This window comes from Variovorax sp. Soil_C_39, assembly GCF_057656815.1.
The window spans coordinates 56177-233920 of the sequence record NZ_JBDGJQ010000009.1 but is presented as its reverse complement, the minus strand read 5'-3'; the positions used below and the strand labels follow the sequence as shown (position 1 = coordinate 233920).

The 177744-nt window shown below is 67.7% G+C and carries 162 protein-coding genes (1 of these 162 running past the window's edge); 65 read left to right on the top strand and 97 right to left on the bottom strand.

Annotation, left to right across the window (positions count from 1 at the left end; all coding sequences use genetic code 11):
• The first annotated feature begins 6 nt into the window (after nucleotides 1–6).
• Nucleotides 7–6291 (top strand): autotransporter-associated beta strand repeat-containing protein, encoded by a 6285-nt coding sequence (locus AC3A6J_RS21945; protein WP_487862112.1) that lies wholly within the window; start codon nucleotides 7–9, stop codon nucleotides 6289–6291.
• Nucleotides 6292–6321: 30 nt separating this feature from the next.
• Here the strand turns inward: AC3A6J_RS21945 and AC3A6J_RS21940 are convergent, their stop codons facing one another.
• From AC3A6J_RS21940 to AC3A6J_RS21915, 6 genes are all read right to left on the bottom strand, one after another.
• The gene (locus AC3A6J_RS21940; protein ID WP_487862111.1) at nucleotides 6322–7290 is read right to left on the bottom strand and encodes a tripartite tricarboxylate transporter substrate-binding protein; all 969 of its coding nucleotides are present in this window, start codon (nucleotides 7288–7290) and stop codon (nucleotides 6322–6324) included.
• Between the two features lie 19 nt (nucleotides 7291–7309).
• Nucleotides 7310–8017, bottom strand: a complete 708-nt coding sequence (locus AC3A6J_RS21935; protein ID WP_487862110.1) for a fumarylacetoacetate hydrolase family protein — start codon at nucleotides 8015–8017, stop codon at nucleotides 7310–7312.
• A gap of 4 nt (nucleotides 8018–8021) precedes the next feature.
• Nucleotides 8022–8987, bottom strand: coding sequence for a Bug family tripartite tricarboxylate transporter substrate binding protein (locus AC3A6J_RS21930; protein WP_487862109.1), 966 nt, complete (start codon nucleotides 8985–8987; stop codon nucleotides 8022–8024).
• Between the two features lie 39 nt (nucleotides 8988–9026).
• Nucleotides 9027–10385 (bottom strand): metal-dependent hydrolase family protein, encoded by a 1359-nt coding sequence (locus tag AC3A6J_RS21925; protein ID WP_487862108.1) that lies wholly within the window; start codon nucleotides 10383–10385, stop codon nucleotides 9027–9029.
• A gap of 4 nt (nucleotides 10386–10389) precedes the next feature.
• The gene (locus AC3A6J_RS21920) at nucleotides 10390–11232 is read right to left on the bottom strand and encodes an alpha/beta fold hydrolase (RefSeq protein WP_487862107.1); all 843 of its coding nucleotides are present in this window, start codon (nucleotides 11230–11232) and stop codon (nucleotides 10390–10392) included.
• Between the two features lie 104 nt (nucleotides 11233–11336).
• Complete coding sequence (locus AC3A6J_RS21915; RefSeq protein ID WP_487862106.1) at nucleotides 11337–12143, bottom strand: IclR family transcriptional regulator; 807 nt, start codon at nucleotides 12141–12143, stop codon at nucleotides 11337–11339.
• Nucleotides 12144–12210: 67 nt separating this feature from the next.
• On the opposite strand from AC3A6J_RS21915, the gene AC3A6J_RS21910 reads away from it, so the two are divergent.
• From AC3A6J_RS21910 to AC3A6J_RS21895, 4 genes are read left to right on the top strand one after another with little or no spacing between them, the layout of a single operon-like run.
• Nucleotides 12211–13203 (top strand): zinc-binding dehydrogenase, encoded by a 993-nt coding sequence (locus tag AC3A6J_RS21910; protein ID WP_487862105.1) that lies wholly within the window; start codon nucleotides 12211–12213, stop codon nucleotides 13201–13203.
• 30 nt (nucleotides 13204–13233) lie between these two features.
• Nucleotides 13234–14430, top strand: coding sequence for a CaiB/BaiF CoA transferase family protein (locus AC3A6J_RS21905; RefSeq protein ID WP_487862104.1), 1197 nt, complete (start codon nucleotides 13234–13236; stop codon nucleotides 14428–14430).
• Nucleotides 14430–15218: an enoyl-CoA hydratase gene (locus AC3A6J_RS21900; RefSeq protein WP_487862103.1), complete on the top strand. Its 789-nt coding sequence runs from the start codon at nucleotides 14430–14432 to the stop codon at nucleotides 15216–15218. Before AC3A6J_RS21905 ends, AC3A6J_RS21900 begins: the two co-directional genes overlap by 1 nt.
• Before the next feature lie 2 nt (nucleotides 15219–15220).
• Entirely contained in the window at nucleotides 15221–15661 is a 441-nt protein-coding gene (locus AC3A6J_RS21895) for a PaaI family thioesterase (RefSeq protein ID WP_487862102.1), read from the top strand.
• A 130-nt stretch (nucleotides 15662–15791) separates the two neighbouring features.
• Here the strand turns inward: AC3A6J_RS21895 and AC3A6J_RS21890 are convergent, their stop codons facing one another.
• The gene (locus tag AC3A6J_RS21890; RefSeq protein ID WP_487862101.1) at nucleotides 15792–16400 is read right to left on the bottom strand and encodes a TetR/AcrR family transcriptional regulator; all 609 of its coding nucleotides are present in this window, start codon (nucleotides 16398–16400) and stop codon (nucleotides 15792–15794) included.
• A 141-nt stretch (nucleotides 16401–16541) separates the two neighbouring features.
• On the opposite strand from AC3A6J_RS21890, the gene AC3A6J_RS21885 reads away from it, so the two are divergent.
• The 16 genes from AC3A6J_RS21885 to AC3A6J_RS21810 all read left to right on the top strand — a co-directional run bounded on the left by AC3A6J_RS21885 (nucleotide 16542) and on the right by AC3A6J_RS21810 (nucleotide 38096).
• Entirely contained in the window at nucleotides 16542–17330 is a 789-nt protein-coding gene (locus AC3A6J_RS21885; protein ID WP_487862100.1) for an SDR family NAD(P)-dependent oxidoreductase, read from the top strand.
• Between the two features lie 501 nt (nucleotides 17331–17831).
• Nucleotides 17832–18605 carry a translesion DNA synthesis-associated protein ImuA gene (gene imuA, locus AC3A6J_RS21880; RefSeq protein ID WP_487862099.1) on the top strand — a complete coding sequence of 258 codons (774 nt, stop codon included), beginning with the start codon at nucleotides 17832–17834 and terminating at the stop codon, nucleotides 18603–18605.
• The gene (locus AC3A6J_RS21875; protein ID WP_487862098.1) at nucleotides 18547–19899 is read left to right on the top strand and encodes a Y-family DNA polymerase; all 1353 of its coding nucleotides are present in this window, start codon (nucleotides 18547–18549) and stop codon (nucleotides 19897–19899) included. Before imuA ends, AC3A6J_RS21875 begins: the two co-directional genes overlap by 59 nt.
• A 10-nt stretch (nucleotides 19900–19909) precedes the next feature.
• A complete protein-coding gene (locus AC3A6J_RS21870) occupies nucleotides 19910–23032 on the top strand; it encodes an error-prone DNA polymerase (RefSeq protein WP_487862097.1) in 3123 nt (1040 codons plus the stop codon).
• Between the two features lie 200 nt (nucleotides 23033–23232).
• Nucleotides 23233–23913 carry a GntR family transcriptional regulator gene (locus AC3A6J_RS21865; RefSeq protein ID WP_487862096.1) on the top strand — a complete coding sequence of 227 codons (681 nt, stop codon included), beginning with the start codon at nucleotides 23233–23235 and terminating at the stop codon, nucleotides 23911–23913.
• Nucleotides 23914–24015: 102 nt separating this feature from the next.
• Nucleotides 24016–25056 (top strand): TRAP transporter substrate-binding protein, encoded by a 1041-nt coding sequence (locus tag AC3A6J_RS21860; RefSeq protein WP_487862095.1) that lies wholly within the window; start codon nucleotides 24016–24018, stop codon nucleotides 25054–25056.
• Nucleotides 25057–25061: 5 nt separating this feature from the next.
• On the top strand, nucleotides 25062–25586 hold the full coding sequence (locus AC3A6J_RS21855) for a TRAP transporter small permease subunit (RefSeq protein ID WP_487862094.1): 525 nt from the start codon (nucleotides 25062–25064) through the stop codon (nucleotides 25584–25586).
• Nucleotides 25576–26895 carry a TRAP transporter large permease gene (locus AC3A6J_RS21850; RefSeq protein ID WP_487862093.1) on the top strand — a complete coding sequence of 440 codons (1320 nt, stop codon included), beginning with the start codon at nucleotides 25576–25578 and terminating at the stop codon, nucleotides 26893–26895. The genes AC3A6J_RS21855 and AC3A6J_RS21850 overlap by 11 nt, the downstream gene beginning before the upstream one ends.
• An 11-nt stretch (nucleotides 26896–26906) precedes the next feature.
• Nucleotides 26907–28259, top strand: a complete 1353-nt coding sequence (locus AC3A6J_RS21845; protein WP_487862092.1) for an FAD-dependent oxidoreductase — start codon at nucleotides 26907–26909, stop codon at nucleotides 28257–28259.
• Complete coding sequence (locus tag AC3A6J_RS21840; RefSeq protein WP_487862091.1) at nucleotides 28252–29007, top strand: enoyl-CoA hydratase/isomerase family protein; 756 nt, start codon at nucleotides 28252–28254, stop codon at nucleotides 29005–29007. The genes AC3A6J_RS21845 and AC3A6J_RS21840 overlap by 8 nt, the downstream gene beginning before the upstream one ends.
• The gene (locus tag AC3A6J_RS21835) at nucleotides 29004–30569 is read left to right on the top strand and encodes an acyl CoA:acetate/3-ketoacid CoA transferase (protein ID WP_487862090.1); all 1566 of its coding nucleotides are present in this window, start codon (nucleotides 29004–29006) and stop codon (nucleotides 30567–30569) included. Before AC3A6J_RS21840 ends, AC3A6J_RS21835 begins: the two co-directional genes overlap by 4 nt.
• Before the next feature lie 303 nt (nucleotides 30570–30872).
• Nucleotides 30873–32312, top strand: coding sequence for an efflux transporter outer membrane subunit (locus AC3A6J_RS21830; protein WP_487862089.1), 1440 nt, complete (start codon nucleotides 30873–30875; stop codon nucleotides 32310–32312).
• A complete protein-coding gene (locus tag AC3A6J_RS21825; protein ID WP_487862088.1) occupies nucleotides 32284–33492 on the top strand; it encodes an efflux RND transporter periplasmic adaptor subunit in 1209 nt (402 codons plus the stop codon). The genes AC3A6J_RS21830 and AC3A6J_RS21825 overlap by 29 nt, the downstream gene beginning before the upstream one ends.
• 2 nt (nucleotides 33493–33494) lie before the next feature.
• The gene (locus tag AC3A6J_RS21820; protein ID WP_487862087.1) at nucleotides 33495–36584 is read left to right on the top strand and encodes an efflux RND transporter permease subunit; all 3090 of its coding nucleotides are present in this window, start codon (nucleotides 33495–33497) and stop codon (nucleotides 36582–36584) included.
• Nucleotides 36581–37309 carry an MlaA family lipoprotein gene (locus tag AC3A6J_RS21815; protein WP_487862086.1) on the top strand — a complete coding sequence of 243 codons (729 nt, stop codon included), beginning with the start codon at nucleotides 36581–36583 and terminating at the stop codon, nucleotides 37307–37309. The genes AC3A6J_RS21820 and AC3A6J_RS21815 overlap by 4 nt, the downstream gene beginning before the upstream one ends.
• Nucleotides 37302–38096 (top strand): MipA/OmpV family protein, encoded by a 795-nt coding sequence (locus tag AC3A6J_RS21810; RefSeq protein ID WP_487862085.1) that lies wholly within the window; start codon nucleotides 37302–37304, stop codon nucleotides 38094–38096. Before AC3A6J_RS21815 ends, AC3A6J_RS21810 begins: the two co-directional genes overlap by 8 nt.
• Nucleotides 38097–38120: 24 nt before the next feature.
• Here AC3A6J_RS21810 and AC3A6J_RS21805 read toward each other — a convergent pair whose 3' ends face one another.
• The 4 genes from AC3A6J_RS21805 to AC3A6J_RS21790 form a co-directional block, all read right to left on the bottom strand.
• Nucleotides 38121–39458 (bottom strand): ATP-binding protein, encoded by a 1338-nt coding sequence (locus AC3A6J_RS21805; protein WP_487862084.1) that lies wholly within the window; start codon nucleotides 39456–39458, stop codon nucleotides 38121–38123.
• A gap of 17 nt (nucleotides 39459–39475) precedes the next feature.
• Complete coding sequence (locus tag AC3A6J_RS21800; RefSeq protein WP_487862083.1) at nucleotides 39476–40141, bottom strand: response regulator transcription factor; 666 nt, start codon at nucleotides 40139–40141, stop codon at nucleotides 39476–39478.
• A 151-nt stretch (nucleotides 40142–40292) separates the two neighbouring features.
• Nucleotides 40293–41261 (bottom strand): Bug family tripartite tricarboxylate transporter substrate binding protein, encoded by a 969-nt coding sequence (locus AC3A6J_RS21795; protein ID WP_487862082.1) that lies wholly within the window; start codon nucleotides 41259–41261, stop codon nucleotides 40293–40295.
• 19 nt (nucleotides 41262–41280) lie between these two features.
• The gene (locus AC3A6J_RS21790; RefSeq protein WP_487862081.1) at nucleotides 41281–42006 is read right to left on the bottom strand and encodes a DUF1028 domain-containing protein; all 726 of its coding nucleotides are present in this window, start codon (nucleotides 42004–42006) and stop codon (nucleotides 41281–41283) included.
• Nucleotides 42007–42170: 164 nt separating this feature from the next.
• Here AC3A6J_RS21790 and AC3A6J_RS21785 point away from each other — a divergent pair, with 164 nt between their 5' ends.
• The 10 genes from AC3A6J_RS21785 (at nucleotide 42171) to AC3A6J_RS21740 (ending at nucleotide 53123) form a co-directional block, all read left to right on the top strand.
• Nucleotides 42171–43073, top strand: a complete 903-nt coding sequence (locus AC3A6J_RS21785) for a LysR substrate-binding domain-containing protein (RefSeq protein WP_487862080.1) — start codon at nucleotides 42171–42173, stop codon at nucleotides 43071–43073.
• Between the two features lie 172 nt (nucleotides 43074–43245).
• Nucleotides 43246–44049 (top strand): IclR family transcriptional regulator, encoded by an 804-nt coding sequence (locus AC3A6J_RS21780; protein WP_487862079.1) that lies wholly within the window; start codon nucleotides 43246–43248, stop codon nucleotides 44047–44049.
• A 204-nt stretch (nucleotides 44050–44253) separates the two neighbouring features.
• Nucleotides 44254–45447, top strand: a complete 1194-nt coding sequence (locus AC3A6J_RS21775; RefSeq protein WP_487862078.1) for an FAD-dependent monooxygenase — start codon at nucleotides 44254–44256, stop codon at nucleotides 45445–45447.
• Between the two features lie 74 nt (nucleotides 45448–45521).
• Nucleotides 45522–46496: a Bug family tripartite tricarboxylate transporter substrate binding protein gene (locus tag AC3A6J_RS21770; RefSeq protein WP_487862077.1), complete on the top strand. Its 975-nt coding sequence runs from the start codon at nucleotides 45522–45524 to the stop codon at nucleotides 46494–46496.
• Nucleotides 46497–46523: 27 nt separating this feature from the next.
• On the top strand, nucleotides 46524–47042 hold the full coding sequence (locus tag AC3A6J_RS21765; protein ID WP_487862076.1) for a cupin domain-containing protein: 519 nt from the start codon (nucleotides 46524–46526) through the stop codon (nucleotides 47040–47042).
• On the top strand, nucleotides 47039–47857 hold the full coding sequence (locus tag AC3A6J_RS21760; protein WP_487862075.1) for an alpha/beta hydrolase: 819 nt from the start codon (nucleotides 47039–47041) through the stop codon (nucleotides 47855–47857). Before AC3A6J_RS21765 ends, AC3A6J_RS21760 begins: the two co-directional genes overlap by 4 nt.
• Before the next feature lie 102 nt (nucleotides 47858–47959).
• A complete protein-coding gene (locus AC3A6J_RS21755) occupies nucleotides 47960–48946 on the top strand; it encodes a Bug family tripartite tricarboxylate transporter substrate binding protein (RefSeq protein ID WP_487862074.1) in 987 nt (328 codons plus the stop codon).
• A gap of 35 nt (nucleotides 48947–48981) precedes the next feature.
• Entirely contained in the window at nucleotides 48982–50391 is a 1410-nt protein-coding gene (locus AC3A6J_RS21750) for an aldehyde dehydrogenase family protein (RefSeq protein WP_487862073.1), read from the top strand.
• An 80-nt stretch (nucleotides 50392–50471) separates the two neighbouring features.
• Nucleotides 50472–51440 carry a Bug family tripartite tricarboxylate transporter substrate binding protein gene (locus AC3A6J_RS21745; protein WP_487862072.1) on the top strand — a complete coding sequence of 323 codons (969 nt, stop codon included), beginning with the start codon at nucleotides 50472–50474 and terminating at the stop codon, nucleotides 51438–51440.
• A 15-nt stretch (nucleotides 51441–51455) separates the two neighbouring features.
• The gene (locus tag AC3A6J_RS21740) at nucleotides 51456–53123 is read left to right on the top strand and encodes a thiamine pyrophosphate-binding protein (protein ID WP_487862071.1); all 1668 of its coding nucleotides are present in this window, start codon (nucleotides 51456–51458) and stop codon (nucleotides 53121–53123) included.
• On the opposite strand, the gene AC3A6J_RS21735 is transcribed toward AC3A6J_RS21740, so the two are convergent.
• Together AC3A6J_RS21735 and AC3A6J_RS21730 are read right to left on the bottom strand one after the other, a co-directional pair.
• A complete protein-coding gene (locus AC3A6J_RS21735; RefSeq protein WP_487862070.1) occupies nucleotides 53113–54381 on the bottom strand; it encodes a Rieske 2Fe-2S domain-containing protein in 1269 nt (422 codons plus the stop codon). The genes AC3A6J_RS21740 and AC3A6J_RS21735 overlap by 11 nt on opposite strands.
• A gap of 386 nt (nucleotides 54382–54767) precedes the next feature.
• Complete coding sequence (locus tag AC3A6J_RS21730) at nucleotides 54768–55541, bottom strand: IclR family transcriptional regulator (protein WP_487862069.1); 774 nt, start codon at nucleotides 55539–55541, stop codon at nucleotides 54768–54770.
• A 113-nt stretch (nucleotides 55542–55654) separates the two neighbouring features.
• Between AC3A6J_RS21730 and AC3A6J_RS21725 the strand changes: the two genes are divergently transcribed.
• From AC3A6J_RS21725 to AC3A6J_RS21695, 7 genes are all read left to right on the top strand, one after another.
• A complete protein-coding gene (locus AC3A6J_RS21725) occupies nucleotides 55655–56665 on the top strand; it encodes a 2Fe-2S iron-sulfur cluster-binding protein (protein WP_487862068.1) in 1011 nt (336 codons plus the stop codon).
• 23 nt (nucleotides 56666–56688) lie between these two features.
• Complete coding sequence (locus AC3A6J_RS21720; protein WP_487862067.1) at nucleotides 56689–58098, top strand: aromatic ring-hydroxylating oxygenase subunit alpha; 1410 nt, start codon at nucleotides 56689–56691, stop codon at nucleotides 58096–58098.
• A complete protein-coding gene (locus tag AC3A6J_RS21715; protein ID WP_487862066.1) occupies nucleotides 58091–58636 on the top strand; it encodes a 3-phenylpropionate/cinnamic acid dioxygenase subunit beta in 546 nt (181 codons plus the stop codon). The genes AC3A6J_RS21720 and AC3A6J_RS21715 overlap by 8 nt, the downstream gene beginning before the upstream one ends.
• Before the next feature lie 106 nt (nucleotides 58637–58742).
• Nucleotides 58743–59609, top strand: coding sequence for a 3,4-dihydroxyphenylacetate 2,3-dioxygenase (gene hpaD / locus AC3A6J_RS21710; protein WP_487862065.1), 867 nt, complete (start codon nucleotides 58743–58745; stop codon nucleotides 59607–59609).
• 58 nt (nucleotides 59610–59667) lie between these two features.
• On the top strand, nucleotides 59668–60153 hold the full coding sequence (locus tag AC3A6J_RS21705) for a TRAP transporter small permease (RefSeq protein WP_487862064.1): 486 nt from the start codon (nucleotides 59668–59670) through the stop codon (nucleotides 60151–60153).
• Nucleotides 60150–61442 (top strand): TRAP transporter large permease, encoded by a 1293-nt coding sequence (locus AC3A6J_RS21700; RefSeq protein ID WP_487862063.1) that lies wholly within the window; start codon nucleotides 60150–60152, stop codon nucleotides 61440–61442. The genes AC3A6J_RS21705 and AC3A6J_RS21700 overlap by 4 nt, the downstream gene beginning before the upstream one ends.
• 147 nt (nucleotides 61443–61589) lie before the next feature.
• Nucleotides 61590–62597 carry a TRAP transporter substrate-binding protein gene (locus AC3A6J_RS21695; RefSeq protein WP_487862062.1) on the top strand — a complete coding sequence of 336 codons (1008 nt, stop codon included), beginning with the start codon at nucleotides 61590–61592 and terminating at the stop codon, nucleotides 62595–62597.
• Here AC3A6J_RS21695 and AC3A6J_RS21690 read toward each other — a convergent pair.
• Genes AC3A6J_RS21690 through AC3A6J_RS21680 form a run of 3 tightly spaced genes read right to left on the bottom strand, consistent with a single transcriptional unit; the run spans nucleotide 62585 to nucleotide 65379 of the window.
• The gene (locus tag AC3A6J_RS21690) at nucleotides 62585–63319 is read right to left on the bottom strand and encodes an SDR family NAD(P)-dependent oxidoreductase (RefSeq protein WP_487862061.1); all 735 of its coding nucleotides are present in this window, start codon (nucleotides 63317–63319) and stop codon (nucleotides 62585–62587) included. The genes AC3A6J_RS21695 and AC3A6J_RS21690 overlap by 13 nt on opposite strands.
• Nucleotides 63316–64146, bottom strand: a complete 831-nt coding sequence (locus AC3A6J_RS21685; RefSeq protein ID WP_487862060.1) for an alpha/beta fold hydrolase — start codon at nucleotides 64144–64146, stop codon at nucleotides 63316–63318. Before AC3A6J_RS21685 ends, AC3A6J_RS21690 begins: the two co-directional genes overlap by 4 nt.
• 3 nt (nucleotides 64147–64149) lie before the next feature.
• Nucleotides 64150–65379 carry a dienelactone hydrolase family protein gene (locus AC3A6J_RS21680; protein ID WP_487862059.1) on the bottom strand — a complete coding sequence of 410 codons (1230 nt, stop codon included), beginning with the start codon at nucleotides 65377–65379 and terminating at the stop codon, nucleotides 64150–64152.
• Between the two features lie 146 nt (nucleotides 65380–65525).
• On the opposite strand from AC3A6J_RS21680, the gene AC3A6J_RS21675 reads away from it, so the two are divergent.
• The gene (locus tag AC3A6J_RS21675) at nucleotides 65526–66059 is read left to right on the top strand and encodes a MarR family winged helix-turn-helix transcriptional regulator (RefSeq protein WP_487862058.1); all 534 of its coding nucleotides are present in this window, start codon (nucleotides 65526–65528) and stop codon (nucleotides 66057–66059) included.
• A gap of 13 nt (nucleotides 66060–66072) precedes the next feature.
• On the opposite strand, the gene AC3A6J_RS21670 is transcribed toward AC3A6J_RS21675, so the two are convergent.
• Entirely contained in the window at nucleotides 66073–67092 is a 1020-nt protein-coding gene (locus AC3A6J_RS21670; protein WP_487862057.1) for an MBL fold metallo-hydrolase, read from the bottom strand.
• Nucleotides 67093–67202: 110 nt separating this feature from the next.
• Between AC3A6J_RS21670 and AC3A6J_RS21665 the strand changes: the two genes are divergently transcribed.
• Complete coding sequence (locus tag AC3A6J_RS21665) at nucleotides 67203–68171, top strand: LysR family transcriptional regulator (RefSeq protein WP_487862056.1); 969 nt, start codon at nucleotides 67203–67205, stop codon at nucleotides 68169–68171.
• On the opposite strand, the gene AC3A6J_RS21660 is transcribed toward AC3A6J_RS21665, so the two are convergent.
• Both AC3A6J_RS21660 and AC3A6J_RS21655 read right to left on the bottom strand, forming a co-directional pair.
• Nucleotides 68131–69822, bottom strand: coding sequence for a thiamine pyrophosphate-requiring protein (locus AC3A6J_RS21660; protein WP_487862055.1), 1692 nt, complete (start codon nucleotides 69820–69822; stop codon nucleotides 68131–68133). The genes AC3A6J_RS21665 and AC3A6J_RS21660 overlap by 41 nt on opposite strands.
• A gap of 100 nt (nucleotides 69823–69922) precedes the next feature.
• On the bottom strand, nucleotides 69923–70744 hold the full coding sequence (locus AC3A6J_RS21655; RefSeq protein WP_487862054.1) for a helix-turn-helix domain-containing protein: 822 nt from the start codon (nucleotides 70742–70744) through the stop codon (nucleotides 69923–69925).
• Nucleotides 70745–70962: 218 nt separating this feature from the next.
• Between AC3A6J_RS21655 and AC3A6J_RS21650 the strand changes: the two genes are divergently transcribed.
• Nucleotides 70963–71958, top strand: a complete 996-nt coding sequence (locus AC3A6J_RS21650) for a Bug family tripartite tricarboxylate transporter substrate binding protein (RefSeq protein WP_487862053.1) — start codon at nucleotides 70963–70965, stop codon at nucleotides 71956–71958.
• Between the two features lie 5 nt (nucleotides 71959–71963).
• On the opposite strand, the gene AC3A6J_RS21645 is transcribed toward AC3A6J_RS21650, so the two are convergent.
• The 10 genes from AC3A6J_RS21645 to AC3A6J_RS21600 form a co-directional block, all read right to left on the bottom strand.
• Nucleotides 71964–73514 (bottom strand): acyl-CoA synthetase, encoded by a 1551-nt coding sequence (locus AC3A6J_RS21645; protein WP_487862052.1) that lies wholly within the window; start codon nucleotides 73512–73514, stop codon nucleotides 71964–71966.
• A 2-nt stretch (nucleotides 73515–73516) separates the two neighbouring features.
• Nucleotides 73517–74668 carry a thiolase C-terminal domain-containing protein gene (locus AC3A6J_RS21640; protein WP_487862051.1) on the bottom strand — a complete coding sequence of 384 codons (1152 nt, stop codon included), beginning with the start codon at nucleotides 74666–74668 and terminating at the stop codon, nucleotides 73517–73519.
• Complete coding sequence (locus AC3A6J_RS21635; protein WP_487862050.1) at nucleotides 74665–75081, bottom strand: Zn-ribbon domain-containing OB-fold protein; 417 nt, start codon at nucleotides 75079–75081, stop codon at nucleotides 74665–74667. The genes AC3A6J_RS21640 and AC3A6J_RS21635 overlap by 4 nt, the downstream gene beginning before the upstream one ends.
• Nucleotides 75078–75941, bottom strand: a complete 864-nt coding sequence (locus AC3A6J_RS21630) for a MaoC/PaaZ C-terminal domain-containing protein (protein ID WP_487862049.1) — start codon at nucleotides 75939–75941, stop codon at nucleotides 75078–75080. The genes AC3A6J_RS21635 and AC3A6J_RS21630 overlap by 4 nt, the downstream gene beginning before the upstream one ends.
• A 9-nt stretch (nucleotides 75942–75950) precedes the next feature.
• Complete coding sequence (locus AC3A6J_RS21625; RefSeq protein ID WP_487862048.1) at nucleotides 75951–76868, bottom strand: SDR family NAD(P)-dependent oxidoreductase; 918 nt, start codon at nucleotides 76866–76868, stop codon at nucleotides 75951–75953.
• Nucleotides 76869–77003: 135 nt separating this feature from the next.
• Nucleotides 77004–77972 (bottom strand): Bug family tripartite tricarboxylate transporter substrate binding protein, encoded by a 969-nt coding sequence (locus AC3A6J_RS21620; protein WP_487862047.1) that lies wholly within the window; start codon nucleotides 77970–77972, stop codon nucleotides 77004–77006.
• A 42-nt stretch (nucleotides 77973–78014) separates the two neighbouring features.
• On the bottom strand, nucleotides 78015–79112 hold the full coding sequence (locus tag AC3A6J_RS21615; protein ID WP_487862046.1) for an alcohol dehydrogenase catalytic domain-containing protein: 1098 nt from the start codon (nucleotides 79110–79112) through the stop codon (nucleotides 78015–78017).
• Nucleotides 79113–79117: 5 nt separating this feature from the next.
• Nucleotides 79118–80542, bottom strand: coding sequence for an aldehyde dehydrogenase family protein (locus AC3A6J_RS21610; RefSeq protein WP_487862045.1), 1425 nt, complete (start codon nucleotides 80540–80542; stop codon nucleotides 79118–79120).
• Nucleotide 80543: 1 nt separating this feature from the next.
• Complete coding sequence (locus AC3A6J_RS21605; protein ID WP_487862044.1) at nucleotides 80544–81812, bottom strand: cytochrome P450 family protein; 1269 nt, start codon at nucleotides 81810–81812, stop codon at nucleotides 80544–80546.
• A 154-nt stretch (nucleotides 81813–81966) separates the two neighbouring features.
• On the bottom strand, nucleotides 81967–82428 hold the full coding sequence (locus tag AC3A6J_RS21600; RefSeq protein ID WP_487862043.1) for a cupin domain-containing protein: 462 nt from the start codon (nucleotides 82426–82428) through the stop codon (nucleotides 81967–81969).
• A gap of 273 nt (nucleotides 82429–82701) precedes the next feature.
• Here AC3A6J_RS21600 and AC3A6J_RS21595 point away from each other — a divergent pair, with 273 nt between their 5' ends.
• Nucleotides 82702–84357, top strand: coding sequence for an HAL/PAL/TAL family ammonia-lyase (locus AC3A6J_RS21595; RefSeq protein ID WP_487862042.1), 1656 nt, complete (start codon nucleotides 82702–82704; stop codon nucleotides 84355–84357).
• Nucleotides 84358–84384: 27 nt separating this feature from the next.
• Nucleotides 84385–85032 (top strand): GntR family transcriptional regulator, encoded by a 648-nt coding sequence (locus tag AC3A6J_RS21590; RefSeq protein ID WP_487862041.1) that lies wholly within the window; start codon nucleotides 84385–84387, stop codon nucleotides 85030–85032.
• 80 nt (nucleotides 85033–85112) lie between these two features.
• Here AC3A6J_RS21590 and AC3A6J_RS21585 read toward each other — a convergent pair whose 3' ends face one another.
• The 15 genes from AC3A6J_RS21585 to AC3A6J_RS21515 all read right to left on the bottom strand — a co-directional run bounded on the left by AC3A6J_RS21585 (nucleotide 85113) and on the right by AC3A6J_RS21515 (nucleotide 99845).
• Entirely contained in the window at nucleotides 85113–85865 is a 753-nt protein-coding gene (locus AC3A6J_RS21585) for an SDR family oxidoreductase (protein WP_487862040.1), read from the bottom strand.
• Nucleotides 85862–86845 (bottom strand): zinc-binding dehydrogenase, encoded by a 984-nt coding sequence (locus tag AC3A6J_RS21580; protein ID WP_487862039.1) that lies wholly within the window; start codon nucleotides 86843–86845, stop codon nucleotides 85862–85864. Before AC3A6J_RS21580 ends, AC3A6J_RS21585 begins: the two co-directional genes overlap by 4 nt.
• Nucleotides 86842–87357: a lipocalin-like domain-containing protein gene (locus AC3A6J_RS21575; protein ID WP_487862038.1), complete on the bottom strand. Its 516-nt coding sequence runs from the start codon at nucleotides 87355–87357 to the stop codon at nucleotides 86842–86844. The genes AC3A6J_RS21580 and AC3A6J_RS21575 overlap by 4 nt, the downstream gene beginning before the upstream one ends.
• Nucleotides 87354–88148, bottom strand: a complete 795-nt coding sequence (locus AC3A6J_RS21570; protein ID WP_487862037.1) for a hydroxypyruvate isomerase family protein — start codon at nucleotides 88146–88148, stop codon at nucleotides 87354–87356. Before AC3A6J_RS21570 ends, AC3A6J_RS21575 begins: the two co-directional genes overlap by 4 nt.
• Before the next feature lie 2 nt (nucleotides 88149–88150).
• Nucleotides 88151–89158 (bottom strand): Bug family tripartite tricarboxylate transporter substrate binding protein, encoded by a 1008-nt coding sequence (locus AC3A6J_RS21565; RefSeq protein WP_487862036.1) that lies wholly within the window; start codon nucleotides 89156–89158, stop codon nucleotides 88151–88153.
• Between the two features lie 41 nt (nucleotides 89159–89199).
• The gene (locus tag AC3A6J_RS21560) at nucleotides 89200–90747 is read right to left on the bottom strand and encodes an acetolactate synthase large subunit (protein WP_487862035.1); all 1548 of its coding nucleotides are present in this window, start codon (nucleotides 90745–90747) and stop codon (nucleotides 89200–89202) included.
• A gap of 184 nt (nucleotides 90748–90931) precedes the next feature.
• The gene (locus AC3A6J_RS21555) at nucleotides 90932–91840 is read right to left on the bottom strand and encodes a LysR family transcriptional regulator (protein ID WP_487862034.1); all 909 of its coding nucleotides are present in this window, start codon (nucleotides 91838–91840) and stop codon (nucleotides 90932–90934) included.
• A 144-nt stretch (nucleotides 91841–91984) separates the two neighbouring features.
• Complete coding sequence (locus tag AC3A6J_RS21550; protein ID WP_487862033.1) at nucleotides 91985–92950, bottom strand: Bug family tripartite tricarboxylate transporter substrate binding protein; 966 nt, start codon at nucleotides 92948–92950, stop codon at nucleotides 91985–91987.
• 5 nt (nucleotides 92951–92955) lie between these two features.
• Nucleotides 92956–93789 carry a hydroxypyruvate isomerase family protein gene (locus AC3A6J_RS21545; protein WP_487862032.1) on the bottom strand — a complete coding sequence of 278 codons (834 nt, stop codon included), beginning with the start codon at nucleotides 93787–93789 and terminating at the stop codon, nucleotides 92956–92958.
• A gap of 102 nt (nucleotides 93790–93891) precedes the next feature.
• Entirely contained in the window at nucleotides 93892–94713 is an 822-nt protein-coding gene (locus AC3A6J_RS21540) for an enoyl-CoA hydratase/isomerase family protein (RefSeq protein ID WP_487862031.1), read from the bottom strand.
• Between the two features lie 10 nt (nucleotides 94714–94723).
• Nucleotides 94724–95974: a CaiB/BaiF CoA transferase family protein gene (locus AC3A6J_RS21535; protein WP_487862030.1), complete on the bottom strand. Its 1251-nt coding sequence runs from the start codon at nucleotides 95972–95974 to the stop codon at nucleotides 94724–94726.
• On the bottom strand, nucleotides 95971–96897 hold the full coding sequence (locus AC3A6J_RS21530; RefSeq protein ID WP_487862029.1) for an acyl-CoA dehydrogenase family protein: 927 nt from the start codon (nucleotides 96895–96897) through the stop codon (nucleotides 95971–95973). The genes AC3A6J_RS21535 and AC3A6J_RS21530 overlap by 4 nt, the downstream gene beginning before the upstream one ends.
• Nucleotides 96894–98051, bottom strand: a complete 1158-nt coding sequence (locus AC3A6J_RS21525) for an acyl-CoA dehydrogenase family protein (RefSeq protein WP_487862028.1) — start codon at nucleotides 98049–98051, stop codon at nucleotides 96894–96896. The genes AC3A6J_RS21530 and AC3A6J_RS21525 overlap by 4 nt, the downstream gene beginning before the upstream one ends.
• Entirely contained in the window at nucleotides 98048–98842 is a 795-nt protein-coding gene (locus AC3A6J_RS21520) for an SDR family NAD(P)-dependent oxidoreductase (protein ID WP_487862027.1), read from the bottom strand. Before AC3A6J_RS21520 ends, AC3A6J_RS21525 begins: the two co-directional genes overlap by 4 nt.
• 4 nt (nucleotides 98843–98846) lie before the next feature.
• Complete coding sequence (locus AC3A6J_RS21515) at nucleotides 98847–99845, bottom strand: Bug family tripartite tricarboxylate transporter substrate binding protein (protein WP_487862026.1); 999 nt, start codon at nucleotides 99843–99845, stop codon at nucleotides 98847–98849.
• Between the two features lie 147 nt (nucleotides 99846–99992).
• Here AC3A6J_RS21515 and AC3A6J_RS21510 point away from each other — a divergent pair, with 147 nt between their 5' ends.
• Complete coding sequence (locus AC3A6J_RS21510; RefSeq protein WP_487862025.1) at nucleotides 99993–100769, top strand: IclR family transcriptional regulator; 777 nt, start codon at nucleotides 99993–99995, stop codon at nucleotides 100767–100769.
• Between the two features lie 183 nt (nucleotides 100770–100952).
• On the opposite strand, the gene AC3A6J_RS21505 is transcribed toward AC3A6J_RS21510, so the two are convergent.
• The gene (locus AC3A6J_RS21505) at nucleotides 100953–101606 is read right to left on the bottom strand and encodes a TetR/AcrR family transcriptional regulator (RefSeq protein ID WP_487862024.1); all 654 of its coding nucleotides are present in this window, start codon (nucleotides 101604–101606) and stop codon (nucleotides 100953–100955) included.
• A 106-nt stretch (nucleotides 101607–101712) separates the two neighbouring features.
• Here AC3A6J_RS21505 and AC3A6J_RS21500 point away from each other — a divergent pair, with 106 nt between their 5' ends.
• Nucleotides 101713–102663, top strand: coding sequence for a tripartite tricarboxylate transporter substrate binding protein (locus AC3A6J_RS21500; protein WP_487862023.1), 951 nt, complete (start codon nucleotides 101713–101715; stop codon nucleotides 102661–102663).
• The gene (locus AC3A6J_RS21495) at nucleotides 102660–103202 is read left to right on the top strand and encodes a cupin domain-containing protein (RefSeq protein ID WP_487862022.1); all 543 of its coding nucleotides are present in this window, start codon (nucleotides 102660–102662) and stop codon (nucleotides 103200–103202) included. Before AC3A6J_RS21500 ends, AC3A6J_RS21495 begins: the two co-directional genes overlap by 4 nt.
• Here AC3A6J_RS21495 and AC3A6J_RS21490 read toward each other — a convergent pair.
• Complete coding sequence (locus tag AC3A6J_RS21490; protein ID WP_487862021.1) at nucleotides 103155–105212, bottom strand: hybrid sensor histidine kinase/response regulator; 2058 nt, start codon at nucleotides 105210–105212, stop codon at nucleotides 103155–103157. The two genes, AC3A6J_RS21495 and AC3A6J_RS21490, sit on opposite strands and share 48 nt — an antisense overlap.
• 274 nt (nucleotides 105213–105486) lie before the next feature.
• Here AC3A6J_RS21490 and AC3A6J_RS21485 point away from each other — a divergent pair, with 274 nt between their 5' ends.
• Nucleotides 105487–105744, top strand: coding sequence for a hypothetical protein (locus AC3A6J_RS21485; RefSeq protein WP_487862020.1), 258 nt, complete (start codon nucleotides 105487–105489; stop codon nucleotides 105742–105744).
• 25 nt (nucleotides 105745–105769) lie between these two features.
• Here AC3A6J_RS21485 and AC3A6J_RS21480 read toward each other — a convergent pair whose 3' ends face one another.
• From AC3A6J_RS21480 to AC3A6J_RS21455, 6 genes are read right to left on the bottom strand one after another with little or no spacing between them, the layout of a single operon-like run.
• A complete protein-coding gene (locus tag AC3A6J_RS21480) occupies nucleotides 105770–107755 on the bottom strand; it encodes a hybrid sensor histidine kinase/response regulator (protein ID WP_487862019.1) in 1986 nt (661 codons plus the stop codon).
• 2 nt (nucleotides 107756–107757) lie between these two features.
• Entirely contained in the window at nucleotides 107758–108630 is an 873-nt protein-coding gene (locus AC3A6J_RS21475; protein ID WP_487862018.1) for a sensor histidine kinase, read from the bottom strand.
• 3 nt (nucleotides 108631–108633) lie between these two features.
• Nucleotides 108634–109680: an ATP-binding protein gene (locus tag AC3A6J_RS21470; protein ID WP_487862017.1), complete on the bottom strand. Its 1047-nt coding sequence runs from the start codon at nucleotides 109678–109680 to the stop codon at nucleotides 108634–108636.
• Nucleotides 109671–110075 (bottom strand): anti-sigma regulatory factor, encoded by a 405-nt coding sequence (locus AC3A6J_RS21465; RefSeq protein ID WP_487862016.1) that lies wholly within the window; start codon nucleotides 110073–110075, stop codon nucleotides 109671–109673. Before AC3A6J_RS21465 ends, AC3A6J_RS21470 begins: the two co-directional genes overlap by 10 nt.
• Nucleotides 110065–110439: an STAS domain-containing protein gene (locus AC3A6J_RS21460; RefSeq protein ID WP_487862015.1), complete on the bottom strand. Its 375-nt coding sequence runs from the start codon at nucleotides 110437–110439 to the stop codon at nucleotides 110065–110067. The genes AC3A6J_RS21465 and AC3A6J_RS21460 overlap by 11 nt, the downstream gene beginning before the upstream one ends.
• 10 nt (nucleotides 110440–110449) lie before the next feature.
• Nucleotides 110450–111295: an STAS domain-containing protein gene (locus tag AC3A6J_RS21455; RefSeq protein WP_487862014.1), complete on the bottom strand. Its 846-nt coding sequence runs from the start codon at nucleotides 111293–111295 to the stop codon at nucleotides 110450–110452.
• A 332-nt stretch (nucleotides 111296–111627) separates the two neighbouring features.
• Between AC3A6J_RS21455 and AC3A6J_RS21450 the strand changes: the two genes are divergently transcribed.
• From AC3A6J_RS21450 to AC3A6J_RS21440, 3 genes are all read left to right on the top strand, one after another.
• Nucleotides 111628–111885 carry a hypothetical protein gene (locus AC3A6J_RS21450; RefSeq protein ID WP_487862013.1) on the top strand — a complete coding sequence of 86 codons (258 nt, stop codon included), beginning with the start codon at nucleotides 111628–111630 and terminating at the stop codon, nucleotides 111883–111885.
• Nucleotides 111870–112331: a hypothetical protein gene (locus AC3A6J_RS21445; RefSeq protein ID WP_487862012.1), complete on the top strand. Its 462-nt coding sequence runs from the start codon at nucleotides 111870–111872 to the stop codon at nucleotides 112329–112331. Before AC3A6J_RS21450 ends, AC3A6J_RS21445 begins: the two co-directional genes overlap by 16 nt.
• Before the next feature lie 70 nt (nucleotides 112332–112401).
• Nucleotides 112402–112911 (top strand): guanylate cyclase, encoded by a 510-nt coding sequence (locus AC3A6J_RS21440; RefSeq protein ID WP_487862011.1) that lies wholly within the window; start codon nucleotides 112402–112404, stop codon nucleotides 112909–112911.
• Nucleotide 112912: 1 nt separating this feature from the next.
• On the opposite strand, the gene AC3A6J_RS21435 is transcribed toward AC3A6J_RS21440, so the two are convergent.
• From AC3A6J_RS21435 to AC3A6J_RS21410, 6 genes are all read right to left on the bottom strand, one after another.
• On the bottom strand, nucleotides 112913–113281 hold the full coding sequence (locus AC3A6J_RS21435; RefSeq protein WP_487862010.1) for a GFA family protein: 369 nt from the start codon (nucleotides 113279–113281) through the stop codon (nucleotides 112913–112915).
• 247 nt (nucleotides 113282–113528) lie between these two features.
• Complete coding sequence (locus AC3A6J_RS21430; RefSeq protein WP_487862009.1) at nucleotides 113529–114686, bottom strand: acyl-CoA dehydrogenase family protein; 1158 nt, start codon at nucleotides 114684–114686, stop codon at nucleotides 113529–113531.
• On the bottom strand, nucleotides 114683–115888 hold the full coding sequence (locus AC3A6J_RS21425) for an acyl-CoA dehydrogenase family protein (protein ID WP_487862008.1): 1206 nt from the start codon (nucleotides 115886–115888) through the stop codon (nucleotides 114683–114685). Before AC3A6J_RS21425 ends, AC3A6J_RS21430 begins: the two co-directional genes overlap by 4 nt.
• A gap of 4 nt (nucleotides 115889–115892) precedes the next feature.
• Entirely contained in the window at nucleotides 115893–116879 is a 987-nt protein-coding gene (locus AC3A6J_RS21420) for a tripartite tricarboxylate transporter substrate binding protein (RefSeq protein WP_487862007.1), read from the bottom strand.
• 21 nt (nucleotides 116880–116900) lie between these two features.
• The gene (locus tag AC3A6J_RS21415) at nucleotides 116901–119015 is read right to left on the bottom strand and encodes an acetate--CoA ligase family protein (RefSeq protein WP_487862113.1); all 2115 of its coding nucleotides are present in this window, start codon (nucleotides 119013–119015) and stop codon (nucleotides 116901–116903) included.
• Nucleotides 119016–119026: 11 nt separating this feature from the next.
• Complete coding sequence (locus AC3A6J_RS21410; RefSeq protein WP_487862006.1) at nucleotides 119027–119821, bottom strand: enoyl-CoA hydratase; 795 nt, start codon at nucleotides 119819–119821, stop codon at nucleotides 119027–119029.
• Nucleotides 119822–119903: 82 nt separating this feature from the next.
• Here AC3A6J_RS21410 and AC3A6J_RS21405 point away from each other — a divergent pair, with 82 nt between their 5' ends.
• Nucleotides 119904–120674: an IclR family transcriptional regulator gene (locus AC3A6J_RS21405; protein WP_487862005.1), complete on the top strand. Its 771-nt coding sequence runs from the start codon at nucleotides 119904–119906 to the stop codon at nucleotides 120672–120674.
• A gap of 14 nt (nucleotides 120675–120688) precedes the next feature.
• Here AC3A6J_RS21405 and AC3A6J_RS21400 read toward each other — a convergent pair whose 3' ends face one another.
• From AC3A6J_RS21400 to AC3A6J_RS21365, 8 genes are read right to left on the bottom strand one after another with little or no spacing between them, the layout of a single operon-like run.
• On the bottom strand, nucleotides 120689–121486 hold the full coding sequence (locus AC3A6J_RS21400; protein WP_487862004.1) for a crotonase/enoyl-CoA hydratase family protein: 798 nt from the start codon (nucleotides 121484–121486) through the stop codon (nucleotides 120689–120691).
• A gap of 16 nt (nucleotides 121487–121502) precedes the next feature.
• Entirely contained in the window at nucleotides 121503–122513 is a 1011-nt protein-coding gene (locus AC3A6J_RS21395; protein WP_487862003.1) for an acyl-CoA dehydrogenase family protein, read from the bottom strand.
• A 32-nt stretch (nucleotides 122514–122545) separates the two neighbouring features.
• Nucleotides 122546–123706: an acyl-CoA dehydrogenase family protein gene (locus tag AC3A6J_RS21390; RefSeq protein ID WP_487862002.1), complete on the bottom strand. Its 1161-nt coding sequence runs from the start codon at nucleotides 123704–123706 to the stop codon at nucleotides 122546–122548.
• Entirely contained in the window at nucleotides 123703–124971 is a 1269-nt protein-coding gene (locus AC3A6J_RS21385) for a CaiB/BaiF CoA transferase family protein (protein ID WP_487862001.1), read from the bottom strand. Before AC3A6J_RS21385 ends, AC3A6J_RS21390 begins: the two co-directional genes overlap by 4 nt.
• Nucleotides 124955–125935 carry a Bug family tripartite tricarboxylate transporter substrate binding protein gene (locus AC3A6J_RS21380; RefSeq protein WP_487862000.1) on the bottom strand — a complete coding sequence of 327 codons (981 nt, stop codon included), beginning with the start codon at nucleotides 125933–125935 and terminating at the stop codon, nucleotides 124955–124957. The genes AC3A6J_RS21385 and AC3A6J_RS21380 overlap by 17 nt, the downstream gene beginning before the upstream one ends.
• Nucleotides 125936–125946: 11 nt before the next feature.
• The gene (locus AC3A6J_RS21375; RefSeq protein ID WP_487861999.1) at nucleotides 125947–126945 is read right to left on the bottom strand and encodes a tripartite tricarboxylate transporter substrate binding protein; all 999 of its coding nucleotides are present in this window, start codon (nucleotides 126943–126945) and stop codon (nucleotides 125947–125949) included.
• A gap of 39 nt (nucleotides 126946–126984) precedes the next feature.
• On the bottom strand, nucleotides 126985–127488 hold the full coding sequence (locus AC3A6J_RS21370; RefSeq protein ID WP_487861998.1) for a MaoC family dehydratase: 504 nt from the start codon (nucleotides 127486–127488) through the stop codon (nucleotides 126985–126987).
• Nucleotides 127485–128660, bottom strand: coding sequence for a CaiB/BaiF CoA transferase family protein (locus AC3A6J_RS21365; RefSeq protein ID WP_487861997.1), 1176 nt, complete (start codon nucleotides 128658–128660; stop codon nucleotides 127485–127487). The genes AC3A6J_RS21370 and AC3A6J_RS21365 overlap by 4 nt, the downstream gene beginning before the upstream one ends.
• A gap of 89 nt (nucleotides 128661–128749) precedes the next feature.
• On the opposite strand from AC3A6J_RS21365, the gene AC3A6J_RS21360 reads away from it, so the two are divergent.
• The gene (locus tag AC3A6J_RS21360; protein ID WP_487861996.1) at nucleotides 128750–129646 is read left to right on the top strand and encodes a LysR family transcriptional regulator; all 897 of its coding nucleotides are present in this window, start codon (nucleotides 128750–128752) and stop codon (nucleotides 129644–129646) included.
• Here the strand turns inward: AC3A6J_RS21360 and AC3A6J_RS21355 are convergent.
• From AC3A6J_RS21355 to AC3A6J_RS21345, 3 genes are read right to left on the bottom strand one after another with little or no spacing between them, the layout of a single operon-like run.
• Complete coding sequence (locus tag AC3A6J_RS21355) at nucleotides 129601–130866, bottom strand: type II toxin-antitoxin system HipA family toxin (protein WP_487861995.1); 1266 nt, start codon at nucleotides 130864–130866, stop codon at nucleotides 129601–129603. The two genes, AC3A6J_RS21360 and AC3A6J_RS21355, sit on opposite strands and share 46 nt — an antisense overlap.
• Complete coding sequence (locus AC3A6J_RS21350) at nucleotides 130859–131185, bottom strand: XRE family transcriptional regulator (protein WP_487861994.1); 327 nt, start codon at nucleotides 131183–131185, stop codon at nucleotides 130859–130861. Before AC3A6J_RS21350 ends, AC3A6J_RS21355 begins: the two co-directional genes overlap by 8 nt.
• A gap of 48 nt (nucleotides 131186–131233) precedes the next feature.
• Nucleotides 131234–132031, bottom strand: a complete 798-nt coding sequence (locus AC3A6J_RS21345; RefSeq protein ID WP_487861993.1) for an AraC family transcriptional regulator — start codon at nucleotides 132029–132031, stop codon at nucleotides 131234–131236.
• Between the two features lie 83 nt (nucleotides 132032–132114).
• Between AC3A6J_RS21345 and AC3A6J_RS21340 the strand changes: the two genes are divergently transcribed.
• Entirely contained in the window at nucleotides 132115–132648 is a 534-nt protein-coding gene (locus AC3A6J_RS21340; protein WP_487861992.1) for a peroxiredoxin-like family protein, read from the top strand.
• 4 nt (nucleotides 132649–132652) lie between these two features.
• On the opposite strand, the gene AC3A6J_RS21335 is transcribed toward AC3A6J_RS21340, so the two are convergent.
• A complete protein-coding gene (locus tag AC3A6J_RS21335) occupies nucleotides 132653–133282 on the bottom strand; it encodes a TetR/AcrR family transcriptional regulator (protein WP_487861991.1) in 630 nt (209 codons plus the stop codon).
• Between the two features lie 135 nt (nucleotides 133283–133417).
• Here AC3A6J_RS21335 and AC3A6J_RS21330 point away from each other — a divergent pair, with 135 nt between their 5' ends.
• Nucleotides 133418–134602 carry an MFS transporter gene (locus AC3A6J_RS21330; RefSeq protein ID WP_487861990.1) on the top strand — a complete coding sequence of 395 codons (1185 nt, stop codon included), beginning with the start codon at nucleotides 133418–133420 and terminating at the stop codon, nucleotides 134600–134602.
• Here the strand turns inward: AC3A6J_RS21330 and AC3A6J_RS21325 are convergent.
• From AC3A6J_RS21325 to hmpA, 3 genes are all read right to left on the bottom strand, one after another.
• On the bottom strand, nucleotides 134583–134774 hold the full coding sequence (locus tag AC3A6J_RS21325; protein WP_487861989.1) for a hypothetical protein: 192 nt from the start codon (nucleotides 134772–134774) through the stop codon (nucleotides 134583–134585). The genes AC3A6J_RS21330 and AC3A6J_RS21325 overlap by 20 nt on opposite strands.
• Before the next feature lie 15 nt (nucleotides 134775–134789).
• On the bottom strand, nucleotides 134790–135353 hold the full coding sequence (locus tag AC3A6J_RS21320; RefSeq protein ID WP_487861988.1) for a type 1 glutamine amidotransferase domain-containing protein: 564 nt from the start codon (nucleotides 135351–135353) through the stop codon (nucleotides 134790–134792).
• Between the two features lie 277 nt (nucleotides 135354–135630).
• A complete protein-coding gene (gene hmpA, locus AC3A6J_RS21315) occupies nucleotides 135631–136830 on the bottom strand; it encodes an NO-inducible flavohemoprotein (RefSeq protein WP_487861987.1) in 1200 nt (399 codons plus the stop codon).
• A 139-nt stretch (nucleotides 136831–136969) separates the two neighbouring features.
• Here hmpA and norR point away from each other — a divergent pair, with 139 nt between their 5' ends.
• From norR to AC3A6J_RS21300, 3 genes are all read left to right on the top strand, one after another.
• Entirely contained in the window at nucleotides 136970–138544 is a 1575-nt protein-coding gene (gene norR / locus AC3A6J_RS21310; RefSeq protein WP_487861986.1) for a nitric oxide reductase transcriptional regulator NorR, read from the top strand.
• Nucleotides 138545–138693: 149 nt separating this feature from the next.
• Entirely contained in the window at nucleotides 138694–139512 is an 819-nt protein-coding gene (locus AC3A6J_RS21305) for an amidohydrolase family protein (RefSeq protein WP_487861985.1), read from the top strand.
• A complete protein-coding gene (locus tag AC3A6J_RS21300) occupies nucleotides 139509–140513 on the top strand; it encodes a tripartite tricarboxylate transporter substrate binding protein (protein ID WP_487861984.1) in 1005 nt (334 codons plus the stop codon). The genes AC3A6J_RS21305 and AC3A6J_RS21300 overlap by 4 nt, the downstream gene beginning before the upstream one ends.
• Here AC3A6J_RS21300 and AC3A6J_RS21295 read toward each other — a convergent pair.
• A complete protein-coding gene (locus tag AC3A6J_RS21295; RefSeq protein ID WP_487861983.1) occupies nucleotides 140510–141391 on the bottom strand; it encodes a LysR family transcriptional regulator in 882 nt (293 codons plus the stop codon). The genes AC3A6J_RS21300 and AC3A6J_RS21295 overlap by 4 nt on opposite strands.
• 124 nt (nucleotides 141392–141515) lie before the next feature.
• Between AC3A6J_RS21295 and AC3A6J_RS21290 the strand changes: the two genes are divergently transcribed.
• The 4 genes from AC3A6J_RS21290 to AC3A6J_RS21275 are packed head-to-tail and all read left to right on the top strand — an operon-like array spanning nucleotide 141516 to nucleotide 145600.
• Complete coding sequence (locus AC3A6J_RS21290) at nucleotides 141516–142739, top strand: helix-turn-helix domain-containing protein (protein ID WP_487861982.1); 1224 nt, start codon at nucleotides 141516–141518, stop codon at nucleotides 142737–142739.
• Between the two features lie 47 nt (nucleotides 142740–142786).
• The gene (locus AC3A6J_RS21285; RefSeq protein WP_487861981.1) at nucleotides 142787–143488 is read left to right on the top strand and encodes an NHL repeat-containing protein; all 702 of its coding nucleotides are present in this window, start codon (nucleotides 142787–142789) and stop codon (nucleotides 143486–143488) included.
• Nucleotides 143489–143506: 18 nt separating this feature from the next.
• Nucleotides 143507–144319 (top strand): DUF899 domain-containing protein, encoded by an 813-nt coding sequence (locus AC3A6J_RS21280; protein WP_487861980.1) that lies wholly within the window; start codon nucleotides 143507–143509, stop codon nucleotides 144317–144319.
• 39 nt (nucleotides 144320–144358) lie between these two features.
• On the top strand, nucleotides 144359–145600 hold the full coding sequence (locus AC3A6J_RS21275) for an MFS transporter (protein WP_487861979.1): 1242 nt from the start codon (nucleotides 144359–144361) through the stop codon (nucleotides 145598–145600).
• A gap of 22 nt (nucleotides 145601–145622) precedes the next feature.
• On the opposite strand, the gene AC3A6J_RS21270 is transcribed toward AC3A6J_RS21275, so the two are convergent.
• Nucleotides 145623–146045, bottom strand: coding sequence for a universal stress protein (locus AC3A6J_RS21270; RefSeq protein WP_487861978.1), 423 nt, complete (start codon nucleotides 146043–146045; stop codon nucleotides 145623–145625).
• A 289-nt stretch (nucleotides 146046–146334) separates the two neighbouring features.
• Between AC3A6J_RS21270 and AC3A6J_RS21265 the strand changes: the two genes are divergently transcribed.
• Complete coding sequence (locus AC3A6J_RS21265; RefSeq protein WP_487861977.1) at nucleotides 146335–147357, top strand: tyrosine-type recombinase/integrase; 1023 nt, start codon at nucleotides 146335–146337, stop codon at nucleotides 147355–147357.
• On the opposite strand, the gene AC3A6J_RS21260 is transcribed toward AC3A6J_RS21265, so the two are convergent.
• Nucleotides 147358–147735, bottom strand: coding sequence for a YbaN family protein (locus AC3A6J_RS21260; RefSeq protein WP_487861976.1), 378 nt, complete (start codon nucleotides 147733–147735; stop codon nucleotides 147358–147360).
• A 117-nt stretch (nucleotides 147736–147852) separates the two neighbouring features.
• On the opposite strand from AC3A6J_RS21260, the gene AC3A6J_RS21255 reads away from it, so the two are divergent.
• On the top strand, nucleotides 147853–148206 hold the full coding sequence (locus AC3A6J_RS21255; RefSeq protein WP_487861975.1) for a hypothetical protein: 354 nt from the start codon (nucleotides 147853–147855) through the stop codon (nucleotides 148204–148206).
• Between the two features lie 29 nt (nucleotides 148207–148235).
• Here the strand turns inward: AC3A6J_RS21255 and AC3A6J_RS21250 are convergent, their stop codons facing one another.
• From AC3A6J_RS21250 to AC3A6J_RS21240, 3 genes are all read right to left on the bottom strand, one after another.
• Nucleotides 148236–148868: a helix-turn-helix domain-containing protein gene (locus AC3A6J_RS21250; protein ID WP_487861974.1), complete on the bottom strand. Its 633-nt coding sequence runs from the start codon at nucleotides 148866–148868 to the stop codon at nucleotides 148236–148238.
• 11 nt (nucleotides 148869–148879) lie between these two features.
• A complete protein-coding gene (locus AC3A6J_RS21245) occupies nucleotides 148880–149053 on the bottom strand; it encodes a response regulator (RefSeq protein WP_487861973.1) in 174 nt (57 codons plus the stop codon).
• 126 nt (nucleotides 149054–149179) lie between these two features.
• The gene (locus AC3A6J_RS21240; protein ID WP_487861972.1) at nucleotides 149180–149893 is read right to left on the bottom strand and encodes a response regulator transcription factor; all 714 of its coding nucleotides are present in this window, start codon (nucleotides 149891–149893) and stop codon (nucleotides 149180–149182) included.
• A gap of 28 nt (nucleotides 149894–149921) precedes the next feature.
• Between AC3A6J_RS21240 and AC3A6J_RS21235 the strand changes: the two genes are divergently transcribed.
• Nucleotides 149922–152015: a sensor histidine kinase gene (locus tag AC3A6J_RS21235; protein WP_487861971.1), complete on the top strand. Its 2094-nt coding sequence runs from the start codon at nucleotides 149922–149924 to the stop codon at nucleotides 152013–152015.
• 31 nt (nucleotides 152016–152046) lie between these two features.
• Here AC3A6J_RS21235 and AC3A6J_RS21230 read toward each other — a convergent pair whose 3' ends face one another.
• The 9 genes from AC3A6J_RS21230 to tssJ form a co-directional block, all read right to left on the bottom strand.
• Nucleotides 152047–152751: a relaxase/mobilization nuclease domain-containing protein gene (locus tag AC3A6J_RS21230; protein WP_487861970.1), complete on the bottom strand. Its 705-nt coding sequence runs from the start codon at nucleotides 152749–152751 to the stop codon at nucleotides 152047–152049.
• 145 nt (nucleotides 152752–152896) lie between these two features.
• The gene (locus AC3A6J_RS21225) at nucleotides 152897–153178 is read right to left on the bottom strand and encodes a hypothetical protein (RefSeq protein WP_487861969.1); all 282 of its coding nucleotides are present in this window, start codon (nucleotides 153176–153178) and stop codon (nucleotides 152897–152899) included.
• 460 nt (nucleotides 153179–153638) lie between these two features.
• Nucleotides 153639–154523: an ArdC family protein gene (locus tag AC3A6J_RS21220; protein WP_487861968.1), complete on the bottom strand. Its 885-nt coding sequence runs from the start codon at nucleotides 154521–154523 to the stop codon at nucleotides 153639–153641.
• A gap of 924 nt (nucleotides 154524–155447) precedes the next feature.
• The gene (locus AC3A6J_RS21215; RefSeq protein WP_487861967.1) at nucleotides 155448–155825 is read right to left on the bottom strand and encodes a hypothetical protein; all 378 of its coding nucleotides are present in this window, start codon (nucleotides 155823–155825) and stop codon (nucleotides 155448–155450) included.
• 65 nt (nucleotides 155826–155890) lie between these two features.
• Nucleotides 155891–156928 (bottom strand): helix-turn-helix transcriptional regulator, encoded by a 1038-nt coding sequence (locus AC3A6J_RS21210; protein WP_487861966.1) that lies wholly within the window; start codon nucleotides 156926–156928, stop codon nucleotides 155891–155893.
• A gap of 131 nt (nucleotides 156929–157059) precedes the next feature.
• A complete protein-coding gene (locus AC3A6J_RS21205; RefSeq protein WP_487861965.1) occupies nucleotides 157060–160869 on the bottom strand; it encodes a type VI secretion protein IcmF/TssM N-terminal domain-containing protein in 3810 nt (1269 codons plus the stop codon).
• Nucleotides 160869–161555 carry a DotU family type IV/VI secretion system protein gene (locus tag AC3A6J_RS21200; protein WP_487861964.1) on the bottom strand — a complete coding sequence of 229 codons (687 nt, stop codon included), beginning with the start codon at nucleotides 161553–161555 and terminating at the stop codon, nucleotides 160869–160871. The genes AC3A6J_RS21205 and AC3A6J_RS21200 overlap by 1 nt, the downstream gene beginning before the upstream one ends.
• A 3-nt stretch (nucleotides 161556–161558) precedes the next feature.
• Nucleotides 161559–162950, bottom strand: a complete 1392-nt coding sequence (gene tssK, locus AC3A6J_RS21195) for a type VI secretion system baseplate subunit TssK (protein ID WP_487861963.1) — start codon at nucleotides 162948–162950, stop codon at nucleotides 161559–161561.
• Between the two features lie 11 nt (nucleotides 162951–162961).
• Complete coding sequence (gene tssJ, locus AC3A6J_RS21190; protein ID WP_487861962.1) at nucleotides 162962–163654, bottom strand: type VI secretion system lipoprotein TssJ; 693 nt, start codon at nucleotides 163652–163654, stop codon at nucleotides 162962–162964.
• A 152-nt stretch (nucleotides 163655–163806) separates the two neighbouring features.
• Here tssJ and AC3A6J_RS21185 point away from each other — a divergent pair, with 152 nt between their 5' ends.
• Nucleotides 163807–164268: a hypothetical protein gene (locus tag AC3A6J_RS21185; RefSeq protein WP_487861961.1), complete on the top strand. Its 462-nt coding sequence runs from the start codon at nucleotides 163807–163809 to the stop codon at nucleotides 164266–164268.
• Between the two features lie 28 nt (nucleotides 164269–164296).
• Here the strand turns inward: AC3A6J_RS21185 and AC3A6J_RS21180 are convergent, their stop codons facing one another.
• The 9 genes in view from AC3A6J_RS21180 to tssG are tightly spaced (at most 21 nt apart) and all read right to left on the bottom strand, a layout consistent with a single transcriptional unit that may run on beyond the window.
• Nucleotides 164297–165118, bottom strand: a complete 822-nt coding sequence (locus tag AC3A6J_RS21180) for a hypothetical protein (protein ID WP_487861960.1) — start codon at nucleotides 165116–165118, stop codon at nucleotides 164297–164299.
• A 7-nt stretch (nucleotides 165119–165125) separates the two neighbouring features.
• Entirely contained in the window at nucleotides 165126–166193 is a 1068-nt protein-coding gene (locus AC3A6J_RS21175) for a serine hydrolase (RefSeq protein WP_487861959.1), read from the bottom strand.
• A gap of 21 nt (nucleotides 166194–166214) precedes the next feature.
• Entirely contained in the window at nucleotides 166215–166607 is a 393-nt protein-coding gene (locus AC3A6J_RS21170; RefSeq protein WP_487861958.1) for a DUF4150 domain-containing protein, read from the bottom strand.
• Nucleotides 166608–166619: 12 nt separating this feature from the next.
• Entirely contained in the window at nucleotides 166620–167336 is a 717-nt protein-coding gene (locus tag AC3A6J_RS21165; protein ID WP_487861957.1) for a DUF3540 domain-containing protein, read from the bottom strand.
• A gap of 12 nt (nucleotides 167337–167348) precedes the next feature.
• Complete coding sequence (locus AC3A6J_RS21160; protein WP_487861956.1) at nucleotides 167349–168446, bottom strand: pentapeptide repeat-containing protein; 1098 nt, start codon at nucleotides 168444–168446, stop codon at nucleotides 167349–167351.
• Nucleotides 168443–171211, bottom strand: coding sequence for a DUF2169 family type VI secretion system accessory protein (locus tag AC3A6J_RS21155; RefSeq protein WP_487861955.1), 2769 nt, complete (start codon nucleotides 171209–171211; stop codon nucleotides 168443–168445). Before AC3A6J_RS21155 ends, AC3A6J_RS21160 begins: the two co-directional genes overlap by 4 nt.
• A gap of 10 nt (nucleotides 171212–171221) precedes the next feature.
• Nucleotides 171222–174236 carry a type VI secretion system Vgr family protein gene (locus AC3A6J_RS21150; protein ID WP_487861954.1) on the bottom strand — a complete coding sequence of 1005 codons (3015 nt, stop codon included), beginning with the start codon at nucleotides 174234–174236 and terminating at the stop codon, nucleotides 171222–171224.
• A 16-nt stretch (nucleotides 174237–174252) separates the two neighbouring features.
• Complete coding sequence (gene tssH / locus AC3A6J_RS21145; protein WP_487861953.1) at nucleotides 174253–176928, bottom strand: type VI secretion system ATPase TssH; 2676 nt, start codon at nucleotides 176926–176928, stop codon at nucleotides 174253–174255.
• Nucleotides 176915–177744, bottom strand: the 3' portion of a protein-coding gene (tssG, locus tag AC3A6J_RS21140; RefSeq protein ID WP_487861952.1) for a type VI secretion system baseplate subunit TssG. Its footprint extends 181 nt past the window's final position; only the last 830 of its 1011 coding nucleotides appear in the window; its start codon lies off the right edge, out of view; its stop codon occupies nucleotides 176915–176917. The genes tssH and tssG overlap by 14 nt, the downstream gene beginning before the upstream one ends.

The window sequence follows — 177744 nt, the reverse complement described above, 5'->3', positions numbered from 1 at the left end:
TTGAACGTGGCGCAGACGGCCGGCGGCCAGTTCGGCGCGGGCCTGTACCGGCTCATCAACTACACCGGCACGCTGACTGACAACGGCCTGGACATCGGCACGGCGCCGACCGACGCGAGCAACCTGCAGGTGCAGACCTCGGTGGCGCAGCAGGTCAACCTGGTCAACTCCGACGGCGTGGCGCTCAACCTCTGGGACGGCAACGACAGCGCGAACATCAACGACGGCAAGATCGCCGGCGGCGCAGGCACCTGGCGCGCGGGCAGCCCGGGCGACAACTGGACCGACGCGGCCGGCACGATGAACGGCACCTGGAAGCAGGACGGCTTCGCGATCTTCACGGGCACGGCCGGCACCGTCACGGTCGACAACAAGGGTGCGGGCGGCGCGGTGCGCATCGGCGGCGCGCAGTTCGCGGTCGACGGCTACAGCATCGTCGGCGACGCATTGACCATCAGCGCACCGGCGACGGTTGTGCGCGTGGGTGACGGCACAGCCGCGAGCGCGGGCATGACCGCGACCATCGGCGCGTCGATCGGCGGCACGGGTGGCCTCGTGAAGGAAGACGGCGGCACGCTGATGCTGAGCGGCGCGAACTCGTACACGGGCGGCACCACCGTCAACGGAGGCACGCTGCAGATTTCGGCGGACAACAACCTGGGCGCGGCCGGCACTGCACTGGCGCTCAATGGCAGCACGCTGCGCGTGGCCGCGGGTGCCTCGACGGTGGCCTCGGCGCGTGCCATCACGCTGGGCGCGGGCGGCGGCACCTTCGAGATGGCCAGTGGCGATTTCGAGTCGAACGGTTCCATCGGTGGTGCCGGCGGCCTCACCGTGCGCGGCGCGGGCGGCACCGTGTCGCTGAACGCCGCCAACACCCACGCCGGCGGCACGCTGCTGCAGGACGGCGGTGCGGTCGTCGCCAGCGTGGACGGCGCCTTCGGCAGCGGCGACGTGCGCCTTGAAACCACCGATACGCAGTTGGCGTTCACCGGTTCGGCCAGCGCCGGCAGCACCCGCTTCACGGTGGGGCGCGCCAGCAGCACCGACAGCCGCAACCTCATCGGGTTCGCGCAAACCGCCTCGGCCGGTGCAGCCCGCATCGACCTGCATGGCCAGGGCTTCACGAGCGGCAACTTCAACGGGGCCCTGTTCGGCGAAGCGAGCACGGCCGGCAACGCGACCATCGACAACCGGGGCGCGGTCGTCGCCTTCAGCGACGCGGCCAGCGCGGGCAATGCAAGCATCACCGTGGGTGCGGACAGCCTGTTGGCCTTCGCGTCCAAGGCCTCCGCAGGCACGGCCAAGGTCGCCAACCAGGCCGGCGGCCTGGTGTACTTCGCGGGCACCGCGTCCGCGGGCAGCGCGTCGATCACCAACGCCGCGGGCGGCACGCTCGACGTGTCGGGCATCACTGCACCGGCGGGCCTCGCGATCGGCTCGCTTGCGGGCGGCGGCGCGGTGGTGCTCGGTGCCACGCGGCTGACGCTCGGCGCCACCAACGCGAACGACGCGATCTCCGGCACCATCTCCGACAAGGGCAGCCTGTTCCCGCAGCCCGGCACCGGTACCGGCGGCGCCATCGTCAAGGTGGGCAGCGGCACGCTGACGCTCACGGGTGCCAACAGCTACACTGGCGGCACCACGGTGGCGGCCGGCACGCTGAGCGTGAACAACGCGAGCGGCAGTGCCACCGGCACGGGCGCCGTGCAGGTGCAAAGCGGCGCGACGCTGACCGGCAGCGGCACCATCACCGGTGCGGTCACGGTCGGCAAGGGCGGCATCCTGGCCGCGGGCAACAGCCCCGGCACGCTGACGCTCGGCGCGCTCTCGCTCGCCGGCGGGTCCACGCTGAACTATGAGCTTGGCCAGGCCGGCACCGTCGGCGGCACGCTGAACGACCTGGTCAACGTCAACGGCAACCTGCAGCTCGACGGCACGCTCAACGTCACGGAGTCGGCCGGCGGCAGCTTCGGGCCGGGGCTGTACCGCCTCATCGGCTACACCGGCACGCTGACCGACAACGGCCTGGACATCGGCACCGCGCCGAGCGCGCCGGGCGACCTGCAGGTGCAGACCTCGGTGGCGCAACAGGTCAACCTGGTGAACCGCGCGGGCCTGTCGCTCAACTTCTGGGATGGCGGCGACGCCAGCAAGTACAACGACGGCCAGGTGGCCGGCGGCAGCGGCACCTGGCGTGCCGGCAACCCGCAGCCTTCGCTCGACGGCTGGACCGACATGGACGGCAAGCTCAACGCGAACTGGGCACAGGACCAGTTCGCCGTCTTCGGCGGCGCGGCCGGCACGGTCACGGTGGATGGCGGCGGCGGCGCGGTGCGCATCGCGGGCGCGCAGTTCGCGACCGGCGGCTACGTGGTGCAGGGCGATGCCGTCGAGCTGGGCAATGCGAGCACCGTGGTGCGCGTGGGCGACGGCACGGCCGCGGGCGCGACCATGACGGCGACCATCGGCGCCGCGCTCACCGGAACCGGCGGCCTCGCGAAGGAAGACGCGGGCACGCTGGTGCTCGGCGGCGCCAACAGCTACAGCGGCGGCACGCGCGTCAGCGGTGGCGTGCTGCAGATCGCCGCCGACGCGAACCTCGGCGCCGCAGCCGGCGCGCTCTCGCTCGACGGCGGCACGCTGCGCGTGACCGGCGACACCAGCAGCGCGCGCGCCGTCACGCTCGGCAAGGCGGGCGGCGCATTCGATGTCGATGCGGCCCGCACGGCGGCGCTGACCGGCGCACTCACCGGCACCGGCGCCCTGCGCAAGGCCGGCGCCGGCACCTTGCAGCTGAGCGGCGCCAACGGCTACACGGGCGGTACCGACGTGGCCGCAGGCTCGCTCGAAGCGCTGGCGAGCGGCGCGCTGGGCACCGGACCGGTGTCGGTGGCCGGCAAGGCATCGCTGGCGTTCGGCAACACGGCCGATGCGGGCAAGCTGACCATCACCGCCAACAGCGGTGCCGTGGTGGCGTTCCGCGATGCGTCGAGCGGCGGCAATGCCACCGTGGTGAACAAGGCGGGCGCACAGCTGCGCATCGATGGCCTCAGCGCCGCGGGCACGAGCATCGGCTCGCTCGAAGGCGCGGGCCAGGTGCTGCTCGGCGCCAAGGCACTCACGCTCGGCGGCCTCGGCGGCAACGCCACGCTGTCGGGCGCCATCAGCGGCACGGGCGGCTCGATCGTGAAGGTGGGCGCGGGCACGCTCACGCTCGCGGGTGCCAGCAGCTATACCGGCGGCACCACCGTCAGCGCCGGCACGCTGAGCGTGAACAACAAGAGCGGCAGCGCGACCGGCAGCGGCGCGGTGCGGGTGCAAGGCGGCGCGACGCTGGCCGGCAGCGGCACCATCGCCGGTGCGGTCACCGTCGCCAAGGGCGGCATCCTGGCCGCGGGCAACAGCCCCGGTACGCTGACGCTCGGCGCGCTCACGCTCGCTGCGGGCGCCACGCTCAACTACGAGCTCGGCCAGGCCGGCGTGCCCGGCGGCGCGCTCAACGACCTGATCAACGTAGGCGGCAACGTGCAGCTCGACGGCACGCTCAACATCGCGCAGTCGGCGGGCGGCACCTTCGGGCCCGGGCTCTATCGCCTGGTCAGTTACGGCGGCACGCTGACCGACAACGGCCTGGACATCGGCACCGCGCCGGCCGGCACCAAGGCGGCCGACCTGCAGGTGCAGACCTCGGTGGCCCAGCAGGTCAACCTGGTGAACCGCGCGGGCCTGTCGCTCAACTTCTGGGATGGCGGCGACGCCAGCAAGTACAACGACGGTCAGGTGGCCGGCGGCAGTGGCACCTGGCGTGCGGGCACCCCGACGCCATCGATGGACGGATGGACCGATGCCGATGGCAAGCTCAACGGCAACTGGGCGCAGAACCAGTTCGCGGTGTTCGGTGGCAAGGCCGGCACAGTGACGGTGGACGGCAGCGGCGGTGCGGTGCGCATCGCGGGCGCGCAGTTTGCGGTCGACGGCTACGAGGTGCAGGGCGACGGCATCCGCATGGACGGTGCCAACACCGTGCTGCGCGTGGGCGACGGCACAGCCGCGGGCGCGGACATGACCGCCACGCTGAACGTGGCGCTCTCGGGCACCGGGGGCCTGTCGAAGGAAGACGCAGGCCGGCTGATCCTGGGCGGCGCCAACACCTACAGCGGCGGCACCACCGTCAAGGGCGGCGTGCTGCAAGGCAGCGCCGCGAGCCTGCGCGGCAGCATCGTCAACAACGCCGAGGTCGCTTTCGACCAGGACAAGACCGCCGGCACCTATGCCGGAACGATGAGCGGCACCGGCAAGCTGCGCAAGATCGGCGCCAGCACGCTGACGCTCGCAGGCGCCAACAGCTACAGCGGCGGCACGCTGGTCGATGCGGGCACGCTCGCCACCGACACCAGCGGTGCGCTCGGCACGGGCGCGGTGGGCATCGCTTCGGGCGCGGTGCTGCAGTTCGGCGGCAAGGCCGACGCAGGCACGCTCGCGATTTCGAACGAGGGCACCCTGGCGCTGCAGGACAGCGCAATGGCCGCGGACGCGAGCGTGAGCAACGCGGCCGGCGGCCAGGTGCGCATCGACCTGGCGGCCACCGGGACGAGCATCGGCTCGCTCGGCGGCGCGGGCGACGTCGTGCTCGGCGCGAAAATGCTCACCACCGGCGCGCTCGGCGGCGACAACACGATCTCGGGCGCGATCAGCGGCGCGGGTGGCTCGCTCGTGAAGGTTGGCGCGGGCACGTTGACCTTGTCGGGCAGCGCGACCTACAGCGGCGAAACGCGCGTGGCCGCGGGCACGCTCGCGGCCGGCGCAGCCAATGCCTTCAGCGCCGCCTCGAGCGCGGTGGTGGCCAGCGGCGCGACGCTCGACCTCGCGGGCCACAGCCAGCAGATGGCGGGCCTTGCCAATGCCGGCACGGTCTCGCTGGTCGGCAGCGTACCGGGCACCACGCTCACACTCACCGGCCCTTACGTCGGCAACAACGGCGTGCTGCGCCTCGGCGCCAAGCTCGACAACCCGGGCATCGCCGACCGGCTGGTGCTCGACGGCGCCGCAGCCACCGCGAGCGGCCAAACGACCGTGGAGGTCACCAACCTGGGCGGCCTGGGCGCGCGCACCAGCGGCGCGGGAATCGAGGTGGTGAGTGCGCTCAATGGCGCCACCACCACGGCGCAGACCAGCAAGGACGCCTTCGCGCTCGCGGGTGGCCGCGTCGACGCGGGCGCGTTCGAGTACCGCCTCTACGCCGGCGACAACAGCGGTGGCGGCGAGAACTGGTACCTGCGCACCGAGGCCGAGCCGGGCGCCGGCCTGCCGACCTACCGCGCCGAGGCGTCGCTGTTCGGCGCGCTGCCGAGCCAGCTGCGCCAGAGCGATCTCGGCATGCTGGCCAACCTGCACCAGCGCATCGGTGACGACGACGTGCGCGGCAGCCCGGGCGCGTCATCCAGCGCGGCAAGCGGCCATCGCCGCGCCTGGGGACGCCTGATCTCCACCGACATGGACATCCGCCAGGGCGGCACCGTGTCGCCGCACAGCGAAGGCCGCGTCACCGGCCTGCAGGCGGGCACCGACCTGCTGGCTACGCCCGACTGGCGCGCCGGCATCTACGTCGGCCAGCTCGAAGGCGACACCCAGGTGCGCGGCTTTGCGAGCGGGCTGCTCAACACGGCCGCCGGACGCAACGACCTGCGCAGCCAGTACCTCGGCCTCTACGGCACCTATGCCGGTGAAAGCGGCTTCTATGCCGACGTGGTGCTGCAGGCCGGCCGCCACCGCTACACGGTGCAGCCGCTGGCGGGCGCGGGCGCATCGGGCAAGGGCAACAGCCTGCTGGCCTCGATCGAGGTGGGCAAGGCATTTGCGCTCGGCGCGAGCGGTTGGTCGATCGAGCCGCAGCTGCAGCTGATCCATGGGCGCCAGCGGCTGGACGACGTGTCGATCGCGGGCGCGGTCGTGCAGCAGGATGCCGACAGCGGCTGGACCGGCCGCGCAGGCGTGCGGGTCAAGGGCAGCTTCGCCACCGGCGCTGGCACCTTGCAACCCTACGGCCGCTTGAACGTGTACCGCAGCGCCAAGGGCAACGACGTTGCGCGCTTCGTGAACCCTGCGGCGATCACGCCGGTCGGTGCGCCCATCGGCGGCACCAGCACCGAGCTGGCCGCGGGCTTCACCCTGGCGGTGAGCCAGCGCACCAGCCTCTACGGCGAGCTCGGCAAGCTCTGGGCCTCGGGTGGGTCGGCGCGCGTGGGCAGCTCGGTCAATGCGGCTGCGGGGGTGCGCGTGAAGTGGTGAGCGTGGGCGTTCACGGCGAGCGCATCGCGCTCAGGACTCCGCCGTGAAGCCGATCTCCTTGGTCAGCGTGCGCCATTCCTTCGTGTCGGCCTCCAGCATCGACGCCAGCACCTGCGGCGTGGAATGGGCGACGTCCACGCCCGACTGCTGGAGAAACGCCGCCAGCGCGGGGTCGGACAGCGCGGCGTGCACCTGGGCCTGCGCACGGCGCTGGGTCTCGGCGCTTGCCCTGGCCGGCAGGTAGACGCCATACCATTCGCGCGCCGTCATGGCGACGCCCTGCTCGCGGAACGTCGCCACGCCGGGCGCGAAGCTCGAACGCGATTCGCCTGACACGGCGATGAGGCGCAGCTTCCCGGCCTGCACCTGGGGCAGGTAGTTGCCGACGGGCCCGGCGGCGGAGGCGATCTGCCCGGCGACCACGTCGTTGATGGCGGCGGCGGTGCCCTTGTAGGGGACCGGCTTCAGGTCGAGGCCGGTCTGCTGGTTGACCACCGCCACGACGAGGTGCGGCATGGAGCCCAGGCCCGGTGTGCCCGTGTTCGCCTTGTCGGGATTCGCCTTGACCCAGGCCACGAAGTCCTTGAGGCTCGTGACGCTCGCAGGGACGAGCGGGCCCACGGCGAGCGCGTGGTTCGTGTGGCAGACCAGGGACACCGGCATCAGGTCCTTCGCCGGGTCGTAGGGCAGCTTCTTGAACGTGAAGGGATACATCGCCAGCGCCGACGAGTGCGTCAGCAGCAGCACGCTCCCATCGGCCGGCGAGTCCTTGACCTGCGTGATGGCGATCTGGCCGGACGCGCCGGGCCTGTTCTCCACCAGCATGGCCGGCGCGTAGCCGCCGCGCATCTTGTCGGCGAGCCGCCGGGCCATGACATCGGTGAGGCCGCCGGGCGTGAATCCCACGAAGATGCGCGCGGTCTCGGGCTGCTGCCCGAAGGCGGGAAGGATGGGCGCCGTAGCGAGGGCCGCGGCCACGAAGTCTCTTCTGTTCAACATGTCGGTGTCTCCAAAATGGTCAGTTCACGCGCACCCGGATCTCGCCCAGCCCGTCGATGCGGCCGGTCATGAGATCCCCCTTCGCCACCGCGCCGACCCCCTCGGGGGTGCCCGAGAAGATCAGATCGCCGGGCTGCAGTTCGAACAGGCGCGACAGCGCCGCCACGATCTCGTCCACGCTCCAGATCAGCTGGGCCAGGTCGGCCTGCTGTCGCGGCTCGCCGTTGACTTCGAGCGCGATCGCGCCGGTGGTCAGCACGCCTGTCGCATCGATCGGATGGATCGGTCCCATCGGCGCAGAGGCGTCGAAGGCCTTGCCCGTTTCCCAGGGCTGCCCCGCGCGCGCGGCCGCCTGCTGCAGGTCGCGCCGGGTCATGTCGAGGCCGACGGCGTAGCCGAAGATATGGCCGGCCGCCCTTTCCTTGGGGATGTCGCGGCCGGCCTTGCCGATCGCGACCACGAGTTCGATCTCGTGGTGGCAGTTGGCGGTCTCGCTCGGGTAGGCGAAGGACGCCTCGCTGTCCGCAACGGCCTCGACGACCGCGTCGGCCGGCTTGCAGAAGAAGATGGGCGGCGAGCGCGACGGGTCGTGGCCCATCTCGCGCACGTGGGCCTCGTAGTTGCGTCCGATGCAATAGACGCGGCGGACCGGGAAACGCGCGGCGCTCCCCGCGATGGCGACGGAGACGACGGGTGGGGGCTCGAAGGCGAATAAGGGTTTCTGCACGGGCTCACTCCACGGAGATGTTGCGTTCCTTGACCAGGCGCGCCCACTTGTCGCGTTCCTCGCTGATCAGCGTGCGCATCTGTTGCGGGGTGCTCGTCGTGATCGCGGCGCCGCGCCCGCGCATCACCTTGGCCACCTCCTCGGATTGCACGGCCTTGACCAGCTCCGCATGCAGCCGCTCGGCCACCGCCGGTGGCACGCCGGCGGGAGCGATGAAGCCGAACCAGATGTTGTCTTCGAATCCCGGGATCGTCCTGGCGATCGGCGGGATCTCGGGCGCCTGCGCCGAAGGCTTGCCGCTGGTGACGCCGATGGCGCGCAGTTTGCCGGACTGGATGAAGGGCAGTGCGACCGGCAGGTTCTCGAACGCCATCTGGATGTTCCCTGCCATCAGGTCCTGCATCGCGGGGCCACTGCCGCGGTAGGGCACGTGCGTGATCTCCAGCTTCTCGGCGCGCGCCAGCAACTCGCCGTTGAGGTGGGCGCTCGAACCGGTGCCCATCGAGCCATACGACACCTTGCCGCCTTGCTGCTTCATGTAGGCGACGAGTTCCGCCATGTTCTTCGCGGGCACGGATGGATTGACCACCAGGACGTTCGGCAGCGTGATCGCGAGCGTCAGCGGCACCACATCCTTCAAGGTGTCGACCTTCATGTCCTTGTAGAGCGCCGGATTCACGGTCATCACGCTCGCGGGAACCATGCCGATCACGCTGCCGTCGGGCTTGGCGTTCGCAATCTGCTGCAGGCCGAGCACCCCGTTGGCGCCGGGCTTGTTCTCGACGATGACTGTCGTGCCCATGTTCTGCGCAAGCACCTTGCCCGTGAGCCGAGCCAGGGTGTCGGACAGGCCGCCCGGCGGATAGGGCACGACGATGGTGACCTGCGACGGTTGTGCCAGGGCGGGCATCAGTGCGGACAGGCCAGCGTAGGCGAGCGCGGCGAGCGCCGCGCGGAGGAACGATCTCATGGGTGTCTCCTGTTGTGATGTACGAAAAGTGGGTCGGCTTCAGGCCGTGCCGGCGCGCTCGGCGATCGCGGCTTGCACGGCAGGCCGGAAGAGCTCGCGCTCTGAAATCATCAAGCTGCGCTCCCAGGGCCAGCGCGTGATGGCCGGTTGCGGCGTGCGGTCGACCGCCTGGCCGCCGAGGAAGATCGCCGCGAAGCGGGCGTTGTCCTGCAGGATGCGGATGTCGGCCAGCGGGTCGCCGTCGACGACGAGCAGGTCGGCAAACTTGCCCGGCGCCAGCGTGCCGACGTTCTCGGCATCGATGGTCACCGCTGCGTTCTTCGTGGCGCAGGTGATCGCCTCGAGCGGGCTCATGCCCAGCAGCGTCACGAACAGCTCGAGCTCGCGCGCGTGCCACTCGCCATAGGGCGTGACGGCGAAACCGGTGTCGGTGCCAGTCATCATCGTCACGCCGTTCTTCCACGCATAGCCGAGGTTGACCACCGCCTTGTCGAGATCGCGCCTGAAGCGGTCGATGCGCGACTGCGAGCAGCCGGCGAGGTGGCCCCAATCGGCCACGTTGGCGGTGAAGGTGAGCGCGGGGCAGCACGGGATGCCGCTGGCCGCAAGCCGGTCGGCCTGCGAGCGGTCCATGAAGTCGGCGTGCATGATCCAGTCGATCCTGGCCTCGATGCAGTCCATCACCGATTCGCCGCTGCGCGCATGGGCCGTCACCCGCTTATTCAGGCGATGCGCCTCCTCGACGATGACCTTGAGCTCATCGGCGCGGAATGCGGGCACGCTGCCGCCGCCGGGCGTGAGCAGCGCAGACTCGCCGCTCGCGGCAATCTTGATGAAGTCGACGCCGTTCTTGGCCTGGTCGCGCACCTCGTTGACCATCTGGCTGGCGCCTTCGGTGAGCGCGCCCACACCAGAGCGCGGCGATCCCACCCACGACGGAAAGTAGTCCGTGAGCGCCGCATGGGTCGACAGGTAGCGCGCTGCCGCCGTGATGCGCGGCCCGGGGAAGAGGCCGCCCTTGATGGCGTCTCGCACTGCAACGGCCACATACCAGCTGCCACCGGGGTCGCTGAACGAGGTGACGCCCGCTTGCAGCACCGTTTTGGCGTGGAACGCGGCGCGGATCGCGCGGTATTCGGCCGAGCCGAACAGGTCCTGCTCCTCGATGCCGCGCGCCACGCCGTAGCTGATGTGGCAATGCGCGTCGATCATCCCCGGCATCACGGTCTTGCCGGTGGCGTCCCAGGCGATCTCCGCGCCATGGGGCAGGGGCCTGGCGGGACCCTCGCCCTTGGCGATCTCGCCCACGCGGTCGCCGTCGATCTCCAGCCAATGCAGCGGCTCGGGCTTGTCGCCCGTCCCGTCGATGAGGGTGCCTCCGACGATGTAGCGCTTCATCGGCTCAGCTCCAGGCAACGCCGTCGGCCTTGGAGGCTCCGGGCCTGCCTTCCATGAAATCCACGAGGGCCTGGTTGAACTCGTCGGCGCGCTCGTAGTAGGCCGTGTGCGCCGCGCGTGCGAATCGCACCAGGCGGCTGCGCGGCACCAGTTGGCGCACCTTCTCACCCACCGAAGGCGTCACTGTCTTGTCTTCGTCGCCCCACGCGAGCAGCACCGGGAAGCTCGCCGCGGCCAAGGCCTCGCCGACCACTTCGTCGTCGAGGTCCGATTCGATGTAGGAGCCCAGCGCCTCGAACGACGCCTTGGCGCCCGGGGAGTTGTTGATGCGCCATTCCTCTTCGAGCATTTCCGGCGTGACGAGCGCGGGATCGAAGATCACGCGCTGCATCTTCCCGGCAACGCCTTCGCGCGTCTGGTTGTTGGCGCCTGCCTTGATGCGCCCGCGCGCCTCGTCACCGATGGGCACGAGGCCCATGCTACCGACCAGGGCGATGCCGTCGACGCGGGTCGGGTTCTCGCACGCATAGGAGGCCACGACATGGCCGCCGAGCGAGGTTCCCACGATGGTGGATTTCTGGATGCCCATCGCGTCGAGAAACGCCCCGAGCGCTTCGCGGTAGGCGGGCACCGAGCATGCGACCCCGGCCCCCTTCGACGCAAAGCCGTGGCCCGGCAGATCGATCGCGTAGACGTGGTAGCCCCGCTGCGCGAGCGCGTCGATGTTGCGCGACCAGCGCTCGGCGCGCCCGCCCGTGCCGTGCACCAGGACCACGGTCCTGTCGCCCGAACCGGCTTCGAGGACACGGGTGGTTGCCGCACCTGCGGGGAATGGATAAGCGATCATCGAAACTCCTGATTCATTGAGTGAATAAGCTATTCATCAATGGTAGGAGCTGCGTTCTACCTCCGCACTAGGAGCTTCACGGACGCGCTGTGAATAGGCGCTATTCAGCCGCTTCGGAGCCGTTCTGCAACCGGGCGAAGTTGCGCCGCGATCGCGGCCACGGCCTCACCCGCCTCGGCCCGGACGGCAGCAACCTTGAACACTGCCGACGCCGAGGTGATGTTCAGCGCATAGGGAGACACCTGCTCCGCAGTGCCCAGCGGAACCGACACGGTGCTCATTCCGGGCACGAACACATCGATGTTGGTGACGAAGCCGTCCTTGCCGTAGTCGGCCAGTGCCGCGAGCGCCTGCTTCTCGTGCTTCTTGAAGAGCGCGGGATGCGCCTCCTTGCATTCCGCCAGCGCCGCCTTGCGGTCCTCGCGCCCCAGCCCCGCCAGGTAGGCCCAGCCCGTGCCGCTCGAGATGATGGGGACTTCGGAGCCCACGCGCAGGTTCACGCTGAGGAACGAGTGCGGTGCCTCGCAGCGCTGCAGGTAGAGCATGTTCGCGCCCTCGCGCGTGGACAGGCTCGCCGCCCCCTCGAACCGCGACGCCACGTCGATGAGCAGCGGCCGCGCGAGCTCGGCTAGTTCGAGCGTGTCCAGGGCCGAATAGCCGAGGGTCAGGATGGACAGCCCCGGTCGGAAGCGGGCGCCGTCGGAATCGGCGACGAGGTAGCCGCCGTGCTCGAGTGTCTTGCACAGGCGCCAGACCGTGGGCTGTGGAAGGCCCGTCATGCGTGCGAGTTCGCTGCTGCCCAGCCGCTCGCGGCCATGGTCGAAGCATCGCAGGACTGCGAGCCCGCGCAGCAAGCCCTCCACGAGTGGCTGGCCTGTGGGCTTGGCGGATGACTTCTTGGCTGTTGGCATGGCGCGACCTTCCTCTCGAATCGGAAACACCGCATAATATCACATAAATGAATAGATAATTCACTATATGAATAACAAAAGCGAGACGATGAAGGCTTGGACCGTGGGCACCCCCACACCGGAACTGCGCGAAATCCCACGGCCCGTTGCCCTGGCGAACCAGATCCTCGTGCGCGTCAGTCATGCAGCGATCAACAGGGCGGATCTCCATGTGGCGGCGGGCCATGTCCACGGCAGGAGCGGTGGCGTGGGCTCGACCATCGGCATCGAATGGGCGGGCGAGATCGTGGAGATCGGCCCCGGCGTTCCACCTGGCTTCGCACCCGGCCAATTGGTGATGTGTTCGGGGGTCGGCGGCTACGCAGAGTACGCGGTGACGGATTGGGGCCGCGTCTATCCGCTGCCGCTGGGCATCGATGCGGCTTCGGCTGCGGCGCTTCCGATCGCGCTGCAAACCGCCCACGAGGCGCTGACGGCCAGCGGCAGGTTCACGCGCGGCGAGACGGTTCTCGTCCATGGCGCGAGCAGCGGCGTGGGGCTCATGGCGATGCAGATTGCACGCAGGCTCGACGCTTCGGCGGTTGTCGCCACATCCACGACGCCCTCGCGGCAAGCAAGGCTGCGCGAGTTTGGCGCCACCCACGTGGTCGACGGACGTGCGACCGACTGGGCCGACGAGGTGCTGGCGGCCACGGGAGGCGAGGGTGCCCATCTCGTTGTCGACTTCATCGCCGGGCCAGGCATCAACGAGACCCTGCGGGCCACGCGCATCCTCGGGCGCATCGTGAACGTCGGACGCATGGGCGGGTTCAGCGGGACGTTCGACTTCGACCTGCATTCGCTGCGCCGGATCAGCTACGTGGGAGCGACCTTTCGAACCCGCAGCCCGGAAGAGGTGCGGGAGATCGCGGGCCGCATGCGTGCCGACCTCTGGGACGCGCTGTCCCGAGGCGACCTGCGGTTGCCGGTCGCCGCCCGTTATCCCTTCGAAGAGGCACGCGCCGCGCTCGACTTCGTCGCGGCGAACGCCCATTTCGGCAAGGTCGTCCTCGACCTCTGACGCCCCAGGATCAACCTAGGAGACATGAAGATGCCATCGCTCAACGCCTCGGCCGCCCTGAAGCGGTTCCGAATCCTCGACCTGTCGCGCGTTCGCGCGGGCCCCACCTGCGCGCGCATGCTCGCGGACTTCGGCGCGGACGTCATCCGCATCGAGCCGCCGCCGGGGGTCGACCCCAACGACGCGATGTTCGCGGCCAAGCGCAAGGGCGGCGACTTCCAGAACCTCAACCGCAACAAGCGCGGCCTCGCGCTGAACCTGAAGAAGCCCGAGGGCGTCGACGTGCTGCACCGGCTCGTCAAGGATGCCGACGTGGTGCTGGAGAATTGGCGCCCCGACGTCAAGGCCCGCCTCGGCCTCGACTACGAAACCCTGCGGCGGATCAACCCGCGGGTCATCCTGGCAAGCATCTCGGGCTATGGCCAGGACGGCCCCTACGCCTGGCGGCCGGGCTTCGACCAGGTCATCCAGGGCATGGGCGGCCTGATGTCGGTCACCGGCTTCAAGGAGAGCGGTCCGGTGCGCGCCGGCATCGCCGTTTCGGACTCCGCGACCGGCCTGTACACCGCGATCGGCATCATGGTGGCGCTGCTCGAGCGTGAGCAGTCGGGCGAGGGCCAGTGGGTCCATGCGTCGCTTCTGCATTCGCAGATCGCCATGATGGACTTCCAGGCCGCTCGCTATCTCGTGGACGGCGACGTGCCGGCCCAAGAAGGCAACGACCATCCGACGTCTGCGCCCATGGGCATGTTCGAGGCCGCTGACGGTGCACTGAACATCGGGGTTTCGGGCGAAGGCCAGTGGAAGGCCTTCTGCAAGGCGATCGAGCGCCTCGACTGGCTGGACCATCCCGAATTCAGGCTCAACGCCGATCGCGTGCGCAATCGGCGCGAGATCAATGCCACGGTGCAAAGCCTCTTCCAGACGAAGCCCGTGGCGCACTGGGTGCAGGCGCTCAATGCCGCCGGTATCCCGGCCGGCCCCGTGTACACGGTGCCCCAAATGTTCGACGACGAACAGGTGCACCACCTGAAAGTCGTCGGCGAAATCCCGACGGAGTCGGGCGCGCCGCTGCGCATGATCACGCAGCCGATCGTGCTCGAGCGGACACCGGCGGCGCTGGCGTCGCCGGCGCCATCGGTGGGCGAGCACAGTGACGAGGTGCTGCGCGAGGCGGGCTATGGCGACGCCGAGATCGCCTCGCTGCGCGAGAAGGCGGTGATCTGATGGCCGAGGGAAGAATCATCACGGTGCGCCGCGGCGCCATCGGCGAGTTGCGCATCGACAACCCCGGCAAGTTCAACGCCATGTCGCTCGGCATGTGGCATGAGCTGGCGGCGCGCACGAGGGAGTTCGCCGAAGAGGGCGACATCCGGGTGGTCCTGCTGCGAGGCGAAGGGGAGCGGGCCTTCGTCTCGGGCGCCGACATCACGGAGTTCGACACGAAGCGAAGCGCCGCATCGGGCAGCGGCGACTACGACGCGGCGGTGGAGGACGCCCAGCTTGCATTGATGGCATGCCCGCATCCCGTCGTGGCGAGCATCCGGGGGGTGTGCATGGGCGGCGGTCTTGGCCTTGCAATGGCCTGCGACCTGCGCTACGGCGCCCTGGACGCGCGCTTTCGCATGCCGGCAGCGAGGCTGGGCCTGGGCTATTCCTTTCGCGGCGTCGAGCACATGGTGCACGGGCTTGGCGCGCCACGCGTGGCGGAGCTGTTCTTCACTGCGCGCACCTTCGATGGCGCCGAGGCGCTGCGCATTGGCCTGCTGCAGGCTGCCTTCGGGCCGGACGAACTCGACGCGAGCATCGAGGAGGTCCTGTCGCAGATCGCGGCCAACGCGCCGCTGACGACCCGCCTGGCCAAGCGCTCCATCGCGCTGGCGCGGCGCCTCGCGCCCGAAGCCGACAACGCGGAGATCGAGCGCTTGCGCGCGGCGTGCGTTGCGAGCGAAGACTACGCCGAAGGGCGCCGGGCGTTCGCGCAGAAGCGCACGCCGCAGTTCACGGGACAGTGACGATGGAACAGGAAGCCATGCTCGCGCGCGCGCAAGTGGACGTCATCGCCGCCGACGCGGCGCGCTTTCCCAAGGACCTCATGGACGCGATCGGGTTCGACCGCGTCATCGCGCTCCACCCGGAAGGGCGCGCACGCGTGTGCTTCGAGGGGCCGGCGCGGCTCGCGCATTCGGGCGGGGAGGTGATCCAGGGCGGCATCCTCGGCGCCTGGCTCGATCACGCGATGGCATGGGCGGCGTGCGCGCGGGAAGAGGGCGCGGCGATCGCCACCCTCGAGATGAAGGTCAGCTACCTCGGTCGCGTGCAGCCCGGCCCGTGCGTGGCCGACGTGCGCGTGGTGCGCTGGGGTCGGCGGGTGGTGTTCCTCGAAGGGATCCTGGAGCAACCGGAAGGGACGGTCGTCGCGACCGCCTCTTCGACGGCGATGCGGCTGGGCGGCTGATCGGCGGATTGCTGGCCAGCCACTCAGTCCATGATCTTCGCGACAAGTGGGGTCCGCTCATCAAGGCTGCCGGCGTGAAGCTGGAGTGAGACTTCATCGCCGGGGGCCTTCGAGACACCCCTGAGCCTGTCTACCGCTTCCGCGAGCGAGAAGAGGCGGCAGGCGTCTTGGAGGGCAACCGGGAAAGGGCTGCGGCACGGCAGACATCCAGAATCTCGTCGGCGAGGGGCGAGTCGTCGGGACAGGCCCGCGACAGCACGATCGCACCGATCGCCTGCGCAATGACGTCGATCTGCCTGGCGCGCACGTCGCTTTGCCGACCGCCTGCCTCCGGCGCGTCGAACGGGTTGCCCAGAGTGGCCAGCAGGCCTTCCAGGCCGATCGCGAAAGCCGCCTTGACCGACTCCGGCTGGCGCGCGGCATCGCCGCACAGCGCGGCCATCGTGCAACCTTCGCCAGGGGCGTCGCGGTGCTCGCGCGACACATAGTGCGTGACGAATTCCCTCGCGTCGACGCCCTCGGCCCTGGTGGCCGTCTGCGCGAAACCACAGTTCGCCGCTTCCGCCATCAGCTCGGTCTTGGACCCGAAGTGCTTGTAGAACCCGCCGTGGGTGAAGCCTGCCGCCGCCATCAGGTCCGCGATGCCCACCCCGTCGTAGCCACGCTCGCGAAACAGCGTCGAGGCCGTCTCGACGATGTGCGCCCGGTTTGCTTGCGCCTGCGCTTTGGTGACCTTCATGTCCAGATCTCTTGAGGTATGTCGTGCGTGAAGTCAGAAATATACATTGATGTCACTCATCATCAAAGTTCTTGACTTCAAAGATGATGATCGACATCATTATGAAAAACGGCGATTCACCTTCTAACCAAGAGAAAGCACATGACCTCCCATTCCACCGTTCTCATCACCGGCGCCTCGACCGGCATCGGCACCATCTATGCCGAGCGCTTCGCACGCCGCGGCCACGACCTTGTGCTGGTTGCCCGCGACAAGGCGCGCCTCGAAGCGCTCGCCGCGCGCCTGCGCGACGAAGCCGGTGTGGCCGTCGACATCCTTTCGGCCGATCTGACCGAGCCCGGCGACCTGGCCGCGGTCGAGGCCCGTCTGCGCGAGGACGCCAGGATCGACACGCTGATCAACAACGCCGGGGCCGCGCTGTCCGGGCAGTTCATCGACCAATCGACAGACGATGTCGCCCGCCTGGTCGCGCTCAACACCACGGCACTGGTCAGGCTCGCGAGTGCCGTCGCCCCGCGCCTGGCGCGGGCCGGCCATGGCGCGATCGTCAACATCGGGTCGGTGGTTGGCCTGGCGCCCGAGTTCGGCATGTCGGTCTACGGTGCGACCAAGGCGTTCGTGCTGTTCCTGTCCCAGGGACTGAGCCTGGAGCTCTCGCCCAAGGGCGTCTATGTGCAGGCGGTGCTGCCTGCCGGCACCCGTACCGAGATTTGGGATCGTGCCGGCATCGATGCCAGTGCGATGCCTGACCTGATGGAAGTGAATGAACTCGTGGATGCCGCGCTGGTCGGCTTCGACCGCCGCGAACCCGTGACCATTCCGCCACTGCACGATGGCGCACGGTTCGAGGCGCTGAACGCGGCACGCCAGGCCCTGATCGCGGACATCCGGCAGGCGCAGGTGGCAGAGCGCTATCGAAGCGCCGCCTGAACGGCAACGCGCCGGAACGCACGAGCGACACGCTGATGAACAGTCCCCAATGAAAGCGCTTCGATCGGTATGGAAAGAAGGAACCCGAGGTGCGGGACGATGATGATCTGGTCCGCATCCACGCGGCGAGCGTCAATGCCCTTGACACGAAGATCAAGCGAGGCGAGTTCAAGCTGATTCTTCCCACCGCCTTCCCCTTGTTCCGGGGAACGACGTGGCCGGCACGGTCGTTCGGATGGGTGTTCGCGTTCGCGGCTTGACGCGAAATGTCGGGACGTCGAGCCGGCCGTTCGATACCGACGCGAAATTCACGCTGGCTCGGTGGTCAGGCCGGAAGCGGCGCAACCGATCACACATTGAATTTGTAAACCTTCTTGTTCATCGGTGGCCTTGGACCGATACTGTACATCCATACAGTCATTGGAGTCCTTTTTGGCCATTTCCCTGTCATGGGCCGATGGCGATGAACCGTCGTTGGCCCCTGCAAGTCCACCGCCCTCAGTGCAGCCGCGGCGCGCGCGCGTCGTGCTACCGCACGCGATCGAATCCGCCGTCTGGCGCGGCGACGCGCTCGGCTCGCCGGTCACCTCGACCGTGCGCACAGGCTTCGACGGCCTCGACGCCGAGCTGCCCGGCGGCGGCTGGCCCTGCGGCTCGCTGACCGAAGTGCTGCAAGTGCAGCCCTCGGTGCTCGAGTGGCGGCTGCTCGCGCCCGCCATGCGCACGCTGGTGGCCGAGGGCCGGCAGATCGTCGTCATCGGCCCACCGAAGGCCCCGCATTTGCCGGGCCTGCACCACCTCGGCCTGGACGAGCGCCACCTGGTCTGGATCGCGGCGGACAAGCCGGTCGAGCGCCTCTGGGCGACCGAGCAGCTCATCAAGGCCAATGCCGCGGGCATGCTCGTCAGCTGGCTGCCGCAGGCCCGCCAGGAGCAGATCCGGCGACTGCAGGTCTGTGCCCAGGGCTGCGACAGTCCCGTCGTGCTGTGCCGGCCGGCCGCGGCCGAGCACGAGGCCTCGGCCGCGCCGCTGCGGCTGCAGGCGCGCTTCGGCATCGACTGGGAGCTGCGCATCCATCTGCTCAAGCGCAAGGGCCCGCCGCACGAGGGCGAGTTGCGGCTTCCCTCGGTGCCCGGCGGTCTCGAGGCGATCCTGACGCCACGCCTTCGCCACCCGAGCCGCCTCGTCGCGGCCCGCCAATCGCGGGAGCTTTCCCATGCTGTGGGCAGCTCTTCTTCCCGACAACCTGCCGGACGGCCCGCAACCGCGCACTGAAGCGCTCGATGGGCTTGCGACGTGGTGCCTGCAGTTCACCCCGCGCGTTGCGGTCCTCGAAGCGCTTCTGACATGCCCGGCGGTCGTCATGGAAGTCGAACAGAGCCTGCGCCTCTTCGGCGGCAAGCGCCGGCTGGTCGAACGCGTGCGCGAGGAAGCGCCCGACCTCGGCGTGCGGCAGCTGGGCTGGGCGCCCACGGGCCTGGCCGCGCTCGCGCTGGCGCGGGCCGGGCTGTCGAACGGTTTCGCGAAGCCGCTCGCAACGCTGCTCGATGCGCTGCCGCTCGAGACCCTGACCGCCGTCGCGGCCCACCACGCGACGCTGGCCCGGCTCGGATGCCGCACGCTCGGCCAGGTCCGCGCCTTGCCGCGCGGCGGTCTCTCGCGTCGCTTCGATGCGCAGCTGCTCACCGCGCTCGACCAGGCCTACGGGCTGCGCCCGGAGATCTATCCCTGGGCGCAGCTGCCCGAAAGCTTCCATGCCCGGCTCGAACTGATGGCCCGCGTCGAGCATGCGCCCGCGATGCTGTTCGGCGCGCGCCGCCTGATGCTGCAGATGGCCGGCTGGCTCATGGCGCGGCGATCCGGCGTGACCGCATTCACCCTGCGCTGGTGCCACGACGCGATGCGCGCCAGGAGCGCCGGCGACGGCGGCGAGCTCACCGTGCGCACGGCCCAGGCCACGCGCGACACCGACCACCTGATGCGGCTGCTGGCCGAGCACCTGGGCAAGGTCGAGCTGCTTGCGCCCGTGGGCGACCTCGAGTTGCTGGCCACGGAAGTGCTGTCGCTCGAGGAGAAGAGCCTGTCGATGCTGCCCGAGGCGCGGCAGTCGGGCGAGAGCCTGGCGCTGGTGCTCGAGCGCATCGCGGCGCGGCTCGGCCCCGACCGCGTGCTGCGCCCCGTCGTCCTCGAAGACCACCGCCTGGAATGGATGTGCCGCTGGCGGCCCGCGCCCGAGCCCGCGCCGCGCGCCAGATGCCGCAGCGTCGACGTGCCGCAGCCGACCTTCGTCCTGCCGAAGCCGCTGCGCCTCGCGACGCGCGACAGCCGGCCGGTCTACCAGGGCGTGCTGCAACTGCTCGCGGGGCCGCACCGTGTCGAGGGCGGATGGTGGGACCGCACCACGGTGGCTTGCGATGCCGATGCCGATGGCGGTGCGCAGGAGACCACGCGGCATGCCGCGCGGGACTACTGGGTGGCCGTGAGCGAGCATGCCGGCGTGCTTTGGATCTTCCAAATGCGTCTCGCGCAGGACGAGACCGCGTGGTTCCTGCACGGCACCTTCGCCTGATCGGCTCGCGATGAAACTGCCCGACTACGCCGAGCTGCGGTGCGTGAGCAATTTCAGCTTCTTGCGCGGCGCGAGCCAGCCCCACGAACTGGTCGAGCGCGCGAAGCAACTGGGCTACACCGCGCTCGCCATCACCGACGAGTGCAGCCTGGCGGGCGTCGTGCGCGCGCATGTGGCCGCGAAGGACCACGGCCTCAAGCTGTTGATCGGCAGCCAGTTCCTTGTCGAGCCTGACGAGCAGGGCGACCCGGAGGCCGCGCCGTTCACGCTCACCGTGCTGGCCTGCCATCTCGAGGGCTACGGCAACCTGTCGGCGTTCATCACCAAGCTGCGCCGCAGCTCGGAGAAGGGCTGCTACCGGCTGACGCGCGCGCAGCTTCGCGGCGACGAACTCGCCGGCTGCCTGGTGCTCGCTTCGCCCCGGCGCATGGCCACGACGGCGCAGCTTGGCAGGCTCGCGCGCTGGCTGCAGCGGGAATTCCCCGGGCGCTGCTGGTTCGCGGTGGAGAAACTGCGCCTGCTCGACGACGAGATGTGGCTGCATCGCCTGGGCGAGATCAGCGCGGCCACGCAGATTCCGCTGGTGGCCGCGGGCGACGTGCATTTCCATGTGCGCTCGCGCAAACCGCTGCAGGACGTGATGACCGCCACGCGCCTGGGCAAGCCGCTCACCGAGTGCGGGCTCGAACTGCAGCCCAATGCCGAGCGGCATCTGCGCACGCGGCTGCGGCTTGCGCAGACCTATGCGCCCGAGCTGCTCGCCGAGACGCTCGAGGTGGCCGCGCGCTGCAGCTTCAGCCTCGACGAACTGCGCTACCAGTACCCCGACGAGGTGGTGCCCGCGGGCGAGACGCCGGCGGGCTACCTGCGCCGCATCACCTACGAAGGGGCGGGGCGCCGCTGGCCGGACGGCATTCCGGCCAAGGTCCAGACGCAGATCGAGTACGAACTCGCGCTCATTGCCGAGCTGAAGTACGAGCACTACTTCCTCACCGTGGCGGACATCGTGATGTTCGCGCGCTCGCAGCACATCCTCTGCCAGGGCCGCGGCAGCGCCGCCAACAGCGTGGTCTGCTACTGCACGGGCGTGACCGAGGTCGACCCCGGCCGCATGAGCGTGTTGTTCGAGCGCTTCATCTCGAAGGAGCGCAACGAGCCGCCCGACATCGACATCGACTTCGAGCACGAGCGGCGCGAGGAGGTGCTGCAGTACCTTTATGCCAAGTACGGCCGCGAGCGCGCCGCGATCACCGGCGTGGTGATCAGCTACCGGCCGAAGAGCGCGATCCGCGACGTGGGCAAGGCGCTCGGCATGCCGCTGGAGACGGTGGATGCGATCGCCAAGGGGCACCAGTGGTGGGACGGCGGTGCGGTGCGGCCCGAGCGGCTGCAGGAGGTGGGCCTGTCGGTCGATTCGCTCCAGGTGCAGCAACTGCTGCAGCTGACCGGGCAATTGATCGGCTCTCCGCGCCACCTGAGCCAGCACACGGGCGGCTTCGTGCTGACCAAGGGGCCGCTGTGCCGCATGGTGCCGATCGAGAACGCCTCGATGCCCGAGCGCACCGTGATCGAATGGGACAAGGACGACCTCGACGCGCTCGGCCTGCTCAAGGTCGACTGCCTCGGGCTCGGCATGCTGACCGCGATGCGCAAGGCGCTCGACTTCATCGGGCTGCGCAAGGGCTGCGTGTTCGGCATGCAGGACATTCCCGCGGAGGACAGCGCGACCTACGACATGATCTGCAAGGCCGACACCGTCGGCGTGTTCCAGATCGAGAGCCGCGCGCAGATGAGCATGCTGCCGCGGCTCAAGCCCCGCTGCTTCTACGACCTGGTGATCGAGGTCGCGATCGTGCGGCCCGGGCCGATCCAGGGCGGCATGGTGCACCCGTACCTCAACCGGCGACAGGGCAGGGAGCCGGTGGTCTACCCGAGCGAGGCCTTGAAGGAGGCCCTCGGCCGCACGCTGGGCGTGCCGGTGTTCCAGGAGCAGGTGATGCAGATCTCGATCCTGGCCGCGGGCTTCACGCCGGGCGAGGCCGACGGGTTGCGGCGCGCGATGGCCGCCTGGAAGCGCAAGGGCGGCCTCCAGCACTACCACGCGAAGATCGTCGACGGCATGACCGCGCGCGGCTACGACGAGGGCTTTGCCCGGGCCATCTTCGAGCAGATCAAGGGCTTCAGCGAGTACGGGTTTCCGGAAAGCCATGCCGCCTCGTTCGCGCTGCTGGTCTATGCGAGCTGCTGGATCAAGTGCCATCACCCGGCGGAGTTCCTCGCGGCCATGTTGAACTCGCAGCCGCTCGGCTTCTATTCGCCCTCGCAGCTCGTTCAGGATGCACGGCGCCATGGTGTCGACGTGCGGCCCGTCGACGTGATGTACAGCGGCGTCGACTGCACGCTCGAAGACCTGGCGCACACGCCGGCCGTGCGGCTCGGGCTGCGCATGGTCGGCGGGCTCGCGTCGGCCTCGGCCGCGCGCATTGCCCGGGCCCGCGCGCAGCAGGTGTTCGACAGCGCGGAAGACCTGGCGCTGCGCGCGCGGCTAGAGCTGCACGAGATGAAGCTGCTGGCCGCCGCCGATGCGCTCGCGAGCCTGTCGGGCCACCGACGCCAGCAGGTCTGGGATGCGGCGGGGCTGCGCGCCGCGCCGGCGCTGCTGCGCGAGGCGCCGGTCGACGAGGATTTTCTTGAACTCGACGCCGCGCCCGAGGGCGAGGAGATCGTGTTCGACTACGCCTCGACCGGCCTGACGCTGCGCCGGCATCCGCTCGCCTTGCTGCGCGAACGCCTCGCGCGGCGCGGGCTGATGACCGCGCGGGAGCTCGACGCGATGGAGAACGGCGAGCAGGTGAGCCACTGCGGCATCGTCACCTTGCGCCAGCAGCCCGAGACCGCGAAGGGCACGATCTTCGTGTCGCTCGAAGACGAGACCGGCGTGGTCCAGGCGATCGTCTGGAAGAGCCTGCGCGACGCGCAGCGCCAGGAACTGCTGGGCGCGCGGCTGCTCGCGGTGCACGGCACCTGGCAGCGCGAGGGCGCGGTGAAGAACCTGGTCGCGTCGCGGCTGGAAGACCTCACGCCCTTGCTCGGGCGTCTGGCAGGGGCGACGGTGAGCCGGGATTTTCGGTAGGGCGCTGCCCGACGGATTCGCATCTGCCAGAGCTGCTTACGCCTGGTCGCAGCGGATCGTGCGGGCCAGACTTTCGGAAGGGCGGCCGATGCCGCGCCCGCCGGGGCATCGGCAAGCGCAGCGGGGGCAGTGGCGAGCAGGCTCCAGCCCGCCAGTTCACGCTATCCTCGCTTGGTATTTCACAAGAATTCCAACGATATATGCATAAAGATCTGCACTTCACGCCTGAACCCACCCTGGTCGAAAAAGCGCGCAGGGAGTTGGAAACGCGGTTCGTCACGCTCATTCTGCCTCCGGGCTCCGTCTGGACCGAGGGTTCCCTCAGCGAACTGCTCGACATCGGCCGCACTCCGGTTCGCGAGGCGGTCGTGAGCATGGCCATCGACGGTCTCGTAACCGTGATCCGGCGCGCGGGGATCGTGGTGAGCGAAATCTCTGTCGAGGACCAAATGGCGGTGCTGGACGCGCGCCGGGTGTTGGAGAAACTGGTGTCGATTCGTGCGGCAGTTCGATGCACCGACGACGAGCGCAGACAACTGCTCGAAATGGCAGACGGCATACAGCGCGCTGGAGAGTCGCAGCAGGCCGAGGCGTACCTTCAGTTTCACTTCCAAATCAAGCGGTTCGTTGCGCAGTGCGCGCGAAACAAATTTGCAGCTCGCGCTCTCCGCCCGCTCCACACGCTGTCGCAGCGGTTCTATTTTGCGCACCATCGTGCTTTCAACAACCTTCCTGTGGTGGGTCCAGCACATGCCGAACTCACGCGTGCCATTGTCGCCGGTGACGAATCAAAAGTAGCCCAGCACTGCGACAACGTCAGTGACATCGCCGAGCAGTTCACCAGGAATTTGCTCGGGAGCAGCCACGGCATCAGAGGCTAGCGTAAACCCTATAGTTTTTTTTTGCCCTCCTTAATATATTACTAACACTAGTTCAGATATACCAGCCTTTGACCGGCTTCCATGCCCAACCAGGAGACAACAATGACCAACTTTCATCGACGCCGGGTTCTGCAGGCGGTTGCCGCGTCGTCAACAGCACTGATTGCCGGGATGCCCGCCATCGTCTTCGGACAGAAGCCGACCAAGTGGCGGGTTCAGACCCTCTGGAGCGCGGGCGAAGACACTTTCAAGTACTTCGAGGAATTCGCCGAGAAGGTGAAGGTCAATACGGGCGGCCGGCTCGAGATCCAGACCTTTGCGGCCGGCGCTGTGGTGGGCGCCTTCGAAACCCTGGATGCAGTCAGCCAGAACGTACTGCAGGGCCAGTCGACGTACCCTGGCTATTGGGCGGGCAAGGAGCCGGCGTTGGCCGTCATCGGCGACTTCGCCTTCGGATACCGCTCGCCGGAGCAGCAGAACCGCTGGCTGTACGAGAAGGGCGGCATCGAGATGCTGCGCAAGGCCTACCAGCGCTTCAACGCTTACACCGTGGGCGCGACCTGGTGGGGCGTCGAGTCCCTCACGTCGAAGAAGCCCATCCGGCGTCCCGAGGATTTCAAGGGTATCAAGCACCGTGGCGCCCAGGGCATTGCTGCGGAAACCATCGCCAAGATGGGCGCGTCCATCGTCGTCCTGCCCGGCGGTGAGGCCTACTCCGCCATCGAGAAAGGCATTGTCGACAGCGTCGACTGGTCCACGATCTCGGTCAATGCCAAGGTCGGGTTCTTCGAGGTCGCCAAGTACGCGACTTTCCCCGGCTTCCACTCGATGCCCATCCAGGATTTCACAGTCAATGCCAGTGCCTGGAAAAGCCTGCCCGACGATGTCAAACAGATCCTGGAGCGTACCTGGCGCGAGTTCTCGACCACCCAGGTGAGCCGCATTGCCGAGAACGACAAACGCGTCGCGGCCGAAGTGCAGAAAAAGGGTGTCGAACTGGTGGTGTGGTCGGATGCCGACATCGCTCGTGCGCGCCAGGTCGCCCAAGGCGTGGTTGATGAATGGGCCGCGAAGGGGCCGCTCGCCAAACAGGCGGCGGAATCCCAGCGCGCCTTTCTGCGTGAACTGAAGCTGCTGGCCTGACGCGCATGAACCACTACGTCCGATTCGTGGGACATGTGAACGAGTGGGTCGGCCGGATTGCCGGCCTGCTCATCGTGGCAGTCGTCCTGATCATCCTCAAGGAAGTCATCGGCCGGGGCGTGTTCAATGCACCATCCCTGTGGGCCGACGAATCCATGACCTACCTCGCCGGCATGGCCTATGCGCTAGGCGGTGGCTTCACGCTGCTGCATCGCAAGCATGTGATCGTCGATCTGGTGTACCAGCCCATCGCGGACCGTGGCGGCCGTTTGAAAAAGTACGTCGACGTCATCGCGTTCGGCCTGTTCTCGATCTACTGCCTGACGCTGATCTATTTCGGCGCGGAACTGGCCTTGGCGTCGATCCGCGAGCACGAGGGAAGCGGCACGCTTTGGAATCCGGCGCTGTGGCCCGTGAAGCTCGCCATTCCGATCGCCGGCGTCCTGCTGCTGCTGCAAGGCTTCGCCAATTTGCTGGTCGATCTCGGCCTTGCCCCCAATCCCGCTGCAAGAGACATTCATGGCCGTTGATACCTTGACCCTTCTCCTGCTTCTGGCGCTCGTTTCGGCGCTGGTGGTCGGTGTGCCCATCGCATTCGCAACCGGCGCCGTCGCTGTGGTGTTCGGCGTCTGGTTGTTCGACGTGAACACGTTGAATCTGATCGTCAGCCGCGTCTTCACACTCATGGGGAACCAGATCCTGGTCTCCGTGCCGCTCTTCATCCTGATGGCGATGGTGCTCGAAAAAGCCGGCATCGCAGAAGACATCTTCAAGGCCGCGTACGTGTGGTCCGGGCGCATCCGTGGAGGCCTTGCCGTCGCTGTGATCATTTCGTGCGCGCTGATGGCGGCGATGGTCGGCGTGATCGGTGCAGAGATCGTGACGATGGGTGTCGTGGCGCTGCCGGCCATGCTCAAGCGCGGGTACGGAAAGTCGCTCGCGCTGGGCTCCATCTGCGCCGGCGGTGGACTTGCCACGCTGATTCCTCCCAGCGTGGTCCTGATCATGTATGCATTGACGACCGGCACTTCCATCGGACAGCTCTACATGGCGGGCATCCTGCCCGGCCTCATGCTGGCAGGGCTCTACATCATCTATGTGGTCACGATCTCTTATCTGAAACCCGAGATCGCACCCGCTGCGCCGCCAGAGGAAATCAACATTCCCCTGTCGGAGAAAATCGGCTATCTCAAGAAGCTGATCCTGCCGGGCGCCGTAGCTTTCGGGGTTCTTGGTTCCCTGTACATGGGCGTTGCCACGCCGACCGAAGCGGCAGGCATCGGTGTCGCCGGCGCGGTGGTGGCAGCCGCAGTGAATCGGCGCCTGAGCTGGGCCGGCATGTCCAGCGCCGTGGTGGAGACCACCAAGGTCACCTGCATGCTGTACTGGTTGTTCTTCGGTGCTTCCGCGCTGATCGGCATCTACACCATTGCCGGCGGCACCCAGTACCTCAAGGACCTGATTGCCGGGCTGCCCATTGGCAAGTGGGGCATCCTGCTGGTCGTCAACCTGGTGTGGGTCGTCCTCGGCTGCATCATCGACTGGATCGGCATCCTGCTGTTGACCGCGCCGATCTTCGTGCCTGTGCTGGTCGCTCTCGGCTTCGATCCAATCTGGATCGGTGTGTTGTTCTGCATGAACATGCAGATCTCCTACATCTCTCCGCCATTCGGACCCGCGGCCTTCTACCTCAAGGGCGCCGCGCCGCCCGGCATCACGATGGGCGACATCTTCCGCTCCGTCTGGCCCTTCATCGGCATCCAGGTGTTGGCCGTCCTGATGCTGGTTGCCTTCCCGGAAATCGCGCTGTGGCTGCCGCGCACCATGCTCGACAACTGAAGGAGTTGCTCATGACGAGTCAATCGCGATTGCTGGACAGCCGTCCGGTAGAGATGGTCACGACCGATGTGCTGGTGGTAGGCGGCGGCGCGGCCGGCTTGGCAGCGGCTTGCACGGCGGCGCGGCAAGGGCTGAAAGTGACGCTGCTCGAACGCTACGGCTTCTGCGGTGGCGCGGCAGTGGCCGGCCTGTCGGGCACCATCTGCGGTCTGTACCTCGCACGCCCCGACGCTGCGGGCAAGCCGGAAAAGATCGTCTTCGGCTTCGTCGACGAATTCATCACCGCCATGAACGGCAGAGGCGGACTGACTGGGCCAGTGCGTTACGGCGACACCTATACGCTGGTGCACGAGCCATTGGCGTGGCGGGAAACCGGCGATGAACTGCTGCAGCGCCATGGTGTTCAGGTGATCTATCACGCAACCGTGATCGGCGTGCACATGGAGGGGGGTGAGCGCGTGGAAGGCGTAAGAGCCTTCACCAAACAGGGCGCCATCGACATCCGTGCACAGGTCACCATCGATGCCAGTGGCGACGCCGACATATTTGCAATGGCTGGCTTGCCGACGAATGTGGGCGCGAACGGAAAAGTACAGAACCCCACCATGATCTTCCGGATGGGAAACGTGGACGTGGAGCGCTTCCTGGCAACCTACGGCAGCGACGCGATCATGCCCGAGGCCGTGTCCAAGGCGATTCTGGCGGCAAACGCCGCGGGCACCTACGAACTGCCTCGCACCAAGGCCTTCCTGTTCCCGACGCCGCGCGAGAACGAACTGCTTTGCAACTGCACGCGCGTCATCGGCCGCGACGGACGTGAACTCAACCCGTTGGTGGCGGCCGACCTCACCGAAGCCGAAGTCGAGGGCCGCCGGCAGGCACGCCAGTACTGGGCGTTCTTCCGGGCGAACCTGGCCGGCTGCGAAAGCGCCACGCTCAACGACACCGGCGTGCAGGTCGGCGTGCGCCAGACCCGCCAGATCGCGGGCATCGACACCCTGCAGAACCAGGACGTGGAAACCGGACGCAAGCGATCCGACGCCATTGCCCGTTCAGCCTGGCCGATCGAATTGCACAGCGGGAGCAAGCCACGGCTTTCGTGGCTGTACGAGGACCACTACGACATTCCGCTGGGCTGCTTCATTCCGCGCCAGGGCGAATCCCTGCTGGCGACGGGCCGCTGCCTCAGCGCACAACACGAAGCCATGGCGTCCGCGCGCGTGACTGCGCAATGTTTCAGCTACGGACACGCAATGGGCCATGCCGCAGCCCTCAGCGTTAAGGAAAAAGTTTCGGTGCGCAGCCTGCGCGCCTCCGATGTCAGAACACTCTTAAACAAGGATGGAGCCCAACTCGATGCATGACGAAGAACTCAACCTGGATGTGCGCGGCCGCGTTGCCGTGCTGACGATCGCTCGCCCCGCGCGGCGCAATGCGCTGGGCGATGCGCTGGTGGCGCGCCTGCGCGAATCGATGACCCAGCTCGATGGCAGGGAGGACGTGGGCGCCATCGTTCTGACGGGCGGAGCGCCTGGCTTCTGCGCCGGCAGCGACCTCAAGGAACTCGGCGCCATGTCGTTGGACGACATGTGTGCCCACGAAGCCCGCACCGCGCTCTTCTGCCGCGAGATCGCCATGCTGCGCAAACCCGTCGTTGCCGCCGTGGAGGGCTTCGCACTGGGCGGCGGCTTTGTGCTGGCGGCTAGTTGCGACGTGGTGGTCACGGCGCGCTCCACCCGCTGGAATCTCCCGGAGGTCGAGATCGGATGGATCCCGCCATGGGGCCTCGAATCGGTGATCAGTCGCGTCGGCCGCACGCGGGCCCGGCAACTGGTCTGGGGCGGCACACCGTTCCACGGCGACGAGGCGATGCGCCTCGGGCTGGCCGATCACCTCACCGAAGACGGCGCGGCCCTGGACCGTGCGATCGAGGTCGCTGCCTCCTATGCCCGCCTTCCGCAAGAAGCCATTGCCGCCACGAAGCTGTACTTCGCCTCGCACGGCGCCCCCGATGGTGAAGGCGGCGATCTGCTCGCGTCGCACTTCTTCAAGGACAACTGCCGCCATGCCACTGCGCAGGCGACCCTCAGGAAATTCGGAGTGAAAGTATGAGCAAGATCTGCTCGGTGGAAGAAGCCGTTGCGGTCGTCAAAAGCGGCGATGCGGTGGCCAGCGTGGGTGTGATCGGATGGATCACGCCGGATGCGCTGCTCAAGGGCCTGGCGGACCGTTTCAAGGCATCGGCCGAACCGCGCGATGTGACCTTCTATTTTCCCTGCGGCACCGGCGATGCGATGGCCATCCGAGGCATGGACCATGTGGCGATCGAAGGCCTCATGAAGCGCATCGTGTCCGGCTCCTACGTCAACCCGGTCGATCCCGTGACCGGCAAGCGCCCCGAGCTGATGCGCTTGATCCGGGAAAACCGCATCGAAGCCTACAGCTGGCCCATAGGCGCCAGCATGCACTGGCTGCGCGAAGTCGCGCGGCGCAGTCCGGGCTACCTCACGAAGATCGGCCTCGACACCTATGCCGATCCGCGCCAGACCGGCGGCAAATTCACCACGCTCGCCGAAGACGACCTGATCAAACGCGTTGAATTCGAGGGCGAGGACTACCTGTTCTACCCGAGCTGGCCGCTCGATGTGGGCTTCATCAGGGCTTCGACGGCCGACGAATTCGGCAACCTGTCATTCGAGGACGAACCCATTCATTCCGCAGCGCTTCAGATCGCACTGGCGGTCAAGGCATGCGGCGGCACCGTCATCGCTCAGGTCCGCCGGATCGTGGAGCGAGGCAGCCGCCCTGCGACCATGGTCAAGATCCCCGGCGTGCTGGTCGACAAGGTGGTGGTGGACGAGCATCAGATGATGACCACTCAGGTGCCGTATGAAGAAAGCTATTTGGGCGGTGTGCCCTGGGATGGCCAGACGGATGACCGTCTGCCTCTCGGCACGGACAAGATCATTGCGCGGCGCGCGGCGCTCGAAGTGCGGCCAGGCGTGACCTCCATCTTTGGTTTCGGTGCTTCGTCCGACGTGCCCACCGTCCTGCTGGAAGACGGCCATTTCAAGGAAGGCGGGTACCGCGACTACCAATTCACAACAGAACATGGCCCGTTCGGCGGCTTGGTGATGAGTGGCTGGCAGTTCTCGGCCAACAAATACCCCGAGGCGTTGCTGGACGGTGTCAGCCAGTTCGATTTCATCGATGGCGGCGGATGCCCATTCGCGGCCCTGGCCTTTGCCCAGTTCGACGAGGCGGGCAACGTGAATGTCTCGCGCTTCGGCGTCGCCAATCCGGGCGCCGGCGGCTTCATCGACATTGCCTATAACGCGCGGGAGCTGCTGTTCACCGGCACGTTCACCACGGGCGGCCTCGAGGTCGAGTTCAAGGATGGCAAGCTGGTCATCCTCAAGGAAGGCAAGGTCAGGAAGTTCGTGAAGGCCGCAGACCACATCACCTACCCCGTGCGGCGCAACGTGGCCGAGCGCGGCCAACAGGCCAAGATCATCACCGAGCGCGCGGTCTTCGAAGTCCACCCCGACGCGCTGGTGCTGACGGAAATCGCACCCGGGATCGATCTGCAGACCCAAGTGCTCGACATGTTGGACGGAGTGACGGTGCGCCTTGCGGCCGACCTGCGCGAAATGGACGCAGCGCTCTTCCGCTGAACCCGCTCCCGCACCGACCCGTGCTGCCAGAGGCATCTTGATCTTGAGGTGCGTTTCGCGCCATTAATCAAATCCCAATCTACACAAAAAGTTATTAACCGGCGGTGTTCAGCATCGAGTCCTGCCAGCAAAGACATGTCGTCCGAGCTCGCATCGAACTGGAGTCACCGTGCCGAACCGCCACATCGAAACTTACGTGCCTTGCACCGCGCCGCGATCCGCGCATGAGTTGCAGGGTCGCCACCGCTGCGGCAAGACGCCGGCGTGAGAGCCTCTGCGATCTTCGCGGGGGGGCCGAGAGCCATGGCGGGGGCGGCCATCGTTGCAGGCGTCCTGGTCGCGGGCGGCTGCACGACGCAGCCGGACTACCGGCCTCCGGCGTTTTCTGCGCCGACAGCATGGTCGGCAGCGGTGCCTCTTCCCGATGCGGCGGCTGCATTCCCCGGCAATCGTTGGTGGACGCTCCTCAACGACAGCGCCATCAACGAACTGGCTGACCATGCAATGGCCGACAGCCCGTCGGTGGCGCAGGCCGTGGCGCGTGTCGATGAGGCGCGTGCAAGTCTCGGCAGCGACGCGGCGCAGCGCCTGCCAGCGATCTCGCTGAACGGCACGGCGACGCGGGCTCGCAGCCTCGGCACAAGCGGAGACACCTCGGCCACCTCGCTCGAGACCACCGCCTCTGCAGGACTCGGCTTGAGCTGGGAGATCGATCTCTTTGGCCGGGTCCGAAAGTCGGTCGAGGCGGCAAAGCATCGGCTGGATGCCCGTACGGCTGACGCGGAGGCCGCGCGGCTGAGCCTTGCGGCGCAGATCGCCAACTCGGTGCTGGCACTGCGCGCCTGCGACTTCTCGCGCGCCGTTGTGCGCGAGGACATCCGTTCGCGCGAATCGGTCCTTGCGCTGACGCTTCGACGACTGGCGACAGGTTTTGTCGCGCCCGTCGACGTGGCTCGCGCGCAAAGCGGTCTCGCCGCTGTGCGGACCAGCCTGGCGCTTCGCAATGAATCGTGTGCGCGCATCGTCAATGGTCTGTCGGCACTCACCGGTCGCGATGCTGCGCAGGTTCGCAGCGCGGTCCCGTCCGCCGGCACGGCCGCGGTGATGCCGAAGGCGCCGCCCGTTGCGCTGGCCCTGCCCGCGACGGTGCTCGCCGCGCATCCTGCCGTCGTTGCGGCCGAACGTGAAGTGGCTGCGAGCTGGGAGCAGATCGCGGTCGCGCGGGCAGAACGACTGCCGCGAATCGACCTTGCGGCGGCGATCAGCGGGCAGTGGCTTCGCGCGGGTGGCAGCACGCTCGACTTCACGACCTGGGCACTGACGCCGGCGTTGTCGGCGCCTGTCTTCGACGGAGGTGCCGGCGCCGCGCAGGTCGAAGGTGCACAGGCAAGGCATCGGGCCGCGGCAGCCACGCTGCGTGCGGTGTTGCGCACGACGAGCCAGGAGGTGGAGAACGCCTTGGCCGCCGTCGCGTCCTCCCGCGAACGCATCGCCAGCACGCGTGAATCGACCGATGCTGCAAGGCGCACGCTGGCCGCCACCGAAGCGCAATGGCGCGCGGGCGCCGTGAGCCTGTTCGAACTCGAAGACGCGCGGCGGCAGGAATCCGCTGCGCAGGACAGCGCCATCGCGGCGGCGCATGACGCCGCCCAGGCCTGGGTCGCGCTGGTGCGCGCGGCCGGGCCCACTGCCATCACCACCGAAAGCAACGCCTATGTTCTACCCCGTCTATCAGCACGCTGAGCCCCTCGCAGGGATGTTGCCTTCGTTGGCGCGTTGGCGATCGCTGCGCGTGCCGTTGCTGGTCGCCGCAGCCGTCGTTGCCACCGGCGCCGTGCTCGTCGCGGCACTGCCCCGGGCCGCGGCGACCACGCCGCCGCCCGGGGTGCCGCCTGCGTTGACGGTCACCGTTGCGGCGGCACGGCAGGTCACCTGGCCTGCCGTGCTCGATGCCACGGGCACGATCGTGCCCTGGCAGGAAGCGATCGTCGGATCGCAGGCGGCAGGCTTGCGCCTGACCGAGGTCAACGTGAACGTCGGCGATCCGGTCAAGCGCGGCCAGGTGCTGGCGCGGTACGACGACACCGGCCTGCGCGCCGAGGTCGCCCAGTTGCGCGCCGCGACCGTGCAAGCGCGTGCCACGGCGGCCCAGGCCAACGCCAATGAGCAACGCGCCCTCGCGCTGCGCGGCAGTGGGGGAATCAGCGACCAGGAGGTCCAGCAGTACGTCACCCAGGCCGAAACTGCGCGCGCGCAGGTCGAGATTGCGCAGGCCCAGCTGGAAGCGAAACAGGTCCAGTTGCGCCATGCCAATGTTGTCGCGCCCGACGACGGTGTGATCAGCGCGCGCAGTGCCTCGCTGGGGGCGGTGGGAGCAAGCAGCCAGGAGTTGTTTCGCCTGATCCGCCAGCAGCGGCTGGAATGGCGCGGCGAAGTCACTGCCATGCAGCTGCTGGACATCGTGGAAGGCCAGCGCGTCGAACTCAGCCTGCCCGACGGCGGCAGCGCAACGGGGCGTGTTCGCCAGACCGCGCCCGCACTCGACGAGCGTTCGCGCATGGGGATGGTGTATGCGGACATCACGCGCCCGGGAAGTACGCGTGCCGGCATGTATGCCGCCGGCCGCATCGTGCTCGCGCAGCGGCCTGCCATGGTCGTGCCCGCAGCCAGTGTGGTGATTCGCGATGGCCGCAGCTACGTCTTCAAGGTCCAGGAAGAGCGCGGTGCTGCGCACGTGGCCGCGCAGGCCGTTACCGTCGGCCGGCGCCAGGGCGGCGAGGTCGAGATCATGGAAGCGCTGCGCGAGGGTGAGCGCGTGGTGGCCCAGGGCGCCGGGCTCCTGAACGATGGCGACGTGGTTCGCATCGCACGGCCGGCGGCCAGCGCACCGCTGGTCTCTGCCGACCTTCCGGCGCGAGGATGAGCATGAACTTCGCCACCTGGTCGCTTCGCAATCCCATTCCTGCGATCCTGATGTTCGTGCTGTTGTCGCTGGCGGGCCTGCGCGGGTTCGAGCAGCTGTCGATCCAGGCGCTGCCGGACATGGAGTTGCCCGCAGTGAGCATCGTCCTGGCGCAACCCGGCGCGGCCCCGGCCCAGCTTGAGGTCGAGGTCGCGCGCAAGGTCGAGAACTCGCTGGCCGCTGTCGGCCTGCTCAAGCACACACGCACCTCGATCACCGAGGGCCAGGTCGAGATCCGCGCCGAGTTCGCGCTCGAGAAGCGCCTGTCGGACGCGCTCCTCGACACGAAAGATGCCGTCGACCGGATCCGATCGGATCTGCCTGTCGATCTGCTGCAGCCGGCCGTCAGCGCGGTGACCGTCGGCGGCGGTCCGATCCTCACCTACGCCATCGCCTCGACGCGCATGACCGACGAAGCGCTCTCATGGTTCGTCGACGATACGGTCAGCAAGGCCTTGCTGGCGGTGCCCGGCGTGGGCCGGGTCGACCGGCAGGGCGGCGTGCAGCGCGAGGTGCGCGTCGAAGTCGATCCGGTCCGGCTTGCCGCCCACGGCGTGACGGCCGTCGATGTCTCGCGCGGGCTTCGCAGTACGCAGATGGACGCGTCCGGAGGGCGTACCCAGCTGGGCCTTGCCGAACAGTCGGTGCGCACGGTCGCAACGGTCAAGCAAGCGGGAGAGCTGGCCGCGCTGCCGCTCACCCTGGCCGACGGCCGCGAGCTGCGCCTCGACCAGGTGGCCACTGTCCACGACGCCTCCGCGCAGCGGACGCAGGGCGCATTGCTGAACGGCCAGCCGGTGGTCGGCTTCAGCGTCTACCGGGCCAAGGGCTTCGACGAGACCCGCATCGCCGACGGCGTCGCCAAGGCGATCGCGAAGCTGGAGGCGAACGATCCGAAGCTGCGCGTAACACCCGTGTCGGGCTCGGTCGACTACACCCGCGAGCAGTACCGCGGCTCGATGCAGATGCTGTACGAGGGCGCGATCCTGGCCGTGCTGGTCGTCTGGTGGTTCCTGCGCGACTGGCGCGCGACGCTGGTGGCGGCAGCGGCACTGCCGCTGTCGATCCTGCCGGCCTTTGCAGCCATGGCGTGGCTCGGCTATTCCCTCAACATGCTGACGCTGCTTGCGCTGGCGGTCGTCGTGGGCATTCTGGTGGACGACGCGATCGTCGAAATCGAGAACATCGAACGCCATCGCCGGATGGGCAAGCCGGTGCAGTTGGCGACCGTCGACGCGGTCAACGAGATCGCCCTGGCCGTGATCGCGACCACGATGACCTTGGTGGTCGTGTTCGTGCCGACAGCGCTGATGAGCGGCATACCGGGGCTCTTGTTCAGGCAGTTCGGCTGGACGGTGGTGATCGCGGTGCTGTCGTCGCTGCTGGTGGCGCGGCTGCTCACACCGATGATGGCGGCCTGGCTGCTCAAGGACCGGCCGCATGAAGCCGAATCCGGGAAGGACGGCGCACTGATGCGCGGCTATCTTGCCGCCGTGCGCTGGTGCCTGGCCCATCGCAAGACGACGCTGGGGGCAGCCACTGCTTTTTTCCTGGGCGCGCTTGCACTGGTGCCACTGATTCCGAGCGGCCTGATCCCGCCATCGGACCGGGGCTTCATCTCGGTCAACCTCGAGCTTGCGCCCGGCAGCTCGCTGGCGGAGACGCTCGCCGCGTCGGAGCGAGCCCGTCTCGCACTCGTTCAGATCCCGGGCGTACGCGGCGTGTTCACGGCCGCGGGCGTCGCGCCTCCGGGCGGCGACGCGCCGGCCTCCGACGTGCGAAGGAGCACGCTGACCCTGGTGCTGGCGCCGCGCGACGAGCGGCCCGGCCAGATGGAGGTCGAGAAAAAGGTGCGTCAGGCGCTGGCGGGCGTTCCGGGTGCGCGGTTCGCCGTTGCCGGCGAAGGCCCCGGGGAGAAGCTGTCGCTGATCCTGGCAAGCGACAACGCGGAGGCGCTCAAGTCCAGCGCGCAGGCATTCGAACGTGAGCTTCGCGGTTTGAGCGGCCTCACGGGCATTGCATCGACCGCCAGCTTGGAGCGCCCGGAGATCGTCGTGCGCCCCGACCTGCAGCGCGCCGCCGAGCTCGGCGTGAGCACCACGGTGATCGGGGAGACGGTCCGCATCGCCACCAGCGGCGATTTCGACGCCCAGCTGGCCAAGCTCAACCTCGACCAGCGGCAGGTCGGCATCCGGGTAAGCGTTGCGGATGCGGCGCGCCAGGATCTTGCGGTGCTGTCGAACCTGCGCGTGCCGGCGCGAACCGGCCTTGTGCCGCTCGGCAGCGTTGCCACGCTCTCGCTGGAAAGCGGTCCGGCGCAGATCGATCGATTCGACCGCCAACGGTATGTCACGGTCAGTGCAGATCTGGGCGGCATGCCGATGGGGCCCGCGCTGGCCGCGGCACGCGCGCTGCCGGCAGCGCTGGAGATGCCTTCCGGCGTGGCGATGATCGAGACCGGCGATGCCGAGCTTGCGTCGGAGCTCGCCTCGGGCTTCGGCATGGCGATCCTCGTCGGCGTGCTTTGCATGTTCTGCGTGTTGGTGCTGCTCTTCAAGGACTTCTTGCAGCCAGTGACCATCCTCTCGGCCATACCGCTGTCGCTGGGCGGTGCCTTCATCACTCTGGTGCTTGCGCGCAGCGAGTTCAACGTGCCGTCGATGATCGGCCTCGTGATGCTCATGGGCATCGTGGCGAAGAACTCGATCCTGCTCGTCGAGTACGCGGTGGTCGGCATTCGCGACCGCGGCCTGTCGATGTTCGATGCACTGGTCGATGCCTGCCACAAGCGGGCACGCCCGATCATCATGACGACCTTCGCGATGATCGCGGGCATGCTGCCGATCGCGCTCGGGCTTGGTCCTGACGCGAGCTTCCGCCAGCCCATGGCGATCTCCGTGATCGGCGGCCTCGTCACATCCACCTTGCTGAGCCTGTTGGTGGTGCCGGTGGTCTTCACCTATGCGGAGGGTGTCGAGCAGGCGTTCAAACGCCGCTTCGCCCGCCAGTCGCCCGTGCCCGCATCCGTTCCTGCATCGCAGGCCGCGCCATGACCCGCCGCATCGCTGCAATTGCCGCACTTCTCTCCGGGCTGCTCCTGGTCGGCTGTGCCGTCCCCCAGCGGCCCGATCCCATGGAGGCGATGAACCGTCGGGTCTTCGCCTTCAACGATGCGCTGGACGAGGCGGTGCTTGCGCCGGTGGCGCGCGGCTATGCCAGGGTCGTGCCCGCACCGGTTCGCCACAGCGTGGGCAATGTCTTCGCCAATCCGCTGGACGTGGGTTCCGCCATCAACCTGTTCCTGCAGGGCCGCCCGATCGACGGGTTGTCGGACCTGGCCCGCTTCGGAGTCAACACCACCGTCGGCGTGTTCGGCATCTTCGATCCCGCAACACCTTGGGGCATGCCGCGCCACGGTGAGGACTTCGGCCAGACGCTCGGCAGGTGGGGCGTGGGTCCGGGCGCCTACGTGGTCTGGCCACTGCTCGGGCCTTCGGTGCTGCGCGATTCGCTGGCCATGCCGGTGGACTACGTCACCTCGCCGAGGTTCGAGCTCGCGGCCATGCCATTGCAGATCACCCAGGCGCGGTCGTCGCTGCTGTCGGCGTCCTCGATGCTCGACGCGGTCGCGCTCGACCGCTACCTCTTCGTGCGTGATTTCTACCTGCAACGCCGCCAGAGCCTTGTGCACGACGGCAATCCGCCGGCTTCCACATCGACGGATGCCGATGCCGGCTCCTTTTTTTCTTCCAACCCTCAGGTACCCACAGATGAATGAATTCCATCCTCGACTCGACGCCGGCGCCCGCGCCTTGCTGATGGCCGCGCTCGCACTGGGCGGGCTCGCTGCGCCCGCCGCGTGGGCTGAAGAGCCCACCGGAAACCGGGAGGGCACCTCTCAATGGGGCCTGGGCATCGGCCTCGGCTTCGAGCGCAGCCCCTACCGCGAGTTCGACGACAAGGCGCGCGTGTTACCGCTGATCCTGTATGAGAACAGGTACGTCAGCATCCAGGGCCCCAGCCTGGACGTGAAACTGCCGTCGGCAGGTCCGGTGGCGTTCCGGCTGCGTGCCCGCTATGCCGGCGATGGTTACGAAGCCGAAGACTCGCCCTATCTCACCGGCATGGACGAGCGCAAGGCCGGCGTCTGGCTCGGCGGCGCCGCAGCCTGGCGCAGCGACGCTGCCGACCTGTCGGCCGAACTCCTGGCGGATGGATCGGGTCACAGCAACGGTACGAAGTTCAAGCTGCAGCTGGAGCGCCGTTTTGCATCCGGTGCATTCGGCCTCACGCCGCGTGTCTCGGCGCAGTGGCTCGACAAGAAGTACGTCGGCTACTACTACGGCGTGCGTGCGTCCGAGGCTCGGGTCGACCGCGTGCGCTACGACGGCCGCTCGACCGTGAATCTCGAACTGGGCTTGCGCCTCGACTACGCGATCGCGCCGAAGCAGAACCTGTTTGTCGACTTCAGCGCAACGCGTCTCGGCAGTGGCATCAAGGAGAGTCCGCTGGTCGAACGCTCGAGCTCGACCGCGGTGCGGATCGGCTACGCCTATCGGTTTTGACGATCCGGCGGACCCGCCACCAAGCTAGGCGGGTTCTGCGGCGGGAAAGAGGATCCGGATGCCTAAGCCGCGTCCCTCCAGGCCTTCCGAGGTCCGGATCCTCGCGTGGTGAAGCTGGGCGATGCCCGCTACCAGCGACATGCCGATGCCGCTGCCGCGCGCATCGGCGCCGGCAGCCCGGTAGAAGCGGCGGAAGATGGCCTCGCGCTCGGCCTCCGGCACGCCGGGGCCATCGTCCGCGACCTCGAGATAGACGAACGGTCCGCCGGGGCTGGCGTCATGTCCGCAACTGATCCTGATGCGCGCATCCGCGGGCGTGTGGCGCAGCGCGTTGTCCACCAGGTTGCGCAGCAGGATGCCGATCTCGTCGACATTGCATTGGATGGGGGCGGCTTCGATGGCAAGGGTGATGGAGCGCGACTGCTTCTGTGCGTACACCTCGAACTCGCGCATGATGTGAAGGATCAGTTCGCTGAGGTCGGCGTTCGTGTGTTCCGGCGCGTTTGCACCGGCATTGAGCCGGGCGAGATCAAGCAATTGCTCCGACAGCCGGACGGTGCGCTCCACGACGACGACGAGCTTCGCCAAGGCGGCGTCCTTCTCGGCGGTCGTCTGCGCATGCATGGCGACCTGCGCCTGGGCCTGGAGCGCGGAAAGCGGTGTGCGCAGTTCGTGCGCCGCGTCGGCGATGAAACGGCGCTCGCCTTCCACCGCCCCGCTCAGTTGCGCGAGCACATGGTTGAACGACGCGACCAGAGGCTGGAGTTCGGACGGCAGCGCCTGTCCCGACAGCGGCGTGAGATCGAAGCTTCGCCGGCCGCGCAGCGCTGCCCCCACGGCCTCCACCGGCCTGAGGGAGCGGTGCACCGCGAACCACATCAGCCCGCCGACCAGCATCAGCAGGAGCGTGTTGAGTGCCAGCGCGACGAGTGCCCTTTTCTGCATCTCGCCGGCGACCAGGCTGTGCACGTTGCCCACCTGGACGTAGACGCGTCCGGTGCTGTCGGAGACGGAATACACGCGCCAGTGCACACCATCGATCACGCTGGTCGCAGGCCCTTCGGCGAAGTCCGGCCGCAGCGCCGTGGCCGGCGAGCCGGGCGTGCTTGCCACCATGCGGCTGCGGTCCAACCAGACCTGGAACACCAGTTGTGCGCTGTCGGGCGAGGCAGCGTGGCGAAGCTTCAGGCTCTCGCCGCTTGCCTGCAGCTCCTTGCCCGCGGGAAGCGACAGCAGGAAGCGCGTGGCGATGGACTCCAACTTGTCGTCCCAGACGCTGTTCTGGCTGTGCGTGAAATACAGCACCAGCGCCGCGAGCGCGATCGTCCAGCAGAGCACCACGGTCGCCAGGACGGTCAGCATCCGGGACCGCAGCGATCTCATGCTTGTGGCTGTCCGATCACGTACCCGTGGCCATGCACCGTGCGGATGACATCGTCCCCGAGCTTCCTGCGCAGCTGGTGGATGAAGACGGCGATGGTGTTGCTCTCGATGGTGCTGCTTGTCCCGTAGACCACATCCTGCAACTGGTTGCGCGTGACCACGTGGCCCGGGCGCGCAAGCAGGGCCAGAAGGGTGCGGTATTCATGCGCGCTCAGCGGTACCTCGGTGCCGCCGCGTGTCACCACGCGCTTGCTGCGGTCGATCGTCACGTCCCCATGCGTGACCACCGGGACCACCCGGCCCTCGCTGCGGCGGATGACGGCTCTCACCCGCGCCCAGAGCTCATCGAACTGGAACGGCTTGACCAGATAGTCGTCGGCCCCTGCATCCAGCCCCTGGATGCGCTCACTGAGCTGGCCCCGGGCGGTCAGCATGAGCACCGGTGTCGGATCGTAGCGGCTTCGAAGCGCGCGCAACACCGTCAGTCCGGAGTCACCCGGCAGGCCGATGTCGAGCAGGATGGCCGAGTAGTTGTGGTCCACGAGAGCCAGGCGCGCACCCGAGGCATCTCCGACGTGATCGATGCTCCAAGCGATCTGGCTCGCGCCTTCGCATACCGCCTCTGCGAGCATTCGGTCGTCTTCGACGAGAAGGAGGTGCATGGTGGTGACATTCGGTGGATCGCGCCGAAACGGATCATGACACCACCCGATTAAATTCTCGTTAAGCGGAAAAGCAGGGCAGAAGCCAGAATTTCGGGTCCATGCCTTGGCGACATCACAAGCGGTGCGCGGTTGCGCCTTGCCAGCCGCATCACTGCAGGACGATGTTCATCTTCCTTGCCATGTCATTGAAGGCGCGCACATCGGCATCCGAGCGTTGCTCGAATTCCTTCGCGGTCTGGAAGTGCGGCACCAATCCCAGTGCAGCGATGCGCTTTTGCGTGCCCTTGTCGCCGATGACCTTCGCCAGATCCGCCTGGAGCTTCGCGACCACATGTTCCGGCGTTGCGCGCGGAACGATCACGCCGTAGTAGGGGCTGACCGCCAGGCCAGGCAGCGATTCGTTCAGCGTCGGATGCTGTTCCCATCCTTCGAACCGGTTCTCGCCGAGCATGGCCAGCACCTTCATCTTGCCGGCGTTGATGTGCTGCGCCAGGCCGACCAGCGGGTCGACCAGCACATCCAGGCGTCCACCGAGCAGCTCGGACTGGGCTGTCCCGTTGCTGTTGAAGCCCACCTTGAGCATGGAGAAACCGCCGCGGCGCATCAGGATCTCCATGCCCATATAGGTCGCGCCGAGACCGGCGATGCCGTAGTTCACCGTGTTCGGATTGGCCTTGGCGTAGGCGACCAGTTCCTTGACGTTGTTGAACGGGGCATCGGGGCGCGCGACCAATGCCATCTGCACTTCCACCAGATTGGCGACGCCGCGCCAGTCCTCGCGCTTGTACGGCGTCTTGTAGAAGATCGGGTTGACGGCCAGGTTCGCACCGGCCATGCCGAGCGTGTAGCCGTCGGGCTTGGACTTGGTCACGAAGTCGGTACCGACCACCGTGGCGGCACCGGGTTTGTAGTCGATGAGCACAGGCTGGCTCCAGAGGTCCTGGAGCCGCTCCGCCACGATGCGGTAGAGCGCGTCCGCGCCTCCCGGGCCGAACGGCATGACGATCTTGACGGGCTGGCTGGGATAGGCGTCGGCTGCGGCCGACGCGAAGGCAGCGCCAAACGCGGTCGAGGCCATCCACTGGAGGGCGGTACGCCGGCTGAAAGAGTGGGGCATTCGGAAACTCCGGGTTGGGTCAGGCCGTGCCGCGTGCGAGGACGTGCTGGCGGTCGAGATTGGCTTGAAATTCTTCTTGCGGAAGGCCGGTCCCGGGCGCCGTCGCGCGCAGGCGGTAGTAGTCGTGGTACGGACGGTAGGCATCATGGAGGCGCCGCAGTTCGTCCACCGCCGCCGGGTGGAAATCCACCCGGAGGTCGAGCTCGGGATAGTCCTCCCGGTCGACCACGACGATGGCAGCCGATCGTTCCGGCAGATGTCCGCTCCGGCCGGCCTGACCTCCGGCATCCCGTGCGGCCTCGATCGCTGCGAGCAGACGGTCCTCGAGGGCATCGTCCGTTCGCCGAGTGAATGCTTCGCACATGGCGTCCAGCACGCGCTGGTCGGCCAGCACGTTGCCGAAGGCCGCGAAGTCCTCGCCGATGAAGTGGCCGGCCCAGCCGCGGGCCTGTGTGCCGGTGAAGACGGCCGGGCGACCGCTGCGGCCCATCACGCATGTCTGCCGGTATTCGGCGTGCGGATCGTCGGCCTGCAGGATCTGCAGCACATGGGCCGCCGAGAACCCCGCATCGAGCAGGCGCAATGCGGTGGACTGATTGGCCTGGCGCGGGAACGCCTGTGTGATGGCGATGCCGATGTTGGCCTGCATGCCGCGGCAAAGCTGCCCCGCGACGAGCGAGTAAGTGGCGATGGCCATGCCCAGCTTCCCGCTGGTCGGGCATCTGGCGGCAATGGTGTAGGTCATGAGGTCGGAGTCCTTGGTTGGGGGCTGGGCCCGGTTGGAGCGGCAAGTCTCCTGCGGCGGGCACAGCGACACAATTTGCAAGTTTGGGTGGCTGCCTTCGTTGCCGAACAAGGCTCCTGAACGGTGCGTATATTGCGTCGGTCATCACCCTGAATTGACCCGCCATGCAGTTTGATTTCTCGGATCTCCTCTTGTTCGTGCGCGTCGTGGAAGCCGGCAGCATCACCCATGGCGCTGCAAGAGCGCATCGGTCGCTGGCCGCGGCCAGCGTGCAGATCAAGGAGATGGAGCGCGTCATCGGTTCGCCGCTGCTGGTGCGTGACCGCCTCGGGGTCACGCCCACCGACGCAGGGCGTGCACTGCTGCAGCACAGCTACCGCCTGCTCGATGGCATGCAGCAGCTCAAGGACGAGATGGCCGCGTACGCGGAGCGCACCAGTGGCTACGTCAAGGTCTATTCCAACTCCGCGTCGCTGCTGGAATTCCTGGGCCGGCCGCTCGCTCGGTTCCTGGTGCAGAACCCGGCTGTGGACGTGAACATCGAGGAAGTCGCCAATCACCTGATCCCGGACGCGGTGCGGGAAGGCAAGGCCGACTTCGGCATCGTGGCGCAGTCCGTCGACATGAAGTCGCTGGAGTCCGTTCCCTACCGCAGCGACCGCTACGTGGTCGTTGGGCCGGTGCAGGGAGCGCTTGCGGATGGAGCGGAGGTGGACTTCGTCGACCTGCTTGAATTTGATTTTGTCGGGCTGGGTCGCGGAACGGCGATCCAGGTCATGCTCGAAGACGTGGCGCATCGACAGGGCAGGAAGTTCAGGCACCGTGCGCAGCTGCGCGGCTTTGACATGGCATGCCATCTCGCAGCGCAGGGCGCCGGCATCGCACTGATCCCGGAAACGACGGCACGGTCGATGCGGGGGATTGCCGACTTCAACGTCGTCCGGTTGCGCGACGAATGGGCGCAACTGGACATGGTGATCTGCAAGCCGCCCGACGCCGACTTGTCCGTGCATGCACGCGCCCTGATCCGGTTCCTGCGGGACTGGAACGAACAGGAAAGCGCCTAGATCTCTGCTCGGCACGCGAAGCAGGCTGCCGCGTCTTGCGATGCGGCAGGGGAGGGTTGCTGTCGATGGAGAAAAAAGCGAAATTCCCATATATTCGTAAATCCGTTCTAAATACCAGCGACTACTCCTGAGGTCCGACCGAAATTCCTGATATGAGAGAAAGTGGCAATCCATGTCCAGCCTGAGCAAGATGCTGGAAGTGCTGCGGCTGATCACGCCGTCGAGACCCACCGTCGACGCGGCGCGGGTTTGCGCGGTGCTGGACTGTGGTCCGTCGACCGCCTACCGGTACATCCGCGAACTCACCGAGGCAGGTTTGCTCGTCAGGTTGCCCGGCGGCTACGCTCTCGGCGCGAGGATCATCCAGCTCGATCTCCAGATGAGGCAGACCGATCCGTTGCTTCACCACGGCCGTGAACTGCTGGAGGCGCTCGCGGCAGAGACCGGCCTGAGCGCGCTGCTCAGCGAGCTCTATGACGACACGGTGATCACGCTGCACGAGGAGGGCGGCAGCGGCATGGCGGCACTCCAGTTCGGACGCGGCCGTGCGATGCCGCTGCACCGGGGGGCAACAGGGCGAATCATCCTCGCCCATCTGCAGCCCAGGTCAATGCGACGGGTCTTCGATCGACTCCAGGCGGCGGACAGCGCGCTGCCGGAGTGGCGCCAGCTGTCCAAGGAGATGCTCGCGTTGCGCAAGAAGGGCTACTGCGTCACCCGTGGAGAGATGGAAGTCGGCCGCGTGGGTCTCTCCGCGCCCATCTTCGACGAGAACCAGAGGGTGCTCGGCAGCATCAGCGTCGTTGGCGATGTCCGGCAGTTCGAGATGTTCAACGAGGAATTCCTGGCCTCGCGCGTCATAGAGGCCGCTGCGGCCCTGACGGAGTGCATCAGCCGTCCAACGAAAGCTGCAGCAGCGGATCCCGCACCCGTTGAGCGAGCGAAACCTTCGCCCGCCAGGCGCAAGCGATCGTGAGCTTTCAAGTGCCGACGAAAGCGCTTCTTCGCGACTGACTGCCGCTGCAAGTTTGTATGTATACGTTCCAAATGAATTGAAAAAAACTACATGTCCTTAGGGAAAATAGTTACTTGACGCTGAGTGCCGGCTTCATTAATGTATGTACAAATACAAAATAGCTCGACGCTTCTTCTCTGAAACTCACAACTCGACGCAACCACTGTGAATCGCAAACCTCGTATTTCCATCATCGGCGCAGGACTCGGGGGATTGGTCGCCGCCATCGCAGCGCAGCGCGCCGGCTTCGAGGTGCGCGGGTTCGAGCAGGCTCGCGCCTTCGGTGAGGTCGGCGCCGGAATCCAGCTGGGCCCCAATGCCGTCAACGTTTTGACGGCCCTCGGCCTCGGTGAGGGGCTGGCGCGTTTCGGTGCGCAACCCAGGAACCACGTGGCCCGAAACTGGCGCACCGGCCGTGAGCTGTTCAGGTCTCCCACGCGCGAAGCTTGCATCGAGCAGTTCGGCTCCCCCTTCTTCCAGGTCCAGCGCTCGGATCTTCACGAGCATCTGCGAACCGTGCTGGCTGAGGACACGTTCCAGCTGAACAAGCGTCTGGTTGGACTCCAGCAGAACGAGCATTCGGTGATCGCGCGCTTCGCGGACAACACCGAAGAGGAGAGCGATGTACTGATCGGTGCCGATGGCATCCATTCGAGCGTCCGCGCGGAATTGCTTGGCGAGGATGCGCCCCGGTTCACGGGGGTGATCTGCTGGCGCGGCCAGGTGGATGCTTCGAGGCTGCCCGCAGGGCTCATTCCGCCGGACTCCCTGAACTGGATGGGGCCGAAAGGATGCATCGTTCATTACTACGTGCGCCCGGATCGCCTCGTCAACTGGATCGCGCATCGCAAGGTGGATGTGTGGGCAGAGGAGTCCTGGTCGGTGCCTGGTGACAAGCAGGAACTGATGGACGCTTTCAAGGGCTGGCATCCATCGCTGCTCACGCTTCTCGGCGCGACCGACAAATGCTTCAAGTGGGGGCTGTTCGATAGGGATCCTCTGCCGAAGTGGTCGGAGGGCCGGGTCAGCTTGCTGGGTGACAGCGCTCATCCGATGCTGCCTTTCTTCGCGCAAGGGGGGGCCATCGCGATGGAGGACGGACTGGTGCTTGCGCGTGTACTGGCTGCGCATTCGGATCCCATCGAAGCGCTTCGTGTGTACGAGTCCGTCCGCAAGGGCAGAACGTCGCGCGTCCAACTCAGCTCCAGAGATCGGGCGGATGTGTGCCAGACGCAGTCGGCTTGGTCTCAGATTCGCCGCGACGTGGGATACAAGCTGGACCAATGGCTCCGCCCCGGGGGAGCCATTCGCCGTGCCGACTGGATCTACGGCTACGACGCCGCTCAGGTGCCGGTGTGATGCCTTCGGGCGACACCGACATGTTCTGCTCCAAGTGAGCTCACTAGGACTCACACGTTCAGGAGGCCTTCGCCATGTCGATCCATCGCCGCCATCTGGTCTGCCTTGCAATGCTCATGCCCTGGCTCGGCATCCACCAAGCATCCGCGCAGTCGTACCCCGCGCGCACCGTCACGATCATCGTCCCCTATGCGCCCGGCGGAGCCGTCGATGTCATGGGGCGGCTTCTGGCGACGAAGCTGTCCGACCGGATGCAGGTTCCGGTGATCGTCAAGAACGTACCCGGTGCGAGTGGAACGATCGGAATCGGCGAGGTCGCGAGATCGGCTGGAGACGGCTACACGTTGCTTTACGCACCAAGCACGATCGCGATCTTTCCGGCCTTGTTCCAGAAGCTTCGTTTCGATCCAGTCAAGGACCTGCGCCCAGTCACCCAGTTCATCGCAAGCTCGATGTTGATCGCCGCTCACCCGCAGATGGAGGTTCAGTCAGTCCAGGAATTGATCGCTCTGGCCAAGGCCAAGCCTGGGAAGCTGTTCTTTGGCTCGGCCGGCGTCGCCGACACCCTTCAACTGGGCATGGAGATGTTCAAGGTGGAGACAGGCACGGACCTGGTTGCAGTTCCCTACAAAGGCCAGGGGCCGATGTATGCCGCCATGCTGGGTGGCGAGGTGACTGTCGGCCTTCTCTCGATTCAGCTTGCACTGCCTGCAATCCGAAGTCGAAAGCTGAAGGCCTTGGCTGTCACTGGTCCGAAGCGCTCTGCGGCACTTCCTGAAGTTCCGACGGTGGGGGAGACGGTGCCCGGCTATGAATTGACGAGCTGGCACGGCGTGTTCGCGCCGTCGACCGCGCCTCGCGAGGTCATCGACCGGATCCAGCGCGAGATATCGGAGATCAGCAAGGATCCTTCGGTTCGCAAGACCGTCGAAGATGCCGGCAACGAGGTTGTCGCGAGCACTCCCGAGGCATTCCAGGCCAAGTTCCTCGGCGACGTGTCGAAGTTCAACACGGTCGTCCGTGAGGCCAGGCTTCCACCGCAGGATTGATCTCGCCTTCAAGAAGGAGCTCAGGAAATGTCTCAATACACAAAGGGTCCGTCGCGCGTGATTGGTACGGATCAAGGCGATTCGTACTGGCAGCCGGTTCCGCATCGGGGCTACATGACTGTGAAGGTCGGACCCGGTGTCGAAGGCGATCCGGATCCAGGGTTCGCTTTCGGCATCCAGGTGATGCCGCCTGGATGCCACGTCCGAGAGCACGGGCACGCCCGAAACACCGAGGTCCTGTTTGTCTACGAAGGCACGGGCTACGCGGAGATCGACGGTGTACGCAGCCAGATCGGTCCGGGGACCACGATCTTGCTTGGCAAGTACTGCGGCCACTCGATCGTCAACGAAGGCGACTGCGACATGAAGTTCGCCTGGTTCTTCACGCCCCCTGGCCTGGACGAGGTGGTGCGGGCCATGGGGGCGCCGCGCAAGCTGGGGGATGAGCCGCCGACGACCTTCCAGCGTCCAGCGAACATTTCCGAGATCCTGCAGTCGGCAGGGTGGGCGACGCCGGAACAGATCGCCGCCGCGAGCCGCGCATGACCGACGCGAAGCTGCATCGGGGGTTCACCCAGAACGAATTGGACGCGGCCTACAACAACATCGCAGCGGTTGCCGATTTCCCTGGGACGGTGGCCGGATGGCGTGAACGGTCAGCGGTCACGGCACGGGCGTTGGGGGCCAAGCTGGACCTCGTGTACGGCGCCCAGCTGCGGGAGTGTTTTGACTACTATCCTGCGAAGCGATCGGCCGCGCCGCTGTTGCTTTTCATACATGGTGGGTATTGGCAAGGGGGAGAGAAGCGCTCCGTCGGCTTCCTCGCAGAGGGGCCGGTCGCACGCGGTTTTGCTGTGGCCAACCTGGAGTACACGGTCGCGCCGGAAGCAACGCTGGCGCAAATGGTCGATGGCGTACGCCGTGCGCTGGCCTGCATTCGTGGAAGAGCAGGGGAGTTGGAATTCGATGCCAACCGCATTGTCTTGGCAGGTCACTCGGCAGGAGCCCATTTGATGTGTGTCGGGGCTCTCGGCACCGAAGGAATCGTCGGAGGCATCGCGATCAGCGGGCTCTACGACCTCGAGCCCATCCGGCTGAGCTACTTGAACGCCAAGCTTGGACTCACGGACGATGATGTGGAGCGGCTCAGCCCGATGAAGCATCTTCCGGCCGCTTCGACGCCGCTCACCATCACGGTGGGTGCCAGGGAGCTTCCTGAGCTGATTCGGCAATCCCGTGAATTCGCCGACGCCAGTGGAATGAACTACCTGCCGCTCGAGCCTCACGATCATTTTTCGATCCTCGACGAACTGGCCAACGAGGACGGCACGCTATGCAGCTTGCTTCAGGAGTTCGCTTGAGCTGGTCTGTCCATCAGGCGGACTCTAGTTTTACTTTGAGCGTTGATTGATCTAGAGTCTGCCGGCTCATTCCACTCAACCCTTCCTTTTCTTAAGGGTGCAATGCTTCGAAATCTGATTCAAACAATGGCCTGCGTGGTCAGTCTGGTGCTGCCGCTGTCAGCGGTGGCGCAGGGGGGCGGTGGGAACTATCCCAGCAAGCCCATTCGCCTGCTGATTCCGTATGCGCCCGGCGGACTGACCGACTCCCTTGGGCGGGCGATTGCCGAGCACATGACGCAGGCGCTCAAGCAGACCGTCGTCGTGGAGAACCGGCCCGGCGCTGGCACGCTGGTCGGAGCCCGAGCTGCTTCTTTGGCTGTACCCGATGGATACACCTTGTTGATGGCGACCAGCACGACGCTGGCGGCGGCGCCGGCCATGTACAAGGATCACATCGATCCGCTCACCGGACTCACGCCGATCACGCTCGTTGCGACGAACCCGTTCTTCCTTGTCTCCAGTGGGACCAGCGGCTACAAGTCGGTGCAAGACGTGGTTCAGGACGCGAAGAAGCAGGGCGGCAAAGGGCTTTCCTATGGGTCGGCCGGTCCAGGCACGCCGCATCACCTCATCATGGAGATGTTCCGGGAGGAAGCCCGGATCGATCTGGTGCACGTGCCGTATTCCGGCAGCGGGACGGCCATCAATGGCCTGTTCGACGGCAGTTTCAACATCATGGTCACGGACCTCGCTCCGGCACGAGGCTTCCTCCAGTCGGGCAGGTTGACGGCCCTCGCCGTGGCGGATCCCACGCGCAGCAGCTTCCTGCCCGATGTGCCGACCTTCGCGGAAGCGGGCCTGCCCGATGTGAGCCTGACAGCGTGGCAGGCGATCGTGGGGCCGCCGAACCTGCCACCGGCGATCGTGGCGCGCATCAGCGATGCGGTGCTCGCGCTGGTGGATTCACCGTCGTTCGCCGCGCGGTGCGCCGCTCTGGGGTGCGTTCCCCAGAGGTCGAAGTCGCCCGCCGAATTTCGAGAATTCGTCGTCGCCGAGCGGCAGAAGTGGAAGCGGGTTCTCTCGACCGCCAACATCGTCCAGCGGTAGGCCGCGGCGCACTTGCAGAGTTCGAAGGAGATGCCTTGAACCAAGGTCACAGCTACAGCCATACGATCGGCGGCGCGCCGGTCACGAGCAGGAATGTCTTCGAGGTCGTCAATCCGGCGCATGCGGAAGCATTCGCGATTGCGCCGGCCGGCGGCGCCCTGGAGGTGGATGCCGCCGTCCGGGCGGCGCTGGCGGCGTTTCCGGCCTGGACATCGACACCGCACGACCTGCGTGTCCACAAGCTCCTCGCGTTCGCCGACAGGATCGATGCCGAGAAGGACATGCTGGCGCGCCTGCTCACCATGGAGCAGGGCAAGCCGCTCGCGCGCGCCGAGGACGAGATCGGCAACGCGACGAAGTACCTGCGCAAACTCGTGCAACTGCCGATGGGACCCGACAGGCTCACGGCATCCGACGGCAGGCAGGTCGAGATCCACCACCGATCCCTGGGCGTGATCGCTGCGATCACGCCGTGGAATGTGCCGGTCCTGCTCGCCATCTGGAAGATCGGGCATGCCTTGGTGACTGGCAACACGATGGTGCTCAAGCCCGCCCCGACGACACCGCTGACGTCCCTGTGCTTGGGCGAGATCGGGCGCGAAACCCTGCCCCCAGGCGTGCTCAATGTCGTGGCCGGCGGCAACGAGGTCGGCGAGGCCATGGTCACCCATCCGGACGTGGCGAAGATATCGTTCACCGGATCGGTCGCCGTGGGCAGGAAGATCGGCGCGGCCGCCGCTTCGGCGCTGAAGCGCGTCACGCTCGAACTCGGCGGCAACGACGCGGCGATCGTTCTCGACGACGCCGATGTCGATACCGTCGCGCCCGCTGTGTTCGCCGCCGCCTTCACCAACGCCGGCCAGGCCTGCATGGCGATCAAGCGCCTGTACGTGCACGAATCCCGGTTCGACAGCTTCGTCCGAAGCCTGCGGTCGAGCTGCGACCAGTTGGTGGTCGGCAACGGATTGGACGAGGGCGTGCAGATGGGGCCGATACAGAACAGGCGGCAGTATGAAAGCGTGCAGTCGGTGCTGCAGGAGGCCGAGGGCGGCCCGGTCGAGTTCTACGCCGGGAAGCGGCCCGTTCCCGGCCGCGGCTACTTCCTCGCGCCGCACATCGCCATCAACCCACCTGCCGGTATGCGGGTTGTCCAGGAAGAGACCTTCGGGCCCGTGCTGCCCGTGATCTCCTACAAGACCGTCGAAGAGGCCGTGGCAGCTGCGAACGGCACCTCGTTTGGCCTGAGCGGCTCGGTCTGGACCAGCGATTGGTCCCGCGGCAAGCAGGTCGTGGCGCAGCTGGAGGTCGGCTCGGCCTGGGTCAACAAGCACGTGGACTACGACGCGCATGTGCCCTTCGGCGGAATGAAGATGTCCGGCATCGGCCGCGAGAACTCGATCTTCGGCCTGCGGCACTACACCGAAATGCAGGCGATCTACTGCTAGGCCATGGCGCGCATGCCGATACTTTCTGGAGCGGCTTTCCGTTTTGCGGATGGCTCGACCCGCTGCCGGAGGAGCAAATCTTGATCGGACGTCGATTGCTGCTGAAGGGCGCTGCGGCCGCGGGCGTCGCGGGTGCCGCTGCCCGTACGCTGCGGGCCCAAGCCTTTCCCGCGCGGCCGCTGCGGCTGGTCGTGGGATTCGCGCCCGGCGGGGCGAACGACCTGCTGGCGCGCGTGTACGCGGCAAGGGTGCAGGGCGTGCTCGGCCAGCCAGTGGTCGTGGAGAACCGTCCGGGCGCCAATTCGATCATCGCCGCGGAGCTGGTGGCGAAGGCGCCGGCAGATGGCTACACGTTGCTGGTCGCGTCCAACGGTGCCTTGGCTGTCAACCCGGCCATCTACTCCAAGCTCGGCTACGAGCCCGCCACCGACTTTGAAATACTCGGGGTGCTGGCGTTCTATCCCAGCGTGCTGATCGTCGGCGAGTCGTCGGGCCTGACCAGCCTGGCTTCGATGCGGGCTCTGTCGGTGCAGCGAGAACTCAATCACGGGGTGGGCTCCTCGTTGTTTCATCTCGCCGGCGAGTACTTCGCTCGGCAAGCGGGGCTGCGGACTGTTCACGTCAACTACAAGGGCAATGCGCCCACGGTCACTGCGGTGGCGGCGGGCGAGGTCGACTACGCGATCGTCGACCTGGCTTCTTCACTCCCGCTGCTCAAAGGCGGGAAGCTCCGCGCACTGGGTGTGACATCACGCAGAAGGAGTGCATCGCTTCCCGATACGCCGACGATCGCTGAGATGGGCTTGCCCAAGTTCGAGATGATGGGTTGGACGAGCATCGTCGCGCCCTCGGGGCTGCCCGCAGCCGTCTCGACGCAGCTGCGTGCTGCCATCGACACTTCGGCCGGGCACCCGGGCACCCTGACACAGCTCCAGCGGATGGGCATGGAGCGTGGCGCGCCGGCGGGTGCCGCGTTCGCACGTCGGGTGGCCACCGAACGTGCGCAGTGGACGGAAATAGCAAGGGCCGCAGGTATCAAGGCGGACTAGCGGAGACAACGGAACATGATTGAAAGCGTGCATGACGGTGTTGCAGCGGCGCTCACGAAGCTGGGCGTGCGCCACGCGTTCGGCGTCGTCGGAAGCGGGAATTTCCACTTCACGAACGCGCTGGTGGCGCATGGTGTGAAGTTCACAGCGGCGCGCCACGAAGGCGGTGCCGCCACCATGGCCGACGCCTACGCCCGGATGAGCGGCGAAGTCGCAGTCGTCTCCCTGCACCAGGGTTGCGGCCTCACCAATGCGATCACGGGTATCGGGGAGGCTGCCAAGAGCCGCACGCCGCTGCTGGTGGTCTCGGGCGAAGCAACCGACCCGGCATCGAACTTCCACATCGACCAGGATGCGTTGGCCCGGTCCGTCGGTGCCTCCTCGCTCCGGCTGCGGTCGGCGGCGAGCGCTATGACGGACACGCATGCCGCCTATTCGCTCGCGCTGCGAGAGCGCCGCACCGTCCTGCTGAATCTGCCCGTGGACATGCAGCTCGAGAGCATGGATGGGTCCTGGCTTGACACGATGGCCCCGATCGAAGCGCCTCCGATTTCCTTGCCGGCCTCGTCCGACGCCAGGACGCTGGCGGACATGCTGCTGTCCGCGAGGCGACCGGTGTTCATCGCCGGGCGCGGCGCACGCGGTCTTCGTGCGCGAGAGGCCGTGGCGGCGCTGGCCGATGCCGCCGGAGCGCTCCTGGCGGAAGGCGCAGTCGCCAAAGGGCTCTTCGCGGGGCACCCTTGGGCGATCGGTGTCTCGGGCGGGTTCTCCTCGCCCTTGACGGCGCGGCTGATCGCCGATGCGGACCTGATCGTCGGCTGGGGAACCACGCTGAACATGTGGACTACCGCCCATGGCCATCTGCTCGGAAAGAACGTGAAGCTGGTGCAAGTCGACCTGGCGCAGGAGGCTCTTGGAAAGAACCAGCCCATCGACCTTGGCGTGCTGGGCGATGTCGCTGCGACCGCCCGGATGGTTGCCGAACTGCTCGCAGCAACGCGGGCCGAGCGTCCAGGCTATCGCTCGCCGCAGCTCGCACGGCGCCTGCAGTCGGAACTGCAGTGGCGAGACGTTCCGTTCGCCAATGCCAGCACCGCGGAGGCCATCGACCCGCGCACCCTGACAATCGCCCTGGACGACCTTCTCCCCGAGAACCGGATCCTCAGTGTCGATTCAGGGAACTTCATGGGCTATCCAAGCATGTACTTGAAGGTTCCGGACGAGAACGGCTTCTGCTTCACGCAGGCCTTCCAGTCGATCGGCCTCGGCCTCGCGACGGGGATCGGCGCAGCGCTTGCGCGCCCGGACCGGTTTCCCGTCGTGGCGTGTGGCGATGGCGGATTCCTTATGGGCATCGCCGAGCTCGAGACGGCCGTTCGATTGAAGCTCGGGATGCTGATCGTGGTCTACAACGACCAGGGCTACGGTGCGGAGATCTATCAGTTCAAGCCTCAAGGCCATTCGACCGAGATCGTCGAATTCCCGGACACCGATATCGCTGCCGTTGCGCGGGGTTTCGGCGCGGATGGGGTCACTGTCCGCTGCGAGGCCGATGTCGCCGAAGTGGCCGGCAGATTGAAGAGCGGCCTTCGTGGACCGCTCGTCGTGGATGCGAAGGTGGTGGGCATGCGTGCGTGGTGGGTAGGCAAGCGTTCCGTCCTCGCTCCCGATTTCAGACACTGAAGACCGGCTGGTCGAGGGACGTCAAGGCTTCCTTGGCCCAGTCTTCCGCTTTCACGCCGCGGTCCAGCAGGACCGACGCGGCCCGCACGCGCTGGGAAGCGGCATCGGTCGCCGGCGGTGCAGTCCCTTGTTCGAGCTCGCGCGCCGAACGCGCGAGCATCCTCCTTGCCATCACGATGGGCCGATCGGTGGCGACCAGGTGTTCCTTCGCGTAGTCCTGGATCGGTCCCATGCTCTCCTGAAGGGAGGCGTCCTGGATCGAGAAGCCTTCCACCCCGCTGAAGCTCTGCTTGTCCTTCTGCGCCTGCCTGTCGACGAGCCAATCGTTGCCGGGGTTGGCCAACGGGACGAAGCTGCCGGGGATGTACTTCACGTGAATGCCTTTTCCCTCGCGCATGGCTTGCAACTCTTCGGCGGGCAGCGGGCGGTCGGGCAGGAAATTGATGCTCCACGCCCAGCAACTCTCGTCATCGATCGGGATCCACATGTGGGCACCCAGCGCGTGCGGGCCGAACGGCGGGATCAGCGTGAACCACGGGAAGATCCACTGCGTGATGCGCCAGTAATGGGAGTCCTCTTCTCCGTTGCGGCGGCCGAAGATCGTCAGGCCGTGCGCCGCTTCCTCGATGTCGAAGACTGCATTCCTGTCGGCCTTGATGTACTTGTTGGCCTCCGCATGCATATGCATCGGGTCCTGTTCGAGTTCGAACCGGTGAACCCACGACGCATGGGTCGTGTCGATGCCGCCTTCCATCGCCTGGAGCCAACCGCTGGCCTGGTACCGTTTGCTGACGAAACGGTGGCTGGCAGGCAGCATGCACCACTCGAGTTCGGGCAGCTGCGGCATGTTCTCTTTCGGACCCATGTACGCCCAGAGAATGTCGCCGCGCTCGACGACCGGGTACGACTTGATCTTCATCCTGTCGGCGAGCTGCGGCACGGACGGCAATTCCATGCACTTGCCAGTCACATCGAACTTCCAGCCGTGATAGGAGCAGCGGATGCCTCCTTCTTCATTGCGGCCCAGGAAGAGGGAGACGCCCCGGTGAGGGCAGAACTCGTCGACCAGTCCCGCCCTGCCATCGGTATCGCGAAATGCCAGCAGCTTCTCGCCGAGGATCTTGACTCTCACCGGCGCGCAATCCGGCTCTCCAATCTCCGAAGCAAGCATCACGGGGACCCAGTAGCGGCGCATGAGCTGGCCCATCGGCGTGTCCGGGCCGGTGCGCACCAGCAGTTCCGCAGTGACTCTGTCCATGAGGTCCTCTTGAGTAAGTGGTTGCGTCCAGCAAGAAGGCTGAATCGATAGAATGTATGTCTGCATACAATATACCTTTGAATCTCTGCGGCATCAAGTCTGATTGAGCCGACAAGATTGTCGTCGTCCTCGACAATAAATGTATGCATGCAGACGAGATGATTGCAAAAGGCGATGAGGGCGCACGGCCTTTGAGAGCGTGCGCAGGCACACCAATCATCATCCGGAGAGCGACGGCGCGATGGCGCCACCATGGCTGACGCGGTGCTCGCTCGCCGGGTGCAGCAGGACCGCCGACCCGGTGAGTCGTTGCGCTAGACCGGGCGGAACCGCTGGTCGCGTTCGCGGAGTCGCGCCTACGCAGGCACTGCGCCGGTGCCTTTGAGCTAGCTGTTCGCCGACGGCCCGCGAAAACCCAAGGCACGCGACAGATGTGACGCCTCATTGAGCAGCAAGCTCGCAGTGGCCTTGACCTTCTTGGTGTCCAGCCGAACGCTTGGACCGTAGACCGCCAGCGATCCCGCCACTCCGCCGCTCGCATCGAAGAATGGAGCGCTGACACTCGTCGCGCCATGAATCTGCTCATCCTGGCTGACGGCATAGCCAGCGAGACGGACGCGTTCCAATTCCTTCATGTACTCGCCCGCGTCAATCTTCAAGCCTTGCAGCAATTGACGCAGTTGGCGGACATCAAGGGAGGAGTTGGCCAATATGACCTTGCCACTGGCTCCCAGCGCCAGTCGCTCCTGAAAGCCAATGCCGCGTCGAAAGCTCAAGGGGTGGGGACTGGGGATCTCCGCGACGCACATCCGGTTGTCGCCCTCTCGGACGAAGAGGCCGACAGTCTCGCTGCTCACCTCCCAGATCCTGCGCATCAGCGGACCAGCGGCTGCGGCGGGGTCGTTGCTCGCCACCCAGACATGGGCCAGCCGCGCCACTTCCGGACCGAGCCGGAACTTCTGAGGATCACCTGAGGACACCAGGAAGCCGTTGACCTCCAGGGTGTGAAGCAGGCGGTACATCGTCGGGCGACTCAGATCCACGCGCTTGAGCAGTTCCGCCGGGGAAAGCTCGAAATCAGCTGGCGTGAACGAAGAAAGGATCTCCAGGGCTCGCCCAACCGCCCTGACGCCTTCGCTGCCCTTCTCGGCCTCGGTCATGAAAAGCCTCTCTGCATGAAGTTCGGAAGTCTAACGTAGACGATTTGACACCCGCCTGGCATCTGCTCTAAACTTGAGATTACAGTCCATACAATGGACATGGAGCAACTTCGATGAGCGAGAAGGTCCCGGTCCAGTTCGTTTTCTCCGACGGAAGAAGCAGTTCGATCCAGGTCGAGCGTGGCGCGAGCGTCCTCGCGGCGTGCAAGGAGGCGGGGATCTCGCTGCTGGTGGATTGCGAAGAGGGGGTCTGCGGTACGTGCCAGGCCCGTGCGTCCTGTGGTTCGCTGGACATGGAGCCCTTCACCGAGGGGCTGCTCTCCGCCTCCGAGATCAACGACGGATTCGTTCTCGTGTGCCGGACCAGGGCTACTGGCCCGGTGGTGATCGAACTGCCGTACTCGAGCCGCGATGCGCAGGTCGAAGGGGATGAAGCGCCCACGGCCGCGACCGTGGTGAATGTGCAGGAAGCGTCCCGGGAGACGATGACCCTCATTCTGGAAACAGAGAGGCCGTTTGCGTTCCTGCCGGGACAGTACGTCAACATCTCCCCGCAGCCAGGCCCCGAGCGATCGTTCTCCATGGCGAATGCGCCGGATGCCACGACGCTCATCTTCCACATTGCGCTCAGGTCCGATGGAAAGTTCTGCAACTGGCTGCGTGCTGCGCCGCCCGGCGCGACCGTCCAGCTCAGCCCCGCGCGCGGGACCTTCTTCCTGCGCGACGACTTGCGGCCCAAGGTGATGGTTGCCGGAGGTACGGGGCTGGCGCCGTTCCTGGCCATGCTCCGCAGGCTCGCTGCTGGCAGCGAGCTGCAGCGAAGCGCCCCGGTCACCCTGCTGGTCGGGGCTCGCAGCGAGCGGCACCTCTTCGAGAAGGCGGCCCTGGACGCGCTGCGCTTGGAGCTTCCTGGTCTCGACGTTCGGTACGCGTGCGATGAGGTCGACGAAGGGTCGCCCACACGCCAAGGGCGCGTGACCGACATGCTGGGCGAGATCGAGCTCGATCGCGCTGCAACTGTCTATGTCTGCGGGCCGCCGCCCATGGTGGAGGCCGCGCGGCAGGCCTTGAAGAGCCGCCAGTTCCCCTTGAAGCAGTTCCTGGCCGAGAAGTTCACCGGCTGACCAGATCCAGAAGGAAGACGAACATGAAATGCGAAAGCGTAAAAATCCATCGCGTTGAGGCGGCCCCGGCAGAGCCGGGCCGATACCGCAACTGTGTGGACCGCGATGCCGGCGTCATCAGCCGGGAAATCTTCTCGGATACCTCGATCTTCCAGGCCGAACTGGAGCGGATCTACACCCGGGCCTGGCTCTTCGTTGGCCATGAGAGCCAAATCAAGAATCCTGGCGATTTCTTCACGTCGCGCATGGGCAATGAATCGGTCATCCTGTGCCGCGACCAAAAAGAAGGGATTCACGTTTTCCTGAACACTTGCCGCCACCGCGGCATGAAGGTGTGCCAATACGATGAAGGCAACACGCGCCAGTTCACCTGCCCATACCATGCCTGGAGCTACACGACCGAAGGCAAGCTCCATGGCGTGCCGATGTACGGCACGTTGTATGAAGAGCATCTGGACAAGGACCAATGGTCCTTGATCGAGGTGGCGCAACTCCACAACTACAAGGGCACCATCTGGGCCACCTGGGACAAGGACGCGCCTCCGTTCCTCGAGTACATCGGCGATGCGAAAGAGCACCTGGACCTGGCCCTCGACGGCTTGGATGGAGCGCCTGGCGAAACCGAAGTGTTCGTCGGCGTCCAGAAGTGGATCATCCCGGCGAACTGGAAGGTGGGCGCGGAGAACTTTCTGGGCGACACGTACCACAACCCGAGCCATCGCTCGGTCGACGACATCGGTATTGGCCCCAGCGCGCAGGCCGGCCGCAAGGGTCGCCGTGACGACGAGCTCTCTGGCGCGCAGCACGTCTGGGTCAACTTCCCGGCAGGCCATGGCGCGCACAGCGCGATCCAGCCGAAGATGCTGCCGTACGCCGAAGCCTATCAAGACAATCCGCAGGTCGAGCAGTACTTCCGCCGCTGCTATGAGCAGCGGCAGGAGCGCCAGGGCGAGAAGTCCCGGCTGTTGCCCTTCGTCTGCACGATTTTTCCCAACACCAGCTTCAACGGCCGCCAGCCGCGGTCGATCACGGTGTTCCATCCGCATGGGCCGATGCACACCGAAATGTGGCGCTGGTACTTGATCGACAAGGGGGCACCGCCCGAAGTCCGGGATCTCATGCGCCATTTCTACATGCGCTACCAAGGGCCTGCCGGGATGACCGAGCAGGACGACATCGAGAACTGGCAGATGGCCACCGAGTCCAGTGCCGGCCCGATCGCCAGAAGATACCCGTACAACTACCAGCAGTCGCTGGGTCGGGCTGGCAAGCACGAAACGCTGGCGGGCAACGTATCGACGCAGATATCCGAGGAAAACCCCCGCACCTTCTATACCCGCTGGGCGGACTACCTGGAGGGAGACGACTGGGATCGACTGATGGGTCGAGATGACCCGATCTTCAAGAACCTCGCAGGAGCCGACGATGAATGAAGCCGCGCGCGTTTCGCAGGAAACAGACCTGCGCGTGCTGACCTGGGAGGCGGAGCGCTTTCTGTACCGCGAGGCCGACCTCCTGGACACCCGGCGCTACGAGGACTGGCTTGCGACGCTGCACGAGGGGATCGTCTATTTCATGCCGATGCAACGCAACACGCGCCACAACGAGCTTCAGCGGGAGTCCACGCGCGAGGGTGTCGACATCAGCTGGTTCGAGGAGGGAAAGTGGACCTTGGCCAAGCGCATCGAGCAGATCCGCACTGGCGTCCATTTCGCCGAGGAGCCCGTCTCACGGACCACGCATCATGTCTCGAACGTGTACGTGACCGCCGTGGCTGACACGTGCGCCGAGCTCTCCGTCTCCAGTCGCGTCTTCGTCCGGCAGAACCGGAATCAGCACGAATCGATGATGCTCTCGGCAAGGCGCAACGACGTACTCCAGAAGGTGGGCGGCGATTGGCAATTGCGGAGGCGGGAGATCTTGCTCACCGAGAACGTGTTGACCGTGAAGATGCTCACCACCTTTTTGTAGAAGTCGAGAGCATGCAGATCAACCATCTCATCGCCGGCGAGAGCGTCGCGGCAACTTTCTACGTCGAGGCCGTCAACCCCGCCACCGTCGATCGGGAGGGCTGATCATGGGAAAACTTGGGCTAGCGGCCAAGATCACGCATGTTCCGTCGCTGTACCTTTCTGAACTTCCAGGGCCGAACTTCGGCTGCCGTGAGGCGGCCATCAATGGCCACAAGGAAATCGATCGCCGGTGCCGCGAACTGGGGGTCGACACCATGGTGGTGTTCGACGTGCACTGGCAGGTGAACAGCGAATATCACATCAACTGCGGCCCTTGGTTCGAGGGCATCTACACAAGCAACGAGCTCCCGCATTTCATCAAGAACATGCCTTACGCCTATCCAGGCAACCCGTCGCTGGGGCACTTGATCGCGGACGTCGCCAACGAGATGGGCGTCAAGAGCCGTGCCCATTCCGACACCACCCTGGAGTTGGCGTACGGGACGCTGGTGCCGATGCGCTACATGAACAGTGACCGGCACTACAAGGTGATCAGCATCAGCGGCTGGTGTGATTGGCACGACCTGCAGGAGTCCGCGCGCTTCGGCCTGGCCGTCCGCCGTGCAATCGAAGACAGGTACGAGGGCACAGTGGCGGTGCTTGCCAGCGGCTCCTTGTCGCACCATTTCGCAGACAACGGGCGCGCACCCGAGTTCATGCACAGGATCTACGATCCATTCCTGGAGCAGGTCGATCACAGAGTCGTCGAACTCTGGAGGGCCAGTGAATGGAAGACCTTCATCGGCATGTTGCCGATGTATGCCGAAAAGTGCTGGGGCGAGGGCGACATGCACGACACGGCCATGCTCCTCGGCGCGATGGGCTGGGACAAGTACGAAGGGCGGGCGGAGATCGTCACACCCTACTTTGCCAGCTCCGGCACTGGCCAGATCAATGCCATCTTTCCCGTATCGCCTCTGGCTTGTCGTTGACGAAAAGTGGAGTCGACGAGGCTGCGAGACCGAAGAACTACAACGATGGAGATCACTCATGAAGAAGCACTTGCCACTCCTGTGTGAACTGGCCGCTGCCAGTGCGTTGTTCGCGATCATGGCCTTGACGTTCTTCGATGTCTTGGGACGCAAGCTCTTCGACCGTTCGATCACCGGATCGCTGGAACTGACAGAGCTGTTGATGGTGTTGGTCATCTTCGCCGGGCTTCCGCTCGTTTCGGCACGTGGCGAGCATGTCGAGTTCGACTCGCTCGACGCATTGCTTCCGCCTCGTGTGCGCAAGGTCCAAGCTGCCTGCGTGCACCTGTTCTGCGCAGTTCTGCTGCTTGGGCTCGGCTGGTTGATGTTGAAGACCGGCGGGGCATTCCACGACACGGGTGAGACCACGGCGCAGCTCGGCATCTTCAAGGCGCCTTTCATCTATGGAATGGCGCTCCTGAGCGCGCTCACCGGTACCGTGCATCTTCTGCGGGCTTGGAAATCCGATGAAGCGCGAGATAGTGGGCAAGGGACGGCGCTGTGACCGCTGCCCTGCTGGGGTTCCTGGCCATCTTCGTGCTGGCGCTGGCCCGCGTTCCGCTGGCCTTCGCCATGGGCACAGTAGGCCTGGTGGCCACCGGTCTCACGCGCGGCTGGACACCAGCCCTCGCCAGCGCAGCCCAGGTGGTCTACGAGACAGGTTTCGCCTACACGCTCTCGGTGATCCCGCTGTTCATCCTGATGGGCAACTTCGTGGCGCGGGCCGGCCTGGCACATGAGCTGTTCCACGCCGCTTACGCCTTTATGGGGCACATGCGTGGGGGGCTGGCGCACGCCACCGTTGTGGCCTGTGCCGGCTTCGGCGCGATCTGCGGCTCTTCGATCGCCACGGCAGCGACCATGAGCAAGGTGGCCTACCCGTCCATGCGCAAGCTGGGCTACAGCGAATCGCTGTCCACTGGCGTCATGGCCGCTGGCGGTACCTTGGGCATCATGATCCCTCCATCCACCGTCATGGTGATCTACGGGATCATCACCGAGACGCACATCGGCAAGCTCTTTGCTGCGGGCGTGCTTCCCGGGCTGCTCAGCGCGGCGATGCTGATGGCGGGCATCGTTGCGATCACGTCTCTCACCCCCGGGCACGCACCGCCCGCCGTGCGTGCCAGCTGGGCCGAACGCTGGAGTGCCCTGCGCGGCATCTGGGGCGTGGCGCTGCTGGTCGTGGTGGTTCTGGGCGGCATCTACGGCGGGCTGTTCACCGCCACCGAGGGCGCCGGGATCGGCGCCTCGGGAGCCTTCCTCTTCGCCCTTTGCCGTGGGCGGTTGACCTGGCGCATTCTGTACAAGGTGCTGGTGGAATCGGCGCGCACTACCGCCATGCTCTTCACGCTGCTGATTGCGGCAACCATCTTCGCCAACTTCGTGAACTTCACCTCGATGCCGAACGATCTCAAGGAGTGGATCACGCATCTGGGTTTGTCGCCCATCATGATCATCGTGGCCATGATGGCCATCTACGTGGTGCTGGGAACCGTGATGGAGGAACTCACCATGGTGCTGCTGACAATCCCGCTGTTCTTCCCCATCGTGACCAGCCTGGGATTCGACCCTGTCTGGTTCGGTGTCCTGATCGTGATGATCGTGCAGATCGGATTGATTTCGCCCCCAGTCGGAATGAACCTGTTCGTCATCAATGCGCTACTGCCTGGCGTTGGACTGCGGCAGATCTTTCGCGGATGCTGGCCCTTCGTGCTGATCATGGTGATCGTGCTCGTGTTGCTGATCGCCTTTCCGCAGATCAGCTTGTGGCTGCCGTCGACGATGTACTAGCGGGCGCTGCATGCGATGTCCATGTAGTGGACTGATGTTTCTTTTTTTCATGTGTTGTCCTATAGTGGGTCATCGTGCACGAGCGCGATGCGAACGCGCCGAACGCGCACCCGGTGAAAAACGCAGGTCGATCTCCAGGAGAAAGTCATGATGAAAGCTTCCATCCTCGTGCTGGGTCTGCTCGCTGCCGGCAGCGTGGCCCATGCTCAGACTGTGCTGGCGGTCTCCAACTGGACCGGGCCCGGCCAGACCCAGGCGGTCAAGGCGTGGTGCGACCTGCTCGACAGCAAATCCGCCGGCAAGCTGAAATGCAACATCCTGCCGCGACCGGTGAGCTCGCCGCCCGGCAGCTTCGATGCGGTTGCCAACGGTGTCGTCGACGTCTCGCTCACAGTCCACGGCTACACGCCGAACCGGTTCGTTCTCACCCAGATGGCTGAATTCCCTTTCAACGGAGACAGCGCGGAGGCCATGTCGGTCGCCTACGACAGGGTGGCCTCCAGGCATCCCGAGTTCGCCCGGGAACACAAGGGCGTGCATGTGCTCGGCTACTTCACGCACGGGCCGGGCATGGTGTTCAACTCGAAGCGGCCGATCGCGAAGATCGAGGACCTCGAGGGGCTGAAGTTCCGTGTGGGCGGGGGGATGGTGAACGAGATCGCCAGGTCGTTGGGCATGAATGTCACGCTGAAGCCCGCGTCCGACGCCTATGAGCTTTTGTCCGGCGGTGTCATGGACGGGGCGCTTTTCCCGGCCGAATCCATTGAGGCCTACAAGCTCGACAAGGTCATCCGCCACGCGACGTATTTCCCTGGCGGCCTCTACAATCTCAGCTGGGTGTTCATGATGAATCCCGCGCGGTATGACAAGCTCTCCGCGGATGAGAAGAGAGCAGTGGATTCGGTCTCGGGCGAAGTGCTCGCACGGATCTTCGGCCGCCAGTGGGACATCCTCGATCGCAGCGGACGCGCCCACATGCAGGCGTCGAAGATCCAGGTCACGATGGCCGACCCGGGCTTCGTGGCCGCGGTCAAGGCCAGGACCTCGGCGCTGGAGCAGAAGTGGGTGCAGGACGCCTCGGCGCGCGGGACGAAGCAACCCGAGAAGATCCTCGCGGAGTTCCGCAAGGAGGTCGCGGCCCTTCACGCAAGGTGAGCGGCGAACGAGTGCTCGACGGCCTTGGGGTCGCGCTGCAGAGCTTCGCGCAACGCTTGTGCTGCAGCCGGATAGATGTCTTCCTCGTCACGCTGCATGGCGTCGATCAGCAGCTTTGCGAAGGCGCCTGGCGCCAGTTTCGTCTGCTTGAGGTGCGCGGTCATTGGGGTGTCGACCGCCGGCGCCAGCACCGCACGGACGCGAACGCCGGAGGCCGCAAGCTCCGCGCGCATCGCCTGCGTCACCGAGAAGGCGGCGGCCTTGCTTGCGCAGTAGGTCGCCATCATGGGATGGTTCACATGAGCGAGGGCGCTCAGCATGTTGACGATGGCGCCATGTCCGCGCGCTTTCATCGCCGGGGCGAACGCGCAGAAGATGTTGATGAGGCCGAAGTAGTTGGTTTCCATCTCCGCTCGGGCGGCCGCTTCGTCGTAATGCGCCAGCCGGTGGTTCGAATTGATCCCATTGGCGCAGATGACCCAATCCACGCGGGACCCGTGGATTCTCGCGGCCTCCATCACGCTGTCATGCCGAGTCACATCCATGTGGATCGGCTTCACCCGAGGATGCGGCGCTGCAGATGGCTTACGGCTCGCAGCGATCACTTCATGCGCATCTGCTTCGAGGAGTGCATCGACGAGTGCGGTCCCGATTCCGCCACTGGCCCCGACGACAAGCACAACCCGGCCGGAAACGCTGGCGTGTTCGGGCATCGCGTTCATCGCGTCACGCCCGCGCGGGGAAGCGATTCGATGAATTCGCGCACCACGGTGTTGAACTCTTGGGGCTTCTGCCAGTTGACGTAACGGCCCGCACCGGGCACCGCCGGCGCCTCATGGAAGTTCTTCATTCCTTGCAGCATCTCCGGCTGGTCAGGATAGGGATCCTCTGCGCCGCAGATGCCCATGACCGGAATGTCGAGCCGGCTGAAGAGCGGCGCCAGGTTCGGCACGGAGTTGCCGAGCTCGAGCATGCCTCGGCGGTACTGCTCGAGCGGATGACTGGCCATCATCTGGATCACGCGCTCGCGGAATGCGCCGTCCTCCCGGGGAATGACGCGGTAGATGTTGGTGCCGCCCTCCCGGCGCAGCAGTTCGATCAGTGCCTGCCGGCCCTCGAACTCGAGGACCGGGACCACGCGTTTGCTCGCCGCCGTCCACACATCCATGTACATCGGCGCTTCATGAAGTTCACTCCAGGCGCCAATCACCATGCCAGCGACGCCGTCCGGGTGCGACAGCGCGTACTGCGCAGCGATCGTCGTGCCGAAGGCCAGCGCGATGACGATGGGCCGTTCGATCTCCAGCGCATCGATGAGGCCGGCCAGGTCCCGCGCCTGGTTGACGAGCGAGAAGCCGTAGTGGGTCCACTCCGTGCCCGCGTGGCCGCGCCGGTTGTAGATCAGGCAGCGATGGTCGCGCGAGAACTCCGCCACCTGCGCCTCCCAGTACCGCATGCCATGGATTTCGCCATGGACGAAGACGATGTCGCGCCCCTTGCCGGTGAGTTCGTACTGAAAGTCGCAATGGTTGATGCGGATGATCGCCATTCCTCAGGCTCCCCATGTCCATTGCGGCATGAGCTCGTTGGAAGGAAGGCTCGGATCAAGTACCTTGCGTGCCTGTTCGCGCCCAACGACGGGCAGGGCAGCCGGATCGAGCAAGCCGATCTGCACGAGCACGCTGGCTTGATCCCAGTAGATGTGCTCGTGATAGAGCTTGTCGCCCCGAAATGTGATGATCCCGACGAGCGCGACTTCGACGTAGCACCCCGTCGGTGCGATGCCCGGAAGCATCCACGGAATCTCGGTGTCGTGTGTGAAGCAGAGGATCCCTTCATTCACCACGCGGTCGACACCGATCGTCCGCGAGATCGGGATCGTGCGCATGTCGGCCGGGTTGCGCGGTATGAAGTGGTCACTATAAAACCGATGCAGGTCCGTCTGTCCGTATCCGCCCGTCATTGTCGGAACGTGATTGACGTAGGGCTGGGGAACCATGGTGGCCATGGTGGCCGCGGCATCGCGCGAGACGAACTCGCACGCGCGATGCGCTTCCCAGAGCGCGTTGAGGTCATACCACGGGCCGAGGACCGCGCGGAGCACGGCCAGGCTGCGGCTGTAGGCCATGCCCGCTGAGGGCGCACAGTAGGCAGGGCGTCCCTTGGCAGCGAAGCCGTGTTTCACGCCGGGGTAGACGTGCACCGATGCCTCCTTGCTGCGGGCAAGCGCAGCGACGACAGTGCTGACTGCAACGGGGGGCGTCAATGGGTCCTCGGCGCCGAAATGGATCACCACCGGGACCTTGATGGTCGCAAGCCTTTCGAGGTGCTGCTCGAGCGCGACCGGGTAGTACGCCACCGCGCAGCTGACAAGGCCCGCGGCAGCCGCGAGCATCGCGACGCGGCCACCGAGGCAGAACCCGTACGCGGCGATCCGGCCCACGACCGCCGGGTGCTGCTCGAGGGCTTGCACGGTATCCCGCATGTCCTCCAGAAGCAGCTGCTGATCGAGCTGCTGGCTCAATGCCATTGCTCGGGCGACGTCTTGTTCGGAGTAGCTGAGTTCGACACGCGGCTGCAGGCGCCAGAACAGGTCCGGCACAAGGACCACGTAGCCCTCCTGCGCAAGGTCGTCGGCCACGGCCCTCAGGGAGGCGGTCACGCCGAAGATCTCCTGGCACAGGACGATGCCCGGGCCGCGGCCGTTCGGCGGCAGTGCGAGGTAAGCGCCCATGGCGGGCGCATCCGTCGTGCCAGGAACTTCGATCCATGCAGTCGTCACCCCGAGCTCCTTTTTATGTCCGTTAGATGGACACGAAAATCAATTCTATCTCTTGAGCACGATCCAGGCAATGCATGCGATCGGCGCAGGCCGACTCGGGAGAGCGGACGCTAAACTGGAACGCAGCAAACTTTCGCTCGGGTTCCATGACTCAACCGCTGGACGACCTCCACGATCTCACGCACCGACCTGGTTTTCTTCTGCGCAAGGCGCACCAGGTGGCGGTTGCCATCTTCTCGGAAGAAATCGGGAAGCTGAACCTGACACCGCCTCAGCACAACGTGTTGTCCGCACTGATGGCCAATCCCGGTTGCCACCAGACCGAGATCGGGCGAATCGTGGGCTACGACCGCGCGACGGTGGGGGCGGTGCTGGCCGGGTTGGAGTCGCGGGGGCTGGTGGAGCGACAAGGCTCGGATCTCGACAGGCGCCTGAAGGTGCTGACCCTGACCCGCAAAGGGCAGTCGCTGCTGAATACCTCCAACGCGGCCATGGATCGGATCAACCAACGAATCCTGGAGCCCCTGGCGGTGCACGAGAGGCCGATGTTCGTTGCGCTGCTCGCACGCCTGGCGTTTTCCGCGGCCGTGGCCGCGCCCGCGCGGCCAGAAGCCGATGGCGCCTTGGCGAGCAGCTCAAGAAATTCCAGCGTGCGCACCGGCCGCGCCAGATTGTCCTAGTGCGCCGGCCAGGTCACCTGGATACGGGCACCGGAGCCTCTTTCTTACCGGGATGCGCGTCGTTGATATAGGGCAGCGGCACGAAGCGGTAGCCGTCGGTCACTTTGCGCAGATGGCCGACGCCGGGGAAGGAATAGTGGGCCGGCGCAACCAGATAACCCTTCGCGGCCGCATCCGCGAACGCGCGCCGTCGCGCCGCGGCCGCCTCTTGGGGGTTGACGTCGTACTGGATCGTGACGCCCGGCGCCGGCAGCTGCACTTCGGCGACGTGCAGCACATCGCCCCAGAACATGATCTTCTCGCCCTCGCTCTCGAGTGAATAGAAGGTGTGGCCGGGCGTGTGGCCCGGCGCCGGCACGGAGCGGATGCCCGGAAACAGCTCGACGGCACCGTCGAACGGCTTGACTTGGCCGGCGTCGACATAAGGACCTATCTTCGCCTTGGCTTGCTCGAAGTACTGCTTCTGCGATTCGGGCGCCTGCGCGAGCGCTTGCGCACTCAGCCAGTAGTCGACCTCCTTGCGCTCGACGTGGATCACGGCGTTCGGGAAGACCCGAGTCGTGCCGTCCATCAACCCGCCGCTGTGGTCCGTGTGGACGTGCGTGAGGAGAATGTCGGTGATCTGCGCGGGCTCCAGGCCGATGGCTCTCAGGCTGGCCGGCAACTTGTTGAGCGTGGGCCCGTAGAGCTCACCGGTACCGGCGTCGACGAGGATGAGCCGGCCGGCGGTTTCGATCAGGAACGCATTGATCGAGGCGTCGATCGTCGTTCCGACATAGCCGTCCTTCAGCAGCTTGGCGACGGGATGGCCTTTCGTGTTCGTCAGGATCTTCGTGTCCAGCGGAATCGTGCCGTCCGACAGGGCAGTCACGGCGACGCCCCCGATCTTCAGGCGATAGAAGCCCGCCTGGCTCTTGTCGAGTTTGGAGGGGGGCGCGGCCGCGTTATGCGCATGCGCCGACGAGATAAACCCCGAACCGCCTGCGATCAGCAGGGCGGCGAGCAGCGGGGTGAGAAATTGACGAGCAGTCATCGAGACATTCCTGAGTGTTTAAGGGACGACCGCCAGTTTCTTATTCTCTAAAGAGTTTATAAAGCATCAAATGACGGATAATCTATATCCATTCCGTTGAGAGTAAACGCATGATTGACGATGTTCTGGACCTCAGGGTCTTCGTTCGCGTGGTCGCGACTGGAAGCATGTCGGCCGCAGCCCGCGAGATGGACCTGTCACTGGCCGTGGTCAGCAAGCGGATCGGGGCATTGGAGCGAAAACTGGGCGTGCGCCTGATGCTGCGCACCACGCGAAGCCAGTCGCTGACGCCGGAGGGCGTGGCCTTTCATGAGCGCTGCGCCCGCATCCTGCAGGAGATCCAGGGCGCGGAGCACCTGATGGCGGGCAGTCGCGACACCGTCAGCGGCATGCTGACGCTGACCGCGCCGCGCACGTTTGCGCGGCAGTACCTCGCGCCCATCGTTGCTGCTTTCCAGGCCAAGCATCCCGCGCTGTCGGTCAACTTGAGGTTGAGCGACGACGTGCTGGACCTGGTTGAGGGCGGCATTGACGTTGCCTTTCGCTTCGGCACGCTGCACGACTCGTCGCTCAGTGCGCGCCAGGTTGCGCCGAACCACCGGGTGTTGTGTGCGGCGCCGTCCTATGTGGCACGCCATGGCGCGCCGACGACACCGGACGAACTGTCCCGCCATGCGTGCATCGCGTACGGCCCGCGTCCCGCGGGTCATTGGCTGTTCCACGTGAACGGGCAGCCGCTCGCCATCAGGATCCAGGGGACCTTTCTTGTGAACGACGGCGACGTGGCGCAGTCGCTGGCACTGGAAGGCGCCGGCATCTTCTTCAAGTCGATCTGGGATGTCGGCGTCCACATCGACGCGGGGCGCCTCCTGCGCGTGATGCCGGACTTCGCGGCGCCGACCGAGCCCTTGCATGTGGTCTTCCCGAACGGCCGCCAGCTTGCGCCGCGTGTGCGGCAATTCGTCGACTTCGCTGTCGAGCGGTTGCAGGACACCTGGGCGCGCATCGTGCCTGCAGGCCTGCATCACTCGACTACAGTCAATCGGCTTGCAGATGGCGAGGTAGCCATACCGAGATGACGGCCGGCTTGCCCGCGCGCACTTGCTCGAGGCCCCGAAGGAGTGCCGGACGCAATTGCGCGGGGTCCTTCACGTTCTCGCCATACGCGCCGCAGGCCTGGGCTTCCAGGGCGAAGTCCATCGGCGGATCGAAGTAACCGCCCTCCAGGCCGGACCTTTGCGCGAAGCCGTCTGGATACGTCTTCGCAGTTCGCAGCGTGCCGGTCGCCCAGCTCCGGTTCTGGTAGACGACGGTGAGGTAGGGCGCGCCATAGTGGACGGCGGACCACAGCGCGGCAGCCGGGGTCGCGAACATGTAGAAACCGTCGCCGGTCACGGCGATGACGTCCCGCCCCGGCAGCGCGAGCTTGGCTCCGAACGCCGCACCGGGCGCCCATCCGCCACTGGTGCCCGGCGTAAAGAAATAGGAGCCGGGCCGGCTGCAGCGCAGGAACTCGAAGACCCGGTTGTGCGGCAGCGTGTCGTCGAAGACCACGGCATCGTCGTCGACGATGTCCGCGAGCGCCTGCGTCACCTGCAGCGGCTGGATGATCGGGGAGCCTTCGAGACGTGCCACCTCGGCAGCGAGCCCCGCGCGATACGCCCCCGACGCGCGGGCCGCCTCTTTCGCGCGTGCGTGGGCGCGATCGGCATGGTCAGGCGTCATCAGGTCGCGCGCTTCACGGCGTAGCGCGCGGATGGCCTGCAATGGATCGCCCGCAAGGCGCAGGTTCGCGGTGAACTCGTACGTCGGGATCTTGCTCTTTACCGGGTCGTGCCCCAGGACGGCCACCCAGGAATCGCGCTTTGGCGCACGCGGGCCCGGCAACCACGGCACTTCCGCCTCGAGCACGACCACGACATCGGCGTCCGACAGGTCCGCGTCGAGCTGCAGCAGCGGATGTGCCATCGGAAAGCTCATGTAGTTGCGCGTACTCGCATGCGCAACCGGAAGGCCGAGCAGCTCGCAGAGCGCCACGAGCTCAGGGACCGTCCGCGGATCGCGCCCGGAGCCCGATACCACCAAGCGGGGCGCGCGCGCCGAGAGCAGGCGCTCGGCCACTTCACGGATGCCGTCCGGATCGGGCGCCGCGGCAACAACGCGCCCGAGCCCGTGCACGGTCGGGAAACTGTGCGCAGGCATTGCCGCCATCGAGACCTCCGGCGCCATCGCGAGATAGACCGGCCCTGCCGGCTCGGCCGTGGCCATCTGCAGTGCTCGGCTGGTCAGGAGGCCGGGGCTGTCGTGGGCAGTAAGCCGGTGATCCCACTTGACGTACTGGCGGACCACGGAGTGCTGGTCGTAGGTTTGCTGCAGCCAGAGATGGCCGCCTTGGTTTCGCGCGGCGATGGAGGTGCCCGTGGCGCTTGTCGGTGGGAAGCCCGCTGTCATCACGATGGGCAGGTTGGCCCGCATCGCGGTGTGGATTGCCGCGCCGTGGTGCAAGGTGCCCGCGTCCACGTGCACTGCGGTGGCGGAAACCTTCCCCGTGACAGCCGAATAGCCGAGCGCCGCGTTCAGGCTCGCATGCTCATGGGTGACGACGATCATCCGCGGCGCGGGCTTGCCGGTGGCGCCAGCCTTCGCGATGGACTCCTGGAAGAACGCGATTTCCGATCCGGAGGTGAAGAAAAGGCAGTCGACGCCGCCGGCCGCGAGGGCAGCGACCACGGAGTCGCCCGCCTCTCCGGCCGGCATTTCACAATGGGACGGCGCGCCAGTTGGCATTGGAGGCTTCGATGGTGGATTCATGCTGGTATGGATGAGTTTGCTAGGGATGAGTCGCCGTCGCTCGCGGCGTCGACGGCGGTGCTATGGAGCCCGGTTCCCGAGGGATGGGCGACGACACCAGTTGCTCGATTCTCTTGACCACATGCTGGGCATCGGCCAAGTACGTCGAGATGGCCTTCTTGACCGAAACGACGGAGCTCATCATCACGATGGTCCAGTAAATAGTGCATTGCTCGCCCGCGCAGATCGGCAGGGAAATGGAGCACGTGCGCGGGACCAGCCCGCCTTCACGGAAGCCGCAACCCAGCAGTCCGGCGTCGCGGATGAGGCTGTTCAGTTCGTTCGACGGCCAGCGCTCGGCGTTGGGGCTGCAGCCCATGTCCAGGGAAGCGCGGATCCAGCACTGCCGCTCCTCCATCGGCATGGAGGCGAGATAGGCTCGCCCTGGGGAACTCGATGCCAGCGGGTGGCGCTTGCCAATCCTGGGATAGCCCAGCGCCCTTGGCGAGCGGAAGATGGCGCGAGTCACCATGGCACCGTCGTCGCGGACGTGGAGGAATGACGGCCAGCAGATGTGATCGCTGAACTCCTTGATCAGCGGCTTGGCAACCTCGAGGATATGAGCGCTCGGCGCGAAGCCGCTGGACAGATCCGTCACCTGGGCCGTCAGGCTGTAGACGTCGGTGACTTCGTCGCGAACGACATAGCCGGCCTGCATCAAGGTTTCGAGCACCCGGTAGACCGTCGGCCGCGGCAAGGACGCGGCCCGGCTCAGTTCGAGCGCGGTGACGTAGTTCCTGATGTTCAGTGCCTTGAGTACTTCCAGGCCGCGCAGGAAGCTTCGGATCGTTGCATCACTCATTCCATGCCTCCGTGGGCAAAGTGTTTCTTTCGTGTCCGGACGATTTTGATTCAAACTGAGACGAGTGTCTATCAGGCGGGCACTTATGACAAACCCTGCATCCCTTGCCGCCGTGCGGGCCGGGCTGTCCGTGAGGCGGACAGTTCAAACGCCCCCGGTCGATGCCGATACATCCCTCCTAGCATGTATCGACGACCAACTCTGCACCGCAGCACACCATGACATCTGCCATCACGAAAAAAAAACTTGGGGTCGGCCTGTTCAAGGCCGCGACTGCGTTGCTGATGGCGTGGTCCACGGCGGCCGTGGCGTTGGAGGCCAACGCACCTGTCCGGCTTGTCGTCGGCTTCGGCGGCAGCGCCGAGGGGATCGTGCGACTGCTCGCCCCCCGGATCAGCGAGGCGCTGGGCGGCCAACCGGTCGTGGTGGAGCCGATGACGGCCGCGGCAGGGATGGTCGCGGCCAGGACCGTCGCGCGCTCGGCGCCGAACGGCCACACGATCCTGGTGGTCGGCAGCAATGCAATGATGTTCCGGCCGCTCACGATGCGCAGTCCGCCCTACGATCCGGTCAAGGACTTCACGCCGATCTCGCGGCTGACGGTGAGCGCGTTCAGTATCGCGGTCAATCCAAGGCTCGGGATCAGGAACTTCGCCGACTTCGTTGCGTTCGCCAAGCGCAGTCCGGTGCCCGTCACGCTGGGCATGTCGGGCTCGCCGTCGATCAACGATCTGAACCGGATCTTGATCGAGCAGGCCATTCCGGGCGTCAAGCTTGTCAGCGTTGCGTACAAGGAAGAGGGGCAGGCCGTCGTGGACGCCATCGCGGGTCACATCAACGGAGCCATCATCTCCACCAGCAACCTGGCGGGTGCCGCAAAGGAAGGGAAGCTGACGCCGATCGCGATCCTGGCGGACGAGCGCCGCTACCCCTTCGAGGACATTCCCGCGATCGGTGAAGTCGTGCCGGGCATGCGGCCCTTCAGTCTGCTGACTGGGTTCTGGGGACCCGCCGGCATGCCCGAGCCTGTACTCGCACGGCTCAACCAGGCCATCGTCCAGGCGCTCGGCGACAAGGACACGAACGAGCGCATCCGGACCATGTGGGGTTCGTTGGTGCGCCCGACCACGCCCGAGCAGTTGCAGTCCATCGTCACGGGAGAGATCGATCGTGTGCGCGAATCCTTGCGCACGCTCGACTTCAAGCCGGAGTAGGGGCTTCAGCCAACCAGGCTGCGCCCCGCCCAGTACGGATCCCGCAGTTCCTTCTTCATGAGCTTGCCCATCGGCGTCCTCGGGAGCTTGTCCACGAATTCGACCGACCGGGGCACCATGTACCGGGCCAAGCGGCTCTTGCAATGCCCGATCAGGTCCTCCGCCAGCGCCGCAGAGGGCGCATGCCCTTTGGAGAGCTCGACGATGGCCTTGACTTCCTCGCCCATCTCGTCGCTCGGAACACCGATCACGGCAGCGTCCACCACCGACGGGTGCTCGATGAGCACGTCTTCGATCGCCTGGGGATAGATGTTGACTCCTCCCGAGATGATCGTGAACGCCTTCCGGTCGGTGAGGTAGAGATAGCCATCGGCATCGACGACGCCGACATCGCCGCCCGTCACCCAGTTCATGTGGTCGGGGTGCCGTGCCGCCTGGGTCTTCTCGGGATCGTTGAGGTACTCGGGAAGCATGCCGGGCCGTCCGACGAAATACACCAGCCCGACCTGTCCTGCGGCGGCCGGCGATCCGTCTTCCCGGCACACCTTCACGCGCGCGGGGTCCGCCAGTCCCACGGAGCCAGGGTGCAGGAGCCACTCCTCGCAGCTGATCGAAGTGATGCCTGCGCTGTCCGTGCCGCCGTAGTACTCGTGGACGATGGGGCCCCACCAGTCGATCATCCGTCGCTTCACGTCGATCGGACAAGGCGCCGCGGCGTGCACCGCCACCCGATGGGAGGAAAGGTCGAACCCGCTGCGGATCTCCGGGTCCAGTTTCAGCATCCTGACGAACATCGTCGGCACCCACTGCGAGTGCGTCACCCGGTAGCGTTCGATCAAGGCGAGGGCGCCTTGCGCATCGAACTTGTCCATCATGACGATTGTTCCGCCCGCCATGTGCACCGCACGGCAGAAACGCAGCGGCGCACCGTGATACAGAGGCGCTGGCGAGAGGTAGACAGTGTTGTGGTCGAAGCCGTAGAGCGCGCCGGTCTCGCCCCAGCCCGGCCATGTGTCGGAGGCCGGCATGTCGGGTGCCGGCCGCAGCACGCCCCTGGGTTTGCCGGTCGTGCCGGACGTGTAGGACATGACGGTGCCCATCCGCTCCTCGTTCAGCGGCGAGGCGCTGAACGCCGCGATGGCCGCCTCATACCCGTCCCAACCCGGCAGCGATCCGCCTGCGACGAGCCGGATCGCGCAGCCCGGGATCCGATCGCCCAGCGCCTGCGCGGCATCCGCCTGCTGGACCGTGGTGAAGACCGCCTTGGCGCCGCAGTCATTGATCACGTAGGCCAGTTCCTCGGCAGTGAAGTAGCGGTTCACCGGCACGGCACAAAACCCCGACCGCAGCGCCGCCCAGATCAGGGCCATGTAGGAGAGATGGTTCTCCATATAGATGGCGATGCGGTCGCCCCGGCGCAGCCCGCGTGCGTGCAGCAGGCGCGCCACCCGGATGGACTCCGCGTCCAGCTGCCCGTACGTCATGCTGACGCCAGTCCGCGCATGAATGATTGCCGGCTTGTCTGCCGCTGCCTTGGCTTGGGTTCCGATGTACACGGCTATTCTCGTGTTGGTTGGCTGCCCAGGACGATGGTCCCGGCCGTTGCGAACATGCCCCCGACGCCGTGGCACATGGAGACGTTCACAACCCCTTGCTGCGCGGGGGCGGTGCCTCGCACCTGCCGGACGCTCTCCTGCAGCGCGAACATGCCGTACATGCCCGAATGCGTATAGCAGAGGCCGCCGCCATTGGTGTTGACGGGCAGCCTGCCTCCCGGCGACGTGTGTCCTTGCGCGATGAATGCAGCAGCCTCGCCGGGTGCGCAGAAACCGAGGTCCTCGAGGCCGTACAGCGGAAGGTGGGCAAAGGCGTCGTAGATCATCAGGTGATCAACGTCCTTGTGGGCGATGCCGGCGCTCTCTAGGGCGGCCCTGCCGGAATCGCGGAAGGCGCGGGAGCTCGTGAGGTCCGCCATCTGGCTGACCATCGGGGATTCGGCGCTTTCGCCGGTGCCGCACACATAGACCGGCTTGCCCGAAAAGTCGGCCGCCCGATGCGCCGCCACCAGCACCAGGGCGCCCCCGCCGTCGGTGAGCGGGCAACACATCGGCAGCGTGAACGGATACGCGATGACCTTCGCGGCAAGGACCTCGTCGACGCTCATGGGCTCCTTGAGCAGCGCACGTGGGTTGAGGGCCGCCCATTTGCGCTGTGCGACGACGACCTGCGCGAGCGCCGCGGTCGTGAGGCCGTGCTGTTTCAGGTACCGCAGGACCGGCACGGTGAACATGGTCGACGATGAGATCGCGCCGAAGGGCGCTTCGAACTGGCCTGCCAGCGAACCGGGCGGGGGAGGCCAGGGCAATGGGCTGCCCGCCACCTTGGATTTGCCGCTTTCCGCATGGACGATGAGCACCGTCTTGCACAGCCCCGCGGAGATCGCGGCCGCCGCGTGGCGCACGTGGAGCATGAAGGAACAGCCGCCGACCGCAGTGCCGTCAAGCCAGGCCGGACGTACGCCCAGGTAGTGGGCAAGCAGGACCGGGGACTCTCCTGCGGTCGCGATGCCGTCCACGTCGCGGGCCGTCATGCCGGCGTCGGCCAGCGCCCGCAGCGCCGCGTCGGCGGCCAGTCCGATCTGGGACTGGTCGGGGATGTGGCCCAGGCGCTCCGTCTCGGAGGCGCCGATGATTGCCGTTCCCCGTGTCATTCTTCGCCCGCAGGTTCGAACAGCGGCAGCGTGATGTCGGCCGTCTGGCGGACGAACACCACGCGAAGCGGCATGTCCAGCTTCAGGTGCTCCGGCGTCTGCGGGCAGTTGATCACATTGCACATCAGCGTGGGGCCTTCCTCGAGCCGCACGATCGCGACCGAGTAGGGCGCCTCGATGCCGGGTGCAGGCCTTGCGCTGATCACATAGCTGAGGAGCGTCGCCGCGCCGCTTGCCCGATGCACGCTCACGTTTCGCGAGTTGCAGGCCGGACAGAACGCGCGCGGAGGGAAGTAGACGTCGCCGCAGTCGGCGCAGCGCTGCAGCAGCAACTGCCCCTGGGCCGTCCCATGCCAGAAGTGCGCCGTCTCGGGCGTGGGGCGCGGCAGCAGTCGTTCGTTGGCATCCGTCATTGCGGCTCCAGCAAGGCAAGCTCGCCGGCATCGAGCACCGTCACGTTGCGGTCTTCAGCGATACAGCGGAAGCGGTACTCCCGGTGTCCAGCCCGGTAGAACTGGGTCCGCAGCCGCTCACCCGGGTAGATGGGGCTTGCGTAGCGAGCCCGGACGCGAGCGATCCGATCGGCATCGCCATCGCACACGGTGCGGATCGCTGCCGCGCCCGCGTAGCCCAATGTGCAGAGTCCATGCAGGATCGGCTTCGGGAAGCCTGCGCGATGTGCCACCTCCGGATCGACATGCAGCGTGTTCCGGTCCCCGTTGAGCCGGTAGAGCTGGGCTGCGTTGACAGGCACCTGGACCGTCTCTTCGGCATCCGCGATGCCGTCGGGAATCCATGCCGCCTTGCCTGGCCGATCGGGACCGGCCGCGGCTTCGACCCCCGCGCTTGGAAAGACGAAGCATCCCCCCACGGTAGCCATGTGATGGCCGCCGTCCGACCGCAGGATGCGCTGCTCGAAGTAGATGGACACACTCTTGCCCGGACCGCGATCGACGACCTGCGTGATGCGGCCGTGCACGACGACGGCGCAGGCCGCAGGCAGCGGATGGTGGACCTCGAGGCTGCTCTCGCCATGCAGCATCCGGCGAACGTCGATGCCGTTCTCCGGATCGCGAAGCCAGGGCAACTGGTGTGCAAGCACCATGGCGAACATCGGCGTGCACTTCAACTTCTCATCGAACACGTACTCGAGTTCTGCGTCGGACGGCGCCCCCATGCCGATGCTCAGCGCATAGAGCGCGACGTCCTTCCGGTCATACGCAACGGGAACCTGCAACGGCGGCAGGGCCCGGATTCGTTCCAGGTTCAGCATCGCCGTGCGTCAGATCGGGTCCCAGCAGACCACATCGCGATGCGATTGAACCGGCAGGAAGTCGTTGCGGAATGAAGGCAGCATCGTGGCCGCGATGCTTTGCGGATCCCATCCGTCCGCCTTGTGGACCGATCGGACGATCCGGGGCTGGCTGAAAAGATAGATCTCGTTGCCTCGCGCACCGAAGACCTGGCCGGACACGTCCTTGGCCAGGTCGCTTGCCAGGAACACCGACAAGGGGGCGATCTGCTCGGCCTTCATCGTCTCCTTCTGCTTGCGCATGCGCTCGCCGTGCTCGGCGTCGCGGATCGGAACCGACTCCAGCAGCTGACTCCAGGCCCACGGCGCGATGACGTTGGACCGCACGCCGAAGCGCGCCATGTCCAGTGCGATCCCGGTCGACAGGCCCACCACACCCATCTTGGCGGCTGCATAGTTCACCTGCCCCACGTTGCCGATGAGCGCCGATGACGAACTGAAGTGGACGTAGCAGCCGGCGTTCTGCTGCTTGAAGAAGGGGGCCGCCGCACGCGAAACGTTGTAGTAGCCGTAGAGGTGCACCTTGACTACCGCATCCCATTCGGCGTCGCTCATGTTGAAGAACATCCGGTCTCGCAGGATGCCGGCATTGTTGACGACGCAGTCGATGCGTCCATAGGTGTCCATCGCCCGAGCGATGATGCGGCTAGCCGCGGCGGGGTCGGAGATGTCCTCGCAGGATGCGACGGCTTTCCCGCCGCCGGCGACGATGTCCTCGACGACACGGTCGGCAAGCGAGGCCATGCTCCCATCGTCGCCGTTGGCCTTCGCGATATCCGCAACCACCACACAAGCGCCGGCGGCAGCGGCTTGGGTCGCAATCGCGCGGCCGATCCCCTGGCCGGCACCGGTGACCACGACGACTTTGTTATCCAGGGTCTTGTTCATACGATCTAGTTCGGGTTCCGTGGAGATGAAGGATTTGAAGCGTAGGCCCCATCTGCGTTGGGTGCGATGCGCGTCGCGCACGTGTTCGGTCCGCGGACAGATCGCCACCCTGGCGGGGGCGGAATGCCCCGCCTGCTACTCGACCTTGATGTTCGCCTTGGCGATCACCTCACGGAAGTGCTGCTGCTCGAGGCGAAGGAACTGGGCGAACTGTTCGGAAGTCTTGCCGCCTACTTCGCTGCCGTCCCGGGTATAGAACGCCACGTAGTCCGGGCGCCTCGCGGCGTCGGCGAAGGTGCGGTTCAGAAGCCCCATCACGTCTGGCGGGATCCCGGATGGCGCGAAGAGGCCGGTCCAGGCCGTGGCGACGATGCTGCCCAGGCCTGCTTCGGAGAAGGTCGGCAACTCGGGTGCGATCGGGATGCGCTTACCTGCCGCCACGGCGAGCGCGCGGAGCTTGCCGGACTTGACGTGCTGTTCGCATGCGCCCCACACAGTCAAGCCGACCTGGATGTGCCCGGCGATGAGATCGATGATGTCCGCTCCCGGGGAGCGATACGGGACTTCGTTCATCACAAGCCCGGTTTCGATCTTCAAGCGCTCGCCGGTGATCTGGAGAAAGCTTGCCGGGCCGCCGGAACCGTAGCTCAGCGCGTTGGGGCTGGCCTTGCCGTACGCGACGAGTTCGCGGCCATTCCGGGCCGGTACCGACGGGTTGACCAGGAGCACCAGCGGGCCCTGTGAGAGATCAGTGAGCGGCAGCAGGTTCTGGAAGATGCGGGCGCCTTCCGAAGGCCGCACGGCGTCGTTCACTGTCAGGCTGACCGTGGCATTCAGCAGGGTGTGTCCGTCGTGCGGCGCCCGCATGACTTCCTGTGCAGCGATCACGCCATTGGCGCCTGGCCGGTTGTCCACGATCACGGCGTACTTGAGCAGCTCCGAGACCGTGGGCGCGATCCGGCGCAACGCCACATCGGCCGGCCCGCCGGGAACGGATGACGTGACCACGCGGATCGGCTTCGACGGGAAGGCCGCGGACTGCGCCCATGCTCCGCAGGCGAGAGTTGAAGATGTGGCCAGAAGCCAGTCGCGCCGGTTCACCATGTCGGACCTCCTAATGAATGTTGCAGTTGGAAAGAGATCGCCTTAGATGGCCAGCACCGTGCGGATGCCGTCGCCATTGCGCAGGTCGCGCAGTGCGTCGTTTACTTCGTGCAAGGGCCGTTCCTTCGTGACGAGCTTGCCGAGGTTCAGAGCGCCTTCGCAGCACAAGCGGAAATACCGGGGCAGATCACGCTGCGCGTGGCTGTTGCCGAGGTAGGACCCCTTGACCTGCAATTGCCGCAGCACCATGTCGAGGGCGCCGACCGACACCGGCTCGGAGGGCTTCGCGACGCCGATCATCACGATGGTTCCACCCTTGCGGACCACCGCCGCGGACAGGGCCAGGGTCTCGGGGCTACAGACGCCGTCGAACACGAAGTCGAACCCGATGCCGCCGGTCAGGTCCAGGCAGCGCCGGCGGCATGGATCGCCCGCGCTGTCCAGGATGTGGTGCGCGCCGAAGTCCGTCGCATGCAGGCGGCGGCCCTCATGCCGGTCCATGCCGACGGCAAGCCGCGCGCCTGCCACGCGAAGTGCCTGGATCGTCGAAAGGCCGACGGCGCCGAGGCCGATCACGGCTGCCGTCGCGTCCTGCGGAACCGCTGCCACGTTGGCGACCGACCCCATGCCCGTTTGCACCGCGCAGCCCATCGTCGCGGCATGGGCGAGCGGGATCGCGTCGGGCACCGGGACCACGCCGGTGCGCTCCACCAGGACGTACTCGGCAAAGGCGCCCAGCCGGAGGCCCCGCGTGAGCGGAACGCCATGCAGCCACAGCCGTGCGTCGCTGCCCGCCGGGCCCGATGTGCGCGAGCTCTCCGCCGCGGCGCACAGGACGGGTTGGTTGCGCAGGCAGAAGTAGCAGGTGCCGCACGCGGGCTTCATCGAGACGACGACCCGCTGCCCCAGCGCCAGATCATCGACGCCGGCGCCGAGCTGCGCGATGGTGCCGGAGGCCTCGTGGCCGAGCACGGCGGGAATCGGGTACGCCACCTTGCCGTCCGCAAGCGCCAGGTCCGTGCTGCAGACGCCGCAGTGCCTGATCCGCACCAGCACTTCACCCGCGCGGGGATCGTCGATCTCCACCTCGTCGACCATCCGCAGGGGTTGGCCCGGCTGCTCGAGGATGGCCGCCTTCATCGTTCTCATGCGACAGCCCCCACCGGCCGGTGCAGCAGCTTGCGCACCAGGAATTCATCGCAGCCCCATTCCCCGAACTCGTAGCCGAGACCGCTGTCCTTCATGCCGCCGAAGGGGATCGATGGCTCCGGCGGCGTCGCATGCTGGTTCACGAACAGGTTCACCGCGTCGAGCCGGCCGACCACCGCAGCCGCCCGTTCGACGTCCGAGGACCAGACCGAGCCCCCGAGCCCGAACTCGGAATGGTTGGCCATGGCGACGGCTTCGTCCTCGTCGTCGAACGGCAGGATCGGCAGCGCGGGGCCGAACTGTTCTTCGCGGACGAGCCGGCTGCTGTGCGGCATATCGACCACGATGGCCGGCCGAATGAAATGTCCCGGCCACTCCAGCGGCGACGTGCCGCCTGCGACGATTCGACCACCCGCGGCGACTGCGTCGTAGAGCAGCGCCTTCACATGATCGAATTGCCGGCGGTTGTTCAACGGCCCCATCTGCACATCGGCCAGCAGGCCCGGGCCGAGCCGCCAGCCATTGGCCAGCGCGGCCATCTTCTCCACCAGCGGTTCATGGAGGCGCCGATGCACGTAGAGCCGCTTCACGGCGCAGCACACCTGCCCGGCATTCATGAAGGCGCGCTCGAACAAGGGTGCGGCGCATGCGTCGATGTCGGCGTCCTCCAGCACGATCGCCGCGTCGTTGCCGCCCAGTTCGAGCGTGAGTCGCTTCAGCGTCGCTGCCGCGCTCGCCATGATCGTCCTTCCGGTGGGGGTCGAACCGGTGAAGGAGATCTTCGCAACGCCCGGGTGGCTGACGATCGCTGCACCGACCTCGGCGCCACCGCTGACGGTGTTCATCACGCCCGCCGGCAGGCAACCGGCGAAGAGCTTCGCGATCGCAAGCGTGGTAAGGGGCGTCGTCGGCGCGGGCTTGACGACGACCGTGTTGCCCGCCCAGAGCGCCGGCCCCAGCTTCATGGTCAGCAGCACGATCGGGAAGTTCCACGGGACCACGAGTCCGACGACACCCACGGGCGCACTCACGGCCAGCACGGTCCGGCCGGCCTCGCGCAGGATCACTTCGCTTGCCCGGGGCGCCTTCGCAGCGAAGTACGCCAAGTGCGCTTGCGCGGACTGCAGCTCGCGCCTCGCGGCCGGCAGCGGCTTGCCCTGTTCCCGGCTGAGCAGGATGGCCAAAGCTTCCAGGTCGGCGCCCAGCACATCGGAGCAGCGTTGGAGCGCGTTGGCACGCGCGACAGGATCGCGCGCCCAGGCGGCCAATGCGGACGCAGCCGAGACGACGGCATCGTCGACGTCGGCTTTCGTGCTGCCGGGCGCGTGGGCGATGGGGGTCAGGTACGCAGGATCCTCGACCACGTACCAGTCTCCACTGGCGGCATCGTGTCCGCCGCAGATGTTGAAGCGGCGCTCCATCTCAGATTTTGACCTGCGGGCGGCTGCCGAGGCGCACCGGCAGCGACCGCGTTCCCCGGATCACTGTGCCCAGCCAGGGAATGTCTTCCGGGCTGCAGCCGAGTTCGACCTCGGGGAACGCCTGGAGGAAACGTCCGACCGCGGTTTGCGCTTCCAGTCGTGCCAGATGCGAGCCGACGCAGAAATGTATTCCGCTTCCGAAAGCCATGTGCTGCTTGATCTTGCGGCGGATGTCGAACTTGTCCGGTTCCTCGAACCTCAGGGGATCGCGGTTGAGGGCCGCCAGGACCACCTGAACGATGCTGTTCTCCGGGATCACCGAGTTCCCGATCATCACGTCGGCCGTGGTGACGCGGAAGGTGGTGTAGGGCACGGGACCGTCGTACCGCAGCGTTTCCTCCAATGCATTCCTCAGCAATGAACGGTCCTGCACGAGCAGTTGCTTCTGCTCAGGATTCAGCATCAGGTGCAAAAGCGCATTGCCGATCAGCCCGACCGTCGTCTCGTGGCCCGCGATCAGGAGCAGGTACGCCATGCTCTTGGCTTCTTGGAGCGTGAGCGCATTCGACGCATGGCGCGCAGCCATCATGGCGCTGAGCAGGTCCGGCTGCTCGTCGGGCTGGGAGCCTTCGGCCACCGCATCGCTCTTCGACTGGATGAGGTTCGCAAGGTACGCCTGCAGCAGCCCGATGGAGCCCGTCTGTTCGGCGTGGCCGGGCGTCATGGCCCACTCAGCCCATTGCCTGAAGTTCGTGCGGTCGCCCTCTGGAACGCCGAGGATCGTGCAGATGGTGGTGATGCCGATCGGGTAGGCGAAATCGCCGATGAGATCCACCTCGGAACGACCGCTCATCTGCGCGATCAGTCGATCAACCAGCTGCTCCACGCTGTCCCTGACCTGCTCGAGCCGCCGCGGCGTGAATGCAAGCATGACCAGCGAGCGCAGGCGCGTGTGGTCGGGCGGATCGGAATTCAGCAGATTGCCCGGCACCGTGCCACCGATGGGCGAGCCCGCGCCCGGCCCGCTGCGCCCCTGCGCGGTGATGGCCCTGTGCAGATGCTCCGAACCCTTTGCCACGTCGGGATGGGTCATTGTTTGGAGCGCTTCCGCCCACCGCGTGACCAGGTAGACCTCGGTGCCCACAGGGGTCTTGACCCGCACCACGGGACCTCGGTCCGCAAGCTTGGCGTACTCGGGAAACGGATTGAGCGTCGATGGAAGGGGCGGCAGTTCGACGATCTCGCCCTTGGAATCTCGTGCTATGTGCATGGTGGGCCTGCGTGGTTGGCGTTGAAATGGAGCGGACCGGAAAGCGATGCAGATCTGGTGCTCTCTCGATGCTAGAGGCGCATCCTCGCGCGCAAGGCGCAACGCAGGATTTGTCCGCGCCGTGGACAGCTGTTAGGCTCTGGTGGCTGCACAGCTATCGTTTGGGCTGCCCCATCTCATCGACGTCTGTCGTCACGCTGGGGCCGATCCCGATGATCTGCAGTTCCACTTCCTCATCCTTGGCGCCATCGAAGTGGATCTTGTTCCCATGGCGAACCACGAGACTTCCTGCGGGAACTGGAAAGGTCGCGTCCTTGCTGCCCGACGGACCGGCGCCAACCCACCAGGTGCCTTTGAGCACAAGGATGTATCGGGTCTCCCTATGGAAGTGAGGGGGGCTCATGAAGCCAGGAGGGAACTTCACACGGGCGACGTAGGACTCCGGTTGTGTCGGATCGCCGGCCAGCAATGCGATGGGGAAGTTCGGGCCGAAACGGCTGGGAACGTATTTGATATCCGCAGCACGGACAATCTGCATGACGTCTGCGGGCGGATCCGCCAGAGCGTTGCCAGCAGAGAACCAACCGAGGGCGATCATCGCGTAGCGGAAGTTCACGGCTTCTCCTCGGGTCTGAATCAGGCGGTATTCGGCGGCCAATGTGAGCGCATTGGCAGGACAAGAAGTACTGAGTCAGCGTACGCCGCGGGGCCTCGCACGGGCTCAAGATTCCCGCGCATGTTCGGTGTGCGGACACATCTGGCGTCTTCCGGAGCAAGGCATCAGTTCAGCCACGCGGGCGCGTACATGCGCGCCCCTGCAGCGACGAAGTCACCGCGGGTTGAACCCGTGAAGTTTCATAGATAATATATGCTTTTAACTGGGCAGCCTATGAACACCGAACATGCTCCTGTCATCCTCGATGGAAAAGGCCTGACTCCCGCGTCGCTGATCGCCGTCGCACGAGAGCACCAACGGCTCGAGTTGGACAAAGAGTGCAGGAGAGCGCTTGCCCAGGCGCGCGAGTACATAGAGACAAACTGGCTGACTGACGCGGCGCCCCTCATGTATGCCTTCAATACCGGCGTTGGCTCGCTCAAGAGCCTGCGGATCGGGGCGAAGGATGTTGTCGCTTTCCAGACGAACCTGATTCGGTCGCACTCGGCTTCCACAGGTGAGTTGATGCCCAAGGAGGTCGTTCGGGCGATGATGGTCTTGCGAGTGAATGCCTTTGCAAGCAATCACTCCGGCGTTCGACTTGCGATGGTCGACCGCTTGGTCGACATGCTCAACCACGGCATCACGCCGATCGTCGCATCGAAAGGCAGCGTCGGTGCGAGTGGTGATCTTGCACCGCTGGCGCTGATGGCGGGGGCGATGATGGGAATGCCCGAGAGCAAGGTCGAATACGAGGGCGAGGTGCTCTCAGCGGCCGCTGCGTTCGAGCGAGCGGGCCTTGCGCCGACCCTGGACGTGCAGGCCAAGGACGCGACGGCGCTGATCAACGGGGCAACTGCTTCCCTGGCCTACGCGGTGCTTGCAGCGCATGACGCCCGCGCTCTGCTTTCAACTGCAACGGTCTCGCTTGCTCTTTCGCTCGAGGCTTTGCGCGCGGATGTCGCGTGCTTCCAGGATCGCGTCATGCTGGCGCGGCCCCACAAAGGCCAACGGCGTGTGGCCGCGTCCATCCGCAAGCTCATCGAGAGTTCGGCGCGCTGTACGGAACCGGCGCGGCAGATCGTTCTATGGGGAACGCCGAATGCCGAGAAGTCGGCAGTCGGTCTGCCGCAGAAGCCGCCTCTGTCGCCGAGGATTCAGGACGCGTACTCCCTGCGCTGTGCGCCGCAAGTTCATGGGCCCGTTCTGGACGCTCTCGACTACATCGACGGCATTCTCCAGACGGAGATGAACAGCGCGACCGACAACCCTCTTATCTTTCCGGAAGAAGATGCTTACGAGATCATCTCCGCGGGTCATTTCCACGGCCAGTACATCGCACAGGCCATGGACTTGCTCGCTCTGGTCGTTACTGATCTCGGTGCCATCTGCGATCGCCGCAGCGCGCGCTTGATTGATCCGGCTTGCAACTTCGGATTGCCTGCCAATTTGATTGCGGAGCGTCCTGGCGTGAATTCCGGATTCCCGACTGTGCAAAGCATGGGAACCGGTCTGGTTCTTGAGAACATGGGCCTGTGCAGTCCTGCCAGCGCGACCAGCTTGCCTGCAAAAGGCAACACCGAGGATCACATCAGCAACTCGTGCTTCGCTGCCCGGCGAAGCCGCACGGTGGTCGAGAATGCGCAAGCGGTCGTCACGGTCGAACTGCTTCTGGCTGCGCAAGCCCTCGATCTGAGCGAGCGCAACCTGAAGCAATTTTCGCTGGGGATCGGTAGCCAGGCCGCGCTCAAGGCCATACGAGCGGTCGTACCGGCAACGCTGGGCGAGGACCGCTGGGTCCATGATGACCTGGACACGCTCAAGAAGGCCGTCGTCGACGGTTCGATACTCGCCGCGGTCGAGGCCAGAGTGGGCTCGCTGGGTCTGTAGCCGGCAATACGAAAGCAATTCATCCCCATGTCGAACGATCTATCGAATTTGCCGTGGTCCGAGAAGATCGCGCGCATCCTGAAGGAGCGGATCGTCAATGGCACGCTCAAGGCAGGCGAGAAAGTCCTTCAGGACGCGATCGCCAAGGAGTTCGGCACCAGCCACATCCCGGTGCGGGAAGCATTCCGGCAGCTTCAGTCCGAGGGGCTGCTGGTTGCAATCGCCAGGAAGGGTGTGCGGGTTGCACCTTTGGATCTCGCGTCTGTCGTCGAAATCACGTTGATGCGTCAAGCTTTGGAACCACTAGCGCTGTCCGAGGCGATGAAGAAGATGACCAACGCCAGCCTTGCGCTGGCGAAAGCGGCCATCGCCGCGAGCGAAAAAGCCAAGAACATGCGAGATTGGGAAGAGGCGAACCGGCGCTTTCATATGGCCTTGTACGAGCCCTGCGGCATGCCGATCTTGCTCGATTCGATCAGGGAACTCCACGTCGCGAGAACACGCTACATGATTGGTGCCACCCAAGCCGAAGACTGGGATCCGACCTCGAGTGCCGATCATGTGGAAATTCTTCTTGCCGTCAGGTTTGGCGAGGTTGCACGCGCTGGCGAGTTGCTGAAAAAGCACATCGGTGAGTCGAGGTCTGTTCTAGTCAACGCAATCATCGAGCAGTAGCAGGCTGTGTGGCCCGCGCGAGGTTCCTGTGGCGTGCAGGCGGGCCATGGCCCCTTGCCTGCGCTGCTTCGCCCGGCCACTCATGCGCCGAAAGCCCGGTTGTGCGTTGGGCTGATCAGGATCTCGTTGACGCAGACCCGCGCCGGCATGCCGGCGACGAAGGCGATGGTCCGGCCCAGTTCGTCCTCCTGCAGCATGCGGGCGCGCTCCTGCGCCGGCACGGGCACCGGCCGCTGGTCGAGGATCGGCGTGTCCGTCTCGCCGGGCATGAGCACACAGGCGCGCAAGCCGTTGCGCCCTTCCTCCATGTTGAAGCTGTGCGTCAGCGCGACCACCGCATGCTTGGTCGCGTTGTACCCCGGCCCGACGATCGGCGATGCATGTCGGCCTGCCCACGACGCGACGTTGACGACGAGGCCCTCGCGCCGGGCCCGCATCGAGGGCAGCACGGCGTGCATGCACTGGAAGGTGCCGGTCAGGTTCACGTCCACGATCCGGCGCCAGTCGGCGATGCCGACCTCGGCCCAGGACCGCGCCGTGACGTTGATGCCGGCGCTGTTCACCAGCACGTCGACGGGTCCGACGTCGCGTTCGATGGCCACGAAGGTGGAGGCGACGGCCTCGCTGTCCGTCACGTCCAGCACGAAGCTGTGCGCCGTGCCGCCCTGCACGGCCACCAGTCGGGCCACGGCCTGCAGTGCGTCGGCCCGGCGGCCGCACAGGACGACGACGTGGCCGGCCTGCGCCAGGGCCAGCGCGGCGGCGCGTCCGATCCCGGAGCCCGCGCCGGTGATCCAGGCGATCCGCTGGGTTCTGTCTTCTTCTTGTGTCATGGTTGCAGGATCACCTTGCCGAATTGCTGGCGCGACTTCATCCACGCATGGGCCTGGGCCACGTCGTCCAGCGCGAACATCTTGTCGATCGGCATGCTGAAGCGCCCGGCCTGCAGCAGCGGGGCCACGTCGGCGAGCATGCGCGCGATGAGCGCGGCCACATCGTCGGCGGTGCGCGTGCGAAAGGTCACGCCCACCAGCGACAGCCGCTTGAGCGAAAGCAGGTCGAGGTCGACCGGCCCGGCCGTGCCGCCCATGCGTCCCACGCTCACGATGCGCGCGCCGAGCGCTGCGCAGGCCATGTTCTCGGCGAGCGCGGGAGCGCCCAGGTGGTCGACCACCACGTCCACGCCATGGCCGTTCGTCGCTTCCCGCACGGCGGCCTCGAGCGCGGGGCCGCTGTGCGCGGCCAGGGTCACGCCCAGCGCGCGCAGGCGCTCCCATTTGTCGGTCGAGGTGCTGGTGCCGATCACCTGCCCGGCGCCGAGCAGCCGTGCCAGTTGCACCGCGGCGATGCCGACCACCGAACTCGCGGCCTGCACGAGCACATGGTCGCCGCGCGCCAGGCGCCCGTTGCTGACGAGCGCGTCATGCGCCGTCATCAGCGCGGCCGGCCAGGCGGCCGCCTGTATTGCCTCCACGCCGGCGGGCACGCGCATGAGCAGGCGTTCGTCCACGCAGACCCGCTCCGCGTGCGCGCCACTGCACATCGCCATGACCTTGTCGCCGAGGCCGAAGGCCCGCACCTCCGCGCCGTAGCCCACGACCTCGCCGGCCATCTCGAGCCCGGCCACGCCGGCCGGCCCGCTGCCCGTCATGGCACGGAAGTGGCCGGTCTTCAGCGACAGGTCGGCCCGGTTCATGCCGGCCGCGAGCACCCTGACCAGCACTTCGCGCGGACCGGGCACGGCTTCCGGCACCTCCTGCAGCCGAGGCTGCGGCGCGCCGCTGTCGTCGCGCGCGATGAGCACGGCCCTCATGCGCCCACCCCGCTCGGGAGAACGTCCGGCTCGCGCACGAACTTCAACTCGTTGCAGGCCGGGCGGCCGTTGATCGACAGCGGCGCGGAGCGCAGCGCGAGCCGCGGTCGGTCGCCGGCGTCCTCGAACTGCCAGAACCGCTCCAGCGTGCGGCCTTCCCAATCCGGAAGGTGGCAGCCGATGACGCGGTGCGTCAGCTTGCGTTGGGCCGGATCGGTCTCGAAGCGGCAGAAGTACGAGAAATAGCCGTTGAAGGCGGCAACGATCTCGTCGGCCGAGCCGATGCCGCGCTCGGCCACCGAGGCGCGCACCGCCGAAAACTTCGGCCGGCCACGCTGCATCAGCGCGCCGGTCATGAAGCCGGCGTGCGTGTAGACGATCAGGCCTTCGGCATCGGCACCCATCGGAAACTCCACGCCGCCGTCGTCGTAGAGGATGCGGAACGACAGCAGGCGCCAGGTGCCGATCAGGGCCTGCACTTCGGTCACTGGTGCCCCCTTGGCGCTGCTCATTGCACATGCTCCGGCAGCAGGCCCAGCGCGCGCGCCCAGGCCAGCGAGTCGCTGGTAGTGCGGCGCGGCGTGTACTCCAGCCCGACCCAGCCGCTCCAGCCGCGCCGCTCCAGCAGCCCGAGGAAGGCCTGCAGGTCCAGTTCACCCTCGCCTGGCTCGTGGCGCCCGGGTGCGTTGCCGATCTGCACGTGCCCGACGTGCGGCCAGGCGATGTCGAGATCCTCCGCCAGCGCGTTCCCCTCCATCGCCACGTGATAGGTGTCAAAGCACAGCTTCAGGTTGCTGCGCGCCACCGATTCGATCAGGGCCACCGCATCCCTGTTGGCATGGAGCAGGTAGTCGGCGATTCGTGCGCTGCAGCAAGCCTCGATCAGGACCGTGAGCCCGTGCGCGCCAGCCACGTCGGCAGCCCAGCGCAGGTTCTCGCGCGCCACGGCGATGCAGTCGGCCCGCTTGGCACCGGCGGGCACGTTGCCCAGCGGCGCGTGGACCAATGGCCGGCCGCATTCGACGGCGTAGGCGACGGCGGCCCGGATCGTGGCGCGGAAGTCGTCCTCCCGGCCGGGCAGGCACGTCAGTCCGCGCTCACCCGCGTCCCAGTCGGTCGGCGAAAGGATCTGCACGAGCGCCAGGCCCGACGCCTCGAGGCCAGCGCGGTAGTCGCGCGCCGCGATCGCGTACGGAAACGCCACTTCGACGCCCCGGAATCCATCGGCCGCCGCGGCAGCGGCACGCTCGGCCATGGGGAGTTCGGTGTACAGCCAGCGCAGATTGGGATCGAGCCGGATCATGCTCAAGCCTCCTGCCGGATGCGGGCGACCTTGACCACCTCGGCCCAGCGCGCCCGGTCGTCCGCCTGGTACGCAGCGAGCGCCTGCGGCGAGCTCGCCATCGGTCGCACGTGGATGGTGGCCAGGCGTTGGCGTACATCCGGGCGCTCCAGCGCCGCCCGCACGGCGGCGTTGAAGGTGGTCGCCAGCGCCGGGTCCAACTTGCGCGGGGCGTAGAGCGCTCCCCACGACACCGCCACAACAGCCCGGTGACCCGCCTCGGCCGTGGACGGCACGTGCGGCAGGAACGGCGACCGCTCGCGGCTGGCCACGGCCAGCGCCCGCATCTTTCCGGCCTGGATGTGCGGCATGGACGAAGCCAGGGTGACGAAGGCGCACTGCAGTTCGCCGGTCATCAGCGCCACGTCCTGGTCCGTCGCGGTCTTGTAGGGAACGTGCAGCATGTCGATGCCGGCCGACATCTTGAAGAGCTCGCCTGCGAGATGGGTGATGCTGCCGACGCCGAAGGAGCCGTAGGCCAGTTTCCCGGGGCGTGCCTTGCCATCCGCGACGAGATCGCCGACGGACCGCACCGGCATCGAGGGCGTGACCACCAGCGCGTTCTCGACCTCCGCCACCATCGAGATCGGCGTGAAATCGGCCACCGGATCGAACGGCAGCGAGGTCCGCACGTTCGGCAGCACGGACTGCGTCGACGATGCGCCGAAGAACAGCGTCGATCCGTCGCCGGGCGCTCGCGCGGCGGCGGACGCGGCAATGGCGCCCGACGCGCCGGGGCGGTTGTCCATGACGATCGGCAGGCCGAGTTCCTCGGCCATGCCCGCACCCAGCGCACGCGCGATCACATCCGCCGATCCGCCGGGGCCGAATGGAAGAATCATGGTCACCTTGCGCATGGGCAGCGCAACGCGGGCGTGCGCAATCGTCGCTGCCAGCCCGAGGCCGGCGGCAAGGACCGTCCGGCGTCTGACCGGGCGCGGCCCACGGTTGCCGATGTCGAGGGTGTTCATGCGTGTCTCCTTCGTTTCAGTTGCAGCTGCAATCGGCCAACTCACACCATGAGCTCGATCAGGAACGGACCGCGCCGGGCAAAGCTGGCGCGCATGAGGTCGGCGCATTGCTCGAGGGTGGTGGCCCTGGCGGCCTCCACGCCCATGCCGTGGGCCAGGCTGACCCAGTTCAGCGGCGGATTGCCCAGGTCCAGCATGGACATCGCAGTGGTGCCCGGCGTGGCCCCGGCGCCGACTTTGCGGTATTCGCCGATGAGGATGTTGTATTTGCCGTTGTTGATGATGATGGTCGTCACCGGAAGCTGCTCGCGGGCCTGGGTCCACAGCGACTGCACCGTGTACATGCCCGAGCCGTCGGCCTGCAGGCTGATCACGCGACGCTGACGGCCTGCCGCCAGTGCGGCACCCGTGGCCACGGGCATGCCGTCGCCGATGGCACCACCGGTAAGGTGCAGCCAATCATGCGCGGGTGCACTGTGGGTGAAGCGGTAGAAGTGGCGGCCGTAGGTGGCGCTTTCCTCGGAGACGATGGCGTCCTCGGGCATCAGCGCGGCCAGCGTCTGCGCCAGGCCTTCGGGCGACGGTGCGCCGCGTGCGGGTTCAGGCCGCTGTCCGGCATCGGGCATTTCGGCATCCGGCACGTCCAACGCCTGGGCCAGCGCGCGCAGGGCTTCCTCCGCATCCTGGTCGGGCCGCGACAGCACATGGAACCGGGTGCCCGGCGCGTACTGCAGCGACGACACGCCGGGGTACCCGAAGAAGGCGACTGGCGGGCGCGCGTTCACCAGCACGATCTGCCGGTAACGCCCGAGCGCCGCCAGCGCCTCATCACGCGCGTACGGCACTCGATCGATCGGCAGGCGGCCGCGCCCACGCTCGAGGCGTGCGTTCACGAAGTCGGCCATCAACATGGCGCCGGTCGCCTTTGCGATACGCCAGGCCAGGCGCTGCGCTTCGCCCAGTACGGCGCCGCCGGCCAGCAGCAGCAGCACGTCGTCCCGCCCGCGCAGCATGCGGGCCGCGCCTTCGATGGCCGAGGGATCGATCGGCGGCGACACGGGTGCCGCCTTCGGCGCGCCGACCTTGCCGCCTTCCTCCCACGACACATCGGCGGGCAGGATCAGTGTGGCGATCTGGCCGCCTGAAGCGCGTGCGGCGCCGATCGCCTCGACGGCATCGCGGCCGAGCTCTGCCGCATGCGTGCTGGTGCGCACCCAGGCCGAGACGGTCTGCGCCATGCCCGCCGTATCGGAAGTCAGCGGCGCGTCGAAGGGACGGTGGAAGGTCGCCTGGTCGCCCACGATGTTGACGATGCCGCTGCGCGCCCGGCGGGCGTTGTGCAGGTTGGCCATGCCGTTGGCGAAGCCCGGGCCGCAGTGCAGCAGTGTGCAGGCCGGCTTGCGCGCAATGCGGAAATAGCCGTCGGCCATGCCCGTCACGACGTTCTCTTGCAAACCGAGCACGGATTGCATCCCGGGCACGGTGTCCAGCGCCGCGACGAAGTGCATTTCGCTCGTGCCGGGGTTGGCGAAGCAGGTGTCGACGCCCGAGGCCAGCAGCGTCTTCACCAGGCTCGTGGCGCCGTTCATCGGGCTCGCCCCGTCTTCACTCCGCAGGCAGATGTGATATCGAACATGGTTGGTCTCCTGCCGACGATTAGAAAAGCCGGCCCGGGTCGCGTCCAATACTGTTGCTCGCCCGATCGATAAGTAAATCCGATCGATAGTCCAGGGCAGGGCAGGGCGGAGCGGGGCGGGGCGGGGCCCGTCGCGGTCAGGCGGGGGGCTGCGAGACGAACCGATGCGCGACGTCGACCAGCGCGGCCAGTGCGGTGTTGAGATTGCCCGCCAGCCAAACCAGCGCCAATCCCGCGCGCGGCTCCGGCGCCGCGAACCGGCGTATGGCGACGCCCTGGACCTGGATGGCCCTTGCACGTGACTCGGTGAGGATCGTGAGACCGGTTCCCGCGGCCACGGCGCGCAGCATGTGCTCCTCGTCGGGCTCGTGGAGGACGATCCGCGGAGAGCCTTCGCCCCAGATCTGGCCGAACATCATGCGATAGAAGCCCGGGGCGCGCTCGGCGGATCCGGTCACGATCGGTTCGTCGGCGAGGTCCGCGACACGGATGCGTTGGCGCCGCGTCAGGCGATGGGATCGCGGCAAGCCGACCACGAGCGCCTCGCTGCCGATCGGCAGCACCTGCAACTGACCGACTGCCGGGTCTGCCAGCTCCAGCGGCGAGCGCACGAAAGCCGCGTCGAGCTTGCCGTCGAGCAGATCCTCGATGCTCTTGGCCGTGTACTGGGAATTGATCTGCAATTGCAGCGCGGGCGCCTCGCTGCGCAGCATCTCCACGATCGCGCTCGAGGCACCGCCGGCCGCCGACCGGGCGAAGTTCAAGCGCAGGGTGCCTTCGCGGCCGAGCACGAAAGCATGCATGCGGTGGCCGACCTGATCCGCCAGCTCGAGCAGGCGCTGCGCCTCGGCGAACAGCACCGCGCCGGCCTCGGTGAGCTCGACGCGGCGGCTCGACCTGGCCAGCAACGCGACGTTGAACTCGGCCTCGAGCGCCTGGACGTTCTGCGTGAGCGCGGGTTGGGCTACATGCAGGCGCTGCGCGGCGCGCCCGAAGTGCAGCTCCTCTGCCAGCACGACGAAATAGCGAAGGCGGCGCAGGTTCATGTAGGTGAAGGTTTGCTCGTCAATCCTCGCCGACTTTAAGCCCGTTGGGGGCAACGGCCATCGGGGGCGTCCGGGCGGGCTGCGCCGCTCGATGCCCGCTGCGATCGAGTTCGAGGTTGGGGAGCGCCCCAGGCGGGGCGTAGCTCAGCTTTCCAGCTTGATGCCGGCGGCCTGGACCACGCGGCGCCAGCGCGCATGGTCGCGCTTCTGGTAGTCGGCCAGTTCTTCCGGCGTGCTTGCAAGCACGCGCGTGACGATCGCGTTGAAGCGCGCCTTCAACTCGGGTCGCTCCAGCGAGCTCTGGGCTGCCGCATTCAGCCGCGCGACCTCGGCGGCGTCCAGCTTCGCGGGCCCGTACAGGGCCGCCCAGGACACCGCGACGATCCCCGGAAATCCGGCTTCGGCCGTGGTGGGCAGCGCCGGCAGAAAGTCCGAGCGCTGCGTGCTGGCCAGCGCGAGCGCATGCATGCGGCCAGCCCGGATGTGCGGGATGGCCGTCGCGAGCGTGGCGAAGGCGAACTGGAGCTGCCCGCTCAGCAAGGCCACGTCGACTTCGGAGTTCGCCTTGTAGGGCACATGGATCGCGTCCACGCCTGCGGCCATCCTGAACAGCTCGCCGGCCAGGTGCGTGATGCCGCCCGCGCCCGAGGAACCGAAAGCCAGCTGCCCGGGCCGCGCCTTGCAATAGGCCACCAGCTCGGCCATGCTCTTGACGGGCAGCGTTGGGCTGACGACCAGCGCGTTCTCCACCTCGGCGACCATCGAGATCGGGGTGAAGTCGGCCACCGCGTCGTAGGGCAGTCTGGGCGATGCCGCCGGCAGCACCGCATGTGTGCTGGACCCGCCGAGGAGGAGCGTGCGGCCGTCGGGCGCGGCACGCGCGGCCGCTGCCACGCCGATCGTGCCCGAGGCGCCGGTGCGGTTGTCCACGATCACCGGCACGCCGAGGTCACGGCTCATGCCTTCAGCCAGGGAGCGCCCGATGGTGTCGAGCGAGCCTCCCGCGCTGTAGGGCACGATCAACCTGATCGGCTTGTCCGCGGCGGCGAACTGCGCGCGCGCGCCGGCGGCCCATGCGAGGCCCAGCGACAGCAGCGAGCGGCGGTGCATACAAGTCAAAGTTGCGTCTCCTCTTGCCATCCTGGAGTGGCGCGGATGCCATAACGATCTGCCCAACGCAGGCTCGCTCGCGAGCTGCCGGTGGGCCGGTACTCGCAACTGAATGCGCCACGATAACCGAGGCGTTGCGCTTCGACGATGATGGCGTGCACGTCGTGTCCCGATTCGTCGGGGCCCCGGCGATCCGGCGCAAAGGCAATCTGCACGTAAGACAGCAACGGCATTGCGCGGCGCAGTTCGGCATGCACTTGCGCCATGTCGTGCCCGTGCTCCCACTGCACGTGATGGAAGTCCAGCACGATGCCGAGATTGGCCGCACCGATGCGCTCGGCCAGATCGATCACCTGGTGCACGGTGTTGACCGGGTACCTCGGGAAGTCACGTCGGCACACCGGCTCCAGCACGACGCGCAGGCCGTGCTCGGAGGCCCGCATGCAGGCCCAGCGCAGGTTGTCGAGCAGCAAATGCGCGCATTCGGCCGGGTCGGCACCCTCGGGCACGTTGCCGGCCGGGGGGTGAATCAGCGGGCGGCCGAGTTCCAGTGCATAACGTATCGCCTCGTGCATGCCGGCCTGAAATTCTTCCTGCCGCCCGGGCACGGCGGCCAGACCGCGATCGCCGGCGCCCCAATCGCCCGGTGCGGCCAGCAGGTAGAGGAAGCGCAGGTCATGGCGCAGCAGCGACGCGCGCAGTTCTGCCAGCGGTAGCTCGTAGGGCAGGCTCAGGTCCACCGCGCGGAAGCCGCAGGCGGCCGCCGCGCGGAAGCGTTCGGCCAGCGGCCATTCGGTGAACAGCCATCTCAGGCTGGCGGCGATCAGCGGTGTCTCCATGGTTGCGCATTGGAATCGGTACCCCACGACGCGTCCAATACTGTGATTGCGCGGATCGATAAGATTGCGTTATCGATGGACCCGAAAGTTGTAGGGCGCCACCTACTGCCCGGTCGCTGCGGATCGCGCGGGCCAGACGTAGGTCGGTTCTTCTTTCCGCACGAAAGCCTGCGCCGCAATCCGGTGCGCCTCGCTGGCCAGGGCAATGGCCTGCGCGCTCGCCTCCATGGCGAGCATCGTCGGCAGGTCGCTCTGCAGCGATGCGTCCAGTGCCTGCTTGGTCAGCGAGAGCGCGGTGGGCGAACCCTTGGCGATCGCGGCGGCCAGTTCGTTCGCGCGTGCATGCAGCGATCGCCAAGGCAGCACTTCGAGGGCCAGGCCCATGGCTTGCGCCTCGGCCGCGTCGATCTCGCGCGCCGACAGCGCGAGCGCCTTGGCCTGCTGCAGCCCGACCAGGCGAGGCAGGGTGTAGAGCGCCGCGCAGTCGGGCATCAGGCCCATGCGCTGGAACACCATGCAGAGCCTGGCGCGATCGCTGAGCAGCACGATGTCGGCCAGCAGCGCGAGGCTCATGCCCGCGCCGAAGGCCACGCCGTCGACGGCGGCGATCACCGGCCGCGGGAAGCCATGCAGCGCGAGCACGAGCCGGCGGTACCGGGCCATGCCTTCGAGCGCTTCGGTCGCCTGCCGTGCGCCGTGGCCGGCCATGTCGCGCACGTCGCCACCCGCGCAGAAGGCATCGCCTGCGCCGCGCAGGACCAGCACGCGCAGCTGGGGCTCGGCGGCAAGGCGCGTGAGTGCGTCGGTCAGTTCATCGGCCATCTGCCGGCTCAGGGCGTTCAGCGACGCGGGACGGTTGAGGGTGAGCGTGGCGACGCCTGCGCCCGACATGTCGCACAGGAGGGTCCCGAAACCACGCGTCATAGATGCGTCCTCAGACGATGCGCCGCGCATGCAGGGCTGCGATCTCGGCCGGGTCCATGTCGAGCACGTCGCGCAGAATGCGGTCGGTGTGCTCGCCGATGGTCGGCGGCGCGGTGGGCGGCGGCGGTTGGGTCCCCGTGAAGCGGATCGGGTTGACGCACAGCGTCACTTCGCCGGCCGTGGGGTGCGGTACGCGCTGCGTCACGCCGCGGTGCACCACCTGCGGATCGGCGAACACTTCGGCATAGCGATTGATCGGGCCGCTGGGGATGCCCGTTTGCTCCAGCGCCGCCAGCAGCTCGCCGGCGCGCCATTGCCGGGTGAGGGCGTTGAACACCTCGGCCAGTTCCCGCCGGTGCGCCAGGCGCTCGGAATTGGTGACGAAGCGAGGGTCGTCGGCCAGCGCCGGGTGGCCCAGCACGTGGCAGAACGATCGGTACTGCGCTTCGCTGCCGCAGATGACGATGATGCCGCCGTCGGCGCATTCGAAGGCTTGCGAAGGCAGACCACCGTTGCCTTCGGTGCCGCGGCGCGGCGGCACCACCCCGGCCGCGAGATACGTCATGACCGAATGCGTCTGGGCGGCGATGGTGCAGTCGAGCAACGCGATGTCGATGTGCCGGCCCATGCCCGTGCCATTGGGACCGTCGCGCTCGTAGAGCGCGGCCAGCACCCCCGAGGCCGCGTACTGCCCGGCAATGAAATCGGCCAGGCTCGGGCCGGTCTTCATCGGGCCGCCACCGGGCACGCCGTCCGGCAAGCCGGTCACGCTCATCATGCCGCTCATGGCCTGGAACACGGTGTCGTATCCCGGCAGGTGGCTCTTCGGGCCTGTCTGGCCGAAGCCGGTGACCGAGCAGTAGATGAGCCGCGGATTCAGCGTTCGCAGCGATGCATGGTCCAGCCCGTAGCGCGCCAGGTCGCCGACCTTGAAGTTCTCGATCAGCACGTCGGAGCGCGCGACCAGGCGGCGCACCAGGTCTTGCCCTTCGGCACTTGCGATGTCGATGGTGATCGACTGCTTGTTGCGGTTGGCCGACAGGTACATGGGCGACTCGCGCGTGTCGTTGCCGTCGCGGTCCTTCAGGAACGGCGGCCCCCAGCGGCGCGCCTCGTCGCCGTTGCCGGGGCGCTCGACCTTGATGACTTCCGCACCGAGGTCCGCCAGCGCCTGTGCGGCCAGTGGCCCCGCCAGGATGCGGCTCAGGTCGAGGACCTTGACGCCGGTGAGCGGCATGCGGGTGCGCGTGTCGTTTTTCATGCTGCTTCCTCCAGATTCCAGGCTGCGGCCGCGAGTGCCAGCTGCTGCGCCTCGGCGCCGCCCAGGTCCGAGCGCAACATCTTGGCGCGCGTGGTCCATCGGTGCAGCGGATGTTCGAGCGTCAGGCCCATGGCCCCCATGAACTGGTGCAGGTCGTAGGTGATGGCGGGCGTGCATCCTTGTGCGTGCGCCAGCGCGCAGGCGGCATCGGTGGCGCTCCCGCTGTGTGCCGCCTGCAGCGCAAGCCAGCGCGCAGCCTCCACCTGCACTGCCGCGGCGGCCAGCCGATGCTGGACAGCCTGGAACGCGCCCAGGGGGCGTCCAAACTGGCGGCGGTCGCGCACATGGGCGGTCACGGCGTGCAGGCCCGCTTCGAGGCAGCCGCTCAGCTCGGCCGCAACGCCCACCCGCCAGAGCCGGCGCAATTCGGCGCCGTCCAGGTCGAGCGTCCGCCACGAGAGCATGTCCGGTGCGACCAGGCGCCCGACTGGATAGCCGAAGGGACTGTCCAGCGCTGCGGCGTCGGCGTCCGTGAGCGCCGCGCACTCGACCGTGTTGCCGCGGATGCAGAGCACCGTGCGCGCGCCGGGCAGCCAGCGCGCGGGCCGGTCGCGGCGATCCCAGACGAGGGCGCATGGGCCGGGCAGGGCGGATGCGAGCAGGGGCAGCACCAGCGCAGCTGCGACAAGCTCCAGGCACTGCGGCAGCTTGGCCAGGCGGTGGACCATCGCCGCTGCGGCCACGGGGCCGAGCTCCTCCACGGCCGCGGCGTCGAAGAGGCCGGCGGAGGTCAGGTCGGCCTGCAGCGATGCGGAAAACTCGAAGTGGTTCACGCCAAGCACCGGGCGCGCCTCGTGGTCCGCCGCGATGCGCTCGACGGCATCGAGCAGGGCCACCTGGTCGGGGTTGAATTCAAGGTTCATGCGCTTGCCGGACGAGGTTCGCGCGGCAGCTGCAGCCACTCGTGCGCGATGAGGTTGAGCTGGATTTCCGCCGCACCCGATGCGATGCCTGCGGCGATGGCGCGTTCGTGGTGTGCCAGCACGAGCGGCCAGCCGTCGCCGCACAGCGCGTCGCTGAAATGCGCCAGCGTGAAATCCGACACGGCATGGTCGGCCTTCACCACGGCCACGCGCGCCAGGTTGGCGACTGCGCTCGGCGGCAGGTCGCGCGCGCGCTCGTCCACCACGCGGTAGACCAGCAGGCGCGCCGCCTCGCATGCGGCCAGCGCCTGTGCCGCTTGAGATCGGACGGCAGTATCGGCGAATCGGCCCTGTGCCTTCAATTCAGAGACCATCCGGTCCAGCACGCGGCGCGAGAACGCATAGCGTGCCAGGCCCACCCGCTCCAGCGACAGCGCGTAGCCGATGATGGCCCAGGCCTGGCCCTCCTCGCCGAGGCGTGCCGTCGCGGGCACCACCACGTCGTCGAAGAAGACCTCGTGGATGTCGCCATGGCCGATCAACGATGGGATTGGACGCACGGTGATGCCGGGCGTGTCCATGGGCACCAGGAAGATCGCGATGCCGCCCTTGCCCGCGCCGGTGCGCGCCAGCAGGAAGCAGGTCTGCGCCATGCCCGCGTAGGAGGTCCACACCTTGCTGCCGTTAATCATGTATTCGTCGCCGTGCAGCGTTGCACGCGTGGCCAGCGACGCCAGGTCGGAGCCTGCCGAGGGTTCCGAGAAGCCCTGGCACCACAGCGCGCGGCCCGCGGCCATGTCCGGCAGGTAGCGGGCTTGCTGCTGCGGCGTTCCGTACTTCATCAGCGTGGCGCCGATGAAGTTGGCGTTCATGTACTGCGGGCCGCGCGGCTCGCCCGCGGCGAACAGCTCTTCGCCGACGATGAAGTGCTCCCACGCCGGTGCACCGCGCCCGCCATGCGCCACCGGCCAATGCGGCACCAGCAGGCCCTCGGCGGCCAGCTTGGGGCAGAACACCAGAGAGAACGCCGTTTGCGCCGGGGAGCCCGGGCCGTGACGGCTGATGTGTTCCCAGTCGGGCGGCAGCTCGCGCGCCAGCAGCGCGCGCACCCGCTCCCGCAGGGCCCGCTGTTCGTCGGTCCATTCGAAATTCACGCGTTGTTCACCTTGTGGAGGTAGCTCAAATAGCCCATGGGGACAGGGCTGCCGCCGTTGACTGCGATCAAGGCACCGGTGGTCCATGACGCCTCGTCCGACAGCAGGTAGGCGCAGAGCGGGCCGATGTCATCGGGTGTTCCCAGGCGCTGCAATGGCACTGTCTCCACCTGCCGACGGATGCGAGCTTCGGTGTCGAAGACCTTCGCCAGTTCCTCGGTCATCACCACCCCGGGCGCGACGGCATTGACGCGGATGCCCCGATGGCCCCATTCGGCGGCCATGGTGAGCGTGAGGTTCTCGACCGCGGCCTTGGCCGCGCCGTAGTGGCCGGTGTTCGGGTTGGGATGCGAGGCGCTGCGCGACGTGATGTTCACGATGGAGCCGCCGTGCTGCATGGCGCGCGCGGCCGCCTGCGCCGCGAAGAAGGTCCACTTCAGGTTCAGGTCGACCACACGGTCCCACTGGTCTTCGCGCACCTCCAGCAGCGGGCCGGTGTCGCCGCGCGCTGCGCTGCCGGCGTTGTTGACCCAGCCGTCGATGGCGCCGAACCGGTGCTCCGCTTCGGCGACGATGCGCGCGATGTCTTCGGCGCGCGTGATGTCGGCGGCCACGGCGTGCACCTGAACGCCCAGCTTTTCCAGTTCGGCTTGCGTCTCGTCCAACGCCTCTTTCGATCGGCCGCTGACCACCACGTTGGCACCGCAGCGCGCGGCCGCCAGCGAGATTCCCCGGCCGATGCCGCGCCCGCCGCCGGTGACGACGACCGTCTTGCCTGACAAGGAGAACATGCGCCTACTCCGGCTTGTAGCCGATCGCCGCAGCCGCCTGCGCCCACATCTGCTGCTCGGCCGCCACCTGGCGGGAATGGACCTCCGGCGCACCACCGACCGGTATCACGCCGGCCTGCGCGAGGTGGGCGCGGATGTCGGGGTCTTTCAGCACCTCGTTGAATGCGGCGTTGAGTCGATCGACGACGGGCTTGGGCGTGGCGGCCGGTGCCCAGAAGCCGAACGAGAAGGCAAAGGTGAGGTCGGGCACGCCGACTTCCGCCAGCGTGGGCACGTCGGGCAGGGAAGGGGAGCGCTCGGCGGCACCATGCGCCAGTGCCTTGATGCGGCCTTCCTTGATCAGGCCCACGTAGAACAGCGGCACGTCGATGCCCATCTGGATCTCTCCGGCGACCAGGGCGGTGGCGACCTGCGTCGATCCCTTGTAGGGGATCGGCGTGGCCTCGAAGCCCGCACGCGATTTCAGCATTTCGCCCGCCAGCAGGATGCTGCCCGCGGTGTAGCTGAAATTGACCTTGTCGGGGTTCTTCTTGGCGTAGTCGACGAACTCGCGGAAGTTGTTCACCGGCAGCGTGCCCGGCACCATCAGCGTCATGCCGCCGCGCGCCACGCAGACGACGGGCCGCATCGATCGCAGCAGGTTGAACTTCAGGTCCTTGACCAGCACAGGCGTCAGGCTGCCGCCGCCCAGGAACAGGATGGTGTGGCCATCGGCCGGCTGTGCGGCCGCGTATTCCGTGCCGATGAGGGCCGCCGCACCGGGCTTGTTTTCCACGATCACGGGTTGCTTGAGCTGCGCGCCGAGCTTCTCGCCAAGCGCACGAGCAAGGGAGTCGGATCCGCCAGCGCCGAACGGTACGACGATGCGCACCGGCTTGTCGGGGAAGGTGCCTTGCGCCGAGGCGGGCCACGAAGCGATGCCGCCCAGTGCGGCGGCGGCCGTGGCTGCCAGCAGCAGGCTGCGCCGGCGACCGGAAGGCGGAATGGAAAAGATGGGGCCCATGTCGTTCGTGCTCCTCTGCGGCTTGGGTGAAGTTGGTATCAACCACATGGTGGGATACTCGGGCATTGAATTCTGCGCATCTGCACGAAGGTATCCAGCACCTTGATCCATCGGCAAGGGAAATCACGGCCGCAACTGTTCCACATCATGGGCACTTCTTCTCGTCCTGAACCAGCCGCACCCGACGGGACGCAGGCGATCAGGCGCGCCGCGGCCGTGCTGCGCGCGCTGGGCAAGGCCGGCGCCGAGGGCGCCACGCTGGCAGAGGTGGCGCGCGACTGCGTGCTGGCGCGCTCCACCGCGCACCGCATCCTGCGCTGCCTGATAGAGGAGCGGCTTGCCAGCGCGCCCGAGCAGGACAAGCGCTACCGCTTGGGCGAGCTGGTCCACGAGCTGAGCCTCGCGCCGTCCGCCAGCATGCTCGAAGTGGCGCACTGGCGGCCCGTGCTCACGGCGATCTCACACCGAACCGGCGCCACCGCGTACCTGATGCGACGCAGCGGTGTCGAAGCCGTCTGTCTCGCCAAGGCGGACAGCCAGGCGCTCATGCGCTTCGTGCCCGTCGAAGTCGGCCAGCGGCGCCTGCTCGGCGTGGGGGCGGGCGCCACTGCGTTGCTGGCGGCGCTGGACAAGGAGCATGGCGAACAGATCATCGAACTGATCGCGCCGGGGCTGAAGCCGTACCCCCGCCTCAACCCTCAGAGCGTGCGCGGTGCGGTGCGCATGGCGCGAAAGACCGGCTTCGCCTTGAGCCAGGGAACGGTGGTGACGGACGGCTTCGGCATGGGCACCGCGGTGCCCAGCGCCAGCGGCGCGCCGCACCTGGCACTCAGCATCGCTGCCCACGCGTCGCTCGTCACCGAGTCGATCATCGAGGAGTGGAAGCGTGTGTTTGCGCAAGAGATGAACGTACGGCTGAAGTAGGCGAGCGGGCGGGCATCGGATCGACTGCGGGAGGTCGGCCATGGGCCGGATCGCGTTGCGAGCACTGACTATCGCGAAATGCCTGGCTTGTGTTTAACATAACACACATTGTGTTCCTCGAGCGTATAGGTCCCCAATGCCAATGTCGCGCGAATCGCGCTCACCAGGGCATGCGAGGCGCGGTCATCGCAACGGAGTCGAGCCCGCGCAAAATCCCGCCGCCGTGAACGAGACCAATTGGTCGAGCACCGCTTCGACGGAGGGGCTCTCCTGGCCCTTGCCGAGCAGATAGCTCACTCTCCCGTTGTCGGCACGCAAGTACATCATGCTGCCGAACATGCATTCGAGTCGCAGGTGGAACTCCGTCTCTGAGAGAGCGGGCAACGCGCGTCGCAGCAACGAGGTGAAGCGTTGCGCGACTTCATCGTAGGCGGCGAAGACGATCTTGCGCACCCCCGGGTCAGGATCGACCGAGCAGAGCGCCGAGACTCGGTTGAAGTCGGCCCCGTCGGCTGAACGCGCGAAGCGCATCGCAGGCGCGAAGAACGCACGCAGTACCGCTTCCAGATCGGGTATTTCGTTTGGAGCCGTTGGTTCGCACCCATCCAGCAAGACATGGCGCTGTGCATTCATCTCGGCCAGCCTCATGGACAACAACGCCTCGAGCAGGCTTTGTTTGGTGCGGAAGTGGTAATGAATCGATCCGGTGTCGACGCCGGCCTCGCTCATGATGGAACGCAGCGACGTGCCTGCGTAGCCGTTGCGGGCGAACAGCCGCTCGGACGCCAGCAGGATTCGCTCGCGCGTGGGAATTCCCTTGTCGAGTTTGCTTGTCATCGAAGGCGATCATAGACGCCGGATTCAGTCGGTTGATTGATTCAGTCGACTGACTGAACTATGATGCGCCGCGACATTCCTGTCGTGCCTCCGGAGACTCCAATACATGAAAAAGATCCTGCTTGCGGCCACCGTCGTCGCGCTACAGGGCATCGCCTGGGCCCAGGACGGATTCCCTGCCCGCCCGCTGACCATCATCAATCCCTGGGCGGCCGGCAGTTCCACCGATCTGATGGCTCGCACACTGGCCGATCAGTTCCAGAAGCAGTTGGGTCAAGGCGTTGTGGTTACCTCGCGCGAGGGCGGCTCTGGCGTGATCGGCATGACCGCACTGTCGCAGGCACCCGCCGATGGACTGACGCTTGCGTTCACGCCGATGACCCCCGTCACGGTGCAGCCGCACTACGTCAAGAATCTCAAGCTTCGGCCAGACACTGTTCAACCTTTGTGCGGCGTGACCGAGAACATCCTTGGCGTTTCGGTGCGCAGTGACAGTCCCTTCAAGACGATTGGGGATCTGGTCGCAGCCGCGAAAACGCAAACGCTCAACTATGGGTCGCCGGGCCCCAACTCGGCACCCTTTCTCGCGATCGACCAACTCACGCGGGACCAGAAGCTCCAGATGGTCCACGTTCCCTTCAAGGGCGATGCCGCTTCGATCCAGGAGCTTCTGGCCGGCCGGCTCGACTTCGTGAGCAGCATCGCCGCTTCAGCGGCGCCGCAGATCCAGGCCGGCAAGCTGCGCCTGCTGGCCGTGAGCGCGGCCCGCAGGCATCCCGGCTTCCCGGATGTGCCGACTTTCAAGGAACTCGGGATGCAGGTGCTCGAGGAGTCGTTCGCAGGTCTTTTCGTGCCGCGCGGCGTGCCCGAACCGGTGCTCCAGACGCTCGACAAGGCGTGTGCGAAGGCAACTGCCTCCGATGCGGTCCGCGAGGCGGCAGCCCGCAGCAATCAGGTGGTCGCCTACCAGACGCGGGCCCAATGGGAACGCACGGTGAACGAACAGTTTCGCAAGCAGGGCGAGGCATTCCGTCGCACCGGAGCGGTGGCGCAATGATGGGCGACGCATTCCTCCCGATTCGCCGTGTGGTCACCGGCGACGACGCCAATGGTCGTTCGCGCATCGTTGAGGATGGGCCCTCCCCCGCCGTGCGGACCGTCGCCGAACGGCCGGGCTATCGGGTGACCAACCTGTGGTGCACCGCGGCGGCTCCCTCTCCCATTGCGGAAGCTGACGCGATCGCGGCGCATCGGGGCGTGTCACCGCCGGCGAACGGCACCGTCCTGCGCATCATCGACATCCCGCCCGAACCAGAAGATCCACAGGAATTGCAACGCGCGCTGGAGGCCACCTTCTCGAACATGTACAACGATGCGCACCGTGCTGTGAAACCTGGAGAGCATCCAGGCATGCACCGCACCGACACCATCGACTACGCGCTCATGCTCCAGGGGGAACTCGTCGCGATCCTGGACGACGAGGAAACCGTGCTTCGGGCAGGTGACGTCCTGATCCAGCGGGGCACACGGCACGCGTGGGCAAACAGATCAGGCGCCCCGGCGCGAATTGCGTTCGTGCTGATCGCCGCGCGCTGAGACCCGTTCCACCCCCCGCCGCACCGCCTGCGCCAGCACCGACGGCTGGATCGGCTTGGTCAGGTGCTCGTCGAAACCCGCAGCCTCGGTGCGGGCCCGGTCGTGCTTGGCGCCCCATCCGGTCAGCGCGACGATCGCCATCTGCTGCGGCGGGTACTGGCGGCGCAGTTCCCTTGCCACCTCGACGCCGTCCATGCCCGGCAGGCCGAGGTCGAGCAGCACCAGGTGCGGCACATGCCGCGCTGCCTGGTGCACGGCGTCCGGTCCGCTGGCGACACCCTGCACCTCGTAGCCCAGATCGCGCAGCAGTTCGATCAAGGTCTCGCGCCCGTCGTCGTTGTCTTCCACCACGAGCACCCGTGCCTGGGCGCGCACCTGCTCGCCGGCGAGGTGAGCGGCAGTGCCGGGCGCGGCGGCCGCGCCGTCGACGTCTGCGGCAAGCATCGGCGTCTCGCTGAGTGGAAGCTCGATGGAGAACGTGCTTCCCTGGCCGACGCCGGGGCTGCCGACCCACGCGGCGCCCCCATGCATCTCCATCAGGTTCTTCACGAGGGCGAGCCCCAGTCCGAGCCCGCCCTGCGCGCGCGACTTGGTGTGCGCCAACTGGGTGAACATCGTGAAGAGGCGGCCCTGGTCGGTTTGCGAGATGCCCATGCCCGTGTCGCGCACCGAGAGCACGACCTTGCCGTCGGCGACGGCCGCCTCGACGTCGATGCGTCCGCCCTTGGGCGTGTACTTGGCCGCGTTGGTGAGCAGGTTGCCGACCACCTGCACCAGCCGCGTGGGGTCTACATGGACGGTGATGCCCGCCGGCACCCGCACTTCCACCTGGTGAGCCTGCGCGCTCAGCAGGGCCTCGGTGGCCTCGAGCGCGCGCGCCACCATGCCGTCGAGTTGCGCGTCCTCGCACTGGAGTTCGATCAGCCCGCGGTTGATCCGCGAGACGTCGAGCAGGTCGTCGATCAGCCTGGCCATCACGCTCACCTGGCGGTCGATCACCGCGAGCTTGTCGGCCAGCGCGGGCGACGGGTTCTGGCGCGCGGCAATGGCCACCGCGTACTTGATCGGGGCCAGCGGGTTGCGAAGCTCATGGGCCAGCGTGGCGATGAACTCGTCCTTGCGCACATCCTGCTCCTTGAGCATGGCGGCGTCGCGCACCCGTTCGATGTGTGCCCAGCAGCGGTCGACCACCTCCGAGACGACCGTCACCTCGTCTTTCGTCCAGCGGCGCGGCTGTGCCTGGTGCAGCGCCATCATCGCCACCAGCCGGCCTTCCTTCACCAGCCCCGCGCAGATGATGGCCTTGATGCCGATCGCATTGAACATGCGCGCGCCGCCGTCGTCGCCGAGTTCCGCGTCCACGTCGTTCACCACCAGGTGGCGGCCCTGCCGCAGGTTGGAAGTGGCCTGCGGGCCGAACAGGTCGAGCGAGTAGACACCGGCGCTGCTGGGCACGCCGTCTACGGCCCAGTCGCTGCGGATCGTGAAGCGGTCGCTGTCGCTGTCGACATCGGCATAGGCGCAGCGCGTGGCACCGAGCGCCTGCCCGAGGATGCGCGCGGTCACGGCCATGACGGCATCGCCGTCCTGCAGGTGGCGCGTGGCCTGGCCGATCTCGTCGAGGATGCGCAGGCGTTCCTCGCTCACGCGGCGTGCGGCTTGGGCCTGCATGCTCTCGGTCACGTCGATGACGAACCCGACCCACTGCGTGACCTTGCCGTCGTCGACGACGGGCGCGCCCTGCGCGACCACGTGGCGGTACTCGCCGTCGCTGCGGTGAAGGCGGTATTGCAGCGTCATCGGCTGCGCCGACGCGGCCGCCTCGTCCCACAGTGCCCGCACCGTCGCGCGGTCGTCGGGGTGGATCGCATCGAGCCAGCCCCAACCCGCGTAGTCGTCGTAGGTCTGGCCCGTGAAGGCCTGCCACAACGGGTTCAGCGTGGCGACGGACCCGTCAGGCGAGGTGTACCAGACCAGGGTGTTCCTGACTTCGGTCAGTTGCAGCGTCATGTCCCCCGGTCCTCCGAAACGAAGTTGTTCTTCATATGCCCGCTCGATCCTAGCGAGGGCGGCCCTGGGTCACGTGGGCAGGAGGCGCTGCACCGCGTCAGCGGCGCGGAAGCCCCGGCGTGTCGCCGGCCTACAGCGGCGAACTCCCTCGCCTGACGCACCGCGCGCACGAGGCACGCGACCCTTCAGCGTGCAGCATACCGTCGCCCAGCATGAGATTTTTTTCTTCTTCACGGCCAGTCATCCCCTCCCCTACCCAGGCAGGAGCCCGCCCATGAACGGCGCGCTCGATCTTGTGCAGTGGCCCGCCTTCGTTGCTTCGGTTGCCGCCGCCTGGCTGGTGGCTTCGCGCCACGAGCGCCGCCGCAACCTCGGTTTCTGGGTCTTCCTGCTGAGCAACGTGCTGTGGACGGTCTGGGGCATTCACACCTCGGCCATGGCGCTGATCGCCCTTCAGGTCTGCCTGGCCGCGCTCAACGTCCGCGGGCTGTTCAAGACCGACCCCGATGCCGATGCAAAGCAGAGCGACTGAACGCGGCATCGCGCGCGGTCCTCGCTCAGTCGGCGCGAGTCTTCGTTCGAGCGCTGATGAGGGAAACCAGCGCATGGGGCTGCAGCGGCTTGCCCAGGTGAGCATCGAAGCCCGCCTCGGTCGCCTTCACATGGTCCTGTGGCCGGGTGAATGCCGTGTGCGCCACGCAGTAGAGCCGGGGCCGGCCCATGGCGCGCTCACGCTGCCGCACCTCGCGGATCAGCTCGTAGCCGTCGCGCCCCGGCAGACCGATGTCGCTGATCAGCACGTCGGGCCACTTCTCATCGAAGAGTTCCAGCGCCGAGTCGTGGTCGACGCCGAGGCGCACCGTGGCGCCGGCATCGGACAGCACGACCGCCATGATCTCGCTCGCGTCGGCGTTGTCCTCTACCACGAGCACATCGAGGCCCGCCAGCACGCGAACGGACGAAGCACCCGGGTGTGCGTCGGCGGACTGGCGCGGCACGGCCGGTGCGGCGCCCGAAGGCACCACGCCCAGCACCACGCGCAGGGTCGCGCCTCGGCCCTCGCCTTCGCTATGCGCCGACACGCTGCCGCCATGCAGTTCGGCCAGGTTCTTCACGATCGACAAGCCGAGTCCGAGTCCGCCGTGGAAGCGGTTGTCGGGTGAATCGCTCTGCGTGAAGCGGTCGAACAGGTGAGCCAGAAAGTCGCGATGGATGCCGCGGCCGTGGTCGCGCACGCTCAAGGTCAGGGTGTCGCCCTCGCGGTCCATCTGGATCTCTATCTGGCCGCCCTCGGTCGAGAACTTGATGGCGTTCGACAACAGGTTCCAGGCGATTTGCTGGAAGCGCGTGGCATCGAGCCAGGCGGGCGGGTCCGCCCTGCCCTGGTCGAAGACGATCTTCAACTGCTTGGCGGCAGCGGGTGCGGCCAGCGCATCGATGGCCGCGCTCACCAGCGAGCGCGGCTCGATCCATTCCTGGTGCAGGCGCAGCTTGCCCGAGCTGATGCGCGACACGTCGAGGATGTCTGCGATCAACCGCGTCTGCGCCTTCACGCTGCGGTCGATGGCGTTGAGTCCTTTTTCCATCTGCTCGGGCGTGCGGTTGCCGGCCTTCAGCACATGAACCCAGCCGCCGATGGTGTTCAGCGGATTGCGCAGCTCGTGGGAGAGCACCGCCACGAAATCGTCCTTGGTGCGGCTCAGCCGCTCGGCGGCAGCGCGTGCGGCCTGTTCGCGCTCCAGCACTTCGCGGCGCTGGGCTTCGAGCTCGAAGCGCTCGGATACGTCGAGCGCGATCCCCACGCGCAAGCCCGGCTCGATGTGCGCCGACATGGTCCATTCGAGCCGCACCCACGAGCCGTCGTGCCGCAGCAGCGGAAACTCGCTTTTCCACGACGATGCGGCCGGCTGCGCGCCCGCGGTCTGCTGCGCCACGACGCCCGCCCAATCGGCCGGCGCGAAGGCGCTGATGGTGTGCCCGATCAATGCCCCGCGCGACCGCGCGAGCATCGCCACCATGGCCGGATTCACGTCGGCGAACCGGCCTTCGTTGTCGATCAGCGCCATGCCCGTGGGCGCATGGTCGTAGATCGCGCGAAAACGTGCCTCGCTGTCGCGCTGTTTCTCCTCGGCCATGCGCGCGCGGATCAGCGCCTGCAACGTCGCCACCAGCACCGGCGGCTCGACGGGGTGCACGAGGTACGCGTCGGCACCGGCATCGAGGCCCGCGACCTTGTCCTCGTTGCGCACGAAGGTCGCCGACAGGTGCACCACCGGCAGCGTCGCGGTCGCGGGCCTGAAGCGCAGCTCGCGGCAAACCTCAAAGCCGCTGAAGTCGGGCAGGTGCACATCGAGCACCACCGCCGAGATCTGGCGCGTGGCGAGCGCCAGCGCCTCACCGCCGGTGCTCGCCTCGAGCGTCTGGAACCCGCCCGCCCGGACCACGCGGGCCGTGGCGTAGCGCGTGGCGGGGTTGTCGTCGACCACCAGCACCGTATGGCGCGATCGGTCTATCGTGATGTTGATCAGGGGCTCTGGTGCCATGGTCAATCCGATGGACCGGGCGCTTGCCGCGGCAACAGGACTGGCAACGTCACGGAGAACACCGACCCCTTGCCGAGCTCGCTCTGCACTTCGACGTGCCCGCCGAGCAGCCCGGCGAGCTGCCGGCTCAGCGAGAGCCCGAGCCCGGTACCTCGCAGCCGCTTCTGCACCGGCGAATCGACCTGCGCAAAATCGTCGAACACCGCCGCGTGGTGCTCGGGCGCAATGCCGATGCCGGTATCGGCCACCGAGAACTTCACGGCGTCTTCGCCGGCGGGCGTCGCGGTGACACGCACCTCGCCGTGCGGCGTGAACTTGAGCGCGTTGGAGATGAAGTTGCGCAGGATCTGCGAGAGCTTGCGGTCGTCGGTATAGAGCTTCGGCAGTCCGTGCGGCTCCTCGAAGATCAGCGCAGTCTCGGGGTTGTGCAGCACGGGCCGAAACATGCCGCGCAGCGCCGAGAACAGGTCGACCATCTCGAACCATGCCGGCGAGATGTCGACCCGGCCCGCCTCGATCTTGGCCAGGTCGAGCAGGTCGTCGACCATCTCGGCGAGTTCGGCCGCGGTGGTGCTGACGAAGCCGACCTGCTTTTGCTGTTCGGGCGTGAGCGGGCCGTCCATCTGGTCGCTGAGGAGCCGCGCGATGCTGCGAATGGCGCCGATCGGCGTGCGGAACTCATGGCTCATGTAGGCCAGGAATCGGCTTTTGAGTTCGGTCGCCTTCCTGAGCTGCTCGGCCTGGGCCTCGAGCTCGGCATACAGCGCCACCACGCCGCGGTTGGTTTCCTCGAGTTCGGCGCGCAAGGCCTCCATCTCGCGCTGGGTCTCGGCCAGTGCGGCTTCCAGGTCGGTCGTCGCTGCGGGCGGGTTCATCTGCTATTCCTTTCGGCGGATGACCACGACAGTCGCATCGTCGCGGTGCCGGGTGTGGTCGCGCAGCAGCACAGCAGCCACCAGCGTGGGGTCGCGCTGCAGCAGCGGCCGGATGCGTTCGGGCGTCCATCGCGTGTCGATGCCGTCGCTGTGCAGCACCACCAGTGCATGCGGCGGCAGCTCGAGCGCGGTGGTCTCGGGATTGCGGATCTGCAGGCCGGCAGTGCCGTGCTGCGTGACGAGCGACTTGTCGAACACCCCGGACAGCACGCGGCCCACGATGTTGCCCGCGCCGCTGTAGCGCACGGCCGCGGCCGCCGTGTCGACGCGCAGCGCGCACACGGCCGCGCCGCGTGTGGTGCGCAGCTCTGAATGCACGCGTTTCAAGATCTCGCGCAGATCGTCGTGCGGCGCCCGTGCAAAGGCGCCGAGTGCCGCGCGAGCGGCCTTGGCCGCCTCCGGTCCGTGGCCCAGCCCGTCGGCGACGAGCAGCGAGGCCTCGTCGCCATGAAATGCGAAAGCCCAGCCATCGCCGCACTCGGTCTCGTGCGGCGCCGGCAGGCAGATTGCGCCGATCTCTACGGGCGCAGCCGCCCATTGCGTGCCGGGCGCAGGCCCTTCATGGGCGGGCTTCGTCTCGCGCACGCGCGCCACGGCCACCGTGCCATCGGGCAAGGTGGAATGGATGTCGAAATCGTCGGCCAGCCGGCGCACCGCGCCCAGGCCGGTGCCGGGCGTGCTGGCGGAGGAATGGCCGTCCTGCATCGCGAGCGCCACATCGGGAATGCCCGGCCCCTCGTCGATGGCAACGATCTCGACTTCGCGCCATGCCGTGCGTTGCGCCACCAGCAGGCGGCCGCCCTTCGCATGGCGGTGCAGGTTCGTGCCGAGCTCGGTCACCACCAGCGCGAGCCGGCCCGTATCGACTTCGCCCCAGCCCATGTCCGACGCAGCGCGCGCCGCATGGCGGCGTACCTCGCCCACGCGGCTCGCGTCGTCGATCGAGAACGCCCGGTGGGTCCAGCCCGAGTCCACGCCGGCTATTTCCACTTGGTGATGCTCACGCGCGTCCCTGCGCCGGGCGTCGACGAGATGTCGAAATCGTTCACCAGCCGCTTGCTGCCCGGCAGCCCCAGGCCCATGCCGGTGCCACTGGTCCAGCCATCGGTGAGTGCGAGTGCGATGTCGGGGATGCCCGGGCCTTCGTCCTCGAAGTGGAGCGTGATTCCGCGGCGTCCGTTGCGCTCGGCGAACTCCCAGCGCATGCGTCCCCCGCCGCCGTGGATCAGTGTGTTGCGCGAGAGCTCGCTGGCGGCGGTGACCATCTTGGTCTGGTCGACGAGCGAGAGCTTGAGCTCCTGGCACAGCGCGCGGACCATCTGCCGGCTTGCAACGATGTTCTGCTCGTCCCGCAGTGGCAGGCTGCCGGTGTGTTCAACGGCCAATCGCGTTCTCCCGCCGGGCGCGCCGCAGGAGTTCCATGCCGCGCTCGACATCGAGCGCCGTCTTCACGCCGTCGAGCGACAGGCCGAGCTCGACCAGCGTGATCGCCACCGCCGGCTGCATGCCCACCACGACGGTGGTGGCCGAGAGGATGCGCGCGATGCCGGAGATGCTCGTGAGCATGCGCCCCACGAACGAATCGACGATCTCGAGCGCCGAGATGTCGATCATGACGCCCGACGCTCCGGTGGCGGCGATGCGGTTGGCCAGGTCGTCCTGCAGCATGAGGGCGGTCTGGTCCTGCATGTCGACCTGGATGGTCACCAGCAGGGTGTCGCCCATGCGAAGAATGGGTATGCGGTCCATCGTGGGTGCTTCAGCCCTCGCGCGAGATGCGCCAGCCGGCCTGCTGCAGCGCGAGCGCAAGCGCGTCGGCCAGCGTGGCCTTGGTGCGCACGCCCTGCAGGTCGATGCCCAGGTGCACGATGGTCTGGGCGATCTGCGGACGGATGCCGCTGATGATGCAGTCCGCGCCCATGAGGCGGATGGCCGTGACCGTCTTCAGCAGGTGCTGCGCCACCAGCGTATCGACCGTCGGCACGCCGGTGATGTCGATGATCGCGAGTGAGGAGCCGGTCTCCACGATCTTCTGCAGCAGGGCTTCCATGACCATCTGCGTGCGTCCGCTGTCGAGCACGCCGATCATCGGCACCGCCAGCACGCCCTCCCATAGCTTGACGACCGGGGTCGACAGTTCGAGCAGTTCCTCCTGCTGGCGGCGGATGATGTCCTCGCGTGCGATCTGGAAGGTCGCGACCGTGTGCTGCGCCAGCCGGTCGACGGCCGTCGACAGCGCCCACAGGGCGGTGCCCATTGCGCCCGGTTCGGCAGCCAGACGACGCTGGACCGCTTCGAACAGCGGCTTCTTGAGCGCCAGCACGAACATGCTTGTGTCGCCCGCCGACTGGCCCTTGGCCGCGCGCGACCTCGACAGTTCCGCGAGCGCGTCGCGCAGCGGCGCCCAGGCGGGCGCGTCGAAGCGCGCGGGGTCGGCATCGGCCTGCAGTCCCTCGTGCAGCCGGCGCACGATCTCGCTTGCCTCGGCCTGCGTATTGCGGCGAACCGCGGGATCGCTCAGGCCGGCTTCGTCGAGCCAGCCCGCGACGATGCCCTGCTCTTCCTCGCTCAGGAGGGCCAGCAGCACCTGGTGGTCGTTCTTCATGAGTTCCTCTGTCGTTCTATGTGTGCGTGAAACCCGAGGCTGCAAGAAAGGAAGCAACCGCTGCAGGCCCGGCGGGCCGTTTCACGGCATCGATCGTAGCCGGGCGCGGGCATGTCCTGCGCCTCCATGAAAAGCCCGAGTGCGCATTTTTCTGTAGGCGAATTCCTGCACGACGATCTCTCCGGTAGCGCGGTGCCGATGCGGCCTCGTCCTCGTTGCGAACGAGGCGCCCTCCTCAGGTGCGCATCGCGCGCGCCTACAAACCCGCGCGGTCCGGCTGCGTACAAAGTCCACAAGCCAACAGACAACAGAACGAAGAAGGAGCTCGGGCGATGACGCTGCAGCAGACGATCGAAAAATTCAGGCGTGTCGATGCCAGCCGCGCCGACTATCCGGGTGAACATCTTGCGGTGCTCGGTGCCGGCGTGCTGTTGTTGCTGGCCGCGGGCCGCAGCCGCTCGTTCCTCACGCGCATCGTGGCCGGTGCGGCTGGTGGTGCGCTGATCGCGCGGGCCGCCAGCGGCTCGGGCGGCATCGCCAAGCTCGCAGGCGTCATGCAGTCCGGGGGGCTCGGATGGCCACGGCGCTGACCTTGCGCGGCGCCGAGGGCGCCCAACTGCGTTGGTGCCTGGCGATCGGCGGGGCCGTGGTGCTCGTGGCCATGTATGTGTTCTATGCGACGCTGACGGACATCGTGCGCGAGAGCGTCGCCCGCGTGCCGCGCCTGCCGCCGTCGATCATCGAAGTCCACAAACCCACGCCGCCGCGCACGCTCGAGACAGCCGACGCGGTCTCGCTGCCCGAGGCGGCCCGCGTCACACGCCATGCGTATCCCGCATCGCTGGCCACGCCCGCTTCGCACAGCACGCCTGTGCGCAGCACCGTGAGAACGGCCCCGGCCGCTGTCATCGAAGTTCACAAGTGCGCCGGCCCCCACGGGGCGAGCTATTCCGACGGCCCTTGCCCCGCTGGCGCGCATGTGGACACGCTGCGGCTGCCTGGCGCTCCCGGCAGCACCGCCGCGGCCCAGCTTTGAGCAGCTTGTGCTGCGGCGCCAAGACGCGCATGGCCTGCAAGGCAAACGGGTACGATGCGGCGTTCTTCCCATGACATCCGATCAGCCCGACCCACCCCACCCCCTGCAGCGCCTTGGCGCGGCGGCCGACGCGCCTCCGAGCGAAGCGGTCGGTGAGTTCCTCGCGGCGTGCGCGGCCGACGGGCTCGACGCGGCACTGGAAGCGCTGAACCGGCGCGTGCTCCATCGCTACACCGCGATCTACCGGCTCGAGGGCGCCGTGCTGCGCAACGTGGCGCTGGTCGACAAGGCGCAGCAGATGCGCCCGGAGTTCCTCGCTGAAGTGCCGCTGGCCGCAAGCTTCTGCCAGTTCGTGCTCAGGGACGGTGTGTTCCTCACCGCCGATTCCGCCGGTGACGACAGGCTCGACGGCCATCCCTACAAGGGCGTGATGGTGGCGTACCACGGGGTGCCGATCCCTGACGAGGACGACAAGGTGTTCGGCACGCTCTGTCACTTCGATGTCGAGGAGCAGCCCTTGAGCGACGCAGAGTTCGGCAACCTGCAGAACATCGCACGCGTGGTTCGTCCGTACCTTTAGCTCAGGCCGAGCGGCCGTCGTGCAGCGTGACCGGCACCGCCTGCAGGTCGATGCCCTCGATGCAGCGGATGTTGATGGCCGCCATTTCGCCGCCCGCGGGCGACCTGCCCTCGCCGTAGGGGTGGATGCCGCAGGCGCGGCAGAAGCGATGCCGGATCGCATGCTTGTTGAACAGGTAGGTGCCGGCGTTCTCGTCGGGGGTCAGCAGGCGCAAGGCGCTCCGCGGCACGAACCACAGCAGCGAACCCCTGCGCTGACACATCGAGCAATTGCACGACAGCGCCGAATCGATCGCGCCCTCCACCTCGAACTTCACTTGGCCGCAATGGCAGCTGCCGATGTGCTTCGTGGCGGGTCCGGTGTCTTCCATGGGGATGCTCCTTCAATTACTAAACCTTGTGGTTGAGTATCGAGGGCGCCCCTGCCCTTGTCAAGCGAACGCCGCGGGTCATGGCCTCGCTGTTGCTGCTGTTGTGGATCGCGGCCCTTGCCGGTGCCGCGCCCGAGGCGCTCGAAGCGCTCGAAGCGCTGGCACGCGACGGCCGCTGGGCCGACCTGCACGACTGGACCGAGCGAGTGAGCGGTCCTCCGCCGGCCCTCCGGCGCCGGGAACCGGCTCAGCCCAGCACGGTGCGGGCGATCAAGCCCAACTGCACCTCGGCGGCGCCGCCGAAGATGGTGAATGCCCTGCTGTTGCAGTACTCGGGCACCAACGTTGCCGTGGCGGCCCGCTGGTCCGGCGGGTCGCTGCGCCAGCGCAGGCTCTCGCTGCCCAGCGCCTCCACACCCAGTTCACCGATCGCCTGCTTCAGGCGGCTGGCCCGAAGCTTCAGGATCGAGGAGACCGGCCCGGGGCTCGCCCCGGGTTCGATGGCGCCCATCGTGCGCAGCTCCAGCCATTCGAAGGTGTCGAGGTCCGATGCCACTTCGCCGAACCGGCGCAGCAGCGCGTCGCCGGCCGTGCCCGGGGCCTGAAGCACCTGCGCGACGCGCTTGAGCTGCGCGCGCAGCCGGGGGCTGAAGATGCCCGCGCCGCGTTCGAACTCGAGCAGATACTTGGCGCATTCCCATCCTGCGTTCTCCTCGCCGACGCGGTCGGCCTTCGGCACGCGAACGCCATCGAAGTGGACCTCGTTGACCTCGTGGTCGCCGCCGATGGTCTCGATGGGTCGCACGCTGATGCCCGGCAGCGCCATGTCGACCAGCAGAAAGCTGATGCCCTGCTGCTTCTTTCCCTCGTTGCCGGTGCGCACCAGCGCGAACATCCGGTTGGCGCGGTGGGCGTAGCTGGTCCAGATCTTGGTGCCGTCTAGCACGTAGTCGCTGCCGTCGCTGCGCGCCTGCAGGTTCAGCGAGGCCAGGTCGGAGCCGGCATTCGGTTCGGAGAAGCCCTGGCACCAGTAGTCCTCGCTCGAAAGGATGCGGGGCAGGTAGCGCTGCTTCTGCGCCTCGGTGCCGTAGCGCAGCAGTACCGGCCCCACCAGCCGCACGCCCATGGGATGCACCAGCGGCGCGCCCGCCAGGGCGCACTCGGTCTCGAAGATAAAGCGCTGGAGCGCGCTCCAGCCGGTGCCGCCCCAGGCCTTGGGCCACAGCGGCACGAGCCAGCCCTTGGCTTGCAGTGCCTCCTGCCAGGGCGTGGAGATCTCGGGCGCCGGATACATCGAGGTCGTGACGCCCTGCCCTTCGCGCATGGCTGCCGTCAGGTGCTGCGCGAGAAAGTCGCGCACTTCGTCGCGAAACGCCTGCTCGGCGGGGTCGAGGTCGAGGTTCATGGGCTGGCTTCCGTTGCCAATGGACGGCACTCTGGGAGCGCCTGGCTTTGCGCGAAGGCGCCGTTGTCGATGAGCGACTTGCCAAGATGAAGTGCGTGCGATGCGGCATCGCCGTCCTGCTGGCCGAACGCCAGCAGCAGCCGGAAGGTCGCCGCGATCGGCAACGCTTCGCACACGCCCATCGCGCCATGCAGCTGCACTGCCTCCTGCGCAACGTAGCGCGCCGCGCGAACGACCTTGGCCTTGACGAGCGCCGCCTGTTCGATGCCGGCGTCCGTGCTCGACGCGAGGCGCATGGACGCGAGTTCGCAGGCGGCCTGCGCCTCGGCGCAATGAACGGCCATCTCGGCCAGGCGGTGCTGCACCACCTGGAACTGCGAGAGCGACTGGCCGAACTGCCGCCGCTGTTGCGTGTATTCGGCCGTTCGGTCCAGTGCCGCCTGCATGGCGCCCGTGGCCTCCCACCCGAGCGCCACGATGCCTTCGGCCAGCACGCGGTGGATCCGGCCGGCGGCGTCCGAGGCCTCTTCGCCCCCGACCCGTTCGGCTGCGACCGCGTCGAACGCGATGTCGGCGGCGCGGCCACCCGCCGTGGTGTCGTACGCGTCCATCGCGACGCCCTGCGCGGCAGGGTCGACCAGGAAAACCGCCGCTTCCTCGCCGGCGCTGGCCGTCACCAGCCAGCGCGTGGCACCCGGTGCCGAAAGCACCTGACGCTTGCAGCCGCTCAGCTGCCAGCCGCCCGCGGTGCGGCGCGCCGTCGTCGTGCGCGGGCCCCATGGCAGCCGGTCGCCGGGCTCGGTGTGGGCCAGGGCCAGGCGCGCATCGCCGCTGGCGGCGGCGCCCAGCCATTGCGCTTGCTGCGCGGGCGTGCCGGCCAGCGCCAGCATGCGCCCGGCCTGCAGCACCGACGCGTGCCACGGCTCGACCACGAGGTGACGGCCGAACGCCTGCATCAGCAGGCCGACCTCCAGCGGTCCGAGGTCGACGCCGCCGGCGGCATCCGGCAACGGCAGGCCGAGCCAGCCCATGTCCGCGAACGCCCGCCAGGCGCCGGGCGCGCCACCGTCGCGGTGCACGCCGGCTTCGCGCTGCCGGAAGTCGTAGTGGTCGGCCAGCCACGCCAGTGCGCTCGACTGGAGCATGGCCTGCTCTTCGGTGAGCGCGAGCCTCATGCGCACGCCCCCGTGTTGCGGATCCACGCCATCAGTTCGCCTTGATCTTCGCGCTGGAGATGACACGCTGCCACTGTTCGATGTCGCGGCGCAGGAAGGCCTCGAACTCGGCGGGCGAATTGCCGATGATGTCCAGGCCCCACCCCTTGAAGCGCTCGCGAAGTTCCGGGTCCTTCAGGATCTCGATGATCTCGCGGTGCAGCCGGTCGACCACCGGCCGGGGTGTTCCGGCCGGTGCCACCAGGCCCAGCCAGGGCATCGCTTCGTAGCCCGGCAGCCCGGACTCGGCGACCGTCGGCAGCTCGGGAATCGAGGGTGAGCGCACGGCCGTGGTCACTGCCAGCGCGCGCAGCTTGCCATCGTTGATGAAGGGCCTCGACGAGCCGAGAGCGTCGAACATGACCGTGACCTGGCCGCCGACCAGGTCGGTCAGCGCCGGACCGCTGCCCTTGTACGGCACATGCACGATGTCGATGCCGGCCATGCTCTTGAACAGCTCCCCTTCCAGGTGCGTCGAGGTGCCGGTGCCGGTGGACGCGTAGTTGAGCTTGCCGGGGTTCTTCTTCGCATAGGCGATCAGCTCGGCCACCGAGTTCATCGGCAGGCTCTTGTTGACTTCGAGCACATGGACCACCGACGCGACCTGCGTCACCGGGGCGAAGCTCTTCACCGGGTCGTAGGCGACCTTCTCGTACAGCATCGGTGCGGTGCCGAGCGACGACGCTGCCAGCAGCAGCGTGTACCCGTCGGCAGGCGCGCGCGCCACATGGTCCGACGCGAGCACCGTTCCCGCGCCGGGCTTGTTCTCCACGATCACCGGTTGGCCCAGGCGCGGCGACAGCTTTTCCGCCAGCGCGCGCGCCAGGATGTCGGTCACCCCGCCGGGCGGGAAAGGAAGCACCAGCCGCACCGGCTTGTCCGGATAGCCCTGGGCATGCGCCGCCAGCGGCACCAGCAGCGCCGCTGCGCCGGCCATGCACATTGCCGCCACGGCCTTCGTCACGTTCCGTCTCTTCATCGTCGTCTCCTGTTGTGAATCTCAGCGGGGCGGAGCCGCCAGCACCAGCGCATCGAGCGCGACGGCGCCCTGGCCTGCGGCACGCACCTGCAACGGGTTGATCTCGAGCGCCTGGACCTGCGCGCCCAGCGCCTGGGCGGCATCGCACAGCGCGGCAATGCCCGCGCTTGCGGCCTCGACGTCGGCCAATGGCCGCCCGCGAAAGCCGTCGAGCAGCGGCCAGGTCTTCAGTGCGCGCAGCATCTCGCCGACCATGGCGGCGTCGACCGGCAACAGACGGTGGCTCGCATCGCGGTACAGCTCGGTCAGCACACCGCCGAGCCCGACGGTGAGCGCCGGCCCGAACACCGGGTCGTGCGTGACGCCGGCGATCAGTTCCGCCACACCGCCCGCCGCCATCGGCTGCACCAGCACGCCGTCTATGGCGGCGTCCGGATGGTGCCGGCGTGCGTTCGCCAGCACTTGCGCGCAGGCCGCGCGAAGCGCCGCCTCGTCGCGGAGGTTCAGCCGCACCGCGTCGGCCTCCGTCTTGTGCGCGATGTCGGCGCTGAGCACCTTCAGCGCCACGGGCCAGCCCAGCGCGCGGGCCGCATCGAGCGCCGCGTCCGCGTCGGCGCAGGCCCGCCCGGGCAGCGTGGGCACGCCATGGTGCGCCAGCAGCTGCACCGTCTCGTGCTCGTTGAGCCGGGCGGGCAGCATGCCGGCCGCGTCGTGGCGGGGCGCAGACGCGCGCAGGGCCGCCCAGCGCGCCGCGGCGTCGCGACGCGATTGCCACAGCAGGAACGGCGCCAGGGCCTGGGTCGCGCGGCCGAGATCGTCGAACACCGGCACGCCGCCGGCCGCAAGACGCTCGCGCGAGGTCGCGGCGCCGGTGTCGATGGCGACGAACAGGCGGCGATGGCGCGCGCTGGCATCGATCAGCGCGTCGGCCATGCGGTCGAGCATGTACCCCGGCGCGTAGACGACCACCGCATCGACGGCATCGCTCTTCGCCAGCTCGGCAAGGATCGTCTGCACGAACGCGGGGTTGTTGACCACGTTGCCCGTGACATCGACCGGGTTGGACACCATGCCGTAGTCGGGGATGCCTTCGCGCAGTGCCTTCTGCAGCGCCGGGGGCAAGGTCGGCACGTCGAGCCCGGCGCCGATGAACTTGTCGGCGAGGATCGCGCCGAGCGCACCCGACATCGTCACGATGGCCACCCGCTTGCCGCCCTCTCGGGCCCGAAAGCCGCTGAGGTACGCGAGATCGGCCATCTGCGCGAAGTCGGTGCCCCGGATCACGTTGAGCTGCTCGAAGGCCGCGCCGTACAGCGCCAGGTTGCCTGCCAGCGCGGAGGTGTGCGAGCGCACCGCCTCGGAGCCCTTGTCGGTCTCGCCGGCCTTGTAGATCACCAGCGGTTTGCCTTGCGCCGCGAAGCGCAGCGCGGCGTCGACGAAGCGCGGGCCGTTGCGCAGTTGCTCTACGTAGCCGATCACGCAGTCGGTGTGCACATCCTCGGCCAGGTACGCCAGGTACTCCGAGAACTCTAGCGTCGCCTCGTTGCCGGTGTTGATGAAGTGCGACACCGGCACGCCGAGCCGGCGGATGAGTGCGAACACCGCCGAGCAGACGTTGCCGCTCTGCGTCAGCACGCTCACGCGGCCCGGATCGCTCTGCGGCGGCACGTTGCGAAAGACCGAGGCGAATGCGGTGTGGGCCTGCAGGTTCAAGTTGGCGAAGCCCATGCAGTTGGGGCCGGCCACCACCATGCCCGTGCGTGCCACGAAACTTTCGAATTCGGCCTGCAGTGCCGCGCCGCTGCCGCCCGCTTCGGCAAAGCCCGCGGCGTAGACGATGGCCGCCCGCGCGCCCTTCGCGTGGCAGCGCTCGAGCATGGCCGTGACGTCTTCGGCGCCGATGGCAAGCACCACCAGATCGGGGGCTTGCGGCAACGATTCGATGTCGGGGTAGCAGGTGTAGCCGAACACTTCCTCGTACTTCGGATTGATGGGGAACACCTGGCCGGCATAGCCGAAGTGGCGCAGCAGGTCGAGCGGCATGCCGCCGATGCGGGCGGGGTTGTTGCTGGCACCCACCAAGGCGATCGATCGCGGCTGCAGCAGTGCGTCGAGCCGGTGGGCGCCGGGCTGCATCTGGCGTGCGCTCACTTGGTGGTCCCCTTCTGGATCGCGTTCGAAAGCCCTGCCTCCTTGGTGCGCCGGTACTCCTCGCTCACGTGGCTGAGCTGGTGCACGTCGAAGTGCGACGAAAGCGCCTGGCGCATGCCCTGCACATCGACCGAGCGGTTCAGCGACTTCTTCAGCACGCGCAGCGCGAACGGCGGTGCGGCGGCGATGCGCTGCGCGAGCGCCATCGTCTCCGCGTCCAGCCGGTCGTTCGGCGCGATGCGGTTGACCATGCCGATCTCCTTTGCATCGGCGGCCGAGAGCCGCTCGCCCGTGAACAGGAACTCCTTCGCCCTGCGCAGTCCCATCACCCAGGGATGGATCAGCACCTCGGTGGCCGCCGCGCCCATGGTGTGCGTCACCGGATCGGAGAAGAAGGCGTCTTCCGAGGCCACCACCAGGTCGCACATGTTGGCCACCATGAAACCCGCGGCCACGCAGGCGCCCTGCACCTGTGCGATGGTGGGCTTCGGAAAGTCCCAGATGCGCATGCAGTAGCCGAAGTAATGCTGCTCCTCGTAGGCCCAGCGTTCTTCCACCGTGAACTGCGCGCGCTCCGCCTCGGCCTGCTTCAGGTCATGCCCGGCGGAGAAATGCGCGCCCTTGGCGGCGAGTACGACGACCCGGGTTTCGGTGTCGCGGCGTGCGTCTTCGAAGGCCGCGTCGAGCTGGTCGAGCATCTGCTGGCTTTGCGCGTTGCGGGCCTGCGGCCGATTGAGCCAGATGCGGCGGACGGCGCCGGCCTGCTCGATCAGAAGAAGGGGTTCGCTCATGAAGGGTTCCTGACGTTGTGGACGCCGATGCTCGGCGCGTTATGCTCACATCGCGATCAGGACCTGCAACTTTTCCCACATCATGAGCAAACCTATGGAAACCCCGGGGGCACAGAACATGCGCCGCTCGCTTGCCGTTCTGCGCGTGCTCGGCGCGCACCACGAAGAGGGACTGGTGGTCAACGACGTGGTCGCGCTCACGTCGCTCGAGCGCTCGACGGCGCACCGGCTGCTGACCTGCCTGGTCGAGGAACAGTTCGCAGAGCGCGATCCGGCCACGCGCCGCTACCGGCTGGGCCTCGAGGCGATGCGGCTCGGATTCGCGTCGCTCAAGCGCGCGCCGCTGGTCGCTTCGTACCAGCCGGTGCTGCAGCGGCTGGCCCGCATCTCGGAAGACACCGTGTTCCTCCTCGCACGGCAAGGCGACTACACGGTCTGCCTGGCGCGCGAGGACGGCGCCTTCCCGGTCAAGATCTTCAGCACCCGCGTCGGCGATATCCGACCGCTGGGCATCGGCGTGGCGGGCCTGGCCATCCTGGCTTCGGCGCCGGACGACGAGATCGCGCGCATCACGGCGCAGCACGCCCCCGCGTTCGACGCGGCCGGCTTGACGCCCCTGCAGAGGAGCAAGGCGATCGCGCGCACCCGGCGCACCGGGTTCTCCGAGCTCGTGGACACGGTCACCGAAGGCGTGGCCGGCGTCGGGGCGGTGATCCCCGACGCGGCCGCGCCGTTCGCCGCAATTTCCATCGCGGCCATCAAGCCGCGCATGTCGCCGGCACGGCGCATCGAACTCGGCAAGCTCCTGATCGAGACGCTCTCCGCGCCGGAGCGCTCGACAGTGCCCGCCTAGGCGCGGGCACGCCGTCAGTCGTTGCCGAACATCGGCTTGCGCTTCTCCACGAACGCGCGCACCGCCTCGCGGTGGTCGCCCGTCATGTGGGCGATGGCCTGGTAGCCGGCCGACATCTCGAGCAGCGACTCGAGCGTGCTGCGCTCGCCTTCGCGCAGCAGGCGCTTGGTCATGCGCAGCACGCCGCCGGGGTTGGCGGCAATGCGCGCGGCGAGCGCGAGGCTTTCTTCCATCAGCCGCTCGTGCGGCACCACGCGCGACACCAGGCCACAGGCGAGGGCCTCCTGCGCGCTCAGCGCGTCGCCGGTGAATGCCATCTCGCAGGCCTTCGACATGCCCACCGCGCGCGGCAGCAGCCATGCGCCGCCGTCGCCGGGCACGATGCCGACCTTCACGAAGCTCTCGGCGAAGGTCGCCTTCTCCGAGGCGATGCGGATGTCGCACATGCAGGTGAGGTCGAGGCCCGCGCCCACCGCCGGGCCGTTGACGGCGACGATGACCGGTACGTCGAGGTTGTAGAGCGCCTTGGGCAGGCGCTGGATGCCGTTGCGGTACTCCTCGCGGATCACCTCGGGCGAGAGGCCTTCCTTCTCGTAGCGCTGCATGTCCTTGACGTTGCCGCCCGAGCTGAACACGGGGCCTTCGCCGGTGAGCACGACCACGCGGATGCCGCGGTCGCGCGTGATCTCGTCGCACGCCGCGACGATCTCTTCGACGGCGGTGTTGCCGGTGAGCGCGTTGCGGGTCTCGGGCTGGCTCATGGTGAGCGTGAGGATGGCGCCGTCGCGCGCGGTCTTCAGGAATCGGGTCATGGGGGCGTCCTTGTTCTCAAACGGGATCGGTGGTGTCACGCACGAGTTCGAGCGCCAGGCCCTGCCGCTGGTCGACTAGCTCGCTGCCCAGCACGTCGTGCCAGAAAGACTCGGACCCGCCGGCCTGGCGCCAGGCGTGCAGCCGGCGGGTGTACATCTGCAGGTCGAACTCGGCAGTGAAGCCGATGGCGCCGTGGATCGAATGGCTCAGCGCCGCCACCTCGAGCGCGGCCTCGCTGGTGCGCGCCTTGGCGATCGCCACGCGCAGCCGGTCGCCGCCGCAGCCCAGCTGCGCGGCCATGCGGGCCGCGAACACGTGCTCCGAGATCACGCTGAGCTGGTGCTGGATGGCCTGGAACTTGCCGATGGGCCGACCGAACTGCTGGCGCTCGTTGGCGTACCGCAGCGTGCGGGCGAACACGCTGCCCAGCGCGCCAGCCAGCTGCGCGGCCAGCAGGCCGGCCTGCAGCACACGCAGGTCCGCCGGCGCGAAGGCCTCGGGCACGGACAGCGCGGCGGTGAGAGCCGGCGCGGGCCACGAGAGCGTGGCGTCGAGCGCCGAAATGGCGCCCGCCGACGCGGCGGCATCGACCGGCAGAAGGCGACAGGTGCGGCCGGCATCGCCGGGCACGGCGACCTCGGCGAGCACCCAGTCGGCGACGCGGCCGCCCATGACGCGGTCGCACACCAGCATGCCATCGGCACGCACCCGGCCTTGCGCCAACGCGATGCTGCCCGCAGGCCGCGGCAGCCCGGTGCGTGCGAGCAGCGCGCGCGCCACCATGGTTTCGGCGAGCGGCACGGGCACCACGAATTCGCCGCAGAGTTCGATGAGTGCGAAGGCGTCGGGCAGCGAGAGCCCGGTGCCGCCTTCTTCCTCGGGCAGCAGCGTGTCGGCAAAGCCCGATGCCTCGATCGCCTGCCACAGGCCTGCGGCCGAGGCGCCGCCCTCGATATGGCGCACGGCGTCGAGGCTGCAGTGATCGGTGAGCATGGCGCGCAGGGCGTCGATGTAGATGTCGTCCATCGGTTCGTCTCTTTCTGCTTCTTCTCTTGCGCTCAGCGCAGGCCGAGGCCGCGCGCGATCATGCCGCGCAGGATGTCGCGCGTGCCGCCACGCAGCGAGAACGAGGGCGCCACTTGCGTCACGTAGTCGAGCGTGTGCAGCAGCGCGAGCGGAATGTCCTGCCCGTCGCGCGCATACAGGTCGTCGGCGATGGCGGCCGGAATCAGCTGCTCGACGCCGGTGCCCAGGTCCTTCACGAGCGCCGCCTCGACGACCGGGCTGCCGCCCTGCGCCACCTTCTCGGTGACGGCAATCGACATCGCGCGCAGCGGCGCGAGCTGGCCGAGGATCTTGCCGGCCAGCCGCACCGATGCGGACGTGCGGCCGGCGGGGGTGCGCACGAAGGCGAGCCATTCGTCGAACAGCACGATGCTGGAGTAGAGCCGCTCGGGCCCGCTGCGCTCGAAGGCCAGCTCGGCCGTCACCTGCTCCCAGCCCTTGCCCTCCTCGCCGATGAGCGCGTCGGGTGCGAGCGCCACGTTGTCGAAGAAGACCTCGCAGAAGTGCGAGTCGCCCGAGAGGTCGGTGATCGGCCGCACCGTCACGCCCGGCAGGCGCAGGTCGACGATGACCTGCGACAGCCCCTTGTGCCGGTCCTGCGCATCGCCCGACGTGCGCACCAGCGCGATCATGTAGTGGCAGTGGTGGGCGTTGGTGGTCCAGATCTTCTGGCCGTCGAGCGTGAAGCCGCCTTCGGCCGTGCGCACCGCGCGGGTTCGCACGCTTGCCAGGTCGGAGCCGGCATCGGGCTCGCTCATGCCGATGCAGAAGAACGACTCGCCGCGGCAGATGGGTGGCAGGTAGAACTGCCGCTGCGCCTCGGTGCCGTACTTGAGGATCAGCGGGCCGCTCTGGCGGTCGGCGATCCAGTGCGAGCCGACGGGCGCGCCGAAGTTGAGGAACTCCTCCACCAGCACGTAGCGCGCGAAGGCGCTGCGGCCGCCGCCGCCGTAGGCCTCAGGCAAGGTGATGCCGAGCCACCCGCGCCGGCCGAGTTCGCGGCTGAAGGCGCTGTCGTAGCCCGACCACGACCGGGCGCGCACACGGGCGGGCACGCCCGCCAGCGCCTCCGAAAGAAAGGCCCGCACGGGCGCGCGCAGCGCCTCGTCCTCGGGCGGAATGGCCGTCAGCGACAGCGAGGTCAGGGCACTCATCCGATCACTCCTTCTTTCATCAGATCGGCAATGGCCTCTGGCGCCATGCCCATCACATCGGCCAGCACATCGTGCGTGTCCTGGCCCAGCAGCGGCGGCGCACGGCGGTACTGCACCGGCGTGTGCGACATGCGCAATGGGCTGGCCACCAGCGGTATCTCGCCGGCCACGGGGTGCGTCATCCGGATCTGCGTGCCGCGCGCGCGCACCTGCGGATCGGCGAACACGTCGGCAATGGTGTTGATGGGGCCGCAGGGCACGCCCACCTGTTCGAACAGCGCGATCCACTCGGCGGTGGTGCGCGCCACGGTGAGTTCGCGCATCAGTGCGATGAGCTCGGCGCGGTGCGCGATGCGGTCGGCGTTGGTCCTGAAGCGCGCGTCGTCGACCCACTCGGCGCGGCCGACCGCGCGGCAGAAGCTGCCGAACTGGCCGTCGTTGCCGATCGCCAGGATCATGAAGCCGTCCTGCGTCGGGAAGTCCTGGTACGGCACGGTGTTGGGATGGGCATTGCCCATGCGCTTCGGCGTGCCGCCGTAGAGGTGGTTCATGCCCTGGTTGGCGAGGCAGGCCACCTGCACGTCGAGCAGCGCCAGGTCGATGTGCTGGCCCACGCCCGTGAGGTCGCGCGACTGCAGCGCCGCCAGGATGGCGGTGCTGGCATAGAGCCCGGTGAGGATGTCGGTGAGCGCCACGCCCACCTTCATCGGCCCGGCGCCCTCTTCCCCGTCCGCACGGCCGGTGATGCTCATGAGGCCGCCCATGCCCTGCATCAGAAAGTCGTAGCCCGCGCGCTCCGCGTACGGCCCGGTCTGGCCGAAGCCGGTGATCGAGCAGTAGACCAGCCGCGGATTGATCGCGTGCAGCGCCGCGTGGTCGAGGCCGTACTGCGCGAGGCTGCCGACCTTGAAGTTCTCGATCACCACGTCGCAGCGCCTGGCCATCTCGCGCACCAGCGCCTGGCCTGGCGCGGTGGTGAAGTCGATGGCGACCGACTTCTTGTTGCGGTTTGCGCACAGGTAGTAGGCCGAGTCGCGCGTGTCGGCGCCCTCGCGGTCCTTCAGGAAGGGCGGACCCCACAGCCGCGTGTCGTCGCCGCGCCCGGGCCGCTCGACCTTGATGACCTCGGCGCCCAGGTCGCCCAGCGTCTGGCTGGCCCAGGGGCCAGCGAGCACGCGCGAGAGGTCGAGCACGCGGATGTGCGAGAGCGCGCCGGCGGCGGCCTGCGGCGGCACCGGTGGCGCCTTGCTACTGCTGCTCGACATTGGCCTTGACCGCAATGCGCTTCCACAGCTGGATCTCGGCGGCCTGGAAGGCGCGCATCTCCTCGGGCCCGCCGCGCATGACCTCGGCACCGAGGCGCTCGTAGAACGCACGCGTCTCGGGCAGGTTCGCGATCTTGGTGAGCAGGGTCGCGAGCGTATCGGTCTCGGCCTTGGGCGTCTTGGCCGACACCATGGCGCCGACCCAGGTGTAGGCCGCGAAGCCCGGCAGGCCGGCCTCGCTGGCGGTCGGCACGTCTGGCAGCACGGGCACGCGCTTGTCGGCCGCTACGGCCAGCGCTTGCACCTTGCCGGCCTTGGTCAGTTCCTGCACGCTGGTGATTTCCGCAAAGGCCATGTCCACCGTGCCCGACACCACCGCCATCGCCGCCTCGCCCGCACCCTTGAACGGCACATGCGTGGTGCGGACCTTGGCCGCGTCGTTGAAGAGTTCGGACATCAGCTGGTAGCCGGCCGAGCCCGCACCGTAGTTCAGCACGCCGGGCCGGGCCTTCGCGCCCTCGATCAGCGCCGACAAATTCCTGTAGCTCGAGTTGCCGGGCACCACGACGAGCGCGGGCGACCGCATCATCATCGTGAGCGGCGCAAGGTCGGCCACCGGGTCGTAGGGCAGTTGCCTGAACAGCGCGACGTTCACCGCCAGCGTGGAGTTGCTGCCGACGAACACGGTGTAGCCGTCGGCCGGCGCCGAGAGCACGGCCTTCACGGCGATGAAGCCGTTGGCGCCGGGTTTGTTCTCCACCACCACGGGCTGGGCCGTGAGTTCGGTGAGCTTGCGTGCGAAGTAGCGCGCCGAGGTGTCGGTGCCGCTGCCCGGCGGAAACGGCACGACGAACTTGATGGGCCTGGAAGGAAAGTCCTGCGCATGCAGCGGGGCCCCACCGAGCAGGGCCGCCAGCCACACGAGCGACGCGGCGAAACCGCGATGGAGGAAGGACATGGACATGGTCGGCACCTTCATTCCAGAGTCACGCCGGTGGCCTTGACCACGCCGGCCCAGCGTGCCAGTTCCTTCTTCACGTAGGCGCCGTATTCCTGCGGGGTAGAGCCCAGCGGTTCGGCGCCCTGCACGGCCAGCCGGTCGCGCACCTCCGCCGACTTGAGCGCCTTGACGATCTCGGCGTTCAGGCGCTCCACCACGGCCGGCGGCGTGGCGGCCGGCACCATCACGCCCTGCCATGCGCCCACCTCGAAGCCGGGCATGCCCGACTCGGCCAGCGTGGGCACATCGGGAAACAGCGACATGCGCTTGGCGGTGGTCACCGCCAGCATCTTCATGCGCTTGTCGCGCACGAAGCCCATCACCGAGTTGACCGTGTCGGTCATGAACTGGATCTGGCCGCCCACCAGGTCGACGTCGGCCGGCGCGCTGCCCTTGTAGGGCACGTGCGTGGCCTCCAGGCCGTGCGCCTGCACGAACTGGAAGGCACCCAGGTGCGTCACGTTGCCGTTGCCCGCCGAGCCGTACGAGAGCTTGCCGGGGTTGGCCTTGGCATAGGCCACGAACTCCCTCACGTTGTTCGCCGGAATCGACGGATGGGTCACCAGCGCGAGCGGCACCACGGCCACCAGCGCGACTGGCGCGAAGTCCTTCAGCACGTCGTACGACACGCTCTTGTAGAGCGCCGGGCTCAGCGCGATCGACGAGGTGTTGTAGAGGACGGTGTAGCCGTCGGCCGGTGCCTTGGCGACCATCTGCGCGCCGATGTTGCCGTTGGCGCCGCCGCGGTTGTCGACCAGCACGCTCTGGCCCAGCTGCTCGCCGAGCTTCTGCGCGAGCACGCGCGCCACGAGGTCGGTCGGCCCGCCCGGCGGGAACGGCACGACCAGCGTGATGGGCTTGGCCGGCCAGGCCGGCGCCTGTGCGAAGGCGGCCGGGGCGGCGATCGCGAGCACTGCGGCGGCAGCACTCGCGATCGCCAGCCGGCGGCGCGAAAAGAGGCGGGTTGCTTTCATGGCGGTGTTGTCTCCGTTGTGGTTGTTGGCGGTTCGAAATCAGGCGGATGCGTCCGCGGCGCGGCCCGCGAGCAGGCGCCGCGCGTCGTAGTGCATGACGCATTGGCCGTGCTGGTTGAAGACCTCGATGCGCGAGTCGACGATCGCGCGGTTGCCCTTGGAGGTCGGCCGGATGCCGGTGACTTCGACCACGGCCTCGATGCTGTCGCCCACCCGCACCGGCGCATGGATCTTCTGCACCAGCTCGAGCATGGCCAGGCCGGTGCCCTGGATCATGGTCTGCAGGATGAAGCCTTCCACCAGCGTGTAGGTGAGCGCGGCCGGCACGGGGCGGCCCGCGATGGCGCCGGCTTCGTACTCGGCGTCGATGAAGATCGCCTCCAGCATGCCGGTCACGCCGATGAAGTTGACGAGGTCGGCCTCGGTGATGGTGCGCCGGAAGGTGCGCATGCGCTGGCCGACCGAGAGGTCCTGCCAGGCGAAGCCTTGGCCCAGGCGGGGCAGCGCGCGGTGCGCGGGGGTGAACTGCGGAAGATCGGTCATCGGGAGGTCTCCAGGAAGGTGTCGATGCGTGCGGTGGACCAGCCCGCCGCGGCGAGGCTTTCGCGTGTGTGCTCGCCCAGGCGCGGCGGCATGCGCACCGGCGGGCGCACCCCGTCGAACTTCACCGGCACGCCGGGGAAGCGCATCGCCCCCATGTGCGGGTCGTCCAGTTCGGCGAAGAAGCCCGTGGCCACGAGGTGAGGGTCGGCCGGCAGGTCGTCCAGCGCGCGGATGGGGGCGGCCGGGATCTCCAGCCGCTCGCAGGTGGCCAGCCACTTTGCGGTGCTGCCGCGCGCCACGAAGCTGCCGGCGAGCGCGAGCAGCTCGCCGATGTGGCGCGTGCGCGCGGCCATGTCGGCAAAGCGCGGATCGGACGCCAGCGCCGGCTCGCCGACTTCGGCGAAGAAGCGCTGCCAGTGCTGGGTGGTGTACGGCATCATGCAGATGTGCCCGTCGGCGGTGCGCCAGGGCCGGCGCCAGGGCGTGAGCACGCGCGGATAGCCGGCCGCGGCGAGCGGCGGCTCGAAGTGGCGGCCGTACATGTGCTCGACCAGGTTGAAGGCCACCATGGTTTCGAACATCGGGATCTCGACGAAGCAGCCGCGGCCCGTGCGCTCGCGCCCGAACAGCGCCGCCAGGATGGCCTGCGCCGCGACCAGCGCGCAGGTCTTGTCGGCCGCGATGGTGGGCAGGTAGCGCGCCTCGCCGCCCTGCTGCGCCATCAGGGCCGACAGCCCGGACATCCCCTGGATCACGTCGTCGTAGGCCGGGCGCCCCGCGTAGGGACCTCCTTGCGCAAAGCCGTGCAGACCGGCATACACCAGGCGCGGAAAGCGCGCGGTCAGCGTCTCGGGGTCGATGCCGAGCGCGGCGAGCTTCTGCGGCCGCATGCTGTGCATGAACACGTCGGCATCTGCCAGCAGCGCCAGCAGCGCCTCGCGTGCGGCCGGGCGCTTGAGGTCGAGCACCACGCTCTTCTTGCTGTGGTTGCTGCCGAGGAACACGGCCGACATGCCGGCCTCGGCGGCCGGACCGGTGTGGCGCGTGGAGTCGCCCTCGGGCGGCTCGATCTTGATCACCTCGGCGCCGTAGTCGGCCAGCGTCTGGCTGGCCAGCGGCCCGAACACCACGCTCGATAGGTCGAGCACCTTCACACCCTGAAGGGGAAGCATCGTCTGTTTGTCTCCTGGCCCCCATTCTGGAAAGGGCGCGCTGCGCCGTCCAATATCAAATTCCCGCTCTGTGATACCTTTTGGAGATCATGGACATACGCCAACTGCGCCACTTCATCGCTCTGGCCGAGACGCTCAACTTCCATCGCGCGGCCGAGCGGCTGCACATGGCGCAGCCTCCGCTGTCGGCCTCGATCCGGCGGCTCGAAGAACAACTCGGCGTGCCGCTGTTCGTGCGCAACCGGCGCGGCACCGAGCTCACGCCCGCCGGCGCGGCCGCGCTCGAGAACGCGCGGCGCGCGGTGTTCCACAGCGAGCAGTTCGCGCTCGCGGCGCAGGCCGCTTCGCGCGGCGAGGCCGGCATCCTGCGCGTGGGCTTCGTGGGCTCGGCCACCTATGCGCTGATGCCGCGCGTGCTGCCGCGCTTTCGTGCGCGCTACCCGGGCGTGCACCTGCAGCTGGCCGAGTCGACCACGGCGCGCATCGTCGAGATGGTGGAAAGCGGCGACGTCGACGTCGGGCTGGTGCGCTTTCCGATCGGGCGCGCATGCAAGGCGCGCATCTTCCCGGCGGAGCGCGACGTGTTCATGGCGGCGCTCTCGATCGACCACCCGCTCGCACGCCGCCGGCGGCTCACCCTGGCCGACCTGGCCGGGGAGACCTTCGTGATGTACGGCGCCATGGAGGTGCCGGGCCTGCACGCCGCGGCGCTGCTGGCCTGCCAGCAGGCGGGGTTCATTCCGAACGTGCAGCAGGAGGCGGTGCAGGTGCAGACCCTCATCAGCCTGGTCGAAAGCGGCCTCGGCGTGGCGCTGGTGCCCTCGGTGGCGGCGCGCCACGTGGCGCGCAACATCGTCTTCAAGAAGCTGGCCGGACCGGGCGCGCAGACGGCGATCGGCATCGCGCTCGCGCTGCCGCCCGGCGGCCAGACTTCAGCGGCTCAGCGTTTTCTGGAGAGCGTGCTGGCGCCGGCAGCGGCGGCGTAGGCCCTGCGTTGGGTGCCGAGCCTGTCGTTGTCCAGGTACTGCGCGAGCATGGCCAGGTCGGCCTCGCCGACACCGCAAGCCCGGAAGTGCGATTTCCAGTGGCCCACGACCTGTGCCATCGCCTGGACGATGGCCTTGGCCGCGGGAAGCTTGAGCCCGAAGGCCGCATGTCCGGACAACGCGTTGTCCAGCGTGGAAGCCGAACCGTCACGCCCCACGAGGAGCGCCTGGTAGCCGAGGCCGCTCATGCTCGGCACCATGTCGAACGCGGGCGACAGGGACCAGCTGCCGTCCGCGTGTCGCAGCAGCGCATGGTTCTTTTCATGGTCGTCGGTGTTGTCCATGAGGATGTTGAACACCATGCGCCTGAACAGCTGGGCCTGCTGCTGCGCGATCTCGTTCGCGCGGGCCATGCGCCGCAACTGCTGCGCCAGGTTCGGGTAGCCGTAGGCCTCGCCCACGGCGCGCAAGGCCACGTGCGCAGAAATTGCGTGGATGCGCCAGCCCGCGTCCCGGTCGAAGCGGCGAACCGCGACAGCGTGCCGCGCGCCCACCGGCAGCGCCCGCGTGGGGGCCACGTCGATGCCGCACTGCGCGGCGAGCGTCATCGTTGCATGTTCGATCAGCGGCGTGTCTTCGTCCTCGCCTTCGCAGAACTTGACGAGCCAGGGTTCGCCGTCGATCTCGACGAGCGACTTCGGCCGTGCGCCGCCGAGCGAGACCCCGGGCCGCAGCAGCCGCTGCTCGATGTCTCCAACGGCTTCATTGGCAAGAACCTTGCGGATCACTTCGCCCATCGCCGGAAGATCGCCGAGCGTCGGGATCGGCGATGCGCCCCAGGGGCTGTACGTGTCCGGCAGCTGGCTCACGCCGAGGGCGCCGTAGCGGTCCGCGCCAGCGAAAAGCAGGAACTCGAGCAGCGACATGCGCGGCGACCGCTCGAACTTGCGGATGACCCGCTCACCCCATCGATCGGGCCGCGCATCGTCCACCGCCCCGGCCGCTTCCTGCTTCTGCGAAGGAACGAAGAGCTCGTCGACGAGCGGGAGATCCTCGCTGATCGCAAACCCGTGCCGAAGCCAATGTGCGTCATAGCGCAAGGCCACGCCCTGCCCGCGCAGCGACAGCGAGACCTCGCCCACGCGCACGGGGTTGTGCGGGTCGGTGAGCATCCAGAGCGACAGCCGGTCCGTCGGTTCGTAGGTGCTGCCGTCAGACATGGGTCTTCGCTCCCCGGCGCGTGGCCGTCTGGACGTCGTTTTCCAGCGCGACCAGATCGTGCTTCGGGTCCGCCAATGCCGCCAGGGCCTCATGGCGCCTCATCAGCCAGAGCGCTGTGGCGTAGACGCCCGCCGATACCGTGGGATCGCCTTTTTCCATCTTCGCCAGCGTCGGCACGGAGACGTTCAACCGGGCTGCCCATCCGCGCAGCGACTGCTTGCGGCGCTTGCGCGCGATGGCCAGGTCGTTGCCAAGCTGAGCCAATGCATTCAGCACCACCCCGGGCAGGCTTTCGACGGCGTTCGATCTCCTTGGCATAAAACTATTCTTTCACAAATAAAGAAAATCTGGAAATAATAGTTTCTGTCAGAAGATGGTCGCCTGCCGCAGCACGTCGGTCGCACGCCCTGCGCGCGCGCTCTTCATCGTGGCCGGCGCATGGCCATAGGCTTTGGAGAATGCGCGCGAGAACGCCTCGGCACTGCCGAAGCCGGTGCGCCGCGCCGCGAGCTTCACGGTATCGCCGGCCATCAGGTAGCGCCTCGCGAGCGCCAGGCGCCATGCGCTCAGGTAGGCCATCGGCGTGGTGCCCACGACGGCACGGAAGGTCGACATGAAGCTGCTGCGGGACATGGCCGCACAGTCCGCGAGTTCGTCGACGGTCCACGCCCGCGCGGGCATGTCGTGGATCGACACCACGGCGCGATGCAGCGATGGATGGGCGAGTGCAGCGAACAGGCCGGGCTTCTGCGTGCCCGCGTCCACCGCGCTGCGCAACACCATCAGCACCAGCACTTCGCCGAGCCGGTTCAGCGCCGCGCTGCGGCCGCAACGGCTTTCGGTGGCCTCGGCCATGAATGCAGTGGCCGTGGCCTGCAGCGAGGGCGCACCGTCGAGCGCGACGCTGATCTCTTCAGGCATGGCGCTCATCAGCGGATTGGCTTCGTTGTCGAAATCCACGGCAGCGGCGACCAACGTGTCGGGCGGCAGCTGCGCGAAGCCGCGGGAGCGCAGGAGCATGCGCGCCGCATGCGCCGGCGAACCCGCGAGCACCAGCGCCGCGGTGCCGGCTTCGGCCGGCGACAGAACCGCCACGCGGAGCTTGAAGACTTCGATGAAGGCCGCAAGCCGGTCGAGCTTCGGCGGGTTTGGACTTTGGATCATGAAAGACGGACGTTCCATGGCTTCGAGCATGCGATCTTTGGGCAGCCATGGCAATCCTGCCGAAACCCCAAGGAGCTCCCACCATGTTGATCCCACGCCAACAGGCGCCCGAACTCACCGTCGAGACGCTCGATGCCGGCCGCTTTCGCCTGGCCGACGAAACCCCCGAGCGCATGACGCTCGTGTGCTTCTATCGCGGGCTGCACTGCCCGATCTGCGCCACCTACCTGAAGGAGCTGGAGCGGCTCACGCCCGCCTTTGCCGAGCGCGGCGTGCGAGCCATCGCGATCAGTTCCGATACCGAGGATCGCGCACGTGCCATGGCCGAGAAGATCGGCGCGCAGGCGCTGCGCATCGGTTATTGCCTGCCGCTGGCCGACGCACGCGCATGGGGCCTGTACGTGTCGGCCTCGCGCGGCAAGACTTCGATCGGCATCGAGGAGCCCGCGCTGTTCTCCGAGCCGGGGCTGTTCCTCGTGAAGCCCGACAACAGCCTCTACTATCTGTCGGTCCAGTCGATGCCGTTCGTGCGGCCCGCGTTCGCGGAGATGGTGCAGGCGCTGGATTTCGTCATCAAGAACGACTACCCGGCGCGCGGCGAGCAGGTGCCCGCGTAACGCGTCATTCGCCGGTCGTGCGGGTCGCCTTCCCCGCCAGATGGCCGTCGAGCAGTATGCGTTCGGTCATCGTCCGTGCGCCCCGCAACAGCCGGTCGTCGCCGTCGATGCCGCGGTGGGCGATGGCGCCTTCGAGCAGCAGGAAGATCAGGTCCGCCGCCGTGTCGGCCTCACCGATCTCGGGGTGATCGGCGCGGATCAGTGCCGCAAGGTGGCGCCGTACGGCCTGCTTGTGTGCACGGATCACGCGGTGGCCAGGGTGGTCGGCAGGCAGTTCCCCGGCGGCGTTGATGAATCCGCAGCCGCGGTCGGAGGACTCCGTGTCCTCGGCGTACGACGCCCAGACGGCGAGCACCCGCGAGCCCTTCGACTCGGCGAGGCGCCGCTCCATGCGCTCCCACCACCGCTGATGCCGCGCCTGGAGATACGCCTCGACCAGCCCCTCCTTCGAGCCAAACCGGTCGTACAGCGTGCGCTTGGTGATGCCTGATTCGGCGGCGATGGTGTCGACCCCGACTGCGTGGATGCCGCACCGGTAGAACAGATCGGAGGCGACCTCCAGGATGCGCTGCGCCCCGGCCGTCAGTGCGGGTGTCCGCAGCACGCCGTCAGGATCATGGTCCGGCTTCATCATGGTTCTCTCTTTCGCCATGGCTTTCCTCCCTTGTTCGATTGACTTCACAGACCAGTATAGATAACCTCGAGTGGTTTACAGACCTGTGAGATTGGAGCAAAAATGGCGGATCGATGCCTGGAACCGGAACAAGCCGTGGCGGCGCTGCCCGCTCGGCGTCATGACCTTCAGCTCATGGGGGCCGGCGTGTTGCTGATCGCCGTGTGCTACGGCCTGGCTCGATACGCCTACGGCTTCTTCGTGCCGGTCTTTCGGGCCGAGTTCGGCCTCGATGGCGCGACCGTGGGCCTGATCGCCGCTGGTTCGTACGCGGCCTATTGCGTCGCGATCGTCCTGGCCACGATGCTGACGCCGCGCGTCGGCGCCCGTCCCGTGGCCGTGGCCGCCGGCTGTCTCGCGGTCGGCGGCGTTCTCATGGTGGCTTTGGCCCCGAACACCCTGGTGCTCGCAGCGGGCGTGCTCATTGCCGGATCGAGCACAGGCGTGGCCTCGCCTCCGCTGGCCGATGCGGTCGCGCGCACGATGAATACCAACGCGCGCGACCGGATGCAGACGGTGATCAATGCGGCGGCCGGCCTTGGCTTGGCCGTTGCCGGCGCGATCGCGTTGCTCACCCAGGCGCATTGGCGAAATGCGTGGATGTCCTTCGCGGTCGTCGGCACGGCGTCCGTCCTATGGGTTGCGTTCGCCGTCCCCGAAGCAACGCATCGAACGGTGGGCCGGGGTCCGACGAGCGGGCTGCTGCCAAGGCCGCTGCTGCCTGCCGGCGCCGGCCGGCTGATGGCCGCCGCCGCGCTGCTGGGCGTGGCCAGCAGCGCAGTATGGACGTTCGGCCGCGATGTGCTGGTCACCATCGGCGGGATGGGCGAATGGGCATCGACCATCGCCTGGATACTTCTTGGCGGTGCGGGCCTGCTCGGCGCCACCGCCGGTGACTTGGCACGCCGCTTCGGCATTGCGACAGGATGGGTCGCGGGCATGCTGGCACTGGGCGTCGCGACCCTCCTGCTGGCCGCATTCCCGAGCGTCAATGTGGCGGCATGGCTCAGCGCGGCGGTGTTCGGTGCCGTCTACATGATCGTGACGGGGCTGCTGCTGATCTGGGGAACCCAGGTGTACGCCTCTGCGCCCGGCGCCGGCGTCGGACTCGCGTTCCTTGCGCTGTCGCTCGGCCAGGGCGTGGCCGCCCCGCTGATCGGCGGCCTTCTGGAGGGATGGGGCCCACGGCCCGCATTCGCGGCAGCCGCGGCCGTGGCATTCGTCGCGACGCTCGCCCGGCCAAATCGTCGCGCGAGGCACGTCACTGCACGAAGGGCCTGATCTTTTCCAGGAACACCCTGTGCCGCGCCTCGAGTTCGTCGAGGTCGCGCCGCAGCGCCGCCTTATCGAACGGCTCGCCGGCCGCGATCGCGGTCATCCAGCGGTCGTGCTTGTCGCGCTCGCCACGCCAGGTTTCGTAGGCGACGCGGAGTTCGTCCCACTGCACCGTCATGCGTCACCCCCTCATTCATGCATGCGCCAACGCGTCCGCGAAGAGGCGGACCATCTCCCGGTCGAAGGCCGGCAGATCCTGCGGCTTGCGGCTGGTGATCAGGTTGCCGTCGACCACCACTTCTCGGTCGACCCATTTCGCGCCGGCGTTCGTCAGGTCGGTGCGCAGCGACGGCCACGAGGTCAGCGTGCGGCCGCGGACCGCATCGGCCTCGATCAGCGTCCAGGGGCCGTGGCAGATCGCGGCGATCGGCTTGCCGGCGTTCACGAAGTCGCGCACGAAGGCGATGGCCGCCTCCTCGATGCGCAGCGCATCGGGGTTCATCACGCCGCCGGGCAGCAGCAGCGCATCGAACTCGTGCGCGGCCGCCTGCGACAGCGGGGTGTCGACGTTGAACTCGTCGGCCTGCTTGTGGTGCTTCCAGCCGCGCACGACGGTGTCCTTCGGCGACACGATCAAGGTCGCCGCGCCCGCTGCCTCGAGCGCCTTGCGCGGCTCGGTCATCTCGGCCTGCTCGAAGCCGTCGGTCACGAGGATGGCGACCTTGGCGCCGTCGAGCAGGGTCTTGTTGCTGGTCATCGGTGCTCCTTTTCTCGTTCAAAAAAGGGATGTGGCGGGCTTTTCACACCATGCGCTCGCCCAGGAGACTGGCTCGTTGGGTCTGCCTGCCGGTGTGTCGGGTCTGGTGCGCATCGTGCTCGCTGGTTGCTTTGAAGCACCGTTCGGCATCCGCCCCGAGGAGCGCGCCACATCGAGAGACCAGACTGCAATGCCTGCGCGACGCGGTGTGTCAGCGGGACGCCGAAGCGCTGTAGGAAATGCACCCACGAAAGCGCCCACACGGGCGCGTTCGCGTTCAGCCTTCCAGCGCCTCCAGCGGCCCGAAGAACTCGTAGCGCAGCTGCTGCTTCGGCACGCCGAGCGCGAGCCCGTGCGCATAGACCGCCTTCATGAATGGCTTGGGGCCGAGGAAGTACAGGTCGACGTCGCGGTCCTCGGGCAGCGCCTGGGCGATCAGTTCGCGCGTGACGAAGCCGGTCGCATGCGGCTGGTCGACGGCGCGCGGCGCATCGTAGACGTAGAGCGCCTTCACGTTGCGGTGCCGCGCCGCGAGCGCATCGACGCGCGCGCGGAACGCATGCGCACCGCCGTGCCGCGCCGCGTGGATGAAATGCACCGGCCGCCCCGTGTGCGCCACCGCTTCGAGCATGCTCATCGCGGGCGTGATGCCCACGCCGCCCGTCACGAGCACCAGCGGGCGCGCCGCCGATTCGCCGCCCGCGGCCGCGGCGGGCTGCAGCACGAAGTCGCCGCAGGGCGCCTGCACCTGCAGCAGCGTGCCGACGGTGGCCGACGCATGGAGCCAGTTCGAGGCGCGCCCGCCCTCTTCCTTCTTCACGCTGATGCGGTAGAACGGCTTGCCCGGCGCGTCGGACAGCGAGTAGTTGCGCCGCAGCGGCTCGCCGTCGATCGCGAGCACCAGCGTGAGGTACTGCCCCGGCGTGAACGCGAGCAGCGGCCCGCCGTCGGTGGGCTCGAGGTAGAACGACGTGATGATGTCGCTCTCGTCCTCGCGCCGGGCCACCCGAAATTCGCGCGTGCCGCGCCAGCCGCCAGGCTGCGCGGCGTTGGCGCGGTAGACCTCTTCCTCCGCGCCGATCAGCAGCGCCGCGAGCGACTGATAGGCCTCGCCCCAGGCCGCGATGATGTCGTCGGTCGCGGCCTCGCCGAGCACGTCCCTGATGGCCTGCAGCAGGCAGGCGCCCACGACCGGATAGTGCTCGGGCAGCACGCCGAGCGCGGCATGCTTCTGGATGATGCGTGGCAATGCGCCCGCGATCTCTTCGAGGCGGTCGATGTGCTGCGCATAGGCGAGCACCGCACCCGCCAGCGCGCGCGCCTGGCTGCCCTGGGCCTGGTGCGCCTCGTTGAAGAAGGCCTTCACCTCGGGATGGCGATCGAACATGAGCCGGTAGAAGTGGCGGGTGATCGCCTCGCCGTGCGCCTGGAGCGCGGGCACGGTGGCCTTGACAATGGCAATGGTCTGGGGGTTCATCTGAGTGTCCTTCGAACATGGTGACGGATGCCTGTGCACTCTCACGTTGCGTGCCAGCCAGCGGGCGCTCGCAAGTGCCTGCCGCTGTTGGGGATTCTCCAGGCGTGGTCAAATTCGCAACAAACAGGACGTTGTGTAAATGACCACAGAAAGTGTCGAATCGACCACAAACCCCGCTACGGAAGGCCAGCGCTTCCGTGCGCTGCTGGCCGCAGCGCGCGGGCTCGTGCGCTGCGATGCGGCGGCGCTGCTGCGGCTTGAAGGCGAGGTGCTGCGTCCGCTCGCGGTCGACGGGCTCAGCGACGAGACGCTCGGGCGCCAGTTCCCGGTGGCGGCGCATCCGCGCTTTGCGCGCCTGCTCGAGAGCGGGCGCGGCCTGCGCTTTGCGCACGACTGCGGCCTGCCCGATCCGTACGACGGCCTCGTCGCCGGGCAGCCGACGCTGCTGCCGGTGCACGACTGCATGGGCGCGCCGCTCAGGTTGCGCGGCGAGGTGTGGGGCCTGCTCACGCTCGACGCACTCGACCCGGGCACCTTCGAGGCGGTGAGCCCGGCGCAGCTCGACGCGTTGGTCGCGCTGGTCGAGACCGGCATCGAAGCCGCGCAGACCATCGAGGACATGGCGGCGCGTGCCATGCGCGAGCAGGCCGTGGTGCAGGCATTGCGCGCGGGCCGCGGCGCGCCGCGCGAACTGCTCGGCAACAGCCCCGCGATGAAGCAGCTCTGCAGCGAGATCGACACCGTCGCCGTATCGGACCTGACCGTGCTGCTGCTCGGCGAGACCGGCGTCGGCAAGGACCTGGTCGCGCAGCGCCTGCATGCCCGCTCGCGGCGCCACGATGCGCCACTGGTGCAGGTGAACTGCGCGGCGCTGCCCGAGTCGCTGGCCGACAGCGAGCTGTTCGGCCACAAGCGCGGCGCCTTCACCGGCGCGGTGCAGGACCGCAGCGGAAAGTTCGAGCTCGCCGACGGCGGCACCCTGTTTCTCGACGAGGTCGGCGAGCTGCCGCTCGGCGTGCAGGCCAAGCTGCTGCGCGTGCTGCAAAGCGGCGAGGTGCAGCGCCCCGGCAGCGACCGGACGCTCAAGGTCGACGTGCGCGTGATCGCGGCCACCAACCGCGACCTGCCTGCCGCCATCGCGCAGGGCCGCTTCCGCGCCGACCTCTACCACCGGCTCTCGGTGTACCCGCTGGTGGTGCCGCCGCTGCGAGCGCGCGGGCGCGACGTGGTGGCGCTGGCCGGCGGCTTCCTCGAGGAGAACCAGCACCGCCTGGGTGCGCGCAACCTGCGGCTGTCGCCGGCCTCGAAGGCCGCCCTGCTCGCGCACCGCTGGCCCGGCAATGTGCGCGAGCTCGAGCATGTGATCAGCCGCGCGTCGCTCAGGGCCTTCACCGAGCCGCGCCGCGGCGCGCGCTGGACGGCGATCGAGCCGCACCACCTTGCGCTCGATGCGGCCGCGGTGACGGCCGGCGCGGCGGCAGCGCCGGCTGCTGCGGCCGAGCCTCCAGCGGTCGTCACTCCATCCACCGCCGCGGTACCTGCCGGCGGCACGCTGCGCGAAGCCACCGAAGCCTTCCAGCGCGCCTGGCTCGTCGAGGTGCTGGCACGGCACCGCGGCCAAGTGGCCGATGCGGCGCGCGAGGCCGGCATGGACCGCAGCAACTTCCACCGCGCGCTGCGCAAGCTCGGGGTGGCGCGGGCCGAAGCGCCCTAACGCCATAAGCCGCGCTTATGAAAAACGAACCAGCGCGCTGATTCCGCACCTGCGCAACGTTGCAGATACTGGCGCCTCTTCACTTCGAGAGGCCCGCCCTGCGCCCATCCGATCGCCACCTGCAGTCCCCGCCGTCCGCGTCGTCGCAATTGCGCGCTATCGACAGCCATGCGCATGTCTTTCTCGGCAGCCTGCCGTTCTCGCCGCAGGCGCGGCATGCACCCGACTACGACGCCACGTTGGACGCGTACCTGGGCCTGCTCGCTGCACATGGTGTCTCGCACGCCGTGCTGGTGCAGCCGAGCTTTCTCGGCACCGACAACGGCTTCATGCTCGACGCGCTGCGCGCCCATCCGGCGCGGCTGCGCGGCGTGGCGGTGGTGGCGCCCGAGACGCCGTTCGCGCCACTTGCCGCGCTCGCCGAAGCGGGCGTCTGCGGCATCCGGCTCAACCTCGTCGGGCTGCCGCTGCCCGATCTTTCGCAGCCCGCGTGGCAGGCACTTCTGTCGCATGTGCGCCGGCTCGGCTGGCATGTCGAGTTGCACCGCGAATCGCGCGACCTGCCGGCCGTCGGGCGGCAAGTGCTCGACGCCGGTTGCAGGCTGGTCGTCGACCACTTCGGCCGCCCGCATGGCGACATCGCGGCGGACAGTGGGTTCGCGTGGCTGCTTGGCGCCGCAGCGGGCGGGCGCACCTGGGTCAAGCTGTCGGCGGCTTACCGCAACTGGCCCGAGCCGCTCGGCGCCGAGGCCTGCGCCGCAGCCCAGGCCCTGCACACAGCCTTCGGGCCCGACCGGCTGCTCTGGGGCAGCGACTGGCCGCACACCCAGCACCGCGAGCAAACGAGCTACGCACACACGCGCGCCGCACTCGACACATGGATTCCCGACGCCGAAGCCCGACGCCGCATCCTGGTCGACACGCCGGCCGCTCTTTTCGGTTTTTCAACGGAGGCAATGAGCACATGAACACGACAACGAAGAACGACCCGGCGCGGCTGCGCGCCTGGCTACCCGCCGCCTGCATCGGCGCCGCGCTGGCACTCGCGGGCCTGAATGCCGCGGCCCAGGCGTGGCCCGCCAAGCCCGTGAAAGTGGTCGTGAGCTATCCGCCGGGCGGCACCGTCGACGCCGTCGCACGGGTGCTCGCGCCGCGTCTTTCGGCGCGCCTTGGCCAGCCGGTCGTGATCGACAACCGCGGCGGCGCGGGCGGTGCGATCGGCGGCGACGTTGTCGCCAAGAGTGCGGCCGACGGCTACACCGTCCTGCTCGACGCCTCGAACCATTCGCAGAACCCCGCGCTGCGCAGCAAGATGCCGTTCGACACGCTGCGCGACCTGGTGCCGGTGTCGCTGCTGGTGCGCGTGCCGAATGTGCTTGTGGCCAATCCTGCGACGTCGATCACGAGCGTGAAGGACCTCGTGGCGCAAGCCAAGGCCAGGCCCGATCACATCAACTACGCCTCGTCGGGCAATGGCTCGGCGCAGCATCTCGCGGCCGAGCTGTTCAGCGCCATGGCGGGCGTGCGCATGACGCACGTGGCCTACAAGGGCGGCGGCCCGGCGCTCGCCGACGTGATGGCCGGCCAGGTGCCGGTGTTCTTCGGGAGCCTGGCATCGAGCCTGCCCTACATCCAGTCCGGCAAGCTTCGCGCGGTGGCGGTCACCGGCAAGGCGCGCGCGCCGGTGCTGCCGCAGATCCCGACAGTGGCCGAGTCGCAGGGGCTCGCGGGCTACGAGGTCTACGAATGGAACGGTGTGTTTGCTCCGGCGGGCACGCCCGCGCCGGTGATCGACCGGCTCTCCAAGGCGCTGGCCGCGGTGCTGCGCGAGCCCGAGATGCGCGCGCGGCTCGAAGCGATGGGCGCCGAGGTCATCGGCTCCACGCCGGCCGAACTCGACACCTTCCGCCGCGCCGAGATCGAGAAGTGGACGCAGGTGGCGAAGAGCAACAAGATCGAACTCGATTAGGGCGTGAGCATCTGCGCGAACGCATCCGCGAAGGTCGGCCGCGACTTCGCGAGCCACATCGCCGACAGCTCGAAAGGCGGCAGCCCCGCGCCGTCGCGCACCTCGGCATAGCGCACGCCGTCGTGGCGCAGCGCGCGCACCGAGCTCGGCAGCAGCGACCAGCCCAGCCCCGCCGCCACGCACGAGAGCACGGTGAGGGTGCGGTTGGCGTCCTGCACCACGCGCACCTCCTGGCCGGCGGCACGAAAGGCCGCGAGCATCTGCGTGCGCAGCGCCGACATCTGCTGGGTAGGAAACCACACGAGGCCCTGCGCGGCGATGTCGGCGAGATCGACGCAGCCATCGGGCGGCAGCGCGTAGCCTGCAGGCAGGGCCGCCACCAGCCGCTCTTCGCCGAGCCGCCGTTCGTGCACGCGCGCCTTCACGGCCACGGGCGGATGCAGCAGCGCCACGTCGATGCGGCCTCCTTCGAGCGCGTCGACCTGCTCGGCATTGCTCATCTCGCGCAGCGACACGTCGAGCTGCGGATAGGCATCGCGCAGGCGCCGCAGCGCACGCGGCAGCACCTCGTAGACCGCATGGGTGACGAAGCCGATGGTCAGCCGGCCCGCGCGGCCAGCCCCCATCGCGCGGATGCGCTCGGCGGCAGCGTCGCCGTAGGCCAGGCTCGCGCGCACGTCGTCGAGCACTGCGTGGCCCGCATCGGTGAGCGTGGCGCCGCGGCGCGTGCGCGTGAAGAGCTTGATGCCCATTTCGCGTTCGAGCCGGTTCAGCGTCTGCGTGAGGGCGGGCTGTGCCAGGCCCAGTGTCTCGGCCGCGCGGGTCAGGCTGCCGGCCTCGGCAATGGCCACGATACAGCGCATCTGCCGGGTTTCCATGCGGGCATTCTAGGGATGCCGTCCTCCCATTACAGTCCGGGCACGGCGGCGCAGTGCGCGGCCCTTCGAGCAAGAGGCGCATGGACAACATCGAACACCCGACTACGACGACGGACCCGGCGGCATGGATTCACTGATCGCCGCCTCGGCGCGCGCGCTGGCCGCTGGTGATGCGCTCGGCGCGCTCAAGCGCGTGGCGCTGCGCGACGATCCGCCGGCGCTTGCGCTGCGCGGCATCGCGATGGCGCAGCTCGGCGAGCTGTCGCGGGCGCGCGAACTGCTGCGGCTGGCGGCGCGCGGCTTCGGCGCCCATGAGGAACTCGCGCGCGCCCGCTGCGTGGTGGCCGAGGCCGAAGTGGCGCTGGCCACACGCGACATTGGCGATTCACCACGGGGGCTCGCGCAGGCGGCGGCCACGCTCGAAGCGCACGGCGATGCGGCCAATGCGCTGCAGGCGCGGCTCATCGCGGCGCGTCGGCTCTTGCTGCTGGGCCGGCTCAACCAAGCCGCGGAGGCGCTCGCGCGGTTCGTGGATGCGAAGGGGCTTTCGCCGTCGCTCGCGGCGGTGGCAGCGCTCGCAGAGGCCGAGCTCGCGCTACGCTCGCTGCGCGTGGAGGCAGCGCGGGCGGCGCTTGCGCGGGCCCGCGAGGCGGCCGACCGTGCGGGCGTGCCTGCGTTGCGCGCCGAAGTGGCCGAGGCGCAGGCCGTGCTTGAGCGGCCTGCCGCGCGGCGTCTCGCTGCGGGCGGCGAGCAGGCGTTGCGCCTCGACGAGGTCGCGGCGCTGCTGGCATCGGACGCGCTGGTGGTCGATGCCTGCCGCCGCGGCGTCGGTGCCGGCGGGCGATGGCGGTCGCTGGCGCGCCGTCCGGTGCTGTTCGCGCTCACGCGGGCGCTGGCCGAGGCCTGGCCTGCCGACATCGACCGCGAAGCGCTGATCGCGCATGCCTTTCGCATGCGCCTCCCCGACGAGACGCACCGCGCGCGGCTGCGCGTCGAGATCGGGCGCTTGCGTGCGCTCGTGGCGCCGCTCGCGGCCATCGAGGCCACCGCGCGCGGCTTCGTGCTCCATCCGCATGGCGAGCGTGCGGTGGCTGTGCTCGCGCCGCCCATCGATGGCGACCAGGGTGCGCTGGTGGCCCTGCTGTCCGACGGGGCGGCGTGGTCGACCTCGGCGCTCGCGCTCGCGCTCGGCGCGAGCCAGCGCACGGTGCAGCGCGCGCTCGCCGAACTCGAGGCCGAAGGCCGTGTGCGCTCCATCGGCCAGACGCGCTCGCGCCGCTGGCTCGCGCCGTCGCTCGCGGGATTCACGACGATCTTGTTACTCCCCGCTGCGCTGCCGATTGAATAGAGTGGCTCCAGGGCGTCGAACCGGCGCGCACATCAAAGGAGTCAGCAATGAGCAGCAAGACCACCAAGACGGCGACGAGCGGCAGCAGCCACCGCGGCGCCGAACCCACCACGCAGCCCGCCGAGATCGTGCGCGAGTACGGCCCCTTCGAACCCGCGACCTCCGTGGGCGGCGTGACGCACGACGGGCGGCATGTCTGGGCCGCGATCGGCGCGAAACTCGTCGCCTTCGACCCCGCCAGCGGTGAATCGGCGCGCGCCTTCGACCGCGCCGCCGACGCCGGTACCGCGTTCGACGGCACGCACCTCTACCAGATCGCCGAAGCGCGCATCGACAAGATCGATCCCGCCACGGGCCGGGTGCTGGCCTCGATCCCCTCGCCTGGCGCCGGCAGCGATTCGGGGCTCACCTGGGCCGAAGGCAGCCTCTGGGTCGGCCAGTACCGCGACCGCAAGATCCACCAGATCGACCCCGCCACCGGCGCGGTGAAGCGGACCATCGAATGCACGCGCTTCGTGACCGGCGTGACCTGGGTCGACGGCGAGCTGTGGCACGGCACCTGGGAAGGCGACGAAAGCGACCTGCGTCGCATCGATCCGCAGAGCGGCGCGGTGCTCGCGCGGCTCGAGATGCCGCAGGGCACCGGCGTCAGCGGGCTCGAATCGGACGGCGCCGATCTCTTCTACTGCGGCGGCGGCGCGAGCGGCAAGGTCCGCGCGGTGCGCCGGCCCAAGGCCGTGCGCGCCTGAGGCGAAGGAGCACAGACCATGGACACCGAAGCCGTCTTTGAAGCCGTTTCCGAAGCGGACATCACGAACCATCCGGTCGTTTCCACCGAACAGTGGCTCGCCGCGCGCAAGAAGCTCATGGCGCGCGAGCGCGAGCTCACGCACCTGCGCGACCAGGTCGCAAGCGAGCGCCGCGCCCTGCCCTGGCGGCGCGTCGACAAGGCCTATGTCTTCGACACGCCGGAGGGGCCGCGCCGCCTTGCCGACCTGTTCGACGGCCGGCGCCAACTGCTGGTGCAGCACTTCATGTTCGGCCCGGGCTGGGCGCAGGGTTGCCCGAGCTGCTCGTTCATGGCCGACCACACCGACGGTATGAACGTGCACCTGGCGCAGCGCGACATCCGTTTCGTGGCGATCTCGCGTGCACCGCTGGCGGAGATCGAGCACTTCCGCCAGCGCATGGGCTGGCAGTTCAGCTGGGTGTCTTCGCACGGAAGCGACTTCAACCACGACTTCCACGTGAGCTTCGCGCCCGTGGACGTGGCCAAGGGCGAGGTCTACTACAACTATGCGGTGCGGCCCTTCCCGTCGGACGAGGCGCCGGGCCTCAGCGTGTTCTACCGCAACGACGCGGGCGAGGTGTTCCACACCTATTCGACCTACGGGCGTGGCGTGGAAGTGATGATGGGCGCCTACCAGATGATGGACCTCGTGCCCCGGGGCCGCGGCGAACGCGACGTGCCGCACAAGATGGAATGGCTGCGGCACCACGACCGCTACGAGGCCGCGCCGGCGGCGGCGGCGGCGGCGCCCTGCCCCGGATGCATTCGGGACGGAATCCATTTAAAGTAAACCTACTGGTTCACTTTCAACTTTTTTGGAACAAGACCCATGAACGATCCCGCAAGCCGGCGCGCCGTCGCCGCGATCGACACCAACTGGTCCATCGTTGCCGCAGGCGCGCTGATGACATGCGTCGCCATCGGCGTGGTGTTCTCGCTCGCGGTGTTCCTCGAGCCGATGAGCGCGGCCACCGGTTGGTCGCGCGGGGGCATTTCGACCGCCATGACCTTCGCCTTCCTGAGCATGGGCGTGGCCGGCTTCGGCTGGGGCGCGCTGAGCGACCGCTACGGTCCGCGCGTGGTGGTGCTCGCGGGCACGCTGCTGCTCGGCCTGGCGACCGTGCTTGCGAGCCGCGCGAGTTCGCTGCTCGAGTTCCAGCTGATGTTCGGCGTGCTCATGGGCATTGCGGCCGGCAGCTTCTTCGCGCCGGTGATCTCGACCACCGCGTCGTGGTTCGAACGCCACCGCAGCCTCGCGGTCTCGCTCGTGTCGGCCGGCATGGGCGTGGCACCGATGACCATCGCGCCGCTGGCCGCCTGGCTCGTGACCCGCTACGACTGGCGCATGGCCCAGCTGATCATCGGCATCGGCGCCTGGGTGCTGCTGCTGCCCGCGGTCTGGTTCATTCGCGCGGCGCCGGGCACCGGCAGCGCGGCCGGCGCGGGTGCCGTCGCCCCGGCGCCGGCCATGCCGGTCGGCCAGGCGCTGCGCTCGCGTGCCTTCCTCGTGCTCGGCATCACCTTCTTCGCCTGCTGCGCGGCGCACTCGGGCCCGATCTTCCACACCGTGAGCTATGCCATCGGCTGCGGCCTGCCGACCTTCGCGGCCGTGACGATCTACAGCATGGAAGGCGCGGCCGGCCTCGGCGGACGCCTCATCTTCGGCGTGCTGGCCGACAGGCTCGGCGCCAAGCGAGTGCTCGTCGCAGGGCTCTTGATCCAGGCCTTCGCTGCCGCGAGCTACCTGATGGTCAGCCAGCTCGGCGGCTTCTATGCGGTGGCGATCGTCTTCGGGCTCGCCTATGGCGGCGTGATGCCGCTCTATGCGGTGCTGGCGCGCGACTACTTCGGCCCGCGCATCCTCGGCACCGTGCTCGGCGCGGCGACGATGCTCTCGAGCCTGGGCATGGCGCTCGGGCCGGTGCTCGGCGGCTGGCTGTTCGACCGCTACGGCAGCTACACGTGGATGTACATCGGCTCGATGGCCGTTGGTCTCGGTGCGGTTGCGATCGCGCTCACCTTTCCGCGCACGACGCCGCAGGCGGCGCCGCGGCTGCAGCCGGCGGGCTGAGCCAATCGGCGTAGCGCAGGGCTCAGCGCACCAGAAGCACGGGCACCGTGCAGCGCGCCAGCACCTTCATGGTCACCGAGCCGAGCACGAGGTTGGCCACGGCGCCATGGCCGCGCGAGCCCATGATCAGCAGATCGAACTTGCCGTCGTCGGCAAAGGCGGCGATTTCGTCCGCCGGGTGCCCCACCTTGTACGCAGAGACGGCCTCGATGTCGTAGCTGGCGAGCGTTGCCAGCACCGGGCTCAGGACGGCGCTGGCTTCCTCTTCGTAGTAGCCGTGCACCAGCTCGGAACCCGCGAAGGCGGCGGCGCGGTGCGGAACCGGCAGCACGACCGTGAAGACGGTGAATGAATGGCCGGCACGCGACCATTCTTCGTGCGTGCTGAGATGGTCGAGCATGCGGGCGGTGTAGCTGCTGCCGTCCACGGCGAGAAGGATCTTCATGGATGTCCTTTGTGGGGGTTGGATGGCTGGATGGTCGGGCGAAGTGCGCAGCAGCGGCTTGCGCCAGATCAATGTCGCGGATCCCGCCATTTCCGCTGCGGCGCGGGCAAGTGGATGCCGTCCTTTGAGCGCAGCGCGCCACCGGACGAAATACACTAACGGCAAACGCGCTACATCCAACACTCGCTTTTTTCGAAGCCCTGCCGATCACCCCCAGTGCACAGCAAACTCCGACCTGCAGCCGCAAAAAACTACACGTCCTCTTTCGGTCGCCGTTAGCGTATTTTTTATGTCGTCCCTTCCACTGTTCCCCGAGCCCGCCGGCGATTCGCACCAGGCCGCCTTCGATGGCTGGCTTGCGGCCCAGCAGGCCAACGGCGCGCTGCGGCTTCCTTCGTCGGTCGCGGTCTACCGCGACATGTGGGGCAGCTTCACTGTCTGGTGCCTCGGCCAGTCGCCGGCGGTGACGCTGGCCTCGCTCGACCGCGGCGACCTGGCGGCGTTCCAGCAGGCGCGCTTCGGCATGAAGAGCGCCGACCTGTCGCTCTCGCCGCGCTATGCGCTTCGGCTGCTGCGCCTGATCGACCGCGTGCTCCGGCACCATGCCGAGGCGACCGGCCAGCGGGCGAACACCGCCGCCGCCGATTGGCTCGCGGAGCAGCCGACCGTGCGCTACGCCGATTCGGCGCGCGCCGATCCGCTGCCCGAGTTCCTCTCGCTCGCCGAGGCGAAGCAGCTCATCACCTGGCTTTCGAGCGCCCGCCCGCGGCCCGGCAGCACGGGCACGCGGCATGCGCAAAGCGCGCTGAGCTGGCAGGCACTGCGCAACCGCGTGGCCGTGGCCCTGCAGCTCGGCGCAGGGCTCGCGCCTGGCGACGTGCGCGTGCTGCGGCTCGATGCGCCGAGCTCGCAGATCGCGGGCCGCCGCGACCGGCCCTGGAAGCTCGCGGTGCCCGGCAACGGCAACTCGCCGGCGCGCGAGGCGCCGGTCGCGCCCTGGGCCGGCGAACTGCTCCAGCACTGGCTGCAAGTGCGTGCCGAAACCGGGATCGCGGGCGACTTCCTGTTTCCGGCCACGCGCACCGGCAAACCCTGGAGCAAAGAGGCGCAGTACGTCGCCGCCAGGCAGGTGCTCGAAGAGGCCGGGATCGAAGCGGTCGGCGGCGGCTCGTTCCTGCTGCGCCACACCTTTGCGCTGCGGCAATTGCGCCGCGGGGCGCGGATCGACGAGGTGGCGCGCTGGCTCGGTGTGGAACCAGAGGCGATGGGCAAGTACCAGCGCGTTCTGCAGGGCCCGGCCGACGTGGTGTGATCAGGCCTCGGGCCGTCGCCACAGCCAGAACGCCACCGCCGCCATGACCAGCGGCGCCCCGACCTTCACCGCCAGCGGCGCGCTCGTGGCCAGCAGCACGGCCGCACTCAGGCTCATCATGCCGGTGGCAGCCCATTTCGCGCGGCGCGGCACTGCCCCCGACTGCCGCCAGCGCACGATGTATTCGCCGTAGCGCGGATGCGCGAGCAGCCAGCGTTCCAGCGCCGGCCAGCCATGGCCGGCCGCCCAGGCGGCGGCGAGCAGGAAAGGCACCGTCGGCAGCACCGGAAGGAACACGCCGATCAGGCCGAGGGCCAGCAGCACCAGTGCGAGCAAGCGCCAGAGCAGCTTTGCGATGGCCCCATCGAGCCGCCTCAAGACGCGCACCGCCCGGGACGATGTTCCGACGCTATTTTCGACACACACATGGACGCATGGTAAATCGCCCGCGCACTCCAGATGGCCACAGCACGGTTCTCCGACACAATCGGCGCCATGAAGGAGATCGCACCTCTGCTCGACCAGGAGCCAGTCGCCGCTGCCACTGCGCGGCACGGCTCGCTGGCGCACGCCATGGCCCGCCGCGACGTGCAGCTCGACGAGGCCGTGGCCGCGGTGCGTGCCGCTGCCGAAAGCGCGGCGGTCAGTGTCGATGCCCTGATGGGCGTTGCGACGCCGGATGCGCGGCTCAGGCTGGCATTCCTTGCGGCCGCGGAGTTGCCGCAGCGCACGGATTTCGTGAGCGTGGCGCAGCAACTGCAGGACATTGCCCTGCAGTTGCGCGCGATCGAGTCTTCGGTGCGCAAGGCGCTGGAGCGCCAGCGCAAGCAGGCCGAGCGGAAAGGCTGAGGCGAACGCTGCGTGGTGGATGCTGCGCGTCAGGCGCCGCAGGCGCAACTGCGATGCAGCCGCCGATACGCCGCCGGCGTGCTACCGAAGCGCTCCCGGAATGCCGTCGTGAAATTCGCGGCACCCGAGAACCCGACCGCATGCGCCACTTCCTCGATGGCGAGCGGCGTCTCGACGAGCAGTCGCTGCGCGCGCAACAGCCGGGCCTCCCGCACGAATCCGGGCAGGGTCCGGCCCGTGTGGACCCGGAACGCCCGCGCCAGCCGCTTCTCGTGCGTGCCCACGCGTGCGGCGAGTGTCGGCATTGGAGGCACTTTCGCAAGATCGCTCTCGATGAGCCGCTGCGCGGCCGCGGCGATCACGCGGTCCACGTCGTGAGCTGGTTGGTCTCCGGATTCCGACGGCCTGCCCGGCGCACCGACGACACCGTGCGGCACTTGCGCGCTGCGACGTGCGAGTGTGAGATGGACCGCGACGCGAACCAGCACCTCTTCGGGTTCGAAGGGCTTGAGGATGTAGTCGACGCCGCCCTCGCGCAGGCCGGTCAGCCGCTCTTCGAGCGTGGCCCCGGCGGTGAGAAAGATCACCGGAATGTGCGCCGTGGCGTGGTCCGCCTTCAGCAGCCGGCACACCTCGAAGCCGCTGGCGGCGCCCAGGTGCACGTCGAGCAGGATCAGGTCGGCTGCAGCGCGCCGGCGCGGCGGTAGCTCTCGAGCGCGTCGAAGGCCAGGCTGATTCGGTGGCCGGCGTGGCGCAGCGATGCAAGCAGCACCTGGAGTTCCTCGACGTTGTCGTCGATGACCATGATGTGCGCACGCTCGGCGGGAGATTGAAGCCAGTAGGACATGAAGATGCGGCGCGTTGCGTGCCGCATGGTGCAAGTCCCGGTGTTTTTTTTCATGCGCCCTGCCTGACCTTTTCTGACGGTTCCTGACCACGCGCCAGGCCCGTCCGTGCCGCTGCCCGGGCAGCGTCAGTTCGCGAGCACGTAGCCGGTGCCGCGCACCGAATGCAACGGCAGCCGCATGCCGAGCTTCGCGGCCTTGCGCCGCAGCCGGCTGGCGATCGCGTCGATGCGGTGTTCGTCGAAATCGAACACGTCGCCACCGAGCGCGCGGATCAGGTCGTCGCGGGTCACTGCCGTGCCACGCTGCCCGAAAAGGCAGCCGAGAAAGGCGCGTTCGCTCGTCGTCAGCGCCATCTGCCGGCCTTCGGGATCGCCGAGAATCCAGTCGCCTTCGAGCAGCCGCCAGGCGGCGGGCTCGGGCGGCGCAGGCGCTGCGTTCTCCAGCGGCGCGGCCATGAGGCGCCGTCCGACAGCGTGCAGCGTCTCGGCCAGTTCCATCATGTTCACCGGCTTCACCAGGTAGGCATCGGCACCTTCGCGCAAGCCCAGCAGCCGGTCTTCGAGCCTGCCCCGCGCGGTGACCAGCACCAGCCCGAGCCGCTGCCGCACCGCGCGCAGGTGGGACACGATCGCGAGGCCGTTCTCGCCTGGCAGCCCGATGTCCACCACCGCGATGTCGCAGGGCTGAACCGCGAATGCCTTGTAGAACGACGAGGCATCGCCGAAGCCTTCCGCGTCGAAGCCGAGCTCTCCGAGCGCGAAGACGGTTTCTGCACGGATGTCTTCGTCGTCCTCGATCACATGGACGCGAAGACCGGTACGCGGGCTTGAGGATGGCATGACACGGAAAGTATAAAGTCGCGCCCCAATGCGCCTCCACGTCGAAACCATCCGGGCAGTCCCGGGCCGCCTGCTCGTTCTTCTCTGCCTGCTGCTGCTGTGGTGCTTTGCGACGCCAGCCGGCGCGCTGGTGCTGTCGGCTTCCGATGGCATCGACCGTGGCCTCGAGCTCTCCAGCGGCCTCGAGATCCAGCGCGACCCCTCGGGCCGGTGGCGCATTGCCGAGGTGGCCGGCGGCGCGCAGCAGCACGGATTCGCGCCGCTCGAAGGGCCGGTGCAGGAAGGCTTCAGCCGCGACGCGGTGTGGCTGCGATTCTCGCTGGCGCGCACGGCCGATGCGCCTGCACGATGGCTGCTGCGGGTGCGCCCGCCACGCATCCACGAAGCCACCTTGTATGCGCCCGACGGGCGCGGCGGATTCGTCGAGACGCCGCTCGGCGACGCCCGCCCTTTCGCGGCGCGCGAGATCCCCGACCACAACTTCGTGTTCCCGGTCGACCTGTCGACGGAGCCGGCCACTTATTTCCTTCGGCTGCGCAACAACGGGCCGTCCTTGCGGGCCGAGCTGGACCTGTGGCAGCCCGTCGGCTTCGAGCGCGACCGCACGGCCGACTACGCCATCATGGGCGTGCTGCTCGGCGCGGTCATGCTCGCCGTCTGCATGAACCTGATCTTCGGGGCCTGGCTGCGCGACGGGCTCTACGTCCACTACGCGCTCTACGTCCTCTGCATCGCAGCACTGTCGGTCAACCGCCAGGGGTTCGCAGCGGAGTGGTTTCTCGACCATCGCCCAGAGCGCGTCGCGCAAACGCTGCTGGCGGTCAACTGCTTCTTCAACATGGTGGGTACCGCGTTCATGTCGCGCATCTTCCAGTTCCGGCGCCATTGGCCGCCCGCTGCGCATTTTTTCAATGCAGTGGTCGTGTTCAACTTCGTCGCGTTCATGTTGGCCCTGGCCGGCCATCACGCCGCCATCGCGACCTGGGTCAGCGCGGGCAGCACCGCGTCCACGCTGTTCGGCGCCGTTTTCGTCTGCTACCTGATCTTCGTGCGACGCCAGTTCGGATACCTGCTGCCGGCCTCGGCCTTTGCGGTGGGAACGGTGCTGGGGCTCTACGGGCTGTTGAAGCTCTGGTTCGGCGACTGGGTGCCGGGCGCGCCGCCCGACCGCATCTACTGGCTCGGGACCATGGTCCACCTCATTTTGCTGAACGTGGCCGTGGCCGACCGCACGCGGCGCGCCGAGCGCGACTACCGCGCCGAGCGCGAGCGCGTGCTCGCGGTGCGGCTCGAAGCCGAACAGGCACTCGAAGGCACGGTGGCGCGGCGCACCGCCGAACTGCAGCAGGCCAACACCGCGCTGCACGAGGAAGTCGCGGCCCGCGCCCGCCTCGAAGCCCGGCTGCGCGCGTCGCTCGACGTCGAGCGGCAAGCGATCGCGCAGCAGCGCGAGTTCGTCTCGATGGTGTCGCACGAGTTCCGCACGCCGTTGACGGTGATCGACGGCGCGGCGCAGTCGCTCGACATCTCGAAGCTCGGCGCGGAGCCCGTGGTGAAGCAGCGCACCGAGCGAATCCGGCGCGCCGTGCAGCGCCTGACGATGCTGATCGAGAACATCCTGCTGGCCGACCGCCTTCAGCCCGAGAACCGGACGCTTCGCGTCGAAGCCCTCGACCTGGCAGCGCTTGCGCGCGGCCTGTGCGAGGGCTTCGACTTCCCCGGCGCTTCGCGCCTGCTGCTCGAGGTGCACGCCCCCCTGACCCAGGTGCGCGGCGACCGCGCGCTGCTCGAGATCGCGCTGCAGAACCTGATGCAGAACGCGCTGAAGTACTCGCCGCCGGAGCACCCGGTTCGCGTCGTGCTGCGGCAGACGGGCGACACCGTGCAGGTCGACGTGATCGACCGCGGGCCCGGTGTTGCACCGGCCGACGCGGACCGGATCTTCGAGAAATACTTCCGAGCCGAAACCGTGGGCGCGGTGGCGGGCACCGGCCTGGGGCTGCACCTGTCGCGCGAGATCGCGATGCGCCATGGGGGCGATGTGGTACTGCACGAGACAGGCGCCAGTGGGTCGACATTCCGCCTGGCGCTTCCTGCTGCGCCGCTCGAACGTAGCCCCTGATCGTCCGCGCGCATGCGAAAAACACCACGTGTCACCGGCTGCGGTTTTGGGGAGGGTAAGTGGAATCGTGTGTGCGGTCCCTTGGTGCACCGGGCTCGGTCCGTCGGGTATCGCTAGTCGCACAGCGTTGCGTGTTGCCGTCTGCTGCGCCCGCACCAATGCATAGCAGGCGCAGCGAGCGCGGAGCATGGTCCTCCGCGCCGTCGTGGACAACCTCGCGCTGATTGCGGGCCTGCCAAGGCGTGGCAGTTGCCGCCACGCCTTGCGCCAGCATCAATGCCGCAAACTGCTCTCGCCATCGTCGCAGCGTATCCCTGCGAACACACAATCGTCCGCCTGGTTCGTACTCCGGCTCGGATTTGACGCTCAGGTGGACATGAGGATGGGCCTGGTCCGTGTGAAGCACCATCGCATATCGGTACTTCGACGAGAAGTTCTGACGGGCAAAAGCGCGCGCAGCGGCAATCACCTTGCGCGGCGGCGTCCCATCCGGCATCGACAGCACGATATGGTGCAGCAGCTTCGCACGCGTGTCCTTTCGGCCTTTCGGCGGCTTCGGCCGGTACCCGCTAGAGCACAAGTCAAGCTGCCATCCGTCGACCAGACGACTGATTGCGGAACGTCCATGCACCAGCTCGCCATCGTCCGTTTCGATGTCGAGCTTCCCGTTGCGGCCGATGTAGCTCAGGTGCGCCAACGCTCCTTCGATGTCTCTTGCGCCGCCGGATATTTTCACCACCACTTCGGGTCCATCGGGATTGGCTCCCCTCGCCAACTCGACCGCTCCGCCGCTTGACCGGCAAGTGGCGACGGGCCCGCGTCGGCCGTGGCTCACGAGGTCCAGCTCCAAGCCTGGCGTGCGGGGCAGCACCACCAGATGCCTACCCATGACCGGCTTCCCAGCTCTTGAGATTCGCCCGCACCACCGAAGCAACCGCTTCACGGACCGATTGAACGGCACGCGCGAGTTCCATCAGACCGTCCGGTGTGCAGGACGCAGATACTGGATCGTGTCGAGACAGGCGCAACATTTTCAGATTTCGGTCAATCGCGCCTAAGCGCCCAGCAAGTGCTTTGAGAGCATCGATTTCCGCAGGAGGCATGACCTGCGCGGTGCGCACGTGCGCTCGGATCAGCATCGAGAGATAGCGAGATGTCTTCATGTGCCGACTTGCGGCACGGGCTTCTGCCAACGCCCGGTCGCCAGGCCGCAACCTGAGCGTGACCCGGTCACTTGCTCTCCTGGGATCCGGCATCTCCGTCAGTACGTTGTGTGTGTCTCCAGCGAGGCTGGCACCGAGCAGCCTATCGATGGAAAGTGCAAGCAGCGCGGATTCCGTAAGCCCTTGTCTCGAGGCGAGCAAGGCAAGGGCCGCCTTGGTCTCGCGGGGGACTCGGGTTGAGACGACAGCGGGGCGTGGGGCGCAACGCATCAGGAAATCTATTGGACGTATACGATGGCTGACATCAGTCTATCCTGCCCTCATAGCAACACAAGGCCGCCACGTTCGGCGTGCCGAACAGTCGAGATGCGAACATCGCATCCAGTAGCCGGAGCCGGAACGCAGGCATCGGCGACACACTTGCGCCGCCATACGCCCTAGGCAACGGAGTTCGCGAAGCTTACGGAGCGGCCAGGTCTCCTGGCTGGGCCATCGAGCGGGCGAGGATGAATTCGAACGCGTCGCCCGCATGGCGCGCAGCGGTGAAGATGGCGCTGCGATCGCCGCGCAGAACGCGCAGCCAGCTCTCTAGATAGGCCGCATGGCCTTCGATCGTCGCTTCGACCAGGCCGCAGTGCCCCAGCACGAAGGCGGCGCCGAGTTCCGCAACCAATTCCTCAAACGCATACGCACTGTCGCCGAAGCGCTGGCCGAAGCACCGACTCAGGCGGCTCGGGTGACCAGTCCAGTGGACCAATTCATGCAGCGACGTCGCGCAATACGCTTCGCCACTCGTGAAGCGCTCAGGCAGCGGCAGCCGGATCTCGTCGAGGTCCGGCAGGTACATCGCGCGCTCAAAACCATGGCGGATGGTGGGATTGCAGCCGCCAAGGAGCCGCACCGCAGCTTCCACCGGTCCGCCAGCGAATGTCTCGGGCGGTGGACCGAGTGCAGCCACCTCGCTCGGGAGCCCAGCTATTTGAGCCACGTTGAACAGCCAGAACGGCCGACACAGGAGCCGGCCCTCGAACGGCGCATGCTGCACCCGCTCATCGGCCGGCGGATCGCGATCCTCGTCCACGCGCTGGCCGCGATCTGAGAGCGCGCGCTCGAAATGCACGCACATCACAGCACGTTCTCCGCGCCTGACCTGGGCTCCCAGCGAGGCCGCCTGCTTGTAGGTCAGCCAGACGTTGGAGCTGTAGCCTTGCTCGATCGCCTCGTCCCAGAGAACCAGCACATTCGCGCCGCGATAGGCCTTGCCTGTCTTGCCGTTGCGGGGCATTCCGCGGCCGGCTGCCCGCAGCCAACGTTCGCGAAAAACATGGCCGCCCTTCTCGAGCATGGCAATGATCCGGTCCGTGAGGATCTGGCGCGGGTCCTTGCGACCGATGGATCCATACTTCGATGCCCGATTGCTCCCGAGCGCTGCTTTTGGTGAGCCCTCGGGGGGTACGGGGGGAACGCCCGTGGCTGCCAAGGCATCTGACCGAGATTGGCGAACGGGATTGCGTACTGCGCGCATGACTGGGCCTTTCTGCGGGGTGTGCCGCGGTGGTTGAAGATCTGCTTTCGGAGCCGCCTCGACGCATGAAGAGCGAGTGAAAGGGGCGATGTCCAGGGACCGCCCGGAAGCCGCAGCCGAGCAGCGAGAGGACCGGGTGAGGACGGTGGCGAAGCCCGAGCCCTGGACAACGGCACGCGCGAGCTATGCGTCGATCAAGAGGTGGCCCGAAGGCGGATGTGCCGCCGTACTGCCCGTCGCACAGGCCCGTGATGCGCCTCGCAGCGACATTGCCCTTGCTGCTGCCGCTTGACGTAGGCACAACGATCCGGCCTCAGGATCTTGTGCGCATGGAGCCGGCGAGAAGCGCGGCCGATGCCGTCCTTGCCGAGGAACTGACCGGTCGAGCATCCTGAACCTCCGGGCGGGCCAGTCCCTCATTTCATACGGCTTCTCGCCGCTTCACAACTTGCACTTCTCACAGGGGGGCATTTCTTTGCCTCTCGCCATGTGGCGATGCATGGCATCGAAATCTTCGCGTCCGTCGGTACTTCTGGAGGTACCTGCACTTGGCTTGAACCACGTACCGACAGCAAGGGGGAACGGCGATGCCGCTGACAGACACTTTCGTGAGGCAAGTGAAGCACAAGCGCGCCCCGACTGGCGAGCGCTACGCAGAGGGCGGCGGCATGTCTTGCGTCAATGGGTTGCCGGCAGGTACTGGCGCAAAGGCGATCGCTTCCAAGGCAAGGCCAAGACGAGTCGCTACCTTGGCGCAGCAGCGCCACCAACTCCTTGTGTGCCGGCGATCTGCTCGGGCGACCAGCATTGCGCCATCAATGCTCGAACCTTGCGCCACAGCGCGCCCTCGAAGTGGAGCTTGCACAGGCGCCGTGCCCGGCGTCGTACGCGGCGCGAGCGAGCGCCGGCCCTCACCACGTCGTTGCCACCCGCGATGCGCGGGCGCCCGATCGTGTCGAGCTCTGCATCGGCTTCGAAACCGCTGCGTCCCGACTCTCGTGTGATGGCGCTGGGAGCGCGCTGCAAGGTCCGGGCGATCGATCTGGCACGGTGGCCTTGCAGCTTCTTCCCCATGATCATCCCGCGCTCTCCGTCACTCAACTGTTCGTAGCTTCTGTTCATGGAAGCTCTCTCCTTCGGGATCGAGTGTGTTGCACTTCGAACTGGAAACCGTCCGTGTTCAGGTTTCAAGCTGACGGATCTCCGGATGGTCCGGAATCAATCGTCACGGTAGCGAAACGTGCATCCACCGCATGTTCTATTGGCATGCGCCGACGCGCCTCGCGCGCGGACATGCCGAAGCGCTGGCGAAAGAGCTTGCTGAACACCGCCTGGTCGGAAAAGCCGCAAGCGTAGGCGATGGCGCCGATGCTCAGCTGGCCGCCTTTGGGCTGCTGCAGATAACCCAGGCTCTTGAGCAGGCGCTTTTCGCGCAGGGTCGCGTGCACGCTCATGTCCTGCGAAGAGAACAGGCGGTAGAGCTGTGCACGCGACAGCCCGGTGTCCCGTGCGATGTCGACGACGCTCAGGTCATGCCGATGCAGGTTGCTCTGGAGGAACCGGTGGACCATCTGCAGTCGATCCACGGCGGGCGCGGACCCGGCCAGATACACCGAACCGAGCAACGTCTCAGCAGTCTGGAAGATGCCTGCCAGGACCGCCTGCCGCTCATCAGATCCCAGCGCGACGCCATGGTGGCCAAAGGTACCCAGCTGAGATGCCAGGAAAGGCGCGAGCGCAAGATGGCCGATGGCCTCGATCGAGCGCGCCCTTGCCGCCGGCGCCTGGCCGATCAGCTGCACCAGCCGCGGCCTGGCGGGGCGCACGATGCTGACGCGCGCGTGGTCCCAGCGCCCACGCAACGGCTGCGCCACGTCACACAGCAATGCGCTGCCGGGCCCGAAGCGGGTTTGTATGCCGTTGCTCTGCTCGACCGTGAGCGTGCCGCGCTCGATGAGCCACAGGCAGATGTCGGCCTCTCGAGGCGCGCCGATGCATCCCAGGGTCGAGCGCATCTCCGATGCAGGCACTTCGCAATGCGCGACAGTTCCGTTGGAGTCTTCGCAAAGCACGCCATGGCCGCGCACCGCATCGTCCGATGCGAGCTCCAGGTGCATCGATCTGAAAATGTCCGTCGTGACTTCGCTGCGATGCGTGGCAGCGCTTCGGCCGGCGGCCGAGACAAAGCGCCGTCCGCCGCCGAACGCGGAAGAGGCTGCCGCCATCGACTTGTCCGAGGCCGTCGAGTCTGCCCGGAGGCCAGCGCGCGAGGCTCCTGTCATCGCGCTGGATGGCCAAACAGCAGGCATGGCAGGCGCGCTCGGAGTTCCGAAGGGTTCCATCACGGATCTTCGCGTCACGGCGCGCCGCCGGGGGCGATCAGCGCGTCGAACATCGCCTGCAGGGTCTGGGGCGACTTGCGGCGGCTGTCCAGGCTCCAGCACGCGCCCACGCGCGGCGGCACCGAAACCTGCATGAGCGGCTCGCCAGAGGCGCCCGGCGTGCGAATGTCCACCAGTGCCTGCGCCTGTCCAAGCTGCTGCGCGGCGAGGCGCTGCTTCTCGGCCGCCATCTCCACCAGATCGCGGGCGAGCTTCGTGAGCTGGGCCTGCGTCTTCAGGAGTGCGTCCTGCCCCTGCATGTCGTACCGCACGGTGATTCTGCTGACCTTCATGGCCTCGAGCCGTGCGCGACTCTGGGGGAAGTCGAGCACGCCATAGTCGCGTGTGCCGTCGCGGAACTCCCCCACGAAGTCGGCCACTCCGGTGGCACCCGCAAAACGCCGGCTCAGCGTGAGCTCGCCGAGCCGGATCTCCAGCGTGGCCTCCCCGCACGTCGCAGCGCTCCATTCGAGCTGCTCGGTCACCGGGAAGTTGTAGTTGTTGATCACGTTGGCACGCGCGGCGCAACGCAGCGTGAGCGTCGTCAGGTAGGGCTTGACCGTGGCCCCCGGATTTACGCCGGTGGGCTGCGCGGTGAGGGTCAACGGCAGTGGCACGGCGCGCAGGGTCTCGGTCTGCCGGCGGGTTTCGGCCAGGCGTGAATCGATCGCCTGCACCGCCTGGCTGGCTTCGAGCTGCTGCTTTTCGATGTCGGCCTGGCGTTTGCGTTGTGCAAGTTCGAGCTGTTGCTGGCCGACAAGCTGCTCGACGCGCTTGTTCACGGCGCCGTTGAGCAGCGGCAGGAAGTCGGGCGTCACGGGCAAGCTGTAGCCCAGCGTCTCGACCATGCCGAAGCGCGTCGCGTCGCGCCGCAGGAACGGCTTTGCAGGCCCGTCGACGAATGCCCATACGGTGCCCCGGGTGCCGAACAGCTGGTCCATGATCTGGGTCATCGAGGTGGCGCTCTGCAGCGGCCACATGACACTGGTCTCCCAATCCTTCTGCAGGACGCACGAGGCCTGCTGGTCTACATAGCGCAACAGCAGGTGCGAGGGACCGCTGGCGAGCTTCCAAACGACCGCGCTTTCGCCGCCGTCGAAGCCCGAGTCCTTGCGGAGCTCGCGCATGGCATCGGTCACGGCATGCAGGCGGGAGGAGGAAACGGCCGGGTCTCTGCCGAAAGCATGGAACTCACCCGCCAGCGCCATGGACTTGCCTTCGCCGTCGAGCGCCTCACGCATGACCGCATCCAGGCTGGCGTCGTACATCTTCAACTGCTTGCGCAGGGAGAGGTCCCGCCGCACTGTCTCGCGCCCGAGCGACAGGCTGGACGTGCTCGCCTTCAGCGCCCGGCCGCCGACCGCGTCGAGCGAACTCATCAGCGACACGGTGGCACTGTCCGCCAGCATCGCGCCGGTCCGGGTCTCGACCTGGAGCCGCCCCAGCGTGCGTGACAGCAGGAGCCAGGGCGGCAATTCCTCGTCGCGGAGCGACGCGAATTCCTGCCGCAGCCGCTCGATCAGCATCGTGTAGGGATCCTGCCGGTGGGCCACGCGCGCCAGCATGGTTCGCCAAGCGGCTTCGCTTGCGAGGAGCTGTTCGCCGGCTGGAAAGCCGATCGCGAAATGGTGCCAAGCGTTGGCACGCTGCAGCCGGTACCAGTGCTCGAAGCGCAACCTTTCACGCGCGAACCGGGGTCGATCCCGGACCGCGCTTGCCATATCGTCGAGGAACCGGTCGATGGCGCGCTGGCCCTCAAGCGTGAAGGCCACCGGCACGCGCGGGGCGGCCAGCTCGGCTGCGGCAGCCTTGGCGCTCATGCCGTCCGCGGCGCCCGCCACGGGCCGCCAAAACAGGGCCAGCGTCACGTCGTCGCCCAGCAAGGCATCCGCCGGCAGGTCCAGCAGCCAGGCCAGTGGCAAAGCCCCGGCATAGGCCTCCTGCTCCAGTTGCATCTGCGAAGACGCGAGCCGGGCATCGAGGAACCCGTCCTCATCCGGATGCCAGGCAATGTAGGAGAGCCCAAGTCGCTCCAGCCGGTGGACCATCTGCGCGTCGACGCGGCGGGCCGGATCGACCGGCAGCAGACCCGGCAACCCGTCGAGATCGCTGCGCGAATCACCCGCGAGGCGCCGCTGGATGTGATGGATGCGGCGCACCAGATTGTACGCGCGGCCCGCGCGCAACTGCTGGGTCGATATCCCGCTGTTCGGGCCCACATCCTGAAAGGCCTCGTAGTTCCCCCTCTCGATGTAGCGGCGAAAGTTGGAAACAAAACTGCGCTGGAGCTGCTGCTCGAGCTCGCCCACCTCGCTGGTCGCCACCATCCATTGGCCGACCCAGCGGTCGTTGCGCCTGTCGACCACGGCCAGTGCGTCGCTGATGCGCTCGAGCGTTCGCGCATCCTCGTCGAGCTTGCCGACGAAGCGCGCATCCAGCGGGTAGGTCTCGCGCACCAACCCAACTGTCGTGCGGTTGTGCTGGAAGGCCGCCGCCATCAGCAAGACGGCCGCAAGGCACAGGGTCACCCACGCGAGCAGCCCGAGGTGGCGCGTGGCCCGCCGCCAGTGGTTGACCAGCGCGGCTGGAAGGCCGGCGTTGCGGTCGCGCGGCAGGACGCGGCCAAAGAAGTCGTGCAGGAACAGGCCCGTATGGGTCGTGCGATGCGCGGGCACCGGCGCCAGCAGCTCTGGCAGCAGGGTCGAGACGGCGCCGCCTTGCTGCGCGCCGCTGCTGAAGAACAGGCCGCGCAGGAAGGGACTTTCCAGGTAGGGATGGTCGCTGAAGCAGGCGTCCAGGAACAGGCGCAAGCCGGCCTTCACTTGCGCGAGTTCGCTGGGGAACATCAGCAGCGCCGGCGTGGCGCCGGCCGCGCGCGCCGCCAGCTGCAGGCGCAGCAGGCCCAACCGCTCCCCGATGCGGGCGAATGCGCGGTCGACGAAGTGCTGCTCGCTGTTCGTCGCCAGATAGCCCATGGCATGGTCGAGCGCGCCGGGTTCGAGCCGCGCCGACCAATCCTCCCAACCGTACAGGTGGTCGCACTGCGTCACGAGCAGGTAGATGGGGAAGCGCCGGTCGAAGAGCCGGATCAGCTGCTCGATGCGCTCACGCAGCACCCGGCCCTCCTCGGCCAGGCCATCGCGATCGGGGTGCTGCAAACGCCGCACGTCGATCGTGAGCACCAGGCCGTTGATGCCCTCGTGCGGACGGTAGCGCGCGAGCTGGTCGAGCACCACGCTCCATTCCTCGCGGTCCTCGCGCGAGCCTTCGGCTTCCACGTAGCGGCCGGCGCAGTCGATCAGCACGGCATCGTCGAAGAACCACCAGTCGCAGTTGGCAGTCTGCAGGATCGGCGCGTTGCGGTCGACCTGTTGCAGGGGCAGGCTCAGCCGCGAGCGCGTGAGCGCCGTGGTCTTGCCGGCGCCCGAACGGCCCACCAGCATGTACCAGGGCAGCACGTCGAGCGGGTTGCCGTGGCGCCGCAGGCCTGAGCGCCGCAGCGTGTCGACGGCCATCTTCCAGCGCCGCTTGAGCACCGCCTGCGGCGCCATCGCCTCGGTGCGCAGGCGCTGGTCCATGTCGGTCCGCGCGATGGCGCTGCGCGAGCGTGCCGCCACCAGAAGGCGGCGCAAGAAGCGGTAGAGCAGGTAGAGGCCCACGGCGCCGCAGACGAAGGCCACCGCGCTCCACCATGGCCACCCGAGGTAGAGCGACACGCCCCAGCCGAGCAGCGCGAGCAACGCCAGCACGCAGGCCCAGACGATCAGTTTGCGGAGGAACTTCATCAGATCAGGGGCAAGATGGCCTGCACCTCATTGCGCAGCACCAGAAAAAAGACCAGGTACAAGCCGCAGAGCACCAGCACCGGCACCGTGAGCACCATCACGCTCAGGCGCGAGAGCGCGAACCGCCGGCGACGCGTCGTTCCCCTGCCCTCCGGCGCCTTCAGTTCGACGCCCGGGAACACCAGCGCGGCCACCTCCGCCGCGTCCAGGCCCCGCGCATTCGCCTGGGCGAGCACGCGACGCATCGCGCGAAGCCGTATGTCGGCCAGTGCGCGCCCTGCGTCGCCAGGGTCGCCATGGCCGAAGCGGCCCGTAAAGCCCATCGAGAGGCACAGCACATAGACCTCCTGCACGTCGGTCTGCGCGTCGCCAAGCCTGGCGAGCCTTTCGAAAAAGGCCACGCCCGCATTCGACACGTTGAAGAACTGCCGCTGCAGCAAATGGCGCTGCCAGCTTCCGGCGTGCGGCCAGTCGCAGGTGGACAGCGTTTCGTCGACCCAGGCCGCGACCGCGAACAGTGCACTGCGCAGGTCGTCCTCGGGCGTTCCGATGGCGAGCGCTTCCTGCTGCGCCAGCACCAGCAGCGGCTGCAGCCGCTCGGCCGTCGCCGCGGCGTCGCCGTCCGGGGCCAGAGCGAACTGGCGCACCACGGCCAACACCGGAATGAAAGCATCGACCAGTTTCACGGCCTACCTTCTGACGACGGCGATCTCGGCGCGAAGGTCGCTTGGCGCATCGAGCCACGACAGCGAGATCAAGCCGTCGTGCGTGATCGACTCCCACTGCCGGCTGATCTGCTCGATGCGGAAATAGTGCGAATCCGCGCGCCGCGGCAGCCCTTGCGGCGCCACCGGCAGGTGGATCAGCTCCAGGCCCGGCAGCGCCAGCGAGCGCAGTCTGGGCATCTCGGCGGTTGGCCCAAGCCGGGCATCGCTCGGTATCGCCTGCGCGACCGCGAGGGGAATCGAGTTGCTGCGAATGAGCAGGTAGAAGCGGTTGTGCTCGCTGAAGAGGCGCTTGGGCAGTTCGCCGTTGTAGAGATGGTCGCCTTCGGGCTGGAGCTGCACGATGAATTCGGCGCCCACGGTGATCTCGTTGAGCATGTGGGTGATCAGGGCATGCGTGCGGGCAAAGCAACGCCCGATCTGGCGATGGTCGTAGGCCGGAACGCCGGCGGTGCCATCCTCGGCCTCGCCGAACAGGTTGAAGCGCTGCGAGAACGAGCTCAACTCACCCACCAGTTGTCGCAGCACGCCATAGACCGCCCAGGGGTGCAGGTTCTCGACCTCGCTCAGGTGCTGCAACTGCGGACTGAAGCGGTTCATGGTTCGCAGCGCCAGCAAGAGCACCACGTCCGCTGCGTCAAGCCCCGCGCCGCGGGTCTCGCCCGGGGCCTTGTAGGCCTGAAGCTGCCGGGCCCGGCCCGCGAGCTCGTCGCGGATGTCGCGGACCTGCTGCTGCAGCCACTGCGAGCCCGTCATCGCATAGCAGGGTGGCACGTGGTCCTCGACCAGCCGCACCAGGGCGCCGTCGCGCACCAGCCTGGCGATCGGCACCAGCTCGTAGTCCTGCAGGGCTTCGATCTCGCCGTCCAGGAAGATGCGCAGCACGAACACCAGCGAGCGCACCTGCGCGGGAGGCGCGCTCGAATAGAGGTCGGGTACCTCGTCGCTCGCGTAGGTGGTGGCGTACCGGGTGGGTGCGAGGGCCGCATCGGCGATCTCGTCGACCGTGCTGACGTTCGACTCTGTCGCGTGCAGGCGGCGCAGTCCCAGGTAGACGGTCAGCGGCTCGTCGCCCTCAAACTGCTCCGTCGTGAAGCTCCGGCCCGCGATCACCGCATTGCCCGGGTACTCCACATAGGTGCGGTCGCGAAAGAGAACCCGGGCCGATTGCAATTCGATGCGCTGGTTCGCGATGGCCGCAGCGCCCAGCACGAGCTCGCCCACGCCCCAGAAATGCGGCTGACCGCTCTCCAGCGCCGGCTTGCGCTGGAACTGCTGGTGCAGGTCGGACTGCTGAAAATGCTGCGGCTGCAGGAACATGCCCTGCTGCCAATAGATGCCGGCCTTCTCGTTCATGGAATGGGTGCTCAGAGTTTGCGGGTGGACGGATCGAGGGCCTCGCCGGACCGGGGCGCGAGGTCGATTTCGCGGCCTCCCCCGTCCAGCGGAATCCACGCCGATTCCTTCTTCGGTATCGGGTAGGCATTGAGCATGCTCGCCGAGACGATGCCTTGCGCGCCCAGGTTCAGCCGGATCGCCAGCGGCACCGGCTCGGCGCTGTAGGTGCTCGAGAGCCAGCCCTTGCTGCTCACGGTGAGCGGCACTTCGAAGAGCCGGGCGTTGCCCTCGGCATCGAGCTGGTAGTAGCCGGCCACGAAGCCGACGTAGCGACCCTGCTGCGCCCGGTCGAGCGCGAGCAGCGTGCGCCGGCCCGGCGCCACCACATACCGGCTGAGCTGCAGGAAGTCTGGGCCGGCCTGGCCGCTTGCGAGCACGTGCGACATCCGCTGCGGGTCGGATTTCAGCTTCTGGAAGGCTGCGGCGTCGGTCATCTGGAACACGCTCAGCAGCAGCGTGTGCGGCACGTTCTCGTGGAGGTTGAGATCGGTGGCGGACGTGATCTCGATCAGCACACCGTCTTTTCCTGCCTCCCAGCTGACCTCGGCGCGCGCCTGCCTGGCCGTGTTGCCGCCCATCGCGGAATTGGCTGCCGCGCAGCCCTGCAGCACGGCGACGGCCACGGCACCCAGCGCCAGCGCGGGGGCCCATCGGCGGCTCACGAACGCCCTCCGGCCGTGTTGCCGATGAAACAAAGCGCGTGTCGATTCGCAAGGCGCACCGAGGCCCGAGCCCGTACGATGGCGGACCGCTTCCGCCTCGCCCTTGCATGCACTGCCTGCCCTTCTCTCTTCGGTTCGCCTGGACCTCCGCCGTGTTCTGCACGGCGGCCATCGCAGGGGGTTGCGCCCATGCACCCAAGCCCCCACCCGGTGCCGAAGCCCAGCCGGTTGCCACGCCGCCAGCCGTGGTACCCGCCCCGACTGCCGTCGGCCCGTTCAGCATCGCTGCGGTGCTCGCGGTGTACCGCACGCAGGTGATGCAGAACGGCACGCGCGAGCGCTGTGGCGTGCAGTTCGCAGCGCCGCCCGAAGCATCGCTGTGGTCGCGGATGTTCTCCTCCGAACCCACTGCAGAAGGCGATGTTCCGCCACCGGCCTTCGCGCCCGAGACCCTCTGCGACCCGGTCGCCACGCAGCGCCTGCAGGCCGCACGCTATCGCGTCACCTACGGGTTCGATGGCGAGGAATACACCGTCGATCTCGGCTACGACCCCGGTGCCGCGCTGCGCCTGGATTCGCTCGGGCACGTGATCGGACCCGCCCTGCTGCCCTGAGAAGCTGTGAACCATGAGGGCGCTGGCCTCAGTCGAGTGCGAGCAGCGTGGCATCGGCATCGTCCTCTTCCGTGTAGGGCATCCACAGCACCGCCTCGGGGCGTCCGCGTACGCGTGCGTAGTACGACATGGGCCCGGCCGGCGTGGCGCCGACCTCGTTGCGCAGGGCCCAGCCGGTGAAGGTGCGCCCGGCGCTCTCGAGCTTCAGGCCCGCTTGCCCGTAGGCGATGGTCGATGTCTCGGGCAGGCCACCGCTGGGCCCGGTGGCGTGGAAGTCGATCGAGGCGCCCTCGCCTGCGACGGCGAACATCACGCCCTGCCAGCTGCCCGCACCGGGGGCAAGTTCGATCCATTGACCGAGTTGCGCGTTGCCGTGGACCGAGATCCGGTCGGCGCTCGCCGCGGGCCGGCGCCCTGCCCGATGCACGTGCGCGACCAGCTTGGCGGGCCAGGCCGCGCCAGGCGCCAGCACGAGCGCATCGCGCAGCTGCGCGGGCAGCGCGGCACGCGCGGAATCCGACGCGCCTCCCGCACCGGCGTCGTCGGGCCACAGGACGGCGATTCCGAAGTCGCCGCCCAGGGCACTGCGCAGGTTCGCGGCGATCAGGTTGAGGCCGTAGCGCACCGACGGGTCTTCCAGCGCCTTGGCATCGGCAAGCACCAGCCAGAGCGCGGCGCGCTGCGCGACGAACGCATCCACCATCGGTCGCCAATCGACTTCGAGCACCTTCTGCGACGTGGTCTCCCATGTGCCGCCCAGCGCCTTGAGGCCATAGCGCGCGAGAGTGCCGGCCACGGCGGACAGCCGCTGCGGATCGGGGGCGAGCGCGGTGACGGCGACGATGGTCATTGCGCTCTCACGCGGTGCGCAGCGCGTCGGCCACCGCGTTCAGGACCTTGGACGCGGCCGCGCCGAAGGCAGGCGTGCGTGCGTTGCTGGTCTCGCCGCCGCGCCAGTTCAGCATGAAGGCGAAGGTGACCGGCACGTTGTCGAATCGCATCTGCCCTGCCAGGGACAGCGCATGGAAATCTTCCCAGTCGATGCTGCCGCCCTTGCCGTAGGAAATCACGTCCGCGGGCACCACCTGCCACAACGCCGTCGCCTGCGAGGAAACGCGCTTGAACTCGCGCAGGCTGGCCGCCGTGGTGAAGTACTTGCCGGTCAGCACCTGCTGATACCAGTTCACCAGGTCGGCGGCAGAACTCAGCATCGACTCGGTGGGATTGATGACATCGGTCCGCGAGGCAAATCCGCTGCTCTCGCCGTTCTGGATCTTCTGCATGCCGGGCCAGCCCAGGTCGACCCCGATCGGGGCGCCCGCCAGGTAGGAGAACACGCGACGGGTCGAGTCGAAGATCTGCGTGTTCGTGAGGCCCGCCTGCGCGATCAGGCCGCGAACCCGTTCCGGTCCGGCCGCCGCCATCGCGATGTCGGTGGCCGTGTTGTCGCTGCGCGCGATCATGGCGTCCAGCACGTTGCCATAGTTCGATGTGCCGGTGAGTTCGCCCAGCACCGGGCTTCCGAGACTGCGCTGCATGTCGCTCACCTCGCAGCGGGTGGACAGGCCGACGCTGCTGCCCTCGGCCTCGGCCCCGCGCAGGAACTGGGCGAGGATGAAGGTCTTGACCGCGCTCGCTGCGAAGAGCTTGCGCTCGGTGCCCTGCCCCGCAGACCAGGGCGTGAGCGGTACGTCCGCACGCACCATCGCGCCCGCGGTGTCGGGCGCCATGGCCATGAACTCGCTGATCGCCTGGTTGACGGCCGCGGGCGCAGACTGGGCAAAGCTGCTGAAGCTGCTGCCCCCGCCGCCACAGGCCACGAGGGCAGGCGCTGCAATGGCCGCGGCGGCGCTGCGAAGCGCCTGTCGACGGCCGGGCAATGGAAGGGTGTCGGTTGGGGGTTTCTTGCCTGGGTGGAATTTCATGTGGGTTCCTCGGTTTCCGATTCAGCTGACGATGACGACTTTGGATTGGCTTGGTGCGAGCACCGCGCCCACGGCGTTGCCGGCGTTCTGCTTGGTGGGTGTGGCCAACCGAACGGCGGCCTGGCCCTCGAACTTGACCTTCGCGCTGCCGGCGATGAACTCGACTTCGCCCATCACCTTTCCCGACACCGCGCCCCCGGCCGTGCCGAGCTGGTCGCCGTTGGTGAGCGGAATCTTCGAGGCCTTGGTCAGCGCGGGCATGCCGCTCACCAGCACCTTGGTGGTCGGCGAATCGCCCATCGGCGGCACGCCGATGTTCGGAAAGGGCGTGGGCACCGGTCCCAGGGGCGTGGGCACCTGGCAGACATCGGGGGTGGCCAGGCACTGGCCGCCGGCAAGGGTCACTGCGAACATGGGTGGCGCCCTTCAACCGAGGTCGATGCGTTGGCCGTCGATCTTGACGGTGCCTTCGGCGAGCACGGTGGCCTGCCGCGCATGCAGCTGGGCATGGCCTTCGACCTCCCAGCGCGTACGCCCGGCACGCAGGTCGTCGAGTTCTTCGACCGTGCGGAAGCTGCTTCGCACCTTCTGCACCAGGCGGCCGACCTGCGCGCTGAGATCGCGTGCGAACAGCCGCATCTCGCCGACGACCCCGGTGAAGCTGCCGGCCGAGGCATTCGCGTGGCCGAAGCGCAGGTCGCCCCGGGTGGCCTCCAGCGTGAACTGCGGCGTGCGCGCCCGCAGCCCGGAGGACGCCGTGATGCCGACCTCGCGGCCTTCGATGCGAAGGCTCCCCTCCTGCGTCACGAGCCTGGCGCCGCCCGGCAGCTGCAGCGTTGCCTGCGCTGTCGCCGGGCGCGACAGCACGGCCAACACGTGCTGGCGGCAGGGCAGCACGCTCGTCGCGCCATTCCGCGGCTCGGCCAGCGGCATGTCGGACACAAGGCACAGCAGCACCACGTCGCCGTCTTCCGGCGCCAGCAGACAGCTGGGCGCGACCTGCGCGCGCTGCTCGCCTTCGCTGCTGCGCACGAACAGCCAGGCACCGGCGCCACCGCAGACGGTGCCTGTGACGAGACGGGGCCCGGGCTCTGCAGCGCGGTCGAGCGCGCAGGTCGAGAGGGATGGGTCGTGGTTGCTCATGGGGAGGTGCTCTCAGGAAAGAGTGGCCGGCGTCGGGCGCCAGTCTTCGGCGCGGGCGCGCCCGGCATCGGTTGCATGGCTGCCGCGACGCACGGCGTCGCGCCAGTTCGTGCCGCGCTCGACGACGCGATGCAGGTTCGCGCCGCTGAAGTCGGCATGGCTGCAATCGGCGTCGCTCAGATCGGCATGCGAGAAGTCGCTGTCGACGAACACCGCCCGCGCCATCTGCGCGCCCTGGCAGCGGGCACCCGCGAAGTTCGATTGCGTTGCGCGCAGCTGCACCAGCCGCGCGGCCACGAGATCGGCACGCGCGAAGTCCGACATCTCGAAGTTGGCTTCGTCCAGCAGCGCGCGCGCCAGGCGTGCATCGCCAAAGCGCACGTGCAGGCCCGTCGCACCGCTGAACGCTGCGCCCTCGAGCATCGCGTGCTGGAACTGGGCCTGCCGCAGCTGCGCCTTCGAGAAGTCGGCGCCCGCGAGATCGGCCCGGTTGAACTGCGCCATCAGCAGCACGCAGTTGCCCAGTCGCTGGCCCGCCAGCCTGGCGCCGGCGAGGTAGGCTTGGGTCAGGTCGGTGGCGTCGAAGCGGGCGCTGCCCAGGTCGGCGTCCATGGCGGTGAAGCGCTGCATCAGCGCGCGGCTGAAATCGGTGCCGTCGAAGCGGCACTGGTACGCATCGACGCGCAGCAGCGCGGCATCGGTGAAGCGGGCTGCCGACAGATCGCATCGGTCGAGCGTGGCATGGGTCCATCGCGCGCCTGCGGCATCGACCTCGCGCAGGCTGCATTCGCTCATCGAGATGCGCTCACCAAGCGAGTCGCGCAGCAGCGCGCCTTGCAGGTCGCAGGCTTGCCATTGGGTGGCCGTGAGCATGGCCTCGGCGAGCACGGCCCCGGCCAGCGTGCAGCGCTCGAACACGGCGCCTTCCAGGTTGGCACGCTCTAGCCGCGCCTGTCGCAGGTCGACGTCGCGCCAGTGCACCCTGGAAAGGTCGCACCCTGCGAAGTCGAGTCCGGCGACGCTGGCACCGGCCAGTTGGCGGCCGCCCTGGGCAACTGCCGCCAGGGCGGCGTCGGCATCGGCGAAGGAAGCGGGTCCGGTCGCGTTCATGCCTGTCGCGCCTCGGGCCGGCCCGGGATCTGCATCAGCGTGCCTGTGGTGAGTGCGCCCGCCGTGTGGGCATTCACGATGGCCGAGCCATAGGCGTCGATGGCGTGCAGGTTGGCGCCGCCCAGTTGCGCGCCAGCGAGCTGCGCATGGCGCAGCGACGCGCCCATCAGGTTGGCACCGGAGGCGTCGGCAGCGTCCAGCGCGGCGCGGGAGAAATTGGCGCCCCTCGCATTGGCGCGGGCCAGCAGGAGTCCGGCCGCGCGCGCGCCGCTGAAGTCCGCGCCTTCCAGCGAGGCCGACTGCATGGCCGCGCCCTGCAGGTCGACGCCATCGCTCCAGGCCGCGCCATCGAGATTCGCGCCGCGCAAGTTCGCGCCCGCGAACACGCTGCCCACGCCGGCGCGCGCGCCGCGCAGCTTGGCACCGCTGAAGTCCGCCTTCGGCGCCTGCGTGGCATACCACTGCGAACGCTCGGCCTGGACGCAGGCCAGCACGGCGCCTTCCATGAGCGCTCCATCGAAGCGCGCGGCCGTCAGCGTCGCACCTGTGAGGTCCGCGCCCTCGAGCGCGCAGCCGCTGAAGTCGGCTTGTTCGGCTTGCAGGTTCGCGCCACGCAGGCCGGCCATCCGGCTGCCGCTGAAGTCGGCCCTGGCGCACTGGGCGTCCTGCAGGCTGGCGGCGTTGAACGCGCTGCCGCTGAAATCCGCCGCGTTCAATGTGGCGCCTCCGAGTGCGGCACCGGTGAACCGGCTGCCGGCCGCGCGCACCGACTGAAAGCTGGCGTTCGTCGCATCGACGCCCTCGAAGCTGGCCCCCTGCAGGATGGCCTGGTCGAAGCGGGCGCCGGCGAGTCGGGTGCGGTCGAAGCGCGTCTTCTCGAGCGTGGCCGTGCTGAAGTCGGCGTTGGACAGGTCGAGCTCGCTCAGGTCCAGGTCGTCCAGCTTCAGCCCCGCGAAACTGCGGCCCTCGGCCTGCCAGGTGATCACTTCCTCGCGGTTGGTCGGAGGATGAGGCGCGGGCGCGGGCGCGGGCGCGGGCGCGGGCGCGGGCGCGGGCGCGGGCGCGAACGCGGGTTCCGGTTCTGGTGCAGGTGCTGCTGGTGCCGCCGCGATGCTCGCAGGCGTTGGGGTGGCCGCTGCGCCGGTGGCCGACGGTGCGCCAGGCGGCGGCAGCGCCGGCGGCTTCGCATCGATCAACGCCAACGCCGGAAACTGACGCATGAAGGAAACCGCATCGTCATGGGCACCGCGGCTGCTCAGGAAGTCAGCCACGTCGTCATGGTCGATGCCGTTGTCGCGCATCACCTGCTCGGTGTTCAGCCGCATCTGCCGTGTCTGCGCCTCGATGTCCGCCAGGCTCACGTCGGCCGGCGGCAACGCGCCCTGGCGCCCGCGGATGAACCCGTCGACATCGGCCTGCGTGAGGCCGTGTTGCGCCAGCACGGCCGCGCGCTCAGCCTGCAGCTTCTGCGTCATGGCATCGATCTCGGCCAGCGACACGTCGCGCACCGGCGGTGGAGGCGGCTGCATCATGGCCTCGATCTGCGAGCGCGGGATGCCGTGCTCGGCAAGCAGCCGATCCGTCTGTGCATTCATCTCGGCCGTGAGGCGTTCGATCTCGGCCGATGCAGGGTCGGCAACCACTGCGGGCACCGGGGCGGCCACGTTCGGCTTCGGGGCTTGCCCCGGCGATGCCGAATCGGTCGCACCCGCTGCAGCGGGCGCTGCAAGCACGGGTGCTGGTGCCACCGTTGCCGCTGCCGACCCCGCGGCCGCCGGGGGCGGCAATTGGTCGCGGTAGTGCGCATCAGGCAGCGGCGCGTCGCACAACCGCTCCCAGCCCATGACGAGGCAGGCAACGTCCTGTGCCTCCTCGTCGTCGATCTCCAGCGTGCCGCGGTAGAGCACCGCGCCCAGGCCCAGGCCCGGCATCAGCCAGAGCGTCTCGGCACGGGTGGCGATCTCCCTGAACCCGGCCTGTTCGCCCTGGCCGCGAAGCGCCGCGAAGCAGCGACCGCGCAAGGCCGGCAGCGCGCTCTCGATGTGCGGCTGCTCGGGATGCAGATGGCTCAGTTCGATCGCCTCGTCGCCGGCAAAGAATCCGGCCAGTCGCTGGTCCGGCGGCGCGCTCTGGAAGTAGTCGCCGCCCGTGTCCTCGGGCAGGTGCGGCCAGGTCTTCTGCAGCCAGGCCGTGCCGACGGCGCCCAGGTGCCGCTGGCGTTGCGGCGTGCCGCTGTCGACACCCCAGTAGCCGGCCGGCGCCGGACGGTCGCCCATGAAGGCAATCGGATCGCGCGGGTCCTCCACGTTGGGCAGGGCCGGCGCGGCCTTGCCGAGCGCGTTCGCTTCGTTGCCCGGGCCGCCGAAGGCGTTGGCCGGCACGAGGGGCATGCGTGTGAAGGGCGCGGTCGCCGACATCGTGCCGAGTGCGCTCCATTGCCGGTCGCCATGGACGATCAGGGGCTTGACCAGGCTGCCGACGCGCGCGCGCACCGCGAGTTCGGTCACGGCATTGGCGCCGGGCGCACAGGCCTCGCCGTAGATCAGGAACTCGGCCTTCGGCTTCGGGTAGCCCTCGTCGAGCACGGCCGGCGCGCCGGGCGCCTGCGCCAGTCGCTGCCACAGCTCGGTTTCGGGGCGCAGCGCATCGAGGCCCGCCGACGCCAGCGGAAACAGGGCCACCAGGCCGACGGCCAGGCGGTCCTGTGCCTGCCATCGCAGCGCGCGATGGACGACCGCCATGTTGTCGGGCTTGATGATCTTCATGGTCGAGGTCTCAGCCCAGCTTGACCAGGGCGCCGTCGAGGCTGACGCCGAACGACTGGAACTTCCCCGATGCGGATCCGCTTGTGAGCTCAAGGCCCTGATCGCTGGCCTTCCACCCCGAAACACCAAAGGTCAGCGAGGCCGAGCTGCTGTCGATGCTGATGCGCCGGGTCGCCGAGGCAACGTTGTTGGCCGCCACGCTGATCCGCACCTTCGGCGCAGCCAGGTCCAGGGCATCCGCTTCTGCCTTCACCGTGCCCTGCTTGGACTGCAGGCTTGCCGTGTCCTTGCCCACCGAATAGGAAAAGCCCGTCAACCGGTTGCCGACGAGGTTGCCCAGGTGGCCCGTCGGCGCATCGAACTCGAGTTGGTCGGCAGACAAGTGAATGCGCTTGGCGCCCATGGTTATTTCGCCCCCGGTCGGCGGATTCGCATTCCAATCGGTTTTCTTTTTTGCCTGGATGCTCACGCCCTTCGAGGGCGACATGTCGAACTCGCAGTGAACATCGAGCGCCTGCATGGGTTGGAACGCCGGTATGCCCGCGTCGGGGCCATTGACCGTCTGCTTGATGCCGTCCACCCCCAGGCTCATCTCACTCATCAACTTGAGGTCCTCGATCTCGGCCTGCAGCTTTCTTGCATAGGCCTGCATCAAGGCCATCGCGGTCACATTGGAAACTGCATCCAGCCCGAACTTGCCGATGATGCCGGGCCAGCCCTGCAGCGTCTGGCGATCGGGGTTCGAAGAGGCGGCGTGTTCGGCGGCGCGCTTCTTGTACTTGTCCTCGATCTCTTTTTCTTCGGCGAGCCGCCATGCCAGCCTGTCGGCGTCGGTCTTGACGTCGGAAGGAATCAGCTTGTTCTTGAGACCTTCCTTTTCGCTCGCCTCGTCCTTGGCCTCGTCCTCGGCGAACTTGGCGTCCCTGGCCTCCTGGTCCTTCTTGGCCTGTTTCTGCTTCGAGCCCAGTGCAGCCCCGCCGGCGCTCGCGTTCACCGCCATGCCGAAGGCGGTGGACTGCGCGAAGTTCAGCGCCGTGTAGGCAGCGATCATCGCGCGCAGCTTCTGCTTCGACTTCTCGAGTGCGGCAGAGGTGGCCTCATCCTCGAACGCGCCGGCCTGGATGGTTGCCGTGTCGTTGGATTTGCCCCCGAAGGAGCGCGACAGGCTGACCCCGCTCGAGTCGTCGATCGAGAGGTTCTTGAGGCCGTCCGAGCCCTTGAACGCGCCCATGGCGGGAAGCGTCCCCAGACTCATCGACCAGCTGATGCTGGAGGACGCGCTGATGCCGATGCTCGTACCCATCGAGACAGCATTCGAGAAGGCCGCGCCGATCGACGCACTGGTACCGAGCGAGAGTGAATTCGACGGCCCGAAGCTCATCGCGTTGTTGTTGCCGAAGGACACCGCGTCCATGCCGCCGGTGGTGGCCTCGTAGATGCTGCCGCCGCCCTCGGGATGAACGGAGCCGATGCCGATGCTGCTCTTGTGAAAGGGCGAATGCAGCCAGATCACTTCCTTGCCCTTGGTGTCGGCCATCAGCACCTGGTTGCCGCCCTTGGTGCTGATCAAGTTGTCCTGCGGGTTGCGCTGGTCGACCACGTTCGGGTTCTGCGAATTCGGCACTGCGCCGACGATCACAGGCTGGTCAGGGTCGCCGTCGGTGAACGACAGCAGCACCTCCGCGCCCTTGTGAAGCGGAAAGTGCATGCCGTGATCGCTGCCCGCGTAGGGCGAGGCCATGCGCACCGGCGCCGAGCCCTTGGCCGCACCCTTCTCCCTGCGGTCGAAAGGAATCTGCACCTTGTACTGGCCGTAGGCGTCGAGCTCGGCGTAGTCGCCGCTGCCCTCGGCGTCGACCGTGGCGTTCATGGTGCCCGCCACGCGCGGCTTCGGCGTGGTGCGCGAGGGACGGAACTGGGCCGCCGCCGGCAGCGCGAGGAAGCTGTTGCGATAGCTGGTGTGGCCCTCACGCTCGTCGAAGGGGGTCTTCAGGCCCGCCAGCAGCGCGCCCGCCTGCGAGCCTTCATGCGTGATCTCCGTGACCAGGTAGCGGCCGTTGAAGTCGTCGCGGTAGTGGTGCGACAGGTCCATGAAATAGCCGGTGCGCAGGCCCACGGCGGTGGATTCGCCACTGAATACGCGCTCGCCGCAGCGCAGTTCCTGCGCACGGATGTTGGCGTAGCGCTGCCCCTCCTCCTCGGTGCGGAAATTCTCGCCATACAGCATCTCCTCGCCGATGCCGTTGGCCGCGACCTCGACTTGTGCCACCAAGGGCACACCCGCGCGTCGGTGGTTGTAGTCCTGCAGCACCAGGCTGCGCGGCAGCGGTCGCGTGCGACAGACGAAGCCCTGGACCGAATCCGGCGCCAGTCCGACATCGAGTTCGTCGGCCGGCCGGTAGTTGACCGCCACCGCCTGGGCGGGTTGGGCGATCTTGCCGTCGAGCAACACCAAGCGGTCGGCGCCATCGACCTGTTCGAAATAGTAGTAGATGCCCTCGCGCTCGAACCACCGCGAGACGAAGTCCAGTGGCGTCTCCTGGTACTGGCAGACATAGCTGCGCGGGCGATAGCGCTCGATCAGCCTGAATTCGTAGTCGTTCGCCGGGCTGAAGCGCGCGCCCTTCAGGATCGCCTCCACGATCTCCGGAATGGTCTGCTCGTGCAGGTAGACCTCGGAAGACCGGCAGAGCGAGAGTTGCCACAACCGCGGCACCAGCACCGCACGGTAGAAGGTGAAGCCGCCAGCCTGGTGCAGCTGGTCGAACTCGGCCAGCACGCCCGCATACGGGGTGGCCTGCGCGCGGCCGTCGGGCGCGAGGATGCGCAGCTCGGCCTTGGCGGCGAGCACGCGCGCGAGGTCCAGCTGCGCGTTGTCGGAGACGAGCAGGAGTTCGAAGCGGTAGGGCTTCGAAATGGCCTCGAAGCCGCTCATGCGCACGACCGCGAAGGTGTCGCTCGGGCAGGCCGCGCTTGCGAACTCGAAGCGGCGGTCGGAGGGAAGGCGATCGGAGAGGGTGCGCATGGCTTGGACTCGTGGATCAGGCGGTGGCCTCGGCATCGAAGCGCACCGTGAATTCGCCCGCGGCACCGACATCCAGATGAACGGTGCTGGCAGGCTCGCCGCTGCCCATGCGCTGCAGCATCTGCTGCGACATCAGCGGCAGCACCTTTCCGCGCAGGATGAAGTCGATGTTGCGGGCACCCGTCTCCACCTCGGTGCAGCGCGCCGCAATGCGCTCGACCACCGCGTCGGCAAAGGTGAAGCGCACCTTGTTGTTGTGCGCCAGCCGCAGGGCGATGCGCTCGAGCTTCAGGCGCACGATGCCGCCGAGCGCCTGGGCGTGGAGCGTCACATAGGGCACGATGGTCATGCGCGCGAGCAGTGCGGGCTTGAAGTGGCTCGACAGCAGCGGCCGGATCGCAGTGGCAAGAAGGGCCGGATCGACCGGATCGTCGCCCTGCGTCATCTCGGTGATCACATCGGTGGCGAGGTTGGAAGTGAGGAAGATGACGGTGTTGGCGAAGTCGATCTCCTTGCCCTCGCCATCCGACAGCATCCCCTTGTCGAAGACCTGGTAGAACAGGTTGAGCACGTCCAGGTGGGCCTTTTCGACCTCGTCGAGCAGCACCACCGAATACGGCCGCTGGCGCACCGCTTCGGTCAGGAGTCCGCCTTCGCCGTAGCCCACGTAGCCCGGCGGCGAGCCGATCAACCGGCTCACGTTGTGGCGCTCCTGGAACTCGCTCATGTTCACGACCACGGTCGACTTCTCGTCGCCGAACAGCAGGTCCGCGACAGCCAGCGCGGTCTCGGTCTTGCCGACCCCCGAAGGGCCGACCAGCAGGAAGACGCCCAGCGGCTGGCGCGGATCGTTCAGGCCCGAACTCGCGGTCTTGACGATCTCGGCCACCTGGTCGAGCGCGGCGTCCTGTCCGCGGATGCGGCGCTTGAGCGCATCGGCCAGGCCCAGCGCGGTGCTCGCGCGGTCGCGCTGCATCTTGCCGACCGGCACGCCGGTCCAGTCGGACACCACCTTGGCCACCACCTCGGGATCGACATCGATACGCACCAGCGCGTCGCCGCCCTGGGCGCGGGCGAAGGCCTGCTCGGCCTGGACCAGCACGGCTTCGAGCGCCTGCAGCGCCGGCGCCTCGGGCAATTCTCCTTGCTCGCCCTGCTCGCGCCGCGCCGCGCCGAAGGCCGCGCGCGCGTCGCGCAGAACCTGGGCGGCGGCGCGCTGTGCCTGCCAGCGCGCCCGCAGGTCCTCGGCCTCGGCCGCGAGCGAGCCCATCTGCGCGTCGATGTCGGCAAAACGCCCGGCATCCACGGGCTGGCGATGATCGACGTCCTGCCGCAGGCCGCGCGCCTCGCGTTCGAGCGCCTGCATGCGCCGTTCGGTGTCCTCGAGCCGGTCGGGCTTGGCGTGCTGCAGCACCTTGACCCGTGCGCACGCGGTGTCGAGCAGGTCCACGGCCTTGTCGGGCAATTGGCGGCCCGTGATGTAGCGGCTGGAGAGTTCGGCCGCGGCCACCAGCGCGTCGTCGCGGATGGCGACCTGGTGCACCTCCTGGTAGCGCTCGCGCAGGCCGCGCAGGATCTGTATCGCGGTGGCGACATCGGGCTCGTCGAGCTTCACGAGCTGGAAGCGGCGCGCCAGCGCAGCGTCCTTCTCGAAGTACTTCTTGTACTCGGCCCAGGTGGTGGCGGCGATGGTACGCAGCTCGCCGCGCGCCAACGCGGGCTTCAGCAGGTTGGCCGCATCCGACGTACCGGCCTGCCCGCCTGCGCCGATGAGCGTGTGCGCCTCGTCGATGAAGAGAATGATCGGCGTGGCCGAGCCCTTGACCTCCTCGATGACGCCCTTCAGGCGATTCTCGAACTCGCCCTTCACGCTGGCGCCCGCCTGCAGCATGCCCATGTCCAGGCCCAGCAGCGTCACGTCCTTGAGCATCTCGGGCACGTCGCCCTCGACGATGCGCAGCGCCAGGCCCTCGACCACCGCGGTCTTGCCCACGCCTGGATCGCCGACGCAGATCGGGTTGTTCTTGCGCCGGCGCGCGAGGATGTCCACCATCTGGCGGATCTCGGCGTCGCGGCCGAAGACCGGATCGATCTTGCCGGCGCGCGCCTTGTCGGTGAAGTTCTCGCAGTATTTGGCGATCGCACCGGCCGGCGCGCCGCCTGCACCGCCTGCACCGCCTTCGACGCCTGCGCCCTCCCCCACGGCCGAGGGATGGCCCTCGATCGAGCCGGCGCAGACGCTGGGGAACTGCGCGAGCAGGGTCTCCTTGTGCAGCGGGCGCAGCAGCGGCCCCAGGGCGCCGCCGGCATAGAAACCCGCGCGCGCCACCAGCGCGGCGAGCACGGCGCCGGAGCGGATGAGCGTCTGCCCGAGGTCCACCGACCCCAGCAGCCAGGCATCCTGCAGCAGCTCCAGCAACAGCGGCGAGAACGCCGGCCGGCCGGCATTGCCGGTGCGCATCTCCTCCAGGACGCGGTCGACGCCGTGGCGAAGGACGCCGGCATCGATACCGTTCTGGCGCAGCAGCAGTGACAGGTCCGCCTGCGGCTCGTCAAGCAACCGGTGCAGCAGGTGTTCGAGCGTGATTTCGTAATGGCCGCGCGAGATGCACAGGCCGGCTGCGTTCTCGAGCGAGGACTTGCAATGGTCGTCGAGGCGGCCGACGAGCGGCTTGAGTTCAACCAGCAACATGGGGAGTGGTCCTTGTAGGGGAAGTGAGGGGCGCCGCAAGGCGGAAGCCGACGGCCGGCTGGTCGCCGTCCCGCGCACCGGGCAGCCAGGTGTCCAGGCCCAGGCGCGACCAGACCGGCGCACCGAGACGTGCCGTGCGTCCCTGGTCCTTGCGCAGCCTGAGTTCGACAGCCACCTGCAGCGGCCGCGTGAGATAGAAGCGCACCAGAAACTGCAGCCGCCGATGGCCCGCCGCACCCGGCAGCAGTTGCTGGAAAAGCGCCTCCGGCAGTTCGGCGAAGACCAGGCGCAGCAGGTTGTCGCAGTCCTCGACCTGCACGCCGAGCGGGCAGGTTTCACCCAGTGCATGGGCCTGCAGCCCAAGCCGCAGGCGCTGGTCGTCGGGTATCGGCACCCAGTTCGGCACGCAGGACTCAACCTCGACAGTGGCCGGCGCAAAGGCATCGGCCAGCAGCGTGCGAAGCCCCAGCACAGAGCGCGTGCGCTGCGCGAACAGATTGAGATGGCGCAGCAGGCTCCCGGCCTCGGGCGCCAGGCTCTCGCGCTGCGCGGGCGAGCCCAGGCCGGCGAAGGCGTACAGGGTGTCGAGCGCTTCCGGGTCCTGATCCTCGACCACGCGCATCTGCAGCCGGTACTTGCGCCAGGCATCGAACAGCTGCGGATAGAGCGAGCCGTGCAGGATGTCGAGGAAGTCGCGCCGCGCGTGGCGGCCCTCGCGCTCGTCGTCGAGCAGGTCTTCGGTGTAGAAGGTCGGCAGCGGCGATGACACACCGTAGAGGCCGAAGAAGCTGGCCGTGACGCGGTAGGCGTCCTCGC

Excerpts from the sequence above, each read along its gene's own strand:
- AC3A6J_RS21940 (WP_487862111.1), bottom strand. The coding sequence starts at position 7,290 with ATGTTGAACAGAAGAGACTTCGTGGCCGCGGCCCTCGCTACGGCGCCC.
- AC3A6J_RS21930 (WP_487862109.1), bottom strand. The coding sequence starts at position 8,987 with ATGAGATCGTTCCTCCGCGCGGCGCTCGCCGCGCTCGCCTACGCTGGC.
- AC3A6J_RS21925 (WP_487862108.1), bottom strand. The coding sequence starts at position 10,385 with ATGAAGCGCTACATCGTCGGAGGCACCCTCATCGACGGGACGGGCGAC.
- AC3A6J_RS21920 (WP_487862107.1), bottom strand. The coding sequence starts at position 11,232 with ATGATCGCTTATCCATTCCCCGCAGGTGCGGCAACCACCCGTGTCCTC.
- AC3A6J_RS21915 (WP_487862106.1), bottom strand. The coding sequence starts at position 12,143 with ATGCCAACAGCCAAGAAGTCATCCGCCAAGCCCACAGGCCAGCCACTC.
- AC3A6J_RS21910 (WP_487862105.1), top strand. The coding sequence starts at position 12,211 with ATGAATAACAAAAGCGAGACGATGAAGGCTTGGACCGTGGGCACCCCC.
- AC3A6J_RS21905 (WP_487862104.1), top strand. The coding sequence starts at position 13,234 with ATGCCATCGCTCAACGCCTCGGCCGCCCTGAAGCGGTTCCGAATCCTC.
- AC3A6J_RS21900 (WP_487862103.1), top strand. The coding sequence starts at position 14,430 with ATGGCCGAGGGAAGAATCATCACGGTGCGCCGCGGCGCCATCGGCGAG.
- AC3A6J_RS21895 (WP_487862102.1), top strand. The coding sequence starts at position 15,221 with ATGGAACAGGAAGCCATGCTCGCGCGCGCGCAAGTGGACGTCATCGCC.
- AC3A6J_RS21890 (WP_487862101.1), bottom strand. The coding sequence starts at position 16,400 with ATGAAGGTCACCAAAGCGCAGGCGCAAGCAAACCGGGCGCACATCGTC.
- AC3A6J_RS21885 (WP_487862100.1), top strand. The coding sequence starts at position 16,542 with ATGACCTCCCATTCCACCGTTCTCATCACCGGCGCCTCGACCGGCATC.
- AC3A6J_RS21875 (WP_487862098.1), top strand. The coding sequence starts at position 18,547 with ATGCTGTGGGCAGCTCTTCTTCCCGACAACCTGCCGGACGGCCCGCAA.
- AC3A6J_RS21870 (WP_487862097.1), top strand. The coding sequence starts at position 19,910 with ATGAAACTGCCCGACTACGCCGAGCTGCGGTGCGTGAGCAATTTCAGC.
- AC3A6J_RS21865 (WP_487862096.1), top strand. The coding sequence starts at position 23,233 with ATGCATAAAGATCTGCACTTCACGCCTGAACCCACCCTGGTCGAAAAA.
- AC3A6J_RS21860 (WP_487862095.1), top strand. The coding sequence starts at position 24,016 with ATGACCAACTTTCATCGACGCCGGGTTCTGCAGGCGGTTGCCGCGTCG.
- AC3A6J_RS21855 (WP_487862094.1), top strand. The coding sequence starts at position 25,062 with ATGAACCACTACGTCCGATTCGTGGGACATGTGAACGAGTGGGTCGGC.
- AC3A6J_RS21850 (WP_487862093.1), top strand. The coding sequence starts at position 25,576 with ATGGCCGTTGATACCTTGACCCTTCTCCTGCTTCTGGCGCTCGTTTCG.
- AC3A6J_RS21845 (WP_487862092.1), top strand. The coding sequence starts at position 26,907 with ATGACGAGTCAATCGCGATTGCTGGACAGCCGTCCGGTAGAGATGGTC.
- AC3A6J_RS21840 (WP_487862091.1), top strand. The coding sequence starts at position 28,252 with ATGCATGACGAAGAACTCAACCTGGATGTGCGCGGCCGCGTTGCCGTG.
- AC3A6J_RS21835 (WP_487862090.1), top strand. The coding sequence starts at position 29,004 with ATGAGCAAGATCTGCTCGGTGGAAGAAGCCGTTGCGGTCGTCAAAAGC.
- AC3A6J_RS21830 (WP_487862089.1), top strand. The coding sequence starts at position 30,873 with ATGGCGGGGGCGGCCATCGTTGCAGGCGTCCTGGTCGCGGGCGGCTGC.
- AC3A6J_RS21825 (WP_487862088.1), top strand. The coding sequence starts at position 32,284 with ATGTTCTACCCCGTCTATCAGCACGCTGAGCCCCTCGCAGGGATGTTG.
- AC3A6J_RS21820 (WP_487862087.1), top strand. The coding sequence starts at position 33,495 with ATGAACTTCGCCACCTGGTCGCTTCGCAATCCCATTCCTGCGATCCTG.
- AC3A6J_RS21815 (WP_487862086.1), top strand. The coding sequence starts at position 36,581 with ATGACCCGCCGCATCGCTGCAATTGCCGCACTTCTCTCCGGGCTGCTC.
- AC3A6J_RS21810 (WP_487862085.1), top strand. The coding sequence starts at position 37,302 with ATGAATGAATTCCATCCTCGACTCGACGCCGGCGCCCGCGCCTTGCTG.
- AC3A6J_RS21805 (WP_487862084.1), bottom strand. The coding sequence starts at position 39,458 with ATGCTGACCGTCCTGGCGACCGTGGTGCTCTGCTGGACGATCGCGCTC.
- AC3A6J_RS21800 (WP_487862083.1), bottom strand. The coding sequence starts at position 40,141 with ATGCACCTCCTTCTCGTCGAAGACGACCGAATGCTCGCAGAGGCGGTA.
- AC3A6J_RS21795 (WP_487862082.1), bottom strand. The coding sequence starts at position 41,261 with ATGCCCCACTCTTTCAGCCGGCGTACCGCCCTCCAGTGGATGGCCTCG.
- AC3A6J_RS21790 (WP_487862081.1), bottom strand. The coding sequence starts at position 42,006 with ATGACCTACACCATTGCCGCCAGATGCCCGACCAGCGGGAAGCTGGGC.
- AC3A6J_RS21785 (WP_487862080.1), top strand. The coding sequence starts at position 42,171 with ATGCAGTTTGATTTCTCGGATCTCCTCTTGTTCGTGCGCGTCGTGGAA.
- AC3A6J_RS21780 (WP_487862079.1), top strand. The coding sequence starts at position 43,246 with ATGTCCAGCCTGAGCAAGATGCTGGAAGTGCTGCGGCTGATCACGCCG.
- AC3A6J_RS21770 (WP_487862077.1), top strand. The coding sequence starts at position 45,522 with ATGTCGATCCATCGCCGCCATCTGGTCTGCCTTGCAATGCTCATGCCC.
- AC3A6J_RS21765 (WP_487862076.1), top strand. The coding sequence starts at position 46,524 with ATGTCTCAATACACAAAGGGTCCGTCGCGCGTGATTGGTACGGATCAA.
- AC3A6J_RS21760 (WP_487862075.1), top strand. The coding sequence starts at position 47,039 with ATGACCGACGCGAAGCTGCATCGGGGGTTCACCCAGAACGAATTGGAC.
- AC3A6J_RS21755 (WP_487862074.1), top strand. The coding sequence starts at position 47,960 with ATGCTTCGAAATCTGATTCAAACAATGGCCTGCGTGGTCAGTCTGGTG.
- AC3A6J_RS21740 (WP_487862071.1), top strand. The coding sequence starts at position 51,456 with ATGATTGAAAGCGTGCATGACGGTGTTGCAGCGGCGCTCACGAAGCTG.
- AC3A6J_RS21735 (WP_487862070.1), bottom strand. The coding sequence starts at position 54,381 with ATGGACAGAGTCACTGCGGAACTGCTGGTGCGCACCGGCCCGGACACG.
- AC3A6J_RS21730 (WP_487862069.1), bottom strand. The coding sequence starts at position 55,541 with ATGACCGAGGCCGAGAAGGGCAGCGAAGGCGTCAGGGCGGTTGGGCGA.
- AC3A6J_RS21725 (WP_487862068.1), top strand. The coding sequence starts at position 55,655 with ATGAGCGAGAAGGTCCCGGTCCAGTTCGTTTTCTCCGACGGAAGAAGC.
- AC3A6J_RS21720 (WP_487862067.1), top strand. The coding sequence starts at position 56,689 with ATGAAATGCGAAAGCGTAAAAATCCATCGCGTTGAGGCGGCCCCGGCA.
- AC3A6J_RS21715 (WP_487862066.1), top strand. The coding sequence starts at position 58,091 with ATGAATGAAGCCGCGCGCGTTTCGCAGGAAACAGACCTGCGCGTGCTG.
- hpaD (WP_487862065.1), top strand. The coding sequence starts at position 58,743 with ATGGGAAAACTTGGGCTAGCGGCCAAGATCACGCATGTTCCGTCGCTG.
- AC3A6J_RS21705 (WP_487862064.1), top strand. The coding sequence starts at position 59,668 with ATGAAGAAGCACTTGCCACTCCTGTGTGAACTGGCCGCTGCCAGTGCG.
- AC3A6J_RS21695 (WP_487862062.1), top strand. The coding sequence starts at position 61,590 with ATGATGAAAGCTTCCATCCTCGTGCTGGGTCTGCTCGCTGCCGGCAGC.
- AC3A6J_RS21690 (WP_487862061.1), bottom strand. The coding sequence starts at position 63,319 with ATGAACGCGATGCCCGAACACGCCAGCGTTTCCGGCCGGGTTGTGCTT.
- AC3A6J_RS21685 (WP_487862060.1), bottom strand. The coding sequence starts at position 64,146 with ATGGCGATCATCCGCATCAACCATTGCGACTTTCAGTACGAACTCACC.
- AC3A6J_RS21675 (WP_487862058.1), top strand. The coding sequence starts at position 65,526 with ATGACTCAACCGCTGGACGACCTCCACGATCTCACGCACCGACCTGGT.
- AC3A6J_RS21670 (WP_487862057.1), bottom strand. The coding sequence starts at position 67,092 with ATGACTGCTCGTCAATTTCTCACCCCGCTGCTCGCCGCCCTGCTGATC.
- AC3A6J_RS21665 (WP_487862056.1), top strand. The coding sequence starts at position 67,203 with ATGATTGACGATGTTCTGGACCTCAGGGTCTTCGTTCGCGTGGTCGCG.
- AC3A6J_RS21655 (WP_487862054.1), bottom strand. The coding sequence starts at position 70,744 with ATGAGTGATGCAACGATCCGAAGCTTCCTGCGCGGCCTGGAAGTACTC.
- AC3A6J_RS21650 (WP_487862053.1), top strand. The coding sequence starts at position 70,963 with ATGACATCTGCCATCACGAAAAAAAAACTTGGGGTCGGCCTGTTCAAG.
- AC3A6J_RS21640 (WP_487862051.1), bottom strand. The coding sequence starts at position 74,668 with ATGACACGGGGAACGGCAATCATCGGCGCCTCCGAGACGGAGCGCCTG.
- AC3A6J_RS21635 (WP_487862050.1), bottom strand. The coding sequence starts at position 75,081 with ATGACGGATGCCAACGAACGACTGCTGCCGCGCCCCACGCCCGAGACG.
- AC3A6J_RS21630 (WP_487862049.1), bottom strand. The coding sequence starts at position 75,941 with ATGCTGAACCTGGAACGAATCCGGGCCCTGCCGCCGTTGCAGGTTCCC.
- AC3A6J_RS21625 (WP_487862048.1), bottom strand. The coding sequence starts at position 76,868 with ATGAACAAGACCCTGGATAACAAAGTCGTCGTGGTCACCGGTGCCGGC.
- AC3A6J_RS21620 (WP_487862047.1), bottom strand. The coding sequence starts at position 77,972 with ATGGTGAACCGGCGCGACTGGCTTCTGGCCACATCTTCAACTCTCGCC.
- AC3A6J_RS21615 (WP_487862046.1), bottom strand. The coding sequence starts at position 79,112 with ATGAAGGCGGCCATCCTCGAGCAGCCGGGCCAACCCCTGCGGATGGTC.
- AC3A6J_RS21610 (WP_487862045.1), bottom strand. The coding sequence starts at position 80,542 with ATGGAGCGCCGCTTCAACATCTGCGGCGGACACGATGCCGCCAGTGGA.
- AC3A6J_RS21605 (WP_487862044.1), bottom strand. The coding sequence starts at position 81,812 with ATGCACATAGCACGAGATTCCAAGGGCGAGATCGTCGAACTGCCGCCC.
- AC3A6J_RS21595 (WP_487862042.1), top strand. The coding sequence starts at position 82,702 with ATGAACACCGAACATGCTCCTGTCATCCTCGATGGAAAAGGCCTGACT.
- AC3A6J_RS21590 (WP_487862041.1), top strand. The coding sequence starts at position 84,385 with ATGTCGAACGATCTATCGAATTTGCCGTGGTCCGAGAAGATCGCGCGC.
- AC3A6J_RS21585 (WP_487862040.1), bottom strand. The coding sequence starts at position 85,865 with ATGACACAAGAAGAAGACAGAACCCAGCGGATCGCCTGGATCACCGGC.
- AC3A6J_RS21580 (WP_487862039.1), bottom strand. The coding sequence starts at position 86,845 with ATGAGGGCCGTGCTCATCGCGCGCGACGACAGCGGCGCGCCGCAGCCT.
- AC3A6J_RS21575 (WP_487862038.1), bottom strand. The coding sequence starts at position 87,357 with ATGAGCAGCGCCAAGGGGGCACCAGTGACCGAAGTGCAGGCCCTGATC.
- AC3A6J_RS21570 (WP_487862037.1), bottom strand. The coding sequence starts at position 88,148 with ATGATCCGGCTCGATCCCAATCTGCGCTGGCTGTACACCGAACTCCCC.
- AC3A6J_RS21565 (WP_487862036.1), bottom strand. The coding sequence starts at position 89,158 with ATGAACACCCTCGACATCGGCAACCGTGGGCCGCGCCCGGTCAGACGC.
- AC3A6J_RS21560 (WP_487862035.1), bottom strand. The coding sequence starts at position 90,747 with ATGAACGGCGCCACGAGCCTGGTGAAGACGCTGCTGGCCTCGGGCGTC.
- AC3A6J_RS21555 (WP_487862034.1), bottom strand. The coding sequence starts at position 91,840 with ATGAACCTGCGCCGCCTTCGCTATTTCGTCGTGCTGGCAGAGGAGCTG.
- AC3A6J_RS21550 (WP_487862033.1), bottom strand. The coding sequence starts at position 92,950 with ATGCACCGCCGCTCGCTGCTGTCGCTGGGCCTCGCATGGGCCGCCGGC.
- AC3A6J_RS21545 (WP_487862032.1), bottom strand. The coding sequence starts at position 93,789 with ATGGAGACACCGCTGATCGCCGCCAGCCTGAGATGGCTGTTCACCGAA.
- AC3A6J_RS21540 (WP_487862031.1), bottom strand. The coding sequence starts at position 94,713 with ATGACGCGTGGTTTCGGGACCCTCCTGTGCGACATGTCGGGCGCAGGC.
- AC3A6J_RS21535 (WP_487862030.1), bottom strand. The coding sequence starts at position 95,974 with ATGAAAAACGACACGCGCACCCGCATGCCGCTCACCGGCGTCAAGGTC.
- AC3A6J_RS21530 (WP_487862029.1), bottom strand. The coding sequence starts at position 96,897 with ATGAACCTTGAATTCAACCCCGACCAGGTGGCCCTGCTCGATGCCGTC.
- AC3A6J_RS21520 (WP_487862027.1), bottom strand. The coding sequence starts at position 98,842 with ATGTTCTCCTTGTCAGGCAAGACGGTCGTCGTCACCGGCGGCGGGCGC.
- AC3A6J_RS21515 (WP_487862026.1), bottom strand. The coding sequence starts at position 99,845 with ATGGGCCCCATCTTTTCCATTCCGCCTTCCGGTCGCCGGCGCAGCCTG.
- AC3A6J_RS21510 (WP_487862025.1), top strand. The coding sequence starts at position 99,993 with ATGGGCACTTCTTCTCGTCCTGAACCAGCCGCACCCGACGGGACGCAG.
- AC3A6J_RS21505 (WP_487862024.1), bottom strand. The coding sequence starts at position 101,606 with ATGACAAGCAAACTCGACAAGGGAATTCCCACGCGCGAGCGAATCCTG.
- AC3A6J_RS21500 (WP_487862023.1), top strand. The coding sequence starts at position 101,713 with ATGAAAAAGATCCTGCTTGCGGCCACCGTCGTCGCGCTACAGGGCATC.
- AC3A6J_RS21495 (WP_487862022.1), top strand. The coding sequence starts at position 102,660 with ATGATGGGCGACGCATTCCTCCCGATTCGCCGTGTGGTCACCGGCGAC.
- AC3A6J_RS21490 (WP_487862021.1), bottom strand. The coding sequence starts at position 105,212 with ATGACGCTGCAACTGACCGAAGTCAGGAACACCCTGGTCTGGTACACC.
- AC3A6J_RS21485 (WP_487862020.1), top strand. The coding sequence starts at position 105,487 with ATGAACGGCGCGCTCGATCTTGTGCAGTGGCCCGCCTTCGTTGCTTCG.
- AC3A6J_RS21480 (WP_487862019.1), bottom strand. The coding sequence starts at position 107,755 with ATGGCACCAGAGCCCCTGATCAACATCACGATAGACCGATCGCGCCAT.
- AC3A6J_RS21475 (WP_487862018.1), bottom strand. The coding sequence starts at position 108,630 with ATGAACCCGCCCGCAGCGACGACCGACCTGGAAGCCGCACTGGCCGAG.
- AC3A6J_RS21460 (WP_487862015.1), bottom strand. The coding sequence starts at position 110,439 with ATGGACCGCATACCCATTCTTCGCATGGGCGACACCCTGCTGGTGACC.
- AC3A6J_RS21455 (WP_487862014.1), bottom strand. The coding sequence starts at position 111,295 with ATGAAGAACGACCACCAGGTGCTGCTGGCCCTCCTGAGCGAGGAAGAG.
- AC3A6J_RS21450 (WP_487862013.1), top strand. The coding sequence starts at position 111,628 with ATGACGCTGCAGCAGACGATCGAAAAATTCAGGCGTGTCGATGCCAGC.
- AC3A6J_RS21445 (WP_487862012.1), top strand. The coding sequence starts at position 111,870 with ATGGCCACGGCGCTGACCTTGCGCGGCGCCGAGGGCGCCCAACTGCGT.
- AC3A6J_RS21440 (WP_487862011.1), top strand. The coding sequence starts at position 112,402 with ATGACATCCGATCAGCCCGACCCACCCCACCCCCTGCAGCGCCTTGGC.
- AC3A6J_RS21435 (WP_487862010.1), bottom strand. The coding sequence starts at position 113,281 with ATGGAAGACACCGGACCCGCCACGAAGCACATCGGCAGCTGCCATTGC.
- AC3A6J_RS21430 (WP_487862009.1), bottom strand. The coding sequence starts at position 114,686 with ATGAACCTCGACCTCGACCCCGCCGAGCAGGCGTTTCGCGACGAAGTG.
- AC3A6J_RS21420 (WP_487862007.1), bottom strand. The coding sequence starts at position 116,879 with ATGAAGAGACGGAACGTGACGAAGGCCGTGGCGGCAATGTGCATGGCC.
- AC3A6J_RS21415 (WP_487862113.1), bottom strand. The coding sequence starts at position 119,015 with ATGCAGCCCGGCGCCCACCGGCTCGACGCACTGCTGCAGCCGCGATCG.
- AC3A6J_RS21410 (WP_487862006.1), bottom strand. The coding sequence starts at position 119,821 with ATGAGCGAACCCCTTCTTCTGATCGAGCAGGCCGGCGCCGTCCGCCGC.
- AC3A6J_RS21405 (WP_487862005.1), top strand. The coding sequence starts at position 119,904 with ATGAGCAAACCTATGGAAACCCCGGGGGCACAGAACATGCGCCGCTCG.
- AC3A6J_RS21400 (WP_487862004.1), bottom strand. The coding sequence starts at position 121,486 with ATGACCCGATTCCTGAAGACCGCGCGCGACGGCGCCATCCTCACGCTC.
- AC3A6J_RS21395 (WP_487862003.1), bottom strand. The coding sequence starts at position 122,513 with ATGGACGACATCTACATCGACGCCCTGCGCGCCATGCTCACCGATCAC.
- AC3A6J_RS21390 (WP_487862002.1), bottom strand. The coding sequence starts at position 123,706 with ATGAGTGCCCTGACCTCGCTGTCGCTGACGGCCATTCCGCCCGAGGAC.
- AC3A6J_RS21385 (WP_487862001.1), bottom strand. The coding sequence starts at position 124,971 with ATGTCGAGCAGCAGTAGCAAGGCGCCACCGGTGCCGCCGCAGGCCGCC.
- AC3A6J_RS21380 (WP_487862000.1), bottom strand. The coding sequence starts at position 125,935 with ATGTCCATGTCCTTCCTCCATCGCGGTTTCGCCGCGTCGCTCGTGTGG.
- AC3A6J_RS21375 (WP_487861999.1), bottom strand. The coding sequence starts at position 126,945 with ATGAAAGCAACCCGCCTCTTTTCGCGCCGCCGGCTGGCGATCGCGAGT.
- AC3A6J_RS21370 (WP_487861998.1), bottom strand. The coding sequence starts at position 127,488 with ATGACCGATCTTCCGCAGTTCACCCCCGCGCACCGCGCGCTGCCCCGC.
- AC3A6J_RS21365 (WP_487861997.1), bottom strand. The coding sequence starts at position 128,660 with ATGCTTCCCCTTCAGGGTGTGAAGGTGCTCGACCTATCGAGCGTGGTG.
- AC3A6J_RS21360 (WP_487861996.1), top strand. The coding sequence starts at position 128,750 with ATGGACATACGCCAACTGCGCCACTTCATCGCTCTGGCCGAGACGCTC.
- AC3A6J_RS21355 (WP_487861995.1), bottom strand. The coding sequence starts at position 130,866 with ATGTCTGACGGCAGCACCTACGAACCGACGGACCGGCTGTCGCTCTGG.
- AC3A6J_RS21350 (WP_487861994.1), bottom strand. The coding sequence starts at position 131,185 with ATGCCAAGGAGATCGAACGCCGTCGAAAGCCTGCCCGGGGTGGTGCTG.
- AC3A6J_RS21345 (WP_487861993.1), bottom strand. The coding sequence starts at position 132,031 with ATGATCCAAAGTCCAAACCCGCCGAAGCTCGACCGGCTTGCGGCCTTC.
- AC3A6J_RS21340 (WP_487861992.1), top strand. The coding sequence starts at position 132,115 with ATGTTGATCCCACGCCAACAGGCGCCCGAACTCACCGTCGAGACGCTC.
- AC3A6J_RS21335 (WP_487861991.1), bottom strand. The coding sequence starts at position 133,282 with ATGATGAAGCCGGACCATGATCCTGACGGCGTGCTGCGGACACCCGCA.
- AC3A6J_RS21325 (WP_487861989.1), bottom strand. The coding sequence starts at position 134,774 with ATGACGGTGCAGTGGGACGAACTCCGCGTCGCCTACGAAACCTGGCGT.
- AC3A6J_RS21320 (WP_487861988.1), bottom strand. The coding sequence starts at position 135,353 with ATGACCAGCAACAAGACCCTGCTCGACGGCGCCAAGGTCGCCATCCTC.
- hmpA (WP_487861987.1), bottom strand. The coding sequence starts at position 136,830 with ATGAACCCCCAGACCATTGCCATTGTCAAGGCCACCGTGCCCGCGCTC.
- norR (WP_487861986.1), top strand. The coding sequence starts at position 136,970 with ATGACCACAGAAAGTGTCGAATCGACCACAAACCCCGCTACGGAAGGC.
- AC3A6J_RS21300 (WP_487861984.1), top strand. The coding sequence starts at position 139,509 with ATGAACACGACAACGAAGAACGACCCGGCGCGGCTGCGCGCCTGGCTA.
- AC3A6J_RS21295 (WP_487861983.1), bottom strand. The coding sequence starts at position 141,391 with ATGGAAACCCGGCAGATGCGCTGTATCGTGGCCATTGCCGAGGCCGGC.
- AC3A6J_RS21290 (WP_487861982.1), top strand. The coding sequence starts at position 141,516 with ATGGATTCACTGATCGCCGCCTCGGCGCGCGCGCTGGCCGCTGGTGAT.
- AC3A6J_RS21285 (WP_487861981.1), top strand. The coding sequence starts at position 142,787 with ATGAGCAGCAAGACCACCAAGACGGCGACGAGCGGCAGCAGCCACCGC.
- AC3A6J_RS21280 (WP_487861980.1), top strand. The coding sequence starts at position 143,507 with ATGGACACCGAAGCCGTCTTTGAAGCCGTTTCCGAAGCGGACATCACG.
- AC3A6J_RS21275 (WP_487861979.1), top strand. The coding sequence starts at position 144,359 with ATGAACGATCCCGCAAGCCGGCGCGCCGTCGCCGCGATCGACACCAAC.
- AC3A6J_RS21270 (WP_487861978.1), bottom strand. The coding sequence starts at position 146,045 with ATGAAGATCCTTCTCGCCGTGGACGGCAGCAGCTACACCGCCCGCATG.
- AC3A6J_RS21265 (WP_487861977.1), top strand. The coding sequence starts at position 146,335 with ATGTCGTCCCTTCCACTGTTCCCCGAGCCCGCCGGCGATTCGCACCAG.
- AC3A6J_RS21255 (WP_487861975.1), top strand. The coding sequence starts at position 147,853 with ATGAAGGAGATCGCACCTCTGCTCGACCAGGAGCCAGTCGCCGCTGCC.
- AC3A6J_RS21245 (WP_487861973.1), bottom strand. The coding sequence starts at position 149,053 with ATGTCCTACTGGCTTCAATCTCCCGCCGAGCGTGCGCACATCATGGTC.
- AC3A6J_RS21240 (WP_487861972.1), bottom strand. The coding sequence starts at position 149,893 with ATGCCATCCTCAAGCCCGCGTACCGGTCTTCGCGTCCATGTGATCGAG.
- AC3A6J_RS21235 (WP_487861971.1), top strand. The coding sequence starts at position 149,922 with ATGCGCCTCCACGTCGAAACCATCCGGGCAGTCCCGGGCCGCCTGCTC.
- AC3A6J_RS21225 (WP_487861969.1), bottom strand. The coding sequence starts at position 153,178 with ATGAAGACATCTCGCTATCTCTCGATGCTGATCCGAGCGCACGTGCGC.
- AC3A6J_RS21220 (WP_487861968.1), bottom strand. The coding sequence starts at position 154,523 with ATGCTCGAGAAGGGCGGCCATGTTTTTCGCGAACGTTGGCTGCGGGCA.
- AC3A6J_RS21215 (WP_487861967.1), bottom strand. The coding sequence starts at position 155,825 with ATGAACAGAAGCTACGAACAGTTGAGTGACGGAGAGCGCGGGATGATC.
- AC3A6J_RS21210 (WP_487861966.1), bottom strand. The coding sequence starts at position 156,928 with ATGGCGGCAGCCTCTTCCGCGTTCGGCGGCGGACGGCGCTTTGTCTCG.
- AC3A6J_RS21205 (WP_487861965.1), bottom strand. The coding sequence starts at position 160,869 with ATGAAGTTCCTCCGCAAACTGATCGTCTGGGCCTGCGTGCTGGCGTTG.
- tssK (WP_487861963.1), bottom strand. The coding sequence starts at position 162,950 with ATGAACGAGAAGGCCGGCATCTATTGGCAGCAGGGCATGTTCCTGCAG.
- AC3A6J_RS21180 (WP_487861960.1), bottom strand. The coding sequence starts at position 165,118 with ATGACCATCGTCGCCGTCACCGCGCTCGCCCCCGATCCGCAGCGGCTG.
- AC3A6J_RS21175 (WP_487861959.1), bottom strand. The coding sequence starts at position 166,193 with ATGAAATTCCACCCAGGCAAGAAACCCCCAACCGACACCCTTCCATTG.
- AC3A6J_RS21170 (WP_487861958.1), bottom strand. The coding sequence starts at position 166,607 with ATGTTCGCAGTGACCCTTGCCGGCGGCCAGTGCCTGGCCACCCCCGAT.
- AC3A6J_RS21165 (WP_487861957.1), bottom strand. The coding sequence starts at position 167,336 with ATGAGCAACCACGACCCATCCCTCTCGACCTGCGCGCTCGACCGCGCT.
- AC3A6J_RS21160 (WP_487861956.1), bottom strand. The coding sequence starts at position 168,446 with ATGAACGCGACCGGACCCGCTTCCTTCGCCGATGCCGACGCCGCCCTG.
- AC3A6J_RS21155 (WP_487861955.1), bottom strand. The coding sequence starts at position 171,211 with ATGAAGATCATCAAGCCCGACAACATGGCGGTCGTCCATCGCGCGCTG.
- AC3A6J_RS21150 (WP_487861954.1), bottom strand. The coding sequence starts at position 174,236 with ATGCGCACCCTCTCCGATCGCCTTCCCTCCGACCGCCGCTTCGAGTTC.
- tssH (WP_487861953.1), bottom strand. The coding sequence starts at position 176,928 with ATGTTGCTGGTTGAACTCAAGCCGCTCGTCGGCCGCCTCGACGACCAT.